The organism is Vreelandella populi (genome assembly GCF_003989825.1).
GTDB classification, from domain to species: Bacteria; Pseudomonadota; Gammaproteobacteria; order Pseudomonadales; family Halomonadaceae; genus Vreelandella; species Vreelandella populi.
In genome coordinates this window covers 169,187-399,872 of record NZ_RZHE01000006.1, presented here as the reverse complement: position 1 = coordinate 399,872, position 230,686 = coordinate 169,187, and the positions used below count along the sequence as shown (strand labels likewise).

203 protein-coding genes, 2 pseudogenes and 1 riboswitch (2 of these 206 cut by a window edge) are annotated in these 230,686 nt (G+C 54.1%); of the genes and pseudogenes, 105 read left to right on the top strand and 100 right to left on the bottom strand.

Translation table 11 applies throughout. The features are described from left to right. Positions 1 to 394 carry the end of a DUF3618 domain-containing protein gene (locus ELY25_RS06840; RefSeq protein ID WP_126950531.1) on the top strand. Its footprint begins 788 nt before the window's first position, so only the last 394 of its 1,182 coding nucleotides appear in the window; its start codon lies off the left edge, out of view; the stop codon is at positions 392 to 394. Positions 395 to 562: 168 nt separating this feature from the next. Here the strand turns inward: ELY25_RS06840 and ELY25_RS06835 are convergent, their stop codons facing one another. Then, the gene (locus ELY25_RS06835) at positions 563 to 1,450 is read right to left on the bottom strand and encodes a MurR/RpiR family transcriptional regulator (RefSeq protein ID WP_126950530.1); all 888 of its coding nucleotides are present in this window, start codon (positions 1,448 to 1,450) and stop codon (positions 563 to 565) included. A gap of 196 nt (positions 1,451 to 1,646) precedes the next feature. Between ELY25_RS06835 and ELY25_RS06830 the strand changes: the two genes are divergently transcribed. Together ELY25_RS06830 and ELY25_RS06825 are read left to right on the top strand one after the other, a co-directional pair. Next, on the top strand, positions 1,647 to 2,972 hold the full coding sequence (locus tag ELY25_RS06830; RefSeq protein ID WP_126950529.1) for an aspartate aminotransferase family protein: 1,326 nt from the start codon (positions 1,647 to 1,649) through the stop codon (positions 2,970 to 2,972). 40 nt (positions 2,973 to 3,012) lie between these two features. Further along, entirely contained in the window at positions 3,013 to 3,582 is a 570-nt protein-coding gene (locus tag ELY25_RS06825; RefSeq protein WP_126950528.1) for a carboxymuconolactone decarboxylase family protein, read from the top strand. Positions 3,583 to 3,604: 22 nt separating this feature from the next. Here the strand turns inward: ELY25_RS06825 and xseA are convergent, their stop codons facing one another. Both xseA and ELY25_RS06815 read right to left on the bottom strand, forming a co-directional pair. Next, on the bottom strand, positions 3,605 to 4,942 hold the full coding sequence (gene xseA, locus ELY25_RS06820; protein WP_126950527.1) for an exodeoxyribonuclease VII large subunit: 1,338 nt from the start codon (positions 4,940 to 4,942) through the stop codon (positions 3,605 to 3,607). Positions 4,943 to 4,946: 4 nt separating this feature from the next. Further along, positions 4,947 to 5,537, bottom strand: a complete 591-nt coding sequence (locus tag ELY25_RS06815) for a DsbA family oxidoreductase (protein WP_126950526.1) — start codon at positions 5,535 to 5,537, stop codon at positions 4,947 to 4,949. A 173-nt stretch (positions 5,538 to 5,710) separates the two neighbouring features. Between ELY25_RS06815 and guaB the strand changes: the two genes are divergently transcribed. Both guaB and guaA read left to right on the top strand, forming a co-directional pair. Further along, positions 5,711 to 7,180, top strand: coding sequence for an IMP dehydrogenase (gene guaB, locus ELY25_RS06810; RefSeq protein ID WP_126950525.1), 1,470 nt, complete (start codon positions 5,711 to 5,713; stop codon positions 7,178 to 7,180). A 94-nt stretch (positions 7,181 to 7,274) separates the two neighbouring features. Further along, positions 7,275 to 8,852, top strand: coding sequence for a glutamine-hydrolyzing GMP synthase (gene guaA / locus ELY25_RS06805; protein WP_126950524.1), 1,578 nt, complete (start codon positions 7,275 to 7,277; stop codon positions 8,850 to 8,852). Between the two features lie 155 nt (positions 8,853 to 9,007). Here the strand turns inward: guaA and ELY25_RS06800 are convergent, their stop codons facing one another. The 4 genes from ELY25_RS06800 to ELY25_RS06785 form a co-directional block, all read right to left on the bottom strand. Next, on the bottom strand, positions 9,008 to 10,138 hold the full coding sequence (locus tag ELY25_RS06800) for a response regulator (protein ID WP_126950523.1): 1,131 nt from the start codon (positions 10,136 to 10,138) through the stop codon (positions 9,008 to 9,010). A gap of 2 nt (positions 10,139 to 10,140) precedes the next feature. Then, positions 10,141 to 12,339: a sensor histidine kinase gene (locus ELY25_RS06795; RefSeq protein WP_126950522.1), complete on the bottom strand. Its 2,199-nt coding sequence runs from the start codon at positions 12,337 to 12,339 to the stop codon at positions 10,141 to 10,143. Positions 12,340 to 12,858: 519 nt separating this feature from the next. Then, positions 12,859 to 14,013, bottom strand: coding sequence for a restriction endonuclease (locus ELY25_RS06790; RefSeq protein WP_126950521.1), 1,155 nt, complete (start codon positions 14,011 to 14,013; stop codon positions 12,859 to 12,861). Then, on the bottom strand, positions 14,014 to 14,997 hold the full coding sequence (locus tag ELY25_RS06785; RefSeq protein WP_126950520.1) for a DNA cytosine methyltransferase: 984 nt from the start codon (positions 14,995 to 14,997) through the stop codon (positions 14,014 to 14,016). Positions 14,998 to 15,249: 252 nt separating this feature from the next. Here ELY25_RS06785 and ELY25_RS06780 point away from each other — a divergent pair, with 252 nt between their 5' ends. After that, entirely contained in the window at positions 15,250 to 16,200 is a 951-nt protein-coding gene (locus ELY25_RS06780) for a DUF808 domain-containing protein (RefSeq protein ID WP_126950519.1), read from the top strand. Positions 16,201 to 16,348: 148 nt separating this feature from the next. On the opposite strand, the gene ELY25_RS06775 is transcribed toward ELY25_RS06780, so the two are convergent. Then, positions 16,349 to 17,275: a LysR family transcriptional regulator gene (locus tag ELY25_RS06775; RefSeq protein ID WP_126950518.1), complete on the bottom strand. Its 927-nt coding sequence runs from the start codon at positions 17,273 to 17,275 to the stop codon at positions 16,349 to 16,351. Between the two features lie 56 nt (positions 17,276 to 17,331). Then, the gene (locus ELY25_RS06770; RefSeq protein ID WP_126950517.1) at positions 17,332 to 18,204 is read right to left on the bottom strand and encodes an aldo/keto reductase; all 873 of its coding nucleotides are present in this window, start codon (positions 18,202 to 18,204) and stop codon (positions 17,332 to 17,334) included. 340 nt (positions 18,205 to 18,544) lie between these two features. Here ELY25_RS06770 and ELY25_RS06765 point away from each other — a divergent pair, with 340 nt between their 5' ends. Beyond that, entirely contained in the window at positions 18,545 to 19,483 is a 939-nt protein-coding gene (locus ELY25_RS06765) for an aromatic alcohol reductase (RefSeq protein ID WP_126950516.1), read from the top strand. Between the two features lie 258 nt (positions 19,484 to 19,741). Continuing rightward, positions 19,742 to 20,056 carry a hypothetical protein gene (locus ELY25_RS06760; RefSeq protein ID WP_126950515.1) on the top strand — a complete coding sequence of 105 codons (315 nt, stop codon included), beginning with the start codon at positions 19,742 to 19,744 and terminating at the stop codon, positions 20,054 to 20,056. A gap of 315 nt (positions 20,057 to 20,371) precedes the next feature. Here ELY25_RS06760 and ELY25_RS06755 read toward each other — a convergent pair whose 3' ends face one another. Continuing rightward, positions 20,372 to 20,680 carry a hypothetical protein gene (locus ELY25_RS06755; RefSeq protein WP_126950514.1) on the bottom strand — a complete coding sequence of 103 codons (309 nt, stop codon included), beginning with the start codon at positions 20,678 to 20,680 and terminating at the stop codon, positions 20,372 to 20,374. 439 nt (positions 20,681 to 21,119) lie between these two features. Next, complete coding sequence (locus tag ELY25_RS06750) at positions 21,120 to 21,512, bottom strand: RidA family protein (protein WP_126950513.1); 393 nt, start codon at positions 21,510 to 21,512, stop codon at positions 21,120 to 21,122. A 139-nt stretch (positions 21,513 to 21,651) separates the two neighbouring features. Between ELY25_RS06750 and ELY25_RS06745 the strand changes: the two genes are divergently transcribed. Continuing rightward, positions 21,652 to 22,566 carry a LysR family transcriptional regulator gene (locus tag ELY25_RS06745; RefSeq protein ID WP_126950512.1) on the top strand — a complete coding sequence of 305 codons (915 nt, stop codon included), beginning with the start codon at positions 21,652 to 21,654 and terminating at the stop codon, positions 22,564 to 22,566. A 290-nt stretch (positions 22,567 to 22,856) separates the two neighbouring features. Then, entirely contained in the window at positions 22,857 to 23,993 is a 1,137-nt protein-coding gene (locus ELY25_RS06740) for a GGDEF domain-containing protein (protein ID WP_126950511.1), read from the top strand. Positions 23,994 to 24,123: 130 nt separating this feature from the next. On the opposite strand, the gene ELY25_RS06735 is transcribed toward ELY25_RS06740, so the two are convergent. From ELY25_RS06735 to ELY25_RS06715, 5 genes are all read right to left on the bottom strand, one after another. Next, the gene (locus ELY25_RS06735; protein WP_126950510.1) at positions 24,124 to 25,395 is read right to left on the bottom strand and encodes a cytochrome P450; all 1,272 of its coding nucleotides are present in this window, start codon (positions 25,393 to 25,395) and stop codon (positions 24,124 to 24,126) included. Between the two features lie 521 nt (positions 25,396 to 25,916). Further along, positions 25,917 to 26,213, bottom strand: a complete 297-nt coding sequence (locus ELY25_RS06730) for a DUF1330 domain-containing protein (protein WP_126950509.1) — start codon at positions 26,211 to 26,213, stop codon at positions 25,917 to 25,919. 21 nt (positions 26,214 to 26,234) lie between these two features. Then, positions 26,235 to 26,912: a type 1 glutamine amidotransferase domain-containing protein gene (locus ELY25_RS06725; protein WP_126950830.1), complete on the bottom strand. Its 678-nt coding sequence runs from the start codon at positions 26,910 to 26,912 to the stop codon at positions 26,235 to 26,237. Next, positions 26,912 to 27,547 (bottom strand): TetR/AcrR family transcriptional regulator, encoded by a 636-nt coding sequence (locus ELY25_RS06720; protein WP_236995665.1) that lies wholly within the window; start codon positions 27,545 to 27,547, stop codon positions 26,912 to 26,914. Before ELY25_RS06720 ends, ELY25_RS06725 begins: the two co-directional genes overlap by 1 nt. Before the next feature lie 60 nt (positions 27,548 to 27,607). Beyond that, complete coding sequence (locus ELY25_RS06715) at positions 27,608 to 28,126, bottom strand: cupin domain-containing protein (protein WP_126950507.1); 519 nt, start codon at positions 28,124 to 28,126, stop codon at positions 27,608 to 27,610. Positions 28,127 to 28,316: 190 nt separating this feature from the next. Between ELY25_RS06715 and ELY25_RS06710 the strand changes: the two genes are divergently transcribed. Then, positions 28,317 to 29,516 carry a Bcr/CflA family efflux MFS transporter gene (locus tag ELY25_RS06710; RefSeq protein ID WP_126950506.1) on the top strand — a complete coding sequence of 400 codons (1,200 nt, stop codon included), beginning with the start codon at positions 28,317 to 28,319 and terminating at the stop codon, positions 29,514 to 29,516. Positions 29,517 to 29,586: 70 nt separating this feature from the next. Further along, complete coding sequence (locus ELY25_RS06705) at positions 29,587 to 30,384, top strand: PhzF family phenazine biosynthesis protein (RefSeq protein ID WP_126950505.1); 798 nt, start codon at positions 29,587 to 29,589, stop codon at positions 30,382 to 30,384. A gap of 100 nt (positions 30,385 to 30,484) precedes the next feature. On the opposite strand, the gene ELY25_RS06700 is transcribed toward ELY25_RS06705, so the two are convergent. The 4 genes from ELY25_RS06700 to ELY25_RS06685 form a co-directional block, all read right to left on the bottom strand. Further along, complete coding sequence (locus ELY25_RS06700; protein ID WP_126950504.1) at positions 30,485 to 30,700, bottom strand: hypervirulence associated TUDOR domain-containing protein; 216 nt, start codon at positions 30,698 to 30,700, stop codon at positions 30,485 to 30,487. A 156-nt stretch (positions 30,701 to 30,856) separates the two neighbouring features. Beyond that, positions 30,857 to 33,025 carry a ferric-rhodotorulic acid/ferric-coprogen receptor FhuE gene (fhuE, locus tag ELY25_RS06695; protein ID WP_236995664.1) on the bottom strand — a complete coding sequence of 723 codons (2,169 nt, stop codon included), beginning with the start codon at positions 33,023 to 33,025 and terminating at the stop codon, positions 30,857 to 30,859. Between the two features lie 330 nt (positions 33,026 to 33,355). After that, positions 33,356 to 33,874: a hypothetical protein gene (locus ELY25_RS06690; RefSeq protein ID WP_126950502.1), complete on the bottom strand. Its 519-nt coding sequence runs from the start codon at positions 33,872 to 33,874 to the stop codon at positions 33,356 to 33,358. A gap of 121 nt (positions 33,875 to 33,995) precedes the next feature. Continuing rightward, positions 33,996 to 34,427, bottom strand: a complete 432-nt coding sequence (locus ELY25_RS06685) for a MerR family transcriptional regulator (RefSeq protein ID WP_126950501.1) — start codon at positions 34,425 to 34,427, stop codon at positions 33,996 to 33,998. 71 nt (positions 34,428 to 34,498) lie between these two features. Between ELY25_RS06685 and ELY25_RS06680 the strand changes: the two genes are divergently transcribed. Beyond that, positions 34,499 to 35,521: an SO_0444 family Cu/Zn efflux transporter gene (locus ELY25_RS06680; RefSeq protein ID WP_126950500.1), complete on the top strand. Its 1,023-nt coding sequence runs from the start codon at positions 34,499 to 34,501 to the stop codon at positions 35,519 to 35,521. 89 nt (positions 35,522 to 35,610) lie between these two features. On the opposite strand, the gene ELY25_RS06675 is transcribed toward ELY25_RS06680, so the two are convergent. Together ELY25_RS06675 and ELY25_RS06670 are read right to left on the bottom strand one after the other, a co-directional pair. Further along, positions 35,611 to 37,017 (bottom strand): PQQ-dependent sugar dehydrogenase, encoded by a 1,407-nt coding sequence (locus ELY25_RS06675; protein WP_126950499.1) that lies wholly within the window; start codon positions 37,015 to 37,017, stop codon positions 35,611 to 35,613. Then, positions 37,014 to 37,442, bottom strand: a complete 429-nt coding sequence (locus ELY25_RS06670) for a DUF2231 domain-containing protein (protein WP_126950498.1) — start codon at positions 37,440 to 37,442, stop codon at positions 37,014 to 37,016. The genes ELY25_RS06675 and ELY25_RS06670 overlap by 4 nt, the downstream gene beginning before the upstream one ends. A 796-nt stretch (positions 37,443 to 38,238) precedes the next feature. Between ELY25_RS06670 and glpK the strand changes: the two genes are divergently transcribed. Beyond that, positions 38,239 to 39,744, top strand: a complete 1,506-nt coding sequence (gene glpK, locus ELY25_RS06660) for a glycerol kinase GlpK (RefSeq protein WP_126950497.1) — start codon at positions 38,239 to 38,241, stop codon at positions 39,742 to 39,744. 285 nt (positions 39,745 to 40,029) lie between these two features. After that, entirely contained in the window at positions 40,030 to 40,782 is a 753-nt protein-coding gene (locus ELY25_RS06655) for a potassium channel family protein (protein WP_126950496.1), read from the top strand. A 58-nt stretch (positions 40,783 to 40,840) separates the two neighbouring features. On the opposite strand, the gene ELY25_RS06650 is transcribed toward ELY25_RS06655, so the two are convergent. Further along, positions 40,841 to 41,743 (bottom strand): LysR substrate-binding domain-containing protein, encoded by a 903-nt coding sequence (locus ELY25_RS06650; protein ID WP_126950495.1) that lies wholly within the window; start codon positions 41,741 to 41,743, stop codon positions 40,841 to 40,843. A 187-nt stretch (positions 41,744 to 41,930) separates the two neighbouring features. Here ELY25_RS06650 and ELY25_RS06645 point away from each other — a divergent pair, with 187 nt between their 5' ends. Continuing rightward, complete coding sequence (locus ELY25_RS06645) at positions 41,931 to 42,509, top strand: NAD(P)H-dependent oxidoreductase (protein WP_126950494.1); 579 nt, start codon at positions 41,931 to 41,933, stop codon at positions 42,507 to 42,509. A gap of 47 nt (positions 42,510 to 42,556) precedes the next feature. Here the strand turns inward: ELY25_RS06645 and ELY25_RS06640 are convergent, their stop codons facing one another. From ELY25_RS06640 to ELY25_RS06625, 4 genes are read right to left on the bottom strand one after another with little or no spacing between them, the layout of a single operon-like run. Next, the gene (locus tag ELY25_RS06640) at positions 42,557 to 43,690 is read right to left on the bottom strand and encodes an MFS transporter (protein WP_126950493.1); all 1,134 of its coding nucleotides are present in this window, start codon (positions 43,688 to 43,690) and stop codon (positions 42,557 to 42,559) included. 25 nt (positions 43,691 to 43,715) lie between these two features. Continuing rightward, the gene (locus tag ELY25_RS06635; RefSeq protein ID WP_236995663.1) at positions 43,716 to 45,797 is read right to left on the bottom strand and encodes an FUSC family protein; all 2,082 of its coding nucleotides are present in this window, start codon (positions 45,795 to 45,797) and stop codon (positions 43,716 to 43,718) included. A 3-nt stretch (positions 45,798 to 45,800) separates the two neighbouring features. Continuing rightward, the gene (locus ELY25_RS06630; protein WP_126950492.1) at positions 45,801 to 46,697 is read right to left on the bottom strand and encodes an efflux RND transporter periplasmic adaptor subunit; all 897 of its coding nucleotides are present in this window, start codon (positions 46,695 to 46,697) and stop codon (positions 45,801 to 45,803) included. 12 nt (positions 46,698 to 46,709) lie between these two features. Further along, positions 46,710 to 46,928: a DUF1656 domain-containing protein gene (locus tag ELY25_RS06625; protein WP_126950491.1), complete on the bottom strand. Its 219-nt coding sequence runs from the start codon at positions 46,926 to 46,928 to the stop codon at positions 46,710 to 46,712. 236 nt (positions 46,929 to 47,164) lie between these two features. On the opposite strand from ELY25_RS06625, the gene ELY25_RS06620 reads away from it, so the two are divergent. Beyond that, complete coding sequence (locus ELY25_RS06620) at positions 47,165 to 47,902, top strand: YoaK family protein (protein ID WP_126950490.1); 738 nt, start codon at positions 47,165 to 47,167, stop codon at positions 47,900 to 47,902. 70 nt (positions 47,903 to 47,972) lie between these two features. Here ELY25_RS06620 and ELY25_RS06615 read toward each other — a convergent pair whose 3' ends face one another. Further along, positions 47,973 to 49,745, bottom strand: a complete 1,773-nt coding sequence (locus ELY25_RS06615) for a S8/S53 family peptidase (RefSeq protein WP_126950489.1) — start codon at positions 49,743 to 49,745, stop codon at positions 47,973 to 47,975. 235 nt (positions 49,746 to 49,980) lie between these two features. On the opposite strand from ELY25_RS06615, the gene ELY25_RS06610 reads away from it, so the two are divergent. Then, on the top strand, positions 49,981 to 51,984 hold the full coding sequence (locus ELY25_RS06610) for a mechanosensitive ion channel family protein (protein ID WP_312845178.1): 2,004 nt from the start codon (positions 49,981 to 49,983) through the stop codon (positions 51,982 to 51,984). A gap of 145 nt (positions 51,985 to 52,129) precedes the next feature. Here ELY25_RS06610 and ELY25_RS06605 read toward each other — a convergent pair whose 3' ends face one another. Next, positions 52,130 to 55,612 (bottom strand): acyl-[ACP]--phospholipid O-acyltransferase, encoded by a 3,483-nt coding sequence (locus tag ELY25_RS06605; RefSeq protein WP_126950488.1) that lies wholly within the window; start codon positions 55,610 to 55,612, stop codon positions 52,130 to 52,132. Between the two features lie 137 nt (positions 55,613 to 55,749). Here ELY25_RS06605 and ELY25_RS06600 point away from each other — a divergent pair, with 137 nt between their 5' ends. After that, positions 55,750 to 56,496, top strand: a complete 747-nt coding sequence (locus ELY25_RS06600; RefSeq protein WP_126950487.1) for a helix-turn-helix domain-containing protein — start codon at positions 55,750 to 55,752, stop codon at positions 56,494 to 56,496. A 136-nt stretch (positions 56,497 to 56,632) separates the two neighbouring features. Then, positions 56,633 to 57,511: a putative RNA methyltransferase gene (locus tag ELY25_RS06595; protein ID WP_126950486.1), complete on the top strand. Its 879-nt coding sequence runs from the start codon at positions 56,633 to 56,635 to the stop codon at positions 57,509 to 57,511. A 138-nt stretch (positions 57,512 to 57,649) separates the two neighbouring features. Here ELY25_RS06595 and ELY25_RS06590 read toward each other — a convergent pair whose 3' ends face one another. Next, positions 57,650 to 57,856 carry a cold-shock protein gene (locus ELY25_RS06590; RefSeq protein WP_018917934.1) on the bottom strand — a complete coding sequence of 69 codons (207 nt, stop codon included), beginning with the start codon at positions 57,854 to 57,856 and terminating at the stop codon, positions 57,650 to 57,652. A gap of 581 nt (positions 57,857 to 58,437) precedes the next feature. Here ELY25_RS06590 and ELY25_RS06585 point away from each other — a divergent pair. From ELY25_RS06585 to ELY25_RS06575, 3 genes are all read left to right on the top strand, one after another. Next, positions 58,438 to 59,367 (top strand): NAD(P)/FAD-dependent oxidoreductase, encoded by a 930-nt coding sequence (locus tag ELY25_RS06585; protein WP_312845177.1) that lies wholly within the window; start codon positions 58,438 to 58,440, stop codon positions 59,365 to 59,367. 356 nt (positions 59,368 to 59,723) lie between these two features. Then, positions 59,724 to 60,995: a dicarboxylate/amino acid:cation symporter gene (locus tag ELY25_RS06580; protein WP_126950485.1), complete on the top strand. Its 1,272-nt coding sequence runs from the start codon at positions 59,724 to 59,726 to the stop codon at positions 60,993 to 60,995. Positions 60,996 to 61,021: 26 nt separating this feature from the next. Next, on the top strand, positions 61,022 to 61,495 hold the full coding sequence (locus ELY25_RS06575; protein ID WP_126950484.1) for a nucleoside deaminase: 474 nt from the start codon (positions 61,022 to 61,024) through the stop codon (positions 61,493 to 61,495). A gap of 123 nt (positions 61,496 to 61,618) precedes the next feature. On the opposite strand, the gene ELY25_RS06570 is transcribed toward ELY25_RS06575, so the two are convergent. Further along, complete coding sequence (locus ELY25_RS06570; RefSeq protein WP_126950483.1) at positions 61,619 to 61,792, bottom strand: YqaE/Pmp3 family membrane protein; 174 nt, start codon at positions 61,790 to 61,792, stop codon at positions 61,619 to 61,621. A 181-nt stretch (positions 61,793 to 61,973) separates the two neighbouring features. Here ELY25_RS06570 and ELY25_RS06565 point away from each other — a divergent pair, with 181 nt between their 5' ends. After that, positions 61,974 to 64,028 (top strand): TonB-dependent receptor family protein, encoded by a 2,055-nt coding sequence (locus ELY25_RS06565; RefSeq protein ID WP_126950482.1) that lies wholly within the window; start codon positions 61,974 to 61,976, stop codon positions 64,026 to 64,028. A gap of 87 nt (positions 64,029 to 64,115) precedes the next feature. Here ELY25_RS06565 and ELY25_RS06560 read toward each other — a convergent pair whose 3' ends face one another. The 3 genes from ELY25_RS06560 to ELY25_RS06550 all read right to left on the bottom strand — a co-directional run bounded on the left by ELY25_RS06560 (position 64,116) and on the right by ELY25_RS06550 (position 68,495). Beyond that, a complete protein-coding gene (locus ELY25_RS06560) occupies positions 64,116 to 66,638 on the bottom strand; it encodes a glucose/quinate/shikimate family membrane-bound PQQ-dependent dehydrogenase (protein WP_126950481.1) in 2,523 nt (840 codons plus the stop codon). 257 nt (positions 66,639 to 66,895) lie between these two features. Further along, positions 66,896 to 67,900 carry an NADP-dependent oxidoreductase gene (locus ELY25_RS06555; RefSeq protein ID WP_126950480.1) on the bottom strand — a complete coding sequence of 335 codons (1,005 nt, stop codon included), beginning with the start codon at positions 67,898 to 67,900 and terminating at the stop codon, positions 66,896 to 66,898. A gap of 214 nt (positions 67,901 to 68,114) precedes the next feature. Next, positions 68,115 to 68,495: a septal ring lytic transglycosylase RlpA family protein gene (locus ELY25_RS06550; protein WP_126950479.1), complete on the bottom strand. Its 381-nt coding sequence runs from the start codon at positions 68,493 to 68,495 to the stop codon at positions 68,115 to 68,117. A gap of 306 nt (positions 68,496 to 68,801) precedes the next feature. Here ELY25_RS06550 and ELY25_RS06545 point away from each other — a divergent pair, with 306 nt between their 5' ends. The 3 genes from ELY25_RS06545 (at position 68,802) to ELY25_RS06535 (ending at position 71,111) form a co-directional block, all read left to right on the top strand. Next, positions 68,802 to 70,238 (top strand): hypothetical protein, encoded by a 1,437-nt coding sequence (locus tag ELY25_RS06545; protein WP_126950478.1) that lies wholly within the window; start codon positions 68,802 to 68,804, stop codon positions 70,236 to 70,238. Positions 70,239 to 70,369: 131 nt separating this feature from the next. Further along, the gene (locus ELY25_RS18175; protein WP_126950827.1) at positions 70,370 to 70,486 is read left to right on the top strand and encodes an RsiV family protein; all 117 of its coding nucleotides are present in this window, start codon (positions 70,370 to 70,372) and stop codon (positions 70,484 to 70,486) included. A gap of 130 nt (positions 70,487 to 70,616) precedes the next feature. Then, positions 70,617 to 71,111 carry an NUDIX domain-containing protein gene (locus ELY25_RS06535; RefSeq protein ID WP_126950477.1) on the top strand — a complete coding sequence of 165 codons (495 nt, stop codon included), beginning with the start codon at positions 70,617 to 70,619 and terminating at the stop codon, positions 71,109 to 71,111. Here ELY25_RS06535 and ELY25_RS06530 read toward each other — a convergent pair. Continuing rightward, on the bottom strand, positions 71,094 to 71,972 hold the full coding sequence (locus ELY25_RS06530) for a DMT family transporter (RefSeq protein ID WP_126950476.1): 879 nt from the start codon (positions 71,970 to 71,972) through the stop codon (positions 71,094 to 71,096). The two genes, ELY25_RS06535 and ELY25_RS06530, sit on opposite strands and share 18 nt — an antisense overlap. 101 nt (positions 71,973 to 72,073) lie before the next feature. Between ELY25_RS06530 and ELY25_RS06525 the strand changes: the two genes are divergently transcribed. The 4 genes from ELY25_RS06525 to ELY25_RS06510 all read left to right on the top strand — a co-directional run bounded on the left by ELY25_RS06525 (position 72,074) and on the right by ELY25_RS06510 (position 76,194). Continuing rightward, positions 72,074 to 72,946 carry a LysR substrate-binding domain-containing protein gene (locus ELY25_RS06525; protein ID WP_126950475.1) on the top strand — a complete coding sequence of 291 codons (873 nt, stop codon included), beginning with the start codon at positions 72,074 to 72,076 and terminating at the stop codon, positions 72,944 to 72,946. Between the two features lie 101 nt (positions 72,947 to 73,047). Then, entirely contained in the window at positions 73,048 to 73,605 is a 558-nt protein-coding gene (locus ELY25_RS06520) for a cytochrome b (protein WP_126950474.1), read from the top strand. A gap of 37 nt (positions 73,606 to 73,642) precedes the next feature. Beyond that, entirely contained in the window at positions 73,643 to 74,371 is a 729-nt protein-coding gene (locus ELY25_RS06515) for a hypothetical protein (protein ID WP_126950473.1), read from the top strand. A gap of 167 nt (positions 74,372 to 74,538) precedes the next feature. After that, positions 74,539 to 76,194, top strand: a complete 1,656-nt coding sequence (locus tag ELY25_RS06510; RefSeq protein WP_126950472.1) for a multidrug ABC transporter permease/ATP-binding protein — start codon at positions 74,539 to 74,541, stop codon at positions 76,192 to 76,194. Between the two features lie 14 nt (positions 76,195 to 76,208). On the opposite strand, the gene fhuF is transcribed toward ELY25_RS06510, so the two are convergent. Next, the gene (gene fhuF / locus ELY25_RS06505) at positions 76,209 to 77,000 is read right to left on the bottom strand and encodes a siderophore-iron reductase FhuF (protein WP_126950471.1); all 792 of its coding nucleotides are present in this window, start codon (positions 76,998 to 77,000) and stop codon (positions 76,209 to 76,211) included. A 169-nt stretch (positions 77,001 to 77,169) separates the two neighbouring features. Further along, on the bottom strand, positions 77,170 to 77,937 hold the full coding sequence (locus tag ELY25_RS06500) for an ATP-binding cassette domain-containing protein (protein WP_126950470.1): 768 nt from the start codon (positions 77,935 to 77,937) through the stop codon (positions 77,170 to 77,172). 185 nt (positions 77,938 to 78,122) lie between these two features. Here ELY25_RS06500 and fhuB point away from each other — a divergent pair, with 185 nt between their 5' ends. Continuing rightward, positions 78,123 to 80,105, top strand: a complete 1,983-nt coding sequence (gene fhuB, locus ELY25_RS06495; RefSeq protein WP_126950469.1) for a Fe(3+)-hydroxamate ABC transporter permease FhuB — start codon at positions 78,123 to 78,125, stop codon at positions 80,103 to 80,105. A gap of 24 nt (positions 80,106 to 80,129) precedes the next feature. Here fhuB and ltaE read toward each other — a convergent pair whose 3' ends face one another. Continuing rightward, positions 80,130 to 81,146 carry a low-specificity L-threonine aldolase gene (gene ltaE, locus ELY25_RS06490; protein WP_126950468.1) on the bottom strand — a complete coding sequence of 339 codons (1,017 nt, stop codon included), beginning with the start codon at positions 81,144 to 81,146 and terminating at the stop codon, positions 80,130 to 80,132. A gap of 256 nt (positions 81,147 to 81,402) precedes the next feature. Beyond that, positions 81,403 to 82,344 (bottom strand): glutaminase A, encoded by a 942-nt coding sequence (gene glsA, locus ELY25_RS06485; protein WP_126950467.1) that lies wholly within the window; start codon positions 82,342 to 82,344, stop codon positions 81,403 to 81,405. A gap of 536 nt (positions 82,345 to 82,880) precedes the next feature. Here glsA and speG point away from each other — a divergent pair. Next, positions 82,881 to 83,414: a spermidine N1-acetyltransferase gene (speG, locus tag ELY25_RS06480; RefSeq protein ID WP_126950466.1), complete on the top strand. Its 534-nt coding sequence runs from the start codon at positions 82,881 to 82,883 to the stop codon at positions 83,412 to 83,414. A gap of 66 nt (positions 83,415 to 83,480) precedes the next feature. Here the strand turns inward: speG and ELY25_RS18095 are convergent, their stop codons facing one another. Next, positions 83,481 to 83,603: a hypothetical protein gene (locus ELY25_RS18095; RefSeq protein WP_260579423.1), complete on the bottom strand. Its 123-nt coding sequence runs from the start codon at positions 83,601 to 83,603 to the stop codon at positions 83,481 to 83,483. A gap of 578 nt (positions 83,604 to 84,181) precedes the next feature. Between ELY25_RS18095 and ELY25_RS06475 the strand changes: the two genes are divergently transcribed. The 7 genes from ELY25_RS06475 (at position 84,182) to ELY25_RS06445 (ending at position 91,992) form a co-directional block, all read left to right on the top strand. Beyond that, on the top strand, positions 84,182 to 85,894 hold the full coding sequence (locus tag ELY25_RS06475; RefSeq protein ID WP_126950465.1) for a thiamine pyrophosphate-dependent enzyme: 1,713 nt from the start codon (positions 84,182 to 84,184) through the stop codon (positions 85,892 to 85,894). Positions 85,895 to 85,964: 70 nt separating this feature from the next. Continuing rightward, positions 85,965 to 86,726 (top strand): metallophosphoesterase, encoded by a 762-nt coding sequence (locus ELY25_RS06470; protein WP_126950464.1) that lies wholly within the window; start codon positions 85,965 to 85,967, stop codon positions 86,724 to 86,726. Positions 86,727 to 86,999: 273 nt separating this feature from the next. Next, on the top strand, positions 87,000 to 87,917 hold the full coding sequence (gene kdgD, locus ELY25_RS06465; protein WP_126950463.1) for a 5-dehydro-4-deoxyglucarate dehydratase: 918 nt from the start codon (positions 87,000 to 87,002) through the stop codon (positions 87,915 to 87,917). Positions 87,918 to 87,959: 42 nt separating this feature from the next. Beyond that, on the top strand, positions 87,960 to 88,952 hold the full coding sequence (locus ELY25_RS06460) for a TRAP transporter substrate-binding protein (RefSeq protein ID WP_126950462.1): 993 nt from the start codon (positions 87,960 to 87,962) through the stop codon (positions 88,950 to 88,952). A gap of 60 nt (positions 88,953 to 89,012) precedes the next feature. Next, the gene (locus ELY25_RS06455) at positions 89,013 to 89,549 is read left to right on the top strand and encodes a TRAP transporter small permease (RefSeq protein WP_126950461.1); all 537 of its coding nucleotides are present in this window, start codon (positions 89,013 to 89,015) and stop codon (positions 89,547 to 89,549) included. A gap of 3 nt (positions 89,550 to 89,552) precedes the next feature. Beyond that, positions 89,553 to 90,833: a TRAP transporter large permease gene (locus ELY25_RS06450; protein WP_126950460.1), complete on the top strand. Its 1,281-nt coding sequence runs from the start codon at positions 89,553 to 89,555 to the stop codon at positions 90,831 to 90,833. A gap of 22 nt (positions 90,834 to 90,855) precedes the next feature. Then, entirely contained in the window at positions 90,856 to 91,992 is a 1,137-nt protein-coding gene (locus tag ELY25_RS06445) for a mandelate racemase/muconate lactonizing enzyme family protein (RefSeq protein ID WP_126950459.1), read from the top strand. Between the two features lie 91 nt (positions 91,993 to 92,083). On the opposite strand, the gene ELY25_RS06440 is transcribed toward ELY25_RS06445, so the two are convergent. The 3 genes from ELY25_RS06440 to ELY25_RS06430 all read right to left on the bottom strand — a co-directional run bounded on the left by ELY25_RS06440 (position 92,084) and on the right by ELY25_RS06430 (position 96,630). Next, positions 92,084 to 93,022, bottom strand: coding sequence for an alpha/beta hydrolase (locus ELY25_RS06440; protein ID WP_126950458.1), 939 nt, complete (start codon positions 93,020 to 93,022; stop codon positions 92,084 to 92,086). A gap of 163 nt (positions 93,023 to 93,185) precedes the next feature. Beyond that, the gene (locus tag ELY25_RS06435; RefSeq protein WP_126950457.1) at positions 93,186 to 95,435 is read right to left on the bottom strand and encodes a right-handed parallel beta-helix repeat-containing protein; all 2,250 of its coding nucleotides are present in this window, start codon (positions 95,433 to 95,435) and stop codon (positions 93,186 to 93,188) included. Between the two features lie 175 nt (positions 95,436 to 95,610). After that, a complete protein-coding gene (locus ELY25_RS06430; RefSeq protein ID WP_185856229.1) occupies positions 95,611 to 96,630 on the bottom strand; it encodes a lactonase family protein in 1,020 nt (339 codons plus the stop codon). A 215-nt stretch (positions 96,631 to 96,845) separates the two neighbouring features. Here ELY25_RS06430 and ELY25_RS06425 point away from each other — a divergent pair, with 215 nt between their 5' ends. From ELY25_RS06425 to ELY25_RS06375, 11 genes are all read left to right on the top strand, one after another. Further along, positions 96,846 to 98,000 carry a mandelate racemase family protein gene (locus ELY25_RS06425; protein WP_126950455.1) on the top strand — a complete coding sequence of 385 codons (1,155 nt, stop codon included), beginning with the start codon at positions 96,846 to 96,848 and terminating at the stop codon, positions 97,998 to 98,000. Positions 98,001 to 98,105: 105 nt separating this feature from the next. Then, positions 98,106 to 99,896, top strand: coding sequence for a sodium:solute symporter family transporter (locus ELY25_RS06420; protein ID WP_126950454.1), 1,791 nt, complete (start codon positions 98,106 to 98,108; stop codon positions 99,894 to 99,896). Positions 99,897 to 100,050: 154 nt separating this feature from the next. Next, positions 100,051 to 100,770: an oligogalacturonate-specific porin KdgM family protein gene (locus ELY25_RS06415; RefSeq protein WP_126950453.1), complete on the top strand. Its 720-nt coding sequence runs from the start codon at positions 100,051 to 100,053 to the stop codon at positions 100,768 to 100,770. A gap of 124 nt (positions 100,771 to 100,894) precedes the next feature. Further along, on the top strand, positions 100,895 to 101,812 hold the full coding sequence (gene kdgD / locus ELY25_RS06410; RefSeq protein WP_126950452.1) for a 5-dehydro-4-deoxyglucarate dehydratase: 918 nt from the start codon (positions 100,895 to 100,897) through the stop codon (positions 101,810 to 101,812). Positions 101,813 to 101,856: 44 nt separating this feature from the next. After that, complete coding sequence (locus ELY25_RS06405; RefSeq protein ID WP_126950451.1) at positions 101,857 to 102,717, top strand: amidohydrolase family protein; 861 nt, start codon at positions 101,857 to 101,859, stop codon at positions 102,715 to 102,717. Positions 102,718 to 102,778: 61 nt separating this feature from the next. After that, entirely contained in the window at positions 102,779 to 103,576 is a 798-nt protein-coding gene (locus tag ELY25_RS06400; protein WP_126950450.1) for an NAD-dependent epimerase/dehydratase family protein, read from the top strand. 107 nt (positions 103,577 to 103,683) lie between these two features. After that, a complete protein-coding gene (locus ELY25_RS06395; protein WP_126950449.1) occupies positions 103,684 to 104,403 on the top strand; it encodes a FadR/GntR family transcriptional regulator in 720 nt (239 codons plus the stop codon). 49 nt (positions 104,404 to 104,452) lie between these two features. Beyond that, a complete protein-coding gene (locus ELY25_RS06390; RefSeq protein ID WP_126950448.1) occupies positions 104,453 to 106,030 on the top strand; it encodes an aldehyde dehydrogenase (NADP(+)) in 1,578 nt (525 codons plus the stop codon). 146 nt (positions 106,031 to 106,176) lie between these two features. After that, on the top strand, positions 106,177 to 107,190 hold the full coding sequence (locus ELY25_RS06385; protein WP_126950447.1) for an Ldh family oxidoreductase: 1,014 nt from the start codon (positions 106,177 to 106,179) through the stop codon (positions 107,188 to 107,190). Between the two features lie 109 nt (positions 107,191 to 107,299). Then, entirely contained in the window at positions 107,300 to 108,247 is a 948-nt protein-coding gene (locus ELY25_RS06380; RefSeq protein ID WP_126950446.1) for an AEC family transporter, read from the top strand. 163 nt (positions 108,248 to 108,410) lie between these two features. Continuing rightward, a complete protein-coding gene (locus ELY25_RS06375) occupies positions 108,411 to 109,658 on the top strand; it encodes a PQQ-dependent sugar dehydrogenase (protein WP_236995662.1) in 1,248 nt (415 codons plus the stop codon). Positions 109,659 to 109,851: 193 nt separating this feature from the next. Here the strand turns inward: ELY25_RS06375 and ELY25_RS06370 are convergent, their stop codons facing one another. Beyond that, the gene (locus ELY25_RS06370) at positions 109,852 to 110,787 is read right to left on the bottom strand and encodes a cation diffusion facilitator family transporter (RefSeq protein WP_126950445.1); all 936 of its coding nucleotides are present in this window, start codon (positions 110,785 to 110,787) and stop codon (positions 109,852 to 109,854) included. A gap of 98 nt (positions 110,788 to 110,885) precedes the next feature. On the opposite strand from ELY25_RS06370, the gene ELY25_RS06365 reads away from it, so the two are divergent. From ELY25_RS06365 to ELY25_RS06355, 3 genes are all read left to right on the top strand, one after another. Further along, a complete protein-coding gene (locus ELY25_RS06365) occupies positions 110,886 to 111,446 on the top strand; it encodes a GNAT family N-acetyltransferase (RefSeq protein WP_126950444.1) in 561 nt (186 codons plus the stop codon). Positions 111,447 to 111,555: 109 nt separating this feature from the next. After that, entirely contained in the window at positions 111,556 to 112,392 is an 837-nt protein-coding gene (locus ELY25_RS06360; RefSeq protein ID WP_126950443.1) for an alpha/beta fold hydrolase, read from the top strand. A gap of 106 nt (positions 112,393 to 112,498) precedes the next feature. Beyond that, positions 112,499 to 113,233: an ABC transporter substrate-binding protein gene (locus ELY25_RS06355; protein WP_126950442.1), complete on the top strand. Its 735-nt coding sequence runs from the start codon at positions 112,499 to 112,501 to the stop codon at positions 113,231 to 113,233. A gap of 72 nt (positions 113,234 to 113,305) precedes the next feature. Here ELY25_RS06355 and nirD read toward each other — a convergent pair whose 3' ends face one another. From nirD to ELY25_RS06340, 3 genes are read right to left on the bottom strand one after another with little or no spacing between them, the layout of a single operon-like run. Further along, positions 113,306 to 113,695, bottom strand: a complete 390-nt coding sequence (gene nirD / locus ELY25_RS06350) for a nitrite reductase small subunit NirD (protein ID WP_126950441.1) — start codon at positions 113,693 to 113,695, stop codon at positions 113,306 to 113,308. A 26-nt stretch (positions 113,696 to 113,721) separates the two neighbouring features. After that, the gene (gene nirB, locus ELY25_RS06345) at positions 113,722 to 116,232 is read right to left on the bottom strand and encodes a nitrite reductase large subunit NirB (protein WP_126950440.1); all 2,511 of its coding nucleotides are present in this window, start codon (positions 116,230 to 116,232) and stop codon (positions 113,722 to 113,724) included. A gap of 2 nt (positions 116,233 to 116,234) precedes the next feature. Next, a complete protein-coding gene (locus ELY25_RS06340; RefSeq protein ID WP_126950439.1) occupies positions 116,235 to 117,518 on the bottom strand; it encodes an NAD(P)/FAD-dependent oxidoreductase in 1,284 nt (427 codons plus the stop codon). Positions 117,519 to 118,316: 798 nt separating this feature from the next. Between ELY25_RS06340 and ELY25_RS06335 the strand changes: the two genes are divergently transcribed. Continuing rightward, positions 118,317 to 121,055 carry a nitrate reductase gene (locus ELY25_RS06335; protein ID WP_126950438.1) on the top strand — a complete coding sequence of 913 codons (2,739 nt, stop codon included), beginning with the start codon at positions 118,317 to 118,319 and terminating at the stop codon, positions 121,053 to 121,055. After that, complete coding sequence (cobA, locus tag ELY25_RS06330) at positions 121,015 to 121,929, top strand: uroporphyrinogen-III C-methyltransferase (RefSeq protein ID WP_126950437.1); 915 nt, start codon at positions 121,015 to 121,017, stop codon at positions 121,927 to 121,929. The genes ELY25_RS06335 and cobA overlap by 41 nt, the downstream gene beginning before the upstream one ends. On the opposite strand, the gene ELY25_RS06325 is transcribed toward cobA, so the two are convergent. Beyond that, positions 121,894 to 123,153 carry an MFS transporter gene (locus tag ELY25_RS06325; RefSeq protein ID WP_126950436.1) on the bottom strand — a complete coding sequence of 420 codons (1,260 nt, stop codon included), beginning with the start codon at positions 123,151 to 123,153 and terminating at the stop codon, positions 121,894 to 121,896. The two genes, cobA and ELY25_RS06325, sit on opposite strands and share 36 nt — an antisense overlap. 197 nt (positions 123,154 to 123,350) lie before the next feature. Between ELY25_RS06325 and dkgB the strand changes: the two genes are divergently transcribed. Next, positions 123,351 to 124,169, top strand: coding sequence for a 2,5-didehydrogluconate reductase DkgB (gene dkgB, locus ELY25_RS06320; protein ID WP_126950435.1), 819 nt, complete (start codon positions 123,351 to 123,353; stop codon positions 124,167 to 124,169). Between the two features lie 101 nt (positions 124,170 to 124,270). Beyond that, positions 124,271 to 124,420 carry an alternative ribosome rescue factor ArfA gene (arfA, locus tag ELY25_RS06315; protein WP_126950434.1) on the top strand — a complete coding sequence of 50 codons (150 nt, stop codon included), beginning with the start codon at positions 124,271 to 124,273 and terminating at the stop codon, positions 124,418 to 124,420. Positions 124,421 to 124,467: 47 nt separating this feature from the next. Here the strand turns inward: arfA and ELY25_RS06310 are convergent, their stop codons facing one another. The 3 genes from ELY25_RS06310 to ELY25_RS06300 all read right to left on the bottom strand — a co-directional run bounded on the left by ELY25_RS06310 (position 124,468) and on the right by ELY25_RS06300 (position 127,521). Then, on the bottom strand, positions 124,468 to 126,315 hold the full coding sequence (locus tag ELY25_RS06310) for an ABC transporter ATP-binding protein (protein WP_126950433.1): 1,848 nt from the start codon (positions 126,313 to 126,315) through the stop codon (positions 124,468 to 124,470). A gap of 121 nt (positions 126,316 to 126,436) precedes the next feature. Further along, positions 126,437 to 126,967 carry a chromate transporter gene (locus tag ELY25_RS06305; RefSeq protein WP_126950432.1) on the bottom strand — a complete coding sequence of 177 codons (531 nt, stop codon included), beginning with the start codon at positions 126,965 to 126,967 and terminating at the stop codon, positions 126,437 to 126,439. Further along, positions 126,964 to 127,521, bottom strand: coding sequence for a chromate transporter (locus ELY25_RS06300; protein ID WP_126950431.1), 558 nt, complete (start codon positions 127,519 to 127,521; stop codon positions 126,964 to 126,966). Before ELY25_RS06300 ends, ELY25_RS06305 begins: the two co-directional genes overlap by 4 nt. A gap of 168 nt (positions 127,522 to 127,689) precedes the next feature. Here ELY25_RS06300 and ELY25_RS06295 point away from each other — a divergent pair, with 168 nt between their 5' ends. Further along, positions 127,690 to 128,358 carry a GntR family transcriptional regulator gene (locus ELY25_RS06295; protein ID WP_126950430.1) on the top strand — a complete coding sequence of 223 codons (669 nt, stop codon included), beginning with the start codon at positions 127,690 to 127,692 and terminating at the stop codon, positions 128,356 to 128,358. A gap of 87 nt (positions 128,359 to 128,445) precedes the next feature. Continuing rightward, entirely contained in the window at positions 128,446 to 129,021 is a 576-nt protein-coding gene (locus ELY25_RS06290; protein ID WP_126950429.1) for a DUF1415 domain-containing protein, read from the top strand. A gap of 156 nt (positions 129,022 to 129,177) precedes the next feature. Here ELY25_RS06290 and ELY25_RS06285 read toward each other — a convergent pair whose 3' ends face one another. The 10 genes from ELY25_RS06285 to ELY25_RS06240 all read right to left on the bottom strand — a co-directional run bounded on the left by ELY25_RS06285 (position 129,178) and on the right by ELY25_RS06240 (position 139,420). Further along, positions 129,178 to 130,845, bottom strand: coding sequence for a methyl-accepting chemotaxis protein (locus ELY25_RS06285; RefSeq protein WP_126950428.1), 1,668 nt, complete (start codon positions 130,843 to 130,845; stop codon positions 129,178 to 129,180). A 135-nt stretch (positions 130,846 to 130,980) separates the two neighbouring features. Next, positions 130,981 to 131,475, bottom strand: a complete 495-nt coding sequence (locus ELY25_RS06280; protein WP_126950427.1) for a GNAT family N-acetyltransferase — start codon at positions 131,473 to 131,475, stop codon at positions 130,981 to 130,983. Between the two features lie 74 nt (positions 131,476 to 131,549). Then, positions 131,550 to 131,852: an AzlD family protein gene (locus ELY25_RS06275; RefSeq protein WP_126950426.1), complete on the bottom strand. Its 303-nt coding sequence runs from the start codon at positions 131,850 to 131,852 to the stop codon at positions 131,550 to 131,552. 1 nt (position 131,853) lies between these two features. Then, the gene (locus tag ELY25_RS06270; RefSeq protein WP_236995661.1) at positions 131,854 to 132,516 is read right to left on the bottom strand and encodes an AzlC family ABC transporter permease; all 663 of its coding nucleotides are present in this window, start codon (positions 132,514 to 132,516) and stop codon (positions 131,854 to 131,856) included. A 44-nt stretch (positions 132,517 to 132,560) separates the two neighbouring features. Further along, a complete protein-coding gene (locus tag ELY25_RS06265; RefSeq protein WP_126950424.1) occupies positions 132,561 to 133,553 on the bottom strand; it encodes an LLM class flavin-dependent oxidoreductase in 993 nt (330 codons plus the stop codon). Positions 133,554 to 133,724: 171 nt separating this feature from the next. Continuing rightward, positions 133,725 to 134,411, bottom strand: coding sequence for an SDR family oxidoreductase (locus ELY25_RS06260; protein WP_126950423.1), 687 nt, complete (start codon positions 134,409 to 134,411; stop codon positions 133,725 to 133,727). 94 nt (positions 134,412 to 134,505) lie between these two features. Beyond that, positions 134,506 to 135,771, bottom strand: coding sequence for a nitrate regulatory protein (locus tag ELY25_RS06255; RefSeq protein WP_126950422.1), 1,266 nt, complete (start codon positions 135,769 to 135,771; stop codon positions 134,506 to 134,508). A 111-nt stretch (positions 135,772 to 135,882) separates the two neighbouring features. After that, positions 135,883 to 137,235 carry an MFS transporter gene (locus ELY25_RS06250; RefSeq protein WP_126950421.1) on the bottom strand — a complete coding sequence of 451 codons (1,353 nt, stop codon included), beginning with the start codon at positions 137,233 to 137,235 and terminating at the stop codon, positions 135,883 to 135,885. A gap of 316 nt (positions 137,236 to 137,551) precedes the next feature. Continuing rightward, entirely contained in the window at positions 137,552 to 138,571 is a 1,020-nt protein-coding gene (locus ELY25_RS06245; RefSeq protein ID WP_126950420.1) for a patatin-like phospholipase family protein, read from the bottom strand. 123 nt (positions 138,572 to 138,694) lie between these two features. Beyond that, entirely contained in the window at positions 138,695 to 139,420 is a 726-nt protein-coding gene (locus ELY25_RS06240; RefSeq protein WP_126950419.1) for a murein L,D-transpeptidase catalytic domain family protein, read from the bottom strand. Positions 139,421 to 139,525: 105 nt separating this feature from the next. Here ELY25_RS06240 and ELY25_RS06235 point away from each other — a divergent pair, with 105 nt between their 5' ends. After that, positions 139,526 to 141,166: a L,D-transpeptidase family protein gene (locus ELY25_RS06235; RefSeq protein ID WP_126950418.1), complete on the top strand. Its 1,641-nt coding sequence runs from the start codon at positions 139,526 to 139,528 to the stop codon at positions 141,164 to 141,166. A 96-nt stretch (positions 141,167 to 141,262) separates the two neighbouring features. Here the strand turns inward: ELY25_RS06235 and ELY25_RS06230 are convergent, their stop codons facing one another. Continuing rightward, entirely contained in the window at positions 141,263 to 142,918 is a 1,656-nt protein-coding gene (locus tag ELY25_RS06230; RefSeq protein WP_126950417.1) for a peptidoglycan DD-metalloendopeptidase family protein, read from the bottom strand. Positions 142,919 to 143,631: 713 nt separating this feature from the next. Between ELY25_RS06230 and ELY25_RS06225 the strand changes: the two genes are divergently transcribed. Both ELY25_RS06225 and ELY25_RS06220 read left to right on the top strand, forming a co-directional pair. Next, entirely contained in the window at positions 143,632 to 144,543 is a 912-nt protein-coding gene (locus ELY25_RS06225) for a LysR family transcriptional regulator (RefSeq protein WP_126950416.1), read from the top strand. Positions 144,544 to 144,642: 99 nt separating this feature from the next. Continuing rightward, positions 144,643 to 145,635 (top strand): glutathione S-transferase family protein, encoded by a 993-nt coding sequence (locus ELY25_RS06220; protein ID WP_126950415.1) that lies wholly within the window; start codon positions 144,643 to 144,645, stop codon positions 145,633 to 145,635. A gap of 95 nt (positions 145,636 to 145,730) precedes the next feature. Here ELY25_RS06220 and ELY25_RS06215 read toward each other — a convergent pair whose 3' ends face one another. Further along, a complete protein-coding gene (locus ELY25_RS06215) occupies positions 145,731 to 146,216 on the bottom strand; it encodes a PRC-barrel domain-containing protein (protein ID WP_126950414.1) in 486 nt (161 codons plus the stop codon). Positions 146,217 to 146,331: 115 nt separating this feature from the next. Further along, positions 146,332 to 146,529: a CsbD family protein gene (locus ELY25_RS06210; RefSeq protein ID WP_126950413.1), complete on the bottom strand. Its 198-nt coding sequence runs from the start codon at positions 146,527 to 146,529 to the stop codon at positions 146,332 to 146,334. 498 nt (positions 146,530 to 147,027) lie between these two features. Here ELY25_RS06210 and ELY25_RS06200 point away from each other — a divergent pair, with 498 nt between their 5' ends. Then, a complete protein-coding gene (locus tag ELY25_RS06200; RefSeq protein WP_126950412.1) occupies positions 147,028 to 148,761 on the top strand; it encodes a DEAD/DEAH box helicase in 1,734 nt (577 codons plus the stop codon). A 120-nt stretch (positions 148,762 to 148,881) separates the two neighbouring features. Continuing rightward, positions 148,882 to 149,607 (top strand): deoxyribonuclease V, encoded by a 726-nt coding sequence (nfi, locus tag ELY25_RS06195; RefSeq protein ID WP_126950411.1) that lies wholly within the window; start codon positions 148,882 to 148,884, stop codon positions 149,605 to 149,607. On the opposite strand, the gene ELY25_RS06190 is transcribed toward nfi, so the two are convergent. After that, the gene (locus ELY25_RS06190; protein ID WP_126950410.1) at positions 149,573 to 150,289 is read right to left on the bottom strand and encodes a glutamine amidotransferase; all 717 of its coding nucleotides are present in this window, start codon (positions 150,287 to 150,289) and stop codon (positions 149,573 to 149,575) included. The genes nfi and ELY25_RS06190 overlap by 35 nt on opposite strands. A gap of 136 nt (positions 150,290 to 150,425) precedes the next feature. Between ELY25_RS06190 and tpx the strand changes: the two genes are divergently transcribed. After that, positions 150,426 to 150,929, top strand: a complete 504-nt coding sequence (tpx, locus tag ELY25_RS06185) for a thiol peroxidase (RefSeq protein WP_126950409.1) — start codon at positions 150,426 to 150,428, stop codon at positions 150,927 to 150,929. Here the strand turns inward: tpx and ELY25_RS06180 are convergent. Continuing rightward, the gene (locus ELY25_RS06180; protein ID WP_126950408.1) at positions 150,919 to 151,599 is read right to left on the bottom strand and encodes a gamma-glutamyl-gamma-aminobutyrate hydrolase family protein; all 681 of its coding nucleotides are present in this window, start codon (positions 151,597 to 151,599) and stop codon (positions 150,919 to 150,921) included. The genes tpx and ELY25_RS06180 overlap by 11 nt on opposite strands. Positions 151,600 to 151,646: 47 nt before the next feature. Next, entirely contained in the window at positions 151,647 to 152,654 is a 1,008-nt protein-coding gene (locus ELY25_RS06175; RefSeq protein ID WP_126950407.1) for an amidoligase family protein, read from the bottom strand. Between the two features lie 175 nt (positions 152,655 to 152,829). On the opposite strand from ELY25_RS06175, the gene ELY25_RS06170 reads away from it, so the two are divergent. Then, positions 152,830 to 155,256: a mechanosensitive ion channel domain-containing protein gene (locus ELY25_RS06170; RefSeq protein WP_126950406.1), complete on the top strand. Its 2,427-nt coding sequence runs from the start codon at positions 152,830 to 152,832 to the stop codon at positions 155,254 to 155,256. On the opposite strand, the gene ELY25_RS06165 is transcribed toward ELY25_RS06170, so the two are convergent. Then, positions 155,176 to 155,604 (bottom strand): hypothetical protein, encoded by a 429-nt coding sequence (locus ELY25_RS06165; RefSeq protein WP_126950405.1) that lies wholly within the window; start codon positions 155,602 to 155,604, stop codon positions 155,176 to 155,178. The two genes, ELY25_RS06170 and ELY25_RS06165, sit on opposite strands and share 81 nt — an antisense overlap. A gap of 16 nt (positions 155,605 to 155,620) precedes the next feature. Further along, positions 155,621 to 156,580 (bottom strand): J domain-containing protein, encoded by a 960-nt coding sequence (locus ELY25_RS06160; RefSeq protein WP_126950404.1) that lies wholly within the window; start codon positions 156,578 to 156,580, stop codon positions 155,621 to 155,623. 136 nt (positions 156,581 to 156,716) lie between these two features. On the opposite strand from ELY25_RS06160, the gene ELY25_RS06155 reads away from it, so the two are divergent. Continuing rightward, positions 156,717 to 158,153: a hypothetical protein gene (locus ELY25_RS06155; RefSeq protein ID WP_126950403.1), complete on the top strand. Its 1,437-nt coding sequence runs from the start codon at positions 156,717 to 156,719 to the stop codon at positions 158,151 to 158,153. Between the two features lie 96 nt (positions 158,154 to 158,249). Here ELY25_RS06155 and ELY25_RS06150 read toward each other — a convergent pair whose 3' ends face one another. From ELY25_RS06150 to ELY25_RS06115, 8 genes are all read right to left on the bottom strand, one after another. Continuing rightward, positions 158,250 to 159,374: an aminotransferase class V-fold PLP-dependent enzyme gene (locus ELY25_RS06150; protein WP_126950402.1), complete on the bottom strand. Its 1,125-nt coding sequence runs from the start codon at positions 159,372 to 159,374 to the stop codon at positions 158,250 to 158,252. A gap of 186 nt (positions 159,375 to 159,560) precedes the next feature. Further along, positions 159,561 to 159,968 (bottom strand): cytidine deaminase, encoded by a 408-nt coding sequence (cdd, locus tag ELY25_RS06145; RefSeq protein ID WP_126950401.1) that lies wholly within the window; start codon positions 159,966 to 159,968, stop codon positions 159,561 to 159,563. Positions 159,969 to 159,992: 24 nt separating this feature from the next. Further along, positions 159,993 to 160,718, bottom strand: a complete 726-nt coding sequence (gene deoD / locus ELY25_RS06140; protein ID WP_126950400.1) for a purine-nucleoside phosphorylase — start codon at positions 160,716 to 160,718, stop codon at positions 159,993 to 159,995. Between the two features lie 32 nt (positions 160,719 to 160,750). Beyond that, positions 160,751 to 161,995, bottom strand: coding sequence for a phosphopentomutase (locus tag ELY25_RS06135; protein ID WP_126950399.1), 1,245 nt, complete (start codon positions 161,993 to 161,995; stop codon positions 160,751 to 160,753). 27 nt (positions 161,996 to 162,022) lie between these two features. Further along, positions 162,023 to 163,351, bottom strand: coding sequence for a thymidine phosphorylase (gene deoA / locus ELY25_RS06130; protein WP_126950398.1), 1,329 nt, complete (start codon positions 163,349 to 163,351; stop codon positions 162,023 to 162,025). A gap of 1 nt (position 163,352) precedes the next feature. Beyond that, a complete protein-coding gene (deoC, locus tag ELY25_RS06125) occupies positions 163,353 to 164,144 on the bottom strand; it encodes a deoxyribose-phosphate aldolase (RefSeq protein WP_126950397.1) in 792 nt (263 codons plus the stop codon). Positions 164,145 to 164,217: 73 nt separating this feature from the next. Continuing rightward, positions 164,218 to 165,501, bottom strand: coding sequence for a NupC/NupG family nucleoside CNT transporter (locus tag ELY25_RS06120; RefSeq protein ID WP_126950396.1), 1,284 nt, complete (start codon positions 165,499 to 165,501; stop codon positions 164,218 to 164,220). 34 nt (positions 165,502 to 165,535) lie between these two features. After that, positions 165,536 to 166,306, bottom strand: coding sequence for an outer membrane protein OmpK (locus ELY25_RS06115; RefSeq protein ID WP_126950825.1), 771 nt, complete (start codon positions 166,304 to 166,306; stop codon positions 165,536 to 165,538). A gap of 337 nt (positions 166,307 to 166,643) precedes the next feature. Between ELY25_RS06115 and ELY25_RS06110 the strand changes: the two genes are divergently transcribed. The 6 genes from ELY25_RS06110 to cyoE all read left to right on the top strand — a co-directional run bounded on the left by ELY25_RS06110 (position 166,644) and on the right by cyoE (position 172,500). After that, positions 166,644 to 167,441, top strand: a complete 798-nt coding sequence (locus ELY25_RS06110; RefSeq protein WP_126950395.1) for a DeoR/GlpR family DNA-binding transcription regulator — start codon at positions 166,644 to 166,646, stop codon at positions 167,439 to 167,441. Between the two features lie 276 nt (positions 167,442 to 167,717). Beyond that, entirely contained in the window at positions 167,718 to 168,704 is a 987-nt protein-coding gene (cyoA, locus tag ELY25_RS06105; RefSeq protein ID WP_126950394.1) for a ubiquinol oxidase subunit II, read from the top strand. Positions 168,705 to 168,706: 2 nt separating this feature from the next. Then, the gene (gene cyoB, locus ELY25_RS06100) at positions 168,707 to 170,683 is read left to right on the top strand and encodes a cytochrome o ubiquinol oxidase subunit I (RefSeq protein WP_126950393.1); all 1,977 of its coding nucleotides are present in this window, start codon (positions 168,707 to 168,709) and stop codon (positions 170,681 to 170,683) included. Continuing rightward, positions 170,683 to 171,294 carry a cytochrome o ubiquinol oxidase subunit III gene (gene cyoC / locus ELY25_RS06095; RefSeq protein ID WP_126950392.1) on the top strand — a complete coding sequence of 204 codons (612 nt, stop codon included), beginning with the start codon at positions 170,683 to 170,685 and terminating at the stop codon, positions 171,292 to 171,294. The genes cyoB and cyoC overlap by 1 nt, the downstream gene beginning before the upstream one ends. A gap of 1 nt (position 171,295) precedes the next feature. Next, a complete protein-coding gene (gene cyoD, locus ELY25_RS06090; RefSeq protein WP_126950391.1) occupies positions 171,296 to 171,619 on the top strand; it encodes a cytochrome o ubiquinol oxidase subunit IV in 324 nt (107 codons plus the stop codon). Beyond that, positions 171,577 to 172,500, top strand: coding sequence for a heme o synthase (cyoE, locus tag ELY25_RS06085; RefSeq protein WP_126950390.1), 924 nt, complete (start codon positions 171,577 to 171,579; stop codon positions 172,498 to 172,500). The genes cyoD and cyoE overlap by 43 nt, the downstream gene beginning before the upstream one ends. A gap of 117 nt (positions 172,501 to 172,617) precedes the next feature. On the opposite strand, the gene pta is transcribed toward cyoE, so the two are convergent. Together pta and ELY25_RS06075 are read right to left on the bottom strand one after the other, a co-directional pair. Further along, complete coding sequence (pta, locus tag ELY25_RS06080) at positions 172,618 to 174,798, bottom strand: phosphate acetyltransferase (RefSeq protein WP_126950389.1); 2,181 nt, start codon at positions 174,796 to 174,798, stop codon at positions 172,618 to 172,620. Then, positions 174,795 to 175,979, bottom strand: coding sequence for an acetate/propionate family kinase (locus tag ELY25_RS06075; protein WP_126950388.1), 1,185 nt, complete (start codon positions 175,977 to 175,979; stop codon positions 174,795 to 174,797). Before ELY25_RS06075 ends, pta begins: the two co-directional genes overlap by 4 nt. Positions 175,980 to 176,132: 153 nt before the next feature. Here ELY25_RS06075 and ELY25_RS06070 point away from each other — a divergent pair, with 153 nt between their 5' ends. The 7 genes from ELY25_RS06070 to ELY25_RS06040 all read left to right on the top strand — a co-directional run bounded on the left by ELY25_RS06070 (position 176,133) and on the right by ELY25_RS06040 (position 182,529). Then, complete coding sequence (locus tag ELY25_RS06070) at positions 176,133 to 177,065, top strand: EamA family transporter (RefSeq protein WP_126950387.1); 933 nt, start codon at positions 176,133 to 176,135, stop codon at positions 177,063 to 177,065. Positions 177,066 to 177,141: 76 nt separating this feature from the next. Further along, on the top strand, positions 177,142 to 177,648 hold the full coding sequence (locus tag ELY25_RS06065; RefSeq protein WP_126950386.1) for an outer membrane beta-barrel protein: 507 nt from the start codon (positions 177,142 to 177,144) through the stop codon (positions 177,646 to 177,648). A gap of 217 nt (positions 177,649 to 177,865) precedes the next feature. Continuing rightward, positions 177,866 to 178,927 (top strand): HlyD family secretion protein, encoded by a 1,062-nt coding sequence (locus ELY25_RS06060; protein WP_126950385.1) that lies wholly within the window; start codon positions 177,866 to 177,868, stop codon positions 178,925 to 178,927. A 154-nt stretch (positions 178,928 to 179,081) separates the two neighbouring features. Continuing rightward, entirely contained in the window at positions 179,082 to 180,143 is a 1,062-nt protein-coding gene (locus tag ELY25_RS06055) for a DUF2955 domain-containing protein (protein ID WP_126950384.1), read from the top strand. Positions 180,144 to 180,250: 107 nt separating this feature from the next. Next, positions 180,251 to 180,430: a CsbD family protein gene (locus ELY25_RS06050; RefSeq protein ID WP_126950383.1), complete on the top strand. Its 180-nt coding sequence runs from the start codon at positions 180,251 to 180,253 to the stop codon at positions 180,428 to 180,430. A 190-nt stretch (positions 180,431 to 180,620) separates the two neighbouring features. Beyond that, a complete protein-coding gene (locus tag ELY25_RS18090; protein WP_126950382.1) occupies positions 180,621 to 181,223 on the top strand; it encodes a TetR/AcrR family transcriptional regulator in 603 nt (200 codons plus the stop codon). Between the two features lie 82 nt (positions 181,224 to 181,305). Further along, complete coding sequence (locus tag ELY25_RS06040) at positions 181,306 to 182,529, top strand: MFS transporter (protein ID WP_126950381.1); 1,224 nt, start codon at positions 181,306 to 181,308, stop codon at positions 182,527 to 182,529. Between the two features lie 93 nt (positions 182,530 to 182,622). Here the strand turns inward: ELY25_RS06040 and thiC are convergent, their stop codons facing one another. From thiC to ELY25_RS18170, 3 genes are all read right to left on the bottom strand, one after another. Further along, positions 182,623 to 184,518: a phosphomethylpyrimidine synthase ThiC gene (thiC, locus tag ELY25_RS06035; RefSeq protein ID WP_126950380.1), complete on the bottom strand. Its 1,896-nt coding sequence runs from the start codon at positions 184,516 to 184,518 to the stop codon at positions 182,623 to 182,625. A gap of 34 nt (positions 184,519 to 184,552) precedes the next feature. Continuing rightward, entirely contained in the window at positions 184,553 to 185,236 is a 684-nt protein-coding gene (tenA, locus tag ELY25_RS06030; protein ID WP_126950379.1) for a thiaminase II, read from the bottom strand. A 90-nt stretch (positions 185,237 to 185,326) separates the two neighbouring features. After that, a riboswitch (TPP riboswitch) is annotated at positions 185,327 to 185,494 on the bottom strand. 434 nt (positions 185,495 to 185,928) lie between these two features. Next, complete coding sequence (locus ELY25_RS18170) at positions 185,929 to 186,039, bottom strand: phage integrase N-terminal SAM-like domain-containing protein (protein ID WP_422822372.1); 111 nt, start codon at positions 186,037 to 186,039, stop codon at positions 185,929 to 185,931. A 264-nt stretch (positions 186,040 to 186,303) separates the two neighbouring features. Here ELY25_RS18170 and ELY25_RS06025 point away from each other — a divergent pair, with 264 nt between their 5' ends. From ELY25_RS06025 to ELY25_RS06005, 5 genes are all read left to right on the top strand, one after another. Then, positions 186,304 to 186,882, top strand: a complete 579-nt coding sequence (locus ELY25_RS06025; RefSeq protein ID WP_126950378.1) for a hypothetical protein — start codon at positions 186,304 to 186,306, stop codon at positions 186,880 to 186,882. Positions 186,883 to 186,989: 107 nt separating this feature from the next. After that, positions 186,990 to 188,225 (top strand): hypothetical protein, encoded by a 1,236-nt coding sequence (locus ELY25_RS06020; RefSeq protein ID WP_126950377.1) that lies wholly within the window; start codon positions 186,990 to 186,992, stop codon positions 188,223 to 188,225. Positions 188,226 to 188,330: 105 nt separating this feature from the next. After that, entirely contained in the window at positions 188,331 to 188,729 is a 399-nt protein-coding gene (locus tag ELY25_RS06015) for a DUF4019 domain-containing protein (RefSeq protein ID WP_126950376.1), read from the top strand. 96 nt (positions 188,730 to 188,825) lie between these two features. Further along, on the top strand, positions 188,826 to 189,620 hold the full coding sequence (locus ELY25_RS06010) for an aminoglycoside adenylyltransferase family protein (protein WP_126950375.1): 795 nt from the start codon (positions 188,826 to 188,828) through the stop codon (positions 189,618 to 189,620). Between the two features lie 78 nt (positions 189,621 to 189,698). Further along, a complete protein-coding gene (locus ELY25_RS06005) occupies positions 189,699 to 190,238 on the top strand; it encodes a GrpB family protein (protein ID WP_126950374.1) in 540 nt (179 codons plus the stop codon). A gap of 257 nt (positions 190,239 to 190,495) precedes the next feature. On the opposite strand, the gene ELY25_RS06000 is transcribed toward ELY25_RS06005, so the two are convergent. After that, positions 190,496 to 190,984 carry a TspO/MBR family protein gene (locus tag ELY25_RS06000; RefSeq protein WP_126950373.1) on the bottom strand — a complete coding sequence of 163 codons (489 nt, stop codon included), beginning with the start codon at positions 190,982 to 190,984 and terminating at the stop codon, positions 190,496 to 190,498. 121 nt (positions 190,985 to 191,105) lie between these two features. Here ELY25_RS06000 and ELY25_RS05995 point away from each other — a divergent pair, with 121 nt between their 5' ends. The 4 genes from ELY25_RS05995 to ELY25_RS05980 all read left to right on the top strand — a co-directional run bounded on the left by ELY25_RS05995 (position 191,106) and on the right by ELY25_RS05980 (position 193,365). Then, positions 191,106 to 191,354: a hypothetical protein gene (locus ELY25_RS05995; RefSeq protein ID WP_185859235.1), complete on the top strand. Its 249-nt coding sequence runs from the start codon at positions 191,106 to 191,108 to the stop codon at positions 191,352 to 191,354. Next, the gene (locus tag ELY25_RS05990; RefSeq protein ID WP_236995659.1) at positions 191,341 to 191,709 is read left to right on the top strand and encodes a GFA family protein; all 369 of its coding nucleotides are present in this window, start codon (positions 191,341 to 191,343) and stop codon (positions 191,707 to 191,709) included. Before ELY25_RS05995 ends, ELY25_RS05990 begins: the two co-directional genes overlap by 14 nt. A 95-nt stretch (positions 191,710 to 191,804) precedes the next feature. After that, positions 191,805 to 192,242: an N-acetyltransferase gene (locus ELY25_RS05985; protein ID WP_126950371.1), complete on the top strand. Its 438-nt coding sequence runs from the start codon at positions 191,805 to 191,807 to the stop codon at positions 192,240 to 192,242. A gap of 88 nt (positions 192,243 to 192,330) precedes the next feature. Further along, positions 192,331 to 193,365 carry an alpha/beta fold hydrolase gene (locus tag ELY25_RS05980; RefSeq protein ID WP_126950370.1) on the top strand — a complete coding sequence of 345 codons (1,035 nt, stop codon included), beginning with the start codon at positions 192,331 to 192,333 and terminating at the stop codon, positions 193,363 to 193,365. 96 nt (positions 193,366 to 193,461) lie between these two features. Here the strand turns inward: ELY25_RS05980 and ELY25_RS05975 are convergent, their stop codons facing one another. Beyond that, entirely contained in the window at positions 193,462 to 194,421 is a 960-nt protein-coding gene (locus ELY25_RS05975) for an AraC family transcriptional regulator (protein WP_126950369.1), read from the bottom strand. A 382-nt stretch (positions 194,422 to 194,803) separates the two neighbouring features. Here ELY25_RS05975 and ELY25_RS05970 point away from each other — a divergent pair, with 382 nt between their 5' ends. Together ELY25_RS05970 and ELY25_RS05965 are read left to right on the top strand one after the other, a co-directional pair. Continuing rightward, positions 194,804 to 195,991 carry an efflux RND transporter periplasmic adaptor subunit gene (locus tag ELY25_RS05970; protein ID WP_126950368.1) on the top strand — a complete coding sequence of 396 codons (1,188 nt, stop codon included), beginning with the start codon at positions 194,804 to 194,806 and terminating at the stop codon, positions 195,989 to 195,991. A 6-nt stretch (positions 195,992 to 195,997) separates the two neighbouring features. Further along, entirely contained in the window at positions 195,998 to 199,174 is a 3,177-nt protein-coding gene (locus tag ELY25_RS05965; protein WP_126950367.1) for an efflux RND transporter permease subunit, read from the top strand. A gap of 126 nt (positions 199,175 to 199,300) precedes the next feature. Here the strand turns inward: ELY25_RS05965 and ELY25_RS05960 are convergent, their stop codons facing one another. Both ELY25_RS05960 and ELY25_RS18000 read right to left on the bottom strand, forming a co-directional pair. Then, positions 199,301 to 200,686: a DUF4153 domain-containing protein gene (locus tag ELY25_RS05960; protein ID WP_236995658.1), complete on the bottom strand. Its 1,386-nt coding sequence runs from the start codon at positions 200,684 to 200,686 to the stop codon at positions 199,301 to 199,303. Continuing rightward, a complete protein-coding gene (locus tag ELY25_RS18000; RefSeq protein WP_236995657.1) occupies positions 200,671 to 201,123 on the bottom strand; it encodes a hypothetical protein in 453 nt (150 codons plus the stop codon). The genes ELY25_RS05960 and ELY25_RS18000 overlap by 16 nt, the downstream gene beginning before the upstream one ends. 285 nt (positions 201,124 to 201,408) lie before the next feature. Here ELY25_RS18000 and ELY25_RS05955 point away from each other — a divergent pair, with 285 nt between their 5' ends. After that, a complete protein-coding gene (locus tag ELY25_RS05955; RefSeq protein ID WP_126950366.1) occupies positions 201,409 to 202,041 on the top strand; it encodes a hypothetical protein in 633 nt (210 codons plus the stop codon). An 827-nt stretch (positions 202,042 to 202,868) separates the two neighbouring features. Here ELY25_RS05955 and ELY25_RS05950 read toward each other — a convergent pair. Both ELY25_RS05950 and ELY25_RS05945 read right to left on the bottom strand, forming a co-directional pair. Beyond that, on the bottom strand, positions 202,869 to 204,536 hold the full coding sequence (locus ELY25_RS05950) for a catalase (RefSeq protein ID WP_126950365.1): 1,668 nt from the start codon (positions 204,534 to 204,536) through the stop codon (positions 202,869 to 202,871). A gap of 54 nt (positions 204,537 to 204,590) precedes the next feature. Then, complete coding sequence (locus ELY25_RS05945; RefSeq protein WP_126950364.1) at positions 204,591 to 205,115, bottom strand: ankyrin repeat domain-containing protein; 525 nt, start codon at positions 205,113 to 205,115, stop codon at positions 204,591 to 204,593. Positions 205,116 to 205,346: 231 nt separating this feature from the next. Here ELY25_RS05945 and ELY25_RS17775 point away from each other — a divergent pair. From ELY25_RS17775 to ELY25_RS05930, 4 genes and pseudogenes are all read left to right on the top strand, one after another. Beyond that, positions 205,347 to 205,936, top strand: a pseudogene (locus ELY25_RS17775) (IS630 family transposase); the annotation flags it as partial. An 18-nt stretch (positions 205,937 to 205,954) separates the two neighbouring features. After that, complete coding sequence (locus ELY25_RS05940) at positions 205,955 to 206,935, top strand: peroxidase family protein (protein WP_335808172.1); 981 nt, start codon at positions 205,955 to 205,957, stop codon at positions 206,933 to 206,935. A 490-nt stretch (positions 206,936 to 207,425) separates the two neighbouring features. Continuing rightward, positions 207,426 to 207,644, top strand: a complete 219-nt coding sequence (locus ELY25_RS05935) for a VF530 family protein (protein WP_126950363.1) — start codon at positions 207,426 to 207,428, stop codon at positions 207,642 to 207,644. A 73-nt stretch (positions 207,645 to 207,717) separates the two neighbouring features. Beyond that, positions 207,718 to 208,155 (top strand): acetyltransferase, encoded by a 438-nt coding sequence (locus ELY25_RS05930; protein WP_126950362.1) that lies wholly within the window; start codon positions 207,718 to 207,720, stop codon positions 208,153 to 208,155. A gap of 123 nt (positions 208,156 to 208,278) precedes the next feature. Here the strand turns inward: ELY25_RS05930 and ELY25_RS05925 are convergent, their stop codons facing one another. Further along, positions 208,279 to 209,871 (bottom strand): bifunctional aspartate transaminase/aspartate 4-decarboxylase, encoded by a 1,593-nt coding sequence (locus ELY25_RS05925; protein ID WP_126950361.1) that lies wholly within the window; start codon positions 209,869 to 209,871, stop codon positions 208,279 to 208,281. A gap of 34 nt (positions 209,872 to 209,905) precedes the next feature. Next, positions 209,906 to 211,591: an aspartate-alanine antiporter gene (gene aspT / locus ELY25_RS05920; protein ID WP_126950360.1), complete on the bottom strand. Its 1,686-nt coding sequence runs from the start codon at positions 211,589 to 211,591 to the stop codon at positions 209,906 to 209,908. 750 nt (positions 211,592 to 212,341) lie between these two features. Here aspT and ELY25_RS05915 point away from each other — a divergent pair. Next, a complete protein-coding gene (locus ELY25_RS05915) occupies positions 212,342 to 212,812 on the top strand; it encodes a GFA family protein (protein ID WP_126950359.1) in 471 nt (156 codons plus the stop codon). A 37-nt stretch (positions 212,813 to 212,849) separates the two neighbouring features. Here the strand turns inward: ELY25_RS05915 and ELY25_RS05910 are convergent, their stop codons facing one another. The 4 genes from ELY25_RS05910 to modA all read right to left on the bottom strand — a co-directional run bounded on the left by ELY25_RS05910 (position 212,850) and on the right by modA (position 216,324). After that, positions 212,850 to 213,410, bottom strand: coding sequence for a manganese efflux pump MntP (locus ELY25_RS05910; protein WP_126950358.1), 561 nt, complete (start codon positions 213,408 to 213,410; stop codon positions 212,850 to 212,852). A 298-nt stretch (positions 213,411 to 213,708) separates the two neighbouring features. Continuing rightward, positions 213,709 to 214,818: a molybdenum ABC transporter ATP-binding protein gene (gene modC, locus ELY25_RS05905; RefSeq protein WP_126950357.1), complete on the bottom strand. Its 1,110-nt coding sequence runs from the start codon at positions 214,816 to 214,818 to the stop codon at positions 213,709 to 213,711. Beyond that, positions 214,811 to 215,509, bottom strand: a complete 699-nt coding sequence (gene modB / locus ELY25_RS05900) for a molybdate ABC transporter permease subunit (protein WP_126950356.1) — start codon at positions 215,507 to 215,509, stop codon at positions 214,811 to 214,813. The genes modC and modB overlap by 8 nt, the downstream gene beginning before the upstream one ends. Then, a complete protein-coding gene (gene modA, locus ELY25_RS05895) occupies positions 215,506 to 216,324 on the bottom strand; it encodes a molybdate ABC transporter substrate-binding protein (protein WP_236995656.1) in 819 nt (272 codons plus the stop codon). The genes modB and modA overlap by 4 nt, the downstream gene beginning before the upstream one ends. A gap of 218 nt (positions 216,325 to 216,542) precedes the next feature. Between modA and ELY25_RS05890 the strand changes: the two genes are divergently transcribed. Beyond that, positions 216,543 to 216,953: a DUF1090 domain-containing protein gene (locus ELY25_RS05890; RefSeq protein WP_126950355.1), complete on the top strand. Its 411-nt coding sequence runs from the start codon at positions 216,543 to 216,545 to the stop codon at positions 216,951 to 216,953. Positions 216,954 to 217,008: 55 nt separating this feature from the next. On the opposite strand, the gene ELY25_RS05885 is transcribed toward ELY25_RS05890, so the two are convergent. Next, the gene (locus ELY25_RS05885) at positions 217,009 to 217,737 is read right to left on the bottom strand and encodes a CDP-alcohol phosphatidyltransferase family protein (protein ID WP_126950354.1); all 729 of its coding nucleotides are present in this window, start codon (positions 217,735 to 217,737) and stop codon (positions 217,009 to 217,011) included. 308 nt (positions 217,738 to 218,045) lie between these two features. Between ELY25_RS05885 and ELY25_RS05880 the strand changes: the two genes are divergently transcribed. The 4 genes and pseudogenes from ELY25_RS05880 to ELY25_RS17995 form a co-directional block, all read left to right on the top strand. Next, positions 218,046 to 219,035: a zinc-dependent alcohol dehydrogenase gene (locus ELY25_RS05880; RefSeq protein WP_126950353.1), complete on the top strand. Its 990-nt coding sequence runs from the start codon at positions 218,046 to 218,048 to the stop codon at positions 219,033 to 219,035. Positions 219,036 to 219,053: 18 nt separating this feature from the next. Beyond that, positions 219,054 to 219,452: a 6-pyruvoyl trahydropterin synthase family protein gene (locus tag ELY25_RS05875; protein WP_126950352.1), complete on the top strand. Its 399-nt coding sequence runs from the start codon at positions 219,054 to 219,056 to the stop codon at positions 219,450 to 219,452. Next, a complete protein-coding gene (locus ELY25_RS05870) occupies positions 219,449 to 221,425 on the top strand; it encodes a glycosyltransferase family 4 protein (protein ID WP_126950351.1) in 1,977 nt (658 codons plus the stop codon). The genes ELY25_RS05875 and ELY25_RS05870 overlap by 4 nt, the downstream gene beginning before the upstream one ends. Before the next feature lie 4 nt (positions 221,426 to 221,429). Then, positions 221,430 to 222,296, top strand: a pseudogene (locus ELY25_RS17995) (lysylphosphatidylglycerol synthase transmembrane domain-containing protein); the annotation flags it as partial. Between the two features lie 60 nt (positions 222,297 to 222,356). Here ELY25_RS17995 and ELY25_RS05860 read toward each other — a convergent pair. Beyond that, complete coding sequence (locus ELY25_RS05860; protein WP_126950822.1) at positions 222,357 to 223,184, bottom strand: RibD family protein; 828 nt, start codon at positions 223,182 to 223,184, stop codon at positions 222,357 to 222,359. 97 nt (positions 223,185 to 223,281) lie between these two features. On the opposite strand from ELY25_RS05860, the gene ribA reads away from it, so the two are divergent. Beyond that, positions 223,282 to 224,388 carry a GTP cyclohydrolase II RibA gene (gene ribA, locus ELY25_RS05855; RefSeq protein ID WP_126950350.1) on the top strand — a complete coding sequence of 369 codons (1,107 nt, stop codon included), beginning with the start codon at positions 223,282 to 223,284 and terminating at the stop codon, positions 224,386 to 224,388. A 39-nt stretch (positions 224,389 to 224,427) separates the two neighbouring features. Here ribA and ELY25_RS05850 read toward each other — a convergent pair whose 3' ends face one another. From ELY25_RS05850 to ELY25_RS05835, 4 genes are all read right to left on the bottom strand, one after another. After that, positions 224,428 to 225,198 (bottom strand): creatininase family protein, encoded by a 771-nt coding sequence (locus ELY25_RS05850; protein ID WP_126950349.1) that lies wholly within the window; start codon positions 225,196 to 225,198, stop codon positions 224,428 to 224,430. 61 nt (positions 225,199 to 225,259) lie between these two features. Continuing rightward, positions 225,260 to 226,042: an FkbM family methyltransferase gene (locus ELY25_RS05845; RefSeq protein WP_126950348.1), complete on the bottom strand. Its 783-nt coding sequence runs from the start codon at positions 226,040 to 226,042 to the stop codon at positions 225,260 to 225,262. Beyond that, entirely contained in the window at positions 226,042 to 228,021 is a 1,980-nt protein-coding gene (gene mdoH / locus ELY25_RS05840) for a glucans biosynthesis glucosyltransferase MdoH (protein ID WP_126950347.1), read from the bottom strand. The genes ELY25_RS05845 and mdoH overlap by 1 nt, the downstream gene beginning before the upstream one ends. Then, entirely contained in the window at positions 228,014 to 229,540 is a 1,527-nt protein-coding gene (locus tag ELY25_RS05835; RefSeq protein WP_236995655.1) for an OpgD/OpgG family glucan biosynthesis protein, read from the bottom strand. The genes mdoH and ELY25_RS05835 overlap by 8 nt, the downstream gene beginning before the upstream one ends. A 209-nt stretch (positions 229,541 to 229,749) precedes the next feature. On the opposite strand from ELY25_RS05835, the gene ELY25_RS05830 reads away from it, so the two are divergent. Beyond that, on the top strand, positions 229,750 to 230,686 hold the 5' portion of the coding sequence (locus tag ELY25_RS05830; RefSeq protein ID WP_126950346.1) for an alkaline phosphatase family protein. 659 nt of this gene lie beyond the right edge of the window; only the first 937 of its 1,596 coding nucleotides appear in the window; the start codon lies at positions 229,750 to 229,752; the stop codon falls past the right edge of the window.

Genomic DNA, 230,686 nt, shown 5'->3' with positions numbered 1-230,686 from the left:
CGCAGCCCTGGCAAGCCTGTTCCCCACCACGCGTAAAGAAGATGAGTACCTGGGTGAATATCGCGACCGCGCCATGCATATGGCTGCAGAAGCGGGCCAAGAGCAGGTGGATAAAGCCCAGCATACGATTCATGAAAAGGCGGAGCATATGAAAGAAGATTCGCATGACCATGACCAGAAATCGTCTTCCGGCGGAAAACAGTCATCAACGTCTGGTAGCGAGTCGAGCAATCATTCCGGCACCTCGCCAACGGGCCATAATTCAGCATCGGGCGTTAGCTCAAGCACCAACCCCGTAGCGAACCCTCCAGCGGGTAATAAATCGCCGGGCCTGGCAAGTTCGAACACGCCTTCCGGCAATACTCAGGGCTCAGGCACCAACAAAGCCCCGTAAGCGCTAAACACAAGCGTTAAGTCTTGATGTTAAGTTCTTATATTGAAGCGCAGTGCCCGGCCCCGGCCGGGTACTTTTTTATGGGGTGCACCTGCTGATCCAGAGCTTACATCTAAAGGCCTGATCTACGTCCTGCCATGTTCAAAAGTCTAGCCAGAGCGGTGCCGTTCACTCTCGTCGGGGGAGCGTATTTGAGTAGGTTTTAAGATGTAAGAGGTGATCATCAGCGTGCTGGAGTGCTTTCAGTGCTGTAGGGCGGTCAAGCTCGGCCAGCAAAGTGCAGAGCACTTCCGAGACGGCAAGGGCAGGGGCCAGCGTATGAAAGAAGCTGTAGCTTTCTGTGGCGCAATAAATTGTATGGTCGGAAATCCCCGCCAGCGGTGATACCTCGCTATCGGTAATCGAGAGAATAGCCAAGCCTTTATCTTTTGCCAGCTGCGCAAGCGTCAGCGTATCTAACGCGTAGGGTTTGATGGATATGACCAGCACTACCTCATCAGGCTTGGCACGAATCAAGGCATCGCCGCCCGTGCCGGCAGGGCCGTCAAGATGAACCGAACGCTCGCCCAACAGCGACATGACGTAATGAAAATGCCAAGCCACCACATGGCTTGAGCGTAACCCCAGGACATAGACTTTTTTAGCCGCCGCCAACCTGTTAGCCATGGCGGTCAAGCGATGTAGCGGCTCGGGCTCACAGAGCGCTGCAATCTGGGCGCTCAGCCCGTGCAGCATGTGATAGGCGATATCACTTCCCGGGGTGCTAGCCGCCTCAACATCTCGTTGGCGTACCTTGGCAGCGAAACCGTCGTTTCCCCTACGCACCGTTTCCGCGTAGTGGGTACGAATGTCATTGTAGCCTTGAAAGCCCAGCACCTTGGCCAGCCGCGTCATGGTCGCCGGCTGAACCCCAGCCAGGCGTGCCAATTCCCGCATGGATACCAATGCCACTTCTTCTGGATGCTCAAGTACGTAGCGCGCTGCCTGTTGCAGCTGTGCTGACATGCCATCGAACTGAGCAATGATCTGCTCTCTTAGCGGATCGCTCTGTGACATAGGGGAGTGCCTCTCTATACAACATGCGCCTGAAGGAATGAATCGGTGCAACAGCGCATGAGTGTAATCGGGAGTTTTTAAACAAAACAATGATCCATTTGTTTTAATATTTAAATTTATGATTGTTATGTTGCATTGAAAGGTAAGGTCGTGCCACTCTTGCGTTTGAAAAGAGCGTCTGGAAGAGGAAAGGTACATGGCTCATATTCTTCATCGCAGCATTGGCCAGCCGTTGCCGCATGCGGCATCAGCGCAAGGCGTCTATATCACTGATACCGAAGGGCGCCGTTACCTGGATGGCTCTGGCGGGGCGGCAGTGACGAGTGTGGGGCACGCTCACCCTGAAGTGCTGGCGGCCATGCGTGCCCAAATTGATAACCTCTGCTACGCCCATACAGGATTTTTCACCACGGATGCCGCCGAGGAGCTGGCTGAGAAGCTGGTGAATCTGGCGCCCGACGGCTTGGATTACGTCTACCTGGTATCCGGCGGTTCAGAAGCGGTAGAGGCCGCGTTAAAAATGGCTCGCCAGTATTTCGTGGAAACCGGCAGGCCGGAGCGGCGGCATATTATCGCCAGGCGCCAGAGTTACCACGGCAATACCCTGGGTGCGCTTGCCACCGGGGGCAACGCCATGCGCCGACAGCAGTTCCAACCACTTTTGCCCCAAACGCATCATGTTTCGCCTTGCTATGCCTACCGTGACAAGGGAAGCGACGAATCCCCAGAAGCGTACGCTGCAAGGCTTGCCGATGAGCTTGAGGCCAAGATTATCGAGCTGGGCCCTGAAAGCGTCATGGCGTTTGTGGCCGAACCCGTGGTGGGAGCCACGCTGGGTGCGGTGGCTTCTGAGGCTGATTACTTCAAACGGGTGCGTAAAATCTGTGATCAGCATGGCGTTCTGCTGCTTCTCGATGAAGTCATGTGCGGCATGGGGCGCACAGGCACTATGTTCGCCTGCGAGCAGGACAGCATAACGCCTGATATTCTCACCGTGGCCAAAGGCCTGGGGGGAGGCTACCAGCCGATTGGGGCTGTGATGTTGTCCTCCGCTATATTTGATAGCTTCGCCAACGGCTCTGGCCTTTTTCAGCATGGGCATACGTACCTTGGCCACCCCGTTGCAGCGGCCGCTGCCAACAAGGTCGTCGAGATTATCGCGCGGCCTGAAACGCTGGCCAACGTCAACGCCATGGGCGCACGCTTACAAAGCGGCCTTGAAGCGGCGCTGGGCGCATCACCTTATGTGGGCGATATTCGGGGAAGGGGATTGTTTCGTGGCATTGAACTGGTGGCAGACCGGGAGCAAAAAACGCCGTTTGATCCCGCTCAGAAAATTCACGCCAAGATCAAACGCCAGGCAATGGCACGAGGCCTGATCAGCTATCCAATGGGCGGTACCATTGATGGCGTATATGGCGATCATGTGCTGCTCGCCCCGCCGTATACCATCCAGGCGGACGAAATTGATCTCCTTATTGAACGGATTACCCAGTCGATTGACGCCGCAATAACTGAATAACCTGACGCGATAGCCAAATAATACAAGAGGAAATGCCAAGATGAAGCAGTCTCCCTGCCCGCCGATGACCGACGCCGATTGGCCAGAAGAGTTTGCAGAGTTACGCGAAGGTTTTGCGGGCGCATTGAACGTGTACCGCACCATGGCACATCACCCGACCCTGCTGAACGCCTGGGCCCCGTTGCGGCAGCACGTAGTGAAGGATAATGCTCTGGGCCCCGAATTAACCGAGGTAGTGATTCTGCGTGCAGGCTTTCGCCTGGGATCTGCCTATGAGTGGGCGCACCATGTTAGCCGTGCGCTGGCGCTAGGGTTTTCCGAGGCGCGAATTGACGCTATTCGCGGTGTGCCTGAAGCAATTGACGGTGTTGATGGCCTGATTGTTAACGCGGTGGATGCGTTGCTCGACAAGCGTATGCTGGCAAGCCACCAGGAAGAAGCGCTGGCTGAGGCGATTGGGCGTGAGGCCGTGATCGACCTGATTGCCATGGTCGGCTTCTATTCGGTGCTGGGATATTTACTCAAGACCTATGACACACCGATTGATAAGGCTATTCAAGCAGAGGCTCGGTCGAATCCAAAGCTGTTTTCAATAACGCCGCCAGCGTAGCAAGCGAAGGTCTTGAGCAACGCTACTTGAAACGCCGCTTTACCTCGATACTCAGCCTGCCTTCACCCAAGCGCAGCGAGAGCTTCTGGCCTGGCTGGGTCTCCTCGGCGCGGCGCACGACCTGGCCCTTGTCATCCTGGGCAATGGCGTAGCCCCGGCCCAGCACGGCCAGCGGGCTGATGGCGTTTAGCTCCCGCGCGGCGCTGGTTAAGCGGGCTTGCTGGCGTTGAAGCTGGCGCTGCATGGCGTTTTCCAAACGGCGGTGCAGCTGGCTAATCCGTTCGCTTTCTGCGCGGTGCAGGCGCGCCATGTCCTGGCTCGCCAAGCGCCTGCCCAGTTGCGTTACCCGTGTTTGCTGCTGAGTAAGCGTTTGCTGCATGGCGCGGGTTAAGCGCTGGGCGAGTGTCGTCACGTGCTGGCGCTGGCGGTTTAACTGCTCGCCGGGATGCCTGAGCCGTGCGCGCAGGCTATCCAGCTGTTGGCTATCACGCTCTAGCCGCCGCTGCATGGCGCGGTGCAGGCGGCTTTGCTGGTCGGCCAGCTGACGCTTCAAGGCGTGTTGATCCGGCACCAGGCGCTCGGCGGCGGCCGACGGAGTAGGGGCACGAACATCGGCGGCGAAATCGGCCAGCGTGACATCCACCTCATGGCCCACCGCTGACATTACCGGCAGGCGTGAATGAAAAATCGCCCGCGCCAGGTGTTCGTTATTAAATGACCACAAATCTTCCAGGCTGCCGCCGCCCCGGGTAATCAACACCACATCCCGTTCAGGGTCCAGCCTTGCTTGGCGGTTGAGTAGCCCAAGGGAGGCGATCATCGCGGGTGCGGCTTCCACACCCTGCACCGGCACCGGGATTAGCGTGACATCCGCCAAGGGCCAGCGCGCCGCCAATACCGCCAGCACATCGCGAATGGCCGCGCCGGTGGCCGAGCTTAAAATCAGAATCTTGCGCGGCGGAAAGGGCAGGGGGCGCGTATTGGCAAACACGCCCTCGGCATCCAACTGGGCTTTGAGGCGTTCAAACGCAGCCAGCAGCTCGCCCAAGCCTGCCGCCTGCACGGCCTCGGCAATCAGTTGGTAGTCGCCGCGTGGCTCAAACAGCGATACCCGCCCACGCAGTTTTACCTGATCGCCATCGCGCATGGGGGCGGATACAAAGCGCGCCCGCTGGCGAAACAGTGCGCAGCGCACCTGGGCGCGGTCATCTTTGAGCGTGAAGTAGATATGCCCCGACGCCGGGCGGGAAACATTGGAAAGCTCGCCTTCCACCCAAACCTCGCCCACATCGCGCTCAAGCGCCTGGCGGGCCTGTTTGTTGAGTTCGCTGACGGAAAGGGCCTGGGAGGAAGTAGCCATAAGGTTAAGCGCGCTCCATGAGATAGCGTTTGAGAGCGGCGGGATCGGGCACGCCTTGAATCTCTTCGCCGTCGATGATCAACGTAGGCACCGACTGGATGCGCGCCTCTTCCACCGCGTGACGCTGAGCCGTCTGGTGCTGTTCGCGGTAACGGCCTTGAGCGAGCGCATCAAGCACCACCTGGCGCTCCAAGCCCACCGACTCACCGATATCCGCCAGTACTTCAGGGTCGCCGATATCGCGCTCCTGCTGGAAGAATGCCTTTAATGCGGCCATCGAATAGGCATGGCCCAAGCCATGTTCTTCGGCCATGGCGAACACTTCAAAGGCTTTATCGGTACGCGGCTGCGGGGAGATATTGGGCAGCTTTATAGGCACGCCCAATTTTTCTGCCATAGGATACACCGACTCGCGCCACACTTGGGGCAAGTAAGGGTCTTCCACCTTTAACGTGGGCACCGGGGCAGGGCGCAGCTCAAAGGGCCGCCAGCGAATTTTCACATCCAGGCCTTCGGTTGCCTGAACGATTGCCTCTTCCGCCAGTAAACAGAAGGGGCAAACGTAATCGGTATAGACAATTATTTCCTGAGGCAACGGAACGTCCTCCACGTCAAAAATATTCAGTCCTCAGCCTACCAGAATACGTCATTAGCAATTGGTATAAGCACAATAACCTGACTGCATTGCTGGGGCACCCCTCAAAACGCTATAATGGGGGATTAACTTTTCACGCCCCTTCTTCCCACATCAAATTGGGTGTTGCCGCTATGCTACGTATGGCCCAAGAAGCGCTTACGTTCGATGACGTACTCCTCGTTCCTGGCTTCTCCGATGTCCTCCCCAAGGATGTCAGTCTAAAAACCCGCCTGACCCGTAATCTCTCGCTTAATATTCCGCTCGTTTCTGCTGCCATGGACACCGTGACCGAAGCGCGTCTGGCGATTGCGATGGCTCAGGAAGGCGGCATCGGCATCATCCACAAGAACATGACCATGACCCAGCAGGCTGCCGAAGTCCGCAAGGTCAAAAAGCACGAAAGCGTCATTGTAAAAGACCCTGTTACGGTTAGCCCCAAGGCCAAGCTTGAAGACCTTCTCGCCATGGCGAAAGAATACGGTTTCTCCGGCTTCCCAGTGGTTGAAGGCGAAACCCTAGTAGGTATCGTGACCGAGCGTGACATGCGCTTCCAGCCCAATGTAGGCGACAGCGTGGCCGATATCATGACCCCCCGTGATCGGCTGGTTACCGTTAAAGAAGGCACTGATCTTGAAACCAGCAAAGCCAAGATGCGCGAACACCGCATCGAGAAAATGCTGATTGTCGATGACGCCTTTCACCTGCGTGGCCTGGTGACCTTCCAGGATATCGAAAAAGCCCGCACCTACCCGATGGCCGCTAAAGACAGCGACGGCCGCCTGTTAGTCGGCGCCGCCGTGGGTACCGGCCCGGAAACTCCAGACCGTGTTACTGCGCTGGCTGAAGCAGGTGTTGACGTGATCATCGTCGATACCGCCCACGGCCATTCCCAAGGCGTGATCGACCGTGTTAGCTGGATCAAAGAGCACTTCCCGGACATTCAGGTGATCGGCGGCAACATCGCCACCGGTGCTGCGGCCAAGGCATTGGCCGAAGCGGGTGCCGATGGCGTGAAAGTAGGCATTGGCCCGGGTTCCATCTGCACCACGCGCATCGTGGCAGGCGTTGGCGTGCCGCAAATCACCGCGGTTTCCAACGTGGCCGCCGCGCTTAAAGAGTACGACATTCCATTGATTGCTGACGGTGGCGTACGCTTCTCCGGCGACCTGGCCAAGGCAATTGCCGCTGGCGCCAGTGCGGTGATGGTAGGCGGCCTGCTGGCCGGTACCGAAGAAGCGCCGGGCGAAGTCGAACTGTTCCAAGGGCGTACTTACAAAGCTTACCGCGGCATGGGCTCTATGGGTGCCATGGCGCAGAACCAGGGCAGCGCCGACCGCTACTTCCAGGATAAAGATGCCGGTGCCGAGAAGCTGGTACCCGAAGGTATCGAAGGCCGCGTACCTTACAAAGGCATGATGAGCGCCATCGTTCACCAGATGATGGGCGGGCTGCGCGCCTCCATGGGCTACACCGGCTGCCGCGATATTCAGGAAATGCGCACCAAGCCGGAATTCGTCCAGATTACCGGTGCTGGCTTTAACGAATCCCACGTTCACGACGTGCAGATCACCAAAGAAGCTCCCAACTACCGGGTGAGCTAACCAGCGCTTTTAGTTGAATGGCGGCGGGCTTTGCCCCGCCGCTTGCTTTTTAGCCTTACTAGTAGCCTTCATACGGCTCAATCGAGATACCGCCATGAATGATATCCACTCCCATAAAATCCTGATTCTCGACTTCGGCTCACAGTACACGCAGCTGATCGCCCGCCGGGTACGCGAGATTGGCGTATTTTCCGAGGTTCGCGCCTTCGATATCACCGAAGAAGAGATCCGCGAGTACAACCCCAATGGCATCATCCTGGCCGGCGGCCCGGAATCCGTGACCGAGCTGGATTCCCCGCGTGCGCCTCAGTGCGTGTTCGAAATGAACCTGCCCGTGTTTGGCGTTTGCTACGGCATGCAAACTATGGCCGAGCAGCTGGGCGGTAAGGTAGAAGGCTCCAACAAGAGCGAGTTTGGCTACGCGCAAATCAGCATCGACGCTGAAAACGCGCTGTTCAAAGACATCAAAGACCACGTAGACGCCAACACCGGCAAAGCCCTGCTGGACGTATGGATGAGCCACGGCGACAAGGTAGCCAAAGCGCCTGCCGAGTTCACCGTGACAGCCTCCACACCCAGCTGTCCGATTGCCGCTATGGTCTGGGAAGAGAAGCAGTTCTACGGCGTACAGTTCCACCCCGAAGTGACCCACACCCTGCAAGGCCAGCGGATGCTTGAGCACTTCGTGCTGGATATTTGTAAAGCCGAAAAACTCTGGACGCCTGCGCAAATCATCGAAGACCAGGTACAGCGCGTACGCGAGCAGGTAGGCGACCGCCATGTACTGCTCGGCCTTTCCGGTGGTGTGGACTCTTCAGTCGTAGCCGCGCTTTTGCACAAAGCGATTGGCGACCAGCTGACCTGCGTATTCGTGGATAACGGCCTGCTGCGTAAAGACGAAGGCGACCAGGTGATGGAAACCTTCGCCAAGCACATGGGCGTTAAGGTCATCCGTGTAGACGCTGAAGACCTGTTCCTGAGCAAGCTTGCAGGCGAGAAAGACCCGGAAGCCAAGCGCAAGATCATCGGCAACACGTTTATTGACGTGTTCGATATTGAGGCCAGCAAGATCGATGGCGTCGATTTCCTGGCCCAGGGCACCATTTACCCGGACGTGATCGAATCCGCCGCCAGCAAGACCGGCAAATCCCACGTGATCAAATCCCACCACAACGTGGGCGGCCTGCCAGAAACCATGAAGCTCAAGCTGGTCGAGCCGCTGCGTGAGCTGTTCAAGGACGAAGTGCGCAAGCTCGGCCTGGAACTCGGCTTGCCCTACGACATGGTGTACCGCCACCCCTTCCCGGGGCCGGGCCTGGGCGTGCGGATTCTGGGCGAAGTGAAGAAAGAGTACGCCGACATTCTGCGTGAAGCCGACGCCATCTTCATCGAAGAGCTGCGCGCCGCCGGCTGGTACGAAAAAACCAGCCAGGCGTTTGCCGTGTTCCTGCCGGTGAAATCGGTAGGCGTTGTCGGCGACGGCCGCCGCTACGAGTGGGTCATCGCCATCCGCGCGGTAGAAACCATCGACTTCATGACCGCCCGCTGGGCGCACCTGCCCTATGAGCTGCTGGAGACCGTTTCCAATCGGATTATCAATGAGCTGGGTGGGGTTTCGCGGGTGACTTATGATGTGAGTAGTAAGCCGCCGGCTACGATTGAGTGGGAGTGAGGTTTAATAACCTTGCATGATTAGCTTAAGTCACCGAAACTAGGTGACTTTTGTTATATTTTAAGGATATTAAAATAAATTTTAATAAGTTAATGAAAGTTGGTTTTTCTGAGCGGATCAAATAATCCGCTCAGAATAGTATATTTAATATATTTCTAATTTATTTTTGAAATCAATGCATCTGTTACGTTATCAAAATCTAAATCTGGAACTCCAAAACGACTATAGTATCGTGCAAATCGGGCTTGTATCGCTTCAGCAAAAGGGCTATCTAGCGTTGCAACTCTCTCATAGTTATCAGCTTCGGTAATTCTCGCAATAGGCTCTTGGCTTAAATGCTGAAAATCTGCTATTAAGTGAGGCATGAAAGATGTTCCAGGTATATATTTGTATCGCTCAGGTTGAGATTTTCTATTATCACAGACAAGGCTTCTTAATTGCTTCTTTTTAGACTTAGATATTTCACTACCAGTTTTCTTGCTTTGCGATACATCTGAGAACTCAGAAAACCCCTCAATTGGAAGGCATTTAACAAAAAGAGCGCTTTCGGTTTTGCCTTGGTCCAGATCGCAAGCGGGATTTATTACTAAATAATAGTCGCTGGTTTTGTCTTTTTTATAAATGTCCCCTAAAGAAATATTTCCTTCCAATGATGGCCAAATATAATATTCAACAGGATGAACGATCCTAGGTACTTCTTGATCAGGGTTCAAAAAACCTCTAATTGACTCGGCAGTCAGCGAGCTTGATAATCGCCGTGCTAAAAGATAGGCTAATTCTCCATCTTCTTTAAGCTCATCAGTATTGCTCCAGTGGTTTTGAACATGATCCCATAGATATTCTCTTTGTTTTTCTTGTATATGTCTTACCAAATGAGGGAGCCGTGTATTAAAAATACTTTTTACAGCTTCTCTTAATAAATCCGCATCATCATCTCCTTTTGCTAAAACTTGAACAAAAGGGGTGCGTAAGTTTTCTACCTTATGTGCGAACCCAGAATAAAATATTACAGGGATAAATTGCTCTTTTCGTAAACTCTCCAGTATTTCTTTTCCCTTAATATCATTATTAGACGCCTCATCTCTAAGGTCGATGATTGCTAAATCATATTTTGAAGTTCGAATTTTTATCTTTGCTTCTTCAAAATCTGAGACAATTTCGCAACTTATTATTTGCCCATCTTCGAGACCATTTACCCCTTTCAGAGTTCGTTGGCTGGAAACTATGTCAGCAGTTTGTTGAGCTAACTGTTCCTGATCATCAATAATTAAGAAATTCCAGTTCATTTTTAAACCCTTTTGCAAAGCATTATTCTAAAAGTAGCCCCTGGCAATGGACCACCATTAACGAGTTCTAGTGAGCCGCTATAATAGTTAGAAACCATCTCTCCTATAATAGATAATCCCAAACCTGCGCCATCCTCTCTTGTTGAATAATAAGCATCAAAAATAGTGTCTTTATCATCTTCTGGAACGCCAGGGCCGCTGTCGGAAAATAATATTTCAACACCAATGTTTTCCACACGACGTAAAATAACAGATATTTTTCTAGAAATTTTGGGAGTAAATTGTAACCAATAGATACTATTATCTATGAGGTTGATTATTATTTGCTGTATTTCCTGAGGGTCAACCCTAACTAATGTTTCAGTATTAGATATTTCATACGCTATAGATGCGTCTTTTAATTTGCTATAAAGGATTTTAAAAGCGTCATTAATAACGTTTTCCAAATATAACTGTGATGGGCGACCTACCTTTCTTCCTCCAAACGGCTCTATCCTTTTAAATATTTGATTAAGAGAAGCTGCTTGACCTTTTATTGTGTTAAGGCGCTCATAGGGAACAAGAAGTTCTTTGTGTTTCATATAACTAAAGTCTTCAAGATCTTCTTGTGCTAATTTAGACTGACCGGTAATAACAGCTAGGGGCTGGCGCCCTTCATGAAGAACAGCGTCAACAAGTTTTCCTAAAGTTGCTAAGCCACTATATCGTGATACAATTTTCTTGACTCCCTCCATTCTTTGGGAAAAATCCTGTTCGATATTATCTACAATTATTTTTGCTTGCTTGTCACTAGGGTTGTTTTGAGATATGTGATCTCTTAGCTTGCTGAGATCAAGATCGCCAAAAAGCCCTCCTTGCCTAGCGCTAGAGTGATCAGTTTCTTTTTCAGAAGTTTTCTTACGTGATTTATATCGAATATCTTCCAAACGTGAGAGTAAGCATTTCATAATATCCTTCAAGTCAGAATATGCTTGGTTTTCTCTTAAACCTTCTCTATTAGACTGATCTTTCAATTCTGGATTTGAACCTGCCGTAATCGATACATAACCAAGTATCTGGTTATTTGAAAGCCTGTAAGTAGGTTTTTGTACACGTCTTATATCAAGCCTTAACCAATCATTATTTGGCTCACCGTAAGGCATAACACGAAACCCATCTCGATATATATTAATGCCTGCAAAATTATCTAAATCTTTTCGGATGCTAGATATAGTTCCACCAACTTTTTGTTTTACATTACCTAATTCATCTCTATCCCAAACTCTAAGCTTAATGTTTAGTTCTCCGCACTCAGGCGGGGAATAATTTTCTTGAAAGTCTTCCGCTTTAATACCATCTCTCATAACCCAGCCGGATTTAGGATGTAGTACAAGTAAACCTTCAGCTTTTATTGGAAGGCCATCAGCTACTGAAGTATAAGTTAATGAATAACTTCCGTTGCTTTTTACGACACCTTCTACAGTATAGTGTGGATACTTTATAATCTCTGGGGGTTGTATTTCCATTGAATACTGCTCAAAACCATCAGGTGCAGTAATCTTGATATTAAAACTTGGCATATCTTCAAAAGGAGAAACTAAACGAGAGAGGCCACGACGAATCTCATCGAAATTTGAGTTTGTCCATTTCCTTTTCATGCCTGTCATGGCTAAAATTGTGCCATGATTTTTTTTTAAACTTTTTAGAAAGCTATTTAAAGGTAGTAAATTTAATCCCTCAGTTTCAAAAGTTATAGATGGCGGCCGTTCCTCTATATATACTTCGATCTCGTCTAGGTATTTTTTATCATCATCAAACTGAGTCCAGTCAAATAACGCTGATACTTCCTGTTGCCTATCTGCTTTTTGACTAGTTAATTCCAGCATTGATGCGAGCCTAGATGTAGCAAAACGGCCAATACCTTTTTCTCCTAAAACTCTACGCCCGCTATCGGTTTCTTTCGCTTTGACCTTACTTGGGGTAGCAGGCTCCATCCAGGCTCTGCTGACAACATCAAATGACATTCCCCGTCCATTGTCTATAACTTCTAATTTTCCTGTGCCCTCATCTAACGGGCCAGTAAATTTAATTAGAACATCGCTTGCATCTGCATCATATGCATTTTTTACTAGCTCAATCAAAGCTACACTATCGCTGCTGATCAGCTCTTCACCTAGAGTTTTCATGATTCTAGCTCTGGGCCTGAATACAGAATTATTCATTATGGTTCTCCAGTAAGAAACTCGCTATTGCCGCGACGATGCAAATTTAGCTTGAATATACCTATAAAAACCCTTCCTTATCAATGCCTAATTTTGCATTTTAAAAAATTTATTTAGTGCTTCGTAATGATTAATGTATGGTTTTATTCAGTGCCTTTAATTAGGGTTTTGATTTGATTTTAATTTATTTCGAATCTCTTAAAAATTAAGATTATGTAAAAATATATTTTTGTGTTGAACGTGGTATCAGAGTTCAGTTCAATCTTATAATCTAGTTTAATGCGAAAAGAACTATAAATGAGTGTTGCTAGATTGATATAAGAGAGGGATTTGATATTGTAGGGTGGCAAAGTGTTAGAGGATATAAACTTTAATCATGACTTAATAAAAAATTATACTTAGGGCTTCTATAGGCCATAACTGTTTCTCCCCACCCCAAAATAAAAATTAGTTTATATACTTTTAGTTTTTTTGATTGTTGATGCCTGTGTATACTGTTTTTTTTGAATTAATTTATACTTATAAGCTGTTTAGCCATTTCGTAATTGATCCCAAAGAGCCAATGCGATTTCTAAGTATGCCAACTATATCTATGCCGGATATAATCACCACCGGGTGTTTGTCTTCCTTTAACTCAGTATAAGCCTGAGATGCGAGGTAGGAAGTGGTGACAAGAATCCCAAACTGTCTGTGCCGCAATCGCGACAGAAGCCTGGAAAGCTCTTTAACCCCAACGCCTTTCCCCTTGGGATCATAGCATTTGGCTTCTAAAGCAAACTCTACTTCTATAGCGCTTTTACCAGTGCCTATCCCGTATGCACCAACAGCATCTCGTCCACCGTCACGCCATGGGCGAGTAATATCACATTGCTTAATATTCGGCATGAAAAGCCGGGCAATTTCTATTGCAGCCGCTTCGAATGCAAATGGATTGTTGCCGTATTTGTCGTGTATTAAAGATAAAATTTTATAGTCTTCAACTGATTGGGGTAATTGCTGTTCTTTGTTGCGTATGTCGATACTGTGCGGTGCATAAAGAGGAGTGTATTTTCGTCCCGAGAGCCATTCAAGCCAAGCACTGGGGGCATGGACAGAAGACACTGCTTTGCCAGTTTTTATGTCGTTTAACCATTTACGGGAGACTACCGGAACATCGAGTATAGTGAAAATTGATTTGTAGTTCTGGAATCTGGTGTTGTTAGAACCTTTTGCTCGCCAAATAGCAACCAAGTCATCATCTGAACTTAGGCTTTGCGCACCAGGGACGGCCAAACCGAGAAACCTAACATCACGATATTGCCCGGTGCCTCCAAAGAGAAGAATAACAGGGAAGTGATCGAATGAAGTGGGAGAGTGACGCGCATCAAACAGGTTGCGGAGAATCAGATTTCCTTGCCTTGGTGTGTCATGAATTCCGCGTGCAGTCTTGTTATCACCGTAATATATGAATTGGCCGCTTTCAGTATCTAAGTTATCCGGCCAATCGGGATCATTGAAATTTGACTTTAATGCAAGCAATTTCAAAGTGTCTATGCCAGGGCGTTTTCCAAGATGCCGAAAGCCCGCCCCGTTATCCACACCAAGTAATTGCGGCAGAGGATCATCTGATGAGTTTCCGTTTCTTGAGCCACCATATATATGATCCACTATTAAGTCGTCATCGGTTAAGCTCATTTAAGAAGCCAACCCTACTTCACTATCCTCAATTAAAGTGATTTTCTTGAAAATCATTTCCATGACTGGCGAGCAAACACCGTTGCCACAAAGTTTAACCTTGTCCCGTCGGCTGCCGTGTGAGAGGAGATGTTTAGAGCCTGCACCCATAGCTTGCAGCAGCTCTGGTGGTTGTAGCATACGAAGGTATGGAGTGTCATTTTCCCATGTAACCAAGCCAAATCGATCTATGGTCGTTACTGTGCGAAGTGGTGCGTCAAGTGATTGCCAGCCTCCAGCGTAATCTGACCCGTAGTAAACGATAATAAAATCTTTTCCTCTTCCCAGAGCTTCAATAGCCCTCTCTGCCCTATCGATCGTTGCTTGTGCTCTCTTTTCCCTATAAAGAGGACGGCTTTTGTAAATGCCAGACCAGTCAATAATTGACCGAGCAGAATTAACACTTTTAGGGCGTAACGCGACTAGATCTTCCTGAGTAATAACAGACCCTTGCAGGTCGCAAACTAAAAACATACGTTTGCGTGCCTGAGGAACTCCAAAATCGGCTGAATTAAGTAACAAGTCATTTACGGTATAGCCATATGACTCAATAGCGCTAACCAGCTCTTGATGCCGCCCCCACTTTTTCATCCTGTTCACATTTTCCACAATTAGCCAGCGTGGCTTCATTGTTTCGATCCAGGGAATTATGCCAATAGCTGTTTCTTTGCTTAGCTCACAACCTGGCTTGGCTCCCCGAGCGATCGAGTGAGAAGTGCACTCGGGTGAAGTTAATAGCACATCAGGCTTGTATTTTTTTGCCAGCTCAATTGGATCCAAGTCTTCGATAGGTGAGCAGAGGACTTCTGCAGAAGGAAAATTGCTCTTATATGTGGAGGCAGCAAGCTGCCAAGCATCAACGGCAAGAATTGGAGTAGCTCCTGCCTTGACAGCTCCCCTGGCACCAAAGCCACCACCACAAAATAGATCCACGAACTTGAGCATACAGCCTTCTTCAATTGAGACGTTTTTGAACAATGAGGCATGTTACCAGGTTTAAATTTGCCCTGCCTATTTTGTCGTGGATATATTTCTGATGAAAGGCATATTTTAAGCCTGTAGTCCTTGTCTTCTTAGGTAGAGTGATTTTGACTTAATGGAGACTGAAACAGCATTGCCCTTGGTACAAAAGAGGCGCTCCGCCCAACCCGCTATGTGCTTTACTATCAGCAACGGTTATTCACGGAGAAAACATCCATGGCCATAGGCGGCTTGATAGGATTACTGGATGACATTGCTGCATTGGCGAAGTTGTCCGCAGCATCATTGGACGATGTGAGCGCCGCCGCTGGGCGTGCAACGGCGAAGGCGGCCGGGGTGGTGGTCGATGATACGGCGGTAACGCCGCAATATTTACAGGGGGTGGCAGCGGAGCGTGAACTGGCGATTGTGAAGAAGATCGCGTTGGGGTCGATCCGCAACAAGCTGATTTTTATTCTGCCGGTGGCGCTGCTACTGAACCACTTTTTGCCCGCGCTATTGCCGATCATCCTGATGGTGGGCGGCACCTACTTGGCCTTTGAGGGCGCTGAGAAAGTCTGGCACAAGCTATCCGGCAAGCATGATGACGAGAAGCCGGCGGTAGAGAAAGGGCCGGAAGCTGAGAAAAAGATCGTGAGTGGTGCCGTTCGCACCGACCTGATTCTTTCCGCTGAAATCATGGTGATTGCGCTTGCCACTGTCTCCCATCAGGGATTCTGGTCACAGCTGGCGAGCCTGGTGGTGGTTGCCTTTGTCATCACTGTTCTGGTGTATGGTGTGGTGGCGATGTTGGTCAGGATGGATGATTTCGGCCTGAAACTCGCCCAGCGGGACAGTTCGGGCATGCAGAAACTGGGCCGTGGTCTGGTCACGGCCATGCCCAAGGTGCTAGCGACCATCGCAGTGGTGGGAACCATCGCCATGCTCTGGGTGGGTGGGCATATCCTGATGGTCAATCTGGGTGCCGATGGAACAGGTTGGCTCAACGCCCCCTATGAGTGGGTACACCACATTGAGTATGAGATTAGGGAGGCAACCGGTGCCTTGGGCGGCACGCTGGGCTGGAGCTTCAATACGCTGTGCTCTGCGGTGATTGGCTTTTTGGTGGGCTCGGTGGTGGTAGGTGTGCTGCACCTCGTTCCCTTCAAGAAGGCGCATTCGGCATAAATGTCGGCATAGATAAATGCGGCCGCGGCATGCGTACCAGAGAGCCAAGAGTCCGCTATCATGAACTGCAACGTAGGGTTCAAAGGCGCTCTGGCACTCACAACGTCTGACGCTGCAAGAGCGGGGCTTCGGCCATCGCAGCCAACCTTTAATCGATATGGCTAACCTGCCACTGGGACTCGGCTAGTTGTATGCGTTCAATGACCCAATCCACGAATGCCCGTACGGTGGGGGATAAGTGGCGGTTGTGGGGATACATGATCGAGATGGGCACGGCGGGTGCCTGGATTTCGCCCAGTACTCGTTGTAATTGCCCACTTTTCAGGTGCGGCAGTACCATATAACTTGCCGCACGTATCAAGCCCAAGCCTTCCAGGCCACACGTGATATAGCTGTCAGTGTCGTTGACGATCAGGTGCTCGGCCATCCGTACGGTGCGCTCTTCGTTATTGACCACGAAGTTCCAGTCCATTGATCGCCCCTGATGGCCGGTTAGAAAACCGACCGCATGGTGGTCCTTCAAATCATCCAATGAGTGCGGCTCGCCATGCGCTTTCAAGTACTCGGGTGAGGCGCATGTGACCCATTCAAAGCTCGCAATACGGCGCGCTACCAAGGTGGCAGAATCCTGGGGTACGCCTGCGCGAATGACGCAGTCGATACCTTCTGGAACCAGCTCTACCGTTCGGTCACTCACCGTCAGCGTTAATTCTATATCCGGATAACGGGCCTGAAACGTCTTGATGGCAGGCAGTACGAATAAGCGGGCCATCGAGGCAGTTATCCCGACGCGCAGCTTGCCCCTGGCTTGACCGGCGCTGCCGGGAAAGCTGGACTCCAACGCTTCTAGGTCTGCCAGCAAACGACGGCAGTTTTCATAGTAAAGACTGCCATCGGGGGTCAGGTTCAAGTGTCGCGTGGTCCGCTGGAGCAGCTTCACGCCAAGGAAGTTCTCTAGTTCCTTGATGGCGCGAGTGACCGTAGAAGGGGGGATGGAAAGATTCTCTGCGGCTTTACTGAAGCCGTGCATCTCAACCACTCGGGCAAATATCTGCATGGCTTGCAGTCGATCCATGGGATGTCCTTTATCATTTCCGTGTAGGAAGTATAACGAACGCGGAGTTCGCTGGGTCAAAAATCGGCGGTTTCCGGGTCTGGCCCCAGGCGTCCATCAGGGCGATCCAACTCGGCTAACATCCTTATCTCTTCCGGCGTCAGGGCAAAGTCAAATAGCTGAAAGTTCTCGACAATACGTTCAGGGCGCACGGATTTCGAGAGGGTCGCCAGGCCACTGTCGAGATGCCAGCGAAGAATGATCTGGGCAGGAGACTTGCTATACCGTTCGGCAAGTTCGAGGATCGGGGGTGCTTGTAGAGGCGATAATCCTGGGTTTGGCTTCTGCGACCACACGCCCAACGGGCTCCAGGATTGGGTGATGATGCCTTGTTCGCGGTGAAATGCTCTCAGTTCTTTCTGCTGGAAATAAGGGTGTAGTTCAACCTGATTGAGTACCGGGGCCACGCCCGTTTCTCTCATCAGGCGCTGTAGTTGCCCAATAGAGAAGTTACAAACGCCGATAGCGCCAACTCGGCCCTCGTCACGCAGCCGGATCATGGCCTGCCATGTTTCTACATAGGTATCACGAATTTGTGAAGGCCAATGCATCAGATACATGTCGAGCCTATCAAGGCCGAGCCGTTGCTGGCTGGCATCGAAGGCCTGTAGGGTTTGATCGTAGCCGTGATGCGTATTCCATACCTTCGTGGTCACAAAGATCTCTTCACGCGCTACGCCGCTTGCGCGAATCCCTTCACCAACGTCTTCTTCATTGTAATAAGCCTCTGCTGTATCAATCAGCCGATAGCCGGTCTGCAAGGCACGACTCACCAGCTCGGCGCTCGTTTCCGCTGGCACCTGCCACAAGCCATAGCCCAAGGCCGGGATTCGTGAGTCTACGTGTGTCGTTGGAAAAGGTGTTTGGGGAGTATTTACAGAATAAGTCATGGTGTAGGCCAACTCTTTAAATAAAAGATGGCAATAGAGTAGACGTTAACGTGACCGATTTTAATTCCATTAACAGCAAAAAGCTTTTCGAAAAAAGCTATTAATTTAAACAGATGCGCTATTTGAATATTTGGAATTGTCTTTTCCAATAATAGCCATTAACAACCCGTGTCTGTGTACTAGACTGCTGGCAAGTTATTTCAGGCGGCAACCAATCGATGGCTTACTTCCTGGCTTTAACGTTAGTTGATGCTTAAAGCCAAGCGTTGATCCCTACATAATCTTTGCTAAAGCCTGAATGATAGCGATCTCTTAATTAAATAATTGTCAGGTGAACCACATGCCCGTTACTGAAAACCGCGATGTTGAAAAAGTTATTATTCTTGGTGCTGGCCAGCTTGGTATGCAAGTCATCCGAAACATGGTCGAAAGGGTAAGCCCTGGCGCTCTCAGCGTCCTGGTCGAGCCAGGTTTCACCACCTCCTCGGATGTGTACAAGAAGAACAGCACCGATGAACTTGAGAAGTATGGGGTCGAGATCATTCCCTTCGACTTGTCCCAGAACAACGAGGGGGATCTTGCTTCGTTGTTGTCCGATTTTCATACCGTGATCTGCTGTACGGGGTTCGTGGCAGGAGCTGGCACGCAGACAAGGATTACACACGCCGTCCTGAAGGCAGGCGTTTCACGTTACTTTCCCTGGCAGTTTGGCGTCGACTACGACATCGTTGGGAAAGGCAGCGGCCAGCCCGTATTCGATGAACAATATGACGTTAGACAGCTGCTACGCTCGCAGGAAAAAACGGAATGGGTGATCGTCTCGACAGGCATGTTCACGAGCTTTCTGTTCGAGCCTGCTTTCGGTGTGGTCGATCTTGAAACCAATACCGTCCGAGCACTCGGCAGCTGGGATACGCGTGTAACGGTCACGACCCCCGGGGATATTGGTCGCCTGACGACTGAAATATATCTTGAGAACCCGCGTATCGCCAACGAGGTGGTGTTCGTCGCTGGCGATACGCTTTCCTACGGCCAACTGGCCGCGGTCGTCGAAGAGGTGACAGGCAAACCCGTCAAGCGTGCCGAGCTATCTCTTGATGAGCTGAATCGCCAAATCGCTCTTGCGCCTGATGATACCATGCTGCGTTACCGTGCCGCTTTCGCCCTCGGTACCGGCATGTGGTGGGAAAAATCAAAAACCTATAACCATAAAAAGGGCATCAAGACCGTCGATGCCAAGACATGGCTAAGCCGCCATTTAAGTGATAAACGCTCGTAACGCCTTGTCAACGTCCCCCACTGATGGAGCGCCGCAAGGAGGCCTTGGGGGGCGAAAATCCGTCTCGTCATGCATTGCTGTCAACACGGAAGTTTCTTCAACAGTTCATTAAGTAATGGCGCTATGTTTGATGCTTAGTAAGCAGGACAGAGTTGACCTTAGATTTTTCTAAACAACATACCCAGCACGAACTTATTCAAATACTATTGTTGTTTTATTAAGAATAAAGCAATGGCTATTAAACAAAAGGATTCAATCATGAAAATGTTAAACGCAGCTTTGATCGTTGCCTTAACCCTTACTTCCGGCGTTGCGCTCGCGGAACAAAGCTCGGACGAAAATAATCGGATTGTTTCTCCCGAATCAACTTTGACTACGCGACACGAAAGTGAAAAACGGCACTATTCATTTTCCAATTTTAAACACAGAAATCGGCAGGCTGCCGTTGCACTCGCTAAATGGGGATCGAGTAAAGATAACCGGATTATTTCTCCCGAATCAATTTCGGCTACGCAATACGATAGTGGAGGACAGCACTTTTCACCATCCGAGTTGCCCGAACGAAACCCTTAATAATAGCGGAATTCGCTGGTCCTTCTATAGCTTCCTTGAAGATGCTCGTTGTCAATCATTCCTCGGCGCGCATCTTGTTGAGCCGTTGGTTTGCCTCCTTCAGCCGTGCCATTATGGACGCATCCATGTCGCCGAATTTAGCTCGCTGCTCGTACCATAAACCATTACATCCTGGGACCAAATACCTAATTAAAGCCTTCTATGGTGAGGGTTTGAACACTCTGTGCGGCTCGACACAGGCTGACTAATGTAGAGTCACTGGACCGGGGCACAATCACTTTACGGCTTAAAAGATCGTGAACAGGTTCCAAGAGGTCAGTTATAAACGCTTTCGCAGTTGTCTTGATACAGCGGAGCATCGGCACCCAACGCTAAACGCTTGGTGGCGCTGTTGTAGTAAAAGCGACCGGACTCGGCGCTTGAAAGCTCGTAATCGCCGCACACCCCATAGCCCTTGTTGACTCGCGTTAAGTGAGAGATGGCGGCCGGTTTATGGCTATCAAGGTGTTCCGATATCATCGCGGCAATGTGGGCATCACGCTGGGCCTCGGAGTAGGCCTGGCCACCGAATATTAGGCCAGCAACGCCGACAATGGCGACGACGGGAATCCATAGGTTATGCATAGCGTGTCCAGGGAGAGAATATAAACGTGCATGAATGCGGCAGGAAAGATATTTAGCGGGATAATAACTTTTTGTTCATCAAATTTCATTGGTTGGCGAGTACCTAGTTTATACAAGGATCTGTTTCGCACCTTGCTAACCTACGGCGTCAGCCCGTCGTGTCGTTGTCATCCCATTTCCACTTCACTCATTCGCGCTACTTGAAACCCGCCATCACTGAATACCTGCGATGCACATAATGTAAGAATATTGTACATATGGGTGGTTTTAATAATTTCATCTTGCCTGGTATAAGCGGGTGGGGCAGCGCGCCGTGCTTGGCCACTGAGCGTGGTGTTAGGCGATATTGGTACGGCGTGTCAGCAAAGAAACATGTTAAATAAAATGCCCCTTTCACGATTGGGGAGTGTGAAAGGGGCGTGCCATTGCAGTTTTCAGGTCATTCGGGAAGCTTGGCGATCACTTTGATTTCGAAATCGAAGCCGGCCAGCCAGTTCACGCCGACCGCGGTCCAGTTGGGGTAGGGCTTTTCCGGGAATGCGCGGGCCTTGGCTTCCAATACGGTGTCGAACTGGGTTTCGGGGTTGGTATGAAACGTCGTGACATCGACGATATCGTCAAAGCTTGCGCCCGCAGCTTCCAGCACGCGCTTAAGGTTGTCGAAGGCGAGTTGTACCTGTGCGGTAAAATCCGGCTCTGGCGAGCCGTCTTCACGGCTGCCGACCTGGCCCGAGACGAACAGGAAGCCGTTCGAACGTACGGCGGCGGAATAGGCGTTTTTCTCATAAAGCGCCTGCCGGCCTTGTGGGAAAATGGCGTCGCGTTGGGTCATGTGTCTCTCCATCGAAGGGCTGTATGGGTGTGCGATTAACGATAAGCCCACTTTAGGACGGCGCTTTTAATGGATAAACAGCGAAGTTCGAGCAACACTGTTTGCCTATCGCAAACAGTCGCCGGTGTTCGAGGTCAATATGGATCGCTTCAATGCAATGCAGGCATTCGCGCGGGTCGTGGAGACGGGCAGTTTCACCAAGGCCGCCGAAACGCTTCATCTGAGCAAGACGAGCGTCACACAGCTCGTCCAGCAGCTGGAGGCCAAGCTTCGCGTCAAGCTGCTTAACCGAACCACCCGCCAGGTGAACGTGACGGCCGACGGCGCCGCCTACTATGAGCGCGTCATCAAGCTGCTGGCCGACATGGACGATGCCGAGACCAGTTTGTCTTCTGCTGCCGTACTGCCTCGCGGCCGGCTAAGAGTCGATGTGCCCAGCCCGCTCGCTCGAATGATCCTCATACCTGCACTGCCGGCGTTTTATGCGAGATACCCTGATATCCAGCTCGATATGGGGGTGAGTGATCGCGTCGTGGATATCATCGGGGAAAGCGTGGATTGCGTCGTGCGTGGTGGGGAGCCCACCGATTTGTCGCTGGTGGCACGCCGGGTGGGCAATTTACGCCTTGGTGTATATGCCGCCCCCGCTTACCTGGAAAAGGTGGGGTATCCGGCCCACCCGCAGGCGCTTTCGGCGCCACCGCACTACGTCGTGGGATTCAGGTGGCGCCACTACAACCTGGCCGCTTCGTACATCTTGCGCCGCCATGAAGAGACGGTCATGGTGCAGGGGCGTTATATCATTTCGGTCGATGACGGTAACGCCGGTCTTGCCGCAGGCTTGGCAGGGCTTGGCGTACTCTGGTTGCCTGAATACATGGCCAGCGAGCACGTATCCCGCGGCGAGTTGGTTCCTTTATTCAAAGAGTGGCAGCCCGACCCCATACCGCTGTTCATCGCCTTTCCGCCAAACCGGCACGTCAGCGCCAAACTGCGAGTATTCATCGACTGGGTTGTAGAGTTGATGGCCCGGCATGCGCCGGTAGATGAGTGAGGCGTACTCGGAAAAAGTAAAGCCAATAGCCATCCGTGGCCACCGGCCTTGCACGCCAGCCCGGCGCGCTTTCCATCATCATAGCCGCTATATCATTGAAAAACGGGGCTAGGCGGTCGAGGCCTGAGCTCCAAGCCCCATTGCGCTGACTTGCTATCAAGTAATCGGGCCGCCAGCCGATATAGACGTGGGCCATCTCGATGATGGGACGAACAACATGGAATGAACATCGGTAGACGCAGGTCAGCCAGACGGTTTATTTTTTCCAACGCTGTAATAAGGCTCAGCCGATGCTGAATGCGATAAAAAAATGCTGGTCGCCCGGCGTTACGGGAAGCACGCTCGGGCAGCGTCGCCAGGTCGAGCTTGGCAACCAGCTCGGGCTTTTTGGCGCACTGGCGACCTTTCCTTACCAGCTATTTTATTTCTTCTACGATTTTGATTTTTATCGCTCCGTCTTCATAGTCAATCTGGTTTTTGTGAGCGCTTATCTGTCGGTGCTGCTGCTTAACTATCTGAGTCGGTACAGCACTGCTAAAAAGCTGCTGCTGGTGAATGCGTGTATTCAGATTTTTGTCATCACATGGTTTATCAGTGCCGGGGCCGGGGTGCATCTTTTCTACTTTTGCCTGGCGTCCGTGCTGGTGTTTTTGTTCAACAATCTGCGCTTGAGGACTTATATCAGCCTAATGGCGCTGTTTTGCGCGCTTTATGTGACCGCGCATTTTCTGTTTTCGCCGGCTCTGGCCATTACACCGGTGCCGCTGCCCTGGGTTAACATCATGTACGGTGTCAGCGTTATATGCGTGCTGTCGCTATTGGGCGGGCTGCTTTATCTGTTGCGCCAACAAATTGATGCGGCGGAAGATGAGCTGACCCTAAATAATCACTATTTTGAGGCACTGAGCAACACGGATGCGTTAACGGGGCTTCCCAATCGGCGCATGCTGGATGAGGCGTTTGAGCGGGAGTGGGAAAGACTTACGCGTCAGCCTGGAACGCTATCGGTCATCATGTGCGATGTGGATTATTTCAAGCAAGTCAACGATCACTATGGCCACGATGGTGGCGATCGCTGCCTGCAGCGGATCGCAACGGAGCTGGAAAGCTTGGCATCCCGAACATCGGATCTGGTGGCGCGCTACGGGGGCGAGGAGTTTGCGTTCGTTTTACCCAGCACCGGCGAGCAAGTCTGCAAGGCGGCGCGCGCGCTTGGTATTCCCAACCCTGGCGCAAGCAGCGGCTTTATCACCGTCAGCATTGGCATCGCGAGTATTGATGTCCCTGACGGGGGGAATATCGACGCAAAAGGCAGCGCGCGTCTGCTAAAGCGTGCTGACCAGGCGCTCTATCAGGCGAAGACAAACGGCCGTGATCAGGTGGTTTTCCTACCGTACCCGCATGCTTATACCAGTACCGGGCAGTGAGTTTTCACGCGCTTGAAAAAAGTGAAGAGGGAATAGGGAGTAGGGAATAGGGAGTAGGGAATAGGGAACAGAGAGTATTTTTATTAACCCAATTGGCCAACATCCATACTCCCTGTCCTTTTTTGAGTAACTAGGTTGCGCGGTTAAGCTCATCCGGCGTATTAAATTGAATGTCTGTCATTCGGATTCGACTTTTAGGAAGGCTTGGAATTTCCTTCAGGCTATAAGACAAATCCTGTTCCGGTAAGCGGTAACTAATCTTATTCATTAGGAAATCAACGGTTTCCTGCATAATAAGAAGTGTCATCCACTCACCTGCACAGCGGTGCCCTGTGTCATAGTCTCCGCCACCCTGAGGAATAAAGCTGAACGGACGCTGCTTGCTGTCTATAAAGCGGGTACCGATAAAGGTATCTGGGTTATCCCATTCCTCCGGGTGATGGTTCGTGCCATACAAGTCCAGCAGTGTGAGCGTGTCCTTTTCAAATTCGTAGCCTTTCCACGTAAAATCTTCCCGAACTTTCGCCACCGTAAAAGGAAAGAATGGATAAAAGCGTCTTATTTCCTGGCAGAAGCTTTCAAGTTGCTCGTTGGTCAGGGCGGAATCTGGCGGGGAATCGTGTAACGCCAAGCCTATAAAGGCTATCCAGACTGCATTTGCCACGGTGGGCCGCAGTAAGTTAAGCACCTCTACGGCCACTATCTCTTTATCGAGCAAGCTTCCATCGGGGTCTTTATGCCAAATAAACTTATAAAAAGGTGTGTTTTCATTTAGCTGCAAGCTGCCGTCGCGCGCTTCATCAATGAGGTCTTCAATCCAGTCTTCTGCTTTTGAGCGGGCGCTCCAACCTTTAAAATGCGAAAAGTCTGCCTCTCCTGCTTTTTCAAACATAAGACTAAGCTGATCGGTTCGTTTCTCGATCTCATCTTCCGCTAATGGAACGCCGCACCAGTCACAAACCACTTGCGTCAGGATCTTTTTGGCTTCGTTATATAAAACGATCTCGTCCTGCTGAACCCAATCTTTTGCCGCCTTGGCATAGTAACCGCGAGTTAACTGGCCTAATTTATCTACCGATTCCCGCGTCCATAACTGCATAAACATCGCTTTTCGATGCCGGTGAGCTTCGTCGTCTAACCCTTGGACCCCGCCTACGCCGAACAACGTTTTTTTAGCCGGGAGCGGCGCCGCCCCAGCTCGTTTAAATTTAGTCGCATCGTAAAACAGCTCGGCTGCCTCGCTGCCACTCAGACAGTAAGCGCTACGGCCAAGTACCCTGGTTTTAAAAACATTGGACTGCATCGACTCGCGTCGATTAATAATAAAATCATAGCCTTCTTTCACTAGGCTAATGCTGTGGTCCAGGCCTTTTTCTTCTGGCATATTCGTCCGCTTACTCATTATAACCTTCCTGTTTGTAAGAGTTCGTGCGGTTGAGGGACAACGATCAACCTACCAGAAGTAATGGGGCCTGCTGACCAATGCGCTCAAATAAACTTATTTAAGTGTAGTCGCCAGGGACGCTAACCGCTGACTAGGGCGTCACTACCCCTTTGACAGTGGTAGTGGGCACAGCACACGCTATTCAGTGCCGTTGGGTCAACGTCTAGATGGCCAGCCAAGCAATGACTAACCATGCATGAAAGTCTTTGATCCTTGGTAAGGTGACCAGCCCTTCTTGTATCTCATGACTACCTTGATAAGGGCTGAGGTGTCTTTAGTCGGAATAAAGTCTGCAAGATAATTACCGCTCGGTAATTTCAGACTCAAATCTAGTGCTCTACAACATGAAAATTACCGAGCGGTAATTATTGCAGCACGCAGGCTTACACCGCTAACGATGAGTTAGGTATTTATAAAAAGGGCCGTTCGTTAAACCATGAACGGCCCTTTCTGTTTCCAAGCACTACTGCAAAAAGGCTTTACGCCTCTTCAACCCCATCCACAATAAACACGTGATAGTCAGCACCCTGAAAACGGTGCTTGCGGGCTTCCTGGTAGGCGTCGCTTTGGTACCAGGCGCGGGCGGCGGCCATGTCGGGGAAGCGTAGGATTACCGCGCCTTCCATGTCGCTGCCTTCCATCACTTCAAAGTCACCGTAGAAAGCCAGCGGCTTTGGGTCATGGCCTTCGCGGGCAGCTTTGGCCTTGGTAGCGTATTGCTCCATTTCCTTGGCGTCGTGGGTGCGTTCACGGGTCAGTACAACGTAAGCCGGCATTCCATTCTCCTTGGGTAGTTATCAGGAAAGCTTCTTTAACAGCGCTTCGGCGGTAGCTTCAGACGAGCCGGGGTTTTGGCCGGTAATCAGCAGGCCGTCGACGAGTACGTAAGAACTCCAGTCATCGCCTTTACTGTATTCGCCGCCGCTCTCTTTGAACATATCTTCGACTAAAAACGGTACCACATTCGTCAGGCCCACGGCGTCTTCTTCGCTGTTGCTGAAGCCGGTGACTTTGCGGCCGGCGACCAGCGGCTTGCCGTCGCTGCCTTTTACATGGCGCAGCACGCCGGGGGCGTGACATACCGTAGCGACCGGCTTGTTGGCGGCAATCGCGTCTTCGATCAGGCGCACGGAGGTGGCGCTCTCGGCCAGGTCCCACAGTGGGCCGTGGCCGCCGGGGTAGAACACGGCGTCGAACTCGGCGATATCGATATCGGCAAGCTTATGAGTATTGGCCAGCGCCGCTTGGGCGTTCAGGTCCGCCTGGAATCGGTTGGTAGCCTCGGTTTGGGCGTCTGGCGCGTTGCTGCTGGGATCCAGCGGCGGCTGGCCGCCGGCGGGGGAGGCCAGGGTTAGCTCGGCGCCTGCGTCCTTGAACGTATAGTAGGGCGCGGCCAGCTCTTCGAGCCAAAAGCCTGTCTTTTTGCCGGTGTCGCCAAGCTTATCGTGTGAGGTAACCACTACGAGAATTTTCATCATTGAGTCCTTTCCTGAGTGAGAGAGCGGTTGGGGTCGAGGTTTAACAGAGCGTAGGTGGCTTTGAAGGCAGCATCCAGCGGCACGCGGTCGCGGGTAATCTTGGCGCGCAGGCTGGCGCCCAGCCACAGCTGGTAAAGGGTGGTAGCCAGTTCCAAGGCACTGCCTTGAATGTTGACGGACTGAGGTAACGAGCCCTCGGCAACGGCGGCTTCGATTGACTGCGCTAATCTCGCAATAATGCGCTCGGTGCCCTGTTGCAGTACGCGGCGCATGCGTTCTGAAAGATCGCTGACTTCGGCGGCAAGCTTCACCGCAAGGCATTTGCCGCTGGGGTCGCAGTAGTGCTGAGTATCCCGCCAGTGCGCCCAGTAGCCCAGCAGGCGCTCAGCATTGGAGGCGACCGGCTGGGTAAGGCGTTCTTCAGTCTGCGCGAGATAAGTGGTGAAGTAGTCTTCAAGCAGCGCTTCGCCAAACGCTTCTTTGGAGCTGAAGTAGTGATAAAAGGAGCCTTTAGGCACCTCGGCGGCCTTGAGAATCTCGTTAAGCCCTACCGCCGAGAACCCTTTGCCACCGATGATGACCTGGCCGGTGTTAAGAATGCGCTGCCGGACATCGCCGGTGACTGGTGTCATGTTCATAACCACTAGATTACGCCTGATTAGACCAGTCGTCTATAGATGCACTGATAGTTGCTATGCCGAAGGCTCCCACAGCGGCTTGAGTGGTTCGCCCACCGGGGCAGTGTCCGGCACGTTAACAGAAGCCACCCGCGCCTGTGCTTTTGCAAACTCGGCCGGGTCGCCGCGCTCGATCTCCGGGTCTTGCCCTGGCGGGTAGGCGCCTACCATGCAGAAATCATCGTCGGCCTCTAGGCTGGCATGCCCAACGCCGGCGGGCAGGACCAGCACATCACCCGTGTAAAGCATCACTTCTCGGCCGTTGGGGCCGCCCAACCTGGCCCTCGCTTGACCCTGAAAAATGCCTAGCGCCTCATGAGCGGTGGAGTGAAAGTGGTCAAAATCATATAAGTAGTAACGCCACGCCGGCGGCCAACCGTGCTGCTTGAACATGTTTTCAAAGGCATCGGCCCGCTCCTCTGCACTGCTGAGGTCGAGAACCTCGCGGTAAATCAGTACGGGTAGTGGCGAGTTGGGATAGCCGCTCGTTTCATCGCTATCCAGATGGAGTAGTTCGGGCTGCGGGATAGACATCTTGGTCTCCTCGTTAGGGTACTCTTTCAGCATAGCCGAGCTAATCGATAAGTGACTGGCGGAGTGTTTTAGATGATCGCCAGTGCGCGTACGTGGGTCTTAAAAACGGCGATCATTGGCTGATGATGGCGTCAATCGTTATCATATTGATGATGTTGTTCATCATTAAGCCACCTTACCGCGAGCTCTCATGACCCAATCTAAAACGCCATTCATTGTGGTACTGAGCCTGGCATTGACCATGATGCTCGGCCCGTTTTCCATGGATACGTATCTGCCGGCCTTTCCGGTCATCGGTGAGTCGCTGGGAATTTCTCAGCAGGCGGTATCGTTGAGTGTGTCGGTATATGTATTCGCGATGGCGTTGGGGCAGTTGATCGGCGGCGCACTTTCGGACCGTTTTGGGCGCCAGCGGGTGTTGATGAGCGGGCTGGCGATTTTTGCGCTCTCGAGCATCGTCATCGGTATGGCGGACTCTTTGAATACGCTACTCAGCGGTCGGGCCGTTCAAGCCATTGGCGCTGGTTTGACGCTGGTATCCGTGCCGGCGCTGGTACGCGATCGAGTGTCGGGCCGAGACGCCGCGAAACTGTTCTCGATGATGGGCTTTATCATGGTGCTGGCGCCGGGTATTGCGCCTAGCGTGGGCAGCGCAATTCTGTCATTTGGCTCCTGGCACTATATCTTCTTTGCTCTGGCGGCGTACGCGGTACTACTGGTGCCGCTGCTGGTGAGGGTATTGTTTACTGGCAAGGGTAAGGTGTCGCGAGCGAAAAGCCCCCAGATGAGCCTGCTGGCGCGTTACAAACTGGTGCTGTCGACAAAGCCGGCGCTGCCCTTCATCGCCTGGCAGGCTGCCTCTTTTTCTACCTTGATGATGTTCATTACCTACGCCTCCTTTATTTATCAAGGGCACTTCGAACAGTCCCCCTCGAGCTTTTCGATGCTGTTTGCAGCGAACATCGTGGCCATGCTGATCTTCAATATTTTCAACCGGATACTGCTTTCCAGGCTGCCGTCGTTTCGCATTCTTCAGTTGGCCACGGGCTGTCAGGCGGTTGGCATACTATTGCTGGTGATGGCTGCCTTTATGGACTGGTCACTGTATGCCTTCCTGGCTGCCATGATGCTGACCATCGGCACGGTAGGGGCCATCTCGCCCAATATTCAGGCCTGTTTTCTGGAGTTCTTTCCCACCAGCGGAGGCACGGCCGCCGCACTTCTGGGTGCCGCCCAGTTCGGTATCGCGGGGATCTTAAGCGCGCTATCCGCCGTGCTGCCGCATACGCTGGAATCGGTCGTTCTTGCCATGGCCGCCTGTGGTTCGGTGGCGTATCTGCTGCTTGCTCGTTCAATCATCAAAGGGCGTGCCGCGGTCGAAGCGCCTTGAGTCGGGCCGTACTCGCGGGTTAAACGCCTCGCGCGCTCCAGCCTTACCTATTTGTTTTTAAGAGTGACCCATGAATATCGATATTTACCAAGTAGATGCCTTTGCTTCCCGGCCCTTCGAGGGCAACCCGGCAGCGGTGTGCCCGCTGGATGCATGGCTGGATGACGCAATGCTTCAGGCCATCGCCGCTGAGAACAACCTCTCGGAAACCGCCTTCTTCGTGGCTGATGGGGTGGGCTACCATCTGCGCTGGTTCACGCCTTCCGTGGAAGTGGACCTGTGCGGCCATGCCACCCTGGCCGCCGCGTGGGTGATTTTCAACCGGCTTGGCTATAGCGCCGATACCCTGCATTTCGAGACGCGTAGCGGTGTGCTCACAGTGCGCCGCGAAGGCGATGAGCTGGCCATGGACTTCCCGGCCAAAACGCTGGCACCGTTGGATATGCGCGATGACGTCGCCGTCGCCCTTGGCGGTATCGAGATCGAAGAGCTCTGGATATCCGACGATATCGTGGCGGTGGTGAATGACGCGGCGCTGATCGAGTCGCTTGCGCCGGATATGCAGCGGCTGAAAACGCTGCCGGGACGCGGTATCGCGGTGACGGCCCAGGGCAAAGATGTGGATATCGTCTCTCGCTGGTTCGGCCCCAAGGTGGGCGTGGAAGAGGATCCGGTGACCGGCTCGGCGCATACGTCGCTGGCGCCTTACTGGGCAAAGCGTTTGGGCAAGTCTTCACTCACTGCTCGCCAGGGCGGCGCTCGTCAAGGGGAGCTGAGTTGCCTGGTAGAGGGTGAGCGCGTGATGATCAAAGGGCGCGTGGCGCCTTACCTACAAGGGATCATTTCTCTGCCGGAAGATGCTTGTTAAATAACGAGCAGTAAAACGAATGCTGCGGTGAAGGGGGCAGCCATGTGCTGTGCCGTTCCCTAGTACTCGACTGGCTGGGCTGACAAGCTGACCACCTTATCTATGCCTTCTTGAGCTCGCTATGAAGTTTCAACACCCGGCTGCCGTCCTCCTGCTTAATCAGGTACGCGGGGTTCTTCTCACTACCTTTACGGGTCACTTCGCTACCCTTTAGCTTGCGGGTTACCTCTTGTTGATACTTCCGGGTTACCTGGCCTTCGGCCCAGTTCTCGCCCCATTTCCACTTCACCCACTCGCGCTGTTTAAAGTCCGCCATTGCAAAACTCTTCCGATATACGTGATTTACAATAATTGTACGTTTAACGGGTTTGCGCAATTTTGCGTTTGGTGGAGCGGAAGGGTTGGGTACGAAAGGCACCCCCACCCAGTAAATACCGAATGGAGGCGGTCTTGTCAGCGTGGCGCCAGCGTATTAGAACGTGTAGCGCAGCGTCGAAGAGATGCTACGCGGTTCGCCATAAACGCCGTAGCCACCCACGTTGCTGTAATACTTCTCGTCGAACAGGTTCTTGACGTTCACCTGAAGCGACAGCTCCGGCGTGAACTGGTAACGGCCAAAAAGGTTGGTCAGGGTGTAGCTATCCTGTTCGTATTCGTCAGGAATACCGGCGGGCGTCGTCAGATTGCCGGCGAAAAGACTGCTTTGCCAATTCACCCCGCCGCCTACGGTCAGCTCAGGTTTTTGCGGCACGTTGTAGCTTGCAAACAGGTTGAACAGCGAGCGCGGCTGGTTAATGTTGAGCGTGTCATCCTCGGTTTTCGCGGTGAAGTGGGAATAACCGACGGTCATGTCCAGGTCTTCGGTGACGGCACCGCTCAGCTCTACTTCAAACCCTTCGCTCACAACACCTTCAGCAGCGGTATAAAACGTTTCGGTTTGGCCTGGGGCCATCGGGAGGGCCGCGGCAATGTTGTCCTGCTCAATACGGAAGACGGAGAAGGAGCCGTTAATCAGGCCGTTAAGCCAGGCCGCCTTGAGGCCGGTTTCGTAGTTCTTGCCCACCACCGGGTCTAGATAAGTGCCGTCAGCGTTTAGGTAATCCTGCGGCTCGAAAATCTCGGTGTAGCTGGCAAAGGCCGAGTAGGTGTCGTTGAAATCAAACACCAAGCCGCCGTAAGGCGTGACTTCGTACTTGCTCTGGCTATCCGAGCGGCGGCTTAGCTGTGTCATGCCGTCCCACTCGGTGTAGCGTGCGCCTACAATCAGTGTCAGCGGGTCGGCAAGCGAGAAACGCGAGGCGATATAAACGGCTTTCTGACGAGTGCTGGAGGCTTCAGATGGCGTAAACTCGGGCCAACCTTCGTTGGGTGCCGAGCCATCCCAGTTGTTGAAATCATCGACGGTAAAGCCATCGATAAACGTGTTCTCGTAGTCGTTGGTTTGGTCGCTGTAGTTGCCGCCGATGACCAACTCGTGTTCACGACCAAATAGCGCAAACGGCCCGCTTGCCTGCGCATCAACAGAATCAACTTCCCGATGACCCCGGTTCCAGCCAGTGTAGAAGTCGACACTGCTGCTACCTAAGCGGCTGGGAAGCGTTCCCTCTACGTAGGGGTAGGCCAGCTTGCTGTCCATGTCAGTCTTTTCGTGGGCACCCACTACGCGCACCTGCCAGTCGTTGTCGAAACGGTGGCTAATCTCGGCGAAGATTTTCTCAGATTCATAGTCGGAGTAAGACCAGTCGGGGGCAACACTGAACGAGCGGCTATATCTGGTTTCGCTGCCATCACTGTACCAGAGCGGCAAGCCGCCCCAGGTGGAGGAGGACGTGTGGCTATCCTGATAATCAAAGCCTATCGACAATGTCGTCGCGTCGGTGACGTCGGCATCGATCACGCCGTAGCCGAACTGACGGCGCTTGTCTTGGCGGTCCATGTGAGCGCCGCCTTCTTCATAGCCCCCGGTAAACCGTGCCCGCACGTTGCCTGAAGCGGTGAGCGGTGTGGTGACATCGACAGTGGCGCCTTGCTTATCCCAGCTACCCAGGGTGCCAGCAATTGATCCGGTGAGTTCACGGCTATCCGCACGTTTGCGCACGAAGTTGACCGACGCGCCCGGGTTGCCAGAGCCGCTTACCAGCCCGTTAGCACCACGGATTACCTCTACGCGGTCGTAGATCGCTGTATTAAGTCTGCCTTCGCCGAAGTACCAGCGGTCATCACGGTTGAGTGTGGGAATGCCGTCGTACTGAAAGCTGTTGATACGGAAGCCACGCGATGAAAAGTTGACGCGTTCACTATCCACATTGCGCGTTGAAATACCGGTGGTGTTAGTTAAGACATCTTCGATGGAATCCAGATTTTGATCCCGAATGCGCTGTTCGGTAACGATGCTGATGGCCTGCGGCAGCTCTTTCTGGCTAAGCGTTAAACCAGTACCTGCACTGGTAGTACGCCGTGTGTAGCCAACGTTTTCATACAGGTTGGTGCCGGTGACCGTGACGGTTTCCAGCGCTTCAGGACTATCGGCGGTTTGCGCGATGGCGCTACTGGAAGCGAGTAAGGAGGCAGAAACAAGCGTGGTTAGCGTGGCATGCTGCACTGGCCGACGGGCCGCGTTCAAGACATGAAGCGATGACATTTTCATAGAATCCCTTACACGCCTTGCCGGCGCTTGTTCGCTGATTTTGTGTAGATTAGTAGCGAAAGATCATATAAAAATGGTTCTTAAATGTAAATGCGCATGAGAATGTTTAATATTAATATCGTGACTATTAGGTATAACTCAATAGACAGTTATGTTCTTGAAAAAAGTGCAGTATAAGTACGTGCCTACTGGCTTTTGCCAAGCGATAGGGAGTATTGGCGCTGTTGGTTGTCCACCGTTTAGGGGTTAAACGGTGGAGCGAAAATGACGGCTAACTTATAGGGTTAGCGATAACAATAAGCGCAACGACGGTAACAGAGCGTTCTAATCAAGCTCGGATGGCTTGGGTTCAAACCCAGGTTCTGTAGCGGGGGGAGACAGCTTATTTTCCATGGCCGCCAGGGCAATTTCGTAGCAGTCGTCAATATGGCTATTACCCATATATTTCATGGCAGCGAAGCTGATGCTGCCTGCCACGGCGCTGCCGATGAAAGGCACGTACTTGGTAACGCTTTTAGCTGCTATCTTGCCGCTCATCTTTTGTAGCAGCATCACAATTAGTTTCTTGGTGATATATTTTCCGGCCATCTTGCTGCCGACATTGGAGATGGCCGTCATCACCATGATTTTGGATTCAGTATCCAGGCTATCAATCTGCTCAGGCGTTAAGCCGAATTTCTCGTTAATTTTAGGGATGAGTCTCAGCAAGAGGGTCACATCCGATCCAACATCCACGCCTGGAATGGGAATAACAGCCGCGCCTGCTGAGAGGCTGGAGCTTTTGGTTACCATGGTGCGGCAGGTCTTTCTGATCTCGTCGAGTTCTTCCCTTGTTTCGATCATGTGCTACTCCTTGTTTACGATGCTCTAACCTCAGCGTAGACGATGCTGCTTGAAAATGAGGGAATTCAGTGCAGCTTGCTACGCCCCTATTTATCTACGCCCTTACTATCTGCCTCTCTACTTACCCGCAGCCGCGTTCGCTGCAGGCGAGCGTGTGATCGTACAGCGTTTGAATGATCTGGCAGTCTGCGGCTTTGCCGCCCCGGCACTGTTGTACTACTTGACGTAGCTCAGCGGCGAGTGCTTGCAGCTTGGCAATCCGCGCTTCAAGATGCTGCAGATGCCGGGTGGCGATGTCGTCAGCCGCGCCGCAGTCGGTATCGGGATGGTCAGACAGTGCCAGCAATTCCTGAATGCTATGTAGATCAAGCCCCAGGCTGCGGCCATGACGAATAAAGCCTATGCGCTCTAGCGCTGCTTGGTCGTAGTAACGGTAGCCCTGCTCGCTGCGTTTCGGAGTAGGCAGTAAACCCAGCTTTTCATAATGGCGAATACTCTCCGGTGAGCAGCCGGTGCGGGTAGCTACCTCACCAATGCGATAAGCGTTTTTCATCAGCTTGACCCTGTAACGATTACAGGGTTTAGGCTAGACCCTATTCCCACTGTGGACAAGTAGGTGATGACATGACGCTGATTTTCGAACTAATGCAAATCGCGCTAACGGCAGCCCCGTGGCTGCTGTTGGGGCTGCTAATTGCTGGGTTGATCAAGGCATGGTTGCCGGAGCATTTGCTACAGCGCTGGATGGGCGGCCGCGGCCTTGGCAGCATCGTACGGGCGGCGGTGATTGGTATGCCGTTGCCGCTATGTTCATGTGGCGCAATTCCCACTGCTATTGCCTTGCACCGTGGTGGTGCCGGACGTGGGCCCACTACGTCGTTTTTAATCAGCACGCCCGGGGTAGGGGTTGATTCCATCTTGCTTACCAGCGTATTGCTTGGCCCACTGATGGCGGTAGTGCGGGTCGCAGGTGCGCTGGTAACCGCCATTGTTACCGGACTGCTGGTCGGGTTCACTCGTGAAGCTGAAACGCCAGCGCCGGCCACGTCTGGTGGCTGCTGCGCTTCATCCGGTTGCCATGCGCCCCATTCAGACACCGGCGAACCCGTTGGCCTGAAAGCTGGGTTGCGCTATGCATTCAGCGATTTATTGGATGACATCAGTGCATGGATGTTTGCCGGGCTAATCCTGGCCGGTGTACTGGTTACCCTGGTACCGCCGGATACGCTGGCTTATTACTCGGGCGGTTTGCTGGCGCTGGTGCTGATGGCCGTCGTGGGGATTCCGCTATATATCTGCGCGGCGGCGGCTACGCCAGTGGCCGCCGGGCTGCTGTTGGCGGGAATCTCACCTGGCATGGCGCTGGTATTCTTGCTGGCGGGGCCAATCACCAGCTTGGCGACGCTGGCAATTCTGCGCCGCGAGTTGGGCAATCCGGCACTGGCCATCTATCTCGTCAGCGTGCTGGCAATGACCGTGCTGCTAGGCTGGGCGTTTGATGTATTGCTGGGTATGACCGGCTGGAACCCGGTGGAGCAGGCAAGTGATGTGCAGGAACTGTTGCCCGTGTGGCTGGAATGGCTTGCCCTGGGCGGGCTGGCCTTGGTGGCCATCCGTCCTGTTCGCAGGCGGTTGCTGGGGTTTTGAGTCGCTATCGTATTTGAAATCGTACTTAAAACAGAATGCAAAACGCCGGGTGGGAATGACCACCCGGCGTTTGATTGCCCGTCAGCCTATCAGGATTCCGATGGCTGGTCGGTGTCTTCGGCGGGCGCGTCTGCTTCAGGTTCGTCTGTTTCAGGCTCTTCTGTTTCAGGTTCTTCTACTTCGGGAGCCAGCTGCGCAGGTGGGTTGTCCGGCGTTACCCGCCATATCGCGTTGGTCAGGTCGTCGGCGATGATCAGCGCGCCTTCTGGGTCAACGGTCACGCCTACCGGGCGGCCGAGCGCTCGGTCGTCATCGGTAAGAAATCCGCTGGCAAAATCAATCGGGTCGCTGTCAGAGATCTGGCCGTTGTTAAAGGGGATGAAGCTTACCTTGTAGCCAACCGGATCGGCACGGTTCCAGCTTCCATGCTCACCCACAAAAACGCCCTCGGCGTATTCTTCGCCCATGGCTGGAGTAGAGAAGGCTAGACCAAGCGGTGCCACGTGGGAGCCCAGGCTATAGTCAGGCGCAATGGCGGATGCCACCTTTTCGGGGTCTTCCGGCTTAACGCGCGGGTCGACATGCTGGCCCCAGTAGCTGTAGGGCCAGCCATAAAAGCCGCCTTCCTGAACGGAGGTGAGATAGTCAGGTACCAAGTCCGGGCCAAGCTCGTCACGTTCATTTACTACCGCCCAAAGCTGATCTGTTTCCGGATGGATGGCCAAGGCAGTGGGGTTACGCAGGCCAGTAGCATAGGGCCGATGAGCACCCGTTTCGGCATCGATTTCCCACACTTCGGCGCGATTAACCTCGGCTTCCATACCCCGCTCGGTGATATTGCTGTTAGAGCCGATACCCACGTAAAGATATTGACCATCGGCGCTAGCGGTCATCGCCTTGGTCCAGTGGTGATTGATCTCTGAAGGTAGCTGCGCAATGACTTCAGGCGGCCCGCTGGCTTCTGTCTGGCCCTCTTCATAGTCAAAGCGCACCAGCGCATCCTGGTTAGCCACATAGATATTGCCATCTACCAGGGCCAGCCCGTAAGGCGCGTTCAGGTCTTCCGCGAAGATCATCTGTTCGTAGTTGCCGTCACCGTTTTCATCGCGCAGTAGGGTCAAGCGGTCGCCGCTTTCCACAGAGGTGTTGCCTTGATCCTTGATATAGCCAGCGATCACGTCCTTGGGTTTTAACGCAGGCGCATTACCGCCGCTGCCTTCGGCCACCAGAATGTCGCCGTTGGGTAGCATGATGGTTTGCCGCGGCACTTTGAGATCAGAAGCAATCCTGGTGATGGTGTAGCCCTCAGGCACCGTAGGCATCCGGTCGCCCCATTCGGCGGGTTCAGGAACCGTCATGTCTGGCAGCAACCCGCGCTGCGGTTCGGGAAGGGTGGGGTTAGGGCCGAAGGGCTGCTCTACATCAAAAGCGTTAGCGCCGCTGGCAGCCAGCAGCAGTGCCAAAGGCGTTGTATAACGAAGTGTGAAATGTTTCATGACGTTGCTCCGACGGTGCGCCGAGAAAAACCGATCCAAATCGCCGCGACGGACAGTACGGTAACGATGATCGAAAGAATAAGGCCGGTGGGCATCATGGCCCAGGCATCACGGGCATGAACTAGCGCATTGATAAAGCCGAGTACCCAGATAACCAGCAAGAGCAATGGATAAACCAAGACAAGCCCGCGGCGATGGCCGGCACGAAAGAGGCCGATAATCGCGCATAGAAAAGCCAAGCCTGCGAAAACAAGCCCTCCGGCAATTAGCCAGGAAGAAAACGTGCTCCACTGGATATGGAAGTTTTGCGAGTACGCGTAATCGCTTAGCGTAGCGCCAAGAAAAAGTGGAAAAGTGCTCGCAAGCAATAGGGCATGAAGCGGGTGGATACCGCTTAAATAGGTCGTCGGTGCAGACCTCGACATAGTACGTTCCTCCTTGATAAGTGACCCCAAAAAAACGCGGTCAGGCCCGCTTTTGATACGGGCTTAGGGTAGCAAGCTCAATCGCTGCCAACCTGAGTATAGGTCACGTTTTGCTAACCCAATAATTACTGAGCTTTTGCATTAATAAAATATACGTTAAAGAAGGAGAGCCTGTTCACGGCAGTAAAATGAAATGTTCGTTAGTTGACAATTTTTGGGCTTTGTGTGATTGGGTTAGTGGTTTTTTAGTTAATAAACATGCTTAAACTAATGTCTAGTTTTTAGTTAAATTATTGAAAAATAATATGATTATATTGTTTTTTGGAAAGTTTTCGTTTTTTAATATTGTGTTTTTAAATACTCACTATAGGATGCCAAAAAAGAAAACGATATTTTCAAAAAAGAACATCCGGCTGCTTCAAAGAGTGACGAGTCGGCCAAACGGGGCAGCTGAGTGGCAATGCTTGAAACAATTTTTCTACACGAAATAGCCGGGACGGCCGTATTAACGCTGTTGGGGTGCGGGGTGGTAGCTAACGTGCTATTGAATAAAACCAACGGTAACAGTAGCGATGGCATCGTTATCTTCTTTGATTGGGGGCTAGCGATTTTTTGCGCCACGCGCTACTTCCCATTAAGCATAAAGGGACGAGCAACTGGTCCTACGCCTGGGTGCCGGTCCTGGGGCCCGCTATTGGCAGCATCCTTGCCGGGCTTGCCGCCTATGTTTATTAAGTCAGCCTGTTGATCTGATTTTAAAAATATTCGTTTAACGTTACCGCTTGAGAGGCATTTCATGAGCCAGAAAAACTACGTCCTCGCTATTGATCAAGGCACCACCAGCTCGCGAGCGATGCTATTTGACCATGAAGGCCGGATAGCCAGCGTAGCGCAGCACGAGTTCGAGCAGATTTTTACCCGCCCAGGCTGGGTCGAGCACTGCCCTCGCGAGATCATGACCAGCGTGCTGACCACTTTGACTGAGGTGATTAATAACAGCGGCGTCGATGTTTCTGAAATTGCTTCCATCGGTATTACCAACCAGCGTGAAACCACCGTGGTGTGGGATAAGCATACCGGTCAGGCCGTGCATAACGCCATTGTCTGGCAGTCGCGTCACTCCGCCGAGATCTGCGATGAGCTGCGTGAAGCCGGGCACGCCGATATGATTCGCGATAAAACCGGCTTGGTAATTGACGCTTACTTCTCTGCCACCAAGTTGAAGTGGATTTTCGAGAACGTAGCGGGCGTTAAGGAGAAAGCGGAAAAGGGCGATCTGCTGTTCGGTACCATCGATTCATGGCTGGTGTGGAACCTGACCGGCGGTGCCGTGCATGCGACCGATGTCAGCAACGCATCCCGCACGATGCTGTTTAATATCCGTGATCGACATTGGGATCCGGAGCTACTGGCACTGTTCGGCGTGCCGGAATCGATGCTGCCCGAGATTAAATCCAGCAGTGAAATATACGGCAACGTGTTGCCTAAATTCCTGATGGGCCAGGAGGTGCCGATTGCGGGTATCGCTGGCGACCAGAACGCCGCGTTGTTCGGCCAGGCCTGCTTTAAACCGGGCATGGCGAAAAATACCTACGGCACCGGCTGTTTTACGCTAATGAACACGGGCACCCACGCCACGCCCTCCAAGAACGGCCTTCTTACTACTGTTGCTTGGGAAGTGGACGGTACGCTGGAATATGCTCTGGAAGGCAGCGTGTTTGTGGCGGGCTCCGTGATCCAGTGGCTGCGTGATGGCCTGAGAATGTTGGGCAAGGCGTCTGATTCTGAAGCGTACGCCACGCGCGCTAAAGATAATGACGGCGTTTATATGGTGCCTGCCTTTACGGGCTTAGGGGCACCTTACTGGAACTCCAACGTGCGCGGCGCCATGTTTGGGCTCTCTAGGGGTACCCAAAAAGAGCATTTTGTGCGCGCGGCGGTGGAATCGCTCGCCTACCAAAGCGCTGATGTTCTTAAAGCCATGCAGGCGGATGCCGACATTGCGCTGACTGAGCTGCGTACCGATGGTGGGGCGATCTCCAATAACTTTCTTGCCCAGTTCCAGGCCGACATACTGGGGGTGGACGTACTGCGCTGCGAAGTGAACGAGACTACCGCGCTGGGTGCGGCTTATCTCGCCGGGCTTGCCGTAGGATTTTGGAAATCACGCGATGAAATCGTCGAGCAGTGGGCGTTAGAGCGGCGATTTACGCCACAGATGAAAGACGCAAAGCGCGATGAACTCTATGCCGGCTGGAAAAAAGCCGTCAACGCTACCATGGCGTTTCACGTAGAGTCCTAAGCTTGGCGCTGTAAGCTCAGGTGTTTTCAAGCCCCCGGCCTAAGCTGGAGCTTTGCGTTAAAGGCATCCGTAACGCATTGATAATCATCTATATGGTGCCAAACCTTTTTTATTACAATCGATTGTGCCTTCGGGTTTACTTGGGTTTAGTTAATAATGAAGTGGTTATAACCATTAAAGGCATAAAGCCTGAGACGCCCAAGGAAATAAACGCCTGAATATTTATGCCACTGTGGCAGTACGTACGATTGATTTGCGTCAACCAGCGCCCGCTGGAGCGAGGGCATGAATAAAGCCGAACTCTATCACCAGTTAGCACCTGAAGCTTGGCATGAGAAGGGGTTGTCGAAGCTCAACCAGCTTATTTGTGTGTTAATTCTGCTTGCTTCTCTTACCGCCATACTGGAAACCGAGCCGACACTTCGGGCAATGGCGCCAGGGCTATTTACAGCGCTGGAGGCCATATTTATCGGTGTGTTTACGCTTGAGTATCTGCTGCGGCTATATGCGATAGGTGAAGACCCGCGTTATCGCGGTGTCACAGGGCGTATTCGCTATATCTTCTCGTTTTGGGCGCTGGTGGATTTGCTCGCCATTCTGCCTTTCTTTCTGGGCTTTATGTCCCATAACAATGCTTTTCTACTGCGGCTTCTGCGTTTGGCGCGCATATTGCGCCTGGCGCGATTGGGTCGGTTTAGTCAGGCGTGGTCGGCCCTGGCGAGCGCCCTTAAATCGCGCACCCATGAGCTATTGCTAAGTGCCGGAGTGGCCGGGCTATTACTGCTGTTTTCATCCTGCTGTCTTTACGTGGTAGAGGCCGCCGCCCAGCCGGAAGCCTTTGGCAGCGTACCGCGTGCGCTATGGTGGAGCATCGCTACCCTGACCACAGTGGGCTATGGCGATGTCACGCCCATCACCGCTCTGGGTAAGTTTTTTGCAGGTATAACCGCGGTGGCAGGCATCGGTATTATTGCCATGCCCACGGGAATTCTAGCTGCCGCGTTTAGCGATGCACTGCAAAATAAGCATAGTTCTTAAAGGTAATATTGAGCGCCAGGTTCAGAATGACTGGATATTCCATTCACTACTTACAGTTTTAACCCTGCAAATATTCCCCCGGCAAGCGTTCGGCCAGAAAATCCATAAATAGCCGGGCGCGCTGGGATAGGGTGGCCTGGCGGTAGTAGACGGCATTGACGGCCTGCATCTGAATTTCGGTATGGCTGGGCAGCACATCGACCAAAGTACCGGCCTTGCGGGGCTTGATGGTCATGAAGTCGGCCAGGCAGACAATCCCTTCGCCTTGAAGTGCTAGCTCAATCAGCGTGCTGCCACTGGAGGCGGAGAGGGTGGGCGTAATGCGTAAGTACTCACCATCGGCACGACGCAACGGCCAGCGGTTAAGGTGGTCAAGCTGGCTGAAGCCGAGCAGGCTGTGGTGCTCAAGGTCTTCAATGCTTTGTGGAGTGCCCGTATGCTCAAGGTAAGCGGGGCTTGCCAAGAGGCGAAGCGGGCTATGGCCCAGGCGCCGTGCATGCAGCGATGAGTCGTTAAGCTCCCCAATACGAATGGCGAGGTCCACACGCTGTTCCAGCAGATCTACAAAACGGTCGTGGGTATCCAGCTGCAGCGTTATGCCTGGGTAGCGGGCGCGAAACTCACCGAGTACCGGCACAATAACAAACTGCATGAAACTGGGCGCGGCGTTCACTCGCAGCCGCCCTTGAGGCTGGCCGTGGTGATCCTGAACCGACTCTTCCGCGGCCTCTACGGCGGTCAAAATGCGCCGGCAGTGGTCTAAAAATGTTTCTCCCTCTTCAGTGAGTTCCAGGCGTCGTGTGGTTCGGCGCAGTAGAGTAGCGCCAAGCTTGCGTTCCAGACGATTAAGCGCCCGGCTGACGCCTGAAACCGTAATACCCAACCGTTCGGCGGCGCCAGTGATCGAGCCGCTGTCCACCACGGTGATAAATGCCTGCTGCTCTTCAAGGGTAGTTTTCATAATGGAATGGTGGCTCGCGCCTATTGGGTTAAAACACGTTTGTTGATTTTATATCAAAAGTCTCTTGCCAGAGGACGGGTTTTTCCATCTCTGTGCCCATTCCATAATAGGCAACATTCAAGCCATACCGGTAGGGCTATTGCCCATCGACAGGTAAGGTCATCTATTCAGTAAGAGGTTTTTAACAATGAAGATTCTGTTAATCAATGGCGGCAAGCCGTTCGCCCATTCTGGCGGTGAGCTCAACAATACCCTGCATGATGTCGCGAGGCGTACATTAGCCGAGCAGGGTCATGAGGTTCGTGAAACGGTGATTGAGCAGGGTTACAAGGTAGAAGCCGAGGTGGAAAAATTCCTCTGGGCAGACACCATCGTCTATCAAATGCCGGGCTGGTGGATGGGCGCGCCCTGGACCGTTAAACGCTACATTGATGAAGTCTTCACCGTCGGGCACGGTTCACTCTACGCCAGCGACGGCCGCTCACGCCAGGACCCTACCAAGCAGTACGGCAGCGGTGGCTTGCTGCAAGGGCGGCGCTATATGCTTTCGCTCACCTGGAATGCGCCGCTGGCCGCCTTCGATGAAGCGGATAACTTCTTTGAAGGACGCGGTGTCGATGGCGTTTACTTCCCGTTCCACAAATCTCAGGAATTTGTTGGCCTGGATGCGATGCCCACGTTTATTGCCAACGACGTGATCAAGGCACCGGACGTCGAGCGCGATATGGCCGCTTACGCCCAGCACCTGACGCGCCTGTTCGGCTAAACGATTTGCCCGTGGCTTAGCTGAAACCAGCGCTGGCTGAACAGGCGCTAGAAGCGCTCGAGTGATGAGGCAATGAACACGATGCACAGTGCCAGCAGGCCAAGTATCGCGAAGGCATAGTGCAGCGTAACAAAGTGCGCGGTAAAGCCGATCAACGGCGGCCCGAGCAGCATGCCGCCATAGCCCAGCGTCGCTACGCTTGCGATGGCAACACCGGGCGGTGTGTCGGGGTCATTGGCCGCGCGGGAAAATGCCAGTGGCATGATGAGCGCGTAGCCGATACCCAGGAAGAAGAAGCCAAGCAGTGTTGCCATGAAGGTAGCGGGAATGACGGCGAGAAGCACGCCAATGGTGGCCGAGCACCCGGCAAAGCGTGCGGCGTTTGTCGGGCCTAGCCGGGAAATCACGCTACCGCCGATCAAACGCATGATGACCATGGCTAACGAGAATACGGCGTACCCTATCGCCCCTTGAGCCGTGGTCGCCGAGGTAACGGTGACCAGAAACAGCGCGCTCCAATCGGCAATGGCACCTTCACCGAGTGAGGCACACAAGGCAATAATCCCGACCCAGAGTAGAGCGCCATGGGGTAGGGGGAAGCGTTTTGCACCCGCCTGACGTGGCCGCGTTTCAGATTGCCAGCCGATACTCCCGAGCCAAGTCATGCTCACGTACATCACAATGCCGATAAGTAAAAAGTGGGCAAGCAGCGACAGTTCCAGGCTGACTGCCATATAGCCTGCTGCGGCGCCGACGCCCGCGCCCAGGCTCCACATGGCATGAAACGATGCCATGACCGGCTTGTCGATGAAGCGCTCCGCCTCGCCCGCCCAACTGTTCATGGTGACGTCCATGGCACCATGGCCGGCACCAAAGAGAAACAGCGCCGCCGCCGTCATCCAGAGGTTGAACGCGCAAGCAATCAACACTAGAGCAAGGGTATAGGCGGCCGCAATCGCGAGTGTCGCTCGCGCAGCGCCGAGAGTATCCGAAGCTCTGCCCGCCAACGGAAACGAGATCAGAGCGCCAGCGGCCAGCACGAGCAGCAGCAGGCCGAGCCGCGCCCCATCCAGGTCGTGCTGTAACGCCACCGTAGGAATGCGTGAAGCCCAGGTACCGAACAGCCCGCCATTGAGAAAGAACATGGCGGCTACTGCGAGCCAGATCCTTCGGTTAGGCATGTTGACTCTCCGTGGCTGAACCGCCCTAGTGCGGTTTTGCTGCTTGAACAGGCGCCTGAGGCGGTGGAGCAGGCGCGCGGTCGGGGTGTTCTGTCATGATGCGGGCCAGACGCTCGAGAGCCAGCTCAAGGCGCTCAATCAGGCCTTCCAGCAGCATGCGGCGGTCGGCGGGTATATCGCCGTGGGTTGCAATGGCGTCTTCCAGCTGTTTGCCCGCTTCACGAATGCCTTGCGGCGATTGGCCGGTAGCGCTGTCTTCAAAGCCGACAGCTAAGGCACGCAGCACGTTTTGATGCGCTTCACGAATGAGGGGATGCGGCGCATCGTCAAGCCGGTCGCGCAGCCGCAGCGTGGCGGTGCCTAAATCAAGCCCGGTCAGGCCAAGAATAAACAGATGACGCTGCTCTTCGGGCAGCATGTCGTCGTGCTGAGCCAGATGCAGCAGGCGGTCGGCCATATGGCCGTTGAACCGGGTTTCGGCATCGCGAATGGAGCGCCGTCTAAGTTCGTGAATATCGTTGGATATTGCCTTGATCAGGCGGCGCCGCCTAAGCCGAGCCCCCAGCCCTGGCAGCAGGCGAAAGCCCATCACCACGCTGCTCAGGCCGATCACTACCGCGATTGCCCGGTTGGCGAAACTATCAAAAGAGAAGTCCATACCGTTACCGGGCATGGTGAGCATGATATTGAAAATGGTGAAGGACAGACAGTAACCCATGGTGGCTGGGTTGGTTGCACCTAACAGGCCTAAAAATAGCGGCGTGCCGAAAATAAGGGCCAGCAATGGAAAGCCATTGGCCTGAGAGAGCAGCACATGGCCGAACAGAAAGGCGCTGGGAATGGCCGCCAGCATGCCTTTGTAAAACATCATGGTGATCATGACAGGATTGTCGCGGCTGGCAAAAAAGGCCGAAAACAGGGTGCCCAGCATCATGGCGATCATGGCACTCTGCCAAGCGGTAACAATCCAGAAAACCGCGAGCAGCGAGAACACCAGCCCGGAGCGTACCGCATTGATACTCGCCGCCAAGTGGTCGCGATGCCAAGCCAGCGGCGATGAGCGCAATTGATAGCGCCCGGGGGAGGCGATGGCTTCGCGGGCGTCAAGCATCACCATGGCGTGGCCAATGGATTCGCGTAGCCCCAGGCGCAGGCGACGGTCCAACGGTGCCAAAGTGGTTTCCTCGTTATTTTCATGCACCAGATGACGTAGCGCCTGAAGCGTTTTTCTGGCTTCAGCAACGCCTTTGTCGTGCTCGGCATCACGAAAGCCCCGAGCAACCTGACAGGCAAGCTCAAGGCTTTGCGGATCAAGCCGGTCGGCATGGTCGTGCATCAGTTGATGGAGTGCTTGCAGATTGGCCAAAAAGCGCAGCGTGCGTCGGGTTAGTACGTGGGTCGCGCGCACTCGGCCTGGGCCTACCGGGCCTTCAAAGCGGGCAGCCTGGCTGTCGGATTCGAGTAGAGTTAACGGCCCTAAACTGCCGCGCAGGGCTTTCTGCATCGCTGGGATGTCGTCGCTGGCCTCTAGGCGCAGGGCGGCATGCTCGAAGGCTTCGTTGATTACGCTGTCTGCTTGGGTCGCCAGGTGCGTTCCCACGTGGGATGGCCATAGCAGCGAGCTGACCAGCATTGCGCAGACCGCACCCAGTCCCAGTTCAGAAAGGCGAGCCACTGCGATATCGAAAATCCCCGCAGGCGTGCTACCGCTGGAAATGACCACAATTAGCATGGCGGTCACCGCGGCCATCAGGCAGCCGTAGGTGTAGTTGTTACGCCACAGCGAGCCGACATAGGTACACAGCATGATCCAGCCGGTTAGGGTAATCAGTGCGGGTATACGCGCCTGGGCGAACAGGGCCATGATAATGATGCCCGCCACGGCGCCGATAAAGGTGCCACCCAGCTGGCAGATGCCTTTTTCAATCACCATGCCGCTCATCGGACGGATCTGGAGAAACGCTGCCGACATCAGCGCCCAGTAAGGGCGCTCCAGATCAAAAAAAAGCGCGACGTAGAGCGCGAGCATCATCGCCAGGGTAGTCTTGATGGCAAATTTGACCGCCGTGGCGTTGGGCATTAAATACGTGTGAACAAACGGCGACATGGTTTACTCGGGCCGTTCATCTGGGGTTTCGGGAGAGCGCTCGGCAGGGCGGACATGAACGGTTGCCGTCATGCCTACACTCAGCAGCGTTTCATCGGGAATTTCATCCAGAGCAATACGTACCGGGATGCGCTGCGCCAGGCGTACCCAGTTGAACGTAGGCGCTACCTGGGGCAGCAGTTGCTGGTTCAGGTTGGTGTTGCTGTCGGCAATGCCCCGGCCGATACCCGCCACATGGCCGTTCAGGTGAGTATCGCCGTTCATTAAAACGACATCCACCGGGTCGCCGACGTTAATCGTGGCCATTTTGGTTTCTTCAAAATAGCCCACCACGTAGTAGGAGTTCGCGGCGATCAGTGCCAATACCGAATTGCCGCGGTTGACGTAGTTACCTGCCGAAAATTGCACATTCAGCACATGCCCACTGACCGGCGCGGTAATCCGGGTTCTCTCCAAATCTAGCTGGGCGCTAGCCAGATCAGCCTCCGCCTGCTGAAGATCAGCGGCGGCAATGCGCGAATTCACCTGGGCGATCTGCTGATCCTCGGCGCTAATCGCCTGGCTATTGCGCAACTGATTGCGGCGACCCGCTTCAGCTCGGTTGAGCTCAAGCGTTGCCTGGCGGTGTTCCACCGTTGCCTGAGCTTTATCCACCGCCGCTTGATAGCGCGCATCGTCGATCTCGAACAGCGTGTCGCCTTGGGCAACGTAATCGGTATCGGCCACGTTAAGGGTGCGTACCCAACCGGAGACGTCGGGGGCAATGGTGACGACTTCAGCATGCACGCGGGCGTCGCGCGTCCAGGGCGTATAAAGGTAGTAGCGCCATAGCCAGGCACCGGCGGCAATGGCAATCGCGACAATAACAAGGGTAAGCAGAATACGAAGCGAAGGGCGCATTAAGGGTCTCTCTTAAGGGCTTTCAAGCAGAATGGTAAAAATGAAGGTGGTGGCTGCCGTGAGGATGACAAAAAGAGAGATGTCGAACCATGCCTCGTACCACAGCGCAGTTTGCCCGACGATCCAGTGGAGAAGTGAGCGAGCCACTAGAGTCGCGACAAACCCGATCAATGCGTAAATCAGCAGGGGGCTGAGATAAATGCCGCCAAAAGCGATTTCTTGAAGACCCATAATGTCCTTCGTGGCCTGAACTTATGTAAAAACATAAGAGCTTAGCGAGTTATTAAGTAGATGCCAGAGGTTTTACGCACTTTAAGCATAGTGAACTCAAGAAGACCTTGCCGAGGGGCGTGGCTTTTAACGGCTGAGGCCAGCATTGATAAAGCAAGTGCTTAATTAGATAAACGAGAACTATTCTTTTGTATCAGCGTCGTAATCACTGTCTGTCAGGTGGTGGGAGAGTATCCTTGCTGATCAAAAAGAAGAAAGCCCGGTCGCATACCGAAGACCGTTATCTGGCACTGGTGCTTGCGACGGCTGCCGGTATTCTCAATGCCATGGCGCTGGGCGCCTTTGGTTTTCTGCCTTCTCATATGAGCGGCAATGCCTCGCAGATGTCGAGCGAAGTGGCCAGCGCCGACACCCACGGTTTCATGTTTCTGGCCGCGTTGATAATGGCGTTCGTGATCGGCAGTATGCTTGCACGCATCGTCGTCATCGCGGGGCAGAGACTCAGAACCATCTTTTGCCTGATACTGCTGGCCGAAGGGGTGGTGTTGACGGGGCTTTCGGTGTTTGAAATCTTCATGTACTCGGCGCGCTTCAATGCAGAAGCGCTGGTCACGCTGGGCTTTCTGATGGGGGTGCACAACTCGACGTCAACCCAGCTATCCAACGGCCGGGTAAGAGCCACCCACGTGACCGGCACGCTGACGGATGCCGGCATCGCGCTGGGTTCGTTCCTGCTGTCTTTCGTGTCGCGCGATACGTCGCTTGACCGGCATGCTTTTCGCAAGCAGCTATATACCCACCTGACGACGATTTTTTCATTTCTGGGCGGATGCATGATCGGGTTGGCGCTGTTTGACCTGTTTGGCTTCAGAGCCATGCTGGCCCTGGGCGTGTTTCTGATCGTTGTTGCCGTGAGTGCCATCGTGGTCACGGTACGTACGGCCAGCAGGCTGATGTTTCCCGGAAGGGCATAGTGGATCGCATGTGTGTGCCCACCCTGCGGGGTGGGCTTTTGAAGCGTTCAATTCGGCCACCTGCTGGAGCCTAACGCTCTCTCTCCAGACTCTGCACGGTTAGATCCAGCGTCTTGTACATATTCAGTCGAGCGGAAAGGCCGATATCCGGATGGTTTAGATCATTGGCGCGTTCTGACGGTAAAATGGGCGCGGTCAGATCATCGGCATCTGTCGGCTCGAAATCATACTCTTCACCGATGGTCATGGCGCCGCGGCGTAGCAGGATGCGTAACTGCGCTGGCGTGAGTTCTGGGTCTATCGACATCATGGCGGCCAACAGGCCAGCCACCAGCGGGGTTGCGTAGGAGGTTCCACAATGGGCCTCGCCTTGCTCACCCTCTATCAGGGAAGACCCGCGTACGCAGGCCGCCGCAGTGATATCCACGCGCATATCGATATTCGATGCTTCGCGTTTGATCACGTAACGGGGATCTTCCACAGGAACGTCCTCATCACTGCGCTCATGCCCACCCACCACGAACAGCTGCTCGGTCACGAACGAGGAGGGCAGTCGATAATCGTCACTCCCAGAAAACGATGATGCGTTGCCCGCTGAATTCACGACCACCACATCCGGATGTTCTCGGCGCAGCCATAAGAAGAACTCTTCAAGCAGTTCTTCGTAACCGCTCATGGCGATGCCTGAGCGCACTAATGAATCAACCTCATCCCCGTTAATGTCGGTAGCGCCTATCCGATGGATGCCCCAGCTCCAGTTGAGTACTCGGGCACCGTCTTCCACAAGGTTCACCGAGGCGGCGATATTGGCGGTAATACCTGCATCCGAATTACGGTCCACAATCACCTCAAAGCCTGGGCCTACCTCGTCCAGCCCGCGTAGAAAACCACTGTTGCCACCTTCATTCCAGGCCGCAGCAAAAACGCCGGCAACCGTTGTACCGTGCCCATCGGGCTTTGCAGCATCGCGTGCATAAACACAGGTTCTAAGCGAGTCGGTGCGGCAGTCGCCCAGGTAATCGGCAAAATCCGGCGAATCAAAGTCGACCTCCCGCTCAATGACGCCAATGCGTATGGGCTGCGTTTTGATATCCCCGTTCTGGGGCGGTAGACGCCGCTGGTAATAGTTCACTGCATCCAGAAAGCGATTCGATGCCCACTCCTGGTCATCCGCCGCGGGCGGGCTGTTCGTCTCACTTTCAATGCTTTCTTCTGCGCCTGTCTCTTCGACCACTACCGCATCAATGCTGACCTCGCTGCCTAGCCTGAGCACCAACGCATCGCGCTCCTCCAGGTTGTCGACGGGTAAGCGCAGTTGATAGGTATTGAGCGGTGGGATCATGCCGACGACTTCAGCGTTGTATTTTTCGGCCAGCCGCTGGGCCTCCTCGGCACCGTCGTAGTCTTCTTCTATGATTAGGCTGATCAGATCCACGTAGGTGGTAATGTCATCCATGTTCTTGGCCACCTCCTGATCGGTGGCCGCCAGCACATGGCTGCCTTTGAGGCTGACCCAGAGCGGGTTACTGGACTGTTCGTGCTGCTCAAACCAGAGCGGGCCGCTTTGCGTCTCAGCGCTTGAGATACGCACCCGCACCTTGTCGTTATCGTGGCTCAGGTTTTCGGCCTGAAGCGGGGCACCATTCAGCTTGACCTCAAAACTGGTGTCATCAAGCCCGCTCACGTGCAGGCAGAACTCCTGGCTTTCCAGCTCCAGCAGGTTGCCGCAGCGCTGAAGCTGTTCGACTCGCAAAGGCTCAGCCGTCGCGCCGGTTGCAGTCAGCATCAACATGAATGCAAGCGCAGGAGCCAGCCGATTAACGCTCCAATATTTTGTTACCATTACACTTTCCCAAGCGGTATCGGATTGACTGCACGCAGCATAGCCTCATTAGCTGAACTGAACATGAATATGCCAAGGCAAACCGGCGCCTGTCTCGGTGGGGCCGAGGACCTCGCCTTGCGTCATCTATAAACGTAAGCTGTAATTTGTTTCTTCATCGTCACTGACATGGATACATCAGTATTACCTGCTAACGGTTGGTGTAGAACTTTTCGCCCTCAGGATGAATAAGGCAATGATGAAAGCACAAAGCGCGTGGCCTGTATGGATGGTACTGGTCGTAATGCTCGCATTTTCCAGCGGATGTCTGGCGCAAGCGCAGAATGAAGAGAGCGAGGATGCCCGCTGGTTCATAGTTGACGAGTTAAACCCAGGGCTTGATGAAGCGCCCGAGGATATGAGCCTGTCAACGCCGCGTGATGCACTGCGCAATTTTTTGCAGTTGACGGAGGAAGAGGAGTTTGCGGCAGCGGCGCATGTGCTCAACCTTTCGGCCTTTGAGAGTAGCGAGCAGCAGGAGCGTGGTACGCAATTAGCCAAGCAGCTTGCTGAAGTGCTTCGGCGTGGGGAGTGGATAAACGCTTCTGACCTTTCGGGGCGCCAGGATGCCGCCATTGAAGACCCATCAGGGCAAAATCCAAGGACAGGCGAGCCGCGACGGGATATTGAGGTCGCATCGCTCAAGGCTGAAGGCGAAACCTACGATATCCGGTTAGGCCGGTATCGGCTGGATGATCAGGATCCTATCTGGCTGATTATGCCGGACAGCGTTTCGGCAATTCCCACGCTTTATGAAGAGCATGGCCCCTCCATGCTGGAAGGGTATATTCCCGAACGTTTGAAGACCTCAGTGGGAATGCTCAACCTCTGGGAGTGGATCGCCATCCCTTTGTTTGTACTGATAATCGCTTCTGTCGGCTGGGGGGTATACCGTTTTGTCGGGTTGGTCGCGCGCTGGCTACCCTCGGGCGCGCTAAGTATTTTTGCGACGCGAATCAAAAGCCCGGTATCACTGATTACCATGTCGGCAGTAGCTCAGACGTTGCTTAATTACGTGGTGTCCTTTTCAGCCGTGGCAACCACGACTTTTCGGATCATGCTGATTGCGGTGATGGCCTGGGCTGTGGGCACGATTGCCCTGCGCGTAGTGGATACCATCATGCTACGCATGACGCGCCGATTGGTCGGCGAAATTGATGACACCAAGCCCAAGGACGAGCGTAAGTTACTGACCACCCTGTACGCACTGCGCCGAGGCATCATTTTAGCAACCGTAATCGCCGTTTCGATTTATGTGCTTAGCCAGATCCAGCTGTTTGAAACGCTGGGGCTGTCTATCCTGGCATCCGCCAGCGTGCTGGCCGTTCTCGTGGGTATCGCGGGCCAGGCTGTGCTGGGTAATATTCTTGCTTCGTTTCAGCTTTCACTCGCCAAGCCCATCCGGATTGGCGACCTGGTGATATTCGAAGGGCAGTGGTGTTATGTAGAGGGCATTTTTTACACGTTCATCAGCTTGAGAGTGTGGGATGATCGGCGGTTGATCGTGCCAGTTACCTACTTTACCTCCAAGCCCTTTGAAAACCTCTCGGTTAAAAGTGCCAAGATGTACCGGAGCCTGGAGCTGATTCTTCACCTAAGCGCCGATATTTCACTTATCAGGGAAAAATTTATCGAGTTTGCCAAGGAAGAGGACGCTATTGTCGAGCATCACAAGCTGCTTTGCTACGTCACGGGGCAAACCGCAACGGCGCAAACGGTTACCTGTTATCTAATGGCATCGGAACCCCTTGCGGGCTGGGCAGCGGAAATGACGGTTCGTGAACGGTTAATGGCGTTTATTCGCGATAATCATCCCGACTGGTGGCCGCGCGAAGTGGTGGTAATCAGCCATCATGATGTCGCTAAAGGCGAATCAATTAAAAGCAACGTTCAGGCAGCAAGCGATAAAGAGAGCACATCGCGCTCGGAGAATGAAAAGCGTCTGGATGAAGCGGCGTCTACTTCTGAGGAGGAAGATACTACTGAGGAAGAAAGCGCGGAAGTGCATGAGCGTCGGGAGGAGAACGAGGACGCAGAACAGAGTGAGTCTGTCGCGGAGAAAGATGACGCCGGTGATGAAGAGCCAAGCACCGCAGAAGAGAGCGACGAAGCTGCCAGGAAAGATGACACCACCAATAAAGCTGACGAGCAAAAGGCTGAGAAACCCCGGTACAGGGTGAAGCCTTCGCAGAATGAATAGTGGACAGCGCGAGGCCATCCTGGCAATACGACTAGAAAGCGCGCCCACCCGCTGGCTTGGGTAAATAAGCTCGGCGGGCGGTTAAATACCGATCAGGAGAAGACGCGTAGGCGCTTCATCATTCATGAAGGTCTTTTTATTGGCATCACCCTGAGGAAAGCGCGCTGCTTTCGGCCAGCTTCTCCTGGGCCAGACGCTTGGCACCGGCAATATCGGGCTTGCCGGAGCCTAAAGTGGGCAGCGCATCTACGGTAAGCCAGTGGCTGGGTAGCATCATCGGTGAGACGCTATTTTCCAGCATGCTTGATCTTACTGATTGCGCATCCAGCGGTGTTTCAGAGAGCAGCACGATACGTTCGCCTTTGCTGGCGTCCGGTACGGTAACAGCCATGACGGCGGTGTCCGGATCTGGCAGTACGGCTTTTACGGCCTGCTCGACTGAGGCGAGTCCCACCATTTCTCCGCCAATTTTGGCAAATCGCGAATAGCGGTCGACGATGGTTAAAAAGCCGTCGTCATCCAGATACCCCTTGTCTCCCGTCACGTACCAGCGCTGGCCATTGATATCGCGCAATGCGCTGGCGGTGCGCTCGGCATCGTGAAGATACCCCTGCATCACCTGTGGGCCACTGATCAGAATCATGCCAGCCTCATTGGTGGGCAGTTCTGTAAAATTTTCGGGGTCGACAATCTTGAAGCTTGTGCCCGGCAGCGGCATGCCCACACTGCCTACCTTGGCACCACGTTGCACCTGGAGATAGTTAATATCCAGCGCATCGGGCAGGTTAACCGCGGCAACCGGTGCGGTTTCCGTTGCGCCGTAGCCCTCAAAAATCAACTTGTGAAATTTATGCTGGAAGGCTTCGCGCACGCTGTCGTCGACCTTCTCTGCCCCGGCGACCACCACGCGCAAACTATCCAGCATGAGCGGATGAACCTTGGAGCTACGGGTAAACAGACGCAAAAAGCTTGATGTGCCGCACATGATGGTTGCCCGGTTCCGGGCAATCGCCCTGGCAATACCGGCTGCATCAGTGGGGTCTGGGTGACACACCAGCGGCAGCCCCTCGATTAACGGCAGAAACTGGGTCACTGTTAAGCCGAAGGCATGAAATAGCGGCAGCGAGGCCATCATCACATCGTCGTGCTCGGTATTCAGCGCATCCGACGTCTGTTTGATGTTGGCCATCAAGTTATGGTGACTGAGCATGACGCCCTTGGGCTGGCCTTCGCTGCCGCTTGAAAAGAGGATGACGGCTGTGGCGTTGCCGTTGTGCGAACGGCAGAAGCACTGGCGCAAAAGCCGGGTGGGCAATAAGCGCACGGTCAGCCACATGCTTACCCGTTCGATGCGGCCGATCGAAGCTTGCAGTGTTTCCAGGTAAACCACACGGTGGTTGGCCAGGAGGGCGTCTACATCAAGACCACGCTGCGTAAGTTTCTCTACAAAGCGCTGTGAGGTGAACACGGTGCTTATTTCGGCTTGAGCCAGCGCGGAAGCCAAGGCCGCTTGGCTTGCGGTGTAATTAAGGTTGACCACTGTTTTACCGGCCAGCAGTGTTGCCATGTTGGCGAGTACGCCTGCGCTGCTGGTAGGCAATAGCAGACCTACGTTTTGAGCAAGGCTGAGCTTGCGAATCCGCTTGGCCATCAGCAGGCTGGCGGTAAGGGCCGTAGCTGCCTTCAAGGGGCGACTTAGCGAGTCTGCCAGGGCAAGCTCACCCGGGCGGCGTTTGACGCTTCTGATCCACGCATCGGGCAGGGTTTGCAGGTCGTCCATGGCGTGCTGCCATGAGCGCGTGGCCTGATCGAAGATACGTCGCTTGAGCACATCGGCTCGGGTCTCCTTGGGTAGCGGTCCACCAAAGGCGACAATGACCGAGCGGTGCAGTGGCGCGTTGCGAAGTACCTTCAGCTTGCTTGAGGAGCGCGAGAACTGGCTGCCCCACAGGCCGCGCAGATAAAACGGCACGATCTTGACGTCGGGGTTGGCCATTTCACACGCTCGCTGATAGCCGCTGCGAAATTCACCGAGCTGGCCGGTGCGGCTGATCGCACCTTCCGGAAAAAGGCACACTACTTCGCCTGCATTAAGCTGCTCCGCAACGGTTTCCAGCGCCTGGCGTGCGTTGCTCCCACGCTCAATGGGAATACAGCCTAGCGCCTTGAAGAAACCGCGCAGGTACCAGCGTTCATAGACGCTTCTAAGCATGACAAAACGTACCGGGCGGGGGCTTGCGATCTGTACCATGGCCCAATCCACCCAACTGATATGGTTGCCTAGAAGCAGGACGCCGCCCTGGGAAGGAAGGTTTTCCAGGCCATGAACATCCACCCGGTAATGGCGAGTCAGCAGAAAACTGAGCAGAAAGCGCACTAGGCTCTGGGGTAACTTGACCACGGTGTAGGCGCCGCCAACCAGCGCTACTGCTGAAATGAGTACCAGCAGGTAACGGCTATCGGCGCCAGCCAGGGCAAAGAGCGCGGTTACGATCAAAAAGCCCAGCATGGCCAGGTTCTGAATCCAGTTGTTAGCGGCCAGTACGGTGCCCAGCTCCCGCTCGGTGGCGTGAAACTGAATCAGTGCGTTCAAGGGCACAATGAACAGCCCGCCCATCACGCCGATAAACACAAAATTAAGCGCCTGAGTAAGCGGAGTAGAAAACAGCGGCAGACACCCAAGCCCCACGGCCACACCCAGCGCGCCTACCGGGATCAGCCCGGTTTCGATACGGTTATGGGAAAACTTGCTGGCCAGCATCGAGCCCAAGGCGATTCCCACGCCGCTGGCGGCCAGAATGCCTTGTAACACTAGCGTGTTATCGATACTTAGCGCTGATTTGGCATAGGCCGGGAAAGCGGCTAGCAGTACCTGGCCCACTGACCAGAAGGTTGCTAGTCCAATAATCGAAAGCCTAAGTACCGGCTGGCGGGCCACGATGCTGAGGTTTTCGCGAGCGGTCTGACCGCGCCAGTAGCGTTTCCAGGCAAGTTTTTCATCCGGGGTAGCCGCGCTGTCCAGCGGTAGGCGGTACAGCAAAAGCGCCTGCATGAGACTATTGGCCACCAGCAACCAGCCAAGCGGAGCAATATGGCCAAGCATCTGGCCCGGCGTTTGGTTGGTCGATATCACCCAGTGCTCAAACAGCGCAGTAAAGGCAAGCGTACCCGCTAGAATGGCGCCAATGGTGACTGCCTGAATAAGGCCGTTGGCCTCGGCCAGATGTGACTTGCCAAACAGGCCTTTGACCAAGCCATACTTGGCCGGAGAATAAAACGCTGACTGAATAGCCAGCAGCAACGTCATGGTAAACGCCACCCAGAACAGGCCGTAATAGTAGGCGGCGGTAATACCTAGCGATACGCCGACCGCCACCCAGGCTGAGATGCGCATGATACGTACTTTGGGGTAGGCATTAGCGGCATGCCCGGCAGGTGTGAACAGCAGGATAAACGGCAGTAGAATCAAGGCATTGACGAGTGCTGTCAGCACGATTTGGGTGGTGCCCTCATAGCTTTTGAAAATCGTGTTCTGAATGACGATTTTGTGGCCTAGATCAACAAAGGCGTTGAGGAAGATGGCAATCAGATAGGGCCAGGCACCCGGCGTACGGAGCAGTCGTTGCATGAGTCGTCAGCCTTATAGTTGTCTTGAAGTCAGAAGGACTTTCCGTGAAGGCTGCATTTCGCGCAACCTTCGCAAGACAAGTTGCGTTATATGTGCGGTAAAGTATCGTTATGAGATACTTTAGCCAGGAGTGCAGTGTGTCTCAAACCGGTTCGTTGCTGGATACCTTAAAGCGCCAACTTCGCGCTCACGGAAAAACCTATGCCGATGTGGCCCAGTGGCTTGGGTTAAGCGAGGCCTCGATAAAGCGCATGTTCGCCGAGCGCCATATTACGCTAGCACGCCTTGAGTGCATTTGTGAGCAGCTAAACCTTGAATTTGCCGAACTCATCCAAGCCATGCAGACCGACGAGCGGCGCCTGCAGGAGCTTACCCAGGCGCAGGAGCAGAGCATTGCCGACGATCATGAACTGTTTCTGGTCGCGGTATGCGTACTCAACGGCTACAGCTTTGCCGATATTCATCGCCAGTACCAGTTAAGCGAGGCGGAGTGTACCCAGCAGTTGTTAAAGCTTGAGCGGCTGGCGCTGATCGAGCTTCTGCCCGGCAACCGGATTCGTCGGCGGGTAGCGCCTAATTTTCGCTGGCGCCCAGGCGGGCCCATACAGCAATTCTTTCAACAGTATATTGCCAACGAGTTCTTTCGCTCGCGTTTTGACAGCGAAAGCGAAAAGCTGCTGGTGCTCAACGGGCTGCTATCCCGGGCGGGTAACGACGAGTGGCAACAGATCATGCAGCGCCTGGCCAAGGAGTTCCACGAACTCTGTGAGCGGGAAAGCACGCTGCCTATCACTCAGCGCTTTGGTACTACCTCTGTGCTCGCGGTGCGTCAGTGGCAGCACGGGTTGTTTAAAAACTATGCGCGCAAGCTGCCGCAAAAATAGAGTAGAGGAGAGGGAGTGGGCAGCGGTGTGTTAGTACGCTTTAGCCCGGTCAGGTAAACTGCCCTCTTTTTATAGTTGCCTTGTTCGCAGAGACTCACCATGAGCCGTTACCGCTTCATCAACAGTATCTTCATTTATGAATAGCCTGCCGTTTAAAGCCCTGGCCTGCCCGCTTGACGGCGACTCGCTCACTCAAGCCGAAGGCGCATGGCGCTGCGCGGCCGGGCACAGTTATGATATTGCCAAGCAGGACTATGTAAACCTGCTGCCGGTTCAGCGCAAACGCTCGCACGACCCCGGCGATAGCAAAGCCATGGTGGCTGCTCGGCAGCGTTTTCTGAATGACGGGCATTATCAGCCCATTGCTGACGCTATCAATCACGCTGCCTTAAACGGCGCGCCGGAAGACATGCCGCTTAGTTGCCTGGATGCCGGTTGTGGCGAGGGCTATTATCTGCGTCAGCTAGCACAGGCAGCGTCTGATAAGACGCAACTTGAGCTGGTTGGTCTGGATATTTCTAAATGGGCGGTCATGGCTGCGGCTAAGCAAAACCGTCAGCAAGAGCAGAATTCCCAGAAAGACCAGTCGGCCACATGGGTAGTAGGCAGCAATGCTAACTTGCCTGTGCAAAGCGAAACGTTGGATAGGCTGCTATGCATGTTTGGTTTTCCCGTAATGAGCGAGTTTGCCAGGGTGCTCAAGCCGGGTGGGGTGCTGTTACAGGTAGAAGCAGGATCAAACCATTTGCGCGAGCTGCGTGAAATCATTTACCCAACGCTTAAGCCTGAACGCAGTGGTGAACAGACAGTGCCGAAAGGGTTTACTGCTCAAACAGCGGAATCGGTCAGTTACTCGGTCACGCTGAACGGCAGAGAGGCCATTGCGGATCTGCTGGCCATGACCCCGCATCTTTACCGGGCAAACGCTGAGGGGCGCGAAAGGGCGGCAGCACTTGAGACACTAACCGTGAGAGTTGATGTGCGAGTAATTAAATGGACTAAAAACGCCACATAGAAGAAAGGGCGGGCAAGTCGTGGTTAACGGCTTGTTGGCCTGGATCAACTTTATACCAAGCTCAAACGCAACAAGGCCCGCCGAGGCGGGCCTTGCTAGTCAGACCCTAAGGTCTGAACAAACACTTAATAATAAATATTAAGAAGTTTGCTTGATGTTAGAAGCCTGAAGGCCTTTTTTACCCTGGGTAACGTCAAAAGAAACGCTAGCGCCTTCTTGAAGGGTTTTGAAGCCGTCAGACTGAATTTCGGAGAAGTGGGCGAACAGGTCGTCGCTGCCGTCAGAAGGAGCGATGAAACCGAAGCCTTTAGTGTCGTTGAACCATTTAACTGTGCCAGTTGCCATGATTAGATCCTTTCGCGCATATGCGCTGTAATGATGTTCCTGGTATTACCCAGATTGAAGTAGCGGGTGAAACAAGGAATACAATATCAGGCTTGCCGAAAAAGATCGTACACTTCTGAAACCATGCTGCTTGCTAACCAACTGACGCTACAGTGTCACGATTGGCGTCGCGCGTCAAAGGCTTTTTGTAATTATTTTCTAGGCCCAGGTAATATTTCATTCTTTCGTATCCGCTGACTGCGTGCCGAGTGCTAAGTATTTAATACTAATTGCTTAATGATCGTGCTGGCGGATAGTGGCTGTACTAGCGCTTCAACGGCGGCAAGCGCACCGGCGCTTAAAGCACCCAGACGTCCTCCTCATGTGACATCCCTATCAATGCCTGACATTCCCCTTTCGATAAGGGACGGAGAACGTGGCCGTCGAAAACAGGACGGCAGCATCAATAGCGCATTGGACGAATACCTTTAACAAAAGGAAGGCTTTCTAAACTAGTCAACTTATGTTGGTTTTCCAAGCCTTTGGACTTGCTATCTTCACGCTGATCTACAATTTTTGACAAGGATTTTACCGAAGTAGGTATGAGCGATAGGCACTCAATGGAAGGAGAGCAAGCGATGATATACGACGTGGCAATTGTAGGCGGCAGCTATGCGGGAATGGCCGCTGGCCTACAGCTGGCCCAGGCACGACGCAAGGTGGTAATACTGGATGCGGGTCAGCCGCGCAACCGTTTTGCCTCTCACTCGCGAGGGTTTTTGACCCAGGATGGTAAAACACCCCATGACATTGCAGGGGCAGGCTATGCGGAACTGGCGCAGTATCCGTCGGTTGACTGGTACAAGGGTGAAGTAGAAACGATTGTTGGTGAAGTGGATGACTTTACGTTAACGCTTGCCGATTCAACGGCAGCGCCGCTGCATGCCCGCCGGGTTATTCTTGCCGCCGGCGTGGGGGATGAGTTGCCATCTTTATCTGGTCTAGATGAACGATGGGGCACGTATGTTTTTCATTGCCCCTATTGCCACGGTTTTGACCTGAACCGTGGACGTATCGGCGTGCTGGCAACCTCTGAGGCGGCCATGCACCTAGCATTATTACTGCCCGACTGGGGGCAGACCACCCTATTTCTAAACGACGCTTTTGAGCCTGATAAAGAGCAATTGGAAAAGCTCGCCAAGCGTGGCACGCATATCGAGCGTGGGGCGGTCGAGCGCTTGACGGGGAACGGTGTCGAGGTGGTAATGGCAGATGGCCGGGTATTTCCCTTGGATGGTCTATTTGTTGTCACCCAGACCGCTCCCAATGCGCTGGCCATACGACTGGGGTGTAAACTTGATGTGACGCCGTTGGGGCGTGTCATCAAAACCAACGACGCCAAAGCTACCTCTGTGCCCGGCGTATTCGCCTGCGGTGATATTGCAAGACCTGTGGGTAATCTGTCGCTTGCAGTCAGCGACGGTGTACTCGCTGGACAGGCAACGCACCATTCGCTGGTATTCGATTTATAAATCAGGCCTCAATGTCGCGGTCAACCAGCACCTGTAAATATCCTTGAGAATAGCGCTCAACACGCGTACCCATACCGTAGATCTGAGCAAGCAGTCGGCGGCTGGACTGTGCTGGGTTGCACTTTCACCTGAAATGACTAAGTGACGACTTTTGCTGGCCCCTATACGGCCCGAGCATTTTTCAGTGGACTATCCGTAAGCTGATAGAAAGAGCGTTTCGCTACGCAAGTCAGGCTCTTCTTTGAACAAGCTCCCATGGTTATGTCGCATATAAAGGTTGTATTTTATTCCCGGCTCCTTAGGGTGGCTTTTATAGTTGATGGGTTCTCATGAGCTTTCTTGGTAAAGGTGAATGCATGACGGCGCTGTTGAAGGGGTATATGCGTTCTTCGTTGATCTTAAGGGTCACGATTGCATTGTTGCTGGGGGTGGTCGTTGGTTTGTTTGGCGGTGACGCGGTCGCGACGTGGCTTGGCCCGGTAGGCGATCTGCTTCTGCGCCTGCTGACGTTTCTGATCGTGCCTATTGTGTTGTTTACCCTGATGGTGGGTATCAATCAATCGCGCGAGGGGAGCGTAGGACGCGTGGGAGGCAAGGTATTTGCCTACTATCTCGTTTCCACGGCACTGGCCATTGTCGTGGGGCTGAGCGTGGCTTCACTGTTCAGCCCTGGCAGCGGCATGACGCTGGATGAAAACGCCAGCTTCACAGCGCCGGAAAACCCGGGCCTAGTCGATGTCGTGCTCAATATCGTGCCGAGCAATATCATCGGCGCCTTTGCCGATCAGAATCTGCTGGGCATCATCTTCACCGCGCTAGTGTTCGGGTTTGCGCTGCTGAAGCTGCGTCAGAGTGCCCAGCCGGCAGCGGCCGAGCGCTTGTATGAGGTGATCGAAGGACTGAACAGCGTCACGCTCAAGGTGATGGCAGGCGTGCTGCACGTGGTGCCCATTGGCGTGTTTGCCATCGTGGCCGAAACGGTCAGCCAGCAGGGCCTGGATACGCTGCTGTCGCTGGGCGATATGGTGATGGTGTTGTATATCGCACTCGCTTTGCAGCTGGTGATCTACTGCGTGATCATGCGCCTGTTCGGTGTGAAGCTTGGCACCTTCTTTCGGGAGGCGCGCACGCCCATGGCGACCGCGTTTGCCACGCAGAGCAGCTCCGGTACGCTGCCGCTGACCATTAACGCAGCGCGGCGCCTGGGGATTTCGCGCAGCGTGTACGGGTTCAGCCTGCCGCTAGGGGCTACACTCAATATGGACGGCGCGGCGATTCGCATTGCGATTTCTGCCGTCTTCGCCGCCAACGTGATCGGCGTGCCGCTCGATTTTGCCAGCATGGTGCAGATTGTACTGATCGGCACGCTGGTCTCGGTAGGCACCGCTGGCGTGCCCGGCGCGGGGATCATCATGATTGCCACGGTGTTTGCCCAAGTGGGGCTCCCCATCGAAACCGTGGTACTGCTGACCGCCATCGATGCCCTGGTGGGCATGGGCGCCACTGCGCTGAACGTGACCGGCGATTTGGTAGGCACCACGGTGATCGCCCGCAGCGAAGGTGACCAGCTCAGCGAGACGCCTATTGAGGCAGACGAGACGTCCGCTGAGGTCAGTGGCAAGGCGTGAGCGGCTAACCTACAGGAGTATCCGCGATGAAGGCACAAGAGCAGACCTATTTGAGCCGGGCCCTGGCGCTCGCGGAAGAGGCGCTTGAGGCGGGCGATGAGCCCTTTGGCAGCGTGCTGGTCAGTGCCGAGGGAGAAATTCTGGCGGAAGACCGCAACCGTATTGCAAGCGTTGACGCCACCCAGCACCCCGAGTTCACGCTGGCGCGCTGGGCGGCCCAGCACATGACACCTGAGGCGCGTGCCAGCGCAACGGTTTATACCACCGGTGAGCACTGCCCAATGTGCGCGGCCGCTCACGGCTGGGCCGGGCTTGGGCGCATCGTTTACATCAGCTCATCCGAACAGCTGGAGCGCTGGATGGCGGATATGGGCGTAGCGCCGTTGCCCGTCAAGGCCTTGCCTATCGGTCAGATAGTACCGGCGCTTGAAGTAGAAGGCCCCATCGCCGGTCTGGATGAAAAGGTTCATGCCCTGCATCAGCGCCGCCACACAGGCTAAGCTTTGTGCGAAAGTGGCTTACGCTCGCCAGCGATTTTTTATACAAACCCCAGTGTTTAAATACCACCCAAACGAAACAGCCCGAGCCAATGGCTCGGGCTGTTGATAACGGGGTAAGTGTCGCTAGTGCTTCAAGATGACATAAAACGCGTGGATGACGCCTGGAATAAAACCAAACAGTGTCAAAATGATGTTGAGCCAAAAATGTCCCTTAAGGCCAACTTCAAAAAATACGCCTAACGGCGGCAAGATAACCGCGAAAATCATCTTGATGGGATCTGTTGCAGTAAACGCCATAAAGCCTCCTTTGCTTAATCGGTACGTTACTCCTTGCAAGTGTAGACGCAGGGTTCAAACTTAGCGAACGCGTCTAGTCTTGTTAGACTTAGCGTTTAGGTTGTGGTTCACCCAGTTACGCCGAATTACCAAAAACCGAATTATCAAAAAACCGATTATCAAGAAATAGGGAAGGGAATCCATGTATAAACTGTTGCCGCCGTCGCTAATGCTGACGGGTCTTGCGGTCTCAAGCTCACTTTGGGCGCAAAACGAGACATCATCAATACAGGCATTGCCTACGGTTGAAGTGAGCGCACCGCGTTTGGCGCGCGAGCTTTACGCAACGCCAGCGGCGGTTTCCACCGTGGACCAGGAAGCCATTGCCCAGGGCCAGCAGCGTGTTAGGCTGGATGAAACGCTGGTCGGCGTCCCTGGGGTTTTTATTCAGAACCGCGATAACTTTGCCCAAGGCCAGCGGATTGCCATTCGGGGCTTTGGCGCCCGCGCCCCGTTTGGCGTGCGCGGTATTACGGTGATGGTCGATGGCATTCCTTATACTTTGCCCGATGGTCAGGCGCAGTTGGACGCCATTGATCTGGATAGCGCCGAGCGTATCGAGGTGATTCGTGGGCCTTCGTCGGTGCTTTACGGCAACGCCGCGGGCGGGGTGATCGATGTGACCACCGCCGATGGGCGCGAAAACCCGGGTACGCGCCTGCGAGTGGAAGCGGGTAGTGACGGGTATCGCAAGGCGTCCCTGCAAACCGGCGGCTCTCAGGGCGACTGGTCACACAACGTCAGCTTTTCAGCGCTCAATGTGGATGGCTACCGCGACCAGAGCTCGACGGAAAAATACCTGCTCAATGCCAAGCTGCGCCGCGAACTGGGCAGCGAACGGGCGCTGACGGCCATCGTCAATCTTCTGGAAAACCCGCGCTCGGAAGACCCCGGCGCGCTGAATGCCGGTGAGGTGGCTCGTGGGCGGCATCAGGCCGCGCCGAATTCGCTGGCACTGGATGCCGGGCAGAATGTCGATCAGCAGCTCATTGGTTTGCAGTATGAGGATCTGGCTGCGGGTCCCGGCGAACTCTACCTGAAGGGCTTTATCGCTCGGCGCGATTTTGAACAGCAGCTGCCTTACGTGGGTGACAGCCGCTTGGGTTATCAGCGCGACTATATGGGCGCAAGCGCCGAGTACCACCATGACATCATGCTTGGCGAGCTGCCGTTAAACTATGTAGCGGGGGTGGACGTGGCCCGCCAGGATGACGATCGCTTCCGACGCAACGTTAATGCCCAGGGCGGCGTAGGTGAGCAGGTGGCGGATGAAACCCAAACGGCAACCTCTACCGGGGTATTTGCTCAGGGTGATTTGGGACTCACCGAGCAGGTAACGCTTTCCCTGGGCGCGCGCTTTGACCGTGTGGATTTAGACATAGATGATCGATATATCTCTGAAGATGACGGTGACCAAAGCGGTGAGCGTACCTATAACGAGTGGAGCGGCTCTGCCGGGCTTAGCTACCGCTATCGCCCCCAGCATCAGGTGTATATCAACACAGGCACCGCTTTTGAAACGCCGACGTTCTCCGAGTTTGCCAACCCGGTTGGTGGCGGCTTCAACCCGTCCATTGAACCGCAAAAAGCCTGGAACCGTGAAGTCGGTATGCGTGGGTATATCGAACCGCTGGCCATGGATTACGACGTCGCCCTGTTCTCGGTGCGTGTACGCGATGAACTGGTGCCTTTTGATGAGGGCGGACGCACCTTTTATCAGAATGCGGGCGATACCAACCGAGATGGTTTGGAAGTGGCGCTTGGCTGGCAGTTTGCCGAGCAGTGGCGCTTAAACAGTGCGTTAACGCTCGCCCGCTATGAGTTCGACGACTTTGCCACGCCTACCGAGCGCTTTGACGGCAACCGCATCCCTGGCCTGCCCGAGCAGACCTGGGTGAACCAGTTAACCTGGGAAGGGCTGGCGCATCGCTTCGCCACGCTTGAAACTCAATACGTGGGTGACATGGTGGCCGATAATGCCAATGAAACGGAGATTGACAGCTATTGGCTGGTCAACCTGCGGGTAGGTGATGGCTGGCAACTGGGTGGCGATACGCTGTTAAACGCTTACGTAGGTGTGCGTAACCTGTTTGATGAAGATCACTATGCCAACGTGCGCTTGAACGGCACCTTTGGGCGTTACTATGAGCCGGCGCCGGGGCGAAGTGTCTATGGCGGCTTGGAAGTACGCTTTTAAGTCCTTGGAAAATAAAAATGCCAATAAAAACGGGCAGCCCAAGGGCTGCCCGTTTTCGTTTCGATTGACTATGCCGGTCGGTAGGTCTTACTCGGGTAAGGCGTAACCGATCACGTAGTCACCCATCAGGGTGCCAAAGGTGCCGTGGCCACCCGCCGTTACCACAACGTATTGACGGCCATCGGCGCCGGTATAGGTCATGGGGGTAGCCTGACCGCCCGCGGGTAGACGGGCTTTATAAAGCTCTTCACCGGTGGTGATATCGTAACCACGCAGGTACTGATCCAGCGTGCCCGACATAAAGGTAACACCGCCTGCGGTGGTCAGCGGACCGCCGAGTGCCGGAACACCCACTGGCAGGCCAATCGGCAAGCCAAGAGGCATGCTGTCGCGGGTGGTGCCGTTGCGATGTTTCCATACGACTTCCGCACTTTGCAGATCGATACCTGCTACATCGCCCCAAGACGGTGCTTGGCACGGCAGATCAAAAATCGACAGCAGAGGGCCTAGCTCAACGGCATAAGGTGCGCCAGTGTTGGGCTGAAGGCCCTGTTCACTGGCCGAACCCTGACCTTCTTCCACTTCGTCACGCGGAATCAGACGTGAAACGAAGGCGAGGTACTTGGCGCCGGTGAACAGTGCCTGGCGCTCAGGATCAACCGCGACGCCGCCCCAGTTCATCACGCCGACGTTACCCGGGTAAACAATGCTGCCTTCCAGTGACGGCGGCGTGTACTGGCCCTCATAGCGCAGTGAGTTGAACTGAATACGGCACATCATCTGATCAAAGGGCGATGCACCCCACATATCGCGCTCGGTAAGCGGCGGTGGCAATAGGTTCAGCGCTGAGCGTGGCTGGGTTTCTGCCGTCCAGTCGCCTTCAATTGCGCCTTGAGGGGCGGGGATTTCTTCAATCGGAACAATGGGCTCCCCGGTTTCACGATTGAGCACATACAGGCTGCCCTGCTTGGTCGGCTGAATCACCGCAGGTTGGGTGCCTTCATTGGTTGCCAGGTCAATCAGCACCGGTTGGGCCGGCATATCCATGTCCCACAGGTCGTGGTGGACAAACTGATAGACCCACGCCACCTGACCATCATCCAGGTTCAGCGCGACCAGGCCGGCACTGTAGGTTTCGTCGTTTTCGGTACGATCCGCGCCGTACTGGTCCGGCGTTGCGTTACCCATCGGCAGGTAGACAAGTCCCAAGTCTTCATCAACGCTAATGGGCGCCCATACGTTGGGTGAGTTGCGGGTATAGGTTTCATCGTCCGCTAGCGGCTCGGTTTCTTCAGGGTTGCCGCTGTCCCAGTTCCAGACCAGCTCGCCGGTGCGCACATCGAAGGCACGAATAACGCCAGACGGCTCATCGGTGGAGCTGTTATCGGTCACGTGGCCGCCCAAAATCACCAGATTTTCAGTCACCGTGGCCGGGGAGGTGGAGTAGTAGCCGCCCGGATCAAAACTGCCAATATTGCGCGTCAGATCCACTTCGCCGTTTTCACCAAATCCTTCACAGGGCTCGCCGGTATCCGCGTTGAGCGCGATCAGGCGGGCATCGGCGGTAGGTAGGTAAAGGCGCCGTGGGCACATGACGTCAGTCTGGCTGATAATTGCCGAAGGCGCGTTTTCACCCTCATCCGTGGCGGTGGCTTCAAAGCCGCCCAGCAGCGAAACGTCGATGTCAAAGGCATCGCTGTCAGCAAAAAGCGCGGAAGTCTCAGCGGTAGTATCAGTGTCAACGTCGGCGCTTTCATCACCGCTGGTGGCGTAGTTGGCTGCATCATAATAGGCCAGGCCGCGGCAGGTCATGTGCGCCCAGCCGGAGAAGTCGTCGGCGCCCTGGGTGCTGATTTGTGGGTCGAATTCCCAGATCGTTTCACCGGTTTCCGGGGAAAGCGCCATGGCACGACTGTGCGATGTGCAGATGTACAGGCTGTCGTTAACTTTCAGCGGCGTATTCTGGTTAGTGATTTCCGGCGGGGCGTTGGGGCGGGGCTCGTCGCCGGTCTGAATGCGCCATACTTCTTCGAGTTCACCAATGTTTTCCGGGGTAATCTGGCTCAAAGATGAGTAGTGCGTGCCTGCATTGGTGCCGCCGTAGGCCGGCCAATCATCGCCCGCCACTTGGGCCGGGTTTACATCGCCACTTGCACGGTTCTCAGCTAGGGTGCCCTCTATCTGGGCCGGGTCATCCATCAGGCTGGCAATGGCCACCACGATGGCAGCGGCAATGCTGGCCGTCAGCGCAAGGCTTCCGCCGCGAGAGTGAAGCGGTTTGCGCCACCAGGGCAGCAGCATGATAATGCCGATGAGCGCAAGAATGGCGACGCGGGGCACCAGCTGCCACCAATCCAAGCCGACTTCCCACAGCGCCCAAAGCAGTGTGGCAATTAAAATTACGGCGTAAAGCCAAAGCGCAGCGCCGCGGCGCATAGCAAGCAAAATGCCGGTAGCCGCAATACCAATGCCGGCAATTAGGTAATAGGCGCTACCGCCCAGACTGATAAGCTTGCCGCCGCCGATAGCGAGCGCTAAACCAGCAACAACAAGAAAAAGGCCTAGAAGCAAGGCAGGCCATTTACCCCGAGCTCGCGTGTTTTCATCCATGAGAGTTCCCCTGTTAGCAACGTATTAAGGGCTAGCGGGCGGTGGGGCCAGCTAACCGCTGGCAACGTGCGTTAACCCATCATTCGGTGCAAACGATGGGTTAAAACACATTGGTCTGACGGTCATTTTAATTATCAATTCGCTTTTGGTCGAACTGATTTGAGAATAAACCCTGGCCAAAAAGCCAGACCGCCCGAAAAGAGGGCGGCCCTGCACGTCAGCCAAGCAGTACAAGCTTGAAAACAGTGATGTCAGTCTCAGTCCGTCACTTTAACCAGCATTTTGCCAGTGTTACCGCCTTCGAACAGTTCCAGAAACGCATCGGGCGTGCTTTCCAGCCCTTCTTTAACCGTTTCTTTATAGTCGATGTCACCGGCAACGACTTGAGGCGTTACTTCCTTTAGAAACTCGGGATAGTGATCCCAGTGATCCGCCACGATAAAGCCCTGCATCCGAGCCTTGCGCACCACCATTTGCGACAGGTTACTGGGCCCCGGCGCGGGTTTTTCGGCGTTATAGGTATCGATCATGCCGCACACGGCAATGCGCGCGCCTTCATTGAGCTGGCTAAGCGCCGCTTCCAGGCAGATACCACCTACGTTTTCGTAATACACATCAATGCCTTCTGGGCTTGCCAGGCGGATAGCATCACTGAGTTCCTGGGCGCCCCGGTCTTTGTAGGTGACAGGCTCCACGCCCAACGATTCAAGCCAGGCAAGCTTGTGCGCCGCCCCGGCGATGCCTATCACATGGCAGCCCTTGGCCTTGGCCAGCTGAACCACCAATGAACCTACTGCGCCGCTGGCGGCGCTGACCAGCACGTTATCGCCGGGGCGGCATTCGGCAATCAGGTTTAGGCCTGTCCAGGCAGTCATGCCGGGCATGCCCAGCACGCCCAAGTAGGCCTGTTCGGGCACATCGGCGCTGGGCAGCGGGTAAACGCCTTCCGCGGAGATCTGCGCAATATCGCGCCAGCCACCCATGTGGCTCACGATATCGCCCTCTTTCAGGCGCTCATCGTTGGAGGCGATTACTTCGCCAATCGCGCCGCCTTCCATGGGCTGGCCAAGGCGGAAAGGCGCTACATAGGTGTGTTGACCGCTCATGCGGCCACGCATGTAGGGGTCCACGGAAAGCCAGCGATTACGAATGCGCACTTCGCCCCGATTGAGCTCGGAGAGTTCCTGAGTTTCCAGGGTAAACAGCCCGCGCTCGGGCAGGCCGTTGGGGTAGGCGGTAAGGGTAAAATAACGTGATTGCATGGGTGCCTCCTGCAAAGCCATGTCGGATCAATGTACTTGCAGCATAGAGATCATTAACCTGCTTGCAAGTTCGTTATTTTTTTAGCGGTGCAACAGGCAATCAAAAAAATAGGGCGCTCTGAAAAAGAGCGCCCTATGGAGGTATCTATCATGCGTAACAGCAATTGCGTTGAGCGTCTAAGGGGTACCACACACTTGGCGGGTGTGTTATCCGTTAATCCAGCAACGTGACCATAACAGGAGCGGTACCTCTGCGCAGCATGCCCAGCTTGCGCGCTGCCTGTTTGGAGAGATCAATTATCCGCCCTTGAACAAACGGACCACGATCATTGATCAGTACTTCCACTTCTTGGCCCGTATCGGGGCGGGTCACCAGCACTTTCGTACCAAACGGCAGGCTTGGATGTGCGGCTGTCAGTGCCTGTTGATCGAAGGCTTCACCACTGGCTGTCAAAGCGCCTTGAAAACGGTCACTGTAATAGGAAGCAACGCCTTCCTGTGCATCTATATCGTTGGCAAACGCGTTATTTGCTGTAAAGGCTATGAGCAGTACAGCTAAACAACTCGTTCGGAGTAGTCGTTTAGGGGCTCCCATTGGAGTACCTCAGTTATTCGTGTCGAGAGTCTCGCAAGTATCAATGAGGTGCCGGATAGGCTAGGGGATGGTAACGCGCTCTTTAAAGCTCAGCAAGCTTTAAGACGTTCGATGCAATTGGCTCCAAAGTTGCGTATTTTTTACCTTCCCAGTTATGCCCTTGCATTTCAGCGGCTTAATGCGGTGCGCTCGAGCTGTATTAGAGCGTCATTTGGTACCTTAAAACGATGACTTTCATTGGGTCTTTTTCCTAACATTGCGTATTATCGCCTGCCTTAACCATTGCCACTCTTCAAGGACGCACTCATGGCCAAGTCTTCTCCTTTAGCATTAGTGCTTGTTGCAGTAGGGGGTGCTGTTGTCGGTTTTTTAGCCGCACAGACCATTTCCGCTGATGCTTCTTCATCATCTTCGGATGCGCAGACAGCCGAACAAACCACAACCGCGGATGCATTGGTGGGCCTGGATAACGTCACTCTCGGTGAGCGTATGCGAGGGGAAATCACGTCGGGCGATCTGCTTAACGGAAACGACGGAAGCCGCTATGACCGTTATGTGATTCATCTTGAAGAGGGCGATCTGGTCGAGTTCAGCCTGCGCGGCGCGCTAAATGGTATTGTTGCGCTATATGATGACCAGCTTCAGCTGTTGAGCAACGCACCCACTGCGCGCCATCGTGCTGAGCAAGCGGGTGATTACATGGTCGTAGTCAGCGGTGCCGATAGCAGTAGCTACGGCCCCTATACGCTGAACAGTCGGGTCGTCGAGATAAGCGATAGCGATGTATTGACGGTTGATGCTCCGCTGGACAGCTGGCTGGACAATACATCCAGAGCGTTTACGCTGACCATTGAAGAAGCTGGCATGTACCAGCTGGAAATGCGCTCTGATGAATTCGATGCTTATCTGGAGCTTGAGGGGCCGAACGGTTATTACCGGGAAGACGATGATAGCGCCGGTAATCTGGATGCTCGAATTTCAGACTTTCTGGCGCCGGGTGACTATACGGTAACTGCGCGTACGCCCTATAACGAAGGTAGTGGCCTTTTTACGCTGTCGGTTGAGCCGCGAGAGCTGCCCGGTGACGGCGAACTGCGTAACGACGGCTCCATCGCGCCCAACGACTCGCTAAACGGCTGGTACAGTGGCCAGGATCTTACCTACCAGGTAGAAGTCGAAGAAGCCGGCATGTATCAAATCGATATGGGATCCAGCGATGTGGATGCCTATCTAGTGCTTGAAGGCCCTAACGGTTATTACCGTGAAGATGACGACAGCGGCGGTAATCTGGATGCACGCATTGCCGACTTCCTGGAGCCGGGCACTTACCAGCTAACCGCACGTACCGCTTACGGTAGCGACAGCGGCCTGTTCACCATTACCATGGCGCCTCATCATCTGCCTGAGGGCGTTGAGCTGCGAAATGAGGGGGCTATAACACCTGACGAGACCATCAGCGGCTGGTTTAACGGTGAACCGCTGGTTTATGAGCTTGAACTGGATGAAAGCTCGCTGGTAACGCTGGATATGCGCTCCAGTGATTTCGATGCTTACCTTGAGCTTGAAGGCGAGGGCGTTGCCTACAGCGACGACGATGGCGGCTCTGGCACTGATGCGCGTCTGCAGCAGCAACTGCTGCCAGGCAGCTACCGTGTACTCGCACGTGGCTTTAGCGCCCAGGGTAGCGGATTGTTCGAATTGGAAGTCAGCGCCGAGCCCACCCAAATGCAGCCCAGCATGTAAGCGGTTAGCGAACTGGTGATTGATACGCCCTTGTCCACTAAGTGGGCAGGGGCGTTTAAGTTTGGGCTACTCTCAATCTTTAACGTACGACACGGCCGTATTACAAGAAGGTAAGGGAGGATGTATAGCCGCTGGAAGGTAGCTGGCTTGCGAAATTCAATGTCTATGAAATCGCACCCTACGCCGTGGGGCAGCCAGAACTTACGATCTCGCTAGAGGCGTTGAAAGGGATTGCTGAGCCGCGCTAATTGGGACAGTAAACTGATATAAAGCAGCTATGCTGATAAAGGCGTTATACGTAAGGGCAGAGGCGAAGGGCCAAGGTTGCAAGTTTCAAGCTGCTGCTCGGGCCATTAAAACAAATAGGCATGGATTGCGATGAGTCACTTACTGGAAGCACGCCGCTGGGTACGCCTGGCCATTGTTAACGCACAGGGTGAACTGCTGCTGTTTTGCTCACAAGATGAACAGCAGTCAAAGCGGTGGTGCGCCCCCGGAGGCCTATTAATCCCAGAAGAGGATTATCCTGCCGCTGCACGACGTGTTCTTGAAGAAACCACCCGGCTTGACTGCCCCCTAGGACCTCTTTTGCGCGAGCGCGAAGGGCGTGAGGAAGAGATTGATAGTGAAGCGTCAGATGCTGTTGACCGCTGGTGCGAACGTTACTTTCTAGTACGTTGCCCCAATGCTATGGATATAGAGGTTGATAGTGACGCCTTTCAGTCGGCTGGCGCCGCCTACCGGTGGTGGCCTATGGCTGAAATGTTTGAAGAAGCCAGTGATACCTTTGAACCCGCCTGGTTACCTGAGCTGCTGGCCAGCGTACTGACCAGCGAACCACCGTTACCATCAGGCCTACCGGCCAGCGTTTAGGCAACCAATCACCACCAGCAGGGCAGCGGTAGGCAAGCGCCAGTCGAGTACGCTGACACCTGCAAGCACCAGTAAAAGTCCTGCCAGAATGGGCACGCCGTAGGCAAGGCTGCCCACCAGGCTTGCATGACCCCAACGTAGCGCTTTATCCCAGGCCACCATGGCCACGCCGTATGGCCCTAAACCTAATGCCACGCCAGCCAGCAGCGCTTCACCGCTTGGGAGAACCAGTTGGCCTTCAAACCCCACACTTACAAGCGTGGTAATTGCGCAGGCAATCAATAGCATGCGCGGCAGTAAGGGGGTAATGGAAACCGGTGCTGCCTGGCTTAACCAGGAGTAGAGTGCCCAACAGCAGGCAGCCAGCAAGGCCAAGCCATAACCTACGGTAGCCCCGCCCAAGCCGCTGCTTAACGCCTGGGGTACCAGCAGCAGCGCGGCGCCTGAGAAGGCAATCAACGCGCCTGTCACGCCCGCCAAGCGCAGCTTTCCTAAGCGGCTCCACTGGCTTAAAAGCACAAACAGTACCGGCCAGGTATAGGTAATTAGTGCAGCCTCAGCGGCTGGGGCTAACCGCATGCCGATAAAGTAAGTGCTTACTGCGCCCAGTATCAATAAAGGAATGCCTGCCCAGATGCCAAGCTGCCAGCCCCGGCTGCAGCTGGCAACATTCACGCGGCGGCTTAACGGCAGCGTGGCAAGCGCCCCGGCCAACAGCGTTAACGCCGTGAGCTGAAGCGGTGAAGAAGTATGCGCGCGTTCGGCAAGTAGAGGCGCCACGCTCCACAGGATGACGGCGACCAAAGCGGCGCCAACGCTGTACCAACGAGGAAACACAATAGGGGAGTGAGTGCGTTGCATGAGCGGTCTCCTTGCCTAGAACATGTGCAAAGCAGCATACTCGCCAACAAAACATCACAATATCGATCTTTTTTGATAGCTTTGATCACGATAGGTGATATATGCGCGCACCCACGTTAGACCTTACCCTGCTGCGTACGCTGGTAGCGATCGCGGATACGGGCAGCGTTACCGCAGCGGCTAAGCGCTTGTCTTATACTCAGTCAACGGTGAGTATGCAGTTGCAGCGGCTGGAGGCTCATTTAGCGTTAAGCCTGCACGAGCGTGATGGGCGCAGACTCAGGTTCACACCCGATGGTGAGCGTTTACTCACCCATGCGCGGCGCCTTCTGGCCCTCAATGATGAAGCCTGGAGTGATATGCAGGCCCAGCAGGTAACCGGTGACTTAACACTTGGAATCCCCGAGGATTACGCCTCGCTGCTGCCATCGGTATTTGCCTACTTTCATCAGCTTTACCCAGCCGTGGGGCTGAAGGTTATCTGTGGTACGAGTGCTCATCTGGTCGAGCAGGTAAAAGCCGCCGAGCTTGACTTGGCCCTGGTAACCCGCCAGCGCAACTCGCCGGGTGGGGACGTTATCCGCCGCGAACCGCTGGTATGGGCGGTAGGGGTTAACCAGCAGCCTTTGCTTAGCGACCCCATACCGCTGGCCCTTTACTCGCCCGGCGCTGACGTGTTCAGGGAGGTAGCCGAGCAGGCCCTGCAGGGGGCCGGACGTAACTGGAGGGTGGCTTATACCAGCCAGTCCATGGCCGGGCTTGCGCCCATCGTGATTGCCGGGCTTGCAGTGGTGGTGGTGACGCGCAGTATGTTGACGCCTTCGCTGCGCCCGCTGGATGAAAGCAGCGGCCTGCCGGCCCTGCCCATGATCGAGCTGGCGCTGCACCGTGCCCCCCATCGGCCATCAGAGCCTGCAAGGCGCTTGGGCGAGCTGATACGCGAACAGTTAGCCGCGCCAAGTGAAGCGGTATGAGGCGGCAGGTTTTCCTTTCTAGCGTTGAGGGATTAATCGGCTAACGTTAGCAGGACTGAACTAGACTGAATGCCAAAGAATCTTGTCATTAGGAGCGCTGAATGCACGAGCTGGACCACTATATTTATCCACACCGGGTACTCCACTGGCTGGTGGCCGGGGCCGTGCTGCTGGCGCTGGCCAGTGGTTTTACCGTCGGAACGCTGGGATATGAGCGCACCTTTGATTTGATCGGCAATACGCTCACAAACCTGCTTTACACCAGCCATAAGACGCTGGGCGTGACCATCTTGCTGCTGATGACCTTACGTGTCATCACACGCATCGCCTTTGTCGTGCCCGACCATGACCCGCCCCTGAATGCCTTTGAACGGATAGTCAGTACCAGCGTGCATCATCTTTTATATCTAGCATTGATCGTCATGCCGCTACTCGGCTGGGCGGCAACCGCCACCGGCGGTTATCCGATCGAGTTCTTTAAGTGGCACCTGCCAGGGCTTATGGGTGAGCATCCGGCGCTTTCCAGCCAGCTTTATACCTGGCATGAGCGTATCGGCTGGGCCATTTTGGTATTGACCGTCCTCCACGTGGCAGGGGCGCTATTTCATTGGCGTATCAAACGCGATACGGTCGCCAAACGCATGAGCCTGTTTGATTGAAGAATAACCGTAACGGTGCGCAGGGAGCGAAACCACCATGGGCCAGCAGATCGCGTTTATTATTGGCTTAGCCGCTGTGCACGTGTTTGCCAACAAGCTTCGAAAGCTTAGCGCTGTACCGCGTAGCGCTTGGCTTTCGTGGGCAGGCGGCATATCGGTTGCTTACGTTTTCATCCATGTCTTCCCTGCCTTGAGCGAAGCCCATCAAACCATCAATGACCACGGGCTGCTGGCAATTCTTGAGCATAATGCGTATATCGTCGCGCTTATCGGCCTGGCCGCATTTTACGGGCTTGAGCAGGTAGCCACCCGGCATTCCCAACCTTACCAGCATGGCGTCAAGACCAACTTTCGAAAGCTTGAGGGCGTTTTCTGGATACATGTAGGATCTTTCTCGCTGTATAACGCGCTCATCGGTTATTTGCTGGTTTATCGCGATAACCACTTTCCTGACGTTGTGTTCTTTTTTTTGGCCATGAGCGCGCATTTTCTGGTTAATGACCATGGGCTGGTGCGCCATCATCGCGAGCGTTACCTGGCGAGAGGGCGGTGGGTGCTGGCCAGTGCCGTAGTGGTAGGCTGGTTGGTAGGTGTCATCGTTGAAGTAACCGAAGCTTTTGTCAGTCTACTCTATGCGTTTGTGGCTGGCGGCTTGGTACTTAACGTGCTTAAAGAGGAATTGCCTGAAGATCGACGCAGCCGTTTCTGGCCGTTTGCAGTAGGGGTGGCAGGTTGCACCGTACTGCTAATATTCGCTGAACCCTAAGGCGCCTGGTTTCTGCCTATCCTCGCCTTTCCTGGAGACTACCTACCTGCACGGTACTCTGAGCCAAATGTTATAACCTGCCAAGGTAAATGAAAATCACTTTGTTTATTGACTTGGCAGGTTAGTGCGTCACAATTCGCCGCCTATACTGCTGTAGGGAAGCGCTCATGGAGCTGTTACAGGTCGTTTTTCGTCATTATCGCTGGCCGTTTCTAGGGGCCATCGGCCTGAGCCTGTTCAGCGCGGGCCTGGGGGTCGGGGTGATCGCCTTTATCAACCAGCGCCTGATTGAAGTAGGAAGTCCGCTTTCTGCGCTACCCCAGTTTCTGGGTCTTTTAACGGTGTTGCTGGCGGTGACGCTGGGTACGCAGCTGGCGCTCACCCTACTGGGCCATTACTTTGTCTATGACCTGCGTTCAAGGTTGGTTAAACGCATCCTGGATACGGATATCGAACGCCTTGAGCAACTCGGTAATGCTACGTTGCTGGCAAGCCTTTCAAGCGATGTACGCAATATCACGATTGGTTTCGTGCGCTTGCCGGAGCTTGTTCAAGGCGTGGTGCTGACGCTTGCTTCTATTGCCTATCTCGCCTGGCTTTCACCGCAAATGGTCGTCATCACCGTGGTGTGGATTGCTTTTACCATGGGCATCGGTTGGGTACTGGTTTCCAAGGTGTATCGTCACTTCAACCTGGTGCGGGAAAGCGAAGACCGTTTATACAAGGATTACCAATCGGCGATTGAAGGACGCAAGGAGCTCACGCTAAACCGCGATCGGGCAAAGCGCTTCTTCGATGAAACCTTCACCCAAAATGCACGGGATTACCGCTACCATATTATTCGGGCCGACACGTATCACCTGAGTGCGGGCAACTGGTCGAATATCATGATGCTGGGTGCGATCGGCGTGGTGTTTTTCATGGCCAATGGGCTTGGTTGGGCAAGTCCCGCCGTTGCCGCTACCTTTGCCTTGACCCTGCTATTTTTACGCACACCGCTCATTCAGGCGATTGGTGCCTGGCCGACGCTGATTAGCGCTCAGGTGGCATTTGATAAACTGGCAAGCCTGGAACTTGCTGAATACCAGCCGGGCTTTGCAGTCGATGACACCTTTGCGTCCTGGCAGCGTCTGGAGCTTGTTGAGGTTACCTACCGCTACCCTGCAAGTGAACAGGGCGATGGATTTCATGTTGGGCCTGTCAATTTGACCCTTAAACGAGGGGAGCAGGTGTTCCTGATTGGCGGCAATGGCAGCGGTAAATCCACATTGGCGCGCCTGTTAACCGGTTTGTACCAGCCGCAAAGCGGACATATCAAGGTGGATGGGCAAACACTTACGCCCGCGCAGTGGCAGGGATTTCGAGCTCGGTTCGCCAGTGTGTTTACCGACTTTCATCAGTTTGACCTGGCGATGGGTCCTGATGGTCAGAAGGCCGACCCGGCACTGGTAGAAACCTGGCTTGAGCGGCTGCAAATGCAGCATAAGCTTCAATGGGAGGGTAATCGTGTAATCAATACCCAGCTATCCCAAGGGCAGCGCAAGCGCCTGGCACTTCTTTTGGCTATCGCCGAGGAACGGGACATTCTACTGCTCGATGAGTGGGCCGCCGATCAGGATCCGCAGTTCAGGCGGCTGTTTTACCGTGAGCTGCTGCCACACCTTCGTGATATGGGGAAAACGGTCTTTGCGATCAGTCACGATGACAGCTACTTCATGCACGCGGATCGCTTGCTGGAAATGTCCCAGGGACAGTTGCATGAGCTAACCGGCGCACAGCGCGATCTGGCAAGCCAGGATGCGGTAGCCCAGATTGCTACCTGATGACTTGGCAGCCTTTAAGTGGCTCGTTTACGGGCCACTCGGTCACATCCCTCCAGCGGGCAGTTACTGCACACGCTGAATTCATCCAGCAAATAGCGCAGGCAGCAAAGCTTGCGCACCTGCTTTACTTCATCGCTATCTTTGGGCGTGTACGTGCGCACCGGCTCGAATAGCGGGTTACGCTGGCCGTCAATATGGCGGGATTCCAGCAGTACTCGTGCAGCTTTAAGAGCCTCCTGGTTCACCTCAGGATACTCGGCAAGCACGTTTACATAGTAATTCAGGTAGCCACCAGCATTGCTCCAGAACACACGCGGCGCAGTGCCTGAAATGGCGGCCAAGCGTTCAATTAGCGGTACCCAGTGCTGAGTAATCAATTTGGCAAAGCGCTCGCTAGAGTCTTGTGTCTCCAACAGCGCGCCTTCATGGGGCAGCCAAAGCTGCTTGGTGCATCCCTCTTCATTAAAAATGACGTGCACATCATCAAGCTCTACCGGCAAGTCGCGGTTAAGTAAAAGATGAGAGGCTAGGGTAGGTACGGTAAGCGCGCTGAAATGCCATTTTGACCATAACGAGGTAATAGCACGCTTGTCTCCACCAGGATAGCGGGCAGCGTAGCGCTCCAGGTCTTGCTCCAGCAGTGCCGTATTGCGCCAGCGCGAGGCTTTGATCGCACCTGCCGGTGGCATGCCGCCGATCAGAGGCGGGGTAAACAGCACCAGTGCCCCTTGGTAACAGTCGGCGAGCGTGGGCAAGACATGTTCAGATATAGCGTGATCTGAATGATGCAGAGCTAGCGGCGGCATAACGAAACTCCCGAACGTGAGCTCTTTTAAAGCTCAAGCACACCTGCGTAAAGTCTGATAACGAATACATTGCGTTAACGCAGGTTGAAAGTGAGTAGGTCAGCTTAATCGATAATGCTTATCAGTTGAAGTGTTAGTTGCGAATCAATACGTTTTACAAAAAACTGCACTATTGTGCCACTGCGATATGGTGATCGCCATTGGGGTGCTTCATGACCTGCATGGGCAGCCCATAGATAGCTTCGAGGGTGCTGTTACGCATCATGTCGTTTGGGGTGCCGTGGGCAAGTAAGCGTCCGCTGTGCAGAGCCATCAGTTCATCGCAGTAGCGAGAGGCCATGTTGATATCGTGCAATACGATAATGACGCCCAGATCAAGCTCATCGCAGAGCTTGCGAATGAGTGCAAGGACTTCCATCTGGTGGGCGATATCCAATGCGGCCAGCGGCTCATCAAGCAGCAGAAAGCGGCTGCCTTGCGCCAATAGCATGGCGAGCCAAACGCGCTGGCGTTCACCGCCGGAAAGGGTATCGACCAAGCGGTCAGCAAAGGCTTCGGTATGAGTGAGCGCAATGGCGCGTTCGATCGCGTCTGTATCTTTCTGGTTATGGCGGCCCAATAAGCCGTGCCATGGATAACGGCCGAAGGCGACCAGTTCGCGCCCTGTCAGGTTTTCAGCGCTGGGCAAGTGCTGGGGGAGGTAGGCCACCTGACGCGCAAACTCCCGGCTGCCCCAGGCGCTTAGCGGGCGTTGGTCAAAATGGATCTCGCCCTCGCTGACGAATTGCTGCTGAGCGAGCAGTTTGATCAAGGTCGATTTTCCCGAGCCGTTATGGCCAATCAGGCCGTACACCTTGCCTTCGTGAAACGTATGATTAATAGGCTGCAGTAAGCGTTTGCGGTTAATCACAAACGTTGCATCCTGAACTTCAAACATAAGTGGCTCCTAACAGCAAAATGGCAGCAGGATTGGCTGTTTAGCGCCTAATTGTAGTGGTAATACTTATCATTTAGAATCGCGAGCCTGAATTTATTTTTCTAGCTCTTTTCGCCTGCTCGGGTTTTGCCAATGATATTGCTAGTTGACGCTTTCTTTAAGGTTGCTGAAGGACCATCACTTCCATGCTAGCCCGTCGGTATCACAATACGCCCGCCAAAGCCTGTCTGCTACTCAGCTTGCCGTTGATCGTGCTGCTGATACTGGCCTTGCAAGCGCAAGGGGGTATTGGACACAGCGTTCAGGCGCTTCTTACTCCAGATGTCACTCAGGTTGATGAGTTGCTACTGCATTTTACCTGGTGGCCGCGTCTTGCAATCGCGCTACTGGCTGGCGGCGGACTGGCCCTGGCGGGCGTGCTGATGCAGCAGGTATTGCGCAATCCGCTTGCCTCTCCAACCACACTAGGCGTGGCATCTGGCGCCAATCTTGCACTCATGGCCGCCACGCTTATGGCGCCGGGATTGTTGATGGTGGGGCCGGAGTGGGTTGTCCTGGCAGGCGGTGGGCTGGCAATGGGATTGGTATTTGCCCTGACCTGGCGCCGAGGGCTTGCGCCCGTTGTGGTGGTGTTGGCAGGGCTAGTGGTCAACCTTTACCTAGGCGCGCTTTCAACCGCGCTTTTGCTGTTTAATCATGAAACCCTGGCAGGGCTATTGATTTGGGGAGCGGGGTCGCTTGCTCAAAGTGGTTGGGATGGAGTTGTCTCCTTATGGCCCCATCTGGCCATCAGTGTCGTGGCCGCATGGCTGCTGTTACGCCCTCTGGCCGTACTGGAACTGGACGATGCCAGCGCCAAAAGCTTAGGTGTTTCGCTCAAATATCTGCGCTTTGCAGGCCTTGGGCTTGCGGTGTTTATTACCGGTAGTGTGGTTAGCGTTGTCGGCATTATCGGCTTTATAGGCTTGGCAGCGCCCAATATTGTGCGCATGGCCGGGGTCCGCCGACTAGGCAGCCGACTACTCTGGTCTACGCTCTTGGGTGCGGTTCTACTGGCAACTACTGATCTTTTGCTGCAGCGCTTTTCGGGCTTGCTGACAACACTGATTCCCACCGGGGCGATTACCGGTGCGTTGGGTGCGCCGCTGTTGTTATGGCTAATTCCTCGATTGAAGCTTCAAGGCGACCGGCCGCCTCAGCCTCCCAGCATGCTGGTAAGCCGCCATCCAGCGCCGTATCGCTTGGCGATTGGGCTGCTGGTGGCGTTACTGGCTGCCGCGTGCCTGGGGCTGTTGTCAGGCCAGGGCGCCAACGGCTGGGGATGGATCAGCCCGTTCAACTGGAACGTGATGGAGTGGCGCCTACCCCGCGTCATGGCGGCCGCTGCCAGTGGCCTGATGCTGGCAATCGCCGGTACGGTATTGCAGCGTCTGTCTGCTAACCCCATGGCAAGCCCCGAAGTGTTGGGTATCAGCGGAGGCTGTGCTATCGCGCTGATACTGGGTATTTATTTGCTGCCCGCCCCAAGTAACCTGGCGCTGATTGGTATCGGGACATTGGGCGCGCTGGCTACGCTACTGGTACTGGTTGTCTTGAACCGTCGCAGTGGCTTTGTGCCCGAGCGGCTGCTGCTCAGTGGCGTGGCGATCAGCGCCCTGTTTGATGCAGTGCGCAGCGTGCTGCTGTCGGGCGGTGATCCGCGTGGCCAGCAGGTGATTGCGTGGCTGGCAGGGTCTACCTATTACGTTGATGTTACCAGTGCCGTGGTGGTGGGCAGCCTAGCTGCCGGGCTTGCGCTGGTAGCGCTTCCGTTTAGCCGCTGGCTAGATATCCTCCCCCTGGGCGCGCCGATGGCTCAAGCGCTGGGTGTTACCTTGAACCGGGCACGATTAGGGCTGCTATTGCTGGTTGCGCTATTAACCGCATGCGCCACGCTGGTGGTCGGGCCGCTTTCATTTATCGGCCTGCTGGCCCCCCATATGGCGCGCCTTGCGGGGTTTTCGCGCGCTCGACAGCACCTTGTGGGTGCTGCGCTCATCGGCATGCTGCTAATGGTGTTGGCTGACTGGGTGGGCCGCCAGGTCATGTTCCCTTATGAGATACCGGCAGGCCTCGTTGCCTCGCTCATTGGCGGGGCTTACTTTATGTGGGGCCTGCGGCGTCTCTAAGCCGTTAGTATCCAAATATTAAGCTCAGGCAACGGCGTGCTGCTTGAAATAGGCTGTCATCACATCGAGCACCTTGTCGATATCAGCATCATCAATATCGCGGTGCACGACAAGACGCGTGGCATATAAAAGCTCGATTAAAATATCGTGCTGTTTAAGCCAAGTGGAAAGGGGCCGCACGTGCTCTTCTGAAATGCGCACAAACAGCATGTTGGTTGCTTGAGATGTCACCTCGACACCGGGGAGGGCGGCCAGACCTTCGGCCAGACGTGCCGCGCGGCGGTGGTCGTCGGCCAGATCCTGCAGATTGTGGTCAAGCGCATACTGGCAGGCGGCGGCGATGATGCCTGCCTGACGCATCCCCCCACCTACCACTTTACGCCAGCGGCGGGCGCGCTCAATAAGCGTGCGCGAACCAACCAGTGCCGAGCCGATCGGCGTACCCATGCCTTTCGAGAAGCACAGCGATACGCTGTCAAAGGGGCGGCATAACTGTTCAAGCGGCACCTGACTTGCAACGGCTGCATTGAAAATCCGCGCGCCGTCCAAGTGCGTTGCCAAGCCTCGGGAGCGGGCGAGCTCGGTGGCTTGATGAACGTAGGCTTCCGGCAACACTTTACCGCCGATGGTATTTTCCAAGGCCAAAAGGCGCGTGCGGGCGAAGTGAAAATCATCTTGCTTGATGGCTTCGCTGATTTTCTCCAGTGGCAGGCTACCGTCGCTGGCATTTTCAATCGGCTGCGGCTGAATACTGCCAAGCACCGCAGCGCCGCCCCCTTCATAGCGATAAGTGTGAGCAGATTGGCCGACGATATACTCGTCACCGCGTTCGCAATGAGCCATCAGGCCTACCAGATTGCTCTGGGTGCCGCTTGGGAACAGCAACGCCGCCTGCTTGCCTGTTAAAGTGGCAAGGTGCTCCTGAAACGCATTTACCGTTGGGTCATCACCCCAAACATCGTCACCTGTGGGGGCACTCATCATGGCTTCTAACATGGCGGCGCTTGGGCGAGTGACCGTATCGCTACGCAAATCAATCATGAAATTTTCCTTTATAAATAAGTGATTTTTACGATGATTAGCTCTTGGCATAGCTATGCATAACTCTGGGGTACTTAACACTAAAGGAATAGTTAACAGGCCGATGAACAGATATGCCAGGTCACCACCGGCTCCACCTGAGCAGCAGCAAGATCGGGCAGCAGAAACAACCAGAGCTGAACATAGCGCCGGTACAAATTACATATACATCAAGTAGCCCAAGTTGCGTTTTAGTTTTTCTATAAATTTTGCTGTTTTAATGACTTGAAAATGCAGCGAGTTTCCAGCGTTTACTGAGCTTGCCCAAAATACGCATGCCAGCAATGCTGTTGCCGCTATTATCTAGTGCAGGGCCAATGACGCCAACTCCCATACGGCCTGGAACGACGGCCATAATGAATCCGGAAATTCCGCTTTTTGCAGGGATCCCCACGTCTACCGCAAACTCACCAGAGCTCTGATACATACCGGTAGCAAACATCAGCGTCAGTACAATATGCACGTTATCAGGAGCAATCAATTGCTCATCTGAACCAGGGGCCTTACCGTTATTAGCAAATACAGCCGCAATACGTGCAAGATCGACACAGCTCATTTCTATAGAGGTCTGCTTCATATAAGGTAAAAGGCTATCTTCCTCGCTGCCGGACACTACACCGTGACTACGCATATAATAAAAAAGCGCCCGGTTTAAGTCCTTTTCTTCTGCCTCATACATGTCGTGGTTGTAATCAATAGCGGGGTTATCAGCCAGACGCCGGATAAAGTCACGCAGGCGGATAAAGCGCTCTTCGCCGTCAGCACCCTGAATCATTGAGGTGACTGCAATGGCACCCGCGTTTATCATCGGGTTTGAAGGGACGCCCTTATCTCCTTCTTCAAGAGCAGCTATAGAGTGAAACGGGTCGCCTTTAGGTTCTTTGCTCACATGCTGAAAGATTTTCTCGGCTCCCACATCTTCCAGCGCAAGCGCTAACGCCAGTGCTTTGGAAACACTTTCCAACGGTAATACTTCGTCAGCATTGCCGCCTTTTCTGACTTTTCCCTCGGAGCTGGTGACGCAGACACCAAACATCTCTTTATCAGCCATACCAATTTCTTCCATGAAAGAGCTCATGCTGCCATCATGGTCGTGGTTCTGCTCTTCCTCTACTACCTGCTGTAAATAGGCTTCAATATCGTCATTGATATTTTCCATACGGCTAGCTCCTTATGGGGTATTCACGTTTACGGTGACGTTTGCATTGCTCCTTTTCTGCCTCGGTAGGTTCTGGCGCATCGGATTGTGAATTAGTCTGTTGTTCAGATATAAAAAGCTCCTTTGATGTTTAGAGCAGTTAATAGAAGTGTGGTCAGCCTGACGAAGCTGTCAATGCAAAGTCCTTTTGCTAGTGTGAAAGGGCACATCCAACTGCAGAAAACAGTCTCTATACCGGCCTCTTTAAAGAAGCGGTCTATTTTCCGGTTCACATCAACAGTGAGATGGCGATGAGGGCATACCCGAGCGTCGCGATGATCGGGCGCTGGAAAGGGCTCAAGGGCTGATTTACAAGATAAAGGGACTCTGGCCGACGCTAACAACTAACCTTACATTTAGCTGGTGCGCGTTTTGGTTGAGGGCGGAAGCACCCGCTAGCAGCGCTATTTTCTTTTAAACGCCACAATTAAGCCACGTAGTGGGTTAATTAAGCTATTAATTAGCCAATAGCCCACTACACGATGAGAGCAGCACCCATGAATCACCTACTTTTTTTACGTGCGCTGGAGCGTAGCGATCTGCGTTTCGTGCATGAATTAAATAATAATCAAAGCATCATGTCGTACTGGTTTGAAGAGCCATACGAATCGTTTGATGAACTCGAAGAGCTATATAACAAGCATATTCATGACAATGCCGAAAGGCGCTTTGTGGCAGAAGATAGCGCGGGGGTTGCCATTGGATTGGTGGAACTGATTGAAATCGACTACATCCACCGTAGTGCAGAATTTCAGATTATTGTGACGCCCGACCACCAGGGAAAAGGTTTTGCTCGCTCGTTGATCCGTCAGGCCCTGCATTATTCCTTTACCATCTTGAATATTCACAAGGTGTTTTTGATTGTTGCCGTGGAAAACGTCAAAGCGATCCATCTTTATGAAGAGAGCGGGTTTATCGAGGAAGGGCACCTGGTTCAGGAGTTCTTTATCAATGGCAAGTACCGGGATGTAAAACGCATGTATATCCTGCAGGAGACTTATCTACAAGCGCTGGAGCATAACGAGGTCTAGGTTACCAGACTCTAAAAAAATAACGCCTCATCATGAGGCGTTGATTCAAATATTACCGCAAAGCGCTTACAGCTGGCGCATATAAGCAGCCAGCGCATCGAACGCAGCGCGCTGGTCTTGGGCACATTGGCCCCATACTTTCATAATATCTTCACTAGTGGCCGGATATTGCGTTGTTGAGTGTTGCATGGCATGCACTCCTTTTCAGTAATTTATCAAAAGTTCTTATTATGGCAATGATTAATGCACCGCAGCATATGCCGCGAGGCGTGATAGTAGGCGCTTTTTGATCTTGTATCTAGTCAAAAAGATGTAGGTAAAAAGCTATACCTTGTAAGCAATTGCTTACAAGAAAGTCATTAGCTGCCTATATAATTGAATGGAAAAGGATTTCATAATAAATAAAAAAGCCAGAATTTCTTCTGGCTTCGATAAGTTTTTTTCTAAACCGCGAGGAAAACTAGGTGGTTAGCCTAAATAGTCTGCCAATGCCGTCATGGCCGTACGCTGTAGCTGCGCTTGAATCAACCAGAATTGAAGAACGTCATTATGATCGTTAAAGGGGATTAGGGGTAGCGCCATAGTGGGGTCCTCCTGTTAGGACACACAATTGAGTATAGCGAGTTTTTGCTGCTTTGCAGCACGAGCAAGATGCGGTGGCAGGTCTGGAAGAGGAGCAGGAATTAAACGCGATGACGGCAGGAAGGCACATAACCCGCTAGGCTTTAGTCGTGAACATCCTATTACCCTTGCGAATGGAGTCGCGTATGAGCGCCAATGTTGCTGAAATTATGGTCGATACCCTGCAAAACGCGGGAGCCAAACGCTGTTATGGGATCGTTGGAGATACACTTAATCACTTTACGGACGCGTTGCGTCAAAGCGATATTGAATGGATCGGCGTGCGCCATGAAGAAGTCGGCGGGTTTGCGGCAGGTGGCGAAGCCTATTTAACCCAGGAACTGGCGCTTTGTGCCGGTTCTTGCGGCCCTGGCAGCCTTCACTTTGTGAATGGGTTGTTTGATGCCCACCGAAATGGTGCTCCTGTTGTACTAATCGCCACGCAGGTGCCGCTATCCGAAACGGGGGGCAGCTTCCCACAGGAAGTGGATCAGGTACAGATTTTCAAACAGTACAGCGTGTTTTGTGAAACGGTAGCTTCGCCTGAGCAGGCCCGCCGCATGACGGCACTTGCCGCGCAAACGGCGTTGGCAAAAGGCGGCGTCGCCGTATTGATTGTGCCGGGCGATGTAATGAGCCAAACGCCGGAAAGCCAACTGGCCTTCCGTACACACCGGTTTGAGTACTCCCTGCGCCCAAGCGCAGAAGCGTTTGTACCTGCCGTTACGCAACTCAATAAAGGCGGCAAGATTACCATCTTTGCCGGGTCAGGCTGCCGCGATGCGCGTGAACAGGTAATAGCACTTGCCGAAAAACTCCAGGCGCCCATTGCCTGGACATCCCGAGCCAAGGATTTTATCGAACCTGATAACCCTTACCAGGTAGGAATGACCGGCGTTTATGGTCTGGAAGGTGGTTACCACGCCGTTGCCGAATGCGACACGCTGTTGATGCTGGGCTGCAATTTTGCTTTTAAACAGTTTTATCCGGAAGATGCAGCCATCATCCAGGTGGATAGCGACCCTGCCCAGATCGGCAAGCGCTACCCGGTCAACGTAGGTATCGTCGGCAGCGTACAGGATACCTGTGAAGCGCTCTGCCAGGTGGTCGAAAATAATCAAAGCCCGCGTTGGCTGGAAAAGTGTCGCAAACACTACGTCAAATCCTTGGAAAAATCGGCGCATACAAGCCGCGATGATTCATTGATTCACCCTCAGGAATTAACGCTGGCAATCGACCGGCTAGCGGCCGATAACGCTCTTTTTACCGCCGACACGGGAAGCGTGAACGTATGGATGCTGCGCCATATTCAAGCCAGTGGCCAGCGTCGGACACTGGCCAGCCTGCAGCATGGCACCATGGCCAATGCCTACCCGCAGGCACTAGGCATTCAACTGGCATACCCCGAGCGCCAGGTCATTGCGATGTGTGGCGATGGGGGACTAAGCATGCTGATGGGCGATTTGCTGACGCTGGTGCAGCGACGTATCCCGCTAAAAATTGTGGTGTATAACAATCGCTCGCTCAGCTTCGTTGAGCTGGAGCAAAAAGTGGAGGGCCTTTTGGACGCCTACACCGAGCTTCAAAATCCGGACTTTGGTGAAGTGGCTACGGCCATGGGGCTATGGGGCCAGCGTGTTGAACGAGAAGATCAGCTGGAATCGGCCATCAGTCAGTGGCTGTCTCAGCCGGGTCCCGCGCTACTGGATGTCGCGGTTAACCCCATGGAGCTTGTAATGCCGCCGAAAGTTGAAGCAGGGCAAGTTGCTTCAACTGCGCTGTACTCTGCCAAAGCAGTATTGAGTGGGCGCATGGATGAAGTAGTCCATTTGGTGAAGAGCAACTTCTTGAAACGATAAACTGTAATTTATTGCTGAGTTGTGGGCGGTCAACGGCTCGGACAGATGTGTAAAAAAAACAAGGAGTAATATGCGTTTACGTGTTTTGTCCGACCTACACCTTGAGCATTTCGCGGGTGGCCGCCCGCTACCGGATATTGACGCTGACATTGTCATACTGGCAGGGGATATCCATCGCCAATGCGAAGGGCTTGTTTGGGCGCGGGCGCGTTTCCCAAACCAAACAGTTATTTTTGTGCCTGGGAACCACGAGTTTTATGACACCTGCCTACCTTTGACACGCGAAGCGTTGGCCCAGGAGGCCAAGCGACACAGTATTGAGCTACTGGATAATCGTGCAATCACGCTTGATGGCGTGCGCTTTTACGGCACAACGCTCTGGACCGATTTTGCGCTATACGCTGATGATCCTACGAAACATCCTGCTCATACCGAAGCCAAAGCCTTGCGCTACATGCCTGACTTCAAGATTATCCAAATCTCCCCAGGCGTAACGTTTACACCTGAGGCGAGCCAGCAGCTGCATCAAGAGGCTATTACCTGGTTAGAAAGCGCACTGGCAGAGCCTTTTGATGGCCCAAAAGTCGTCATAAGCCACCACGCACCGCTTCAAGAATGCATTCCTGATCGGTATAAAGGCGACATGCTATCGCCTGCGTTTGCCTCTCACCTACCGCAACTGATGGGCAAAATGGATCTATGGATCCACGGCCATGTGCATGAACCGGTGGATATGATCTATCAAGACACTCGTGTGCTGGCCAACCCTGGTGGTTATCCCGATGAATTCGAACCACTGCGCTTTAAACCGGATCTTGTGGTTGAGATTTAGACTGGATACAAAAAACCAGTACTTCAAGGACCGGTTAATGTTTACTTAGCAGTGCCGTTGAAAATATAACCTGTTGTTTTTTATACTTAAATAATATTAACTGATCGTTTGACGTTATCTAAACGGTAGCACTTTGGTCGAAACCCATTGTATTTCGCTTGCACAGCCTGCTGGGGATGATTACTTTCTAGTTTGTATGATGTATTACAAATACTGTTCATCAAAGGTTAAATTACCCATTTGCCTGGCGTAAGAAAACGAGAGGGAATCTGTGTGAAGTTTTCCAAACAAGAAGTAATACAAGCAGTTGGAGACGGACTGTTGTCATTTCCCATTACCGATTTCGATCAGAATGGGAAGTTTGATGAAAAAAGCTATCGCGAGCGCCTGGCATGGTTTATCAGCCACGATATTTCTGCCGTGTTTGTCGCCGGTGGTACGGGTGAGTTTTTTAACTTAACGCTCGAAGAGTATCGCCAGATTGTTCGTGTAGCGGTGGAAGTGGTCGACGGTAAACTGCCGGTAATTGCAAGCGCTGGACTCAGTGTTGAAGCTGGCAAGGCCTTTGCTGATGCGGCTTCTGAAGCCGGTGCCGATGGCATTTTGCTGATGCCTCCGTACCTGACAGAGTGCCCGCAGGATGGGTTGGTTGAGTATGCACGGCAAATTTGTGATGCCACTGATATCAACGTCATTTACTACAACCGTGGTAACGGCATTCTCAACGCGGATTCCGTGCAAACCCTTGCCGATGCCTGCCCGAACCTTATTGGTTTGAAAGATGGTAAGGGCGATATCCAGGCGCTTAACAAAATCATTAAAACGGTCGGCGACCGCCTTGTATATGTAGGCGGCGTACCTACGGCTGAGATCTTTGCAGAAGCGTATCTCTCCATTGGCGTGAATACCTACTCATCCGCGGTATTCAACTTTGTTCCGGATATGGCTGTGACGTTCTACAAAGCGTTACGCCAAGGGGATAAAGACACCGTGAAGAAAATTACGACTGATTTCTTTATTCCCTTTATTGATTTGCGTGACCAAAAGGCAGGCTATGCGGTTAGCTTAATTAAAGAAGGCGCGGATATTATCGGCCGTCCGGCAGGTAGCGTTCGTGCGCCTTTAACCATGCCCACCCAAGAGCAACGCCAGCAGTTAGAGCGCCTGGTGGGTGTAGCGCGTTCTTTCTAAAAGCTGGAAAAAAACCAAACGACATAACCAGAGGTTTACGTGATGAAAACAAAAACTATCCGTCGCCAAGCGCTGTTTGCTCTCACAGGCGTATCGTTACTAGCCGCTGCTGTTTCCGCCCAAGCCGATAACTGGCGTGGCTGGAACATTCACCCAGACGGTTACCCCAATACGGTAGCGCTTGAAGCTTTTGCTGACGCAGTCAAAGAGCAAACGGCAGGGCGCGTTACCCCTCGTGTTTACAACAATGCCGTGCTGGGCGATCAGTCTGATGCGATTGAGCAAACCCGCAACGGCGCGTTGGATTTTGCCAACTTTAATATGGGGCCCATGGGACCCATTGTTAAGGAAACGAACGTTTTCTCGCTGCCTTTCCTGTTTACCGATGTAGATCATATGCACACGGTGATGGATGGCGAGATTGGCCAGCGCTTTGCTGATGCACTGGAAGAGAAAGGTCTGGTAGTGCTTTCCTGGTTCGATTCAGGCGCCAGAAGCATTTACAACACCAAGCACCCGATCAACACACCAGAAGATGTCCAGGGCTTAAAGATTCGAGTCATGAATAACGATCTTTACGTCGAGATGATGGAAGCGCTTGGCGGCAATGCGACGCCAATGGCGTATGGAGAGGTCTACCAGAGTTTAACGACCGGTGTTCTGGACGGCGCTGAAAACAATTATCCCTCCTTTGAATCCAGCAACCACTACGAAGCAGCGGAATACTACTCGTTAACCGAGCATTTGATTATTCCTGAATGCCTGTGTGTTGCCAAAGCCAGTTGGGACAAGTTATCCGAAGAAGACCAGGAAATCGTTCGTGAAGAAGCGATGAATGCTTCCACCATGCAACGTGAGCTGTGGGTCGAAAGCTCTGAAGAAAGCCGTCAGATTATCCTGGATAACGGCGTAGAAATTAATGAAGTAGAAGATAAAGCGGCTTTCCAAGCATTGATGGAACCGATGTATGAAAACTTTATCGCCAATAACCCGGGCACGGGTGAGCTGATCGAGGAAATCAGAGCCGCTCAATAATTTTCTTATGTCTTCCTTTCGGCGGCTTGATGCCGCCGAAAGATTAAAAGGAAATGTGTCGTGAGTATAGAAATTGAAACACCCAGCAGTAGAAAAAGCACGACAAGAGAAGGCTCTGTAGACCGCGTGTTGGATGGCATGGCTGAGTTATGCGTGCTTTTGGCGGGTATCATGCTGGTCATTCTTATTGCTACTTTCGGATGGCTGGTCTTCGGGCGTTATGTGCTTAACAACACGCCAACCTGGGTAGAACAAACCTCCCTGGTGTTAGTGGTGTATATCACCTGCTTGGGCGCCGCTGCCGGCGTCAGGTATCACAGCCATCTGAATATCGACTTTGTTCGTGAGAGTTTCCCTCCTTTTCTGCGCGGCTTACTGCACCACATCTCGGATCTTTTCATCCTTGTATTTGGTGGTTTTATGACGGTTCAAGGCTGGAAGCTAGTCATGACAAACATGGAAAGGGCCATTCCTATGATTGGTCTCTCTGAAAGCTGGCGTGCAGCTCCACTAGTGATTTGTGGCGTGCTGATCATGCTGTTTGCAGGGGCGGATATAGTGCAACGATTACTGTCTCGAAACGCTGAGAGGGCATAAGTCATGGGGCTGATGATACTGTTTGGAATTTTCTTTCTCGGCCTTGTCGCAGGAGCACCGGTCGCTTTTGCCGTTGGACTGGCCGCTGTCGCTACATTTATGTATGAAGGGTTGCCGTTGTTTGTCGCCTTTCAGCGTATCTTGTCCGGCATTTCCGTTTTTTCGCTACTAGCAATTCCTTTTTTCATTTTTGCCGGCGAGCTGATGCTTCACGGCGGAATTTCAACCCGACTTGTTCGCCTGGCCTCCGCCATGGTGGGAAGAATGCGCGGCGGTCTGGGGATGGTCAATATAAGCTCTTCGATGCTGTTTGGCGGCATCTCGGGCTCAGCAGTGGCCGATACGTCTGCTTTGGGCTCGATTCTTATCCCGGTGATGAAAGAGAAGGGCTATGACGCTGACTACGCGGTTAACGTCACGGTAACCTCGTCGGTCGCTGGCGTGGTTATCCCGCCCAGCCACAATATGATTTTATACGCCGTAGCGGCAGGGGGCGGTATTTCCGTTACCCAACTGTTTATCGCCGGTATCGTTCCCGGCATCCTGATGTGCTTGAGCCTGGCCGTGGCCGCTTATGTTGTGGCCGTCAAGCGTGGCTATAAAGGCGAGGCATTTCCCGGTTGGCAAGCCCTGTTGCTTAGCCTGGTCGCCTCGCTGCCTGGCTTGATGACGGCAGTCATTATTGTAGGTGGTGTACTTTCGGGCATCTTGACGGTCACAGAGTCCGGGGCCTTTGGTGCCATCTACGCCATCATCGTGACTGGGCTTGTCTACCGTGAGCTTAAGTGGTCATCCTTTAAGGCCGCCGTTATCCAATCGGTTAAAACCACATCGCTGGTCATGATTCTGGTGGGCTGCGCATCGGCTTTCTCTTATATGCTGGCGCTCTATAACGTGCCTGAAATGCTAACCACCGGATTAATGACGATTTCAGACAAGCCCGTGGTTATCTTTTTGATGCTCAATCTGATTCTGCTGGTGTTGGGCATGATCATGGATATGGCGGCGTTAATCCTGATTTGCACGCCCATTTTCCTGCCGGTCGCCATGCAGTTTGGCATGGACCCCATCCAGTTCGGCATTATCTTGATGATGAATCTGGGGCTGGGTTTATGTACCCCGCCGGTAGGTGCGTGCCTGTTTGTGGGCTGCGTGATCGGGAAAATCAAAATTGAGCATGCAGTCCGCACCATCTGGCCCTTCTTCCTGGCGCTGTTTGTGGCGCTAATGCTGGTGACTTATATCCCGGCGGTTTCATTAACGCTACCTGGCCTTTTTAGATAACGCCATGACAGGAAAATCAGCCATGAGAATAGAAGCGGTCAAGACTCATATTCTGGATCACAAGCTTGAAACAGCGTTTGAAAGTGCTTCGATGTCATTCACACGCCGCCAGCACTGTTTAGTCGAAATCATTTGTGAAGACGGCACCGTTGGGTGGGGCGAGTGCCTGGGGCCAGCCAAGCCCAATGCTGCCATTGTCCAGGTATACGCCCAGGCACTGATCGGCGAAGACCCGCTGCAAACCGAGAAAGTGTGGCTCAACCTTTATAACCGTCTTCGTGATCAGGGCCAACGTGGCTTAACCATGACGGCCTTGAGCGGTATCGATATCGCGCTGTGGGATATCAAGGGCAAGCACTTCGGCGTACCTGTTTCCACGCTGCTTGGCGGGCGGTTTCGTGAATCTGTGCGTGCCTATGCCACCGGTTCGTTTTGCCGCGAGGGCGTTGATCGTGTCAGCGACGTCGCGGCGGAAGTGGCGCGTTATCGTCACGAGGGCTTTCACGCCGTCAAGATCAAGATCGGCTTTGATGTTGAAGAAGACCTGAAAGTGATTGAGGCCGTGCGTGAGTCAATTGGGCCGGATGTGCGCCTTATGATTGATGCCAACCACGGCTATGACTACCTGGAAGCCATCGAAGTAGGCCAGCGTGCGGCGGCGTTTGGTATCGACTGGTTTGAAGAGCCGGTACTCCCGGAACAGATTGATACCTATGCAGCCGTCAGGGCAGGGCAGCCTATCCCAGTGGCCAGCGGCGAGAACTGGCATGGACGCTACGCCATGCACGAACCGCTGGCGCGTAGAGCCGTCGATATCGTACAACCAGACATTTGCGGCGTGGGCGGCTTTAGCGAAATTCGCCGGGTCGCGGATATGGCTGCCATGCACGGCGTAAGATTAGTGCCCCACGTATGGGGCACGGCGGTGTGCCTGGCGGCCAGCCTTCAGTTTATGGCCGCACTCGCGCCCAACCCGCCGCGCCGAAAACCGCTTGAACCAATCATGGAATTTGATCGAACGGAAAACCCGTTTCGACAAGCGGTGGTACAAACGCCCATTGAGCATCAACACGGTGTGATGACCATACCGGATGGCCCTGGGTTAGGCATTGAGATTAATCGTGAGGCGCTTAATACTTATGCGTTAAAAGAGGTATGAAGTGTTGGGTTAATTAATGAAGCTGTTAGTTGTAACGCAGCAATCAGTAATTAAATTTTTTATAAGATTAGCGCTATTAATTTTTTAATTATTAGCGCTTTCGTTCCGACTGTTCTGGTATAACTTGTGTCAGTGTTTCTGGCATAACTCCAATTTGCGTCATCCACTCTGCTAATAGACGTGGCCAGCCGGCAACCGGCTTACTCTTTGCGCCACTAATGCCAAAGCCATGGCCGCCATCACGGAAGATATGCAGCTCAGCCTTCACTCCTGCCTCGTGAAGCGCACTATAAAAGGCGACGGCGTTGGCGGGCGGCACCGATGGATCGTCATCGGCCAGCACTAGAAATGTTTCGGGTGAATCAGCTGTTACATGCACTTCAGGCGAGCGATCCAGCTTCTGCTGCGATGTAGGGCTATTGCCTAGCAGGGCGGTACGAGATCCTTCGTGAACATCCTCATCCTGCATTGTCACGACGGGATAAACGAGTGCAACGAAATCCGGTCGGGCCGATACGGCCTGCTCAGCCTCATCCACTTCATAAGTTGCCTGATCGTATCCGGTCGCAAGCGACGCTCCCAGGTGACCGGCGGCAGAAAAGCCCAGAAATCCGATCCGTTCAGGATCAAGACCCCATTCGTCTGCATGTCCGCGCACCAGGCGCATTGCACGCTGCGCATCGGCGAGAGGTGCGTCCGCTCGGTTAGCATGTCCTTCGCCAGGCAGCCGGTAGGTCAACAGAAAGCTGGTAATGCCTAAAGGTGCTAGTGCCTTGGCGATCTCGATACCTTCCTTGTCTAGAACTACGCGCCTGTAAGAGCCGCCGGGGGCGATAATAATGGAGGTGCCGTTGGGGCGCTCCGGAATCCATGCCGTTAGGCTCGGCTCAACGATACCCGTTAACGCCCGATCAGGCCGGAACAGGTTCTTGGAGCGATCCTCTACTAATGGCGTAAGGCCATCTGGTATTCCTTCGGGCTGCCCGTCCCAAAGCGGCAAAACTGCTTCATGCTGTAAAGCATAGGCCATAGCTCCCCCTGTATTTATGGTGCCCCACAAGGCTAACGCCAGCCATATAGCTGAACGTTTTACTCGTTTTGGCATGGTTGATGACTCACATAACATTTCATGCTGCAGTATTAAAAAGAGTGCTTAATGCTAGGGATAGCACTAAGCACTCAACGCTAGTTTTTTATTGGTTGAACACTAACCGCTGCAGGGCAAAGGCGCGTTCACGCTGTTCGCTTTCAGTATGGGCTTCCTGCTGCAGCAGGGCTTTAATTTTGGCTATCGTTTCGTCATCAAAAGGCAGCTCTCTTGATGATGCGTTTTCATCCTGAATGAACCAGTTATCATCGCTGATATTGCCATGCACGCTATCACTGTATTCGCTTACATTCTCAAGGTGCAGTGAGATATTGCGGGATAGCTGGGCAGGCTCAAGCTGGCCTTCATAGGGGCTTTGACGAACAATAAAATTAAACCGTTTATTATCGATTGCCACGTTGTTATCAATGGTTAACGTGCCGGAGTTAAAGTTATCGGTAAAGCCATCCATTCCATTGTTGAACGAGAGGTTGCCCTCGACAACATGGGGTACAGGAAGACCTTCTCCACCCAGCTTGAACCCATTGCCCAGGTTTCCGCCTGTCTGTTGGGTGTTGAAGGTTTGCCCGTTGTTAAAGGCGATAGAGCTGGTAATCGTTACCGCACCATTTGGGCCATCCTCTACCTTGTTGAACAAGTCCCAGCCGTCATCGATATTATGGTGAGAAATGCAGTGGTCGAAACTGTTACCTTCCCCGATGCGCATTTTTGCGGCGAATCCATCTGCATTGATACCTGAGGCGTCTTCATTGTTATAGCTTTCACTATAACGAACCGTATTGTGGCTTGCCCAAAGCGCCCGCCCAACATTATCAGGAGAGGTAATCTGGAAGCCCGTGTCCGGAGCGCTATGCGTGACGATATGCTCAAACAGGTTATGACTGCCGTGCACGATCAAGCGCTCGCCCGCGACCTCTATATGATCCAGATGCCAGTAATGGGCATTATGTGACACCATGCCGATAAAACGCACATCGGCGCCTTCTCCCGTTAAGCGCTTCAACTTACCTGGGGAGCCGCTGGCAGTGAGGGGGATTTCAATGGACTCGTACTCACCGCTGGCCAAATGAATGGTTCCGCCTGGTGCTACCCGAGCTATGGCAGACGTCAGATCTAGCGGCTGTGCTTGATCACCGGCATGATCGGGGCGCCCATCCGGTGCCACATGAATATTATAAGGGTCGGCCAGCGTTACAGGTTCAATCGTAAGCTGCTGGCTGTGCTCCTCACCATTGTGCTCTTCACTGCCTTGACCTTCTGATGGGTGAAATGAAACCACCACATCGGTGGGGGCGGTTATCTCAAGCGCAAACTTGAAGAGATCGCCGGCTTCGACTGCCTGTTTTTCTGCCAGAGGCTGGCCTGCTTGAGTAATACTGAATTCGCCGGGCTGGTTGGCAATCGCTTGAAGCGCGTAATCCGGTACGCTAGTTACTTCTGGTGATGCCAATGACCATACCAGCGGTGGCTTAGGTGCCTCATAGGCAATGTCGTCTCTAGTATCAGCATCGCTCAGCTCAAGGTGAATATCCGTAACGTTCATACGTGCGTTACGCGCAGCAAAGAAGCCTACATACTGGTGGTCGGGATCCTGCACCTCTACCAGGTTGGCAGGGGCATCGCTTAGCTCCTTGGCGTAGCTTTCCTGCTCGCTATCGACGGTTACCGTAAAGTTTTCATCGGTGCGGGTCAGGGTCATACGGTATTGATATTCGGTACCGTGAGGGATACCTTGCGCGTAGTCCTGTTTGCTCAATAAATTACCCGGATTACCCCACGGATCATTTATGCCTTCACGGTATACCGCCGCTACATTAGCCATCCCATCATTTTCACGCGTATGGGAATGCAGCAGGTTCATAACGATGTTGGATGCCGCTGGAAACTCTTCGTGTCCTAACGGTTGAGGGTGGGCGCGAGGGGCTCCCATAATATCGCGCACCATCATGCCTGCGCCTTCCTGGCGATTGGGTGTCGCCCCTGTTTCGGGGCCCAGTTGTTCCAATGTCAACGTGGCAGAAAGCGTGAAATTTACATCGGTAGGGAGCGTTGTGTAGTAAAACGTGCCGCCTTCATGGGAGTTGGCTAACTTGCCACCGCGGCTTTCAATCGTAACGTTATCAAGCAAAGCGCCTGATGAGACTGGCTGTCCGTTGCTGGTAACTTCGTTTGTGCCTATTTTTTCAGGAAGAATGGTAGATCCAAAATTTAGGTCAGTTGACTGCCCAAAGGTAATACTCTGCCAGGTAAGTTCGTGCGTTTCCTCGGCAATTACCAGCGAGGTGCCAAAGGTGGGCGCGATAACTGTTAATGCAAACGTCGCTATTTTTTTCATGGATAAACCTTATTTTTCATTATGATTATTCAAGCGAGTCTGCCTCTTGATGAGGCAGGAAAGAGAGATAAGGAAATAGGATTTTAAAAATAATACATATTATGTTTGCTATCAAAAATTGGCGAAAAGTCTTATGGCATACTTAACCGATACCAACCCTGGCAATAAGCCTCGCTTATAGCATTTCAACCCAGTCGGGGCTTTGCCCCACAGCGAGGCGACTAATGAATTGCAGATAGCCGGTTTCAGCATCAATACGATAGCTCGAAATATGATGTGAAAATTGGCCCGCTGCTACGAGGTAATTACCATCAGGTGTGATAGCAAATCCCCGGGGGCGATTTTCTGTAGAGAACAGTTTTTCAAATCGAATAATTCCATCTGACCTAACCTTGAATAAGTGCAAGGTCGAAGTTGCCTTTTCTGAAGCGTAAAGGAAGCGCCCATCAGGCGTAATATGAATATCAGCTGCTTGAAAGGCGTCTACCTGATCAGGCAAGTAGTCCGTTTGAACAAGGGTTAGTCCTGAAGCGTTATAACGTACAGCGTTAATAGTGCCGTTTCTTTCGCCAATAATATACGCAATAGGGTGGACTGGGTGGTAAGCGATATGCCTTGGCCCCGTCCCCTCTGGTAGCTGTAGCTGGTTGATACTTTGCAGGGGAGGAGGGGCTTTCTCATTCGCTTGAGAAGTTAGCCATTGCCATTGATATATAACGTCTTTACCCAGGCCTGTAGCCAGCACGGTGGTGCTATCGGGACTCATGGAGAGCATATGGGCGTTGGAAATATCACAGATATGCTTGGCGGACTCACTGATGCGGTGGTCTTCCTGCACTGGATAAGTCGATACGTGATGGTCGATAAACGAGGCGCTCAATAAATAGCTGTCATCGATGCTTGTCTGAATGTAGGCCAAGTTGGTTTCAATAGGTGTGTTGCCAATATGCTGTAAGCGGCCCTGTGTACCAATATTATAAGCCGCAATAAAAAAGGGCTCCCCCCTAGAGACGGCGTACAACGTATTGCGGTCACGGGATATAGTAAGCGGCATTGCGCCACCTGGTTTCTGCAAACCGGGTAATTGCTCATGAGCACAATACCCAAGTTCACCTGTAGCTACTGATAGGTTAATGGTATAAAGCTCGCCGCTTAATGCACACCCGACATATAACGTTTGCTTTTTATCGCTCATTTGTGCTCCTGAGTTTGCGGTTTTAGTAACCGCAATATAGCTTAAATTCATATTTATATATTGCATGTCAATACTATTGATACGTTTTAGCGCATTCATACCATTGTCTATATTGTTGTCGGCTATGGATATCACTAGTATCAAACATATTATGTATGATCTTAAGTATTGATTACAAACGCAGGAGCCTGCTACCTGCGAGGGGCCCAAGTACCATGAAAATTGAATCCATATCTGTAGACGTAATCCGCTATGAATCCAAACTAGCCCGAGACAGTGCTGGCCACGCGCATGCTGGTAAGCCTAGCGAAGCGCAAATTGCCATGCTTAGCGTTACATCAGAAAACGGCGTTCAGGGGCATGCCTTTGCCCCTCAAGAGCTAATTCGGCCGTATATCGTTGAGCAATATTTCAAGAAAGCAGCGCTAGGCAAGCCGGTCCATGCTCGCGAATTAATCTGGCAGGATCTCTGGCTTCGCCAGCGAGGTAGTGGGGCGCAGCTGACCGATAGAGCCATGGCTATTCTGGATCAAGCCTTATGGGACTTGGCCGGACGCCAACTCGATGTGCCTGTCTATCAGTTACTGGGTGGGGCGCGCAGTAAGGTAAAAGCATATGCCAGCACAATGTGCGGTGATGAAACGACAGGTGGGCTTTCAACGCCCGAAGAGTACGCGCAATTTGCAGAGCAGCTTGTCTCTCGTGGCTATAAAGGAATCAAGCTGCATACCTGGATGCCCCCGGTTAGTTTTGCACCGAGTGTTGAAATGGATATCCGCGCCTGTGAAGCGGTGCGCGAAGCGGTAGGGCCAAATATTGCTCTAATGCTGGATGGGTATCATTGGTACAACCGCACAGACGCCCTCAAGATTGGACGTGCTCTTTCTCGTCTGGACTTTGCCTGGTTTGAAGAGCCAATGCCGGAAGATTCCATGGAGTCATACCGTTGGCTTACCCAGCAGGTAGACGTACCTGTTATCGGCCCTGAAACCATCGCTGGAAAACACCATAGCCGTGCTAGCTGGGTACAGCATAACGCCTGTGACATCTTGCGGGCAGGGGTTGCCAACGGTGGTGGTATTACGCCCTGTTTAAAAGTGGCCCATTTGGCTGAAGCCTTCGGTATGGATTGTGAAATCCATGGCAACGGTGCGGCGAATCTCGCCGTAGTAGGCGCCATCACAAACTGTCAGTGGTATGAACGCGGCCTGCTTCATCCGCATATGGAGTACGACGAAGCGCCTGCTTACCTCAATGTTATTGCTGATGAGATGGATGCTGACGGTTATGTCCACATGCCGGAGCGGCCTGGATTGGGCGAAAGCATCAATTTTGATTACATCAAGAATAATACTCTAGAGAGTTATTAATCGGTTTCTGTAAGCAGTTTGCATAAAAGCGTCTATTTCTAAGCGCCAGCTTTATAACTATTCGGCAAAGCCGATGTTCGAATAACAAAGAATAAGGAGTTTTTTATGAGTATTGATGTTTGGGTAATATTAATTTACCTGGTTTTTCTGATGGTAATCGGTTGGGTTTTCAAAAACTTCAACAGTGATACAAGCGATTACTTTCGAGGTGGCGGTAATATGTTGTGGTGGTTGGTAGGCTCCACCGCTTTCATGACCCAGTTCTCCGCCTGGACATTTACAGGAGCAGCTTCTCAGGCTTATGTCAGTGGCTTTGCTATCATTTTTCTTTTTATGGCCAATGCCGCCGGCTATTTTCTGAACTATGTATACTTTGCTCCCCGGTTTCGCCAGCTGCGCGTAGTCACTGCAGCAGAAGCCTTGAAGATGCGCTTTGGCAAACCCAGTGAGCAAACGTTTATCTGGTTTAGCATGTTTGACGGTTTGGTTTCCGCCGCTACATGGCTAAGTGCCCTGGCAATTATTACCTCAGCGGTATTCAACGTTCCTCTTGAAACTGTCATTTTGCTTACAGGTATTGCCGTAGTGGCAATGTCTGTAACAGGTGGTGCTTGGGCTGTTGTTGCCTCCGACTATGTACAGATGTTGATCATCATGTCGGTCACCTTCGTCTGCTTTATTGTTGCCTGGGGAAACACAGAAAGCGTTAGCCATATCGTATCCAGCTATGATGGCGAGTTTTTAACCGGCAGTGGCTATGGTTATGCATGGCTATTTGGTTTTTGGGTATTCATGTTAATCATTAAGCAAATATTCATGATGAACAATACGCTTAATGGCTACCGTTACATGTGTGCTAAAAACAGTAAAAATGCTCGCTATGGCGCGCTTTTTACACTTTGCCTTGCCTTGGTTGGCCCCATTGTATGGTTCTTCCCTGCATGGTTCATGCACGCCTACAGCCCCGGCTTCATGGAAAATTTCTCTTCACTAGGTGCCAAGGCCAACGAAGCGGTATTTGTTGCCTTCGTTAGTGAATACATGCCCGCGGGTATGCTTGGGCTCTTAATGGCCGCCATGTTTGCTGCCAGCATGTCATCAATGGACTCAGGTCTGAACCGCAATGCAGGCTTCTTCGTACGCAACTTCTATCTGCCTATCATTAAGCCTCATGCTACTGAGCAGGAGATGCTGCGCGTATCACGTTTTGTAACCTTGAGCTTTGGCGCGATCATTATTGGTATCAGTTTGTTTATCAACTCGCTGAAAAGCATGAGCTTGTTTGAGATCCTGTTAACAGCAAGTGCGTTGATTACCTTCCCGATTACCATTCCTGCCATGCTGGGCATGATTATTCGCAAGACGCCCGACTGGTCAGGCTGGGGTACGCTGGTAGTGGGCTGCATGGTTTCCTATACGGTTGGTGCTTGGCTGAGCCCGGATCTTGTCAATAATATGCTGGGAATGGATATCACGGCTCGTGAGTGGTCCGATTTCCGTGTCTCACTTGCCATCGGTGCACACGTGGTAATAACCGGCGGCTTCTTCTTGCTCAGTACACTTTTCTATAAACCCGAAGCTCAGTCTACCGAGCGTGCGGCTGAACGTCAGGAAATGTGGCAGCGTTGGGAAACGCCGGTAGAGAGCACTGAAGCAGATCCTGCAGCAGATGAGATTGATTACGGTCAGAAGATCATTCTGGGGCGCTTGATTCTGATGGGAAGCATTATGGTCATGGGATTGTCGTTACTTCCCAACTCGACTAATGGCCGCCTCATTATGCTGCTTTGCGGTGCTTTGATAATGATTCCTGCGGTTCTAATGCTTCTTTCTGCACGTTCCAGCAAGCGGGCAATGCAAATGGCCAGTAATAACCCGCAAGTAGCTTATAAGTAATTAACCCCCATAAGCACTCTTATTATGAAATGAGTAAGAGTGCTTCAAATAAACATAATACGTTATAAGTGTTATGTGTGACGGTGCTAAAGCTTAGGTTTTAGAACCTATCTATGGCGCTAAAAAATAAATATCAAATCAATAAGGCTGTTTTATGAAAAACAAAAAACTCTTAACGGGAGTGGCAACGCTGGCTGCTTTATTTAGTGGTTTTGCTTATGCAGGCTCAACCACTATTGCAACAAAGTATGAGCAAACCTTTCGCGAAAACCAGGATTACAAGATCAAGTTCGGCGTCGGTCATGTGTTTGACAATAATATGTCACTTGCATTTGAGCACCAGCGCCGTTGGCGAGACGAGATTAGTGGCTCATCGGAGTTAGCCGAGAACCTGTTTGGGATTGGCTATTCTTACACACTGGATGAGGCCAAACGCTGGTCGCTTCAGCCCAAGCTCGAGTACAAGTTCAATCCTGGTTCGGAAACGGCCCGGCCCATGCTGAGGCTAAATTATAAAATTACTGATGCTTGGCGTGTGGGCGCTCGCTATCGTTATGAGTATCAGACTTTTAGAGAGGGGGGCGGAGTACGATCACGTGTTAATCGTTTTGATGGTTATATAAGCTACGCGTTAACCGAGCAGATCGGGCTGGCCTGGAATCCAAGTTATGCTTATGTGCTGGGTGACTCTGGCAGTATGTATACTGGTGAAGATGATCGGTGGGAGCATGAATTTAGCGTTGGGTATCGAATCAATGCGGCAAATGCCCTTGCAGTGACTTACAAGCGCAAGGATGAAACTCGCGAAGGGGCTACTTACAATGCCGGCAGGCACAATGATGCTGTTCAGCTAACATACAGTTTTAAGTTTTAAAAATAAACTTCAATAGTGATAGAGGCTGGATCATTCATATTTACCAGATTGATGTTGATCCAGCCTCTGCTTCCCTCTATAGTTGTGTGATGTATTACAACGAGACATGCTACAGGAATCATTTATGAATTTTTCACGCGAAAACACTTTGGCATCTATTTCAAACGGCCTGCTGTCATTTCCAATTACAGATTTCGACAGCCAAGGGCGCTTTGACCGCGAGAGCTATCAGGATCGCTTAAAGTGGTTTGTAAGCCATGAAATTTCTGCCGTCTTCGTTGCCGGCGGAACGGGAGAATTCTTCAGCCTGTCGCTGGAAGATTTCCGCGACGTGGTGACAACGGCAGTTGAAACCATTGGTGGTCAGTTGCCTATTATTGCCAGCGCAGGTCAAAGCGTTGAGATGGCAAAAGCGCAGGCCAAAATCGCCGAAGAGGCTGGAGCTGACGGCATTCTTTTGATGCCTCCCTATTTGACGGAATGCCCCCAGGACGGCTTGGTCAACTATGCACGTGAAGTGTGTGACAGCACCTCCATCAACGTTATCTACTACAACCGTGGTAACGGTGTTATGAATGCCGAATCGGTCAAGCAGCTAGCCGAGGCGTGCCCAAACCTGATTGGCCTTAAAGATGGTAAGGGTGATATTCAGGCGCTGAACAAGATTGTTAAAACAGTCGGCGACCGTCTTGCCTATATTGGTGGCGTTCCGACCGCCGAAATTTTTGCTGAAGCGTATTTATCTATTGGGGTTAATACCTATTCCTCGGCAGTGTTCAATTTCGTGCCGGATATGGCGTCAACTTTCTATAAAGCGTTGCGTGCAGGCGAGCACGAGACCGTGAAGAAGATCACTCGGGACTTTTTCATTCCGTTTGTCGATCTACGCGATCAGAAAAAAGGCTACGCCGTTAGCTTGATCAAACTGGGCGCTGACATCATCGGCAAGCCGGCAGGTAAGGTGCGCGCGCCGCTGGTTATGCCATCAGAGTCAGAGCGTAATCAATTGATCGAGTTGATCAATGTGGCCAAGCAGTATTAAAGGTCGCTAAAGCAGAAAACTTTATACAAGTCACAGGAGGCATGATGTCGATTCCAGAAAACACCCGCCCGTTAGCTGGGCCAGCCCCGCGTTTAAAGGCGCCTGCGGGAGCAACAGATTGCCATACACACGTTTTCTTACCCGGTTTTGAAGCTCAAGCGGGCGGGCCGCAAATTGCTGAGCTGGCAACGGTAGATAACTATCGTCAGTTGCAGCAGTGGCTGGGGTTGGAGCGTGTGGTGATTACCCAGCCAAATGCCTACCAAACCGACAACGGCGCTCTGGTCGCAGCATTAGAGCAGTTCGGCGCTAACGTCGCGCGCGCTATTGCAGTCATTACGCCGGATACCCCGCAAAGTGAGCTTGAGCGGTTACATGAGAAGGGCGTACGTGGCGCTCGTATCATGCAGTTGCCGGGTGGCGCGGTGGGTATTGATCGTATGCTGGCCGTGGAAGATGTCATTCAGGATATGGGATGGCATTTGATGGTCCAATTCAACGGTCGCGATCTGCCTGACTATCATGAAGAGCTGCAGAAGATTAAAGGGCGCTACATTATCGATCATATCGGTAAGTTCATTGACCCAGTACCCGCCGATGACAGTCGTGTTGACGACATCCTGCGTTTGATCGATAAGGGTAACGCATGGTTCAAGATCTGTGGCGCTTATGAAACCAGCTTGACGGGCGGGCCAGATTACTCCGATGTATCACCTATTGCCAAACGAGTCATCCAGCATGCGTCCGATCGGATTATCTGGGGATCGAACTGGCCCCATGTTGGCGTCAACCGAGCACAGTACCCAAGTGATGCCGAACAGCTGGATGTTTTGCTTAATTGGGCCGATGAAACGACGCGTCAAAAAATATTGGTAGACAACCCGGCGTTTCTTTACGGTTTCTAAATATAAGCAGGTTGTTTTAACCATTTGATATCTAGTAATTATAAACGAGCAGGAGATGGGTATGCTGAACAGATTATTAGTCACCGGTGCTGCCGGTGGTGTGGGCAAAGCGATTCGCCCTTACTTAACCAAACTTGCCAAGAATGTTCGCCTTTCCGATATTTCAGATATCGAAGATCCGGCTTCTCATGAAGAAGTGATGGTCTGTGATCTGGCCGATTACGAAGGCGTAAAAGCACTGGTAGATGGCTGTGACGGTATCATTCACCTGGGTGGCGTCTCTGTTGAAAAGCCTTGGGAAGGCATTTTACAGTCAAACATTATTGGTACTTATAATCTTTATGAAGCGGCGCGTCATTTAAATAAGCCGCGTATCATTTTTGCCAGCTCGAATCACACCATTGGCTTTTACGAGCGCACCCAGAAAATTGATACCCGGGTACCGCGCCGTCCTGACTCTATCTACGGTCTTTCGAAGTGTTTTGGAGAAGACCTGGCGAGCCTCTACTTCGATAAATTTGGTATTGAAACGCTAAGTATTCGAATCGGCTCCTGTTTCCCCAAGCCGGCTGATGCTCGCATGCTGGCCACTTGGCTTCACGTCGAGGATTTGATGGATCTGTTCGAGCGTGCGTTCCAGGCGCCCAAGTTGGGTAACACCGTTATTTATGGGGCGTCAGACAACGCTGAGCAGTGGTGGGACAATCAGCTGGTTTCGTTTCTGGGTTGGAAGCCGCGTCATAGCTCTGAGCAGTGGCGTGAGGAAATTGAATCACGGGGTAACTTAGTTGACCCCAACTCGCCGGAAGTGGTTTATCAGGGTGGAAAGTTCGCCGCTACAGGCCATCCAAATGACTGATCGTCATATGTATGATTAAAAAAAGCGGCAGATGCTATATAGTACCAAGCATTACGGAGGGCACTAAACAAGCCTGAAACTTTGATCTTAGTGAGAGTTGGTTAAGCATGAATAGTCTTGGCATAAAACCTTTAGTGCATGGTGGCAGCTTGTCGCGGCAGGTCTCCCAGCAGTTGGAAAGCATTATTGCACGCCAGGAAATTCCGGTAGGTGACAAGCTCCCTCCTGAGGGAGCGTTGTGTGACATGTTTGGCGTCAGCCGCACGGTCATACGTGAAGCCATCACTCACTTGAAGTCACAGGGGCTTGTGGAAACCCGTCGCGGGATCGGGACACGTGTACTGCGTTCAGTTCCTGAACATAAGAATCCTGAAAAGAAAATCCAGCTAAGTACGATCGAGGATATCTTAAACATTCTCGAGCTACGTCTCACTATTGAGCCGGAAGTCGCGGCATTAGCGGCCAGCAGGCACGATGAGCAAGACAAACAGCGTTTGGTAGAACTCCACCAAAAGTTCCTTCAAGCCTGTAAACACACTACACAGGCGCGTGATGAAGATCTTGCTTTTCATGCCGCGATCGCTCTAGCAACACATAACCCGGCATTCGTCACTATTTATGAACAGTGGGATGTCGGCGCTATACCTCGCGCAAAGTTGATGTCAGCAGAGTCGGGCTCGCAAACGACTTACCAGTACCTGGAAAAAGTGAGTCAAGAACACGCTGACATTCTCGAGGCGATTCTGGCACGCGATTCAAAGGCAGCGAATGCCGCCATGTATCAACATCTGAACCGTGCATACAAAACGTATTATTCATACAAATAGGTGCGTTTGATGGTGGCGCCCTATGTGAATCTACTAGGAGAGATCGACCATGGCACTGGAAGGCAAACTCTTAATCGGTCTGCAGGCCGTCACCGGTACACGCGTTAATATCCAAGCCACCAACCCGTCAACGGGTGAGCTGCTTGAGCCGGTCTACGTAGGTGGCGATCGAAGCCACGTTGAACAGGCAACTCAGCTTGCCTGGGATGCATTTGATACCTATCGTGAAACTTCATTAGAAGCACGCGCCACCTTTCTTGAAACCATTGCCAATGAGATCGAAGCGATTGGTGATGAGCTGATTGAGCGTGCCATGGCGGAATCCGGTCTGCCGCAAGCACGTCTTGCTGGCGAGCGCGGCAGAACCTGTGGCCAGTTACGCTTATTTGCATCGGTAGTGCGCGCCGGTGAGTGGTTGGATGTACGTATCGACCCCGCCATGCCAGATCGTCAGCCGCTGCCGCGTGCTGATTTACGCCAGCGCCATATCGCTTTAGGGCCAGTGGCCGTGTTCGGTGCCAGCAACTTCCCGCTGGCATTCTCTGTCGCGGGCGGCGATACCGCCTCTGCGTTAGCAGCGGGCTGCCCGGTAATCGTGAAGGGCCATTCCGCTCACCCCGGTACGTCCGAGCTAGTGGGCCGGGCGATCCAAAAAGCAGTAAAAGCCTGCAACCTGCCGGAAGGCGTTTTCTCGCTTCTGTTTGGTTCGGGCAATGAAATTGGTCAGGCGCTTGTCACCGACCCGCGTATTCAGGCGGTAGGTTTTACCGGGTCGCGCAGCGGCGGTACGGCGTTGATGCAGGCAGCTCAAAATCGTCCCCAGCCCATCCCGGTTTACGCTGAGATGAGCAGTATCAACCCGGTCTTTTTACTGCCAGAAGCTCTAAAAGCCAATAGCCAGGCGTTGGGTGAGGCATTCGTTAGTTCACTCAATATGGGCGCTGGCCAGTTTTGCACCAGCCCCGGTTTGGTCATTGCGGTGAAAGGTTCGGATCTGGATTCCTTTATTCAGTCAGCACAAAAAGCCGTAGAGGGCAGCGGTGCACAAACCATGCTGACGCCGGGCATCCATGAGGCTTACCAGAAGGGTGTTTCTGCGCTGAGTGATGAAGCCAACGTGCGTGAAATCGCGCGTGGGGAAACCGGTAGCGGCAGTTACCAGTGCCAAACCGGCCTGTTTGCCACTTCAGCCAGTGATTTTCTTGCCTCAACAGTGCTCCAGGAAGAAGTGTTTGGTGCAAGCTCGTTGATTATCGAGTGTCAGGATATGGCCGAAGTGAAGCGGGTTGCCGAGCAGTTGGAAGGCCAGCTAACTGCGACGCTACATATGAATGATGGGGATGTAGATGCCGCGAAGGGCTTGATTCCTACACTGGAGCGTAAAGCGGGGCGTATTCTTGCCAATGGCTGGCCAACAGGCGTTGAGGTATGCCACGCCATGGTACACGGCGGACCTTATCCTTCAACATCCGATAGCCGAACTACCTCGGTAGGCACCGCCGCGATCAAGCGCTTCCTGCGCCCGGTATGCTATCAGTCACTGCCCGAGGCATTGCTGCCCGAAGCGCTGAAAGAAGCGAATCCTTTGAAGGTAAGTCGATTGGTCGACGGCAAGCGCGAAGCCTGATTCCATTTGACGCCGTGCTGGTAAGAAAATAGCCAGCGCTATTAGCCGCCGGTCGTCATTAATCAGTGAATACCCAAAGCAGGTAAGCAATTACCTGCTTTTTTAATAAGTGCGTACCCAATAAATAGAATGCGCGGGAGTTGGTTATGAGTGAAGAAATTACTATTTCCCTGCAAGACGCTGAATCCTTAAGCCTTGAGGTGCTTCAGCACAATGGTTATAGCCAAGCGCATGCCGAGGCTATCACCCGCAATATTCTGGCCGCGCAGCGTGACGAGTGCCACTCTCATGGCCTATATCGGTTGATCGGCTGTGTTAACACGGCGCGAAATGGCGGTGTGGATACCCATGCCATGCCCGAAATCATTGACCAAGCGCCAGGGGTTGTCAGGGTCAATGCCCATCAAGGCTGTTCTCTGCTCTCTTTTGAAATGGGCAAGAAGCTGCTGATTGAAAAAGCTAACCAGATCGGAATCGCGGCGCTTGCGATCAACAACAGCTTTCACTTTTCTGCGCTGTGGCCTGAAGTAGAAGCGCTTTCAAGCGAAGGATTGATCGGCATTGCCATGACGCCAAGCCATGCGTTTGTAGCCCCGGCAGGTGGCACCAAGCCGTTACTGGGCACAAACCCTATCGCTTTCTCCTGGCCGCGGCCGGGCGGCACGCCGTATACGTTTGATTTTGCGACCAGTGTCGTGGCACGCGGTGAAATTGAGCTGCACAAGCGTGCCCGGAAAACGATTCCCTCGAATTGGGCGGTGGACGATAAAGGGAATGCCACTACCGACCCGGCAGCGGCGCTCGCGGGCGCCATGCTAACCTTTGGCGGGTACAAGGGCTCGGCGCTTTCTACCATGATTGAGCTATTAGCCGGGCCGCTGATTGGTGATGTGTTGGGCCATGAAACCCAGGCCGCCAATGAGCAGAAAACCGGCAAACCGTTTCATGGCGAGCTGATTATCGCCATATCGCCAGCGGTATTTATGGGAGAGCAAGCTGCCCATCACCTTCAGCACGCCGAAGTGCTGTTTGAAAACATTTTAGGCCAGGGCGCCCGGCTACCCTCACAGCGCCGATTTGAGGCCAGAGAAAATAGCCTGCGTAATGGTATAACCATACCCAAAGCGCTTTACGATGAGCTCAACGCACTGACCCATTGATTTATCGAAAGTAAATAACGTGTCGTTATACGGCAGCGCTTTTGTGGTCTGCTTTATATCGTTAGGAACAGACGCTTCATGAGGTTCAACGCTCGTATGGATACGCCGCATGTTTGAAGTCGCTGCCATCATCACGCCTATCTTTTTACTGATTGGCGTTGGCTTCTTTTCCATGCGGATCCGCATTCTCAACCGCGAGCAAATGCAGGGAGTGAGCCGGTTTGTGCTGTATATTGCCCTCCCTGCACTTTTAATCCGCGCTATTACCCAGAACCCTCTGGAAGAAGTTTTCAATATCAATTACCTGCTGGCCTACGGACTAGGGTCGCTGAGTGTTTTCGGATTAGCGCTCGGGTACACCGTTATGCTGAAAAAACAGCCGCTGACCATTGGAAGTATCAGCTCGCTGGGAATGTCAGTGTCTAATAGCGCGTTTAGTGGCTACCCGGTCGCGGTGATGATTATCGGGCCGCCTGCGGCTAACTTTTTAGCCTTGAATATGATAATCGAAAACCTGTTGATCGTTCCGCTGGCGCTTATTCTAGCCGAAGCGGGTCAGCAGGCCGGTCGCGGCGTCATGAAATCACTCCAAAAAACGCTCAAGCAACTGGTTAAAAATCCCATCCTCATTGGTCTGTTTATCGGGGTACTGATCGCCGTTACCGACACACATTTGCCCGCCCCGGTTACCCAGGCAGTCGATATGTTGGCAAAAGCGGCGGGCCCTGCCGCGCTATTTGCGATTGGCGGCGCGCTCTATGGCCTGCAAATTCGCGGCGTAGTGGGGGAGGTGAGCCAGATCGTTACGGGTAAGCTGATTATTCATCCATTGGGTGTATTTATCTGCATGTGGCTGATTGCGGGCAATGACGCCTTACTGATTGCCGGTGGCTTACTATTTGCAGGCGCCCCCATGGCAAGTGTCTATCCGTTGCTAGGCCAACGTTACGGTATGGGCAATGTAGCGGCAGGCGCCTTGATGGCGGGCACGCTCATGTTCTTTATTACCATTAGCATTATCGTCGGCTTGATAACTTTTTTTGACATGTTGCCTTGATCGACAAACGCTTTCCCAATGAATGTACTGCTTTATTACCTGATTCAGTCGTTATAAAAGTAAGGCCTCTAACTATATTTGCCCTTTCGTTGAAGCCGCCTAGGCTAGTCAGCAGACGCTGTATCCCGCTTGTTTCATTATCAATGCCAGGAGTGGCTGATTTATGTATAAACAACGACGTGGTTTCATTCCCTCGAAGCTAGCGCGTGTGGTTTGCGCAGCAATGCTGTTTGGCGCAGCAGGTACGGCGTATGCTGATGTTAGCGTCAGCGAAGATACCATTGAGGCTGGCTATCAGAGTGAAGAGGCCAATTTCAATATAGTGCAAGTGGTTTCAGGTCTTGAGCATCCTTGGGCAGTCGCTTGGCTTCCTGATGGACGCATGTTGGTAACAGAGCGCCCGGGACGTCTGCATTTGATCGATGGTGATGAGGTAATTGCACTGGGAAATTTGCCGACCATCGCCGGTTCAGATAGCGATGAAACGCCGGTTGAAGGAGGCGGGCAGGGCGGGCTTCTTGATGTAGCGGTACACCCAGATTATGACGAGAATGGGTGGATCTACTTTACCTTCTCAAGCCCTGGCGATCCTCGCGCGTTTAGTACGTATGAGCCGGATTACGGTACCGGCCTTGCGGTAGGGCGTGCGCGTATTGACACTGATAACGGTGAGCTCACCGATGTCGAGACGCTCTATACCCAAGTGCCGCGCACGCATCCAGGTGCTCACTATGGGTCGCGCATCGTCTTCCCAGGTAATGGCGAAATCATTTTCCCGATTGGGGATCGCAACGCACAGAACCTACCTCAGGACCTCACTAATCCTGGCGGCAAGATGATTCGGCTTTTGGAAGAGGGCGGCGCCCACCCGGATAATCCTTTCATCGGCATGACACCAGGCAATTTACGTCCTGAAATTTTCTCCTACGGGCATCGCAATAACCAGGGGCTAGCGCTGCATCCAGAGACAGGTGTGCTATGGGCCATTGATCATGGGCCTAATGGCGGAGATTTGCTCTACCGAGTCGAGGCAGGTAACAACCACGGCTGGCCGATGGTCGCCTTTGGAACCGAATACACTACTGAAGCGCATATCGGTCTGGGCACTGAGGCGCCGGGCGTAACGTCGCCTGCCTATGTCTGGGAAGAGAATATGGCACCTTCCGGGATGACGTTCTACACCGCTGATGGCGTTGCCGAGTGGCAAAACAGTCTGTTTGTTGGTTCACTCAAGCTTGAGCAGTTGCACCGGCTGGTGCTGGATGGGGAAAACGTCACCCACGAAGAGATTCTACTGACCGATACGCTTGGGCGGATTCGCGATGTGCGCCAAGGGCCGGACGGCATGCTTTATATCGTGACCGATGAAGAGAATGGCGGCGTGTACCGGCTTGAACCCGAGGACGCTTAAGCTATCAACAGCTAAGTTAACCGCTGTTATTAGAAGGCGCCTCTGGGCGCCTTTTATGTTAACGCTGCAATAAATGTTTTGGCTCTCGGATTCTGTATATAAGCAACATTAAGGCACAGCCAGGGTGTTGTCGCATTCCCGGGCAGGAGTACCGGAATGCGTAGCCCTTAACTGGGGTATTTAAGAGCAGTTCTTAAGGCGTCTTGTTAATCAATAACCCACAAGACGGTGCTGCCCAGTGCGTATTCGCGGTAAACACCACATCGCATACAACCGGAGAGTAGCAGCGGCGTATCTCGTCATCAATACGTACCCGTAGGGCGTCTTGCGCCTTTAATGAGGTGGCCGCTCCCTCATCAGCAAGCACAACATGAACCATGACATAAAGCAGTCGCCCAGGCCGAACCATGCGTACGCGCACTTCCTGGGTATGTGTGCCTGCCAGAGCCCGCTTGATAGCTTCACGCACGGGCATGGCAATCGCTTCTTCCGGCGTCTTGTTAAGCAGCTCTTTCAACGCTTGAGACGCCATGCGTACGGGGACGCCCAGACACAGCACGACGACCGCAATGACCAACACCGAATCGATATATGGCACGAAGGTGTTCCAGTTCAACTGCTCAAACACCACCACCATACAAAATGCCGCGAGTACCGCTGCGGAAATGATGCTATTGACTACCCAGTTGAGTTTATCGGCAGTAATCAGCGGGCTATGGGTATAGCGCTGACTGCGGTGCATTACCCACGCGGTGACAGAGCAAGCAATTGTTGCAAATAACGCATAGATAACGGCAAGGCCAGCGACAATTTCCCGTCCGCCTGTCAGAAGAGCGGCAATGGCATCTACCAGCGCAAAGATGGATACCCCTAGAATCAGTAGCCCTTTGCACAGGTTGACCAGCGACTCGAAGTAGCTGTAACCAAAGGGGTAGGATTCACTATCAGGGCGGCTGGCTAATTTACTTACCTTGATCGTCACTAAAGCTACACTAAAGTAGATTAGATTAAATAACCCGTCGAGCAAAATAGCCTGGGAATTGGAGGCTAGCGTCGCGGTAATACCGGCACAGCCGATCAATAGCGCCATAAAGGCAGAAAATGCCAGCGTGCGTACTTCTGTTTTCATGAAAATCGTGGCTCCAACGCCAGTCGTGGAACACGCAAGCATAGCAATATTGATGGCCTATTCACTAACGATAGCTGCGCCTACAAGGACGAACGGCGATGTATCCACAAATAGATGTATGTATTCGTCATGCCAGGGATTTAGCCTTCAGCCTGTTAACCCCTGAAGATGCCTTTGAGCTGTTGGCATTTGAGACCGCAGAGAGGGCATGGTTTGAGCAACATATCGAAGCGCGCAGGGAGCAGTTTTATACCCCGCATGGCGTCTCACAGCATATTGTCGAGTGTCTGGCACTCAATGCTCAGGGCCGTATGAGCCCCCAGCTTATTCGCCATAAAGGCGTCATTATCGGGCGCGCCAATCTGCGCGATATTGATCAGGGCAGCGCGAAGGTCGGCTATCGCCTTGCTGAAAACGCCTGCGGGCAGGGGATCGCCCACAAGGCGCTTAATCACCTGATGAAAGAGGCGCGCTGTGTTTATGGGCTGGATACGCTGACAGCAACCGTTTCCGTTGAAAACAAGGCGGCTCAGCGCGTGCTGGAAAAAGCGAAGTTCACAGTAGTTGATAAACTGGCGGCTTTTTCTCAGGTGGCCGATCAGCGCCTGGATTGCGTGGTGTATCAATGTGCGTTGAGGGAAAAGGTTGAATGCCCGTAAGCTCAAACTGTTCCCATACGGGTTGAGCGTCTTTTGGTAAGTGGTAATAACGTGTACTAACCTTTAAACACATTAATGGACAAACATACGCCAACGGGAGGGATTAACAATGCCTATGCTGAGCGTCGGCACGGAGCAAGGTACGCCGGTAGAGCTTTATTACGAAGTATACGGTGCAGGTAAGCCCGTGGTACTTATCCATGGTTGGCCACTAAGCGGCCGCTCCTGGGAAAAGCAGGTACCCGCATTGGTAAAGGCGGGCTATAAGGTCATAACCTACGACCGCCGTGGGTTTGGTGGGTCCACCCAGGCAGACGGCGGGTACGACTACGATACGTTAGCCGCCGACTTGAAAAAGCTGATTGATACGCTTGATCTCCACGATGCCACGCTGGTGGGTTTCTCCATGGGCGGTGGTGAAGTAGCCCGTTATCTTGGAAGCTACGGCACTGGCCGCGTGACAAAAGGCGTATTTGCCGCCGCCGTCCCGCCCTACCTTTATAAGGCAGACGATAACCCGGATGGCGGGTTGGATGACGCTACCATTAATGGATTTTTGGAAGGTGTTAGCGGTGATCGAATCGCTTTTCTGGAAGACTTCACCAAGGATTTTTTCTCAACCGCCGAGAACAGCGATTTAATCAGCGAGCCCAATCGGCTCTATCATCGCGATATCGCCGCCTTCGCCTCGCCGCTGGCAACCTATGAATGTGTAAAGGCATTTAGCTATACCGACTTTCGCAAAGATCTGCCCAAGATCGATGTACCTACGCTGATACTTCATGGCGACGGCGATCAGATCGTGCCGTTCGAGGTCAGCGGTCAGCGTGCCGCAGAGTTTTTACCCAAAGCGAAAACGCATGTCATCAAAGGCGGCCCGCATGCGATTAACGCAACCCATGCTGATGAGTTTAATAAAGCGCTGATCGACTTTCTCGAAAGTTAACGATATTGCTTTGCTGCTAGCGCCGCCTACCTGGGCGGCGTTTTTGATGGCGCTCAGGAAACCCGTATAGTGAAGCTTGGTAATAAAGCCACTGAGGAATAAGCCAATGAGTGAGATATCGACGCTGCGTGCCATTATGGCACCCACCGGTGTACTTCGAACCACAATCAACGTCGGCAACCCGATTCTCGCGGGTATCGAGGCCGGCCAGGACCAGCCCTACGGTGTCTCGGTCGACCTGGCCAGGTTGATTGCCAAGCGGCTAGAGGTAGAGCTTGAGCTTCAGGTCTACCCAACGGCCGGTGAAGCGGTGGCGGTCGTCAGCGATGAAAAAGCCGATATGGGCTTTTTTGCCGTAGACCCCAAACGCGGCGAACATATTCAGTTTACCGCGCCCTATGTGCTGATCGAAGGCTGTTACCTGGTGCGTGACGACTCACCGATCACGACCCAGGAGGAGGTAGACCGCTCCGGACAGCGTATCGTGGTGGGTAAGGGCAGCGCCTACGACCTGTACCTTAGCCGCACGATTGAACACGCAGAATTAGTCCGAGCTCCTACTTCGCCCAAAGTGGTGGAGTTCTTTCGGGAACATCAGCTGGATATCGCCGCAGGCGTCAAGCAGCAGTTGGAAGCCGGTATCGAAGAGTTTGGCGGCATGCGGCTGCTCCCCGGCCATTTCATGATGATTCAGCAGGCTATGGGCGTGCCCAAGGCACGTTCGCCCGAAGCCGCTGCGTTTCTGTCGGCGTTTATTGAAGAAGTCAAAGCGGAAGGCGAAGTGGCCCGTTTGTTGGAAAAGCATGGTATTCAAGGGGCGGCGGTTGCACCCAGCGCTTAACCGGTGTTCGCCAAGCCGCTTGCTTAAGCGGCTTGGCAGATAGGTATTGTTCATCAGTGCTGTTTCTTAGTGCTAACCCTCAATCCACACATCAGCCCCTTTAAAGCTCACCTTCCAGGTGGGGAGCTTGACGCTTTCATCTTCCAGGCACTGGCCATCTTCCAAACGAAAGTGCTGTTTGTAGAGGGGTGAAGCCACCACAGTGGCGCCCTTTATATCGCCCACAATGCCGTGGGCGATGACGTTAGCGTTGGAAAACGGGTCGTGATGGTCAATGGCGTAAAGCTCACGCTCGTGGCCTGGCAAGTAGAACAGCGCGATTTGCTTTGCCCCCTGAGACGTTTCCAGCCAGGCAGCGACGCCGGAAAACGCGACCAGATCGGTTCTGCTGCATAGTTTCTGGCCGGTCGGTGCCTTCCTGCTTTGCGTAAAAGGCGCGTGCTTCATTGCGGTAGCGGTCATGGAGTATCCCTTTGAAATGATGATGATTAGGCAGGCCGTAGCTGGCCGCGCTCACTGGTCATGATGATTGATGGGTTCGGGCGGCTGTCGTTGACATAGCTTCTAAAACGCTTGAGCTTGTCCGGGTCGCTAATGGCGCCCGCCCATTCACACTGATAGTTATCCACCACGGTTTGCATCTGACGCTCCAGTTCCTTGCCCATGCCCAGGCTGTCGTCGAGAATCACCTCTTTAAGGTAATTCAGCCCGCCTTCCAGGTTTTCCCGCCATACCGAGGTGCGCTGCAAGCGGTCGGCGGTGCGTACGTAGAACATCAAAAAGCGGTCAATGGTGCGGTAGAGCGCTTCGTCATCAAGGTCGGTGGCAAACAGCTCTGCATGGCGTGGGCGCATCCCGCCGTTGCCGCAGACGTAGAGATTCCAACCATTTTCGGTGGCGATAATCCCGATATCCTTACTTTGCGCTTCGGCGCATTCGCGGGTGCAACCGGACACGCCAAACTTGATCTTATGCGGTGCGCGCAGGCCCTTGTAGCGGTTCTCAAGCTTGATCGCCATGCCCACACTGTCCTGCACGCCGTAGCGGCACCAGGTGCTGCCCACGCAGGATTTAACCGTACGTAGCGACTTGCCGTAGGCGTGGCCGGTTTCAAAGCCGGCAGCGATCAGCTCGCCCCAGATATCGGGCAGGTCTTCCAGGCGGGCGCCGAATAGGTCAATCCGCTGACCGCCGGTGATCTTGCTATAAAGGCCATACTTTTGCGCTACCTGTCCCAGCACCACTAATTTATCCGGTGTGATTTCCCCACCTGCAATACGCGGTACTACCGAGTACGTGCCGTTCTTCTGCATATTGGCCATGAAGGTGTCGTTGGTATCCTGCAGCGGAATATGCGCGGCATCGGTAATCGGCTCGTTAAAGCAGGACGCAAGAATGGAGCCTACGGCGGGCTTGCAGATATCGCAGCCCAGATGGTGTGTGCCCGAAGCGCCGTGCTTCTCGATCAGCTCACTGAAGGTCTTTATTCCCTCGACGCGCACGATGTCGTAAAGCTCCTGGCGGGTGTGCTGAAAGTGTTCGCAAATCGACTTGTCCACCGCAACACCGCGTGCGGCCAGCTCGTGATCCACCACGCTTTTCAAAAGCGATGCGCAGCCACCGCAGCCGGTGCTGGCGCGGGTATCGCTTTTTACCGCGCCCAAGTCGCTGGCGCCTGCGTCAATGGCCGCGCAAATGCTGGCCTTGGTCACGTTATGGCACGAGCAGATCATCGCCGTTTCCGGCAGGGCGTCCGGGCCAAGCGCCGGGGCGGCGCCGCTTTGCGGCAAAATCAATGAGGCGGGTTCTTTGGGCAGCTCGATACCGTTGGCGTAGTACTGAAGCAGGGTATCGTAGACGCTGTTATCGCCCACCAGCATAGCGCCCAAGAGCTTCTTGCCATCGCTTGAGACCACCATCTTGCGGTAAATCTGGGTAAGTGGGTCAAGGTAGCGAAACATCCGCGCGCCGGGGTTCTGATTGCCATGGGCATCGCCAATTGAGCCTACGTCCACACCCAGCAGTTTAAGCTTGGTGCTCATATCAGCGCCGGCAAAAGAAGTATCGCCACCGGTGAGCGTCGAAAGCGCTGTTTTAGCCATTTGATAGCCAGGCGCCACCAAGCCGAAAATGCTCTTACTCCAGAGCGCGACTTCGCCAATGGCTAAAATCGCCGGGTCGCTGGTTTGGCACTGATCGTTGATCACCACGCCGCCGCGTTCGCCGACCTCCAAGCCGCACTCTCGGGCAAGTTGATCGCGCGGGCGAATACCCGCCGAGAACACGATCAGGTCGGTTTCCAGTATCTTGTCATCCTGAAAGACCATGCGATGGCGGCTTGCCTCACCGTCTTCGATGCGTTGGGTGGCTCGCTCGGTCAGTACCTGAACGCCGAGCGCTTCGATTTTTTCGCGCAGCAGCTCGCCGCCCTCAGCATCCACCTGCATGGGCATCAAGCGTGGGGCGAACTCGATCACCGCGGTTTCCAGATTCAAACCGCGAAGCGCGTTGGCCGCTTCCAAACCCAACAGACCGCCACCTACTACTACGCCGGTGGCCGCACTTTGCGCTGCATCGCGGATGGCGTCGAGATCATCCAGCGTGCGATAAACCAAGCAGCCTTCGCGATCATTACCAGGAATGGGCGGCACGAAGGGGTAGGAGCCGGTGGCCAGTACTAGGTGATCATAGGCGTAATGGCCGCGCTCGGTGGAAACCGTTTTTTCCACGCGGTCGATGGATACCACTGCTTCGCTGCTATTGAACGTAACGCCATGGCTTGCGTAGTAATCGGCATCACAGAGGGCCAGCGCTTCGGCGTCACGGCCTTTGAAATATTCAGAAAGGTGCACGCGGTCATAGGCGCGGTGGCGCTCTTCGCCAAACACGGTGACGTTCATCTGCGCCAGGGCGCCGTTTTCAACCAACTGCTCGACCAGATGGTGGCCGACCATACCGTTACCAATAATAACCACGTTGCGTTTAGAAGTGGTGGACATGGCTAAGCTGCCTCCAGCGTCGATAAGGGAGTGGGCGGGTTATCAAGAAGCAGGGCGTTGGCATCGGCTTCACCGAACAGCAACGCCTGGCGGCAGGCACCCAGGTCGGTTTTGGCCAGCGCCTGGGCGAAATACCAGGGGCCGGAATGGGTGTCGCCATATAGCACGGCGCCTTCCAGCTGGCCGTTGCGCAGTAACAGGCGGCGGTAATCGCCGCTTTCCAGATCGCTGTAATGCAGTACTTCATGCTCTGGCGCAGCCTCGGTGGGGCCAAACGCGTAGAGGGCCACGCCGCTGATTTTAAGCTTGGTCGCGGTCGGAGCTTCACGGTAGCGGGCGCTGCCATCGCCACAAAGCGTGTTGGCTAAGACATCTACCTGGCGCCAGATCGGCTCGACCAAGCCGTAAGTGTGCTGCTTGAACTGGCAGCATTCACCCAATGCGTGAATACGCGGGTCTGAGGTGGTGAGCGTGTCATCAACCATAATGGCGCGTTGCGTTGCCAGGCCTGCCTGATGGCCCAGTTCTGCGTTAGGCGTAACGCCAGTTGCCACGATGACGCTCCGGGCAGGCAGGCGCTGGCCATCCTCCAGTACAACTGCGGCTAAGCTGCCAGCACCGTCGTCTTCAAAGTGGCTGATGCGTGCATGAGTGAAAATATTTAAGCCACGCTGGGCAAGCGTCGTTTCAAGCAGCCCAGCGGCCATGCTATCCAGCTGACGATTCATTAATCGCTCGCCGCGCTGTAGAACGCTGACGCTGGCACCCCGCTTGCGAAGCCCCTCAGCGGCCTCGAGCCCCAACAGGCCGCCGCCGACCACGACACACTCGCCGCCCTGTAGGGCAAGCTTTGCGAGCGTGTCGGCATCTTGCAGAGTACGAAACCCATACACGCCGTTCAGGCCAATGCCGGGTACCTCAGGTAGCGTCGGGCGTGAGCCGGTGGCAATCACCAGGCGGTCATAAGCTAGCGTGCGGCAGCTGGTTACTACACACTGCTTTTCACGGTCAATCTTCAGCACACGTTCATTAAGGTGCAGGGTAATACCTTGCTCGGCATACCACTGCGTATCTCTTAATGAGAGGGCGCTAGGCGGCATTTCATCGGCGAGCAGTGGCGAGAGCAGTATCCGGTTATAGGCGGGAGATGCTTCAGCGCCAATCACCGTTATCTGCTTGGGTCGATGAGGCAATTTAACGACGGCCTCTAGCAATCGATGGCTTGCCATGCCGTTGCCGATAATGACTAAGTGATCATCAGACGAGCACCGAGAGATAGCGATCATAGGTTGCTCCTTACTGTTTAGCGCTTGGCTGCAAATGCCTGGCTATAAATATCTGTCTATAAAAACGTGCCACAGTAAATGTTGTCGTGACGCAGCGCTGAAAAAAACACCAACAAAAAAAAGCCCCTGATACAGCGTCCCTGGCAAGTGAATTGCCAAGAAAGCAGTATCAGAGGCTTCATTGCCCGGTAGCTAAGGCTAAACCCGTTAGCGGGGTTCAACGCAGAGCAGCCACCGTTGGCTACCCGCTAGTATTAAATTTGTCTATTCAGTAGAGAGCAATTTATCAGCCAAATATTGTTCGTTAGCTGTTTTTGTCTTTTATTTCAAATCTTTAATTTATAAAAAAAGAGTCAGGACTAAGCCTTGCCAACTGCCTTTGCTTAGTTTGCGCACGCTATTGGTGCGCTTCGCGGCAGAGATGCACCGTGAATAGCCAATGGCGGGACAAAAGGTGCCTGCCAGATAGACAGGTAGGTATTTGTTTCTACTTTAACCTTCTGTTTAAGAATATCTTTTTATTTTAATTGGCTTGTTGGCGCAGGCCTTGCTACTACCTTGGCAACAAGCAACAAAGCACAGACAGGTTTATCGGCACAATAAAATGCAGCCATCGAGTTTGACGGGCAAATAACAACGCTAACGCCATCAGACAATAGGCCATTAATAAATGTGCTCTCATTCCAGCAGTGCGACATTTGGCACCGGTGCAGGTGTCCCTGAGACAACGGCGTCCAGGCAGGCTTCTTTTGAGGCTCGCTTGGGCGCCTTTTGCTTTTTCAGCGGGAGGAAATCAGTATGTCCCAGGCCACACGCTCGGCTTGTAAAGCAAACACGACGTGCCCTTATTGCGGTGTCGGCTGTGGCGTCACCGCCACCGTGGCAGGCGATACCCTCATTGCCGTTGAAGGCGACCGTGACCACCCCGCCAACTTTGGGCGGCTGTGCGTCAAAGGCTCAGCACTCCACGAAACCCTTGGCCAACATGACCGGCTCACCACACCCTGGGTCGATGGCCAAGCGGTTGACTGGAATGTGGCGTTAACCGTTTTGGCTGAGCGGTTGCAGACGACTCGTGCCACCTATGGCGCTGAATCCGTCGCTGCGTATCTTTCGGGGCAGCTGTTAACTGAAGATTACTATGTGGCCAATAAGCTGTTTAAAGGCTTTTTAGGCACGCCTCATCTGGATACCAACTCGCGACTCTGCATGGCCTCAGCCGTAGCGGCGTATAAACGCTCGTTGGGCGCGGATGCCGTTCCCTGCAACTATGAAGATATTGAGGAGGCCGAACTGGTGGTGCTGGTGGGCTCGAATCTGGCCTGGAATCACCCGGTACTCTATCAGCGCTTGAAGGTCGCCAAAACGCGCAACCCGTTGATGCGGGTGGTGGTCATCGACCCGCGCGTGACCGACAGCTGTGAAATTGCTGACCTCTACTTGGGCATTGCGCCAGGAAGTGATGCAGTGTTGTTTAACGGCCTGCTAGCCTGGATGGCGGCGAACCACAAGCTGGATCAGCTCTACCTTGATCGCCATACCGAAGGACTTGACGAAGCACTGCTAGCGGCGAGTTACCACGATATTAATGACGTGGCGGCCATGTGTGATATCGACCCTGAACGGTTGGAGACCTTTTACTACTGGTTTGCCAGCCAACTTCATGTCGTGACGCTCTACTCCCAGGGCGTCAACCAATCCTCCAGCGGTACCGATAAATGCAACGCGATCATTAACTGCCACTTGGCGGGTGGCAAAATTGGCCTGCCGGGGGCGGGGCCTTTTTCGATTACCGGCCAGCCCAATGCCATGGGCGGTCGCGAAGTGGGTGGGCTTGCCAACCAGCTGGCCGCGCATATGGACTACCATACGCCCGGCGCCTTGGACCGAGTCACCCGCTTTTGGGCAACTGAAACGTTAACGCCCGAATTGCCCCAGGCGCCCGGTTATAAGGCGATTGAGCTTTTTGACGCGGTTGAGCGGGGCGAAATAAAGGCGCTTTGGATAATGGCTACCAACCCGGCAGTCAGCTTGCCGGATGCCGACCGCGTGCGGCGTGCGCTTGAAAAGTGCCCGCTGGTGATTGTGTCTGAATGCGCAAGCCATACCGATCTGCTAGCGTACGCCGATATCATTTTGCCAGCGACGGGGTGGTCGGAAAAAGAGGGCACGGTCACCAATTCCGAGCGGCGTATTTCACGTCAGCGTGGTTTGCTACCCGCGCCTGGCCAAGCGCGTCACGATTGGTGGATTATGTGCGAAGCCGCCAAACGCATGGGCTTTCACGAGGCGTTTGATTATACCCATCCCCATGAAATATTTGACGAGCACGCGCGCCTTTCCGGCTTCGAGAATGAAAGGGAGAACAAACGACTATTCGATATTTCCGGCCTGGTGGGCCTTGGGCGCGAGGGCTACGACGCGCTGGTGCCGATTCAATGGCCGGTTACGTCTTCAGCGCCTCACGGAACGGCGCGGTTGTTTGAAGATGGTGAATTCGCCACGCCCAATGGACGCGCCAAATTCATCACCATAACGCCGCGCTTGCCCGAGCAACGCTTGAGTGATGCCTACCCGCTGCGCCTGAATACCGGGCGTATTCGTGATCAGTGGCACACCATGACGCGGACGGCGCGCGCGCCCCGGCTGATGAACCATCGCTATGAGCCGTTTATCGAACTCCACCCAAGCGATGCCGTGCAGTATGGCATTGATGACCAGCAGCTGGCAGTATTGTCTGCCCCAAGCGGCGAGTACCGGGGGCGGGTGCGAATCTCGAATGCTCAGAGGCGTGGTGAGGTATTCATTCCCATGCACTGGAGCGATGCGTTCAGTAAATCGGCGCGTAGCGGTGCTATGCTAAAAGCTTTGACCGACCCTGTGTCAGGCCAGCCGGAAGCCAAGCACGGCGCGGTGGCGCTAGCGCCGCTTAACTCGGCTTGGGAGGCAACGCTGTTGATTGCCCAACCATTAGGGGATAATAGCCCGCAGGAAGCACCCCCGTGGTGTAAAAGCGATTACTGGGCGCGCGTGCCCATGCAGGGCTGCCAGCGCTGGCAGCTGGCAGATGCAAGGCCGGTACATGACTGGCTGGCGCTACTGGCGACATGGCTACCCGATGGAGCTTCCCTGTGGTGTGAAGACAGCGGCAATGGCCGCCTGCGCGCGGCGGCTCTTGTGCAAGGTAAGCTGCGCTGGTGGCTGATGGTCGGCCCGCCGCGCGAACTGCCCGGGCTTGCCTGGCTTGAAGCGCGTTTTAACGAGACGGTCATAAGCGATAAGCATCGGCGCCGGCTGCTGGCGGGGTGCGAAGATGGCGCCGCCGATACCGGCCCCGTGGTTTGCAGCTGCCACCAGGTGGGTCAAACGGCGATTGTTAATGCCATTCGCGCAGGAGATGGTAGCGTGGAAGCTTTGGGCGCCCGGCTTGCCTGTGGAACCCAGTGCGGTAGTTGTTTGCCTGAATTGAAGTCCCTGATTGAAGAGGAGCGTTCACATGCGCGTGCTAAGCAAGCGTCTTATACAGAAGTGGCCTGAGGCCACGATGCGCTTTACGCAGCGTGTGCTGTCGCCGTTCCAGCGCTCAACGCGCAGCGCATCAAACGCGCCTTCGCTCAAGCTGCGCGGCGAATGCACGGCCGGGCATGTGTATCTGGTCGGCGCAGGCAGCGGCGATATGGAGTTGTTAACGCTGAAAGCCGCCCGGCTGTTAATGCAGGCCGATGCTATCGTGTATGACCGCTTGGTAGGCGACGATGTGCTGGGGCTGGTTCCGCTTTCAGCCGAGCGCTACTACGTTGGCAAGGCCAGCGGCCATCACAGCATGCCTCAGGCGGAAATTGGCGCCTTGATGGTCAAGCTGGCGGCCGCTGGAAAATCGGTGGTGCGTTTGAAAGGTGGTGACCCGGGTATTTTTGCGCGTATGGGCGAAGAGCTTGCCGCCCTGGCGGATGCCAATGTACCCGCACACATCGTGCCCGGCATTACCGCGGCGTCCGCTGCTGCCGCGAGTCTGGGAATTCCGCTCACCGACCGGGGCCACTCTCAGCAATTGCGCTTTATTACCGCACAGCTATGCCGTGAAGGCGGCACGCCCGATTGGAAAACCCTGGCACGCCGCGATGAAACCCTGGTGTTTTATATGGGGCTTTCCAAGGTGGAGGCGATTTGTGCAGGGCTACGCCAGGCCGGGTTGCCCGATGAATGGCCGATCATGCTGGTTGCCAATGCCAGCCTGCCCGAACAGCAGGCGTTGGTGGGCACCCTTAAAGATATGCCCCAACGCCTGGCGGATCATCCGCTGCCGTCACCCTGCGTGATTCTGGTGGGCAGCGTGGTGAGTCTGGTGGCGAGCAGCCCCGCGAATACGCTTTCCTCAGCGAGCATCATCGAAGCGGTCGACCCGACGTAGCGTCGGGAACAGGCGCATCCACAGGCCAACCACTGCCAGCGTGCCCACGCCGCCAATCACCGCAGCGGGCACCACGCCAAACCCAGCGGCCATGCTGCCCGCGCGGAACTCGCCCAATTCGTTGCTTGAGCCGATAAACAGCATGTTGACGGCATTCACCCGGCCGCGCATTTCATCGGGCGTTGCCAGCTGAATCACGGTGGTGCGCACATAAACGCTGATCATATCGGCCGCACCCGCGACCAGCATGGCGATCATCGACACCCAGAACAGGGTGGAGAACGCGAATACCAGATTCGCCAACCCAAACACGGCAACGGCTATAAACATCACATGCCCGGCGCGACGCTTGATACCGCGAACGCCAAGATAAAGCCCCATCAATAGCGCGCCCACCGCAATCGCGCTGCGCAATGCACCCAAGCCTTCCGGGCCCACATGCAGGACTTCCTGAGCGTAAATGGGTAGCAGTGCTACGACGCCACCCAGCAGCACGGCAAACAGATCCAACGAAATGGCGCCCAGAATAATCGGCTGATAGCGGATATAGCGAATGCCGGCGGAAAAACGCTTCCAGGCGGTGCTCTCCAATACCTTGGCTTTCTCGACATAGCGCACCGGTACCAGCACCAGTAAGGCCAGCGCGACGATAAAGCAGCCCAAACATACGGCATAGGCCAGGCTGCCGCCGCCCACACTGTAAAGCACGCCGCCCAGTAAGGGCCCGCTAATCACGGCAACTTTCATGATGGAGCTATTTAGCGCAATGGCCTGGGCCAGCTGGGCGCGGGGCACAATATTGGGCAACAGGCTTTGCAGCGTAGGGCCGGTAAAAGCCCGGGCGCAGCCAAACAGGGCCAGCACGGCATAAAATTCAGTGACGCTACCGTGGTTAGCCTGGGCTAATAAAAGCAGCAATGCGCTACAAATGCCCTGTACCGCCCAGCTCAGTTGCAGGATGCGCTTTCGTGGAAAGCGGTCGACCACATCGCCTGCGGGCAGCAATAAAATCACCATAGGCAGAAACTGCGCAAGCCCTACATAGGCCAGCGACATGGCGTCCCGGGTAATGTCATAGACCTGCCAGGCCACCACAATGGCCTGAATTTGCATGGCAAACACAGCCGCTAATCGAGAAAGAAGAAAGCTTAGAAAGCCCGGTTGGCGATGAATGGGAGGCAGCGAGGCATCGGTAGCTGCAAGCGTGTCGTTATCTGGGGGCATGGGCGGCGTCTTTGTTAGCAAGAGAATGTTAGCAAGCGAATTTTTATAATTCTATCGCTTATAGCGCCAAACGTGGATCAAAAAGCCCGCAAATTTCGCTTGGTTAACGTCAAACCTATTAAGGGCTTTTTTGAATGGGTGGTTGAAGTCACGCGGCGGCTGCCCCATGTTAATTAACACGCTATCAATAGAAAAGGATGTTAATGATGCAAAAGGTTATGCCTAACCCCGGTTTCGGTACCTTCCGCCTGGAAGGCGATACGCTTAAAGAGAGCATTCACGCCGCACTTGAAGCGGGCTACCGGCATATCGATACTGCCCAGTTTTACGGTAACGAGAAAGGTGTTGGTGAAGCGATTCGTGACAGCAGCGTTCCGCGTGGCGACATATTTCTGACCACCAAGGTGTGGTTCGACAATCTGGAACCTCAGCGCTTGAAAGAGAGTGTTGACGAAAGCCTCGAAAAGCTCGGCACCGATTACGTTGATCTACTGCTGATTCACTGGCCATCGCCGGATAACGAAGTGCCGATGGAAGATTATCTAACCGCCCTTAAAGAGGTGAAGGCAGTAGGTAAAACGCGCCATATTGGCGTATCCAACTTCACCATTGAGCAGCTTGATAAAGCCGTGGAGATTCTGGGTAAAGGCGAAATCCTGACCAACCAGATTGAAGTGCACCCCTTCCTTCAGAACCGCAAGCTGGTTGAGCGCTGCGAACAGCACGGCATTCAGGTGACTGCCTTTATGCCGCTGGCGGTGGGCAAGGTAATGGATGATGCAACCCTCAAGCAGATCGCCGATGCGCATAGCGTAACGCCTGCGCAAATTGCCCTGGCCTGGGTCAATCAGCGCAACATGATCACGATTCCTTCTTCTACCAAAGCGCGTAATATCCAAAGCAATATTGCCGCTTTTGATCTCGTGCTAAGCGAAAGCGAAATGGCCGATATTGCCAAGCTGGATCGCAAGGAACGTATTGCGAACCCTGACTTTGCGCCCACCTGGGATGAGTGATTTTCAGTGAGTGCTTAGGAACGTTAAGCAGCTCATGATGTCTATGCGGTGCCTGTCAGAACAGGCACCGCTTTTAGTTAAACTACCTTTAGGAAGCCACCATGAAACAGTCCAAGATTCGTGATAACGCGCTCAAAGCGCAGTTACGAACCCCTATGTTCAAGATGCAGCAGCAAGCGCCCAAAAAGGGCAAAGGCAGCTACTCCCGTAAAGGGCGCAAGGCCCTGCGGGGGTATCGCCAAGCCGCTTGATCAGGCGTTTTGGTCATACTTCTGCTCTAGGTATAGAGCAACTCTACTTACCGATAGCCTTTCGCCTGAAGGTGAAACAAATGAGCGTAGCGGCCATTGAGCGTGAGTAGCGCTTCATGGGTACCGCGCTCAATAATCTTTCCCTGATCAATGACCAGGATGAGATCCGCGCTGCGTACGGTCGAGAAGCGATGGGAGATCAGAATGGTCATTTTATCGCGGCTGTGCTCGCGAAAGCGGGTAAATATATCGGCTTCAGCGGCAGCATCCATGGCCGCGGTCGGCTCATCGAGCACCAGAATGTCGGCTTCTTCGCGCATGTAGGCACGCGAAAGCGCTATCTTTTGCCACTGCCCGCCGGAGAGTTCCTGACCATCTTTAAACCAGCGGCCTAGCTGGGTGTTATAGCCTTGAGGCATGCGCTTTATAAAGCTATCGGCCATGCCGTTGTGGGCCGCTTGCTGCCAGCGCATTTCATCATTAAACGCCTGAATGTCGCCAACACCCAGGTTTTCACCCACCGGCAGCTGATAGCGCACAAAGTCCTGAAAAATGACCCCAATACGTTTACGTAGTGCGTTGGCTTCCCAATCACGAAGATCGCTACCATCAAGGAGAATTCGGCCTTGAGTGGGGTGATAAAGCCGCGTTAACAATTTAATAAGCGTGGTTTTACCCGAGCCGTTTTCGCCCACCAACGCAAGACTTTGACCGGGCGGTAGGTGCAGCGAAATATGCTGTAACACTTGTTTGCCGCCTGGGTAGGCAAAGTTCACGTCTTCAAAGCGCAGCCCATCACCAGGAAGAGTTCCTTGCAGAAGTGTGCCGCCTTCCTGCTCGGTAGGTTGCTCCAGGTATTCGTAAAGGTTAGAGAGATAAAGATTATCTTCGTACATGCCGCTAATCGCCGTGAGGCTTGCAGACAGCGCGGATTGGCCTTGCTTGAACACCATCAAATACATGGTCATCTGGCCTAGGGTAATAGCGCCTGCAATCGTCTCTATCACCACCCAGCCGTAGGCGGCGTAAAATGTCAGCGTGCCCAGCAGGCCAAGCAAGAAGCCCCAGCCCTCGCGGCGCAGCGTCAGGCGGCGGTCTTCCGTGAACAGGCGGTTAAAAATATCGCGGTAACGTTGTAAAAACAGCGGCTCAAGACCGAATAGCTTGACCTCTTTAATGCTGTCTTCACGGGCCAGCACCGTCTCCAGGTAGCCCTGCATACGCGTCTCGGGCGAACGCCGGCGAAATAGTCGAAAGGCATCGCCGGAAAATTTGGCTTCTGAGATAAACACCGGCAAGGCGCCTGCCGCCAGTATCAACAGCGCCCAAGGTGAAAACTGAACGAGCAATACGCTAAAGCTGACAAGGGATATGGCGTTCTGCAATAGCCCGAAGGTTTTATTCACCAGTGCCAGTGGCCGCGTGGAGGCTTCGCGACGGGCACGTGTCAGCTGGTCATAAAGCTCTGAATCCTCGAACTGGCTTAATGACAGCGTGCCCGCTTTTTCTAAAATCATCACGTTCACTTTCTGGCCCAGCAGAGCGCGAAGTAGTGACTGTTGGGCAGAAAGCCCGCGCTGGGCCAATGCAATAAGCGCAATGATAAGTGCCTCTAAAGCCACAAGCTCGAGTACGGGGGTAATAGTGACCATCAGATTGGCGGCGCTGTTATCGCGGTAGGTTTCCATCGCGCTTACTACACCATCAACAATCAGTTGGCCTACCCACGCACCAGCGGCAGGCAATACACCGGCTACCAGAGTACAGAGCGCCAGACCGAACATCATCCAGCGCGAAGTCTCCCACACTAAGCCAAGGGCACGCCGGCTGTAGCGAAAAACGCTGAAAAAGCCGCTAAGGGGGGATGAGCTTGAGTGGAGGGAAGGCGGTTGCATGGCGTGGCTAAGTGGCATCCAGAAAAAGGGAGTGCCATGATGCGATGGAAAGGCGTAGATAGCCAGCCTGCGGCCGCTGGCTGAAGGCAGCCAGCGGCCGGTAGGACATCAGGAAAGCGAATCAGGCAATGACAAAAGCGCCGTACAGCAGGGCGGCCATGACCACGAAGGCGGGGTGGATCTTGAAGCGCACCAGCGCGATAGCGGCTACTACGCCAATGATCACCGTGTGCAACCAGCCTGCACCGTTGACGCCTTCGAGCAGAAAGCCAAGCGTCAGCCAGGCCATCATCATGGCGATCACCGGGCGCACCCACTGGCTCATGCGTTTGACCTGGGGCGACTCGCGGTGGCGATATAAAAGCCCGAGCGCGGCAATCATCAGCAGAAGCGAAGGTACCACCGTTGCAGCGACTGCCACAAAGGCGCCGCCAATACCCGCCACTTCATAGCCCACGTAGCCTGCCATCTTGGTGGCGATAGGGCTTGGCAAGGCGTTACCGAGCGCCAGGGTTTCGGCAAATGTCTGCGAAGTCATCCAGCCGTAACGACCGACAACCTCGGCTTCGATTAACGGAATGATGGCAGGGCCACCGCCGTAACCCACGATATTGGGAATGAAAAATGCTAGGAAAAGCTCCCAGTAGATCATGCCGAGCGCTCCGCTTTCTTGATTTTGGAAAAGGGGATAAACGCGGCAAGCAGAATCGCGCCGATAATAAAACCTGGGTGAACGCCCAGCCAGTAGATCAGCGCGCCGGAAACGATGGCCATCACACTACTGACCAGCCAACCTAACGCCTTTTGCGATTTATCAAAGAAATCCCAGGCCAACTGGCCCATCATGATCATGACTATCGGTACTACGGCTTGCCCCATGCCGCGAATCCACGCAACATCGCGGTAGCGGCTGAAAATGCCCAGCATGACGATCATCGCCGCAATCATGGGTAGAATGACCGCGATGACCGAAACGATGCAGCCTAGCCCCCCTCCCACGCGATAGCCGATATAGCCGGGCATTTTGGTTGCAATAGGGCCGGGGAGCGTATTGCCAATCGCCAATATATCGGCAAACTCTTCATCTGTTAGCCATTTATAGCGTGTAACGGCTTCTGCATGTACCAGCGGTATCATCGAGGGGCCGCCGCCAAAGCCAAAAATGCCGACACGAAAAAAGGCCCAGAACAGGGCTGTCTGTTTCATTGTTGCAGCACACTGATAGAAAGGATCTTAAAAAACATATTTTTCTCTTTTTATCGTTTATAAATAAAAAATCGATTATTTAGCTGAGGTAGAATATAGGCGAGAGCGTTAACCGTCGTCAATACTGAATAATTAACACGCGCGTCACGGTGGATGAAAGGATTTACCATGAACCAATACATTCAACCCTCTGCAAGCACGGCATCAAGCCGTATCTACGATATTTTACGCAAAGACTTGGTAGGAGGGCGCTTTGCCGCTGGTGAAAAGCTGGCGATCAATGCGTTAAAAGAGCAGTACCAGGTTGGCTTGAGTCCATTGCGTGAGGCTTTGAACAAGCTGGCGGCCTACGGCCTGCTAATTCAGGAAAACCAGCGGGGGTTTCGGGTGCCCACTCTTTCCCGTGATGAGTTGGATGATATTGCACAGATGCGGCTGGCGCTTGAGGTCATGGCATTTGAGCAGGCTATTGTTCGCGGTGATTCCGCCTGGGAAGCCGATCTGCTGGCAGCAGAACATCGTCTTAAATGCGCCGATATGACGTTGGATAAAGACGATGAATGGGAAAGGCTACATACCCAGTTCCACCGCACGCTGGTGGCTCCCTGTGGCTCTGTTTGGTTACTGCGCTTTATTGAGCAGTTGCATGATCAGTTTGATCGCTATCGCCGCTTAGGACCCAAAATGCCGGTGATTCGACAGGAGCTGGATCAACAGCACCATGAGTTGGTAGAACTTGCTCTCAAGCGCGATGCAGAAACGGCGCGAAAGCTTCTGGATGATCATATTCGCAAATCCTATGATGTAGCGCTGCAGTGCTTCTTGGAGCACGGCTAGGCACTTGGATTAGCTCATGAGTTTCCGTAGCTATAAGGGTGTACACTGGCGCGTATCAGACAAGTGACAGCGCAGGCGTAAAGAGTAATGCAATATTCAGATGATGTTGTTGCCCAGCAGACATTGAAGTGGGTACGTAATTTTATTGTTGCCCATAACGTGTGCCCCTTCGCCCAGCGTGAAGTAGAGCGTGACTCTATTCGTGTGGAAGTGGTGCGCTCTAAAAAGCTTGAAGTGGCTTTGGAAGAGCTGATGGCGGAAGTGCAGTGGCTTGATGAGCATCCGGAAACCGAAACCACGCTGCTGGTGTTCCCAACGCTTTTCAAGGATTTCGATCATTATCTGGACTATGTGGAGCTGGCCGAAAGCATTTTGGCCGAACAGGGCTATGAAGGCATTTATCAGCTAGCGACTTTTCACCCTGACTACTGCTTTGAAGATGCCGACCCAGACGACGCTTCGAATTACACCAACCGCTCGCCCTACGCGATGGTACACCTACTGCGTGAGGCGAGCGTAGAAAAAGCCATCGAGTTTTACGGTGATACCTCGGTAATACCTGAGCGTAACATTGAGCACTTGAATGCCATGGGAAGCGCCGAAGCCGAGCGCTGCCTTCAACAGGCGCTAACTCAAGAGGCTTCTGATTCCAAAGTCCCGTAAGGCACTATTGCTACTATGGCTCCGCTAACAGCGAAAAAGCGCCCCTTGGCTGAATTATGATCGGCTAGCGGGTTAAGTAACGTACAGTGGATTGTCTATAGCCAATAGTGGGGCAATCCCCAAGCAACGGGTGTTGCCTGGGGGGACTTGTTGGGTTTAAAACGCTTCCCACTCAGGTTCGGAGGTGGTGTTTTTTCGAAGAGCCGCGGGCTTGCTGGGTGGCAGCGAAGCGGTCGGTTTTAATGAAGGGGCACGTGCAAGAGAAACGGGTTGCCCTGTGTTAGGTAATTTGAAGGCGCTCACAAGCTCCGCCAAGCGTGAAGCTTCACCTTCAAGAGAGGCGGATGCTGTGCTGGTTTCTTCTACCAGAGACACGTTTTCCTGTGTCGCAGAGTCCATTTGAGCGATTGCCGTACTGATTTGCGCAATCCCTGATTCCTGCTCTTTGGCTGCTAAGGTCAACTCCTGCATCATATCAGTAACGTGGCGAATAGCCGTATTAACCTCACCCATGCTTTCACCATTGTGCATGGCTTGGTTGGCGCCTTCGGCGATACGCTGCGCAATATCCTCAATCATGGTGCGGATCTCCTTCGACGAGTTGGAGGTCTTGGTCGCCAATGAACGTACTTCGCTTGCCACGACCGCAAAGCCCCGGCCATGCTCGCCCGCACGGGCAGCCTCTACGGAGGCGTTTAGCGCGAGAATATTGGTCTGAAAGGCAATGGAGTCGATTACCTGAACGATGTCGTGAACCTTATGGGAGTCCTTCTCAAGCTCTTGCATCCACTGGCCTGCCCGCTTGGCTTCGGTTTGGCCGTGTTCGGCTTTACTGGCAGCGTTAACCGTCAACTGTTCCGCTTGAGAGGCCGTGTCGGCATTTTGCCGAACGATAGATGAAATCTCATCCATACTTGCCGCTGTTTGCTGAAGCGCCGCTGCCTGCTGCTCAGTGCGAGAAGCCAGGTCCTGGCTGCCACTGGCAATTTCCTTTGAGCTTGAGGCGACAGCGCTGCTGCTTTGGCTAAGCGTTTCTATCATCTTTTGCAGCTTCGCCTGCATATCGTTCATTGCGCTATAAAGGCGACCTATTTCGTTGCGACCACGCGATTCGATAGTATTGGTCAAATTGCCCTGCGCCACGCTTTCGCATAAAGCGACAGCGCGTTGCAGCGGGCGAACGATAAGGCGATTAATGCCTAGCTGTACAATGACATATACCACCAACGCCAAAAAGATTAAGCCAATATTAATGAACATATCGCGCTGGCTACGCTTATGCGCGTTTGAAACGGTGGTTTCCGCCAGCTCTTGAGCATTCTGGTTGAAATCGCGTACACCGCTGGTGAAAGTCTCAAACTGTTCGTTAAAGCGGTCACGGTGCCCCATTAAAGAGGCAATATCACCTGCCTCAAGATCGCGTCTAAAGGAATCGCTAATCAAGCGCTGGTATTCAGATTCAATAGTGGCAACTAACGGCGCGCGGGGTGAGTCGTTGGGTACGCGAATAGCCAAAAACGCATCTAAACGCGTATCAGCCAGCTTTAAAGAAGCGTTTGCAAACTCTAATGATCTTTGGGCTAAAGCGGTTTCGCCACGCTCGCTGTAAGTATCAAGACGTTCAAGGCGCACCCAAATCTGCATCAAGTTAACTTCGGTTTGCGTGATAAACGCTACCTGGTGGGCAGCTACTTCATCCAGCTCGTTTAGGCTTGTGACGGCACTTTTCTCTGCTTGGATGCCAAGTGTTGCTACCAACACCAACATCGTAATTAACAAGCCTAATGCACCAGCTAGGGCATATTTCACAGGGAAATCTTTCATCAAGGTAATTCTCATTCGAGGGGATGCAAGGACATATAAGGAGGGGTAGTCACACCACAATCAGCAAGGGGGAGGCTAATTGTGGTGGCTATAGTATCGGCCCGAAGCGGAAGGAGTTGAGGAAGTAGAAAGAAATTACAGAAGTTTGTGCATGATATGCGTATTCACGAACCCTTGTGTCGCATGTCGGTAAGCGTTGGGCACTGTGCCCACGATACTAAACCCTAACCGTTGCCAGAGCGCCACGGCTACCTCGTTGGTACTCACCACGGCGTTGAACTGCATGGCCTTAAACCCAAGCGTTTGGGCTAGCTGTTGAGAATGCTCGCACATGGCACGGGCAACACCCTTGCCTCTCGCAGCTGCGGTTACCATATAGCCGCAGTTACAGACGTGATCGCCCGGACCTGCCGCATTGGCTTTCAGGTAGTAGCTGCCCACCAATTCGCCTGACGCATCCTTTACCGCAAACGTGGCTTTGGGGACTTCACACCAGAGTGTGTACGCCGCCTGATAGCTAATGTTGGGATCGATTGCGTAGGTTTGCTGTTCAGCCACAATGGCCTGAAAAGTGGGCCAGAAAAGTGCAAAAGCGTCATCGGTCATTGGGGTGAAGGTAAGTGCGGACATTATGAGTACCTGATCAAGAGCAGTAAAACAAATAACGCGGCCGGCTAGCTTAGCATTTATACAAGACGCCGCAGTTATACAAGGCGCCACAGTGCAGCGGTAGCCACGCCCGCTGTAATAGCTATCAACGGCTTGCGCACTAACAACATAGCCACAAGGGTCGCTAGCAGGGCAAGCCTTGCTCCCCAGTCGCCTTGGGCCGCAAGCGGTACAATGACCGCTACCAGCACTGACCCGGCCATGGCGTTGATAAACTGCTCTACCTTAGGGCCAATAGGAATACGCGACATGATAATTGCGCCGCCAATACGAGTCGTAAAGGTGGTCAATGCCATGATCAGAATCGCCAGAAGAGCGGTAGTGGTGGTTAAGGGCACGCTAGGTCTCCTTTTGCGGGTTTGCCTGGGGGATGAGCATACCGGTTAGCCCACCCGCCAAGGCACCTACGATGACATGCGCATTGGGCGGCAAGTAGTAAAGCGCCAGAAGCGCGGCACCACCCGCTACACACCAGGGGAGTAGCAGGGCAAGCGAGGGCTTGTGTTTACTGCCGACCAGCATGGCGAGTAAAAAACAGCCCATAATCACATCCAACCCAAACCGTTGGGGTTCGCTAATCCCGCTACCAAACACGACTCCCAGGCAGGTGCCCAGCATCCAGGCGGTCCATAGGGCGATGCCTCCACCGAACAGTACGCCTACATTCGTTTCTCCACGCTGATGGTCACCGACGGCCATGGCCCAGTTGGAATCGCTCATTACCCCCAGGCAGGCATAGCGTTGGCCGGGAGGTAGATGGCGTAGCCAGGGGTACAGTGAGGCGCCCATCAATAAATGACGGGCGTTAATCGCAAACGTGGTGGCGACAAGAGCGGTTAACGGAAGGGTGGGCCCCCAGAGCTCCAGGGCGGCAAACTGTGATGCGCCTGCGAATATCAACCCACTCATTAGCAGCGTTTCCAGACTGCTTAAACCGTGCTGAATGGCGGCGACTCCGAAAGCCAGGCCAAACGCCACCACGAACAGCGAAACGGGGGCCATGCGTTTAAAACCCCGTAATGTGCCTTGTGCGTCGAGCTTTGCGCTCATCGCACGGCGTCTGCCACAATTTCATAACTGCGCAGGCGGTCGGCGTGGCTAAAGAAGTCGCTGTTGATCATGAACTCATCCGCCCTTGTGCGCGCCTGAAAATCAGCAAGCCCCGCCTTGACGGTTTCGGGGCCGCCAATAATGGCCGCGCCCAGGAACTGGTTTACCTGTGACTGTTCCATGGGGGACCAGTCCAGCTGCTCCACGGGAGGAAGCGAACGAGTAGGTTTGCCACGTATAAGGTTAAGAAATTTCTGCTGGGCCGAGGTAGCAAGGTAGTGAGCCATGGCATCGCTTTCTGCAGCCATAACCGGCAGTCCGACCATGGCATAGGGCTTATCCAGATGCTCGGAAGGGCGAAAGTTGTCGCGATAAAGGCGCAGCGCCTCAAACAGATAACCGGGAGCAAATTGCGCGGCAAAAGCAAACGGCAGGCCTAATTTGGCCGCCAGTTGTGCGCTGTAGCCGCTCGAACCCAAAAGCCAGATAGGCACGTTAGTTCCCTGACCAGGCACCGCTTTCACCTGCTGACCGGGCTCTTCATCACCCAGGTAACGACGTAGCTCGTTTAGCTGTTCGGGAAAGTCGTCGACACCTGCGTGCATGCTGCGGCGCATTGCGCGCATGGTTGCACCATCAGAACCAGGGGCGCGTCCCAGCCCAAGGTCGATGCGCCCAGGGTAAAGGGTTTCCAGTGTGCCAAACTGTTCGGCAATCACCAGCGGCGGGTGGTTAGGCAGCATAATGCCACCACTGCCCACTCGGATGGTGGATGTCTGGCCCGCTACATGACCAATTAATACCGAGGTTGCCGCGCTGGCGATCCCGGCAATATTGTGGTGCTCGGCAAGCCAGTAACGGGTATACCCTAACTGCTCGGCCCGCTGTGCCAGAGAAACGCTATCGCGAAACGTTTCACCGGCACTGCCACCCTGGCGTATAGGGGCTAGATCGAGTACGGAAAGCGCCGTCGAGGAAAGTTGGCTCATAATTCACCTACTATTGAAAACGTGGGGCGTGTTTGAAAGATCAGGACGCGTACGCAGTGGGAAAGCACGCGGCTTAAATCATTAGCACGCTTGGTAGTAGTGTGTTATGCGGGCTAAGAAGGCGAAATACAAGGCGCAGCCCACGCAGGGCTGCATAACATATTTGCTCGGTTACTCAGTCGGTGGGGTAGGGCGAATCAGAATCTCATTTACATCGACATGAACCGGTTGAGAAAGTGCATAGATAGCCGCGTTTGCGATATCGCGATCTTCCAGGGCATTTTCAGGCGATTCATCAAAAAAGGGCGTATCGACCATGCCAGGCTCGATCAGGGTAACCCGCATCCCGCTACCCCGCAGCTCTTCACGAAGGTTATATCCTATGCCGGTAACTGCCCACTTGGTAGCACTGTACATGGAACCGGGAATGGTGGTGCGACCAGCAGCAGAACCTGTTAACAGCACGTGGCCTTTATGGCGTTTAAGGGTTGGCAAGCTCGCCTGAAGCGTAAGACCCACGCCATAGACATTGGTTAGAATCATCTCGCGCCACGTCGTATGGTCAGCGCTGCTAAACCCACCCGATGAGCCGCCTTGCCCCGCATTGGCAAATACCGCATCCAGGCGACCAAAGGTTTCCAGGGCCTGATCAATCATCGCCTGCTGCTGTTCCATGTCGGTAACATCAAGCTCACAGGTCAGTACGTTTTCAGGACCCAGCTCATGGGCGAGTGCTTCCAGCTTGTCGGCTGAGCGGGCAGCCAGTACCAGCTTATAGCCTTCTCGGGCGGCAGCGCGTGCCGTCGCTGCACCAATGCCGCTTGAGGCGCCGGTGATTAGTAACACGCCGTGTTGCATGGTTGGCACTCCTTGCTAAGCCATAGACAGGGACTTTTAGAATGGCTAATACATGAGCATCTTGCAAACCGTGGATAGGTGATTGATGAGTGATCTAATGTGAGCGTGTCTGATCCTTTTTCAGTATGGGGGAAAGATCGAGAATGGCTTGTGCCATGTCCGCCATGCTTCTGCTTTGATCCATCGACGTTTTGCGCAGGAAACGGTAAGCCTCTTCTTCGCTCATGGACTGGTGCGCCATGATCAATCCTTTGGCGCGTTCGATAAGCTTGCGCTCACGCAGTGTCTTGCGAGTCGTTTCCAGCTCATCGCTCAAACCTTGCAAACGACTGGACTGCGCTTGGGTAAGCTCAATCAGCGACCGGCCAAGCGGGGAATTCAGGGCGTTGGCGGTCAGGTCGCCAAGCGATTGCGCCTGGCCCAAGGCCAACAATTGCTCGCAGGGCGTGCTAGTAGGACAGAGAGGTTGGGTTTTTGCCTGTTCAAGCGCTGCCTGAGCCTGGGCAATCTTGCGGTAGCAAAGCGTCGTAAGCTGAGTATGTAGCGCATCTTCCACGGTTTTAATCGCATCGATACGCAGTGTGGTCAGCTCATACCAGGTTTCGCCCACCGCGTTCGAAGTAGTGTGGTTGGAAACCGGCTGACAGGCAGCCTCGCGCAGCTGTTGGATGCCGGTAAGCGTGCTGGTTGAAACTGCTTGCTGCCAGCCAAGCTCGGCTTCTGGCGTGGCAAACTCGATAAAAGTAGTAAAACAGCGCTGCTGATCGTCAATCAACTGGCTGAGAAGCTGACGATGCCGGTCATCAAAATGACCAAGGGTAAAGCCAAACGCACCGCAGGCACGCTCCTGACCGGCCAGCTCCTTGCCCTGCATAAGATGAAATATGGCCACCAGGGTACGGGTGATATCCGGATCATCGGCCGTGTCGGCCGCTTCAAACACCACGGCGAGCAGGCCGCTGATCAGATGATTGTAAGCCTGGGTGGCCGCATCCGGGGCAATGGCAAACGTATCAATGGCGCGGCGCAGGGCGTTCAGTTCGTCCAATGCGCTCCATACTGCGGCAATTCGGCGCAATAAGCGGGCTGCCGCCTGAGGTCGCGCTTCCTCACCTAGCGCTTCCAAGCGTTTTCGCATCAGCGTTTCGGCTTCCTGGCTATGTATCAAATAGGTTTGCCTACGCGTTTTGAAGCGCTGACCTTGTGAGGCAAGATAAACGGTAGAAGCGCCGCGCTCACGTTGAAGCATATGGATAAAGCGGCTGATATCGCCAACCATTTCCGAGGTCGTGGCCAAATGGGTAAGGGTGTCGATATCGCAACGTATAGCGGTCAAGAGCAACTGCTTGGCAGATGACATGGCGTTTTCCTTTTCCTCGCCGCCTTGACCATTCTACCCCGGCGCGTATGCACGGCCAGGGTAGAAACGGTCTTGGTTAGCGTAATGCCTGGTGGTGGCGTAATAGCGGGTTTAACGTAATGAAAGCGCTCCCGCGTTGGTATCATTACCCATTGCGTTACGGTACGCGTTGGCTTCCTGTGCTTCGGTGGCGTCGCTAAAACGCACGACCAGTACACATGACGCCAATACCAACACGGTTAGCCCTAGATAAAAAAGCCCCTGCTGATAGCTCAAGCTCTCGCTGCGAAACAGAAACGCGGCTGAGACAGCACCCACATTACCGCCCGCGCCCACAATGCCTGCAACGGCGCCCAGAGCTTTCTTGTTGATAAACGGCACCACGCCGAACGTGGCGCCTTCGGCCATCTGCACGAACAGGCTGAACACCAGCATGATGCCGATAGCCAGGCTCAGAACATGCATCTGCGAAAATGCGATCAGTGCGATTCCTTCGCAAATAAGGGCAATAAACAGCCAGCGCACGCGACCCTTCAGGCCGCCCTGCTTGGCGAACAAGTCCGAGAACACGCCGCCCAGTGTGCGGGCGAAAATATTCATCAGCCCGAACAGACCGGCAATCAGTCCGGCGGTGGCCAGACTCAGCTCGAAATGATCAAAAAAGTAGATGGCGGCAATGTTGTTGATCGTAAGCTCAACGCCAAAGCACAGCCCGTAGACGATAAATAGCGCCCAGACACGGATGTCCTTGGCCGCTGCTAGAAAGCTCTGCATGGCGCCATTCTCACCGGTGGCCTCGGGCAGCTCGCCACGGGCACGCAGGTCGCTGAAATTGCCGTCTGGGGCATCCTGGGTGAATAGCCAGTAGCCAATACCGGTCATGAACAGCACCACGCCGGGCACCACCATGGCCAGACGCCAGCCGAGCGCTTCGTTAACGCCGAGCATCAATAGTCCTGAGAAGATGAGTGGCATCAAGATCTGTGTGGTGCCGCCGCCCAAATTACCCCAACCTGCGCTGGTCGCATTGGCCGTGCCCACGATATTGGGCGCAAACATCATGGTAGTGTGGTACTGGGTAATCACAAATGAGGCGCCGATAGCACCAATGGCTAAACGGGCCAGCAGAAAGGTTTCAAAGCTGTCGGCAAAGGCAATGCCCATGACCGGGATCGAGCCAAGCACGAGTAGGCCGGTATAGGTTTTACGCGGGCCCAGGCGATCACACAGAAGGCCGATCAGCAGCCGGACGATCACGGTAATCGCCACCGAGGCAATAATCGTATTGCCGATTTGCGTTTGGGTCAGCGCAAGGTCTTCACGCACTACCGCCATTAGCGGGGCAATGCCGAACCAGCCGAAAAAACAGACGTGAAATGCAAACCACGATAGGTGGAAGGCGCGCATTTGTGGCGTCGAGAAGTTGAGCAACCGAATACGATTGGCTTTGTTACGTATGTCCATGGAATGGCCTCACGGGATAACCAGTTGAGCATCACGTAACGCCGAATCGCTATGTCGCGTCACGTGTTTACGAGAACAAGCCTTCGTCGTTGAAGGTCTGGCTCGACGCACTCGTACCCGCTTGGGCCTGGTCTACGCCTACCACCACAAAGCCTAGTTAAGCAAATAGCCCGCCAATGGCGGTTTTTTAAATAAATTTCATATGGTTAAGTTTTTAGAGTAAGGCGGTGGGAGGCGCAATGCCGCCATGCCCGCGCCATGGGCGGGCACGGCACGGGCAGCATGCATCACATTAGTGCCATTTAATCAGTGTTGTTTATTCGTGTAGATATACCGAGTCCACGTCCAGCGTGGAGTGATGACCAATGGCGGCAAAGTTTTCATCTAGCCAACGCTCGGCGGCGGCTCGCCCATGTTCGAAAAGGTGAGAAAGAAATGCCCACTCTGAATTGAGCTTGCTGGATACCGAAAGCTTCTCCAGCGCCTGTTCACCGCTGATGCGATGAAACAGCGCTTGCTGGTAGCAGTTTTCGATGCCCTGTTCTTCCAGGGCGTGCTGAAGCAGCGCAATCATACGGATCTCTTTGATCAAGGCGGAATTGAAGGTGATCTCGTTTAGCCGGTTCATGATGGCCGCGGCTGTGGTGGGAATTGTTTCGCGGCTGATGGGGTTGATCTGCACCAGGAGGATATCCCGCGAGCTGCACTCTTCCATCAAGGGAAACAGCGCCGGATTGCCCATGTAGCCGCCGTCCCAGTAGGCTTCGCCGTCAATTTCAACCGCTTGAAAGACCTGTGGTAGACAGGCGGAAGCCATGACTGCATCCAAGCTCATCTCTTGACGACGAAAAACCCGCTGCTTGCCTGAGCGCACGTTGGTGGCGGTCACGAACAGCTTCAACTGCTCGCAGCGGCGCACGCGCTCGAAGTCGATATGCTCGGCGACGATTTTACGCAGCGGATTGATATTCATTGGATTGAATTGGTAGGGCGATACCAGGCGGGTCATGATATCCATAGCCATGTAGCCTGGCGAGCGATCAAGACTCCAGTTGCCGGTCCAGACATCCATGGGCGAGCGTCTTATGGGACTTGCCATACCGGCACGGCTGACGGCTTGCCAAAATTCCTTCAAGGCCTGCCGGGCGAGTGTTTTGTCGCCTCGGGTAAGAGCATCCGCCATCACCACGCCGTTCATGGCACCGGCACTGGTACCGCTGATACCTTCTATCTCGATACGATCATCTTCCAGCAGGCGGTCAATTACGCCCCAGGAATAAGCACCGTGCGCGCCACCGCCTTGTAAAGCGAGATCCAGCTTCTTTACTTGCGTCATAAGGCCTCATGCGTTAGTGAGCTTAATGCTCCTTAGCATGGCATAAGAACGCCGGTGCGCCAGAAGAACCTGCCTAGGCCTTATCTGAAAAGTGCTTTCGCTCGCCGACTTTTCAGGCAGAACCTAGCGCTGCGCCAAATGAGTGGAATGGGATTGCGTGCAGCGTAAGAAGCTTGAAGTAGCAAGCCACTCCTGGTCGGGGTAATAGGCAAACACATACTGATCCTCGCGTAAGCTATCAATCAGCGGGTAAGTAATATCCTGACGAACCGCCGGGCAGCCGTGGCTGCGACCCAGGCGTCCGGTTTGGGCAATAAAGTCGTCGCTTACATAGTCAGCCCCGTGAATCACAATCGCACGCTCATAGGCCAGATCGTTGACCTCGGGTTCAAGCCCGTTGAGCCGTAATGAATAGCCGTTGCGGCCATAGTAGCTGTTCATGGTGCGAAATAGCCCAAGACTTGATTGGTAGCTCTCGGGGGTATTGGAAAAGGCCTCGGCGTAAGCATCGCCAGACCCTTGGCCGTGAGACACCAACTCTTCAAACAGCAGTTTATGCTCATGCAAATCAAACACCCACAGCCGGGGCTCGGTTGACGGTAGCGAGTAGTCGATGACGGCCAGCCGCTCGGCGTTCGGGTCAGCGCAGCTAAGCGCCTGTGCTGCAAGGCGCAGAGCTTCAGGGGGGGCGCTAGGGGCTAATTGAAGAAGTTGATGCTGAAGCGGTAAAACGCCGGGAGGCGGCGCGGCGACAACGCTTGAAAAAAAACTGCTCGCTTGAAGGGGAAGGCTAAGTAACGCTAACGGCACACAGCACAACACGGAAAAAGGGTGCAAACGGCTTACCATACAGAGCAATCCTGCCGATGATATTGACGACGAAAATAAGTAAACGGCTATGATAAAAGTAAGCATGCCGCAAATGGGAACTTATAGTAACGCAAGGAGAGGGCGATGAACGAGATGCAGTCACTAAGACAATGGGCGATAGGGGCCGCTCTAGGTCTGACACTGTCCCAAATTCCCTTCGGTGCAACATCGGCGTACGCGGCTAATGAGCCGCTTCAACAAGCACTTACTCAGCAGGGCCTGGTTGGCAGTCAGGGGCTGTTGCCGGTGGAAGAATTTTACCAATTGCGTAACGAAAAACTGGCCTGGCAGAGTGAATCGGCAGTTCAGGCACTGGTTGCTGCGCTCAATACGCTCGAAAACGATGGTTTAAACCCTGCAGATTACCGTGCTGACAGGTTGATGGGGGCCTTTCAGAGTAGCCAGAATGCCGGGGAGTCTACTCAGGCAGCCTTTGATATTCAGGCAACCCGCGCGTTGCTGCTGGCGCTTGACCATCTGGAGCGTGGCAAGGTCAACCCACGAGACGTAGAACCCAACTGGGATGTTGCGCGTCCTGAGCGGCGCTACTCGCTCTTGAGAGTCGCTCATGCGGTTGATGACCAAGACCTTGAGCGTGCTTTTACTCTGGCGCGGCCAGCCTCCAGCGAGTATGAGCAACTGCGTGAGGCGTTAAGCCAGTATCGCCATATCGCCACGTTGGGCAGCGCGCCTTATCTTGGCTCACGCGAGGAGTCGCTGCGCCCGGGGGATGTTGACGATGACGTAACTACACTGCGCCAGCGCCTGACACTGTGGGGTGAAACTGGTCTGCTCTCGGCGGATAGTAGCGCCTATCCAATGATCGGCGTACAGGTAGCAAGGGGTGATAAGCGTGTCTTTGACGCCGAGCTTGAAGCGGCGGTAAAGCGTTTTCAACGGCGCCACCAGCTTAAGGAGGACGGTGTCGTCGGTGAGCAGACGCGTTTGGCGCTTAATGCGCCCGCCGCCTCCCGGGTCGATCAGTTACGGGTTAATCTGGAGCGTGCCCGCTGGATCGGCCCCATGCAAGCCAGTGAGCCACGGGTCTGGGTCGATATCGCTGGCTTCCAGTTGCACTATATCCGCCCGAGTGGCCAGCAATGGAATGCCCGGGTGGTGGTAGGATCGCCGCACCGCGAAACGCCCATCATTCACTCGTCTATCAGTCATCTGACGATTAATCCCAGTTGGACTATTCCGCCTACTATCATGCGTGAGGATGTGCTGCCTCGGGTACGCCAGAACACCGATTACCTGAGCCAAAACAACATGCAGGTCATCAATATGGCCGGTGCACAGCTAGACCCTGCCGAGGTGGATTGGCAGCGCCCCGGAGGTGTCATGCTGCGCCAGGTAGCAGGTAGCAGCAATCCGCTGGGAAGAGTAGTGGTGCGCTTTCCCAACAATGACATGATTTACCTGCACGATACGCCAGCCCAAGGGCTTTTTCAGCGCGACCAGCGGGCCTTGAGTTCCGGCTGTGTACGTGTGGAGGGAGTGCGAGAGTTTGCCCAGATGCTGCTGCAAGATAGTGGCAGCCGCTATCAGCTAAGCTCGCTGTTAAATAGCGGTGGCAGCGACCGCAATGTCAACCTGCCCCAGCGTATCCCGGTGGCACTGCACTATTTAACGGCCTGGCCAAATGCCGAGGGCGAAGTCGAGTTTCGTTCGGATATCTACCGCCGCGACGCTTCATTGCTCGCCGCTCTGCAACGCTCGGTGTAGCATCATGCCAACAAGCTGCAGTTTGAAAATTGTCGTCCTTTAAACAGTAACGCCGCCCAATGGGCGGCGTTACTGTTTGGGGAGGCGTTGGGCCAGCTATTCGGCATCGCTCTCCGGCTGATAGCCTGCAACGCTGATGGTACCTGTCTCGCCGCTATCCAGCGCGGCCAGCATAGGCTCGGCCTGACGCTGGAAAGCAATCAGCGTATCGCCGCTTAGCCCCATGTTTTCCGGCAGATCGACCGTCATGGCGTTCACCGGCGAGTTATTAACGATGACTTCATAATGCAGGTGAGGGCCGGTACTGCGCCCGGTATTGCCCGACAGCGCAATACGCTCGCCCATGGTGACCCGATCGCCCTGGCTGACCAGAGGCTGAGAAAGGTGCAGGTAGCGTGTACGGTAACCGTTATCGTGGCGTACCACGATGTAGCGTCCGGCGGCAGGGTGGTTGGCTACCCGCTCGACGCGGCCGTTAGCCGGGGCAACCACTGCGGTGCCGATCGGCATGGCAAAGTCGGTACCATTATGTGGGCTGACGCGGCCGGTAACCGGGTGCTTGCGACGAGGGTTGAAGTTCGAACTCAAGCGGTAGCTACCCTCAAACGGGTAACGCGCAAAGGAAGGATCGAGGCTGTTGCCGTCAGGTGTATAGAAGTTATCATCTGTAGCGTTACGCACTACGGTAAGATCCATGCGCTCGCCGTTGTACTTGACCGCCAGCACGCGCGAATCGAGCGTTTCACCTTCGATCATGTCGGACTCGACCAGCACCTGGAATTGATCACCCCGGCGGCTATCACGTCGAAAATCCAGTTTCTTCTCGAGCAGTTTGGTCAGCTCGGTAACAGAGCTGCTGCTTAAACCCGTAGCCTGAGCTGAACGGGCAAAACTACCGCTAACACTACCTGCATAAAGGCGCTGAACCGGTTCGCCCTGTCGCTCGATGGCAGTAACGGCAAACTGGTTGTCTTCGCTTTCGACCAATACCCCATCACGGGTATTTTTCATCATGCGAAGCGCCATCAAACGGCCATTCTCATCCAGCTGGTAGTCAAAGCTATGACCTGCCTGCCAGTTGGTCAGCATCCGCGGTTCTGGCAAATCATCCAGCAGTGCCAATACTTCGCTGTAGCCTAGACCCAGCTCATTTTGCGCCAGCACCGCAAATGTCTCGCCGGATTCAACAAGATGTGTTTCCCATTCCGGTACAAACGGTTCTTCAGCAGCGAGCTCAAGCTCAAGAAATGAAACGTCGTCGAATAGGTCGATTCCGTAGTCTTCATAAGAAGTGGCATCGGCGATTTCGACAGAAGAAGTAGTGTCGACATCGAGCATGCCGCTTGTCAGCGTGCCAACAACAATAGCCATATGAAGTGCGCCATGATCAAGCACAGTACTTGGCGGGGTCGTATCGGCGAGAGAGGCTTCAGCACTGGAAATAACGTCAAGGTCAACAATCTCCTTGGCTGTTAAATCGCTAAGCGGGATATGTTCGCGGGTGGCATCAATCGCGCGGGAGGCACGGTTGATTGCATCAGCGACCGGCGTTCGCTCTTGGTGAAGCGATGGAATGCCGGGAGCTGAGTCACTTGGAAGCGGCACTAACACGCTTTCAAGCGGGGTGTGGGGTTGATTCAGATCTTGATAAGTTGTAATTAATTTTTGTGCGCCCAACACAGTGACCATTGTGGCCACGGGTAACAGTAACAGTTTATGCGTGCGGGGCAGCGAATGTAGGATTCGCAACATGGGTAAATAGGCCGCCGAGTTCGTGATCAAAAAAGTAATATGGAAGCAAGCTCCGGAACCTTACCCCATGAAGTGGGGAGTGCATAGACTGTATATCCATACAAGCCACATGACCTTGTCAGAAAATCAATAATACTTAGGGTTATGTTTGTTTATGGAAGGTTTTTGCTAACAAAAGTAAACGTTTACGTAAAGAAATGTTACCTGATGTCTCATGTATCTTACTGTTACCAACATTGCTAGCGCCTTCTTTGTTAACCTAACCATAGACAACATTCTCTATGTGTAAAAGCTTTATAGCGATTGGTTAAGTTGCAAGTAAATTCACTAAGAAAAATATATTTCCATTGTCAATTAAAACAGCAGTTTATATAAATTCAAATGTTAATTAAGTCATGATCCGCTGCTATAGAGAGGATAACTTAAGTAAGATATGTTCCTTTCATCCTTAAGCTAAGCCCTTTATCGCTATTATTTTTGTAACAAAAAGTTAACTAGGGCCTTGAGAAGCCATTGTGGGCTCGATTAGAGCATCAAAGCTAAAAAGTGCTACCTCTAAGAGAGGTTAATAGCAGCAGCCAATTATCACTTATTTGACATATAAGTGAAATGTAGTGTGAAAATACAATATTCACGGTGAATTGCTGGCATTCTAGCGGTATTTTTCGAAGATTAGGCGGATGATTTCGCTGTGAAGCGTTGAGGAAATCGAAATGTCTCGGGTAACACTTTCACAATGGCAAATGCTGGCAGCAGTCGTGGATCACGGAGGGTTTGCGCGCGCGGCGGAAGTTGTGCATAAAAGTCCTTCTACCTTGAATCATGCCGTTCATAAGCTGGAAGAGCAGTTGGGTGTACAGGTACTTGAGCCCATTGGTCGTCAGGTACGCCTGACCGAGGCTGGCGAATTGCTGCTTCGCCGCGCGCGCCAGCTGATCGAGAGTGCGGCGTCGCTGGAGGACGTTGCTTCACGTCTGGCAGCGGGCCTTGAGGCTGAGATAGTGCTGGCGATTGATCAGGTGTTTCCAGCGTCAGCGCAGGCCAAGGCACTTGAGCGCTTTTCAGAAACCTACCCACAGGTACGTGTGCAGCTGCATGAAAGCGTTCTCAATGGTGGAATAGAAATGCTTTACGATGGCCGCGCTGATTTAGTGATATCAGGCATTGAAGCGCAGGGCTTTTTAGGCGAGCCACTGGTGAGCGTGCGTTTTGTCGCCGTGGCTCATCCTGATCATCCGTTGCATCAGCTGGGGCGGGCACTGGATCTTCGCGATCTGGCGCAGCATCGACAGCTGGTCGTGCGTGACTCGGCGCTGCGTCAATCCACTAACGCCGGCTGGCTTAAAGCCGAACAGCGCTGGACCGTCGGCCACTTGAATACCTCACTGGACATGCTGAAGCGAGGCCTCGGGTTTGCCTGGATGCCGGAGACGCGTATAGCCGACGAGATCCGGGCAGGGCAGCTGAAGCCGCTTCCGCTCGCTGCTGGCGGCATTCGTGAGGTGCCCGTGCAGATGATCTTTCGTGACCGCGACCGCGCCGGTCCCGCCGCTCATGCCATGGCTGCGGCATTAAAGCAGGCTGTGAGTGAGCAGTGCCCGGAACAGTTCGATTCCCTCGAATGAAACGCGGTAAAACATCCGCTTGAGCATCCACCCTATCAGGTTATGCTGAAACGAGTTAGGCAAACGCCTGATATTAATTACGCTTTCAGGAGATGACCTATGGGCCTGCTCGTTAATGGCGAATGGCACGATCAGTGGTACGACACCAAAAAAAGCGGCGGCGAATTTGTCCGTGAATCCGCTCAGTTGCGCGACTGGGTGGGCGACAAGCCAGAAACCGATGGCAATGCTTATCCGGCGGAAAAAAACCGTTATCACCTCTACGTCTCGCTTGCCTGCCCTTGGGCGCACCGAGTACTAATTATGCGCAAGCTTAAAGGGCTCGAATCCTTTATAGAGGTGTCGCATACAAGCCCTTTGATGCTAGATAAAGGCTGGACGTACCATCGCGATGAAGGGTCGAGCGGAGATACGCTTAACGGCGTGGACTATCACTATCAGCTCTACACCATGACGGACCCTACCTATACAGGCCGTGTGACCGTACCGGTGCTGTGGGACAGAAAGCGCAGTGCGATCGTCAATAATGAGTCGGCTGATTTAATGCGTATTTTCAATCGCGCCTTTGACGAGCTGACGGGCAACGCGCTGGACCTTTACCCGGAGGATCTGCGCGATGTCATCGATGAAGTCAACGCTGATATTTATGATCATATTAACAATGGCGTATACAAGACGGGTTTTGCCACCGAGCAGAGTGTTTATGAAAAGCACGTAAAAGCACTGTTTGAAGCGCTTGAGCGCGTCGAAAAACGTCTGGCTACCCAGCGCTATCTGGCGGGAGAGTGGTTGACGGAGGCAGATATTCGCCTGTTTACTACGTTAATTCGGTTTGACGCCGTTTATTATGGCCACTTCAAATGCAACTTCAAGCGCATTGAAGATTTCCCCAATCTGGCCAACTACGTGCGTGAGATTTACCAGTGGCCGGGCATTGCTGAAACGGTCGATATGGATCATATCAAGCGCCACTACTATTACAGCCATGACAACATCAACCCGACACGTATCGTGCCCGCTGGGCCGCTGCTTGATTTCGAGCGCCCCCATGATCGGGAACGCTTGCCGGGGCAGGGCATTCGTTCAGCGTAAGGACAACGGTAGTGCTGAAGCAATAAATAAAGGGGGCCGCTTGATAAGGCGGCCCCCTTTATTTTAACGGTTAACCAAGCACAGTATAAAAGCGCTTACTCGTCGTTGGCGACAGCATTGCGCGTTCTCTGCCAGGCACTTTCAGCACCATCGCGTGTGGTTTCCCAAGCGCTACGCGCATTAACTTTGGTCTGTTCCCACCAGTCACGATCATAGGTAGGAAATGCTGCAATTTCATCCGAACTGGCGTCCAGGATAATACGATGTTCGATATCACCATCGCTTTCGGTATGGGTTTCAAGTGAGAAGTAGTCGGTGCCCACAACGATCTCACGACCCCCTAAGCCAAGAACAGCGCCACTTTCGATGACCAAGGCGCTGATGCGCATATCTTCATCAAACAAAATATCGTCTACTTCGCCAATCTCATCGCCAGACCCGTTAGCAAAATAGACATCTGCATCAAGAATATCGTCAGCAGAATACATACCCTGTGGCTCTTGCTCTGAAGCCTGCACGCCAAATGCCAGGCTGCCTAGCAGTGCCGTAGTAATCGCGGTAGTTAGCATTGACTTACGCATAGCTTCTCTCCCTGTGGCTAGTAAATAGTAGGGGCGGCTTTTTCAGTACACATTATTAGTGCAGGCCACTCACTACCTATAGCGAAACAGTCATCAAAATGAAAAATCAGGCAGCTTATAGACTGTCTGCCCAATCATCGGCACGTTTTTCAGCCTGTTCACGTTCAAGACCATATTTTTGCTGTAGTTTACCAACCAGCTGGTCTTTCTTGCCGCCGATCTGGTCAAGCTCATCATCCGTAAACTCGCCCCAGCTGGCACGTGCCTTGCCTTTTACTTCAGTCCATTTACCTTCAATTTGGTCCCAGTTCATATATCGCTCCTTGAATTACTGAACAGGCAAAGGCATCTATTAAGTTAGACCATATCAACACAGCTGCAAACCGAGACGTTTAATATTGGTAAAGTAAAAAGACTGGTCATTCATGAAATGCAGTGTTAGGATGCGCGCTCCTCGCATGTGTTGACCCCTCCATCACGACGATAAGCATTTACCTGTGTAGCTGTATATTCATACGCAGGAAAGCTTGCGGGAACATCTAGCCAGTTGCAGATGTTCATTGCTGTGAAGATGGCGCGCCTCCAGCATTTCACCAAACGGGTGAAATCGGCGCAGAAGGTCGCCACAGCGGTTGGCCCTTGATAATAGTTTGCCAACCGGATGCTAGGTGCGACCGGCGTCTCCGACTCCACTGATGACATTATCCGCTTAGCGGAGTCTGTTTATTGATGCGTTTTATGCAGCGATAACAGAGTCAGAGACGCTTACGATGTTTTTTGCCGGTACTGCCGGCCTACCAAGGTGTGATTAATGACCTCGACTTCTGTCGCCTCGCCGAGCTTCGGTGATCTGGCTCTATTGCCTGCTGTTCTGTCTGCTGTTGAAGCACAGGGCTATGTAATCCCTTCACCCATCCAGGCGCAAACTATTCCTGCGCTGCTGGAAGGTCGCGATATGCTGGGCCAGGCACAAACTGGTACCGGTAAAACCGCTGCATTTGCTTTACCGTTATTGTCACGTCTGGATATCCAGCGTCGTGTACCCCAAGTATTAGTAATGGCCCCGACCCGCGAGCTTGCTCAGCAGGTTGCAGCCTCATTTAGTAAGTACGGTCAAAACCTGCAGGGTCTTGAAGTGGCAACCCTGTGTGGTGGTCAAGAGTACCGTGAGCAGTTAGGCGCGCTGAAGCGCGGTGCCCAAGTCATCGTTGGCACCCCTGGCCGTATTATTGATCACCTGGATCGCGGCAGCTTGAAGCTGGATGGTTTGTCAGCGCTTGTGTTAGACGAAGCTGACGAAATGCTGCGCATGGGCTTTATCGACGACGTTAAACGTGTGGTCGCCGATACCCCGAAAGATGCACAGCGTGTGTTCTTCTCGGCAACACTGCCGACTGAAATTGAGCGCATTGTTAACCGTTACCTGGTTAACCCGGTAAAAGTGGCGATCGAGTCGCGCACTACTACTGGCGAAAACATTGAGCAACGCATCGTGCGTGTTGATGGCGGTGCCAAGCTTGAAGCACTGGCGCGTATTCTTGAAGTCGAGCCGGTCGATGCCGCTATCGTCTTCGTGCGTACCCGTGCTGCTTGTACCACGCTGGTTGAGCAGTTGACTGCTCGCGGCGTAAATGCAGCTGGCCTGTCCGGTGATCTGGATCAAAGCCTGCGTGAGCGTACGATTACTCGCTTGAAGCGTAGCAAGATCGACGTGCTGATTGCGACTGACGTTGCTGCTCGTGGTCTTGACGTGCCGCGTATTACGCACGTTATCAACTACGACCTGCCACAAGATGCAGAAGCCTATACGCACCGTATCGGTCGTACCGGTCGTGCTGGGCGTAGCGGTATTGCGATTACGTTTGCCGGTTTCCGTGAAGGCCGTAAAGTGGGCTGGATGGAGCAGGCAACCGGTCAGAAAATGACCGAAATGCCGCTTCCTGACGAAGCCGCCATTCGCGCCCACCGTGACGAAGTCTTCCACCACCGTGTGGTAGCTGCGTTGACCAAAGGCGCTGAAGAGCAGCGTGCGCTGGTCGAGCGTCTGGTTGAAGAAGGTCATGACCCTATTGAGCTGGCCTGCGCGTTTGCCGCTATGGCGCGTGCTGATGAGGCACCGATTGGTCGCCTGCAGGCACCGCGTAAAGAGCGTGCACCGCGTGAAGGCAGCAGCAGCGCCAAGCCGGGTGCTCGTCGTGAGCGTGGCGCCGAACGTGGTGGTGAGCGTGCTCGCACACCCAGCGAAGGCATGACCCGCTACCGCGTATCCGTTGGCCATAAAGATGGCGTCAAGCCAGGCCAGCTGGTTGGCGCACTGGCCAATGAAGGCGGTATTGAAGGTGCACGTATCGGTCGTATCGATATTCGTAACGCCTTCTCTGTTGTTGAGCTGCCCAGCGGGCTGCCTGCCACGATTCTGACCAAGATGGCACGTGCCCGCGTTGCTGGCCGTCCGTTGGAAATCAGTGAAGATAGTGCGCCTGAGCGTGCTCCGCGCCGCCGCCGTGACGATGGCGATGCGCCGATCCGTCGTCGCGAAGCGTAAGCGTATAAGCGCTCGCTAGCGGTATCTGCCGCACCCCAAAATGCCCCCGCCCGGAAACGGTGCGGGGGCATTTTTTTGCTACGCTAAAGACGTCCCGACAAACACGACAGGGAGTCGACGATGAAAACAGCGCTACATGAATGGAATCTGGCCCCCAAAGAGGCCATTGCCTTGCAAAAAGAGCTTGCCCAGCAGTTGGAGTTAACTGACCGTATTGATCCGGTTACCCATATTGCTGGCATGGATATTGGCTTTGAGGATAACGGCGATACAACGCGGGCTGCCGTGGTGTTACTGCGCTGGGACCCGGCCACAGCGCCAGATCTCACCGTGGTCGAGCAGATTGTTCACCGCGAGCCCACACGCATGCCGTATATTCCAGGGTTGCTCTCGTTTCGTGAAATTCCGGCCGCGCTAGGCGCGTTTGAGAAGCTCAGCGTCATGCCCGAGCTGATCATGGTGGATGGGCAGGGGATTGCCCATCCACGAAGGCTGGGTATCGCGGCGCATCTGGGGCTGTGGCTCGACTTGCCCACGATTGGGGTTGCCAAGTCTCGTCTATACGGAAAGCATGACGAGGTAGGCGAGGAGCGAGGCGACTGGGTGCCGCTGCGCGCAGGCCGCGACACCATCGGTGCAGTGTTGCGTTCACGTAATAAGGTGAAGCCGCTGTTTGTATCTCCTGGCCACCGCATTAGCCTGGAAACCTCTCTTGAATGGGTGATGCGCTGCTTAGGGCGCACCAAACTGCCTGAGCCAACCCGTCTGGCGGACCGGCTCGCTTCTCGCCGAGATCAGCGCAAGCAGGCCGCTATACAAGCGTCAGAAAACGCGTCAGTAGACTAGCCGCTTCAGGCGCCTCCATCACGTTGGCAGATAGACTGCCGGGGTCTTCACCTTGGTCGCGCAGTGCAGCACGCTGGCGCTCTATATAAGCGCGCATGACGGCCGGGGTAAATTCGGGATGAAATTGCACACTCCACTGGCGTGAGCCGTAGCGTAGCGACTGATGAGCATCATGACGATTATGGGCCAGCACAGTTGCACCAGCGGGCGCCTGCAAAACGGTCTGTGCATGGGAAAGATGGGCATCAAAGCGTGGCGGTAATTGACCAAACAGCAGGTCTTGCTGGCCTTCTTGCGTTAGTTCCACGCCGTGGGTGCCTGACTCGCGGCCAGCCGGGTGATAGCCGCTGACGCCGCCAAAGGCCGCCGCCATTAGCTGATGCCCATAGCAGACGCCTAGCATGGGAATATCACTTTCCAACGCTTCTTGTAGCCAAGGCTTAAGCGCTTCGCTCCAGGGTTCGGCGTCGCTTACCATGCTATGGGAGCCGGTAATCACAATGCCTGCTAATGTATCCAAGGCAGGCGCTTTGGCTTGACGCTTGGCATCCCATACCTGCAGGTGTAAATGTGCTGACAATGTGGTGCTTAACTGATTTAAAAATAGCGTTTCAAAATCGCCGTGCTGGTCGACCACTTCTGGATAAGCGTCACCGGTTTTAACGATCAGTACACAGGCCATATCACTCCCTCGGTGAAATGCAGCGCAAACGTTGAACCTGCACTTCGCAATGAGTCGGCAAAGCGCGGAAGATAGCCTACCATGGCTTCTCAGAGGGTAAGAACGCATTCATCATCAACGATATAAGGAATACGCAATGCAACAGGTTACCCGTGCAGGCGAGCCAATGGATGTCGCTGGTTTACTGCCTGCCAAAGGGCAGATAGCCCCTGCGATGACGCTCACCAATAGCGACTTGCAAGACGTCACGTTGGATACCTATGCAGGCAAGCATAAGGTACTCAATATTATTCCCAGCGTGGATACGCCCACCTGCGCCATGTCCACGCGGCGCTTTAACGAGCTTGCCTCCAACCTTGCCGATACGGTGGTGCTGGTGGTGTCTGCGGATTTACCGTTTGCCGCCAAGCGGTTTTGCGGCGCTGAAGGGTTGGATAACGTCAAAACGCTATCGACCTTCCGTCATCCTGATTTCCAGGAAACCTGGGGCGTGGCGCTATGTAATAGCCCCATGGCTGGCCTGTGCGCGCGTGCCGTGGTGGTATTGGATGCCGATAACCGCGTACTGCACAGTGAGCTTGTCAGCGAAATCAAAAACGAGCCTGATTACGATGCTGCACTGGCGGTGCTTAACGCGTAGCGTTTAGCGGCTGTTTGGCGGCGTCCAGCAGTGCCCGAATCAGGCGCTGCTGGGGGCGATTGAAAATCAGCCATTCTGGATGCCACTGCACGCCAATTAAAAAGTCATGCTCGCGGGACTCGATACCCTGTACCAGTCCATCCCGGTCGCGGGCCACAATCTCGATCCCCTTACCCGCCTTGTTGACCGCCTGATGATGAAGACTGTTGACGCGGCACCAGGTAACGCCCAGCAGCTGGTAGAGCTGGCTGTCGCCAACAATGTCCACGGTTTTACGTGGCAGTACCGTGCGTCTCCGCTTTAACCCTTCATGAGTGGTGTAAATATCAGGGTCCAGGGTGCCACCTAAATGCACGTTGATAAGCTGCGCTCCCCGGCAGATGCCCAACACCGGCGTATTCAGCGGAATAAAGCGTTCAAGTAGCGCAAGTTCCAGCTCGTCGCGGGCAGGATCAAGGCGAACGTCCAGCTGGATTTCGCCACCATAAAGGGTGGCCTGGATATCATCGCCACCGCCAATGATGAGGCCATCAAGGTAGCCTGGTAGGGGGCGGGAAGGGGATAAGCGCAAGGGCCTCCCGCCATGGCGCCATACGGCAAACCAGTCAAACCACCAGGCAAGCTGGCTTTTAGCATCTGAAGTGGTGATTCCGATCAGCGGCCGTGACATTCAGATAACTTCCCTTCAAGTATCCATAAAATGATCATGCATTCACATTAATGCCGTTTCGCCCACTGCATCAGCTTGTCTTTCAGGCGTGAAAAGATGGGCCGGTTGTGCTCGGCAATATATTCAGCGCAGCGTGCATGAAGGACTGTCTTGTCCGCGGCCAATTTTTCCACTTCGACCCAACGGTTCCACTCGGTAACTGCTCCCCATCCTGGCTGTGAAAGCTGGGCGTTGGGCAGCCGGTAATGAAAAGTGGGGCGGGGTTTGATGAGCTTCGTATGCAGCAATTCGTGAGTGTGATCAGGGCGCAGATAAGCAAATAAAGGAAGTAGATCAAGCTCGCGGTTTCGCGTGGCGTTATAATGCAGGTAGTCGTCGATAAACGTATCCAGGTCCGGCTGGTAGCGGCTATCCAAAACCTTTAACGCGTAGTCTTTGGGAAAAGGATTGGCATGAGGCAGCACTTCGCGAGTGATATCCACCTGGATCTCGTCGCGCAGCCAGTGGGCCATCAGCAGGTAAGCGCGCAGCATCGTTAATAGATACTCAACGTTCAAACACTCGACCTCAAGGTTAAGATGCAGGCCAAATCCGTACAGCAGACTGGCGTCTGTCCCTTTAGCCCCCTGGTCGCGCAGCGCCTGAAAAATGGTATCCAGATTTTCAAGTTCGCTCCACGGAATTGGCGGGCAGACCAGCTCCGTGGGTACCAAGCCTGATACCATATCACCAATCAATTCACGGGTTTTTTGATGAAACTCCACCCGGCGTTGGTGCTGATGCCGCTTCCATTCGCTATCCTGATCACTACTTTCATCAAGCAACGCCTGGTCAGGATGGGCATACTGGGTATCCAGCTCAATACCGAATACGCCCCAGCGGCTGTTCTCAACCAATAGGCGGTGAGGGCTGACAACGTTAAGCTCACCTCCGAACAGCTCACGTACTACCTGGGCCGTATCACGTGGTGGAAGACCGGCAAACTCAATTTCAACACCTACGTGTCGCAGTTTTCCATCACTATTAAACCGGTTTGGGGGAGCTTGCAGCGTCATCTCGGCATCCTGTGAAATGAACGTTTAAACTATCAGCCTATCATAGTCCCGCACGAAGATAGTCGCGTATGAAGATAGCCACGCATGATGGCTGAACCGATTCCGTTGAGTAGCGAGTAATGGTTAGCTACTTCACCGTACGGGAACATTTACCTATCCATTTTGGGAGTAAGGCGTGCGACAGCACTGGATAATCAACACTGTCATCAGCCTCATTTTGGTTGTACTGGTCAGCCTAGTGCCGGCCCAGGCGCAGGTACCCGGCGTCTCGCTACCCAACTTGGGAGGAGAATCCAGTAATGAAGCAGACGTTAGCAGCAATGAATTCCAAAGCTCGCTTAATGATGTCATTGCCATGCTTGAAAATGAAGAGCGTCGCACTGAGCTGTTGAACTCACTGCGTGAGCTGCAGGTTACCGCCGATGCCGCCGAGGAAGAGACAGTGGTGCGCCAGGGGCTTTTGGGAGCGCTTGCCGATACGCTGACCGATATCGGCGAGCAGGCGCAAGCTGGCGACTCGCCAATTGATGAGTGGTCAAGACAGCTGGTGCAAGGTGCGGCCGACCTGCGCGCGCTTAATGATGGTGCAGGCCAGGGCGCAGCAATTCGCGCCATTGCAGATGGCGCGGTTCTAGCCGTGATCTGGATCACGCTGCTGGTGGTCATGGTTGCCTTTGGGCGACTGATCGCCACCCGGCGGAACTGGCCCCTGGATTTGCCCCGCGACCCCAAGGCGTGGCTGCTTGCCGCGCACTTCTTGCGCCGCATGCTGCCCTGGGCGCTGGCCTTTGCGATTACATTAGGAATTGGCCAACTGCTGTCATATAACCCAGGGCGGATGCTGGTTCTGGTGGTGGCCTACATCTGCCTGTGTGGACGAGCGCTTTCTGTCGTGTTTGAGACGGTCATTGCCTTTTTCAGCCGGGGGCATCGATTTACCGCCGTTCAGTTGCTGCAGCAGCGCGCCCTGCGCGGGCTGTTTGTGATCGGAGCACTGATTGCCTTGGGAGATGCTGTTAACTCTACCCGCTTGGTGGAATTGCTAGGAGGGGAGCTTGCAAGCCTGATATCAGTGTTAGCCAACATGCTGGCGGCGCTCTTATCAGCCCGGTTTATCTTTAAGTTCAAGCGCCCCGTACGCCAGCTGATTTGTAATCGCCCCTATAAACAGCGCCGTGATGCCAGCGCGGCGGTCGAGATGATCCGTGCGCTGGGCGGGCTTTGGCATATACCAGCGCTACTGTTAGTCGGTGGCTCGTTACTAGCCATCTTTATTACCGTAGGTGATGTGGGCACGGCGCTGGCACGCTCGATTATTTCCGCAAGCCTCTTGGTGCTTACTTTAGTGATTACCGGCCTGTTAAGGCGCCAGGCGGCCCGGATTGAAAAACGCCGCCATCGTCATCGCTACAGCCAATACCGAAAACGCTTGGAGCGCTTTGGCTTTGTACTGGCGCATATCTGTTCGTGGATGGTGTTTGCCGAGCTCTTCATGCAGGTATGGGGTGGCTCGCTCTTTGGGCTTGGGCAACAGGCTGTTGCCAGTGCACGTATTGGCCAGGCCCTGGTGAGTCTGGGGGCGACCATTCTATTAGCGTGGCTGGTGTGGATCTTTGCCGATACGGCAATTCAGCGGGCGCTTACCTCGTCAGGCCGTGCGAGAGGTCGGCGGGTCAACCAGGCACGCGCGCAAACCATTACGCCGATGATCCGTAACGTGATTTTTGTCACGATTTTAATCATCGCTTTTATTGCCGGACTGGCGAATCTAGGTGTTAACGTCACGCCGCTGCTGGCGGGTGCCGGTGTGATTGGTCTGGCCATTGGTTTTGGTGCCCAGACGCTAGTGCAGGATTTGATTACCGGCATCTTCATCCTGATTGAAGATTCATTGGCGGTGGATGATTTTGTGCTCATCAACAGCCATATGGGAACGGTGGAAGGGCTCACGCTGCGCACCGTGCGGCTGCGCGACCTGGATGGCGTTGTGCATATCATTACCTTCAGCCGTATCGAATCGATCCATAATATGTCGCGCCAGTTTGGTATTGCGCTGATGCGGATTCGCATTCCCTATGATATGAAAATTGACGATGCGATTACGCTGATGCAGGAAACCGCGCAGGAATTGCGTAAGGACCCGATGATGCGCCATTACATCTGGTCGCCGCTGGAAATGCAGGGCGTGCAGGGGTTTGAAGATGGCTGCCCGATATTGCGCATGCGTTTTCGCACGGCGCCGGAAATGCAGTGGGACGTATCCCGCGCCTTTAACCTGTTATTGAAGCAGCGGATGGAAGAGCAGGCCATCGACCTGGGTGTGCCGCGTCTGAGTGTTAGCATGGAGGCCCGCTCTGAAGACCGCATGGCATCTAACGAAGGCACTGAGCTCTCGTTTGGAAATGCCAATGGGGACGAGGGACAGGAATCGCCCAAGCACAGGCCCACACCGCCTAAGCCAGCGCCGCTACCTACCCAGGCCGAAGTTAAGCGCGATGAGCGCGAACGTGCGCCCAATGCCTCACGCAGCGAGCGTTTGGCTCAGAGTAAACCCAAGCCCAACACCTATGCCCGTACCAACGATGAAAGTGACGATAAGTAGCCAGATGCCGCGCAGTCCGCGCAAGCGGTTGTAAAGTACAACCGCTTGGCTGACGCGGTCGACCAGTTCGTCGTGACGGGAAACGGCCTGGTCGGCAGGTAGCGAAAAATCGTTGGCCACATCACCCTGCCAGTGCGCGCCGTGGGTTAACCCCAGTCGGGCGCGCAGTTGCCCAATGTCGCTTAGCGTCGTGAGCGTCTGGTTGTAGCTCTCGCGGTGTTTGGGCACCTCGAAGACAGCTTTAGCATCCTGGCGTAAGGCGCTATTGGGGCAGCGAGCCACGGCGTGTTGCAGCTCCTCATCGTTTGCCTGGGGAGAAACGCCAAGGCGTTGGTACAGATCGCGCATAGAAGTAGGCCGGTTATTATCGGTAGGTGTGCATTAAATAATCATAGGCGCTTTTGATGCGCTGAAAACGTGCCGAGGCGAGAGCAATTTGATGCTCGCTTTCGGTATAGAAACGGTCCGGGTGGTGTAATTGTGCCATGCGCCGATAGGCCTTGCGCACTTCCACCTGACTTGCACCTGGCATCAAACCCAGCACGGCCAGGGCACGGGTTGTGCGATCGGGTGGTGGCGGTGATGAGGCACGCTGATAAGAGTTCCTTTGCTTCGCCCCCTCTTGGGACTCCTGTTGCTGGCGTTTTTTGCGCTCGCGCTGCTCCTGGCGTCGGGTTTGCTCTTGTTGACGGTTTCTTTCGCGTTCAGCCTCGGCCTGGGCTTTAGCGTGCGCACGTTCAGCCTCTTCCTGTTGGCGTTCTCTTTCCTGACGCTCGGCTTTTTCCTGGGCTTCGCGCGCCTGTTGCTGGGCGGTCTCGGCCTCACGCGCTTTCTGGGCATAATAATCGGCGTCGTGTATTCGCCAGTACGCATCGCGGCTAGGGTCTTCCGGCGCGGCCAAAGGGCTGCCCGTCAGCTCCTGAAACAGGGTGTTGAGCGTGAGAGGGGCAACGTTGAGTAAATCCGCCAAAAAACGCAGGATGTAGTGATTCGCCAATGAGAGCTCGCCGCTGTCCGTTGCCACCGTAATGGCTTGATGCATCACACCAAGGCTATGCTCTTTAGAGCACTCCTTACGAAGCACTTCTGCGGCAAGCTGGATCGCTTTCAGGTCCTGTTGCTGGGCAATGTGTATGATGGGCGCCAGGTCGTGTCCATGACGAAAGTGCACGGAGACCTGAGCCAGGCGGCGGCGTCGCTGACCTTCCGAAACATGCTGACGATGAACCAGTACCCAGGCTAACAGCAGCAGCTTTGCCGTATCTACTTGGCTGCGGCTTTTTAGCAACAGCAGCTCAAAGGGTGAGAAACGGGCAATGGACATTCCCAGGCTCCAAAGGCAAAGAGGTGAATCGATCGTGTAACATGACCGTGCACTATAACCGCGCAAGATGACTCACCATTATAATTAATGCCATGGTATATCATCACGATAGGCAATAAAGCAGGAGATTGAGCAGGTGATCAGCGTTGAGCGCAAAAACAGCTTCCATCTGCGCCTTAGCCGGCGGCTTAAGGAGGAGACATCCCACCGGCTTGATGTCTATCTCTTCATGCCTGCAGAACTTGGCTTGAACACTCATGTCATTTCCGAAGAGGCATTTTATCACGCCTCAATTAACGTCTCGCGAACTTACTCCAGTGATGCCTATCATCTACCGCTGGTGCATAGTCGGCTGGTTAGTCGAAATCAGTTGGGCAGCGAGTCCTACCGCTTGAGCCTGAGTCTTTACGCCTACCAGTATGTAGTGGCCATGGAGCGGACGACCCAGAAACTCTTAGCTGGCGAACGTAAGTTGCGTAGTGAACGTCAAAATGAGTCGGACGATGTTCAGGAAAGTAGCCAGGCACTGTGCGAGCAGTTAAATGAAATGCAGGATTTAAGTGAAAACATTTTAAAGAAGCTGCGTCGCCACCAGCCTTCCGATGAACGCCTGTATAAGTACTTTGCCAATATTGATAATTACCTTTCCTGGTTTACCGAGCAGCAGTTGCTTGCTTTGGTGGCGCATATGCCCAGGGGCGGCGATTTTAGCGATATCAAGCGCCGTTTTATCAGTGTTTGTGAGCATGAAAGCGAATATCGGCGCGAGCAGCAGTACAACGCTGAGCGCGTGATGGCTGACCCGACGCGCATGTCCAATAAGATGCGTCTGTTAAGGCGGCTGATTGAATATCCCATTACCCTCAAGCAGGAATCGCTGGAGCTGGGTAGCGGAGAGCAAAAAGCGGTCAAAGCGCTCGCCACGGCCGTGGTAATGGCGTGTGTTACCTTGAGCGTGCTGCGCTTGCGCGAGGTGGTGGGCGACATTACGGCGCTGTTTGTACTGGCCATGGCGCTACTTTACGCCATGCGCGAGGTGTTCAAGGACGACTTGCGCAATACGCTTTGGCGGTTATTGCGTCGGGGGAGGCCCAAGTGGCGGCGCCAGTATGTCGACCCGACCAGCAATACCATGGTGGGGCGTCAGCTTGAATGGTTTGATTACAAGCGCTATGCCGCGTTGGATAAAGATATTCAGCAGATGCGACGGCGTACGGTGGCCCAGCGTGAAGAGATGGTGCTGCACTACCGTTCCAGCTCGCGCATGTCGCCTACCCGATTTCTAAGCGGCTATGAACATACCCGGGAAACGTTGCATATTGATCTTATGATGCTGACCCGCCTGATGAGTAAGGAGAAACACCATATCTATCGGTTAAAAGATGGTCAGGCGGTGCGTGAAAGCGTGGAGCGGCGTCATCTGTTCAACCTGGTGGTGCGTGAGACGGGGAGTGAAGACACCCCTTACCTGGCGCGTTGGAAAGTGGTGGTTAGCCGCTCGGGTATTGTGGATGTAGAAAAGGTTGCGGATAACAGGGAGGGAGCAGAAGAAGCGCCAGATGCTACCTTGTGAGCCGGCGATCAACCGTCTGCCTTCGGGGGCTCAAATCGGCAGACAGTTGATCGCCAAGTTGGCATCGCGCATACCTGGCATGGCCGCTTGGGATAGTTAGCCTAGCGAATTGATGGCCTGTTCCAGATTGTCCACACTGCGCTGTGTTTCGTGAAGCTTGTCCAGGCCAAACAGGCCAATTCGGAAGGTCTGGAAGTCATCGCCTTCATCACACATTAGCGGCACGCCGCCGGCGATCTGAACGCCCGCCTGGGCAAACTTGGCCACAAGCCCAGCGTCATCGGTATAGCTGACCACCACGCCCGGCGCTTCAAAGCCTTCCGCCGCCACACTAACAAACCCGTGGTGTTTAAGCATGGCGCGTACGTCATGGCCAATCGCCCGTTGCTCCTCTTTTACCTTTTCAAAACCGTATTCACGGGTTTCCTGCATGATATCGCGCAGCTGGCGCAGGGCGTCGGTGGGCATGGTGGCATGGTAAGCATGGCCGCCGTTTTCATAAGCCTGCATGATGGCGTGCCATTTGCCTAAATCGCAGGCGAAGCTGTTACTGTGCGTGTCATCCAGACGCTGTGTAGCGCGTTCAGAAAGCATGACCATGGCGCAGCACGGCGAGCCGCTCCAGCCTTTTTGTGGGGCGCTGACCACCACATCAATGCTCAGATCCTGCATATCTACCCACAGCGTACCTGCGGCAATGGCATCTAGTACAAACAGGCCGCCAACCTCACGCGTCGCTTGCGCCACGGTGCGAATATAGTCATCGGGCAAAAGTAAACCGGCAGAGGTTTCCACCTGTGGTGCGAATACCACGGCAGGTTTTTCCTGGCGGATACGCTCGGCGACTTCTTCCGCGGGTACGGGCACAAACGGAGACTGCGGATCATCGGCATTCACGCGGCGGGCTTTAAGCACCGTGTGCTGGTCGGTCAAGCGGCCCATCTCGATAATCTGGGTCCAGCGGTAGCTAAACCAGCCATTACGGATCACCAGCGTTTTCTGATCCAAGGCGAACTGGCGTGCGACCGCTTCCATGCCAAAGGTGCCGCTGCCCGGAACAATCGCCGTCGAGTGGGCGTTATAGACCTCTTTCAGCGTGGTCGAAATATCGCGCATCACGCTTTGAAACTGCTGCGACATATGGTTGAGCGAACGATCGGTATAAACCACTGAGTATTCGAGTAGCCCAGTGGGGTCGACGTTGGGCAGTAAGGCCGCCATGGCGTTCTCCTTGATGAGTAGGCGTACATATCACGCGATATAAAGTGTCTTACAGAGTACGAGGAATTGTTAGACGAGGCCAGTGCAGCCGATGAGGTTCATGAGGCAATAAAAACCGCCGTCATGGAGACGGCGGCATACGCGACAACCAGCCTGATGCGGCAATAACCGCGGTAATGAAGGAGCCTAGCGTTGAGGCAATTGCTCGGGGCCAAAGGCGTCCGGCAGCAGTGTTTCCATGGTGTAGGTTTTGAGTATTTCGCCTTGGCGGGAGATGACCATAATTTGCGTATCGTTCGTGGCGAACTCACGAATGCGCTGACGGCAATCGCCACAGGGCGTGCACAGGTGCTCGCCCGGCCCCATCACATACACCTTGGCAAGTTCGCGCTGGCCAGCGGTTACCATCGCACTAATCGCCGATGCTTCCGCACAAAGCCCCTTGTAGTGGGCGACTTCGACGTTAGCGCCTACGAACTGTTGGCCGTCCGGGCACTCCATGATGGACGCCACGGGGTGGTCGGAATAAGGGACGTAGGCATTGTTCAATGCATCAAGCAACGTGTTGACCAGAGCAGAGTCTGCTTGGCTCATAAATGATTCCTCGGTTTAGCCTAATCAGGCGTTGGCGGCGTCGTCACGCAGGACGGTATCCAGCGCGATCACCATCATATCGTTGAAGGTGGTTTGACGATCAGCGCTGGAGAGCGCTTCACCTTTCAAAATATGATCTGATACGGTGCAGATGGTGAGTGCGCGGGCACCGAACTCGGCGGCAACGCCGTAAAGGCCTGCGGCTTCCATCTCGACACCCACAATGCCGTAGCGCTTCATCAGCTCGGCCATATCGGTCTGCGGGTTGTAGAAAAGGTCAGCCGAGAAGATGTTGCCCACTTTCACCGGCACATTTTGCGCCTTGGCGGCGGCCACGGCGTGGCTTGTCAATTCAAAATCCGCAATCGCGGCAAAGTCGTGATCGTTGAAACGCATGCGGTTCACTTTGGAATCGGTGCACGCGCCCATGCCGATCACTACGTCGCGAACGTTAACGTCGTCGCGTACCGCGCCGCAGGAACCCACGCGAATGATTGACTTCACGCCGTAATCGGTAATCAGCTCTTTAGCGTAAATCGAGACCGACGGAATACCCATGCCGTGGCCCATAACGGAAATTTTGCGGCCTTTATAGGTGCCGGTATAGCCCAGCATGCCGCGCACATCGTTTACCTGACGTATGTCGTCAAGGTAGGTCTCGGCAATGTACTTGGCCCGCAGAGGGTCGCCGGGCATCAATACCGTATCCGCGAAATCACCCTGTTCAGCATTAATATGCGGAGTAGCCATGTGGTTTCCTTATGTCTTGTTAAATGGCGCCATCAGGCAGCGTAAGATAAAAAGCTCTCGCCATCGTCCATTGCAGGGAGGTCGAAGTAATCCGCCAGCGTCTGGCCAATATCGGCAAAGGTATCGCGTGCGCCCATCGGCCCCGGCGCGAACCCAGCGCCGCTGACCATCACAGGAATGTATTCACGCGTGTGCTCGGTGCCTTCCCAGCTGGGGTCGCAGCCGTGATCCGCGGTAAGGATCAGCAGATCGTCATTATTCAACGCGGCGAGCAGCTCCGGCAGGCGAGCGTCAAAGTGCTCAAGGGCGGCCGCGTAGCCCGGCACGTCACGACGATGACCGTAGACCGAGTCGAAATCGACAAAGTTGGTCATGATCATGGTCGGGCGGTCGCCGGTTTCCATGGCAGTGCGCGCCACTTCACCCAGGGTCGCGTCCATCAGCGCATCGTGGCCGCTGGCTTTAACTTTATGGGTAATGCCGCAGTGGGCGTAGATATCGGCAATCTTGCCAATCGATACCATTTCACCACCGGCATCGGCGAGCTTTTGCAGTACGGTGGGCGAAGGCGGTTCTATGCTGTAGTCGCGACGGTTGCCGGTACGCGCAAAGCTTGCGCTGTCTTCACCCATGAACGGGCGGGCAATCACTCGGCCGATGTTGTAAGGCTCCAGCAGCTCGCGCACGGTTTCGCACAGTGCGTAAAGGCGATCTAACCCAAAGTGCTCTTCGTGAGCGGCAATCTGGAAGACCGAGTCTGCCGAGGTATACACAATCGGTTTGCCGGTTTGCACATGCTCGTCACCCAGGCGGGCAATGATTTCGGTGCCCGAGGCGTGGCAGTTGCCGATCACACCGGGCAGGTCCGCCGCCTGAACAATCTTATCCAGCAGCTCAGCAGGGAAGCTTTCGGTCTTGTCGCTGAAGTAGCCCCAGTCAAAACGTACCGGCACGCCAGCGATTTCCCAGTGGCCTGACGGGGTGTCCTTACCGCTGGAAATTTCCTGGGCATGCGCGTAGGCACCTTCGAGCACCTCGGGTAGGGCAACGCCTTCGGCAACAGTGCCGGTGCTATCCCGGTGGGCGTGAAACAGGCCCAGTTTGGCCATGTTGGGCAGCTTTAAGGGGCCTGAGCGCTCAGCCGTATCGGCTTCGCCACGCGCACAGGCGGCAGCGATATGGCCCAAGGTGTCCGAGCCTTCATCGCCAAAGGCGGCAGCATCGGCGGCGCTGCCAATGCCGAAGGAGTCTAGTACCAGCACAATTGCACGTTTCATGGCGTTTTCCTCGTCAGACGGTGCTAATTAAAGCTCTTCACCGCGATAAGTTTCCTGGAGCAGTGAATCAATCGTCGCTTCACCCGTGCCAATAGTGATGGCAGCACGCAGCTGGGCAGCGGCGCGGTCAGCCTGTTCATCGCTACGCGCGTGAACGAAGGCTAGCGGCTGCTGGCTATCTACCTGGGTGCCTAGCTCGGCAATGGCTCTGAAGCCCACGCTATGATCGATACTAGCGTCGTTACGCAGGCGACCGCCGCCCAGCTCCACCACACTCATGCCCACTGCGCGGGTATCGATGCGCAGTACATTGCCCGACTGCTCGGCATACACGGGTTTAACCACGTTGGCTTTGGCAAGGTAACTGTCGGAGCGCTCCATAAAGTCACCCGGGCCGCCCAGCTCGCGCACCATGCGCGCGAATACTTCGGCTGCCGCACCCGAGGTCAGGGCTTTTTCAAGCTGGCTCAGGGCGTCATCACGGCTTTTCGCCAGTTTGCCTGCCATGAGCATTTCCACGGCCAGCTCACGGGTGACCTGCATTACGCGGCTGTTGGGGCGCTCGCCGCGCAGCAGCTCCAGCGTCTCAACAATTTCGATCGCGTTGCCCGCACACGGTGCCAGCGGCTGGCTCATATCGGTCAAAAGCGCTGTCGTCGGTGTGCCGGCCTGGGTAGCAACCGAGGCGATGCTTTTGGCAAGTTCGTGGGACTTTTCCGTGGTGGGCATAAACGCGCCACTGCCGACTTTGACATCCATGACCAGTGCATCAAGGCCGGAGGCAAGCTTCTTACCCAGAATGGAAGCAGTGATCAGCGGAATGGACTCAACCGTCGCGGTGACGTCACGCACACCGTAAATGCGCTTATCCGCCGGTGCCAGGTTGCCGGTCTGGCCGATAATCGCAACGCCGGTGGACTTCACTACATCGCCAAAGCGCTCAGGGGCAGGGTAGGGGTCGTAGCCGGGGATCGACTCAAGCTTGTCCAGCGTACCGCCGGTGTGGCCAAGGCCACGGCCTGAAATCATGGGTACAAACGCGCCACATGCCGCAACCCATGGGCCGAGCACTAATGACACCAGATCACCCACGCCGCCGGTGGAATGTTTATCCACAACCGGTCCTGGCAAATTGAGCGAGTCCCACTGCATGACGTGACCTGAATCACGCGTGGCGGTGGTCAGGGCCACGACTTCCTCGCGGTTCATGCCGTTAAGAAATACCGCCATGGTGAAGGCGCCGATCTGAGCGTCGCTGATACGGTCATCGGCAATGCCCTGAATGAACGTTTTGATATCTGCCGCTGCCAGCGGGTTGCCATCACGCTTTAAACGAATCAGTTCCTGCGGGAGCATATTAGTAGCCTCCTTGTGGTGCCGCGCTTTCTACGCCGCCCAGTGTGTTCAGTAAATTGCCTAAAAGGCTCGATGCGCCAAAGCGAAAGTGCGCAGGGGTTACCCAGGCGCTACCCATGATCTTGCTCGCTAGCGCCAGGTACTCAGCGGCTTCTTCTGTGGTGCGTACGCCACCTGCGGCTTTAAAGCCAACGTCTTTGCCGCTTGCCTTAATGGCATTCAGCATAATCTCTGCGGCTTCCAACGTGGCGTTGGTGGCCACCTTGCCGGTAGAGGTTTTAATAAAGTCGGCGCCACCTTGAATGGCAAGCTCGCTGGCGCGTTTGATAAGCGCTGGCTCCTTGAGCTCGCCTGACTCAATGATGACTTTTAACTGGGCCTGGCCCGCACAGGCGGCTTTGCACATTTCAACCAGCTCAAGCCCGGTTTCTTCGTCGCCCGCAATGAGTGCGCGGTAGGGGAAAACCACGTCAACCTCATGGGCGCCCGAGGCAACCGCATCGCGGGTTTCACGGGCGGCAACCATGATGTCGTCACCGCCATCCGGGAAGTTGGTGACTGTGGCGATTTTTACCAGCTCGTTTAATTTGTGGGCAGTGAGTGCACGCTGAGCGGTCACAATGAACTGCGGATAGACGCACACGGCCGCCGGGTTGCCGTAAGGCGTTTTAAGCTGCTGGCAAAGTGCTTCGATGGTCGCGTCGGTATCGCTGTCGTTCAGGCTGGTTAAATCCATCAGGGATAACGCCTGGCGGGCAGCCTGGTTAAGTTCAATCGAAGTAGAAGCGGTCATGAAGTTCTCGCAAATCAGAAAATATAAACGGGCACTGCACAAAACCGCACAGTGCCCGGGACGTTAGACAGAATTAACTGGTAACGCTGCTTAACGCGATGAAAAAGCCGGCAATCGAGGCGGACATCAAATTGGACAATGTACCGGCCAATACGGCTTTTACCCCAAAGCGGGCTATTTCAGCGCGACGCGTGGGTGCAATGCTGCCCAATCCGCCCAACAAAATGGCAATGGAGGACAGGTTGGCAAAGCCACACAAGGCGAATGACAAGATGGCCATGGTATGGGGCGTCATTAACTGACCCGTCGCGGCGACCACCTGTTCCCCATCAATGTAGGGTGCCAGATTAATAAACGCGACAAACTCGTTAACCACCAGCTTCTGGCCGATAAAGGAGCCGGCAAGCGTGGCTTCTGCCCAAGGCACACCCAGCATGAAGGCGAGCGGCGCAAACAGCCAGCCCAGAATCATTTCAAGGCTTAAAGACTCAAACCCGAACCAGCCACCCACACCGCCCAGAATACCGTTGATCAGGGCAATCAAACCGATAAAGGCCAGCAGCATGGCGCCTACGTTGGCCGCCAGCATCAGGCCGGATGTAGCGCCGGAGGCCGCCGCGTCCAGCACGTTGGTGGGCCTGTCTTCCTGCTCCTGAAGCTCTTCATCGACCCTGGAGATACTGTCGCTGTCGGTGGCGTCCTGGGTTTCCGGCATAATCAGCTTGGCAAACAGCAGACCACCCGGCGCCGCCATGAAGGATGCGGCCACCAGATACTCCATCGGAATGCCCAGCGCGGCATAGCCTGCCAGCACGGAACCTGCTACTGATGCCAGACCGCCGCACATCACCGCAAACAGCTGGGAAGGCGTCATACGGGCGATAAACGGACGCACCACCAGCGGCGCTTCGGTCTGGCCCACAAAGATGTTTGCCGTCGCGGAAAGCGATTCAGTACGCGAAGTGCCCAGCGCCTTTTGCAGGGCACCGCCCAGAATCCGGATGACCCACTGCATGATGCCCAGGTAGTAAAGTACGGCAATCAACGAAGAGAAGAAAATGATGACCGGCAGAACCTTGATCGCAAACACGAAGCCGATGTTATCGACGTCTGCCAGGCCGCCAAACAGAAAACCGATACCGTCGTTGGCATAAACCAGTACCTGACTTACCCCGGCGGAGATGGTCTGTAGAACCGCCTGACCAAAAGGCACATAGAGTACAAAAGCACCGATACCTGCCTGAATGGCAAAGGCACCGAGCACCGTGCGCAGGCGAATCGACTTGCGATCATAAGAAAAGATCAGGGCGATGATCACAAGAGTGATCATACCAACCAAGCTCATAAGGAGTGTCATATGGGGATCCTTTGAGTCCGCGAGGGGGGCTCGTTTAAAGTAAGTTGAGCTTGACGGAGTAGATCATCGCGTTTTGATAATCGTTGGGCGTGCCCAGCTTGTTATCGGAGTAGCGATACTGAACGCCCGTGGTGATCAGGCCAGTGGGCTGCCACCAAAAGCTTAGCGCACCATTGGTGCCCACGCTTCCCGCCTTGTCGCCGACGTAGTTCTGCTCCAGGTAATCGTCGTCACGGCCAAAGGTCTGCTCGTGCCAGTTAGTCACGCTGAAGTTCTGATTCAAAGCGGCGAAATCATAGCCCGCGACCCAGCCGGCCATATAACCGTTCATGCCCGTGTAGCTATTACTTTGTACCCGTGCGGCGCCGATAAACGGTTTGAACCACAAACCGTTGGCGAAAGTAGTGCGGTATCCCAGCCCCAAAATTTGATCCTGTTCGCGGCTTTCATAGCCGTAGTCGCGGAAATCATAAACGTGGGCATAAAGGGATAGCGGACTATTGCCCAGGTAGATGTGGGAGGTTACCTTGCCTGCCGTGCGGAAGTTGTCCTTGCCGCCGCTTGATTGATCGAACTGGTCGTTTGTCGGATTTTCGAAATCAAAAAAGCCGTAGAACTCGCCCCAACTGAAGCCGGCACCGCCTTCTACCTCTACATAGGTGAAGTCGCTCTTGGCCGCATTTGAAGCGGTGCGGCGCTCAGTACCGTTGGACCAATCCAGGTAGTTGACCGAGACGTTGGCAAATGACCACAGCGGATGAAGTGGCTGGGAGTCGTTTGCCAACGCCGGGGTGATACCCGCCATTAATACGCCGACACTCAGAGTGGCGAGATGGGAAGTACGCATAAAAGTAGGAGCCGTCATGTAAGCCTCAAGAAAATTAACCACGATTTAGTCAGGATTGGAATTATGTGAACTGGCGTGGCTGTTAGAATTATAACATTGCGTGTTATTTTTTTAACGTCGATTTATAACAAAGCTGACTAACGTTATTTAAATGCGGCAGCTCTTGGGTGGGGGAGAGGGCAAGTGCTTGGTAAAGCGCGGGAAAAGCCCTGCCTTTAAAAGAGATGGTAATTGCGTGGCCGCTCGCGCAACATTATAAAAAACGCATAATAACGCCCTGTAAGGAGAGCTCTGCATGAACGACCGCAGTGCCCAGCGCCTGAACCTACTTGAGGAAACGCTTGCCGGTGGCGGTACGCTGCATCTGCGCGATGCCGCCATCTTGTGCGGCGTTTCGGAAATGACCATACGTCGCGACCTTTCAACGCAGCCTTCGTCGATGACGCTGCTTGGGGGGCGGCTGGTGATGACCCGCTACCCAGGCGTTACGCCGGTGTATGATCTCAACGAGCAGCAGGCCAGCCACTGTGCGGTGAAGCACGCCCTGTGTGAACGCGCGGCAAGCGCCATCGAAGAGGGCGATACGCTGTTTATCGACTGTGGCTCGACGCTGATTCCTCTGTTGGGCCAGCTTGGCCGTTTTGCCGAGCTGACGATCGTCACGTACGCACTTAACGTTGCTTCGTCGGTTGCCACGTTGCCCAACGTGCGTCTTATTCTTCTGGGTGGGGTCTACTGCGCTGCGTCTCAGTCGTTTGATAGTGACGATGTACAGGGCGCCATCGAGCGAATCGGTATCAATAAGGCGTTTATCTCAGCCGCCGGGGTCGACTGTGGGCGTGGCGTCAGCTGTTTCCATTTTCATGAGGTCGCCCCCAAACAGGCGGCCATTGCCTCGGCGTTGCAGCGTTTTCTGGTCGTTGATGCGAGCAAGTTCGGGGTTGTACGTCCGGCCTACTTCGCTTCATTGAACGATTTCGACACAATCGTGACTAATGAAGGGTGCGCACCTGAGCTGCTCGCCCGCTTTACCGGGCAGACGCTTCTGGTCAGCTCACCTCCCGCCTCAATCTGCCAGATGTCACACCCTTAGGTCGCACCCGGGTGCGTCAAATCGTCGCTTTGCTTCGCTGTTTAGATCAAAGGAAAATACGCCAGTTAGAACTGGCCTCCTTCATGTTAGGATGTCGGCTCAATCCGCTACCTGCTTCCTACCCCGGTAGCGCATATTTTTCCCGGAGCAAAGGCAGTTCATGCTGGTGGAGTGTTTTGGGAAAAGTATGGGGTGATAGTTAGTTGGCATATGGCATAACGTTTGGCTTGCTGTGTGGCGGCTAGTTTTGTAACGCAACTCTGACGAGATCGCACCATGCAACAACCTTCCTACTGGCGCAGGACAGGCACTCTGGTGCTCATTGCGCTTTGCTTGCTGCTCGCAGGCTGTAGCTCGGCCTTGATGGACCCAAAAGGCGTGGTCGGTGAAACCCAGCGTTCACTGATTTTGAGTTCTTTTGGCCTGATGCTGATCGTGGTCATCCCCGTTATTGTCATGACGATAGTGTTTGGTTGGTACTATCGCCGTAGCAATACGATGGCTGAATACCTGCCCGACTGGGCGCACTCTAACTGGATCGAAGCTATTGTCTGGCTGGTTCCGGTCGTCATCGTCGCCATTCTGGGCGTGATTACCTGGAAAAGCTCGCACGACCTTGATCCTCACCGTGCGCTTGAAAGCGACGTGGCCGAGCTTGAAATCCAGGCCGTGGCACTCGACTGGAAATGGCTGTTTATCTATCCCGAGCAAGGCATTGCAACGGTAAATGAAGTTGCCTTCCCGGTGGATACGCCCGTTCGTTTCCGCGTGAGCTCAGGTTCAGTAATGAACTCCTTCTTCATTCCTCAACTGGGCAGCCAAATCTACGCCATGGCCGGAATGGATAACGACGTTCATCTTCAGGCAAACGAAATTGGCACTTATGGTGGTCGTTCGACCAACTATAGCGGTGCTGGCTTCGCCGGCATGATTTTTGATGCTCACGTCACCTCAGACGCTGACTTTGACGCCTGGGTTGCTGAAGTTGCGCAGTCATCTGATACGCTGACCTATCCAGAAGGGTACTCTGAACTGGCGGAGCGTTCGTCGTTCCATCCCGTTGAGTACTTCTCTGACGTAACACCTGAATTCTATGAGCGCTTGGTGTCCAGCTTCCATACCGGCAGCGACCCTGACACCGACACTCAGGATGCGCCTCGCGCGCCAGCAATCGATAGCAATGAAGCCTATCAAACGACCGACAACCAAGCAGATGGAGAGGCCGAGGATGGCCAAACCGTCAGCAATGAGGCGGGAGAATAACCGTGTTCGGTAAACTAAGCTTAGAGGCCTTTCCTCTCCACGAACCCATTCTGGTGATAGCGGGTATCGTGGGAATTCTAGGCGGCGCGGCGTTGTTGGGCGCGTTGACCTATTTCCGTAAGTGGGGCTGGCTGTGGAACGATTGGTTCACCTCAGTTGACCATAAAAAAATCGGTATCATGTATTTCATTGTGGCGCTGATCATGCTGATGCGTGGTTTTGCGGATGCCTTGATGATGCGTACCCAGCAGGCGATAGCGGCTGGTGGCTCGGCAGGCATTCTGCCGCCTGACCATTATGACCAGATCTTTACCGCCCATGGCGTTATCATGATCTTCTTCGTCGCCATGCCAATGGTTGTCGGCCTAATGAACCTGGTGGTGCCGCTGCAGATCGGTGCGCGCGACGTTGCGTTCCCGTTCTTGAACAACCTGAGCTTCTGGCTGTTTGCAGTTTCGGCCATCCTGATCAATATCTCTTTGTTCGTCGGTGAGTTTGCCACTACAGGGTGGCTGGCTTATGCGCCATTATCGGGGATAGAGTACAGTCCCGGGGTAGGGGTCGATTACTGGATATGGGCGTTGCAGATATCCGGGATAGGTACCACGCTGTCGGGTATCAACTTCTTCGTTACTATCCTGAAAATGCGCACCAAGGGCATGACCCTGTTCCGCATGCCGATCTTTACCTGGACCGCACTGTGCTCCAACGTACTGATCATTGCTTCTTTCCCGATCCTGACCGCTACCGTGGCCATGTTGACCCTTGACCGTTACCTGGGGATGAACTTCTTCACGAACGACATGGGCGGCAACGTCATGATGTACGTCAACCTGATCTGGGCATGGGGTCACCCTGAAGTTTATATCCTGATTCTGCCAGCCTTCGGTGTGTTCTCTGAAGTAATTGCCACCTTTGCACGCAAGCGCCTGTTCGGTTACCACACCATGGTGTGGGCAACGATTGCCATTACTGTACTGTCGTTCATCGTTTGGTTGCACCACTTCTTCACCATGGGTGCAGGGGCCAACGTCAATGCCTTCTTCGGCATCATGACGATGATTATTGCGATCCCGACCGGTGTGAAAGTCTTTAACTGGATCTTCACTATCTTCCGTGGTCGTCTGGAACTGACCTCACCGGTACTGTGGACGCTTGGCTTTATCATCACCTTTACCATCGGTGGTATGACGGGTGTAATGCTGGCACTGCCGGCGGCGAACTTCGTGCTGCACAACAGTCTGTTTGTTATCGCTCACTTCCACAACGTTATTATCGGTGGTGTGGTGTTCGGTATGATGGCGGGTCTGACTTACTGGTTCCCGAAAGCCTTTGGCTTTGTACTGGATGAGAAGTGGGGCAAACGTGCCTTCTGGTGCTGGTTGATTGGCTTCTACGTTGCGTTTATCCCGCCGTATATCCTGGCCTTCTACGGTGCCGTGCGTCGTATGCAGTCGTACCCGAACGCTGAATGGCAGCCGTACATGATTATCGCGTTTGTTGGTGCGTTGATCATTATGGCGGGTATCGCATGTACAGTGATCCAGATCGTTATCAGTACGCGTAATCGCAAGGCCTATGAAGATGTAACGGGTGATCCTTGGGATGGCCGTACGCTTGAGTGGTCTACTTCATCTCCTGCACCGTTCTACAACTTTGCGCGTTTGCCGGTAGTTGGCGATATCGACAGCTTCTGGTCGCAAAAGCAGCGTAGCAACGAGCAGTTGGAAAATACACCTTACACCGATATTCATATGCCGAAGAACACTGCGGCAGGACCTATCATCAGTATTTTTGCGATGATCTTTGGTTTCGCCATGGTATGGCACATCTGGTGGCTTGCTGCGTTTAGCGCTGTAGGCATGCTGGTGAGCTTCCTGGGTCGGGTGTTTAACGACGATATCGATTACTACGTACCGGCTGCCGAAGTCGAGCGGATCGAGCGTGCCCATCAACAACGTGTGGAGGCGCAAGCGTAATGGCGACTGAAACGCTACATCACGATGCTCATGCCGATGAGCATGAGCATCACGATGCTGGTGCTACCAAGGTATTTGGTTTCTGGGTCTACTTAATGAGCGATTTGGTGATCTTCGGGTCACTGTTCGCTACCTACGCCGTGCTCATGAGGGGCACGGCAGGTGGACCGACCGGCGCGGATATTTTTGAACTACCTTTGATCCTTGGCGGTACGTTTGCCCTGTTGATCAGTAGCTTCACCTTTGGTATGGGCGTATTGGCAATGAATGCCAATCGCGTTGGCCAGGTGAAAATGTGGCTGGCTATTACCTTTATCCTGGGTCTTGGCTTTTTGGGGATGGAGGTCTACGAATTCCATCACTTTATCCATGAGGGTTGGGGCCCGGATCGCAGCGCCTTCCTGTCAGCGTTCTTTACGCTGGTAGGTACCCACGGTCTGCACGTATTGTTCGGTATGATTTGGATTCTGGTGATGCTGGTCCAGCTGTCGACCAAAGGGCTGAATGATGTGACGCGTCCGCGTATCCTGTGCCTGAGCCTATTCTGGCACTTCCTGGATATCGTCTGGATCTGTGTATTCTCCTTCGTCTACCTGATGGGAGTGCTGTGATATGAGCTCTTCTAGCCAATCATCCAGCCACGGATCGGTAAAGTCCTACGTTATAGGTCTTATCCTTTCTCTGGTACTGACCATTATTCCCTTTGGCGCTGTCATGCTGGGCTTGTTCAGCCTGCCAGTAAACGTGGGTATCATTGTTGTAACAGCCATATTGCAGATCCTGGTTCAGCTTGTGATGTTCATGCACTTGGACTTCAAGACTGAAGAGGGCTGGAACATGCTGTCCTTCGTCTTCACGGTGTCGATTCTCGCCCTGGTGGTAGGAGGTTCGCTGTGGATCATGCAGCATCTACATCTCAACATGATGATCGGCTAACCACCATGCCCAATCGGTGGCACGATTTGCTTGAGCTAACCAAGCCAGGAATCATCGGCGGCAATCTGATTGCCGCCCTTGGTGGCTACTTTCTAGCCGCGCATGGTGAGTTTGACCTGGTGACGTTTGCTTCGGTCATGTTGGGGATTGCTTTAGTGATCGCTTCAGGTTGCGCCTGTAACAACGTGATTGATCGCGATATTGATGCGCTGATGGCGCGCACGCGCCATCGCCCTTTAGTTAGGGGCAGCGTTTCTATCACGCAAGCTTTAGGTTTGTCGGCACTGCTGGGTATCAGCGGTGTGGTATGTCTGGCCTTGGGTACCAATGGCTTGACGGTCGCACTGGCGGTAATCGGGTGGGGCGTTTATGTCGGAGTGTATAGCCTTTATATGAAACGCCACTCCGAGTACGGCACTGTCGTGGGTAGCCTGTCAGGCGCCATGCCCCCGGTAGTCGGCTACTGCGCGGTGACGGGTACCTTCGATAGCGGTGCGATCGTTTTACTGCTGATTTTCTGTCTCTGGCAGATGCCGCACTCCTACGCGATTGCGATCTTCCGCTATGCCGATTACCAGCGTGCCTCGATTCCGGTGCTGCCGGTGGTTCACGGCATCAAGCGGGCCAAGCACCATATCCTGGGCTACATCGTGGCGTTTATTCCAGCCTCATTAGCCTTGGTGCTGGCAAGTCAGGCGGGTACCGGCTACCTATGTGTCGCGTTGACCATGGGTGGTTATTGGCTGTACTTGGCCATCTGCGGCTACCGTCTGGATGATGACGTACGTTGGGCCAAGCGTGTATTTGGCGTATCAATTCTGACCATCACCGCGATGAGCCTGGTGATTGTGTTGGAATCCATGGTACCCATGTGGACCTAATCTATTTGTACCAATCTATCCGCGTCAGGTAACTGGCAGGATTAAAAAAGCCCCAGGCAGTTAAACTGCCCGGGGCTTTTTCTTTTGGCTTGTTTACTGAGCCGCAAATACGACGATTCAGGCTTCCCGCTGGCTGGCCTGTATTGCGGTCAGGGCAATGGTATAAACAATATCATCGACCAGCGCGCCTCGGGAAAGATCGTTCACCGGTTTGTTCAAGCCTTGAAGCATCGGCCCAACGCTCACCACGCGGGCGCTACGCTGCACTGCTTTATAGGTAGTATTGCCGGTATTGAGATCCGGGAACACAAACACCGTGGCTCTGCCCGCTACCGGGGAGTCGGGGGCTTTCTGCTTACCCACGCTTTCAATCGCCGCTGCATCGTACTGAAGCGGACCATCGATGAGTAAGTGCGGAGCACGCTCTTTAGCGATGCGCGTGGCTTCACGCACTTTGTCCACATCCGCACCTGTGCCGGAATCACCCGTTGAGTAACTGATCATGGCCACGCGGGGTTCGATACCAAACGCTTCTGCTGAACGAGCGCTTTGCAGGGCAATTTCGGCAAGCGTTTCGGCATCGGGATCCGGGTTAACAGCGCAGTCGCCATACACCACTACCTGCTCAGGCAGCAGCATAAAGAAGATCGACGATACCTGACTGTACTCCGGGGCAGTCTTGATCAGCTGGAACGCCGGGCGCACGGTATTGGCGGTGGTATGAATCGCGCCGGATACCAGGCCATCCACTTCATCCAACTGCAGCATCATGGTACCGAGCACCACGTTATCCTGCAGTTGGGCTTCAGCAGTAAGTTCGTTAAGCTTGCCGCGTCGCCGCTCTACCATAGGCTCGATATAGTGGGCGCGACTGCTTTCGGGGTCGATGATGGTGAGCTCGTCAGGCAGCGTCAGACCCCTGTTGCGGGCCACATCCTCAATGCTCTCGCGGCTGCCCAGCAGCACGCAGTTGGCAATGCCGCGCCGCTGGCAAATGATCGCCGCTTCCACGGTACGCGGCTCATCACCTTCGGGTAGTACAATGCGTTTTTTGGCCTGTTGCGCCTGTTTGACCAGCTGGTGGCGAAACGCTGAGGGCGATAAGCGCTGCATATAACTGTTGCTCAGGGTGGTTTTTAGCCACTCCAGATCCAAATGCGCGGCCACATAGCGCGCTACCTGCTCGGCCCGCCCGAAGTCATCGATAGGAATTTCGCTGCTCAGCTGGCTCAGGTTCTGGGCGGTGGTCAGGCTATCGGTTTCAACCGCAAGAACGGGAAGCCCGGTTCTCAGTGCCGGCCTGCACATCTCGATCATGTTGTCGTTGGGCAAAAAGCCGTTGGTCAGCAGAATACCCGCCAGTTGGGTACCGTTCATGGTAGCCAGTGCCGAGGCCAGCACAACGTCATCACGGTCGCCTGAGGCAACCACCAGGCTACCCGGCGTAAAGATATGCAGCGCATTGGCAGCGCTGCGAGCGCATAGGCTAGTCGACAGTACCCGCCGACTAGCGGCTTCACCTTCATTCAAAAGCGTGGCATTAAGCGCGCGAGCAACATCCAGGGTACGCGGTGCGGTCAACGTTTTGCTATGCGGCACGATGCCGATTAAATGAAAGCTTTCGGTGGCAAGCGACGGCGAGTAACGGCGCAGTTCATTCAGCACCGGCTCTTCAAGCTGAGGCTTGATGGTGCCGGGCGCTGCAGAAAGGTCATCCTCCTGGCCGTAAGGCAGGTTTTTCATGCGCATTAAAATGCCGCCCAGCGTACGGGCGGAACTCACCCCGCCAAAGCTTCGCGCGTGCATATCCAGCTCTTCGGCAAGGCGCTGGGGTTCGTTCAGATCACCGGTGCTGACCAGAATAATGCGCGCATTAAGCGCGTGAGCCAGTTGGGCATTGGTCTGCGTGGCGTAGGTGGTGTGCTGGGTGGGCACTACGCCTTCCACCACGATCAGGTCCAGCGCGCTGCCGTCGCGATGGGCCTGCTGGGTCACTTGATCGAAAAGCTCCACCACGTTTTCCATCAGCTCGTCGGTCTGGTCATCGCGCAGCAGACGTTCCAGGCGGGCTTGGGAAATAGGCGAGGGCGGACGCTGGTTGAGCGTGCGTGAAACAAGCGCAGTTGAACGGTCAAGGCCCGGGCCGTTCAGCTCGTTTTGCATAAACGGTTTTAAAAAACCGGCTTTCAGACCGATGGTGTCGAGTGCTTGGATCAACCCTAGACAGGCAGACGTTAACCCAGCGCCTATGCTGGTGGGGACTAGCAGGATGGCCTGTGGCTGAGCAGCATTAGTCATGCCTGGGCCTCCACACACTGACGCGTTTCCATCGCGATACGGCCTTCTTCGTCGGTAGGAATCACCCACACTTCAGGACCCTGATGGTTTTCAACATCCAGCTTGCCTTCCTGGCCGCGTATCATCGCTTCGTTCTTCTCCTCATTCAGGGCAAAGCAAAAGTGGGGTAGAAGGCCGATTACCTGGCGGCGCACAATGGGGGAGTTCTCACCGATACCCCCGGTAAAAATAACGCCATCCAGCCTAGGCAGTGCGCAGGAAAGCGCCGCCAGCGATTTGGCAATGCGATAACAGAAAATGTTCAGTGCCAGCAGGGCGCCTTCGTGGCCATCTTCTGCCGCTTCTTCAACTTCGCGCATATCATTGGTCAGGCCAGAAAGCCCCAGCAGGCCGCTTTGCTTGTTCAGCACATCATCGATTTGATCCAACGACCAGCCCAGTTGGCGGTGCAAATGCGCGTGCAGACCTGGGTCAACATCACCGCTTCGGGTACCCATCACTAAGCCTTCCAGCGGGGTGAGCCCCATGCTGGTGTCTTTACTCTGATTATTCCACACCGCGCAGGTCGAGCAGCCGTTGCCCAAGTGTGCGGTTAGCCAGCCGCCAGCCCCGCGTGAGCTAAGGGCAGCCGCACGCTGGCTGACAAACGCATGGCTGGTGCCATGAAAACCGTAGCGGCGAATGCCGTGCTCGGCGTACAGACTTTCCGGCAGAGCGTAGCGGTAGGCCGTAGGCGACAGGCTCTGGTGAAACGCGGTATCAAATACCGCCACCTGGGGGAGCTCGGGAAACACTTTTTGGGTAGCGGCGATACCGGCCAGGTTGGCAGGGTTATGCAATGGAGCCAGGGCAGCGGTGCTTTGAATGGCGCTGACTACACTCTCATCAATCAAAGCGGCCTGGGTGAACTGCTCTCCTCCATGAACGATACGGTGTCCGATCGCTTTTGGAATGCGTCCTTCCAGACGCTCCAATATAGCGCTAAGGGCCTGGGTATGATCGGCATTGGGTAGCGGCTGATTGAACCGCTCGCCGACGCTGTTCTTACCCTTTAAACAGGCATCGGCACTACTCAGACGTTCCGCCAGGCCTGCCAGGCGCGGCGCTTCGGGGTCTGAGTCGATCAGCGCGTATTTAATGGAGGAAGAACCGCAGTTGATTACCAGCACCGGTACATTCATAGAAAGTGTCTGCCAAGGAAGTAAGGGTGAAGTTTGTACTTTAGTTTAAGAAGCCACATGGAGCATTAATACACGTCAGTATTTGTTTAGCCTTCTACACAAAATGCAGGCATGCTGGGCATTTGCCACCTTTAAAAAAGCCCTAGGGTGCCTATGTCTGCTTCATCGTCTGCTACGTCATTACCTCGCACATTACCCCGCCATTTAGCCATTCTACTATTGGCAACGGTGGGTACCATGTTTGCCGCTAACCACGTATCGGCAAGGCTCGCCTTTGATAACGGTACAGGCTTATTGCTCGCCGTGCTAACCCGCTCGGGGCTCGCCTGCATTATTTTATTCACCCTAGTACTGGTTCAGAAAAAAAGCCTGTGGCTGCCGCGCGGCACCTGGCCCTGGCAACTGGCGGTAGGGGTGCTGATCACCATTCAAAGCCTGAGCCTTTACTCCGCGGTGGCTAGGTTGCCGGTCGTCATCGCGCTACTTTTGGTCAATACCTTCCCCATTCAACTGGCACTCTTAAGCTGGGCGCTGGGGGGGCCAAGGCCAACCTGGCGCAGCTGTCTTATCATGGGCACGATTCTGATCGGACTGCTGGTGGTGCTGGATATTCCCATCTGGCTTGCCAGTGCTGATGATATGGGCCCTGGATGGGTAGCCGGCATTGGCTTTGGACTCACCGCGGCGTTTGCGTTCGCCTGTGCGCTATGGATTACCGAGCATCGGTTGGGCCAGGTGGGTAGTACGCTACGCAGCCTGTTAACCATGCAGACGGTGTTTTTCGCCATGGTGATAGGTGGCATTCTAGGCGTGGTGCCGGGCGGCATGAGCCTGCCTGAGAACAGCCAGGGTTGGCTGGGGCTGGGGTTTTTGGCTCTGCTCTATGCTACAGGGTTTTCGACGCTGTTCATTTTTGTACCGCGCCTGGATATGGCACGAAACGCCCCGGTGATGAATATAGAGCCTGTGGCCTCGCTAGTGATCGGCTACTTTGTGCTGGGGCAGATGTTAAGCCCGGGTCAGATGGTAGGAGGTGCCATGGTGGTGAGTGGAATTATTGCACTTAGCCTTTCCAGGCAGCGCTAAAAGTTGCGTTCTTTTAGCGTATGGACCACAATAGCATTGAGTAAAGAAACAGTGTTTTTTAATTGAGGTACTTGCTATGAAGATGACCGTATTATCACTCACCTCTGCGGCATTCCTGGTTGGCGCGAGTGCATTCGCGGCATCGGCACAGGCACAAACGTTTGGTTACCCTGAAGGCTATGTGGCAGGTGATGCCATGTTCTGGAGCCTGGACCCGGACCGCGGTTCATCGCGCGACGACGTAGGCTTGCGCCTGCGCGGCGGTGCACAGTTCAACGATTACTTCGCACTCGAAGGGCACCTGGGTACTGGCGGCTCTGACGGCGGCGCCGAGCTTGACTACCTGATTGGTGCCTATGCCAAGGGTATTGCACCTATTGCGCCAACCGCACGCCTTTATGGCCTAGTAGGCTTGACCGAGGTTGATTTTGATCTCGACCGTGAAAGCGGTTTCTCCTACGGCGTGGGTGGTGAAGTGGATGTCGCCAATAACTTGTCCATCAGTGCGGACTACATGCGCTATTTGGATAAATCAGCCTACGATTTCGATGCGGCAAGTGTCGGTTTGCGTTATCGGTTCTAAAGAATCTTAAAAGCGTTAATCGCTTTCTAACCCCAGGGCCATTCGGCCCTGGGGTTTTTTATGGGGAATAATTGCTCGCTCTTAGAATACTTACAGAGGGTTAACTTTATTGTTAGCTTGCTAATTGTTTGTTAGACTAAAGTATTCTATTGCACCTGCGCTACTAAAAGCGCCCGCTGCCTGTAAAAGGCGGCGAGAGATAACGAGTGAAACCCCCATGTCTCCTGATCAACGCTTTGCCCGCTGGGTAAAGGTGGCGCTGGCTGCCTTCGCCTTGTTATTTATCTATTTTCTGATCGCCGACAGCTTTATGCCGATGACCCCTGAAGCCAGGGTCATGCGTCCGGTAGCGCGTATCGCGCCGGAACTAAGCGCGCCGGTAAGTGAAGTGGTGGTCAGCGACCATCAGCAGGTCGCCAAGGGGGATGTACTTTTTCGCCTTAACCCCAAACCCTTTCTGATTGCCCTGGAGCAAGCCAGGCTCAACCGTGAGCAGGCCCAGCGTGACAACACCCGCCTGGAAGCGGAGCTTGCCGCCGCGCAGGCGATGCTTGCATCTGCCCAGGCGACCGCTGAAGAGCGTGCAGGCGAACGTCGTCGGGGAGAAGCGTTAATCGGACGGCAAAGCATTTCTCGCCAGCAGTACGACCAGCAGGTAGCAGCCGAGCATACCGCCCAGGCAGAAGTGGCCTCCGCCCAGGCGAAAATCGAGAGCCTGGAAGTGCAGTTGGGGGAAGAGGGCGATACCAACCTGCGGCTGCGTCAGGCCGATAATGCACTTGAAAAGGCGCAGCTGGATGTAGCGCGCACCGAGGTGCGCGCCATGGAAGCAGGCCAGGTGACCAACCTGCAGCTACAGGCGGGGGACTATGTGCAGGCGGGCCAGCCGGTGATGGCGTTGGTCACTCAGCGCGTAGATATCATTGCCGATTTTCGCGAGAAAAGCCTGCGTCACGTGCGTCCTGGCGATGAGGCCGCGGTGGTATTTGATGCCTGGCCGGGACACATATTCGAAGGACGGGTCAGCGCTTTTGACGCCGGGGTGCGCGAAGGCCAACTGGCCGCCGATGGCCAATTGGCCGATATTCCTACTTCTGATCGCTGGGTGCGTGATGCCCAACGCCTGCGGATTCATATTGCTTTGGATGAGCCGCTGTTAATGCCGCCTCCCAGCGGCGCTCGGGCCACCGTGCAGCTGTTGCCTGGCGAACACGCTCTGGCCCATCCGTTTGCCTGGCTACAAACGCATCTGATCAGTTGGCTGCACTATGTTTACTGATACTGGGTCTACTGATATCGGGTCTACAGATACCAGGTCTACTGATGCCGGGTCTAATAATGCAGGGTCTGCTGATACGGGAGCTGCCGATACGAAATCGACGGATTCCAGAGCGTGGTCAATCCATCGCATAGGGGCCTGGTTTTCAAAGCGAGTGCCTCGCGGTCGCGACGCTAACCCAGAGGCCCAGGCTTACCATGGCCTCAATGAAAACGGTCTGCGCCAGTGCCTGCGTGTGGCTGGTGGCGGCACGCTCGGGTTTGTCATAAGCCAACTGATGGGCTGGAACTACGGCGTATTCTTTACCGTTTTTCCCATGTTTCTGCTGGGGATGGTGCCGATCTTGAACGTCAGCATCATCCGTCAGTTTTTGGGCAACGTATCGGTGAATGCGTTGGAAGTCAGCATTGTGGTAGGCCTGCTCAAACACATGCCGGTGGCCATGACGCTGGTCGTGCTGTGCATGTTTCTATTCCGGTTTAGTTTGATGGCGAAAGGGCCGCTGTTTCTGTTTGGCGCCAACGGCGTTTTAACGCTGAGCATTTTGCTGCATTTTGCCAGCTACCCCAGTGTGGATTTAGCCGATTTGCTGACCTCGAATTTTGTGGCCAGTGTGCTCGCCGTGTTGATCGCCATGCTGATGTATACCCTCTTTCCTGATATTGAACCGCGTCAACCGCCACCCAAAGGCACAAAGACGCAGGCACAAATACGCCATGAAACGCTCATCGGGGGTATAACCGCCACGCTTTCGTTTGTTGTGTTTCAGATATTTGATTTGCAGGGCTCGCTCTCGGCGCAGATGGCAACGATTCTGGTGCTGTTTGCCATGGGGTACGCTGGCGCACGCGTGTCGGCGCGTAAGCGTGCCATTGGCACGCTATTAGGGTGCAATATGGCGCTCGTGATGCAGCTGCTGTTATACACCCAGAGCAATCATTTCCTACTCGTAGTGTTGCTTTACTGGCTGGGGTTGATGCTCTTTGCCCGAGCGCATGTTCGTGAGGGCGGTGGCTCTGGCGTGGGGTTTGGCGGTATGACCACGCTGGGTATTTTATTTGGCCAGTCGTTAGGGCCTAACCAGGATCTTGTATATAGTGCGCTTTACCGGTTCTCCTCCATGAGCGTGGCGCTCGTGTTAACCCTGCTCGTCATGGCCTGTTTGCATTATCTGCTCAATATTTGGGAGCCAACGCAATTACCTGAAAGAAAATGAGGCAACTTTTTTAACAAAGGCTACTCTAATAATGCAGCTGTAATGTGAAGGACGATGTATCTCCTCCATTCAGCGTGTTTCCTACTAACGGATTAGAGGTGTATAGCATGAGTGGAAAAGACGATAAAGCAAAAGGCGCAGCTAACAAAGCCGGTGGTAAAGTTAAAGAAGCCGCTGGTAAAGTAACCGGTAGCGACAAGACTGAAGCCAAAGGCAAGGCCCAGCAAGTAAAGGGTGAAGGCCAGAAAGCTAAAGGCGGCGTGAAAGATAGCCTTAAGAAAAAGTAATCTTGCCGTGTTAGCGTAACACGTCGACAACAGGGGCCTTTAGGCCCCTGTTTGCGTTTGTAAGACCATTCAGTAAACAAACACCATCCCCTACCTAACTAGTTATCTCCTCGATAATTAAAGTCCTTGACGGATTAAATACATGAATCTAAATATATAGACAGACCTGTCTGTTCAAGGATGTTTTTTGATGACTGCGCAATTATTGTCAGCCTCCCGGCCTCGCGAGCGTATTATCGAAACTGCCAGCCGACTATTTTTTCGACAAGGATACTGCGCTACGGGTATCAACCAGATTATTAGTGAATCGGGGGTCGCTAAAGCCAGTTTTTATGCGCATTTCCCAAGTAAGGAGTTACTGGCTATTGCTTGGCTTGAGCAGCGCGAAGAGAGATGGATACAGCAGCTAAAGGAGCGAATTGCGCAGTGTCCATCGATCGATAAGCGTGTCGCCGCCATGTATAGCCTGTGGGGCGACCAGATTCGCAATGAAGGCTATCGCGGCTGTGGGTTCATCAATATGGCCGGAGAGTTCAGCAACGAGGAAAGCCCCATCAGAGCACTTGTACGTGACCATAAAGACCGCGTAAGACACATCATTGCCAATGATGTGCTAAGTGAATACCAACCCAGGATGAAGCCTAGCGACTTCGATGAGTTGGTTAATGCTATTTACTCACTTTTCGACGGCGCCATTATTCAAGCGCAAAATTTTATGCAGGATTGGCCAATTGATTCTGCATTGAAAGCCTCCCTCAAGCTACTTTCCCAGTCTCTCCCAGAGGAAGGCTAGTCAGGTAATTGATTAATACGTTTTGAGCGTGATCAAACGTTCATTGATCTATTAACGTCGCGCCATTGGGAGGCTTGGAAATATGTACTTGCCCCTCTTTCTAAAACGAAATTCAGCCTTTAATGTGATTGGCGCTGGTCTCTTGATCGTGGCGGCTACTTACGGATTGTCGCGCTATACCTACGGGCTGTTTGTGCCTGCTATTAGAGATGATTTCGGTTTAAGCCAAGCCGCAGTAGGCGCTATTGGCAGTGCCTCTTATCTGGGGTATCTATTGGCAACCCTTATTAGCCCACTACTGGTGCGTCGTTTTAGCCCTCGCTTGCCGATTATAGTGGGCGGAATAACCGCAGCGCTGGGCATGTTGTTGGTCGCCCTGGCCACTAATCCTATAGGACTGGCCATAGGCGTTACGCTTGCCGGTTGCAGCCCAGGGTTGGCTTATCCGCCGCTTTCCGATGCCATAAAGCAGCTGTGCCGCGCCGAAAAGCAGAACCGCTATTACGCCATCATTAATTCTGGCACCAGTTTCGGGGTGATGGTTTCTGGCCCATTGGCACTTATCGCAGGCCCCCGTTGGCAGTTGGCTTGGCTCTGTTTTGCATTTATCGCACTCATTGCCACCCTGTGGAATTTCCTGATAATGCCGGGACCTACGCGTGAAGCTACCCAACATGAGCCCTCTGATAATAAAGCAACGTCGGGTGGCTTAAGCGACGACCGCGAATCCATATGGGCGCTGCTGAGGCGTAAGTTGAAGAACGAATCGGTGCTACGTTTACTGCTGGGCGCATTGTTGTTCGGGTTGGTAACGTCCGTTTACTGGACGTTTTCGGTGGAATTGATTGCGAGTGAAAACAGGTTTTCTGAAACAGGCCGAGTGATATTCTGGGTGGTCGTGGGTATTGCCGGTGTGGCGGGAGGGCTGGCCGGAGAGCTGGTAACCCGCTTTGGACTGGCTAGGGTATTGCGATGGGCGACACTGGCTATTGCTGCGTCAATAGCCTCCCTCACTATAGCGAGTGACGGAATGCTAGTGCTCACCATGTCGGCCGTGGTGTTTGGCGCCACGTTTATACTAATCACTGCCCTGTATGGTATCTGGAGCGTCAGCTGTTTTCCTGAAGCACCCTCTACTGGCTTTGGGCTGACCTTTTTTCTTATTTCAGCCGGGCAACTGATATCGCCCACCCTGGCTGGGCTGGGTGCAGAGCTTTGGCAAATGACCAGCGTATTTCAGATCACCGCTCTATTTTGTTTAGGTATTTTGTTGTTACTGCCTACCCAAGATGTATGGAGTATGTAAGCGATAACACAAACTTTAATAGAAGGCCGTACTCTAGCGCCCGCCTTATCGGCGGGCGCAAACAACTATAACGCTCACATTGACGAGCGAACGTTACACTTCCTGATACAACTTGCTGCCTTCTTGGCGAAACTTCTCCGCCTGCTCCTCCATGCCGCGCTTGACTGACTCCGCGTCGCTGGCGCTTTCTGGAGTGCGGTCGCGATAGGTCTCTCGTACCTCCTGGCTAATCTTCATCGAGCAGAACTTCGGCCCGCACATGGAGCAGAAGTGCGCTACCTTGGCCGAATCCTTGGGTAGGGTTTCATCGTGGAATTCCCGCGCGGTGTCCGGGTCCAGCCCCAGGTTGAATTGATCTTCCCAGCGAAACTCGAACCGCGCCTTGGAAAGGGCATTATCACGCCGCTGTGCCGCCGGATGGCCCTTGGCCAAGTCCGCCGCGTGGGCGGCAATCTTGTAGGTAATGATGCCGGTCTTTACGTCGTCTTTATTGGGCAGGCCTAAGTGCTCTTTCGGCGTGACGTAGCAAAGCATCGCGCAGCCAAACCAGCCGATCATGGCGGCCCCAATGCCCGAGGTAATATGATCGTAGCCCGGTGCGATATCGGTCACCAGCGGCCCCAAGGTGTAGAAGGGCGCTTCATCGCAGTACTCAAGCTGCTTATCCATGTTCTCTTTAACAAGGTGCATGGGCACGTGACCAGGCCCCTCGATCATCACCTGCACATCGTGCTTCCAGGCAATATGGGTCAGCTCGCCCAGGGTCTTGAGTTCGGCCATTTGCGCTTCGTCGTTGGCATCGGCGATTGAGCCGGGGCGCAGACCGTCACCCAGTGAGAACGCCACGTCGTACTGCTTGCAGATCTCGCATATCTCCTCGAAGTGGGTGTAAAGAAAGCTCTCTTGATGGTGGAACAGGCACCACTTCGCCATAATCGAACCGCCTCGAGAGACAATGCCAGTTACGCGGTTGGCGGTGAGCGGTACATAGCGCAGCAGTACGCCCGCATGAATGGTGAAGTAATCCACTCCCTGTTCGGCCTGCTCGATCAACGTATCGCGAAAGACTTCCCAGGTGAGGTTTTCAGCCACGCCGTTGACTTTCTCCAGCGCCTGATAGATCGGCACCGTGCCGATGGGCACCGGCGAGTTGCGGATGATCCACTCGCGGGTTTCGTGGATGTTCTGCCCGGTGGAAAGATCCATAATGGTATCCGCACCCCAGCGAATGCCCCAGGTCATCTTATCGACTTCTTCTTCAATCGAAGAGGTGACCGCCGAGTTACCCAGGTTCCCATTGATCTTGACCAGGAAGTTACGCCCGATAATCATCGGCTCGCTTTCCGGGTGGTTGATGTTATTAGGAATAATCGCCCGGCCGCGGGCCACCTCCGAACGAACAAACTCCGGCGTGATCTCTTCAGGAATGCTGGCGCCGAAGCTTTGGCCGCGATGCTGGTGGCCCAAGATTCGCTCCACCTCAGCATCGCCCAGCGCTTGGCGGCGCTGGTTCTCGCGCAAGGCGATAAACTCCATTTCCGGCGTGATAATCCCTTGGCGGGCGTAGTGCAGCTGGGTGACGTTCTTGCCTGCTTTAGCTCTGCGCGGTGTGCGGGGTAAATCAAAACGCAGCTGGGCAAGCGTGGGGTCGTTGGCGCGGCGCTTGCCGTAATCAGAGGTGAGCCCCTCCAGAAACTCGGTATCCCCGCGCTCTTCGATCCACGCCCGACGAAGTTCGGGCAGGCCACGGCGCAAATCTATCTGGGCGTTGGGGTCGGTGTAGGGGCCGGAGGTGTCGTACACCAGCAGCGGCGGGTTCTGTTCATCGATGCCGGTGGTTTTGGTCGGTGATAGGCTGATTTCCCTAAACGGCACGCGGATATCCGGCCGCGAGCCTTCGAGATACACCTTGCGCGAGCCGGGCAGCGGGGCAATGGCGGCGGCATCCACCTGGGCGGTTTCGGCTAGAAAGTGGCTAGTTTTACTCATGGCATTTTCCTTCTGTTGTGGTTGTTGTTCGGGTTTAGTCAGTCAGGTCGTGATCAAGCAGTTCCAGGCCCATCTGCCAGAAATCGATTTCCAGGCGAGTGGCGTCACGAAATATCTTGGTGAGTTCGTCAAAGCGGGCAGGGGTAACGTCGGCAAGACGAGCATCGAGCCATTCAAGCTCCGCCTGCATGGCGGACTGAAACTCCTCACTTTCGTACATCGCAATCCAGGCATCGAACGGGTTATCGCCACCGCGCACTGTGGAGGATTGCGCGTTCAGCCAGTTGGCGATCTCGCCATAGCCCACCAAGCAGGGGGCAAGCGCCACGTGTAAATCCAGCAGGTCACCGCGGTTGCCGGTATCCAATACGTAGCGGGTGTAAGCCATGGTCGCCCGGGATTCTTGCAGCTTGGCAAGCTCGTCCTCGGAAATACCCCATTCGCGGCAAAAGCCCACGTGCATACCCAGCTCCACATCCACAATGGTTTTCAAACCTTCATGGGCCTGGCGCAAATCGGCAAGGGTGGGGCTTTTATAGGCGGCCAGCGCGTAGGCGCGGGCGAAGTGGATCAAAAACAGGTAATCCTGCTTTAGATAGTGGCGAAACGACGCTTCAGGCAGCGTGGCACTACCCAATTGGCGCACAAAATCGTGCTCAACATAGGCGCGCCAATCGTTATGGCAGGCAGTGGTTAAATCAGTAAAGCGATAGCCCATACATCCTCCGGGAGTAATGATCCGAAGGGCAGGCGAGAAGATCGAGGAAATGGCACGAAAGGGTGGCGAGCGATCGTGGGAGAGAGCTAGCCGGCGCCATCGCTTGATCCCTACGCCGGTACCCGCGCTGCGAACTTATTGTAAGCAACAGCGCATTAGCCGGATCAGGTTCAGCGGGACCAGCGCTTGGCAGCAAAAAAAAATTGCTACGCCCTGCGCCATCTCAGCCGGATATCACCGGCACCCCGTCAAGCAGTATCCAGCGCAGTGTAGGAGGCGAGTGGGGGAGATGCAAGTGGGCAAGTGACGGCGCTGCGTGTTAGTTTCGATTAGATAAGGCTATTAAAATTCAACACCGCAGCGTGTAGCGATTAGAGAATACTGACATTGACCACCAACGATAAGAGGGGCTGGGAAGCCTTCTATTGCGTCAATCAAACGCGAGACGCCTCGCCACTGTTACGGCCTGCTCTAGGGGAGGAGTGCTTACCTAAAGGCAGCGGCCATGCCATTGATCTAGGGTGCGGAGGCGGCATCGAAACCGCGTTACTGCTGAAGGCGGGTTGGTAACGCATCACTGGCATCGGTTTGATCTTATCTTGAGAAAGCCAGTGGTTTAAACGGAATGCCTGATTCTGTGTGGCGGCTGCTACGTGCTTTTCTATCGTTAGATGCCCCAGCCATTGTCCAACTTAAGCGCCCGTTATTAAGGCAGGGCGCCGCATTCCATGAAAGCGGATGAAGAAGCGAATCCAATGGTAATACGTCTGCTCGGCGCGAAGGCCATAACGTTTTACTCGCAAGTAGCCCTAACCCTGTCCATCAGCTTCGTAAGGTTGCCCTATTTCAGTTACCATATGTATTTTTATACAGTTTTATTGGGAGTTACAAATCACGCCAGCGCGCGAATGTTGGATATGATGCCAAATTTTTCTTTGCTGCCAAGAAATCAATAGAGTCGACTTGATCGATCTGGCTGAGTAACCTCATGAACGCGATGAGTTATTTATTGAGGTTATGCAGCCGGGCGTATAATCACTGTTAGCCAAGCGAATGGAGATCATGCTTTGAGGAAGGTTTGGAAAGATCCTGTATGGAGTTCCGTAATTGCGGGAATAATCCTTGCCGCTATTCTTGCTGTAGGGCAACATTTTTTTGGGCTCTGGAAATATGTCTCTTTAGGTGCAGAATGGCTTTGGTCGACTATTACCGTTAACGTTCCTATTCCGCTTTGGCTCCTCATAATCGGTATTCCTATCCTCGTCTTGCTCATCCCGGTGATTACGAAACTGATTCCAAACAAGGAGCCAAGTTTCACAAAATATACAGGTGACCATATTCTAGGAATTGACTGGAGCTGGAAGTGGATTCCGCCGAACAAATTCCGAGCTGAATACAAGTTCGATGAGCTGACGCCTCGCTGTCCAACCTGTAAGTCCGTATTGAATGTTAACGATTATGATGGTCGACTTGTTTACTGCATCAACGACTCTTGCAAATGGCAATGGCCTCTGGCATCACAACGATATGTTTACCATTATGCAGGCCACCGATCTGATGCAATCGATCACTCATCAAAGGTGAATGAGCGAGTAATGAAGGAAATTGACCGGAAGCTACACACTGGTGAGTGGGAAAATGGCTAACAATTCGCTTTTGTCGGGTAATTTCTCCATCGCTCTGCGATTCCAAAATTGCCGCAAAGCTCGGTGTTAGCTGTCACTCAGCTCATAGCTCAAAGGTACGGAGTAGGATGAAAACAAAAACGGTAGCAAGCATCGCGTTGATCCTGTTGGTTATGGGCGTGCTAACAGTGTTGCTTGTTTTATCTTTCTCGACTCTAACGACTCGGGAAACAGGATTGATGAGTACTATACTCACATTGCTGTCGATTCTCGCCACATGGATAGTTTCTTTCCTTTACTCTGAATCGATCCACAGAACTTCCATCTCGGAAGCTAAAGAGTCCCACCAAGAAAATCTCAGAACTTATGCCTTAAAAGCGTCTGAGAAAGTGACAAACCTATCTGATCAGCTATCGCAACTGAGCGCTTTCTTAGAGGAAGAACTCAACGCCAGTGACTTTGAAACTATTCAAGAACTAGTTAATAGTCGAGAACAGCGCATAGTAAGCGCTATACAAATGCTGGCAATGTTAAAGTCCGTAAATGATACGTCGTTAAGTGATTGGCAGGGAGTAATTGGTGAAGAGCTAGAAGAACAAAGGGAAGAAAAGCAGGAACTACAAGAATACGTTCTTGAGCTTACCGATAGGCTTGAAAGGGTCTTGGAAAGAGAAGCTAGCCAATCTGAGAAAAGTGAAAAAGAGAAAGAAATTCAACTGCTTTCGTTGCGAAATGACTTATCAAAAATGATAAATGAGGTCTCTGGAAGGCGCCCAGTGCCAAAGATTGCAAGAAAGTCAATCCATAAAGATATATCTATAAAATGCCCCAAGTGTCAATCGGAATTGAGCTACCGACAAAGGGCAAAGAAAAACACAGCAAAGAAAGTGGAATGCAGCGAATGTAAATCTAGATATGTATCTCTTTATGATGAGAGCAAGGGCAGTTTCTACCTTGAAGTAAGTAAAGATATTACGGAAGAAATTGAGTGTGAAGATTGCTCGTCAGTAATCACTACCATGCTTAACTCATTTCCTGGATCAGTTTCAAATATGGATTGTGACCAGTGCGAAGCTAAATATAGATTAGTTCGTTATCATAACGGTGAGGTAAGGCTGAAAAGAATAGGCATAGCTCCTTCCAGCGGAATGAAGCTAACTGATGCAATTATCGATAAAGTTAGGTTACAGCTTCCAAGTCAACCATGGCCACGACATATCCACAAGACCGTCGCTCAAAAACTAGGAATATCTAATGGAATGGCTCAAAAGGCCATTCGCAGGCTCATTGAAAAAGGTGTTTTTAAAGAGCAAATAAACGGACAACTATATGAATTGCATAAGGTTTCTGAATATGGCGGCTAATAAGAAGTGCAGGCACGGCGATCCTCTAACATTGTGCCTTCAGCTTCATGCCATGGGCACGCGTGCTGAAAGCGTTATGCGCTACTTGCCCTAAGGAGAGACCTCATGAAAAAGGCTTTTTGTTTAGTTTGTTTCCTCGTTTTTTTACAACCAGCTTTGGCAACTAATGATACTGAAATAGAGTCCGCTTCTTTGTGGCTGGAAACGATTGATGCTGGCGAATATGAAGAAAGTTGGAATCTGACGGGCTCACTGTTTCAGAATCAGTTGTCAGTTGCTCAATGGGTAGAAGCTTTAGTGCAGGTGCGCCAGCCTTTAGGTGAATTAGAAGATAGAGAAGTGAGCAGTACAACGTTAGCTAATTCCTTACCTAATGCTCCTGACGGGGAATATATTGTCATTACCTATGCTTCAAGTTTTGAGCATGAGGACAATGCGATAGAGACGGTAACATTGAGAAGGGAGGACGAAGAATGGCTACCCGTTGGGTATTTTGTGCGGTAGTACACAACAATCGCCAACAGTTCTTCCCTATGGGCCTGGACCTCGCTTCGTACGGCCACTGATGCGGGTATTAGGTCGAGAGGAAACCTAGAGGATATGCCAAATTCAGTGATACCAGATGAAGCAAAACAGGCACATTCAATCGTTGAAAATGTGCTTGGTGAGTCCATCGTTGGTATTTATCTCTTCGGCTCAGCTGTCGTTGGCGGTTTAAAGCGTGATAGCGATGTAGATATTCTGGTTGCTGTTTCTAACCCGCCTACCTTTGAGCAAAGGAAGACCTTGGTTGCACAGTTGATGGGCATATCCGGCGCGATAGGAAATTCACAGGCTATCAGGCCGTTGGAGCTGACGGTGGTGTCGGCTTCTGATGTCGTGCCTTGGCAATTTCCGCCTCGGGCTGAATTTGTTTACGGGGAGTGGTTACGAGCGCAATTCGAGGCCGGAAGCATCCCGGAACCCGTCCGTGATCCTGATCTTGCCATTGTTCTGAAGAAGGTAAGGGATAACAGCCTGTCGCTGTATGGAAAAAAGTCCACCGAGGTTTTCGAGCCGGTGCCCGTGACTGATATTCAAAAAGCCATCCGTGATTCGTTACCTAACCTTCTAAACGACATCGAAGGCGACGAGCGCAATGTGGTCTTGACCTTGTCGTGCATGTGGTTGACCGCTGAGACAGGTGACGTTGCCCCAAAAGATGTCGCCACGGCATGGGCTGAACATCAGGCACCTGGTGAGCATGCAGCTTTGTTGAAGTACGCCCGCGAAGGCTACCTTGGAAGAGTGAATGATCGGTGGGAAGGCAAGCGCGAGGGCATGAAGGCGCTGGTGGCTTATATGAAAAATAACATTGAAAGAGCCTTGATGCTCTGTAGTGAGCGAAGCTATTAAAGGCACAGGTATAAATTTTTTGCTGCTCTATAAATTTGCTTGTGCTGCAAGCGTGATATTACAAGGAAGTGGTGAGTCGTGAACGAAGAAGAATCACTCAGCAGGGCAATTTATGAAGAGGTGGCTATTTTCCCATATAACAAAAACTGGCCGCTTTTGTTTGAAGAAGAGCGCGATCGCCTTCTTCATTTGTTTCCTGGTAGATTTTTGGCGGTCGAACATATCGGAAGCACTGCTGTACCAGGCCTTTCAGCCAAACCTATTATCGATATCCTAGCGGGGGTCGAGGCGATGCAGTGCGCTGATGCTCTGCTGGAACCTTTGTGCCAGGCAAAATACACGACATCAATGGAGTTCAACGCTTCATTAGCTAGGCGACGCTGGCTTATGCGATGGGCTGAAGGACGTCGAACACATCACTTGCATCTTGTAGTTTATGACAGTCAAGAATGGCAACAGCGGTTAGCTTTCCGTGACAAACTCCGTACTAACTCTGGAATAGCAAGAAATTATGAGCAGAATAAACGGGCATGGGCGGCTGAATTTAGTTCGGATAGAGAGGCTTATACTGCGGCGAAGAGTGATTTCATAAGGGGAACTCTGAGCAGTGCAATATAACTATGCCAAGCACGCCGAAAGCCTTCTTCATGGTAGCGTCGCCCTCACTACAAAGCTGTATTGGAAATGAGTGCGCAATGGTGCCAAAGTCGAGCCGAAGAAGGTGGCTCCTTCCACCATGTTGACCAGCGCCATGCCGCTGTCGGAAAGCCCGAAGGCCAAAGGCACATCAATAGACGTGAGAGAATCACCATGGCACCCCAGCCTTGGGCAGTCCCTAACAAGCATTGAGTGATTTAATCGTTATGACGTTGAAATCACCCCAACACTTGCGGATTAAGCTGCCACACACTCCAGGTCAGCGCACAGGCCAGGCTGACCCAGCCGAGATAAGGCACCAGCAGTACACCCGCCAACGGCTTGAGCCGCCAAAACATCACCAGCGTAATTAAAATCAACACCCAGAGCGCGACTACGCCGATAAAGGCGATAGCGCCCAACTGCCAAGCGAAGAATAGCCAGGTCCAGAGGGCGTTGAGCGCTAGCTGTATTATGAATACCACAAGCGCGGGCCGTGCGCCGGGTTCGCGCCAGGCAAGCCAGGCGGCGATGCCCATCAGGCCGTAAAGCGTCGTCCACATTGGCCCGAAGAGCCAAGTTGGCGGCGCCCAGGCGGGTTGTTGGAGTGATTCGTAGAAAGACGCGGCGTTGATGGAAGCCACGGCGCCTATGCCGGCGGCGATATAAGCCAGCACCAGCCAGCCGACCAAGCCCAGAATCTGCTGTTTGCGTGAGAGTGTGCGCATGTAAGTTCCTGCTGCAAAATATGAAAATTAGTTCAAGCGTAGTGCAGCGCAGCGGGCTCGGCCATGGTGGCGATGCATGAATAAAAGACGCTGTGGTCATCATGACGAAAAAGGAAATCGCATGCGCGCCAACCCTGATTGGAAGCCCTTGGCTATCGTGGGAGCCGTTCTGCTGATGAATGGCTTCGTGTTTCTACTGATAACACTTTCCGCGCCGGGCGGGGCGCTATGGGGTGCGGCGCTGGGGTGTCTGACCGCGGGTATACCGCTGTTGCTGACGGGATGCATCAAGAGGGCGCGGTTTGAAAAATTAAATCCCGCTGGTCAGGCGTTACCCAGTACGTTCGAGGTAACTGATGATTACCGGTGAATGCCTCTGCGGCGAGGTGAAGTTCGAGATCGAAGGGACGATTCCCAACCTTTACCAGTGCCACTGCTCTTTATGCCGCAAAACGACAGGCTCTACCGCCAATGCGGCAACCTTTGTCAGGGAAGTGGATTTTCAATGGGTAGCCGGTCAGGCCGGTATTCGCTCTTTTCAAAGGCCAACGGGCTATCGCAATGATTTCTGCTCGGTATGTGGCAGTTCAGTTCCCAATAAGCTGCGCGATACGGCGTTGATGTGGGTACCGGCGGGCTTGCTGAATGAAGAGACCACCTCCCGCGTGGCGGTTCATCTTCACCTCGACTCTGCGCCAACATGGGCACAAGAAGCACTTCACTGACAACGCTTCGATAACTCTCCCGAAAGTCTGGCGGCACTCAACGAGGCCCTGCAGTAGATAAATGAGCGAGCCTGTTACTGACAAGGAGTGTTTCCATGATACGTGCATGCCAAACGTCCGATATCGAGCCGGTCCTCTCCATCTGGCTTGCCGCTTCTATTCAAGTGCATGACTTTATCGAGCCTGGCTTTTGGGAATCGAAGCTGGACGATATGCGCCATCTTTATCTTCCCGCCTCCGACACCCGTGTTATGGAGGTTTCAGGACGGGTAGTGGGATTCTACAGCCTGTATGAAAATACGCTGGCGGCGATTTTCGTACAGCCTAGGCTTCACGGCCAGGGGCTTGGCACGGCGCTGCTTGATGATGCGAAAAACCGGAGGTCGAATTTACAGCTCACGGTATACGCCAGGAATGCGTCCAGCATTCATTTTTATCGCCAGCACGGCTTCGTGACAGCCGGTGAGCAGTTGGATGAGCATACGGAAGAGCCAGAGCTTGTGATGCAGTGGTCAAGTGCGTGTTTGCGTTGAGACTTCACTAGTCGCTTGAAGCGGCATGTCTGACAATTGCTGCCATACTCTTCATGTCACTAAATCCATGGAAGAGAGGAGCGACACAATGGTACGTCCGATTTTTGCACGTACGTTACTGGTGAACTGTATGGGCGCCGCGCTCGCGGTTGGCTACGTCGGCAGCGCCTCGGCTGAAGACGCACCTGAATACGACGGCGAACTGTCCAGCTTCGAATATGCCTACCCGGTCAAGCGGTTCGAGTTCAGCTCCCAGGGTCAGGAGTTGCAGATGGCCTACCTGGATGTTCAGCCGGAAAAGGGCAGCGCCAACGGCCGCACGGTGGTGCTGATGCACGGCAAGAACTTCTGTGCGGGCACCTGGGAAGACACCATTGAAGCGCTGACCGATGCAGGTTACCGCGTCATCGCGCCGGATCAGGTGGGATTCTGTAAATCGACCAAACCGGAACATTACCAGTTCAGTTTCCATCAACTGGCGACTAATACCCAGGCGCTGCTGGAGGATCTGGGTGTAGATGACGTGACCGTGATGGGCCACTCCATGGGCGGTATGCTGGCCACACGCTTTGCGCTGATGTACCCAGAACAGACCGAGCAGCTGGTGATGGTCAACCCGATTGGGCTTGAGGACTGGAAAGCTCTTGGCGTGCCGTATCAGAGCATTGATGAAGGCTATCAGGCCGAACTCGAGAAAACCGCTGAGGGTATTCGCACCTATCAGGAAAGTACCTACTACGTGGATACCTGGGAGCCGGAGTACGACCGTTGGGTGGAAATGCTGGCGGGTATGTATGCAGGCGAAGACGGAGAGCTGGTCGCCTGGAACCAAGCGCTAACTTCAGACATGGTCTTTACCCAGCCGGTAGTTCATGAATTTGATCAATTGCAGATGCCTACGCTGTTACTGATTGGCGAGAAGGACAACACCGCCATCGGCAAGGCGCAAGCGCCGGAAGATGTTCAGGAAACCCTGGGCCGTTACGATGTGCTGGGTGAGCAGGCCGCCGATGCCATCCCCCAGGCCACGCTGGTCGAATTCCCGGAGCTTGGCCATTCACCGCAAATCCAGGAACCCGAACGTTTCCACGAAGAGCTGCTTAAAGGTCTGGAAAGTCTGTAACGCTGGGGCGCATGTTTGAAAACAGCGTCACCGCCTGAGTGACCTGAAATAGGCAGGCGCGGGGAGCTTTAAATGGCTTGCGCCTGCCAGCCTTAATCAAGCGGTCGCTGAGGCCATCGCGGTGCCTTTTAACTGGCTAACATCGGCACGGGGCGGAGCGCCGAACATGCGGCTATACTCGCGGCTAAAGTGGGAAGGGCTTTCATAACCTACTCGGTAACTGGCGGTGGCCGCTTCCAGCCCCTCGGCCAGCATTAGTCGCCGGGCTTCGAGTAGGCGCAACTTCTTCTGGTATTGCAGGGGTGACATTCGTGTGACTTGTCGGAAGCTGTGATAAAGCGTCGATTCGCTCATATTAACGGTCGCCGCCAGCTCACCGATCTTAAGTGGCTGGGCATAGCGCTCTTTAAGAGCATAAATAACCCGCGCAATACGATTAGCTTGAGAATCCGATGCAGCAAACCGGCGCATGTGAGGCCCCATGTCGCCCATCAGGGCTCGATAGATTAGCTCCCGCCGGGCCAAGGGGGCAAGCACCTTAATATCGTCCGGTGAATCAAGCAGGCTTAATAACCGATAGAGCGCGCCCTGCATACGGGCATCCATGGGGGCCGATTTCAAACCGCAATCCATCTCGGGGCAGATAGCATCACCCCCTGCGGGCGGTGCCTTGTCACCCAGTTCCAGTATCACTCCAGCTACTTCCTGAGGCTCCACCGAGACCTTAACCGCCAGATAGGGTTTCTCTGGAGAGGCATGGTCAACTCTGCCTACCACAGGCAGGTGAACGGCGCTCGCGATGTAACTTAGGCCGCTGTGAACAATCTCCTTATCACCCAATAGCACGGTCTTGCTGCCTTGAATAATAAAGCACAGGGACGGTTCATAGACGGCGCAGTGAAAACTGGCAGGAGCGTCAGCGCGCACCAGTTGGACCTCGGCAATCGCCGTATCCTGTAGTTCTTCCAGGGGAGACCAGCGGCGGACGACTTGGATCAATTGCTGCGGCAGGCTGTCGCTGAAATGGGCGATCTGCTCAGGAACGATAACGGTCAATGGCTTTCCTCCTTAACAGATTGCAGTATATGCCTACGTTTTATAAATCAGATGCTTTTTCATCTGTTTTGCAGAATCAGGCAAGTACCTCGTAGAAATTGGCAACCCACGCTGTGTGTCATCAGACAGACACAATGCATAGACGCGAAAACCCTTTGCTATTTTGATCCGCCAGTCTTGTTCAGCTGCTTACGACCCACGACAGAATTAGGCAATCATGCCGCAGGAACGCGCTACCTTGAACGCACTCGCCTCACCTATGGTGAATGACATTTGATGGGCGCTCGATGATGTCCATTTGTTTAGCCCCTTTATGCCACCACCATCGACTGTCGATTCTGACGCTGCTATCGGTTTCCGATAGCCATTGGAGCAAGTAACCATGGTAAGCCTGTCTCAACGAACCCCGCTTGTAAGCAGAGGGGCAGTGATCCTGCTCTTACTGATAACGGTTTTACTTACTGGATGCGAGGCCCAGAGCGAGGAGTCCGTAGCATCTTCATCACCTCCACCGCCGGAAGTCGACGTAACGGAAGTCGTGGTTCAGCCGGTAGTGTTAAGTGAGTCATTCACCGGCCGAGTGGAGGCCGCGGAAACGGTGGAGCTAAGAGCTAGAGTTAGCGGCTATATCCAGGAGGTAGTGTTTGAAGAAGGTGAGCTGGTAGAGCAAGGGGCGTTGTTATTCCTGATCGATCAGCGGCCTTATCTGGCACGTGTTGGCGCCGCCCAGGCGGATCTAGCTCAGGCCAGGAGCCAACTGGCCCAGGCAGGAAGCGAAGCCGAACGTGCCCGCGTGTTGCTGGGGCGCCAGGCTATTTCTCAGGAAGTGCATGACCAACGCCAAGCGGCCTTGAACAATACTCGTGCCATGGTGGATGCCGCGCAAGCAGCGTTAGATACCGCCGAGCTTGACCTTGAGTACACTCGCATTACGGCGCCTGTTAGTGGTCGCGTTGGTCGGGCAATGGTGACCCGCGGCAATCTGGCCAACGCCGATCAGAGCCTGCTGACCACGCTGGTGAGTATTGATCCGGTTCATGTCTACTTTGAAGCGGACGAACAGGCCGCGTTTGCCAGTCAGACACTTTTGGCCGGTGAGGCGCCAAACATCCTGACGATTGAACTGGGCGGCGACTCGCAGCGGCAGTACAAGGGCACCCTGGACTTTATCGACAACCGTTTAAACCCTAACACGGGAACCCTGCAGTTCCGGGCGGTGTTAGCCAACCCGGATGGCCATATTCGTCCTGGGGAATTTGCGCGGGTCGAGATGCCGGTCGCTCGTTTAGAGCAAGCGTTGCTGGTGGACCGCAAGGCGGTATTGACCAACCAGGATCGCCGCTACGTCTATGTCATTGATGAAAACAACCTGGCAGAGCGGCGCCCGGTAACCACCGGGCGACAAGTCGACGAAATGACGGTGATCACTGAAGGACTCACTGCCGGCGACCGGGTGATCGTCAACGGCGTGCAAAAAGTTTTCATGCCGGGCATGGAAGTCTCCCCTCAACAGGTGGCGAATATTCCGCCGATTAACGCTCAACCCACCATTGCTGCCAGGGAAGAATAAACCGTCATGAACTTCTCCCGTTTCTTCGTGGACCGACCGATTTTTGCAGCGGTGCTGTCGATTATCATCCTGGCGGTGGGACTAATATCCATTCCCAATCTGCCGATTAGCGAGTATCCAGACGTGGTGCCACCCTCCGTGGTTGTCCGTACGGTTTACCCTGGAGCGAACCCAAAGGAGATCGCCGAGACGGTCGCCACGCCGCTGGAAGAAGCGATCAATGGCGTTGAGGACATGATGTACCTCAAGTCCGTCGCGGGCTCTGATGGCGTGCTGCAAATGACCATCACCTTCCGCCCAGGTACCGATGCCGAGGAGGCTGCCGTTCGGGTACAGAACCGCGTCAGCCAGGCTGAAGCTCGGTTGCCTGAAGCGGTGCGTCGTCAAGGAGTCACCACCCAGAAGCAGTCGCCAACGTTTCTGATGGTCGTTCACCTGACCTCTCCCGGTGGCGAATACGACACCCTTTACCTACGCAACTATGTACGGCTGAATGTCCGCGATCAACTGGCTCGGCTCGAAGGGATAGGGGATGCGCAAATTTTCGGCGGTGGTGATTACGCCATGCGGGCTTGGCTGGACCCAGATCGAATTGCCGCCCGCGACCTAACGGCCAGTGATGTTGTGGGCGCCATGCGCGAGCAGAATGTGCAGGTCTCCGCCGGGCAGTTGGGAGCCGAACCTATTGAACAGAGTGATTTCTTGACGCTGATCAACGCTCGTGGGCGGCTGGAAACAGAGGAGGAGTTTGGCGACATCGTGCTCAAGCGTGGCCAAAGCGGCGAGATACTCAGGCTTTCAGATGTAGCGCGGCTGGAAATGGGGGCCGGGAACTATACCCTTCGCTCGCAGTTAGACGGCCAGAATGCGGTGGCAATCGGTATCTTTCAGGCGCCGGGAGCCAATGCGTTGGCGATCCGCGAGCAGGTGGTGGCCACCATGGAGGAGTTGTCCGAACAGTTCCCTGAAGGCGTTGAATATGAGGCAGTCTACGACACCACCATTTTTGTGAATGACTCTATAAAGTCGGTGATAGCAACCCTGCTGGAAGCCGTGTTGCTGGTGGTATTAGTGGTCACGCTTTTCCTACAGACCTGGCGTGCCTCTATTATCCCTTTGCTTGCCGTGCCGGTATCGGTCATCGGTACTTTTGGGGCGCTCTACCTACTGGGTTACTCCATCAATACGCTAACCTTATTTGGGCTGGTGCTGGCCATCGGTATTGTGGTGGACGATGCCATCGTGGTGGTGGAAAACGTGGAGCGGAACATTGAGGAAGGCCTAAAGCCGCAGGCAGCCGCCCATCAGGCAATGAGAGAGGTATCCGGGCCTATCATCGCTGTCGGCCTGGTGCTGTGCGCGGTGTTTATCCCCATGGCTTTTCTCTCTGGAGTAACCGGGCAATTCTATCGGCAATTCGCGGTGACGATTGCTATCTCCACGGTGATCTCCACCATTAACTCCCTTACCCTGTCACCCGCGCTGGCAGCAATGCTGCTTAAGCCCCATCATGCGCCTAAGGATCGTCTTACCCGAGTGATTGATAAGCTGTTCGGCTGGATTTTCCGTCCCTTCAATCGCTTTTTCAATGCCAGCTCAAACAAGTACCAAGGAGGAGTAGCGCGATCTCTGAAGCATCGGGGCGCGGTGTTTGTGGTCTATGCGTTGTTGCTGATGGGCACCGGGGTGATGTTCAAGACGGTGCCGCCCGGTTTTATTCCGGTGCAGGACAAGCTGTATCTGATTGCGGGCGTCATTCTGCCGGAAGGGGCGTCTCTGGAGAGAACCGATCAGATGCTCCAGGATGTGGTGAATATTGCCCTGGAGACCGAAGGCGTGGAGCACGCCATTGCCTTTCCGGGCCTGAATGCGCTGCAGTTCACCAATACTTCCAACACCGGCGTGGCGTTTCTGACTCTCAGTGCTTTTGGTGAGCGCAGCCTTAGCGCCGCGGAGATAAACGCCCGAATTAATCAAGGCATTGGTGGCTTGAAAGAGGGGTTTGCGTTTTCATTTATGCCGCCGCCAATTCTGGGTCTGGGCAATGGTTCAGGCTTTCAGCTGTTTATTGAGGATCGCGGTAATCTTGGTTATGGAGCATTACAGGAGGCGGTTAATCAACTTCAGGGTGCGATTGCTCAAACACCGGGCATGAGTTTCCCGATCAGCAGTTATCAGTCCAACGTGCCACAGTTGGATGCAGAGATGGATCGGTTGAGGGCTAAAGCCCAGGGCGTGCCTTTGACTGAGCTGTTCGACACTCTGCAGACCTATCTGGGCTCGACCTATGTGAATGACTTCAACCGTTTTGGCCGCACCTGGCAAGTCATCGCCCAGGCGGACGCCCCTTATCGGGCAAGCGTAGAAGACATCGCTCGGCTGCGGACTCGCAATGATCAGGGAGAAATGGTGCCGATCGGCACGATGGTGGATATCAGGCAAACCTTTGGCCCGGATCCGGTACTGCGCTACAACGGTTACCCAGCGGCAGATCTAGCCGGGGAAATTGACCCTAGAGTGCTCTCTTCTGCGCAGGCCATGGACGCTATCAACGCGCTGGCGGCCGAAGTGTTACCACCGGGCATGGCGTTGGAATGGACCGACCTGAGCTACCAGCAATCCACCCAGGGTAATGCGGCACTGGTGGTCTTCCCCTTATCGATCCTGCTGGTATTTTTGGTATTGGCGGCACTCTACGAAAGCTGGACGTTACCGTTGGCTGTCATTTTGATCGTACCTATGTCCATGTTGGCAGCCTTGATTGGCGTTTGGTTTGGCGGTGGTGACAACAATATCTTCGTACAGGTGGGGCTGGTGGTGCTGATTGGCCTGGCATGCAAGAACGCGATCCTGATTGTGGAGTTCGCCCGCGAGCTTGAACTGCAAGGTAAGGGCGTGGTGGAGGCGGCGCTGGAAGCCTGCCGGTTACGTCTGCGGCCCATCATCATGACCTCGATCGCCTTCACGGCTGCCGTGTTGCCTTCGGTGATTGCCACCGGCGCAGGTGCCGAGGTGCGGGCGGCGCTGGGTACCGCTGTATTTGCGGGTATGATCGGTGTCACCCTGTTTGGCTTGTTCCTGACACCAGTGTTCTACGTCGCGCTGCGTAAGCTGTCCGGCCCTCTGGTTAGTCATCACAGCGCCACGCTAGATACCCCATCCCAGCCAGCCAGCCATCCTTGAATGGCAGGAAGAGCAATGACCTGGTAGAGCTGGGCCAGGCTAGCATATAGAAAAGAGCTAGAGAGACCGGGCTAGAAAGAAAGAGAGAAAGGCTCGCTCGGTAACTGAACAGGCAAGCACAACGGGCTATTCCCGCTGTGCTTGCCTGTTTTCATCAGATTGAATAAAAAGCTGCTGCCTGATGCTTTCGAGCGTGGGCTGCGAGCTATACAGGCAGTTACCGCTTCGGTAAGTACTCACTATCTCTGGTATGCGCTGTAGGTCGGTTGTCGGCTGGGTACTTCGGCAGTCGTTATTAAATTGAGCCTGCACGGCACCCAGCGCAATCAGTGTGCCTGTTTGCTGCCAGTCGTTCAGGTTTTCGGCATTGATTTGTGCATAAGCCTGGCCCTGCGTGCTATAGGGCGCGTAAATAAGCCATTGGAACAGGGATTCATTGCTTATCTGTATTGCCTGGCAGGGTTCGGTCTGGCTTAAACAGACAGAGTTCTGTTCAACCAGCAGATTCAACAAGGGGATGGGAAGTGAAGCGCCTTCTGGGCTCGTCTTGAACTGCCGGGCTACGTCAGTCAGGTTCTGGGTATCCACCAGCGGATCCTGGCTCCAGCGCTCGGTCTGTTTGAGCGAAAGCTCGATACGCCGAGCCAGCTCAGGCTGCGATTGGGAAAATTCACCGTCAGCCAGCGCCCGCAAGGCCAAGGTGCCCGGCTGGCCGAGCTGGAAGCGCAGGTAGTTGATATCGAAAGCCTCGGCGGTTGTGCGGCCATCCAGCAGCCGCTTGACCTGGTGCTCGGCCACCCAGTGGCGCATATCCGCCAGCGGCGTGTTGACCACGATCAATACAACAGCCACCAGCAGGGCCAGGCCGACGTTGGCGCGCTGCAGGGCGGGAAGCGCTGCCCGGCGGCGCCAGAGAAGAAGCAGGCTGTAACTCACGGTAAACGCCGCGGTTAGCGCTTGCAGCAGGGCAGCCCATAGCCTGTCCAGGCTGAGACCGTACTGATCAATGCGTAGCCAGAGCGCCCAGGCGGCCAGCACGCTTCCCACAGGCAACAGCACAACGGCTAGTAGGATGATGCGGCGTAGCCAGGTCGAATAAGGCTGCGATCCTTGGGTTTGATGAAACACCGCGTTGAAGAACAAAAGCAGGGTCAACATCAGCGCCATTAATATGGAGGAGGCTCTGCCCGTATCCCACACGGGCTGCAGGCCGGTTGCGGGCAGCACGGCAAAGAAAAGCAGTATGATAAGCGCCACCAGCGGCAGCAGCGCTTTGATAAGCGCCTCCCCCATTTGGCGCACGCTTTGAATCAGGCGAAAGCGGTTTCGAATCATCACCAGCGTCAAACCGATCACCAGCCAAGTGGCGGGGTAGACAAAAACGGGCTCGCTGAAAAGCTTTTCGAAAAAGCCCAGGCCAATCGCGGCAAACAGTGCCGCTCCCAGCCATAGCAGGCTCCAGAATGCGCCAATAAATAGCGCCAACAGGGCAAGCGTCAGGGCGAACTCCAAGAGTAATTCAGCAGCGGTGCGTAAGCGGTAGGCCAGGTTCTGCTGACAGCGCTGCTACGAAAAAACAGTGCCAGGATGAATAGCGCCACGCCAAGCGCCACGCAGAAGGCAAAAGTAAACTGATGCCGCGCCCACGGCTGCTGGGGCGTCTGTTCGACCCAGCCAAGGTGCCAGCCCAGCCAAAACAGCAGCGGGGCCAGCAATAGCGGTAGAAAATTGAGGCGATCATGTAGCCGTTCCATGCTGATCAGATAAAACGCGGGCAGAGCGAGCGTTACCGTATAAAGCGCCTTGAGCCAGCGCTGGTCACCGGCCAACCAGTGCTCGTGGTCGATTGCCAGATGAAGCGCCAGCAGCGCAACGCCCTGTATAACGGCAAGCAAAATCGAGCCAGTACTAGTGGCTTTGTCCAGCGTATTCGGGCGATTGTCATCCATGGCAGCTCTTCGTAGGTTGAGGCAGCGGGTCAGGGGGCTCGGAGTTGATAAAAAAGGGGGCTAATACCGTTTCTAATTGTTCTGCTAAGGTTAATGAACACTGTACGTGTTTGGGGCTGAGCGCATTGATGCATTAATAGAGTACCGTGCCAATATCAAAACGATCCATTAATTAAACACCGTACTTGGATGTCTTTATCTTTGCTTTACGCAAGCCAGGCTATCGGTACGCTCAGCGTTATATAGACCAGTGTTGGGTACTTATCTCAAAAAAAGGAAATTTTTATGATCAGAACCATAATGGTTGAACTGTCCACTATCGAGGCCGCCGCTTATCGCCAGAAACTTCGGGGTGGTCACTCCGGCATTGTCATCATGCGCTACGATACCGACCAACCCGGCATTGCCACTGTCAACCGCAAGTCGGGCGAGCCTGATCCTTCCCATAATACCGACCTGAAACTGTTTCCCCTTGAAGCATTCAAGGAAGCCATGGAGCTGACGTCCGGAATGCCCTATTCGCGTCGCGGCAAAGTCAAGCTCAGTGCCGAGAAAGAGGATGCGAGCGCCCAAGAGGAGACAGCTGAAGAACTGGCTACCGTAGATAGCGATGAGTATGAAGCGATTGTAAAGACCTATACCAACCGCAAAGGCGAGCTATCCTACGAGCTGTTAAATAAGGATTTCATTCAGTTTGCCAAGTCAAGCAAGGTTATTTCTGACATGGTGGCTAACCGCGCGTTAGAAGATGATATCCGCGACCACGTCGTCAAAGTCAAACTCGAAAGCATCACTGGGAACCGCGAATTGACGGTAGCTCAAACCCAACGAATTGTTGAGATGCTCGATGAAGTCAGCCCACGTCACGTTTTCAAAGAGCTGAATGACGAAATCAGAAAAATGCTCGCTAGCCGTTAAATAATGGCTGGGGTCAGCGTCTTCATCGTTCATAGTACGCTGGCCCTGATGAATCGCGTCGCTTCCTAAAAGCGGTATTAAAAAGTATCAGCTCTTTCTGAATCTCAAAGCCTCGTCGCTTTCCAACCGCCTAGACAAGTGATCGATCCTTCAATATATCGTGCTGTCTTATAGTTTTTTGCAATGCTACTCATAGTAGGCGATGGCACTTTCGGCCCTGGTGCGGCCCGAAATATCGTCTACGCTAACTTAGAATCGCGCCATTTAGTCGAGGAGAATAACGTGTCCGAACAGAGGCCTATCAGAACGGCGATATGGAAAATGCGTGGGAGGCGCTCAGATCAACAATCTGACCGTTATGCAACGACTGGAGCGGCTGGTCCAAGCCACGCCCTAGCGTCTATTCCGCTAACAGGGTGACGTAAACACTAGGACGAATGTGGCGTGTTATTCGAGCGGGAAGGCATCTTCGCCTTCAGTATCGTGCAACTGAAACCGCGCAGATAAGGTAGGCCAACAACCAACACAGCGATGCCAACCAGAGCCAGACAAGGTTATGTTCTGGCCATAGAGTCCGCAACCCGGTCGCTGAAAAATCAGTAGAGCGCAACCCTACAATAGGCCAGCCGGAGGTCGATGCTTGCGGGTGCGCTGCCAGGTTACCTTCAACATCATGGTAATAGAGAGCGTGCCCAACGCCCTCACCGTCAGCAAGTGAAGCGAAGTCCGCCACGGCAGCCCCTGCGCCACGAGCCGGAGAACGAAACGCTTGTTCTCCGGCTCGTGGGTAATGTTGTTCATCTAGGCTTGACCTAAATGAGTGAGAGCTATAGCTTTCCTGACATGACTTCCTCAGCGGTCGCCATATGGTTGGTTACCGAGCTCGTCCATTGGCCCCAAACCTCGGGGTTGATGCTGTCGCCGTTCGACCCGAGGTTCTTCAACCGGCGCTGGTCCTCGTCGGTCAACACCTGCTTGGGTAATGGCTCCAGGTGACTGACATCTTTGGCGGTTATGCCCAGCTTTTCGCCGACTCGATTGCCATAGTCATCGTGAACTAACAGGAAATGCCATAACATACGTTCCTGTACGTCCCGCTCGCATTGGCCGAGTAGGTTGCCCATGTTATTGACCAAGTCATCTCGCTCCCATTCCATCATGGTTTCAAACCGAGCTCTGGCCTGTTGGTAATCATTGCGACGCTCGAGTACGCTCCGCGTCAGCTGGCCGGTAATTTCGGGCGGATGAAAATCGCCTTCTGGCGTAGATTCATGCAAACCGTCGTGCATTGATGGCTCATAATTTACATGCGGGTTCTGACCGGGTGCCATGTCCCGGTAGTAAGAAGCCTGGCCACCAGTTTGATTGGTTTGTTGGACGGCGTTCTTGGGCTGGTTGACCGGGAGCTGCAGATAGTTAGTACCCAGGCGGTAGCGCTGGGTGTCCGAATAAGAGAAGGTCCTCCCCACGAGCATTTTATCGTCGGAGAAGTCCAGGCCGTCGACCAAAACGCCCGTCCCCATAGCAATTTGCTCATTTTCATTGAAAAAATCTTCGACATTGCGGTTCAACGTCATCACACCCACATGGCGTAGAGGGAAATCTTTTTCAGGCCAGATTTTAGTGTCATCCAGTGGGTCCCAATCGAGCTCGGGGTGCTCGTGGTCTTCCATGATTTGCACATACATATCCCACTGCGGGTAATTGCCGCCTTCGATCGCTTCGTACATATCCCTGGAGGCGTGCCCCAAATCCTGGCCTTGTACTTTCGCCGCTTCCTCGTCTGTGAAGCTTGCGATGCCGCAGCGTGGGTGAAAGTGGTATTTTACCAGGAAGGTCTCGCCTTTCTCGTTCACCATTTTGTAAGTGTTGACGCCGAAGCCTTCCATATGGCGGTAGGTAGCCGGAATGCCGCGCGGGCTGAACAAGTGCGTAAGCATATGCATGGATTCCGGCGTCTGACTCATAAAGTCGAAAATGCGGTTGGGCTCTTGATGAAACGTTACCGGATCAGGTTTTAGAGCGTGGATGACGTCAGGGAACTTGATCGCGTCCCGAATGAAGAAGATCGCCAGGTTGTTCCCTACTAGGTCCCAGTTTCCATCCTCAGTATAGAATTTGATTGCAAAACCGCGTGGATCACGCGCTGATTCGGAAGAATCTCGGCCGCCGATTACGGTAGAAAAGCGGATGGCAAGATCCGTTTTTTTACCGGGATGCTGAAATAACTTGGCACGGGTATACTTAGAGGCTGGTTCGTCGCCGATCTTACCGGTCACTTCCAGCTCACCATAAGCGACGAAACCTCGTGCGTGTACCACACGCTCGGGAATGCGCTCGCGATCGAAATGGCTGATCTTCTCCAGGAAGTGGTAGTTTTCGAGCGTGGCCGGACCGCGGCTACCGATCGTGCGCTGCGACTGGTTGTTGGTCACCGGGTGGCCCTGGCGGGTAGTTAAGGTTTTCTGTGGCTGGTGATCGCTTTGATCTTTCATAACGTTGCTCCTTAATCATTTTCTGCTAAAGCGTGTTCTGTTGACTATAAGCTGTCAGGCATTGAGCGTTGCTCTGCTTTTCTCCGCGCCCATTACTTGTGCCAGCATAGCCGCTGTCATTCCGTCTGCGTTTGTTAGCGATGGGTCCGCGCCCTGCTCCACCAACAACTCGACCATCTCTTCGCGATTGAACATTGCCGCAAACATTAAAGGTGTTTTCGCCCCCGGCTCTCGGCCGTTCACGTCAGCCTTGTGAGCGAGGAGGAGACGCGCCATATTGATATCACCTCTATAGGCGGCGCCTGCTAGCGGGGTTTGGTTCCGCTCGTTAGCGAGTTCCGGATCTGCACCATACTGTAAAAGCAGCCTGGCCATATCGAGGTGCCCGTGGTAGCTGGCGAGCATAAGTAAGCTGTCGCCTTTGCTGTCGCATAAGTTGGGGACAAGCCCCATTTCCAGCAATCGGCGAACGCGTTTCGTGTCGCCCTGTCGAATTACTTGGAAAAGCTCTTCTGCCAATGCATGAGTTTCAGCATCCAATGCGGGGCGGGAATGTGGCGCTTGTTTTTGAACGTCCATACTTTCTCCTCAGCTCAATGCTGTCTCCTCAGCTCAATGCTGTCTCTTGAACTCGGTGCCGTTAAAGATTGTTTAAAGCGTAGACCATTAACTGATAGTCTCATTACATCTATAGGATAGGTTTATGCTATAGAAACCGTTAATGAGACATATATGGAGGCATTGTTATGCTAAGTGCTGATCTAAAATTTAGTGTATATCCATGCCAGGATTTCTGACACGGACAGAACCATGGAAAAACGCTTCGTTGCCCCTCTCCCTGAACCTGAACAACAGACGCTGGCCTCCGCCTATCACCATGGCGAGAAGCGCGCTCTCCGTCGTCGGGCGCATGCCATTCTGCTGAGTGACCAAGGTTATACGATTAACCAAATCAGTGAGGTACTTCAAGTTCGCCGCGATGCCGTCTCACGATGGTTCAAGCAATGGGAAGTGTCCGGTCTTGATAGGCTCATCGACAAGCCGCGTAGTGGACGAACACCCGCTCTCAATGAACACGATCACAAACGACTGCAAGCGTTAGTAGCCGAGCATCCCCATCAGATTCGCGCCTTACAGGCTCGCTTTCAAAAAGAAACCGGCAAGTCTGTCGCCACGGTGACACTGCGCCGGGCGTTGAAAAAAATGGCTATAGCTTCAAGCGCATTCGGCACTCACTCAAGCCCCAGCGTGACGAAACGGACTTTCGCAACACGCAAGGCCTGATGAAGGCGCTTCACGAGCGAGAAGATCAAGGCGAGCACGACCTCTACTACTTCGATGAATCAGGTTTTTCACAAGCGTCGTCGGTGCCTTATGCATGGAGCCCTAACGGCGTGCCAGATGCGGCGAAATCCGCGATGGACGTGCGTGAAACCTTCGCCCGCATGGGGATGAGCGACCGCGAAACCGTCGCACTGACCGTGGGTGGCCACACCTTCGGTAAAGTGCACGGCAACGGGCCAGCGGACGCCGTCGGCGGGGCGCCTGAAGAAGCCAATATTCACGAGCAGGGTGTGGGCTGGGCCAACAAGCACGAAACCGGCCTAGGCGAATACACCATCACCTCGGGCCTTGAAGGCGTCTGGACGCCCACGCCCACCAAGTGGGATAACACCTATCTTGAGACGATTTTCTCCCACGAGTGGAAGGTCAAAAAGTCACCGGCTGGCGCCAATCAGTGGGAGCCTGTGGAGGTTAAAGATGGATTCTGGGTGCCCGATGCGCACGTGGAAGGCAGGAAAAACCCGCCGGTGATGAACGCGGCCGACATGGCCATGATTGTCGACCCGGATTACCTGAAGATATCCAAGGAGTATCGCGATAACCCGGACGTTCTCGCCGACGAGTTCGCCCGTGCCTGGTACAAGCTGCTGCATCGCGATATGGGGCCGAGTGCCCGCTACCTCGGGCCACAGGTTCCCAATGAGGTTCTTGTCTGGCAAGATCCGGTGCCCAAGCACGAAGGGCCGCTGGTTTCTGATGAACAGATCGCGACGCTCAAGCAGGCAATTGCCGACCCCGAGCTCACCGCCAAGCAGTTGGTGGAGACTGCTTGGGCTTCGGCCTGTACTTACCGCCAGACGGACCATCGCGGCGGCGCCAATGGCGCGCGCATTCGCCTCGAACCGCAAACCGCAAACCGGCTGGGATATCAACGTGCGCGGCGGCGTGGCGGATGTGATCGACCAGTTGGAGAAGATAAGGGCGCTTCTGAGGCCAATATTTCACTGGCGGACGTGATCGTTCTGGGGGGTGGCGTTGGGGTCGAGATGGCCGCGAAGGCGGCTGGGCATGAGCTTACAGTGCCGTTCACGCCGGGGCGCACTGACACATCCTAGGAGATGACCGAAGTGGATGCCCATGCCTATCTCGAACCTAGGCACGATGCGTTCCGCAATTATATGCAGGAGCAGTCGATGCCTATTCCGGCCGAGCACTTGATGATCGACCGGGCATTTATGCTGAACCTTAGCGCCCCCCCCCCAGATGGCCGCGCTCCTGGGTGGCATGCGGGCTATCGGTATCAATGCTGGTGATAACAACACCGATGGTATCTTCACTCATCGCTAGGGCCAGCTGACCAATGATTTCTTCGTCAATCTCATCGATATGGGCACCGTCTGGGAGCCGGTTGATGAGAACGATCGGTTCGACTTACACCGCTAAGGTTCAGGCCTTTGATGAGCGAAAAGCTTTTCGCTCGCTTAACCTAAATAAGCGCGGCGGAAGGCTACTTTCGCCGCGCTTTTCCATTTCCTCTGTTAACATTCGTGGTCTATCGCACCGTTAGTTGGATAGCGTTTTGACTATGCCACCGGGAATCACTCGATGAACCATCCGCAACCTAACAACCCTTTACATGGCTTAAGCCTTGAAAAGATTTTAACCCGCTTGGTTGAACGCTACGGCTGGGATGGCTTGTACGCAGAAATTAGCGTCAACTGTTTCCATAATGATCCTTCTATCAAATCCTCATTGAAGTTCTTACGCAAAACGCAGTGGGCACGCGATAAAGTAGAAGCGCTGTATATCAACACGTTTACATAAAGCTTGTTGTACTGAGCACTCCCTCGTCGCGCATGTCGACGATGGAACTGGTTCAGGTTCATCTGGTGCAGTGATGAAAATAGAGAAAGCCACCAAAGCCGATTACCCCGTGTTAATTGAAGTATGGGAGGCCTCCGTTCGTGCGACCCATGATTTCCTGGCAGAAAGCGATTTACTGGCGCTCAAGTCGCTTATTCTTGAGCAGTACTTTGATGCAATCGATTTGATGGTAGCCAGAAACGATGCTGGCGATATCGTCGGCTTTAGCGGGGTTAGCGACGGCAATATTGAAATGCTGTTTATTGCCCCTCACGCTCGCAGCCAAGGTGTGGGTGCGCTATTGGTATCCCACGCTATCAAGACACAGGCGGCCACCAAGGTAGATGTGAACGAACAAAATGAGCAGGCAGTTGGCTTCTATCAGCACATCGGGTTTTCGGTTATAGGGCGCTCGCCGCTGGATGGTCAGGGCAAACCTTACCCGCTGCTGCATATGGCGTTATCGAAGTAGTAACGATTGACTTCACTCTACTTCAGCCATGGATCGTTTGTTGTTTGCCTCATCTGACTGCTTTAACCGGATCAATGATAATACCGCTGCGAGCCTTGCATCAGGCTGACAGCGGTACTCTCATTAGTGCTCAGTTTCTTTCTTGAAAGCCGTGTAATACTCATCGGCGAGGGCGCGAAGAGCATGGCCGATAGCGGTGTATTCGTATTCGTTAAGGTTAGCAAGTGAAGCTCGTCCCGAGGGGTGTTGGGTACCAAAACCTCGGCCAGGTAATAGAACGATGCCGGTTTCATCGGCGATACGAAACAGCAGCTCATTAGTGGTGAATTTGGTCTTCACCCAGTTGGCGAAGTCGCCGCCGTATAGCTTCTCGGCAATCTCTTCTAGGTCCAACAGAGTGTAGTAGTCGACCTCATTGGGATTTTTTTCAAGTTCAATACCAAGCTCACGGTACAACGCCTTCTCACGCTGGCGGATAACCTTTTTCAAGGCAGCTTTGTACGTGTCATGCTCATCCATAAGTGCAAAGAGTGAGAACAGTACCATTTGAACCTGCTGGGGCGTGGAGAGACCAGCAGTATGGTTGAGCGCCACAGTACGGCTATCTGCGACCAGACGATCAATGAACTTTAGCTCGCTTACATCGGGAATAATGGAGCTGTAGCGACGCTCAAGCTGTTCCTGCATATCAGTGGGCAAGCTGGCCAGCATGTCATCAAGCACATTGCCCTGATGTGTGGCTACCACTCCCAGCCGCCAGCCGGTTGCGCCAAAGTATTTCGAAAAGGAGTAAACCAGAATGGTATTGCGGGGGCAGGCAGCAAACAGTGAGCGGAAGTCGTCAGCAAAAGTGCCATAAACATCATCGGTCAGAATAATAAGATCGGGCCGATCATTACTGACAATATCAGCGATCTTATCCAGGCTTCGATCATCTACTTTAACCGAAGGGGGATTGCTGGGGTTAATACAGAAGAAGACCTTGATGTCCGGGTCCCTCAATTTTTCGAGTTCCTCATCAGGGTACTGCCAGCCGTTGGCAGGGTCGGCATTAATGGCCACCTCTACCAGACCGTACTCATCAAGTTGCGGAATTTCGATATAGGGAGTGAATACCGGCATGCCGATGGCCACTTTATCGCCGCGTTTTATTAAGCCATTCTGCTTAAGGGTGTCGAATATATAAGTCATTGCGGCCGTGCCACCTTCAACGGCAAAGACATCTACCTGACCAGCCGTCAGGGAGCCGCCTACCATCTCTTTGACCAGATATTGGCAAACAATTTTTTCACTGATACGTAGCATGCGGGGTGGCACTGGGTAGTTACACCCGAGAATACCTTCGACTATCTCATGTAAGAATTGTGAGGCCGATAGTCCCAACTGGTCGCGTACATAGGAAAGGCTGCGGCTAAGGAAACGCACCCCTTCAAGATCACGATGCTCGCTGGTAAAGCGCTCAAAGCGCCCTTCGATACCCTCGATGTTGGGCAACCCGCCAATCCCTTGCTGCATATAGGAGTAGGAGAGTTCCGACTCTGATGCCGCGAACAGCCCTAGCTGAAAAAAAGCCCGCCGCGGCAGGGTGGCCATGAAGTTGGGATTACCGCGCCCTGCATTGAGCATGGTACGGTTTTCCTTGCCTGAGGCTAGTTTTATCAATTCATCCTTAAGCTCAAACGGACTAAGTTTTGCATACTGGCTGTAATCGTTCATGCTGCTCTCCCTGCAATGAATGGACGGGTTGTTGCTAAACCAGTGCAACGATGAGAGGCCCCAGCAGCGTCAGGAAAACGTTGGCCAAGGCATAGGTAATGGCAAAGGAAGCCGTGGGTACTGAATTGCCTGCTTTGTCGAGTACTTCACCAAAGGCAGGGTTAGCGCTGCGAGAGCCTGATAGGGCGCCGGCAAAAATCGCTACATTGTCATAGTGAAGTAGATAGCGCCCCACCAGCATGGTGATGATTAAGGGGATAATGGTAACAGCCACGCCGATCAGGAAAATGGATATACCACTCTCCATGACGGTGAGTACCGCTTGCTGACCGGATTGCAAGCCGACAACTGCCACAAAGCCCGCAAGGCCTAGGTCGCGCAGCAGGGTGGAAGCACCAGTGGGCATATTGCCGATAGCCATATTGCGGCTACGGTACCAGCCGAAAATCAGGCCTGCCAACAAGGCTCCTCCTCCGCTGCCAAGCGTTAGAGGGATAGACCCGATGCGCAGTACCAACAGACCAATTAAAAGACCAACGACCACACCGAGCCCATGAAACACAAAGTCGGTCTTATCGCTTGGCACAATCACCGGACCCACGCGTTTAGCGATGCGCTGCAGATCTTCCTGAAGCCCATAGATGGTGACCACGTCCCCAGCGCGTATGCTTGTATCTACTTTGATCTCGACAGGAATGCCGCCACGCTTGACGCCTAGCACGAATACGCCGTGTCTCAGCTCTCTCGTTGAAGCAATGATCTGGCCTACCGTATGCCCTGCGAACTCCCTGTTGGTGACCACCACATCACGAGTGGAAATAATCATTTCCATGCCTTCCGATGATTGCAGCTCAGGCCCAATCTTGGCTCCCAATCCCACCATGCCCTGGCGGTGTCCAACCAGCAGCAGAATATCGCCTTGTTGAAGGGCCATGTCAGGTTCGTTACCGATGATTTCACCCTTGCGCTTGAGCCGTTCCACGGCAATGGGAGAGGCCATTGTCATCGCCTCAATATCAGCAATACGTTTTCCTGACGCTGCCTGTACCTCGAAGAGCCGACTAACGAGCTCTGGCAAAGCGCTGCTCTCACCAGGGCCGAATACTTTGGCGCCTGCTAATAACTCGGCTTCTGCCTTGACGGCATCATCTCGGATACCGCGGCGTATAAACCACGGGAGTAAATTGACGCAGATAAGGATGGCGCCGAGAGAGCCAAAGATATACGTAACGGCGTAACCTACTGCCACGTTAGCCTGCAACTGCTGGGTCTGCTCGGGTGAAAGGCCAAGCTGAGCGATGGCTGAGCTCGCCGTACCGATAATAGCGGATTGGGTAAGACCGCCTGCGGCGATTCCAGCGGCCAGCCCCTTATCGAGGGAGAAAATCTTGGCCAATAGAACAACGGTAATCAAACCGCTGATAGACAAGACCGCAGCCATCACAATTTCGCGTAGCGAGCGGCGCCCCAAGGAGCGAAAGAACTGAGGGCCGCTCTCAAACCCAACCGCATAAATGAACAGGGCAAATAGTACTGTCCGGATGCCGTTGTCGATGGGAACCCCCACCTGGCTGATCAGAACAGCCACCAACAGTGACCCTGCCACGCCCCCAAGCTGGAATTTCCCGAATTGAAACTTACCTATCCAATACCCGCCCGCGAGCGCCATAAAAAGGGCTATCTCAGGAGACTGCTGAAAGATTGAACGCACGAACTCCATATGTCCCTCTCCTAATTCAAAAGAGCGAGTAAGCAGAAATGATTAAGGCAATAGTATCGAGTATCAGCAATTAAGAATGCCGGTAGAAAGGCCGCCAAGATCTTAAATCAACCTAATGCAGAGCTTTGCATAAAGCTAGTTAAGAAGTGATGAACTAAAAATGATAGATATATTTTTGCTATTTGTTTATCTGTTGATGGCCTACCTGTATTACGTCGCTATTTGGTTTGGCATCTACGGTAAACGTGACACTTATTATTTTGCTCAAGAGAACCGTGTCTATTTAGCATACGTTATAAGTGCTCTATCTTTGCCTACTTGAAACTTTAAAAGCAGCGCTTTAATAGGGGTTGTGTTAATAAAATTTACTACAGAGTATTAGATGGTACGCTGCGAATGACCTACATGCTCTGCTTTAAGCCCATTTTATGCGTCAGCCGTGCCCATTATATAAACGTGCCAATTGCTAAACGTAGCTCTACCGTTACGGTATAGGGCAGCTCGGCTGCGCGATAATGCATCTCTTTATAAACGACGAAGACTGCTGCATTGAAAGCGCTGGCGTCACCGTGTGCTAAAGTAAAGGGAGAGAGCACATACGCTTTAGCCACGATAGTTATTCTTTAAAAACAACGGCTTAATGCTGTTGTGCCTATAGTAAGAAAGTATTTAAGAAAATAGCTAAGAAATTATCCGGTTATTCAGCTTTGCTGATGCCCGTTGCGGGTATCTGTTAAAAAGGAGGTAACTATGTTGCTCGAAGGGTCATGCCATTGCCAAGCCGTGACGTTCAGCGTGGAGTCACACCATCCCTACCCATTCAATCTCTGTTACTGTTCTGTGTGTCGCAAAACGGCGGGCGGAGGCGGTTTCGCAATCAATCTCAGTGGAACAAGCAAAACACTCAGTGTAAAGGGTGATGAGCAAATTTCGATTTATCGAGCGGTTATTGATGGCGAGCAAAGCACTGGGGAGCGACATTTCTGCAAGCATTGTGCGACAGCGCTATGGGTTTACGATCCCGATTGGCCCGAGCTAGTGCATCCTTTTGCCTCGGCAATTGATACGGATTTGCCGATACCGCCTGAGCGGACACATATGATGTTGGGAAGCCGGGCCGATTGGGTCGAGGTAAGCGTACAGCCACAAGATAAATGTTTCGACGAGTACCCAGATGAAAGCCTTGCCGAGTGGCATCAACGGCTAGGGCTAGAGAGTTAGCGCTATTGCCGACCTTGGGTAAGGCTTTCCCGCATTTTTATAATATCCCGGTATGCTGAATAAGGACCATTACGCCAATACCGATCAGCACAACACCGCCGATTAATTCGGCCCAGTGGCCGACGAACTGTCCGAATTTATGGCCAAGCAGCGTGCCGATGGAAGCCATCACGGTAGTCGCCAGGCCAATGGCTAAGCTGGTGACAATAATATCGGCATCGATAAAAGCAAGGCTTGCGCCTACGGCCATAGCATCAATGCTGGTGGCAATGGCGGTTAAAATGAGCAGCCACAGAGTTTGTTTGCGGTGCTCTATCTTGTCCTCTTTTTTAAGCCCGGCGTAAATCATATGTAAGCCGATGGCGGATAACAGCGTAAACGCGATCCAGTGATCCCAGGCCTGAACCAAGCGTTGGGAAGCAACACCTGCTACCCAACCCAGTACTGGGGTAATCGCTTCGATAACGCCAAATACCAGACCAATGCCGATCGCATGATGAAACTTTGGCTTTTTCAATTCAGCGCCTTTGCTGATAGAAGCGGCAAAGGCATCAGCCGACATGGAAATAGCCAGAAATATTAGAGTGACGGGTGTCATGGTAAGTAAATTCTCTCGCTAAAAACGTACCGACTATGGCGTTCTATTAGCATTGGTTAATGCACATGCATAAAAAGAAAAGCCGGGTACTTGATAGCGATGAATCCTAGCATGATTGAATGCAAATAAAATCTAAGTGGTTAAAATATAAAGTTTATTGCTGCCAACTAACATAGCCTTGGCTAACTATCTCAGTATTAGCTTATTTATAAAAACAGCGCTTATAAATCAACGTTGAAAAACGCAATCCTAAGCAGCGCTAGTTTAAAAGTCAGGTATTTGAGTGACGGTTAAAGGGTTAAAGCGCATTAAACGATACGCTGCGAATTAATGCCGTTACCTGCATACCCTGCTTTAAGCCCATCTCATCCCAGGATTTGCGCGTCAGCCGCGCGCGTAAGACAAACGTGCCGATACGTAAATGTAGCTCGACGGTATAGGGCGCCTCGGGAAGTATGGCGAAATCACTGATAGTGGCGTTGAGCTGGTTACGGTAACTGGTGTTGGCGGGCGGAGTAAGCGCGAGAGCAATATCTCGCGCCAGAATGCGCACACGTATGCGGCTGCCCATAGGCGCTGAGGTGCCGGGCAATACCAGCTGATGTTCGTTATCGAGAGCCAGATGGGTAAGGCCGTACGCTTCATCGTGGGCCACTACAATGCCTTCCAGTAGCGAGGCGGCGTCAAATCCTCCAAGCTCATGGGTTAAATCAAAGCGCTGAAGCAGCGCGCCTAGCTTGTCGCTGGCGCGAACCTGACCGGCTTTCAGTACCACAAGATGATCGGCAATGTCCGTGATTTCTTTTGCATCGTGGCTAACGTAAATCACCGGAATATCCACCTGCTGGGTGAGCCGGGTGATATAGCGCAACAGCTCATCCTTGCGGGCGCCATCAAGCCCGGTTAATGGCTCATCCATTAGCAGCAGCTGTGGCTCGCTCAGCAGGGCCCGGCCAATGGCCACACGCCGGGCCTCGCCACCGGATAGCATGCCGGGCATGCGTTCCAGCAACGCTTCAATGCCTAATAGCTCCACTATTTCATCAAAACGTTGCGGGGCCAGGCTGCGTATGCCATAGGTCAAGTTGCCGCGCACGCGGTAGTGGGGGAACAGGCGTGCCTCTTGAAAGACCACGCCAATACGCCGGCGGTGCGGCGGCACGAAAATCCCTTTCTGGGTATCCAGCAGGGTCTGCCCACCCAATGTCATTACGCCCTGTTTGGGTTTTTCAAGCCCGGCGATCAGCCTAAGCAGGCTGGTTTTGCCGCTACCGGAGGGGCCGAACAGGCCGCTTACGCCCGCCGCGGGAAGATCAAGCTCAGCGGCAAGATGAAAATCACCCAACTGCTGATCTACCTGCAGTGCCAGTCGTTGCGTGTTGGGCAGAGTCGTAATTGAGCTAGCCATCGCGTTCCTGCAGGCGTTGTCGGGTGCGGCGCGCCAGCCACTCGGAAATAACCAGGGAGGTAAGCGCTATGAGAATGGCGATAATGCAAAGGCGTGCGGCAGCGGCTTCCTGGTCGGGGGATTGAATCAGGGTGTAAAGCGCCAGTGGGAGATTGCGAGTTTCACCGGGAATGTTGGAAGCAAACGTAATCGTCGCACCAAACTCGGAAAGCGCCCGGGCGAAAGCTAGCACCGTACCGGTCAGCAGGCCGGGGATCGCCAGCGGCAGGGTAATGGTGGTAAATACCCGCCACCGGTTGGCGCCCAGGGTACTGGCGGCCGCTTCAAGCTTGGGGTCAACCGCTTCAAGGGATAGCCTGAGGGCACGCACCAGCAGCGGGAATGCCATCACGCCGCTGGCCACGGCAGCCCCTTGCCAGGTAAACGGCAGCGATACGCCCACAGTGCTATATAGCCACTGGCCAATAATGCCTTGCCTGCCCAGTGCCACCAGCAGTAAGTAGCCAACCACCACAGGCGGAAGTACCAGCGGCAGATGAATCAGGCCATCCAACAGCGCCTTGCCACGAAACTCATACCGAGCGAGCAGCCAGGCAACACCAATACCCAAGGGTAGAATCCAGGCAACGGCAGCCAGCCCGATCAACAGGCTAAGGCGGATGGCTTCCCACTCGGCGGGCGATAGGGTCACTGTTGGCCCATATCTGTATCAAACCCGTACTTGGCAAAGATGCCTAGCGCTTCTTCACTTTCAAGCCACTCGCGTAAGGCAACCGCAGCATCGTTCTGCTCGGCGTTAATTAACGCTACAGGGTAGGTAATCGGCTCATGGGTCTCAGACGGAAAAAGCCCCAGTATGCGAACGCGCTCGCTAGCGAGCGCATCGGTTTGGTAGACCACGCCTACCGGTGTTTCATGGCGTTCAACAAGGGTAAGCGCCGCGCGCACATCGTTGCCCTGAGCAAGTCTTGGGAGTAACTCATCCCATTCATTTAAGGCTTCAAGCGCCTGCTGGGTATACATGCCGGCGGGTACGTGGTCAGGGTCGCCCACCGAGAGCCGGTCGCGATCCCCTAAAAGGGTTGCGATAGAAGCGCCTTCACCGGGAGTAAACTGCTCCGGCAGGTCAGGGCTTGAAGAAATCAGCGCCAGGCGGTTGTGGAGTAAATCGCTACGCTGCTGAATATTAATGCCTTGGGCTTCCAACCAGTCCATCCATTCGACGTTGGCTGAAAGAAACAGTGCGGATGGGCTGCCGTTGGCGATCTGGCGGGCAAGCGTTGAGGAAGAAGCGTAGATAGGCGTTATGACCACATCATGCTGGGCTTCATAACTAGCAATCGCTTCGTTAAGCGCATTGGTAAGCGAGGCCGCTGCGGCTACTTGAACGTTCACTGCCGCCGTCGCTGACGAGGAGATAGCCAACATTACTGAAATGGCAAAAGCGAAGCTCCACCCGGCAAAAGGGGGGGCTTTTTTTGCGCTGGTCCCGGCTTTGATCATCATGTTACTTCCGTTGTGAACATTAGAGCGTAGCGAACGATAGTTAAAAGACTTTTGCCGTTCAACTCAACCGCTTTGTTATACGCTCGACTGGTGTGTTTTCGTTGGTATCAGGGGATTAATAGTCAGAACTACGGCTCCCTTTTGCGTTCCAAGCTCCAGCAATGCATAAATGCTTCAATATTTATCGGCCCGATAAGTCACTCAAGGAGAAAAGCAAAATGAATAAATATGTCGTCAAAGTAGGGATTATGACATTGCTGGCCGGTATGGCACTGCCTGCAGTGGCAAGTGCCGATGAGGTTTTATGCCAACACAAGGCAGAAGAGATTCAACTGCAGTTGGAACATGCTCAAGGGCAGGGTAACCCGCACCGCGTACAAGGCTTGCAGCGCGCTCTAGAGGCAGTGGAAAACGACTGTACTAACGAAAGTGTTCTCAATGAGGCAACCGATGAGGTGAAAGCAAGCCTTGCGGACGTTCAGGAACGCCAGGCGGATTTCGAAGAGGCGCTAAACCGCGGCGATGAAGACGATATACGCAAACGCCGCGTCAAGCTTGAGGAAGCAACCTTAGAGCTTGAAGAGCACACCCGGCAATTAAATGCGTTACATGGCCAGCTCAGTCAATAAAGTTTGTTGCTAGAGATTAGCTGCCACGTTTTAAACCATCAGTGTGGGGTATGGCTCAGCGCCGGGATTGCTTGTACAGCCACCAGCTATCCAGCCCAAAGGAGTAGGCAAGCGAGAGGAGCGCGCTGAGCGCAAGCAGGCTGGTAAACAGCGAGTGTGTAAGAGGCGTCAACGCCAGCAGGAGTGCGGAAACCTGCCAAACACACACCAGCTTGCGCCGAAAGCTTGCAAACAACGGCGCTGCCAGCCAGGTAAAATGCCAGCTAGCGGCTATAAAAAGATAGCGCATCACACCAACCAACAGCACCCAAAGCCCCAGAGCCTCTTCCTGAATCAAGCCAATACACAGTAGCAGTATCAGCAAAGCGTCCAGTTCCATATCAAAACGAGCGCCAAAGGGAGTAAAGCTATGCGTTCGCCGGGCTATCCAGCCATCCACGCCGTCAAGCAGTAGCGCAATGGTGGCGACTATCAGCCATAGCCAAATGGCATCAATAAACGCGTCATTGGCTAACGCACCTGCAACTAAGGCAATAAGCACGCCACGAAATAGCGTCACCCGGTTTGCCCAGCCAAGCGCGCCATGAGACCAGAAAAACATTACACATAGGCTTATTAACGCATAGGTTGCGTAGGCAAGCCCCCAATTAGCGCCCGTAGCCATCAGCGAAGGCAGTAAGCAGCCAATTACCAGTAGCACCAAACTGGCTATGCCCAGCTCGGAGGCACTGTGAAGACGGTTAAGTAACCAGTGATTAGTAGGAGGACTGAGGAGTTGGCTCATAGTGTCTCGCAAAGCGGTCACGCTGCCCGCCGTCAATTATGTAATGCAAATATCTCAATATGTACCATTCTTGTACAAAGCGTATGAATCGTCCATATCTCTACCATAGCCTATTGATGTCGTTGGGAAGTAATTAAAATCGGGTTCCCCGTTCTTAATTTAGTTTTGCCATGTGCATTCATCGACCAATGCTTTTTCTACGCTACGCTATAAGAAATGCCATAAAAACTTCATAAGCGGGTGCTGTGGGACGACCAGCGTTTGGCACCCAGCTCATTGGATAAAAACGCTAATAATAGGGAAATGTCATGTCGGCGACCGTTACCGCCACCGCTTTTTGGGTCACTCACCCGAGGGTTGGTGAACTCAAGCGTGAAACACTCACCGCTATTGGCGAAGAGGATGTTTTGGTACATGCCCTGTACAGCGGGGTGAGCCGGGGCACTGAATCGCTGGTATTCAACGCCCGCGTACCGGAAAGCGAATTTGGTCGCATGCAGGCGCCGTTTCAGTCCGGCCAGTTTCCAGCCCCGGTCAAGTACGGCTACTGCAACGTTGGCCGGGTCAAACAGGGGCCTGCGTCTTTGCTGGATAAAACCGTTTTCTGTCTCTTTCCCCACCAGGATCGCTACGTAGTGCCTGCCGCCATGGTGCTGCCCGTGCCGGATAATGTACCCGCTGAGCGTGCCGTGCTGGCCGCTAACATGGAAACGGCCATTAATGGCGTGTGGGATGCCGAGCCCATGTTGGGTGAGCGGATTACCGTTATTGGCGCTGGCGTCGTCGGGTGTCTGGTGGCGTATCTGTGTTCACGGATTGTCGGTGTGAATGCCACGCTGGTGGATATCAACCCGGAGCGCCAGACAATCGCCGAGCACCTGGGGCTTACCTTCTGTACGCCTGATCAGGCGCCTGACGATCAGGACTGCGTTATTCATGCAAGCGGCCACCCCGAAGGCTTGCGCCAGGCGCTAGGCCAGGTGGGAAATGAAGGCCGAATTATCGAAATGAGCTGGTTTGGCGAAGGCGAGATTCGCCTGCCGCTGGGTGGCGCTTTTCATTCACAGCGTCTTAGCCTGCGGGCAAGCCAGGTAGGCCAGCTACCCGCCAGATTACGCCCGCGTTGGGACTACCAGCGCCGCTTGACCCTTGCGCTCAGCTTGTTGGCCGACAGCCGGCTGGATGCACTTATCAATAGCGAAAGCGATTTTGAAATGCTGCCGCAACTGGCCCCGCAGCTATTTTCATCAGGCAGCAATGTGCTTTGTCACCGTCTTCGTTACTCCACTGCCAATTAATCAATACCAGGAGCGTTTATGTACCGTCTATGTGTTCGTGACCACTTTATGATTGCGCATAGTTTCAAAGGGGAAATTTTCGGCCCCGCCCAGCGCACCCATGGGGCTACCTATGTGGTCGATGTCATTTTTCAGCGCCCTGAGCTTGATGAAGATGGTTTGGTGATTGATATCGGTTTGGCCAGCGAAACGCTAAAGGAAGTACTTTCACATCTGAACTACCGCAATCTGGATGACGAAGAAGCTTTTGCGGGCAAGAACACGTCTACCGAGTTTATGGCCAGCGTTATTTTCAGCCGGCTGGCCGATGCCATAGGGGAAGGCACCATGGGCAAGACAGCTCAAGGAATTACCCGCATGGAAGTCAAACTGCATGAATCCCATATCGCATGGGCAAGCTATGAAGGCGATCTATGAGTGAGCCGCTAACGCTGATTATTGCCGGCGAGCTGACCCAGCGCACCGGCGGGTATATTTACGACGCGCGCATGGTCGAGGCGTTACGCCAGCAAGGGCACACCGTTGAGGTGGTCAGCCTGGCAGGCTGCTTTCCTGCCGCGGATGCAGAGGCCGCCGAACAGTTGGCAGCGGCGTTAGGTGCACTGCCGGAGAGCACTCAGGTCATTATTGATGGCTTGGCCATGGGCGCTCTGCCAGAAGTGATTGCCCAACATGCCAAGCGCCTGATGATTACTGCGCTGGTCCACCATCCTCTAGGCGATGAGCAGGGGTTGAGTGAGGCGGAGCAGGAGCATTTTCATCAAAGTGAGCTTGCCGCACTGGCGACAGTTTCGCGCATTATTGTCACCAGCCGATTTACCGAGCGCCGGTTGCAGGCCCTGGCAGACCAATACGCCATGCCATTAAAAGCCCGGATAAGTGTAGTAGAGCCGGGTGTGGAAACCGCTCCGCCAAGTGCTGCGTCTGGGCCGGGCGAGCCGATTCGCCTATTGTGCGTGGCAACCCTGGTTCCGCGCAAAGGACAGGATCTATTGGTGCGGGCATTGGCAGGCGTTCCCACCGACACCTGGCAATGCGACTGCTATGGAGGCCTGCGGGATGCAGCCTTCGCTGACCGGGTGCAGCAGCTGATTAATATCAACCGGCTTGAGGCCAGTATCCGGCTACACGGCGAGTGCGACGAGGCGGCGTTGACGCAGGCTTATCAAAACGCCCACGCGCTGGTGCTGCCTTCCTGGTATGAAGGGTATGGCATGGTGGTTACCGAGGCCTTGGCGCGCGGCCTGCCGGTGATTACGACCACTGGCGGTGCCCTGGATGAAACCCTGCCGGGCGGCGCGGGCCTGAAAGTGGCCCCTGGTGACGTGGTGGCGCTGGAACAGGCCTTAAGCCGTTTTTGCAGTGATGCCGATCTTCGCGCTGAATTGCGTGCCGGCGCCATGGCCACGCGTGAGATGCTGAGTGACTGGCAGGAAGCGGGCACCGCCTTTGCCCAAGCACTTACCCAGCCGCTTGCCCAACCGAATGGCGAGATGCCTGACTACCATGCAGGCAGTCAATTCGCGACTGACTGGCTGGCGCTGCGTGAAGACGCGGACTTCACCTTCAGAAGCAAGCAGCTGCCAAGTAAAGCCGCGGAGTGGTTAAAAGCACGTGCCCAAACCTGGCATATGGTGGATCTAGGGGCTGGCCGGGGCAGCAATATGCGCTTTCTAGCGCCGTTTCTACCCGCCCCCCAGCACTGGACGCTGGTTGATCATGATGCGGCCTTGTTAGAAGAAGCCAAGGTAAGCGTCGGCACGCTGCGCAATAAAAACGCCATTACGGTGGAAACGCTCTGCACATCGCTGGATTCGCTGGAGCAGGCTCCCTTGCAAGCCGCCCAACTTATGACCGCGTCAGCGCTGTTGGATCTGGTATCGCAACACTGGATCGACATGCTGGTGGCACACTGCGTAAAGCATGAACAGGCACTTTTAATGGCGCTCAGCGTCACCGGCGAGTGGGGCTTTACCGATGCCCAGGGGGAGCCAGTGAGCGATGATGAAGATCACTGGCTTTTAGCCCTGTTTATTGCCCATCAGCGGCGCGACAAGGGTTTGGGCGATGCCCTGGGCGGCCAGGCCCATCAAGCGTTGGTCGATGCGCTGGAACAGGCGAACTATCACGTTGAGCAAGCCAGCACGCCGTGGCGATTGGCGGCGGAAAACCCTGTTCATCAGCCATTGATGAGGGCGCTTATTGAAGGGTGGGCTGAGGCGGCGACAGAGCAGGCGCCTGAAGCTGCCACGCGTATTGGTGAATGGCGCGAACAGCGCATGCGCTCGGTGGCCTGCGGGGAGGTCGGTATCTGGGTTGGGCATTGCGATCTGCTGGCGCTGCCTCAATGCAATACGCCGTTAGCGGACACGCCTGCAGGTAGGGCATAACCCCATGGCCATAAAATCGGCATTGCGCTCTCCCTGGATAAAACGCGCCCTGATCAGCGCGGGGTTGCTGGGCGCCGTTGCGCTATTTGTAGAACCGCGTGAGGTGGTGGCGCAGGTTGAGCGGCTATCGGCCGGGTGGGTGGCGCTGGCTCTGCTTGTCAGCGTGTTTCAAATCATGCTGAGTGCCTGGCGCTGGCAGTTTACGGCTGGGCGAGTGGGCACGCCGCTACGCTTTAACTATGCATGGCGAGAGTATTATCTTGCGCTACTGGTCAACCAGCTATTGCCGGGCGGTATCTTGGGCGATGCCGGGCGCGCCCATCGCCATGCACGCCAAGCCAGGTCACGGGGTAGCGCCTGGCGGGCGGTGATTATTGAGCGCACATCCGGGCAGGTGGCGATTGTATTGTTGACCCTGGCGGCACTTTTGCTCTCACCCCTTTGGCACGCCGTACTTGGCTGGCAGACAAGTCTGATGCTGGTGGGCGGGCTGGGATTTTTAGCCGTTGTGCTATGGCAAGGCCTTTCGCGCCTGCCTTCTCACAAGTTGCCTGCATGGTGGCACGCCATGGCGGTGGATATTAAACGGGGGCTGTTTAGCCCTGGCGTATGGCATTTGCAGCTGGGGTCTTCACTGGCCATTGTAATGAGTTACGGCCTGGTAATGGTATGTGCCGCGCGGGCTATCGGCGTGGATATTGCCGCTTTGCAGCTGTTGGCGTTGGCACCCGTACTGCTGTTAGCCATGCTGGTACCCCTTTCTGTGGCCGGCTGGGGGTTGCGTGAAGGGGCCGCAGCAGGCACCTGGGCACTGGTCGGGCTACCAACGGCTCAGGGCGTGGCGATCTCTCTGGCGTATGGCGTTCTGGTGCTGCTTGCAAGCCTGCCGGGCATCTGGGTGGCCCTGGGGCGTCGCCACCGTGCTCCGCCCTCAGGTGAAAGGGGCGGCGCGCAGCAGCACGTCGAACAACGTGTCGTCACCACATCGGAATCGGCGCATGGTCGGGCGCAGCGCACTTTCAAGCGTTTCGATGGGCGTCATTTGCAAACCGGGCCTGCCCGAGCCAATCAACAGTGGGGCAATCAGCAGATGCAGGCGGTCTATAGCGCCCGCCTCAATGAATTGCGACACCGTCACGCCGCCCCCTTCCACCAGAATGCGCTTCAAGCCGTGCTGGTTAAGCAGGGCAATCACGTCACCTGGAGCGAACTGTCCTTGAGCATTGAGAGGCAATACGCAGCGCTTCACCGAGACGTCAGTCGGCGAAGCCGCTGTCTCCGGCCCCACTATGTGCAGGGTGGGCGCCGAATCGGTATGAAACAGTTTGATACTTGCAGGCACACGGCCACGTGGGTCCAGCACCACCCGCGTTGGGTGAGGGCCAGTGACATGGCGTACCGTCAGCTGCGGGTCATCGGCACTGGCCGTACCTGCCCCGACCACTACCGCATCCGCCAGGGCACGAAGCCGGTGCAGGTGCACCAGGCTCTCATGGCCATTGATATAGTGCGAGTGGCCGCTTTCCGTAGCGATACGCCCATCCAGGCTTTGCCCGAGTTGGGCAATTACCCAGGCCGAGTGACTGGCCAACGGCGTCAGGCACGCCAGCAGTTCAGCTGCCTCGGGCGTCACGGCATCGTGGTCGAGGGCGCGGCCGGGCTTGCCATGGCGCGTGGCCTGAAGCCACTGCCACACCGACTCTATGTCCAGCAATGTTTCCTGATCAGTACAACCACTATGACGAGGGGGGGTGGGCATAACGCCTCCGCGCTGAGAAAACCGTCTTATCTTGCGGGGCAGCACGGCCTAGCGCAAGCGTACTCTACCTGCTGCACCGGGCAATTAGGAGGCCTATATGTATCACATTGAACGCGCTATTTTCGATATTCGCCGAGGGTTGCCGGTGGTGCTTAAAACGAGCGAACAGCGTCTTCTGGTACAGGCACTGGAAGGCAGTGACTCGGTTGATACGCTGGCCAGACTTGCGGGCACGCGCCCTTCACTGGTGTTAACCCGTCATCGCCTGGAAGCCATGGGCATGTCGCTCACCGCTGAAGCGGCTTGCCTGCCGTTGGTTGAGCACATTAGCGAAAGCGATTTACAGGCGTTGGCAGTTGTGCAGACCACGCGGCGACCATCGCATTCGCTGTTAAGCGGCCTGAAACCTGCAGGCCCTGGCGAGCGAGGAGCGCTTACCTTGATGCGTCGTGCCTTGCTGATTCCCGCTGCGCTATGCGCTGAGGTTAGTGAGAAGGCAAGCGATGCGGTGGCGCAGGATGTAGCGAAAGGCAAGCTGCTGGAAATCGATGCAAAAGAGACGGAAAAATGCTTGGCAGGTGCGCCGGGAATGCTCAAGCGCGTCAGTGAAGCGCGTATTCCGCTTGAGGATGCCGCGGAAAGCCGCTTTGTACTCTTTCGCGAACCGGACGGCCTTCGCGAGCATGTGGCGGTGGTCATTGGCCAGACTGAAAACATGCAAGGCGCGGTGCCCCTGCGCATGCACTCAGCCTGCCTGACCGGTGACCTGTTTGGCAGCCTGCGCTGCGACTGCGGCGAGCAGCTGCGCAATGCCGTGGCGGATATTCAGGCCATGGGCGGTGGCGTGTTGCTGTATCTGGCTCAGGAGGGGCGCGGCATTGGCCTGGCCAACAAGTTACGTGCTTATACGCTGCAGGATGGCGGGCTGGACACGGTAGACGCCGACCAGGTGCTGGGCTTTGGTGATGACGAGCGCCAGTACGCCGTTGCTGTGGATATGCTTAATGCGCTGGGTATCTCCCAAGTACAGCTACTGACCAATAACCCGCTGAAGATTTCTGCCCTACGCGAAGGCGGGATTGAAGTGGTATCGCGTCAGGCGCTTTATGGGAGCGTCACCGACCAGAATCATCGCTACCTGAGCGCCAAGGCCAGCCGAGCTGGCCACCTGTTCGGCGACGTTCTGGAAAGCCGCAGCCGCTAACGAATTAGGCGCTCTTGAACACCATGCCGATGATGATGGTTAAGAGAGCGCTGGCAGCCTGGCGGTTTCGGCAACAACGGTTGCCAGCTGGGTAGCGTAATGCTGCACCAGACGCATGCCGAGAGCGGGGGTTGCCTGGCGGGCGTCGCCAGCTACCCCGTGCTGACTCAGGTCTTCGGCTAGCCAGGCAAAGGTGGCTGAGCCTTCTGGGCCAACCAGCTGGTTATCGGGTAGGGTACCCAACGGGGCGCTCTGGTAACCCTCCAAATTTACCGTGGCAGGGGCCAGGTACTGCATCATGGCCGTTTCGAGCAGCCCGCCGTGCAGGCCATAGCGCAGCTCCTCAGCGGCGATAGCGCCTTCCAAAGCCGACAGCCGTGTATAGGTGGCTTTGACTACCCGCATATCAAAGCGTTGGCGTAGCGTAAGGGCGGCCAGATCCATAATGGCCTTGTTGCCACCGTGGCTATTGATCAGTACCAGTCGTTTGATGCCTGCCCGCGCGATGCTTTCGCCATAGGCTTCAAGCGTGCTGATGGCAAGCGTTGCGGGCAGGCTAAGCGTGCCAGGAAAGCTTGTGTGCTCGTCGCTGGCACCTACTGCAATCGTGGGCAGGAAAATGACGTCCAACGCCGGGTCAAGATGTTCACGCATGGCAGCCGCCAGCCCTTCACCAATGATCAGGTCAGTACCCAACGGCAGGTGCGTGCCATGTTGCTCAATGGCGCCCAGTACCAGTACGGCAACCGGGTCGCGCTTTGCAATAGTGGAAAGCGTGGGAACCGTCAGCGTTTGCCAATCGTAAATCATAGGTTGTCAGCTCTTGAAAGCGGAGTGTTGGGCTTGGTTCTTTGTATGAGCTTAGTGGTTCTTAATCACAGCGGCCGACCACCGGATGATCGACACGGCAGGCATACAAATCGCCCGACGCCAGGCCATCGGCCTGGGCGGAAAACCAGTTAATAATGGTTTCTGGCGTTTGCCAGGTGGGCCAGTGAAAGTGGCGCTGTTCACCGGCGATAGCGTTAAAGCGGTAATCCCCCAGCGTCTCTAGTCGGGCAACGCAGGCGCGGCCCACGTCAAGCGCACCTGCCACAAACTCCACCGAAAGTGCCGCCACCGGTTGGCTCAGGCCCGCCAGCACGTCGGCTTCAAAACCTTCAACGTCAATCTTGATAAAGCTGGGTTCACCATACTGCTCGATCAATTGATCGAGCGTGGTAACGGGCACACGCAATTGTTGTTCCCAGCGCACCTGACGAAAGCTTTCGTTACGCTCACCAATCTGCTCCCGCCAGCCAAGTGCCAGGGTGGAAAGCGTCGGGTGGCGGGAACTGATGGCAATATCGGCAAAGCCGGGCTCAGGTCCTGCAGCTAACGGTAACAGCGTGACGGTCGGGTGCCTGACAATACGCTGAAACCACTTGGCAAGTTCGGGCTGAGGCTCCAAGGCGATAACCCGAGCACCGAGTGCATGAAACGCTGCACTGCGATCCCCCAGATGGGCGCCAATATCAAACGCGATATCGCCTGGCTGGATGAAAGGTTGATAGAGGCGCTGCAGGCTTTTCTGCCTGCCAGGTCGCCAATACACCAGCATTGAACGGGCCAGCCCACCAGTGCTGTCCAGCCAGTTCAATAAATGGTGGAGCATCAATGAGGCTCCTTCAGCGAAGATGCCGTTGGCGCCTGCGCCTGCCCGGAAAACTGTTTCAGCGATTGGCTGGGCATATCCCCGCCCAGCTCGCTCGGTAGTGTATTAAGCGTAAAGGCCCCTTCCTCTATAGCGTCCAGGCCTGAGCTACCGCGCTCCATCAGAGCAGCAAAATCATTTAACAGGGCAGGGCTCAAACTGTCGCTTGGCGTTTGCAGTAACCCGAAACGACGATTGATAACGCCGCCCCAGGTGCTGCTGCTTGAATACTTGATAATGGGTACCGCTGCTACAAGGCCCAGCCAGGCAGGGGTCAACCAGCCAAAGGCTGAAGTTGAAAACAGCATCACAGCGCCTGCCCAGCCAATGCCGCACAGAGTCATCCAGCCGGCATGTTGCCATACTTCCTTCCAGGGTAACGAGCGCTCGCCCCGAGGCTGGGTTTGCCATTCAACAGAGCGACCCAGCAACACGTTGATGATAAACAGGCTATGCCAAGCCATCATCAGCGGCGCAATCAGCGCGGCAAACAGGATCTCCAGCACTGCGCTTGCCAGCAATTTTAACCTACCACCGAAAGCATGAGGAGATTGCCCAAGGGCCAGCAGCAGGCCAAGGAATTTTGGCGCCAACAGCATACCTAGGGTAACAACCAGTAGCCCGACCGGTAATGACTTCGAAAACGTTTGAGTGGGTGATTCATCAATTGCATGGTAGCCCACCAGAATGCTGGAGCACACCAGCAGCCCAAGCCAGACCAGCGATGACAAGTAGGCAAATGCGCCGAATAAAAAGTGCAGACGACTCAAGGGGTGCAGGCCTGCGCCTGTCAGCAGGCGCAAATGCTGCAGATTGCCTTGCAACCAGCGGCGGTCACGCTTGGCAAAGTCGAGCATGTTGCTTGGCATGGCTTCAAAACTGTTGTGCGATGCGCTGGCATAGGGATTGCGAAGTGAAACCGACGTGGTAGCCGTGGTATCCAGCAGCACCTGCCAGCCGCTGCGTTTTAGCAGCGCGGCCTCGACAAAGTCATGGCTAAGAATTTCCCCGCCCATGGGCGGCTTGCCGGAAAGCGTGGGTAAGCCTGCGCTAGCCATAAAGGCCCGCGTGCGGATAATCGCATTATGCCCCCAATAGTTGGCTGCATCGCCCTGCCAAAAGCTTTGCCCGGCGGCCAGCATAGGGCTATAAAGCGCCGAGGCGAACTGGGTAAAAAGGCCAAACAGGGTACGCTGGCCCACCGGGATCGGGACGGTTTGTATCAAACCGACCTCCGGTTGTTGCTGCATGCGATGCACCAGATTCAACAGCGTTGCGCCGCTCATCAGGCTATCGGCATCCAGCACCACCATGTGATCGTAATTCTGACCCCAACGACAGCAGAAATCTGCAATATTGCCCGCCTTACGGCCCAGATTGTTCTCGCGGCGGCGGTAGTGAACCGCAAGTTGTCCGGCGAGGCGTTGCTGCAGGGCGGCCACGTGGGCGGCTTCTACCTTGGCCTTGTCAGGGTCTTGTGTATCGCTCAGGACAAATACTTCGAAGTGCTCGCTTAGTGGCGTCTCAAGGCGTTGGTGAACGGCTTCGGCCTGCTCAAGAAGCGAACGACAGGTGGCTTCAAGGCCCGCAATGGTGGGAATGGGCGGTTCGGCATAAATCGGCATGATCAGGGCCGTACGGCTAACCAGTAGATAATCGTCAGTCAGTAACGATACCTGCTTGCGCAGACTCAATGGGTCGAGGCGCAGTGCGCAAACGACAAAACCACAGATGGCGCCCCAAAATGCCAGAGCGATCCAGGTAAATGTCAGCGCAAACAGCACCAGCATGATGATCTGCCAGCTGATTCCCAGGCCGGAGATCACGTGGGACATCGCCACACAGCCCGCAATGCTGGAACTTATGACTAACACGGCTAGAAGTGCTCGGCGCAATGCCAGGCCCGGAATGGAAGGCGGTAATTCGTTAAACTTAGGCATCGGGGTACCACACATAGTTCCAGGTTTCACTAATTGGCTGACCGTCCAGTATTAAACGCAGGCGAATATCACTCGGCTCGCCATTCGCGGGGATGCGAAAGCTGGCGCGCCAGGTGTTATCGGGAAGTGACGTGACCTGAGGGATGAGTATCTCGCCCGTTTGGGCGCTGATATCCAGCGTCACCGGTGCATCATGGTCAATGCGGTCCAGCGCTCCACCCTGAAAATCGACAATGAACTGGCGCTGTGGGTTCTCCGGATTTGACTCGCCAGGCCCCCATAACCCACCGTGACGGGTGCGTACTACGCGTCCCAGCGATTCCAGCTCAGACTCATCATTTAATGTGTAGGTATGGTAATGAACATGACGTGACTCTCCGGCCTTAAGCGGCTCATCCTCGACCCAGTAAGCCACGATGTTGTCGAAGGTTTCATCAGCCGTGGGGATCTCCACCAGTTCGACATGACCCGTGCCCCAAGGCTCAATGGGTGCGGCCCATTGGCTCGGCCGGCGATGATACTGCGCTTCCATATCCAGATAGCGGTCAAAGTCACGCTCACGCTGCATTAAGCCAAAACCGCTGGGGTTATCATCGGAAAAGCTCGAAATGCGCACTTGCTCGGGGTTGCTCAGCGGTCGCCATATCCACTCATCAGCGCCGGTATGCATTAATAGCCCGTCGGAATCGTGTACTTGAGGCCGAAAGTCATCCTGGTGTGCTTGGCTTGCCTCGCCAAAGGCATACATGCTGGTCAACGGGGCGGTACCTAGCTTGGCTACATCATCACGTGCGAAGAGCTTGGCTTCCACTTCAGCGTCGGTCTGCTCACCTGGGCGCAGCGTAAAGCGGTAGGCACCGCTTAGCGATGGGCTGTCCAACAAGGCGAGCAGGGTGATTTCATCGGCATTTTCGTCAGGCTTGTAGAGCCAGAACTCGCGAAAGGCCGGAAATTCTTCTCCCTCGGCCGAAGCCGTATTGATGGCAAGCCCGCGGGTTGATAGCCCAAAAATCTGATCCCTGCCCACCAGACGGAAATAGCTGGCGCCGAGAAAAACCGCGAACTCATCGGCATACTCATTATTATTAAGAGGATAATGAAGCCGGAATCCCGCATGGCCGCTGCCGCTTAAATCGTGCTCCAGAAGCGCCTTTGCATCGTCATCGTATTGAAAATCATCGGTTGAAAAGGGTAGGGGGGAAATCTCACCGTTATCAATGATATTGAGGGTAACGGGGGTTTGAAATAAGAAGCCGCTATGAAAGAGCTGCAAATTGAACGGGCTTTCCTCACGCCAGTAAGCCTGTTCAGGGGCGAAGCGAATTTGCCGGTAAGTGTCGTAACTGATGCCTTTTAGCGCCGGGGGAAGCGACTCTTCGGGCGCTTGGTAGTCCTCTTTGGCGAGCGCCTGAGCACGCTCAATGACCCTATTGAAATGTGCATCATCCTGAGCGCTGGCGGGCAGCGCCAGCAAACAGCCGAGCAATAACATCCATTTTCCATTATTCGTACAACGCATAGGCGAGTTCCTTTCGAGTGCAGGCCTAACATAATTGAGCAAAAGCCAATCCAGACGTGTTTTTTTAAACAAATATTATACGCTTAGTACTTAATGCACACTGTGTATTTAATATATGGCCGTTATTACACCGCTTTTTTTAGATGATCGTTTTGTAAGCCCACAATAACCATATTGATGATCCATTCATCGGGAACAATGAGAGCGATATGTGGCGATTGTTTTTAGGTGCGTCAGCACTCAACGTATTGCTTGTAGCGCCCCTATGGTGGCGCTTTGGCACTATTGGCGAGCCTTTGATTGCATGGGAGGCATGGATCATAGTGCCGCTTATGCTAGTGCTTCCCAAAGGCATGCCTCGCCGCTTGCTGGGAGTCGCCCTGATAAGCTGGGTTACCTTGGCAACCATTGCCAATTTGGGCAATGCCGCTACCTACATGGCCTTTGGAAGATCGCTAAACCTTTATTTAGACACCCCTTTAGTGCGCTCAATTTTTCATTTGCTCGTAGGTAATGTAGGCCAAGTTTGGGCCGTTTGCGCGATGCTTGCAGGCACCGTGTTGCTATTGGGTATTTTTTGGGGGCTGGTCCGCCTGCTGCTGCCAACCAGCCCTTTACCTCTGAATCACTTGAAGGGCGGCATCGCGCTTGGGATTGCAGTACTGGCCTCAGCGCTGGCCGTAGTGCACTTGACTGGCAAAGCTTTCGTGTATCAGGCAGCGCTGCCGATGGTGGAAGCCACGCGCTATCAGTGGCAGCAGGTCGTCATCACTCATCAGGCGCGTCTGTACTTTGCCGAGCAGCTTGAAACGGCACCGCTTCAAACCCGGGCACTACCGGGGCTTGAAGGGCGCAATGTGCTGCTGACGTTTGTGGAGTCTTACGGTGTTTCGGCGCTGGATGATCCACGTTACAACCATGTATTGCGGCCTACGCTTGCCGATATGGAGCGTCGTTTGGAAGAGCGCGGTCTTCATGTGGTTTCAGGGCTTCTTGAGGCCCCCATCCGCGGGGGGCAGTCGTGGCTTGCCCACGCCACGTTATTAAGCGGCCGCTGGATCGACAATCAGCTCTGGTACCGGCTGATGCTGAGTACCCAAAGCTCCACGCTGATTGATGACTTCAAGGCGACCGGTCAGCGCACGC

Coding starts and splice junctions, on each gene's coding strand:
- ELY25_RS06835 (WP_126950530.1), bottom strand. CDS start 1,450: ATGTCACAGAGCGATCCGCTAAGAGAGCAGATCATTGCTCAGTTCGAT.
- ELY25_RS06830 (WP_126950529.1), top strand. CDS start 1,647: ATGGCTCATATTCTTCATCGCAGCATTGGCCAGCCGTTGCCGCATGCG.
- ELY25_RS06825 (WP_126950528.1), top strand. CDS start 3,013: ATGAAGCAGTCTCCCTGCCCGCCGATGACCGACGCCGATTGGCCAGAA.
- xseA (WP_126950527.1), bottom strand. CDS start 4,942: ATGGCTACTTCCTCCCAGGCCCTTTCCGTCAGCGAACTCAACAAACAG.
- guaB (WP_126950525.1), top strand. CDS start 5,711: ATGCTACGTATGGCCCAAGAAGCGCTTACGTTCGATGACGTACTCCTC.
- guaA (WP_126950524.1), top strand. CDS start 7,275: ATGAATGATATCCACTCCCATAAAATCCTGATTCTCGACTTCGGCTCA.
- ELY25_RS06800 (WP_126950523.1), bottom strand. CDS start 10,138: ATGAACTGGAATTTCTTAATTATTGATGATCAGGAACAGTTAGCTCAA.
- ELY25_RS06795 (WP_126950522.1), bottom strand. CDS start 12,339: ATGAATAATTCTGTATTCAGGCCCAGAGCTAGAATCATGAAAACTCTA.
- ELY25_RS06790 (WP_126950521.1), bottom strand. CDS start 14,013: ATGAGCTTAACCGATGACGACTTAATAGTGGATCATATATATGGTGGC.
- ELY25_RS06785 (WP_126950520.1), bottom strand. CDS start 14,997: ATGCTCAAGTTCGTGGATCTATTTTGTGGTGGTGGCTTTGGTGCCAGG.
- ELY25_RS06780 (WP_126950519.1), top strand. CDS start 15,250: ATGGCCATAGGCGGCTTGATAGGATTACTGGATGACATTGCTGCATTG.
- ELY25_RS06775 (WP_126950518.1), bottom strand. CDS start 17,275: ATGGATCGACTGCAAGCCATGCAGATATTTGCCCGAGTGGTTGAGATG.
- ELY25_RS06770 (WP_126950517.1), bottom strand. CDS start 18,204: ATGACTTATTCTGTAAATACTCCCCAAACACCTTTTCCAACGACACAC.
- ELY25_RS06765 (WP_126950516.1), top strand. CDS start 18,545: ATGCCCGTTACTGAAAACCGCGATGTTGAAAAAGTTATTATTCTTGGT.
- ELY25_RS06760 (WP_126950515.1), top strand. CDS start 19,742: ATGAAAATGTTAAACGCAGCTTTGATCGTTGCCTTAACCCTTACTTCC.
- ELY25_RS06755 (WP_126950514.1), bottom strand. CDS start 20,680: ATGCATAACCTATGGATTCCCGTCGTCGCCATTGTCGGCGTTGCTGGC.
- ELY25_RS06750 (WP_126950513.1), bottom strand. CDS start 21,512: ATGACCCAACGCGACGCCATTTTCCCACAAGGCCGGCAGGCGCTTTAT.
- ELY25_RS06745 (WP_126950512.1), top strand. CDS start 21,652: ATGGATCGCTTCAATGCAATGCAGGCATTCGCGCGGGTCGTGGAGACG.
- ELY25_RS06740 (WP_126950511.1), top strand. CDS start 22,857: ATGCTGAATGCGATAAAAAAATGCTGGTCGCCCGGCGTTACGGGAAGC.
- ELY25_RS06735 (WP_126950510.1), bottom strand. CDS start 25,395: ATGAGTAAGCGGACGAATATGCCAGAAGAAAAAGGCCTGGACCACAGC.
- ELY25_RS06730 (WP_126950509.1), bottom strand. CDS start 26,213: ATGCCGGCTTACGTTGTACTGACCCGTGAACGCACCCACGACGCCAAG.
- ELY25_RS06725 (WP_126950830.1), bottom strand. CDS start 26,912: ATGAAAATTCTCGTAGTGGTTACCTCACACGATAAGCTTGGCGACACC.
- ELY25_RS06720 (WP_236995665.1), bottom strand. CDS start 27,547: ATGACACCAGTCACCGGCGATGTCCGGCAGCGCATTCTTAACACCGGC.
- ELY25_RS06715 (WP_126950507.1), bottom strand. CDS start 28,126: ATGTCTATCCCGCAGCCCGAACTACTCCATCTGGATAGCGATGAAACG.
- ELY25_RS06710 (WP_126950506.1), top strand. CDS start 28,317: ATGACCCAATCTAAAACGCCATTCATTGTGGTACTGAGCCTGGCATTG.
- ELY25_RS06705 (WP_126950505.1), top strand. CDS start 29,587: ATGAATATCGATATTTACCAAGTAGATGCCTTTGCTTCCCGGCCCTTC.
- ELY25_RS06700 (WP_126950504.1), bottom strand. CDS start 30,700: ATGGCGGACTTTAAACAGCGCGAGTGGGTGAAGTGGAAATGGGGCGAG.
- fhuE (WP_236995664.1), bottom strand. CDS start 33,025: ATGTCATCGCTTCATGTCTTGAACGCGGCCCGTCGGCCAGTGCAGCAT.
- ELY25_RS06690 (WP_126950502.1), bottom strand. CDS start 33,874: ATGATCGAAACAAGGGAAGAACTCGACGAGATCAGAAAGACCTGCCGC.
- ELY25_RS06685 (WP_126950501.1), bottom strand. CDS start 34,427: ATGAAAAACGCTTATCGCATTGGTGAGGTAGCTACCCGCACCGGCTGC.
- ELY25_RS06680 (WP_126950500.1), top strand. CDS start 34,499: ATGACGCTGATTTTCGAACTAATGCAAATCGCGCTAACGGCAGCCCCG.
- ELY25_RS06675 (WP_126950499.1), bottom strand. CDS start 37,017: ATGAAACATTTCACACTTCGTTATACAACGCCTTTGGCACTGCTGCTG.
- ELY25_RS06670 (WP_126950498.1), bottom strand. CDS start 37,442: ATGTCGAGGTCTGCACCGACGACCTATTTAAGCGGTATCCACCCGCTT.
- glpK (WP_126950497.1), top strand. CDS start 38,239: ATGAGCCAGAAAAACTACGTCCTCGCTATTGATCAAGGCACCACCAGC.
- ELY25_RS06655 (WP_126950496.1), top strand. CDS start 40,030: ATGAATAAAGCCGAACTCTATCACCAGTTAGCACCTGAAGCTTGGCAT.
- ELY25_RS06650 (WP_126950495.1), bottom strand. CDS start 41,743: ATGAAAACTACCCTTGAAGAGCAGCAGGCATTTATCACCGTGGTGGAC.
- ELY25_RS06645 (WP_126950494.1), top strand. CDS start 41,931: ATGAAGATTCTGTTAATCAATGGCGGCAAGCCGTTCGCCCATTCTGGC.
- ELY25_RS06640 (WP_126950493.1), bottom strand. CDS start 43,690: ATGCCTAACCGAAGGATCTGGCTCGCAGTAGCCGCCATGTTCTTTCTC.
- ELY25_RS06635 (WP_236995663.1), bottom strand. CDS start 45,797: ATGTCGCCGTTTGTTCACACGTATTTAATGCCCAACGCCACGGCGGTC.
- ELY25_RS06630 (WP_126950492.1), bottom strand. CDS start 46,697: ATGCGCCCTTCGCTTCGTATTCTGCTTACCCTTGTTATTGTCGCGATT.
- ELY25_RS06625 (WP_126950491.1), bottom strand. CDS start 46,928: ATGGGTCTTCAAGAAATCGCTTTTGGCGGCATTTATCTCAGCCCCCTG.
- ELY25_RS06615 (WP_126950489.1), bottom strand. CDS start 49,745: ATGGTAACAAAATATTGGAGCGTTAATCGGCTGGCTCCTGCGCTTGCA.
- ELY25_RS06610 (WP_312845178.1), top strand. CDS start 49,981: ATGATGAAAGCACAAAGCGCGTGGCCTGTATGGATGGTACTGGTCGTA.
- ELY25_RS06605 (WP_126950488.1), bottom strand. CDS start 55,612: ATGCAACGACTGCTCCGTACGCCGGGTGCCTGGCCCTATCTGATTGCC.
- ELY25_RS06595 (WP_126950486.1), top strand. CDS start 56,633: ATGAATAGCCTGCCGTTTAAAGCCCTGGCCTGCCCGCTTGACGGCGAC.
- ELY25_RS06590 (WP_018917934.1), bottom strand. CDS start 57,856: ATGGCAACTGGCACAGTTAAATGGTTCAACGACACTAAAGGCTTCGGT.
- ELY25_RS06585 (WP_312845177.1), top strand. CDS start 58,438: ATGAGCGATAGGCACTCAATGGAAGGAGAGCAAGCGATGATATACGAC.
- ELY25_RS06580 (WP_126950485.1), top strand. CDS start 59,724: ATGACGGCGCTGTTGAAGGGGTATATGCGTTCTTCGTTGATCTTAAGG.
- ELY25_RS06575 (WP_126950484.1), top strand. CDS start 61,022: ATGAAGGCACAAGAGCAGACCTATTTGAGCCGGGCCCTGGCGCTCGCG.
- ELY25_RS06570 (WP_126950483.1), bottom strand. CDS start 61,792: ATGGCGTTTACTGCAACAGATCCCATCAAGATGATTTTCGCGGTTATC.
- ELY25_RS06565 (WP_126950482.1), top strand. CDS start 61,974: ATGTATAAACTGTTGCCGCCGTCGCTAATGCTGACGGGTCTTGCGGTC.
- ELY25_RS06560 (WP_126950481.1), bottom strand. CDS start 66,638: ATGGATGAAAACACGCGAGCTCGGGGTAAATGGCCTGCCTTGCTTCTA.
- ELY25_RS06555 (WP_126950480.1), bottom strand. CDS start 67,900: ATGCAATCACGTTATTTTACCCTTACCGCCTACCCCAACGGCCTGCCC.
- ELY25_RS06550 (WP_126950479.1), bottom strand. CDS start 68,495: ATGGGAGCCCCTAAACGACTACTCCGAACGAGTTGTTTAGCTGTACTG.
- ELY25_RS06545 (WP_126950478.1), top strand. CDS start 68,802: ATGGCCAAGTCTTCTCCTTTAGCATTAGTGCTTGTTGCAGTAGGGGGT.
- ELY25_RS06535 (WP_126950477.1), top strand. CDS start 70,617: ATGAGTCACTTACTGGAAGCACGCCGCTGGGTACGCCTGGCCATTGTT.
- ELY25_RS06530 (WP_126950476.1), bottom strand. CDS start 71,972: ATGCAACGCACTCACTCCCCTATTGTGTTTCCTCGTTGGTACAGCGTT.
- ELY25_RS06525 (WP_126950475.1), top strand. CDS start 72,074: ATGCGCGCACCCACGTTAGACCTTACCCTGCTGCGTACGCTGGTAGCG.
- ELY25_RS06520 (WP_126950474.1), top strand. CDS start 73,048: ATGCACGAGCTGGACCACTATATTTATCCACACCGGGTACTCCACTGG.
- ELY25_RS06515 (WP_126950473.1), top strand. CDS start 73,643: ATGGGCCAGCAGATCGCGTTTATTATTGGCTTAGCCGCTGTGCACGTG.
- ELY25_RS06510 (WP_126950472.1), top strand. CDS start 74,539: ATGGAGCTGTTACAGGTCGTTTTTCGTCATTATCGCTGGCCGTTTCTA.
- fhuF (WP_126950471.1), bottom strand. CDS start 77,000: ATGCCGCCGCTAGCTCTGCATCATTCAGATCACGCTATATCTGAACAT.
- ELY25_RS06500 (WP_126950470.1), bottom strand. CDS start 77,937: ATGTTTGAAGTTCAGGATGCAACGTTTGTGATTAACCGCAAACGCTTA.
- fhuB (WP_126950469.1), top strand. CDS start 78,123: ATGCTAGCCCGTCGGTATCACAATACGCCCGCCAAAGCCTGTCTGCTA.
- ltaE (WP_126950468.1), bottom strand. CDS start 81,146: ATGATTGATTTGCGTAGCGATACGGTCACTCGCCCAAGCGCCGCCATG.
- glsA (WP_126950467.1), bottom strand. CDS start 82,344: ATGGAAAATATCAATGACGATATTGAAGCCTATTTACAGCAGGTAGTA.
- speG (WP_126950466.1), top strand. CDS start 82,881: ATGAATCACCTACTTTTTTTACGTGCGCTGGAGCGTAGCGATCTGCGT.
- ELY25_RS18095 (WP_260579423.1), bottom strand. CDS start 83,603: ATGCAACACTCAACAACGCAATATCCGGCCACTAGTGAAGATATTATG.
- ELY25_RS06475 (WP_126950465.1), top strand. CDS start 84,182: ATGAGCGCCAATGTTGCTGAAATTATGGTCGATACCCTGCAAAACGCG.
- ELY25_RS06470 (WP_126950464.1), top strand. CDS start 85,965: ATGCGTTTACGTGTTTTGTCCGACCTACACCTTGAGCATTTCGCGGGT.
- ELY25_RS06460 (WP_126950462.1), top strand. CDS start 87,960: ATGAAAACAAAAACTATCCGTCGCCAAGCGCTGTTTGCTCTCACAGGC.
- ELY25_RS06450 (WP_126950460.1), top strand. CDS start 89,553: ATGGGGCTGATGATACTGTTTGGAATTTTCTTTCTCGGCCTTGTCGCA.
- ELY25_RS06445 (WP_126950459.1), top strand. CDS start 90,856: ATGAGAATAGAAGCGGTCAAGACTCATATTCTGGATCACAAGCTTGAA.
- ELY25_RS06440 (WP_126950458.1), bottom strand. CDS start 93,022: ATGGCCTATGCTTTACAGCATGAAGCAGTTTTGCCGCTTTGGGACGGG.
- ELY25_RS06435 (WP_126950457.1), bottom strand. CDS start 95,435: ATGAAAAAAATAGCGACGTTTGCATTAACAGTTATCGCGCCCACCTTT.
- ELY25_RS06430 (WP_185856229.1), bottom strand. CDS start 96,630: ATGAGCGATAAAAAGCAAACGTTATATGTCGGGTGTGCATTAAGCGGC.
- ELY25_RS06425 (WP_126950455.1), top strand. CDS start 96,846: ATGAAAATTGAATCCATATCTGTAGACGTAATCCGCTATGAATCCAAA.
- ELY25_RS06420 (WP_126950454.1), top strand. CDS start 98,106: ATGAGTATTGATGTTTGGGTAATATTAATTTACCTGGTTTTTCTGATG.
- ELY25_RS06415 (WP_126950453.1), top strand. CDS start 100,051: ATGAAAAACAAAAAACTCTTAACGGGAGTGGCAACGCTGGCTGCTTTA.
- kdgD (WP_126950452.1), top strand. CDS start 100,895: ATGAATTTTTCACGCGAAAACACTTTGGCATCTATTTCAAACGGCCTG.
- ELY25_RS06405 (WP_126950451.1), top strand. CDS start 101,857: ATGTCGATTCCAGAAAACACCCGCCCGTTAGCTGGGCCAGCCCCGCGT.
- ELY25_RS06400 (WP_126950450.1), top strand. CDS start 102,779: ATGCTGAACAGATTATTAGTCACCGGTGCTGCCGGTGGTGTGGGCAAA.
- ELY25_RS06395 (WP_126950449.1), top strand. CDS start 103,684: ATGAATAGTCTTGGCATAAAACCTTTAGTGCATGGTGGCAGCTTGTCG.
- ELY25_RS06390 (WP_126950448.1), top strand. CDS start 104,453: ATGGCACTGGAAGGCAAACTCTTAATCGGTCTGCAGGCCGTCACCGGT.
- ELY25_RS06385 (WP_126950447.1), top strand. CDS start 106,177: ATGAGTGAAGAAATTACTATTTCCCTGCAAGACGCTGAATCCTTAAGC.
- ELY25_RS06380 (WP_126950446.1), top strand. CDS start 107,300: ATGTTTGAAGTCGCTGCCATCATCACGCCTATCTTTTTACTGATTGGC.
- ELY25_RS06375 (WP_236995662.1), top strand. CDS start 108,411: ATGTATAAACAACGACGTGGTTTCATTCCCTCGAAGCTAGCGCGTGTG.
- ELY25_RS06370 (WP_126950445.1), bottom strand. CDS start 110,787: ATGAAAACAGAAGTACGCACGCTGGCATTTTCTGCCTTTATGGCGCTA.
- ELY25_RS06365 (WP_126950444.1), top strand. CDS start 110,886: ATGTATCCACAAATAGATGTATGTATTCGTCATGCCAGGGATTTAGCC.
- ELY25_RS06360 (WP_126950443.1), top strand. CDS start 111,556: ATGCCTATGCTGAGCGTCGGCACGGAGCAAGGTACGCCGGTAGAGCTT.
- ELY25_RS06355 (WP_126950442.1), top strand. CDS start 112,499: ATGAGTGAGATATCGACGCTGCGTGCCATTATGGCACCCACCGGTGTA.
- nirD (WP_126950441.1), bottom strand. CDS start 113,695: ATGACCGCTACCGCAATGAAGCACGCGCCTTTTACGCAAAGCAGGAAG.
- nirB (WP_126950440.1), bottom strand. CDS start 116,232: ATGTCCACCACTTCTAAACGCAACGTGGTTATTATTGGTAACGGTATG.
- ELY25_RS06340 (WP_126950439.1), bottom strand. CDS start 117,518: ATGATCGCTATCTCTCGGTGCTCGTCTGATGATCACTTAGTCATTATC.
- ELY25_RS06335 (WP_126950438.1), top strand. CDS start 118,317: ATGTCCCAGGCCACACGCTCGGCTTGTAAAGCAAACACGACGTGCCCT.
- cobA (WP_126950437.1), top strand. CDS start 121,015: ATGCGCGTGCTAAGCAAGCGTCTTATACAGAAGTGGCCTGAGGCCACG.
- ELY25_RS06325 (WP_126950436.1), bottom strand. CDS start 123,153: ATGCCCCCAGATAACGACACGCTTGCAGCTACCGATGCCTCGCTGCCT.
- dkgB (WP_126950435.1), top strand. CDS start 123,351: ATGTTAATGATGCAAAAGGTTATGCCTAACCCCGGTTTCGGTACCTTC.
- arfA (WP_126950434.1), top strand. CDS start 124,271: ATGAAACAGTCCAAGATTCGTGATAACGCGCTCAAAGCGCAGTTACGA.
- ELY25_RS06310 (WP_126950433.1), bottom strand. CDS start 126,315: ATGCAACCGCCTTCCCTCCACTCAAGCTCATCCCCCCTTAGCGGCTTT.
- ELY25_RS06305 (WP_126950432.1), bottom strand. CDS start 126,967: ATGATCTACTGGGAGCTTTTCCTAGCATTTTTCATTCCCAATATCGTG.
- ELY25_RS06300 (WP_126950431.1), bottom strand. CDS start 127,521: ATGAAACAGACAGCCCTGTTCTGGGCCTTTTTTCGTGTCGGCATTTTT.
- ELY25_RS06295 (WP_126950430.1), top strand. CDS start 127,690: ATGAACCAATACATTCAACCCTCTGCAAGCACGGCATCAAGCCGTATC.
- ELY25_RS06290 (WP_126950429.1), top strand. CDS start 128,446: ATGCAATATTCAGATGATGTTGTTGCCCAGCAGACATTGAAGTGGGTA.
- ELY25_RS06285 (WP_126950428.1), bottom strand. CDS start 130,845: ATGAAAGATTTCCCTGTGAAATATGCCCTAGCTGGTGCATTAGGCTTG.
- ELY25_RS06280 (WP_126950427.1), bottom strand. CDS start 131,475: ATGTCCGCACTTACCTTCACCCCAATGACCGATGACGCTTTTGCACTT.
- ELY25_RS06270 (WP_236995661.1), bottom strand. CDS start 132,516: ATGGCCCCCGTTTCGCTGTTCGTGGTGGCGTTTGGCCTGGCTTTCGGA.
- ELY25_RS06265 (WP_126950424.1), bottom strand. CDS start 133,553: ATGAGCCAACTTTCCTCGACGGCGCTTTCCGTACTCGATCTAGCCCCT.
- ELY25_RS06260 (WP_126950423.1), bottom strand. CDS start 134,411: ATGCAACACGGCGTGTTACTAATCACCGGCGCCTCAAGCGGCATTGGT.
- ELY25_RS06255 (WP_126950422.1), bottom strand. CDS start 135,771: ATGTCATCTGCCAAGCAGTTGCTCTTGACCGCTATACGTTGCGATATC.
- ELY25_RS06250 (WP_126950421.1), bottom strand. CDS start 137,235: ATGGACATACGTAACAAAGCCAATCGTATTCGGTTGCTCAACTTCTCG.
- ELY25_RS06245 (WP_126950420.1), bottom strand. CDS start 138,571: ATGACGCAAGTAAAGAAGCTGGATCTCGCTTTACAAGGCGGTGGCGCG.
- ELY25_RS06240 (WP_126950419.1), bottom strand. CDS start 139,420: ATGGTAAGCCGTTTGCACCCTTTTTCCGTGTTGTGCTGTGTGCCGTTA.
- ELY25_RS06235 (WP_126950418.1), top strand. CDS start 139,526: ATGAACGAGATGCAGTCACTAAGACAATGGGCGATAGGGGCCGCTCTA.
- ELY25_RS06230 (WP_126950417.1), bottom strand. CDS start 142,918: ATGTTGCGAATCCTACATTCGCTGCCCCGCACGCATAAACTGTTACTG.
- ELY25_RS06225 (WP_126950416.1), top strand. CDS start 143,632: ATGTCTCGGGTAACACTTTCACAATGGCAAATGCTGGCAGCAGTCGTG.
- ELY25_RS06220 (WP_126950415.1), top strand. CDS start 144,643: ATGGGCCTGCTCGTTAATGGCGAATGGCACGATCAGTGGTACGACACC.
- ELY25_RS06215 (WP_126950414.1), bottom strand. CDS start 146,216: ATGCGTAAGTCAATGCTAACTACCGCGATTACTACGGCACTGCTAGGC.
- ELY25_RS06210 (WP_126950413.1), bottom strand. CDS start 146,529: ATGAACTGGGACCAAATTGAAGGTAAATGGACTGAAGTAAAAGGCAAG.
- ELY25_RS06200 (WP_126950412.1), top strand. CDS start 147,028: ATGACCTCGACTTCTGTCGCCTCGCCGAGCTTCGGTGATCTGGCTCTA.
- nfi (WP_126950411.1), top strand. CDS start 148,882: ATGAAAACAGCGCTACATGAATGGAATCTGGCCCCCAAAGAGGCCATT.
- ELY25_RS06190 (WP_126950410.1), bottom strand. CDS start 150,289: ATGGCCTGTGTACTGATCGTTAAAACCGGTGACGCTTATCCAGAAGTG.
- tpx (WP_126950409.1), top strand. CDS start 150,426: ATGCAACAGGTTACCCGTGCAGGCGAGCCAATGGATGTCGCTGGTTTA.
- ELY25_RS06180 (WP_126950408.1), bottom strand. CDS start 151,599: ATGTCACGGCCGCTGATCGGAATCACCACTTCAGATGCTAAAAGCCAG.
- ELY25_RS06175 (WP_126950407.1), bottom strand. CDS start 152,654: ATGACGCTGCAAGCTCCCCCAAACCGGTTTAATAGTGATGGAAAACTG.
- ELY25_RS06165 (WP_126950405.1), bottom strand. CDS start 155,604: ATGCGCGATCTGTACCAACGCCTTGGCGTTTCTCCCCAGGCAAACGAT.
- ELY25_RS06160 (WP_126950404.1), bottom strand. CDS start 156,580: ATGTCCATTGCCCGTTTCTCACCCTTTGAGCTGCTGTTGCTAAAAAGC.
- ELY25_RS06150 (WP_126950402.1), bottom strand. CDS start 159,374: ATGGCGGCCTTACTGCCCAACGTCGACCCCACTGGGCTACTCGAATAC.
- cdd (WP_126950401.1), bottom strand. CDS start 159,968: ATGAGCCAAGCAGACTCTGCTCTGGTCAACACGTTGCTTGATGCATTG.
- deoD (WP_126950400.1), bottom strand. CDS start 160,718: ATGGCTACTCCGCATATTAATGCTGAACAGGGTGATTTCGCGGATACG.
- ELY25_RS06135 (WP_126950399.1), bottom strand. CDS start 161,995: ATGAAACGTGCAATTGTGCTGGTACTAGACTCCTTCGGCATTGGCAGC.
- deoA (WP_126950398.1), bottom strand. CDS start 163,351: ATGCTCCCGCAGGAACTGATTCGTTTAAAGCGTGATGGCAACCCGCTG.
- deoC (WP_126950397.1), bottom strand. CDS start 164,144: ATGACCGCTTCTACTTCGATTGAACTTAACCAGGCTGCCCGCCAGGCG.
- ELY25_RS06120 (WP_126950396.1), bottom strand. CDS start 165,501: ATGACACTCCTTATGAGCTTGGTTGGTATGATCACTCTTGTGATCATC.
- ELY25_RS06115 (WP_126950825.1), bottom strand. CDS start 166,306: ATGGCGGGTATCACCCCGGCGTTGGCAAACGACTCCCAGCCACTTCAT.
- ELY25_RS06110 (WP_126950395.1), top strand. CDS start 166,644: ATGAACGACCGCAGTGCCCAGCGCCTGAACCTACTTGAGGAAACGCTT.
- cyoA (WP_126950394.1), top strand. CDS start 167,718: ATGCAACAACCTTCCTACTGGCGCAGGACAGGCACTCTGGTGCTCATT.
- cyoC (WP_126950392.1), top strand. CDS start 170,683: ATGGCGACTGAAACGCTACATCACGATGCTCATGCCGATGAGCATGAG.
- cyoD (WP_126950391.1), top strand. CDS start 171,296: ATGAGCTCTTCTAGCCAATCATCCAGCCACGGATCGGTAAAGTCCTAC.
- pta (WP_126950389.1), bottom strand. CDS start 174,798: ATGACTAATGCTGCTCAGCCACAGGCCATCCTGCTAGTCCCCACCAGC.
- ELY25_RS06075 (WP_126950388.1), bottom strand. CDS start 175,979: ATGAATGTACCGGTGCTGGTAATCAACTGCGGTTCTTCCTCCATTAAA.
- ELY25_RS06070 (WP_126950387.1), top strand. CDS start 176,133: ATGTCTGCTTCATCGTCTGCTACGTCATTACCTCGCACATTACCCCGC.
- ELY25_RS06065 (WP_126950386.1), top strand. CDS start 177,142: ATGAAGATGACCGTATTATCACTCACCTCTGCGGCATTCCTGGTTGGC.
- ELY25_RS06060 (WP_126950385.1), top strand. CDS start 177,866: ATGTCTCCTGATCAACGCTTTGCCCGCTGGGTAAAGGTGGCGCTGGCT.
- ELY25_RS06050 (WP_126950383.1), top strand. CDS start 180,251: ATGAGTGGAAAAGACGATAAAGCAAAAGGCGCAGCTAACAAAGCCGGT.
- ELY25_RS18090 (WP_126950382.1), top strand. CDS start 180,621: ATGACTGCGCAATTATTGTCAGCCTCCCGGCCTCGCGAGCGTATTATC.
- ELY25_RS06040 (WP_126950381.1), top strand. CDS start 181,306: ATGTACTTGCCCCTCTTTCTAAAACGAAATTCAGCCTTTAATGTGATT.
- thiC (WP_126950380.1), bottom strand. CDS start 184,518: ATGAGTAAAACTAGCCACTTTCTAGCCGAAACCGCCCAGGTGGATGCC.
- tenA (WP_126950379.1), bottom strand. CDS start 185,236: ATGGGCTATCGCTTTACTGATTTAACCACTGCCTGCCATAACGATTGG.
- ELY25_RS06020 (WP_126950377.1), top strand. CDS start 186,990: ATGAAAACAAAAACGGTAGCAAGCATCGCGTTGATCCTGTTGGTTATG.
- ELY25_RS06015 (WP_126950376.1), top strand. CDS start 188,331: ATGAAAAAGGCTTTTTGTTTAGTTTGTTTCCTCGTTTTTTTACAACCA.
- ELY25_RS06010 (WP_126950375.1), top strand. CDS start 188,826: ATGCCAAATTCAGTGATACCAGATGAAGCAAAACAGGCACATTCAATC.
- ELY25_RS06000 (WP_126950373.1), bottom strand. CDS start 190,984: ATGCGCACACTCTCACGCAAACAGCAGATTCTGGGCTTGGTCGGCTGG.
- ELY25_RS05995 (WP_185859235.1), top strand. CDS start 191,106: ATGCGCGCCAACCCTGATTGGAAGCCCTTGGCTATCGTGGGAGCCGTT.
- ELY25_RS05990 (WP_236995659.1), top strand. CDS start 191,341: ATGATTACCGGTGAATGCCTCTGCGGCGAGGTGAAGTTCGAGATCGAA.
- ELY25_RS05985 (WP_126950371.1), top strand. CDS start 191,805: ATGATACGTGCATGCCAAACGTCCGATATCGAGCCGGTCCTCTCCATC.
- ELY25_RS05980 (WP_126950370.1), top strand. CDS start 192,331: ATGGTACGTCCGATTTTTGCACGTACGTTACTGGTGAACTGTATGGGC.
- ELY25_RS05970 (WP_126950368.1), top strand. CDS start 194,804: ATGGTAAGCCTGTCTCAACGAACCCCGCTTGTAAGCAGAGGGGCAGTG.
- ELY25_RS05965 (WP_126950367.1), top strand. CDS start 195,998: ATGAACTTCTCCCGTTTCTTCGTGGACCGACCGATTTTTGCAGCGGTG.
- ELY25_RS18000 (WP_236995657.1), bottom strand. CDS start 201,123: ATGGATGACAATCGCCCGAATACGCTGGACAAAGCCACTAGTACTGGC.
- ELY25_RS05955 (WP_126950366.1), top strand. CDS start 201,409: ATGATCAGAACCATAATGGTTGAACTGTCCACTATCGAGGCCGCCGCT.
- ELY25_RS05950 (WP_126950365.1), bottom strand. CDS start 204,536: ATGAAAGATCAAAGCGATCACCAGCCACAGAAAACCTTAACTACCCGC.
- ELY25_RS05945 (WP_126950364.1), bottom strand. CDS start 205,115: ATGGACGTTCAAAAACAAGCGCCACATTCCCGCCCCGCATTGGATGCT.
- ELY25_RS05940 (WP_335808172.1), top strand. CDS start 205,955: ATGGACGTGCGTGAAACCTTCGCCCGCATGGGGATGAGCGACCGCGAA.
- ELY25_RS05935 (WP_126950363.1), top strand. CDS start 207,426: ATGAACCATCCGCAACCTAACAACCCTTTACATGGCTTAAGCCTTGAA.
- ELY25_RS05930 (WP_126950362.1), top strand. CDS start 207,718: ATGAAAATAGAGAAAGCCACCAAAGCCGATTACCCCGTGTTAATTGAA.
- ELY25_RS05925 (WP_126950361.1), bottom strand. CDS start 209,871: ATGAACGATTACAGCCAGTATGCAAAACTTAGTCCGTTTGAGCTTAAG.
- aspT (WP_126950360.1), bottom strand. CDS start 211,591: ATGGAGTTCGTGCGTTCAATCTTTCAGCAGTCTCCTGAGATAGCCCTT.
- ELY25_RS05915 (WP_126950359.1), top strand. CDS start 212,342: ATGTTGCTCGAAGGGTCATGCCATTGCCAAGCCGTGACGTTCAGCGTG.
- ELY25_RS05910 (WP_126950358.1), bottom strand. CDS start 213,410: ATGACACCCGTCACTCTAATATTTCTGGCTATTTCCATGTCGGCTGAT.
- modC (WP_126950357.1), bottom strand. CDS start 214,818: ATGGCTAGCTCAATTACGACTCTGCCCAACACGCAACGACTGGCACTG.
- modA (WP_236995656.1), bottom strand. CDS start 216,324: ATGATGATCAAAGCCGGGACCAGCGCAAAAAAAGCCCCCCCTTTTGCC.
- ELY25_RS05890 (WP_126950355.1), top strand. CDS start 216,543: ATGAATAAATATGTCGTCAAAGTAGGGATTATGACATTGCTGGCCGGT.
- ELY25_RS05885 (WP_126950354.1), bottom strand. CDS start 217,737: ATGAGCCAACTCCTCAGTCCTCCTACTAATCACTGGTTACTTAACCGT.
- ELY25_RS05880 (WP_126950353.1), top strand. CDS start 218,046: ATGTCGGCGACCGTTACCGCCACCGCTTTTTGGGTCACTCACCCGAGG.
- ELY25_RS05875 (WP_126950352.1), top strand. CDS start 219,054: ATGTACCGTCTATGTGTTCGTGACCACTTTATGATTGCGCATAGTTTC.
- ELY25_RS05870 (WP_126950351.1), top strand. CDS start 219,449: ATGAGTGAGCCGCTAACGCTGATTATTGCCGGCGAGCTGACCCAGCGC.
- ELY25_RS05860 (WP_126950822.1), bottom strand. CDS start 223,184: ATGCCCACCCCCCCTCGTCATAGTGGTTGTACTGATCAGGAAACATTG.
- ribA (WP_126950350.1), top strand. CDS start 223,282: ATGTATCACATTGAACGCGCTATTTTCGATATTCGCCGAGGGTTGCCG.
- ELY25_RS05850 (WP_126950349.1), bottom strand. CDS start 225,198: ATGATTTACGATTGGCAAACGCTGACGGTTCCCACGCTTTCCACTATT.
- ELY25_RS05845 (WP_126950348.1), bottom strand. CDS start 226,042: ATGCTCCACCATTTATTGAACTGGCTGGACAGCACTGGTGGGCTGGCC.
- mdoH (WP_126950347.1), bottom strand. CDS start 228,021: ATGCCTAAGTTTAACGAATTACCGCCTTCCATTCCGGGCCTGGCATTG.
- ELY25_RS05835 (WP_236995655.1), bottom strand. CDS start 229,540: ATGCGTTGTACGAATAATGGAAAATGGATGTTATTGCTCGGCTGTTTG.